Here is a 175161-nt window from a genome sequence, read left to right as displayed (position 1 = left end):
CTCGCGATACTGGGCCAGCTCCAGCTTGATCGAGCCGGCAACCTGCTTCATCGCCTTGATCTGCGCGGCGGAACCGACGCGCGACACCGACAGACCGACGTTCACCGCCGGACGGACGCCCTTATATAACAGCTCGGTCTCGAGGAAGATCTGCCCGTCAGTGATCGAGATCACGTTGGTCGGAATGTAGGCCGACACGTCGCCCGCCTGCGTCTCGATGATCGGCAGCGCGGTCAGCGAACCGCCGCCATTGGCGTCCGACATCTTGGCGGCGCGCTCCAGCAGGCGGCTGTGCAGGTAGAAGACGTCGCCCGGATAGGCTTCGCGGCCCGGCGGACGGCGCAGCAGCAGCGACATCTGGCGATAGGCGACCGCCTGCTTCGACAGATCGTCGAACACGATCAGCGCATGCATGCCGTTGTCGCGGAAATATTCGCCCATCGCGGTGCCGGTATAGGGCGCGAGGAACTGCAGCGGTGCCGGCTCCGACGCGGTCGCGGCGACGACGATGGAATAGTCCATCGCGCCATTCTCTTCGAGCGTCTTGACGAGCTGCGCGACGGTCGAACGCTTCTGGCCGACCGCGACATAGACGCAGTACAGCTTCTTGGATTCGTCCGAACCCTGGTTGACCGTCTTCTGGTTGATGAAGGTGTCGATCGCGACCGCCGACTTGCCGGTCTGGCGATCGCCGATGATGAGCTCGCGCTGGCCACGACCGACCGGCACCAGCGCGTCGATCGCCTTCAGGCCCGACTGCATCGGCTCGCTGACCGACTGGCGCGGGATGATGCCCGGTGCCTTGACCTCGACGCGGCTGCGCTTTTCGGCGACGATCGGGCCCTTGCCGTCGATCGGATTGCCGAGGCCATCGACCACGCGGCCGAGCAGGCCCTTGCCGACGGGGACGTCGACGATCGTGCCGGTGCGCTTGACGATGTCGCCTTCGCGGATCTGCGCGTCCGACCCGAAGATCACGACGCCGACGTTGTCGGCCTCGAGGTTGAGCGCCATGCCCTGCACGCCGTTGGCGAATTCGACCATTTCGCCCGCCTGGACGTTGTCGAGGCCGTAGATGCGCGCGATGCCGTCGCCGACGCTGAGCACCTGGCCGGTCTCGGTGACCTGGGCCTCGGTGCCAAAGTTGCTGATCTGGTCCTTGATGACCTTCGAGATTTCTGCGGCGCGGATATCCATCGTGAGTTAGCCCTTCATCGCGTGCGCGAGAGTATTGAGACGGGTGCGGATCGACGAATCGATCATCTGTGAACCGATGCGGACGACGAGGCCGCCGAGCAGCTCCGGATCGACCGACAGGTCGACGGACACCTCGCGGCCCATGCGGGTCCGCAGCTGCTGCTTCAGGTCGCCGAGCTGTTCGTCGGTCAGCGGGTGTGCGCTGGTCACCTCGGCGGCCGCCTCGCCGCGATGGCGGGCGGCGAGCTGGCGGAAGGCGCGCATGATCGCGGGCAGCTGGCCGAGGCGGCGGTTCTCGGCGAGGACGCCGAGGAAATTCCGGGTGGTCGCATCGATGCCGAGGCTGTCGGCGACGCCGAGCACCGCCTTCACCGCGGCGCCGCGGGCGACCAGCGGGCTGGCGGTCAGCGCGCGCAGATCGTCGCTCTGTGCCAGCGCGTCGCGGATGCCCGCCAGGCTCGATTCGACGGTGTCGATGGTCTTCGCATCGCGCGCGAGCTCGAACAGCGCGATCGCATAGCGTCCGCCTAAGCTTGCCTGAATACCGCCGGATGTCTCCACGGAGTCGAAGTCCTCGTACCGAATGTTGGCCCATGGGGAAGAGGGCGCGCGAAAGCGCACCTTTATGGGTGGCGGGCGGCTAGCATGGGGTCGGCGGAAGCGCAAGTATGGCCGATGTCGCACGATGACGGAACCGTCATGTTGCCGCCGTTCAGGATCGCCGGCGTAACGACCGGCGGGCAGGAGGACGGACACGATGCGCGGGCTGGCGGCGATGGTGATCGGCATGGTGTTGGCATCGTCGGCGGCGGCCGAGACGCTGCGGGTCGAGGGCATATTTCCGGCACAGGCGCGCGAGGCGAGCTTCCTGCCGACGATCGCGGTCGGCGCGTTCGCCGGGCCGGACGGCGAGGAGCTCGCCGATGCGATCGAACGGCGGCTGGCGAAGCTTGGCGCCGACGGGCTGCCGCATGTGCGGCTGATCCCGCCGAGCCTGCGGCCGGACGGCATGCTGACCGGGCGCACCGACGTGTCGGTCGCGGACAGCGACTATAGCGAAACGCGCGAACGCTGTGCCGAGAAGAAGGACGGCAAATGCGTCCGCAAGGAAAAGTATCGCGTCGACTGCGTGCGGCGGACGATCGATTTCCGCGCCGACCTGCGGCTGATGCGGCGCAGCGGCGGCGGCCTGCCCTATGCGGTCAGCAAGACGCGCGACGACCGCCACGACTGGTGCGAGGACAGCGGCGTCGCCAGCGACGTCGGCAGCGTCGTCCACGGCTTCGTCGAATCGGTCGCCGCGGAGGTGCGGCTCGACCTCGCACCGCATGCCGAAAACTATACGATCCGCGTGCAGGAGCGGCGCGACGGCCTGCCGCCCGCAGCCGCCGCCCGGTTCAAGGAGGCGGTGCGGCTGACCAAGCGCGACCCGGCCGCCGCCTGTGCCGCCTTCGCCGAAGTGGACCGGATGGCGCCGGATCACGGGTCGACCGTCTTCAACCTCGCGCTCTGCGCCGAGGCGGCGGGCCGCTATGCCGAGGCGGGCGACCGTTACACGCGGGCGCGGCTGTTCGCGCCGAAGGCGGCGGGCGAGGTCAGCAAGGGGCTCGGCCGGGTCGGCGCGCTCGCGGCCGGCGCGCAGGACGTCGCCGCGATGCGCGCACGGCCGCCGGTGATGGGTACGGGACTTTGATCGCAACCGCCGGGATGAGGCGGCACCCGGGATCGCCTATATCCATGGCATGACCATGATCGATCAGGACGCGGCCTGGGCCGCCTTCGCCGCGCGCGACCGGACGCAGGACGGCAGTTTCGTCGCGGCGGTGCGGACCACCGGCATCTATTGCAAGCCGAGCTGCCCCGCCCGCCATCCGCATCGCGCCAACGTCACCTTCCTGCCCGACGGCGCCGCGGCGCGGGCGGCGGGCTATCGCGCCTGCCTGCGCTGCAAGCCCGACGAGGTCGCGCGCGACAGCCGGGCGATCGCCGAGGCGGTGGCGCTGATCGCGGCGGCGAAGGAGGGCATCGGGCTGGCGGCACTGGCGGCGCAGGTCGGCTATGCGCCGCATCATTTCCTGCGCCTATTCCGGCGCGCGACCGGGGTCACGCCCGCCGCCTATGCCCGCGGCCTGCGCGCCGGCCGCGTGGCGGAAGCGCTGCAACGCGACGGCAGCGTCACCGGGGCGATTTACGAGGCCGGCTATGGCGCCGCCAGCCGCTTCTACGCCGACGGCGCACGGCGACTGGGGATGAGCCCCGGTGCCTGGGCGCGCGGCGGTGCGGGGACGACGATCCGCTGGACGGTGGTGGCGACCAGCCTCGGCCCGCTGCTCGTCGCGGCCACCGACCGGGGGCTGTGCCGCGTCGCCTTCGACGAGGATGCCGCGACGCTCGCCCGCCGCTTTCCGCAGGCGACGATCGAGCCGGGCGATGCGGCGCTGGCGACGCTGGCCGCCGACGTGGTCGCGCTGGTCGAGACGCCTGGGCGCGACGCGGCGTTGCCGCTCGACGTGCGCGGCACCGCATTTCAGGAGGCGGTGTGGCAGGCGCTCAAGACGATTCCCCCGGGCGAGACGCGCAGCTATGCCGAACTCGCCGCCGCCGCCGGCCGGCCGGGCGCGGTGCGGGCGGCGGGGACGGCATGCGGCAGCAACCCGCTGGCGGTCGTCGTCCCCTGCCACCGCATCACCCGCAGCGACGGCGGACTCGGCGGCTATGCCTATGGTGTCGCGCGCAAACGCGCGTTGCTGGACCGGGAGCGGCGTTAGGGGCCGGCGAACCGCCGCAACTGTGCCGGCTATAGATGCGGTCCGACGTCGTGCCGGCGCATGACGACGTCATGATGGACACCGGCGATCGCGGCAGCCTGCCGTACGTGCGGCATGTCCTGCCCGTGGCACGGCGAAGCAACCGTTTCGGGTAAAGACAGTATTGTCGTCAAACCCGGTGACGGCAGTTTTTACCGTCACCTGTCACGATTTTGCGGCGCGAAACCTCTCCGCCAGGGGCATAATGTTGTTTTTGCCGTGTCGATCCGTAATTTTGCTGGGTCGACGGGTTGACGCGCAATTTGGTCGGCGTACGGCTGTCGTTGGTCAAAGGAGCAAACTATGACTGATGACACGTCCGAACTGAACGCCGTCGAACTTGCAACCGAATTGACGATTGCTTGGCTCGGCAACCCCAACACCCGCACGTCCGCCGATGAGGTTCCCGCCTTTCTCGGCAAGATGCACGATACCGTATCGGCGCTGCTTGGCGCGACCGGTCCCGCCGCAGAGGTACAGCCCGCCGCCGAATATACGCCGGCGGTTTCGGCGCGAAAGTCTCTCGCGTCGAAGGATCACATCATCTCGATGATCGACGGCAAGCCCTACAAGACCTTGCGCCGTCATCTCGCGACGCACGGCATGACGCCGGCGGAATATCGCGAACGCTATGGCCTGAAGCCCGACTATCCGATGGTCGCCGAGAATTATTCGGAAAGCCGCCGCGCGATGGCCAAGAAGATCGGCCTGGGTCGCAAGCCCGGCGCCCGCAAGGGCGACGATGCCGCCGCCGCCGCGCGCCGTGGCCGCAAGCCGGCGACGGAAACGTCCGAGGCCTGAACCGAACCGGTGTCTGAAATCCCGGCCTGCCTCCCCCAGGGCAGGCCGTCCGGCGCATGACGAAACGCCCGGTGGAGACCAGCTCCGCCGGGCGTTCGCATGTCCGCGCCGTTCGTCGCGTCAGCTGCCGAACACGCCGGTGCGGTACAGCAGGGTGATCGCGACGCGGCGGTTGCGGGGATCGCCCGGATCGTCGGTGATGATCGGCTCGCGGTCCGCGACGCCCTCGATCCGCTCGAACCGCGCTTCCGGAATGCCGCCCAGCGCCAGCCGGCGGCGCGTCGCCTCGGCCCGGCCGGAGGACAGCATCCAGTTGTTCATCGCGCGCGGATCGCCATAAGGCACGCTGTCGGTATGGCCGCGGATCATGATCGTGTTGGGCGTGCCCGCGATCGTGCCGGCGATCATCCCGATCAGTTCCGATGCGCGACTGTCCAGCGCGGTCGTGCCGAGCCCGAACATCGAATAATCGGCATCGTCGACCAGATCGATGCGCAGTCCGTCCTGCGTCGGTACGAAGCGGACGTGGCTGGACAGCTTCGCCAGGCGCGCCGAGCCCTTGATCTGCTTTTCGAGCTGATCCTTGATCGCCTGGAACGCCTGCCGGTCGAGCTGCATCGACGCCGGATTGCGCAGCGAACCCTTGTCGCCGGTGCCGCTCCGCTGCCCGCCCGCCTCGCGCATCGGGATGCCGATCGACGCGATCGGCGCCGCCGCCGCCTTGGGGCCGAGCTTGTTGTTGCTGAGGATCGATTCGCCGCCCAGCACGCCGCTGCCGCCGAGGCCGAGCACCTTCTTGTCGATCAGGGTCGGCGCGAAATAGTCGGCGATGCCCTTGCGCTGCTTTTCGGTGGTCGCCCCGAGCAGCCACAGCAGCAGGAAGAACGCCATCATCGCGGTGACGAAATCGGCATAGGCGACCTTCCACGCGCCGCCGTGATGGCCGCCGTGGCCGCCGTCGATGATCTTCTTGACGATGACGATCTTGGGCGGCTGGTTGGTGCCGTGCGGCGCGGCGCGGGCCATGGTCTATCTGCCCCCTGTCTTACTTGCCGCGCAGGCCATCGAACACCTCGGCGAAGCCGGGCTGGTTCTTGTGCGCGATGCCGGAACGGGCCGCCTCGATCACCAGCGGCTGCGGATGGCCGTGGAGCGAGGCGATGATGATCTGCTTCACCACGTCGTAGATCGCGGCATCGGCGTCGATCACCTGCTTCAGCCGCCCGGCCAGCGGCGACACGATGCCATAGGCGAGCAGCACGCCCATGAACGTGCCGACCAGCGCCGAGCCGATCATCCCGCCGAGCACCGACGGCGGCTTGTCGATCGATCCCATCGTCTTCACGATGCCGAGCACCGCGGCGACGATGCCGAGCGCGGGCAGCGAATCGGCGAGGCTGGACAGCGTCGTGTGCGGCCCCTCGACCTCGTGGTGATGCGTCTTGATCGAATGGTCCATCACCTCCTCGACCGCATGCACGTCGAGCGTGCCCGACGACACCACGACGAGGCGCAGCGTGTCGGCGATCAGGTTGATGAGCGTGTGGTCGGCGAGCAGGCGGGGATATTCGCTGAACACCGCGGACGACTTGGGGTCCTCGACATGCGGTTCGAGCGCGATCGGCCCGTCCATCCGCAGCATCTTCATCAGCTTGCTGACGAGGAAGATGACGTCGAGATAATCCTGCTTCTTGTACTTGGGGCCCTTGAACACCTTGGCGAGGCCACCGCCCATCGCCTTCAGCTCGGTGCCCGAATTGCCGATGATGAGCGCACCGGCGGCCGCGCCGCCGATGATGAGCATCTCGTGCGGGATCGCCTCCATGACGGGGCCGAGGGCACCACCGGTGATGGCGAAGCCGCCGAACACCATGCCGAGAAGGACGACGAGACCGATGGCAGGAAACACTGTGGGATACCCCGTTTGCGCCGGCATGCCGGCAACCCGATGACACCGGGTTAACCGCATTTCCTAGACAAGTGGTTACCAGACCCGAAGGTTTTCGCCGGCGCCTCCCGCCGGCGCACGCCAGGCGCCGCCGGCCCGCCCGGTGCGGGCGGCCCGTCATCCCCGTACCGGTGCGATGCGTTACTTGAGGTAGTCGAACAGCGACAGGCTGGAGAGCTTGCTGAAGCTCGCCTGCGACGCGGACAGTGCGGTCATCAGCTGCTGCAGCTGCACGACCGCCTCGGTGACGTCCACCTGTTCCAGCTGGCCGCGCAGTTCGGACCGGTCGGTGTTGGCGGTGGTCAGCAATTGCTGCTGCAGATCGACCCGCGCGGCGCGCGCGCCCACCGACGACTGGACGTCGGCGATCTGGTCGGTCGAGGCACTCAGCGCGTCGAGCGATTCGGACGTGGCGTCCGACACGTCGCCGCCGGCCTGCAGCGCGGTCGCGAGCCGCGACAGCATCGCCAGCGCATTGTCCGTATCGCCGATCTTGAAGATGCGCTCGGCGCTCTCGGTGGCCTGCACGCTCTGCCCGTCGGCGATCGGCACTTCGGATACCGCGGGTTCGGCGGCGGCGAAGGTGAAGGTGCCGTCGCCATTGTCGGTGACCGCCTTGCCGCCCGCCGCATTGCCGAACAGCGGCTGGCCGCGGACGTTCTTCGCATTCGCAAGCGCCACCATCGATTCGACGATCGATTTCAGTTCGGTGCCGATGATCTTGCGCGTCGCGTCGGTCTGCGTGCCGGTCGCCGCCTGCGTCGCCAGTTCGGTCGCGCGGGTCAATTGCGTGCCGATCTGTCCCAGCACGCTGTCCGCCTGCTGGAGCAGCGACCCGGCCAGCGTCATGTTCGTGCCATAGACGACCGCGTCGGCGTCCTTGCGGTCGAGCTCGGCGATCTGCTGCGACGCGGCGGGGTCGTCGGACGGCTTGATCGTCTTCTTGCCGGTCGAGATCTGCGTCATCAGTTCCGATGCGCGGGCGTTCATCTTGGCCATGCGATTCGACGCATTGCCGTAGAACATGCTGGTGGAGATCTGCATCGCGCGCCCTACCGTATGTCGAGGATGGTCTGCATCGTCTCGCGCGCGATCTGGATCACGCGGCCGGACGCTGCATAGGCCTGTTGGAAGCGGATCAGATCGACCGCCTCGGAATCGAGGTTGACGCCGGTCGCGGTCGACTGCGCGGTCGCGGCGCCGTCGCGGATCGCCGCCTGCGCCTCGGCGATCGTGTTCTTCTGCTTGTAGGCGGTGGCGTTGCCGGTAATCAGCGTGGTCAGCGACGCCTCGAACCCCTTGGTGACGCGCGTCGATTCGAGCGCCGCCAGATTGGACGAATCGCGCACGCCGCCCGCCGGCTTGGTCGGCGTCGCGGCGGAGGCGGCGGCGATCAGCTTGCCGTCGTCGAAATCCTTGTCGATCTGGATATTGGTCGCGGCCCCGGTGACCGAGAACATCGGTTTCCCGGCCAGGCCCGCGCGATCGACGCCGGCGGCCTGGTTGTCGTTCACCGATTTCACGAAATCCTCGGCAACCGCATTCAGCGACTGGCGGATCGCGGCGACGCGCTGCGCGCCGTCGGTGATCCCGGCCAGCGTGCCGCCGCTGGCCGCGATGTCCTTCACCTCGCCGCGGATCGTGACGGAAAAGGCGGCGGTGCCGTCCTGGTTGCGCGAATAGCTGACCGTGCCCGTCGTCGCGCCCTGCACGAACGCCGCCCCCTCGGGGCCGCCGAGCTTGACCGTGGCGCGGCCGATCGTGTCCATCCGCACGTCGATATCGACCATCTCGCTCATCTGCGACAGGATCGTATCGCGCTGGTCCATCAGCTGCGCCGCGGCGGTGCTGCCCGGTTGCGAGCGGCTGATCCCCTCGTTGATCCTGGTCAGCGAATTGCCGAGCGAGGTCAGCGTCTGCGCCGCCTGCGTGCCGGCGGTCTGCAGATCGGCATCGACCTGGTCGAACGCCTTGCCGGTCGCGGTGAACGCCAGCGCGGTCGAGGATGCGGCGCTGAGCATGCCGGTGCGCAGCGCGGTCGAATCGGGTTCCGCGGCCAGCGCCTGCGCCGACCCGAAGAAGGAGGTGACGCGCGCGGTCAGCTGGTTGCCGGTCAGCGCGTTCTGGATACGGTCGAGCCATTCCGCACCCTTGGTGGTGCGCGTGAGGTCGCTGGTCGTGGCGCGCAGCGCGGCGGCGGAATAGATGTCGCTCGAACGGTCGACGCCGAGCAGGTAGACGCCGTTGCCGGCACCATAGCCGTTGGTCGATCCGCTGCCGCCGGCGACCTCCGCCAGCATCACCGCGCGGCGCGCATAGCCGACCGTCCCGACGTTGGCGATGTTCTCGCCGACGGTGGCTAGCGCGGTCTGGTACGCGCGGACGCCTGACGCGCCGATCGACAGCATGTCGCTCATTGCGGCGGATCTGCCTTGGACTCGTTAAGATCGCCTTGAGATTTGCTGAGAAAGTCGGTCATCGCCTTGCCGATGCCGAGCGGGGTCGATTCCGACATGCTCTGCGCGACGCGGGCGTCCTGCATCTCGGTGAAGGTATCGAGCGCCTTCGAATCGAACAGCGGGTCGGCCAGTTTCGCCTGGCGCATGCTCTTCAGCATCATGCCGGTGAACACCGCCTCGAACTGCTGGCCGGCCTTCTTGAGGTTGTCGGCGCTCTTCAGCCGCGACGTGTCGGTGGAGATGCCGCCGACGCCGGAGATCGGGAGCCCGCTCACAGGACGATCAATTCCGCCTTGAGGCTGCCGGCTTCCTTGAGCGCCTCGAGGATCGCGACCAGATCGGCAGGCGACGCGCCGATCGCGTTCACGGCCTTGACCACGTCGGCCAGCTTGGGACCGGGGTTGAGCAGGAACATCGGTTTCTTCTCCTCCTCGACCGACACGCTGGATTTCTGCTCCAGCGCGGTCTGGCCCTGGCTGAACGGTGCCGGCTGGCTGATCCGCTGGTTCTCGTCGATGCGCACGGTCAGCTTGCCGTGCGTCACCGCGGCAGGACCCACCCTGACCGCAGAATTGATAACGACCGTTCCGGTGCGAGCATTTACAATTACTTTCGCGGACGGCTCGGCCGAAGTGACGTCGAGGTTCTCGATCATCGACATCAGCGTCGCACGCGTGTCCGCCCCCGGGGGTGCGCGCACCGCGACCGACACGCCGTCGATCGCCTGCGCGGTGCCGAAGCCAAGCTTCGCGTTGATCGCCTGCGCGACGTTCTGCGCGGTGGTGAAGTCCGAGCGGGCGAGGTTGAAGGTCAGCATCGGCGCCGAATCGAACCCGGTGGCGACCGCGCGTTCGACGGTGGCGCCTTCGGGGATGCGGCCGGTCGAGGGCACGTTGACGACGATCTTCGATCCGTCGGCGCCTTCGGCACCCAGCCCGCCGACGGCGAGATTGCCCTGCGCCATCGCATAGATCTGGTTGTCCGCGCCGAGCAGCGGCGTCAGCACCAGACTGCCGCCGCGCAGCGACTTGGCCTTGCCCATCGACGCGACGGTGATGTCGAGCCGCTGCCCCGGCTTGGCGAAGGGCGGCAGTTCGGCGGTGATGAGCACGACGGCGGCGTTCTTCATCCCCGGATTGGCACCGGGCGGCAGCTGCAGGCCGAAGCGCGAGGCGACCGCCTTGAGCGACTGCACGGTATATTCGAGATTGTCGTCGCCGGTGCCGGGCAGGCCGACGACGACGCCGTAACCGGTCAGCTGGTTGGAACGGATGCCCTGGAACCCGCCGAGGTCCTTGATCCGGTCCGCCGACGCGGGCGCGGCGAGCGCGAGGATGGCGACGAGCGCGGCGATGAAGAGGCGGAACATGGTCGCGATACCTGCACCAGAGATGGTTAGCGGGATGTTAAGGCCGCCCTCACCCTTCGCCGCCTTCGGCGTCTCGTCCCTCTCCCGACGGGAGAGGGAAGGAGCGGCGCAGCCGCGGAAGGGTGAGGGTGACGACAGCATCAGAACGGCGAGACGACGGAGAAGAAGCGGCTGAGCCAGCCCTGTCGCCCGGCGCGGGCGACGTCGCCCTTGCCGGTATAGGCGATCTGCGCGTCCGCCACCCGGGTCGACAGCACGCGATTGTCCGCGCCGACGTCGGCGGTGCGGACGATGCCCTTGATCCGGACGAATTCGTCGCCGCGGTTGAGCGTCACCCGCTTCTGGCCCTGCACCAGCATCGTGCCGTTGGGATAGACTTCGGCGACGGTGACGGAGACTTCGCCCGACAGCGAATTGGCCTGGTCGGCCTGCCCCTGCCCGTTAAAGCCGCGGCCGCCGCTCAGCGTCGCATCGGTGGTGTTGAACAGGTTGAGCGCGCCGGTGGTCGGCAGCGTGATGCTGCCCTGCCCCTTCGAATCGAGCTTCGAACTCGACGATTTCGACGCGGCGGTGCGCTCGACCAGCACGATCGTCAGCGGGTCGCCGACGCGACGGGCGCGCCAGCCCTCGTACAGCGCGGCATAGCCGTCGCTCGCCTGAAAGATCGACCCGTTGGCGGGCGCGGGCGCGGGTGCGACGGGCGCTCGGACGACGGTGAAGTCCTCCGGCGGCTTCTTCTTGCCGAAGACGCTGGCATCGGCCTGACCGGGCGCGAGCGCGGCGAGGACCAGCAGGCCGGACGCCGCGGCGAGCGCGATCTCGGCCCAATGTCCGACCAGAAAGGCGCCGGGGCGGAAGGGGTTGGGAGCGGATGCCATGTTACAGGTTCTGGTTCACGTATTTGAGCATTTCGTCGGAGGACGAGATCATCTTCGAATTGACCTCATAGGCGCGCTGCGTCTCGATCATGTCGACCAGTTCCTCGACGACGTTGACGTTGGACGCCTCGAGATTGCCCTGCCGCACCCGGCCGCGGCCATCCTCGCCGGCGATGCCGAGATTGGCGGCACCCGAGGAGGCGGTTTCCTTCAGATAATTGTCGCCGGTCGACTGCAGCCCGGTGGGATTGGCGAAGCTCGCGACCTGGATCTGGCCGATGTTGGTGCCTTCGGTCTGGCCCGGCACCTGTGCGGTGACGGTGCCGTCGGTGCCGATCGTCACCTGCGTCGCGTTGGTCGGCACGGTGATGCCGGGCATCACCTGATAGCCTTCCGACGTCACGAGCAGCCCTTCGGGGCTGCGGTTGAAATTACCGGCGCGGGTATAACCGAGATCGCCGCCGGGCAGCTGCACCTGGAAATAGCCGTCGCCGTCGAGCGCGAGATCGAAGCTGTTGCCGGTCTGCGTCAGCGACCCCTGCGTGTCGATGCGGGCGGTGCCCTGCACCTTCACGCCGGTGCCGAGGTTGAGGCCGGTCGCGTACTTCGTCTCGGCCGTCGACTGCGCGCCCGGCGCGGTGATGGTCTGGTAGGCGAGCGTTTCGAACGCGGCGCGGTCGCGCTTGAACCCCGTCGTGTTGACGTTGGCGAGGTTGTTCGAGATGACCCGCATGCGCGTATCCTGGGCGTCGAGCCCGGTGCGCGCGATGTGCATGGCGGAGGAGGACATCGTGTCTGTTCCTTAGCTCGGGAGGCGCATCACGGATGTGCTGCTCTCGTCCATATCCTTGGCCGATTTCATGAGGTTGGCCTGAACCTCGTAACTGCGCTGGTTCTCGATCATGTCGACCAGCGCCTGCGTCATGTTGACATTGGAGCCTTCCAGCGCACCGCCCTGGACCTTGGCGTCCAGATTGGCGGGCAAGGTGCCGCCGCCCTTGACGCGGAGCAGATTGTCCATGCCCTTCAGCGTCACCGAACCCTTGGTATCGACCAGCTTGAGCCGGTCGAGCACCTGCGCGTTCCGGGGGTCGCCGCCCTGCGGCACGATGCTGATCGTGCCGTCGGCGGAGATCGTCAGGCTGTCGTGCGGCGGCACCGTGATCGGCCCCGCCTGCCCCTGGACGATGAAGCCGTCGCCGGTCTGGAGCACGCCCGATGCGGCGACGTCGAGGTCGCCGCGGCGGGTATAGGCCTCGCTGCCGTCGCCGGCCTGCACCGCCAGCCAGTCATTGGCGCCGCTGATCGCGACGTCGAGCGCGCGGCCGGTCGACTGGATCGACCCGGGCGCGCGATCGGCATCGGTCACTTCTTCGCTGGTCGGCATGCGCGCCTCCAGCTGCGCGCCGCCGCCCTTCAGCTCGATCCGGTCGAAGACGACGCGGTCGGCGCGAAAGCCCGTGGTGGACGCGTTCGCCATGTTGTTGGCGATCGCCGCCTGCGCCTGCATATGCGCACGCAGGCCGGTCGCCGCCGTATAGACCAGCTTGTCCATTCAGGCCTCCGCTCCGCCGCCGTCGCTTAGTTGCGGATCTGGATGATGGTCTGCGAGACCTGGTTCGCGGTATCGAGCGCCTTCGAGTTCGCCTGGAAGTTGCGCTGTGCCGCGATCAGGTTGACCAGTTCCTCGGTGATGTCGACGTTCGACCCTTCGATCTGGCCCGACATCAGCGAGCCGAAGCCGTCCGCACTTGCCGAACCCAGCGTCGCCGTGCCGGACAGGCCGGTCGCCGACCAATAGCTGTTGCCGATCTGGCGCAGGCCGGTCGGCGTCGAGAATTTGGCCAGCGCGACCTTGCCGAGCGGGACGATGTCGCCGTTCGAGAAGCTCGCCTGGATCAGGCCTTCGGAATTGACCGTCACGCCCGACAGCTGGCCGACGGCGACGCCGTCCTGGCTCTTGCTGTTGACCGCGAAGGCGGAGGCGAGCTGCGTCGAATTGGCGAGGTTGAGCGAAACCGTCTGCACCGCGGCACCCGACAGCGGGATGAAGTCGTCATATTTGATCGGCGTGGTCGGCGTCGCGATCGCACCCGTCGTGTTGAAGGTGATCTCCTGCGGCGCCTTGCTGCCGCCCACTTCCAGCTGCTTGTCGCCGATATAGGTATAGACCTGCCACGTGCTCGCGGTGTTGGTCGTCGCATCCGGCACCTTCGAACGGACGTAATAGCTCGTCATCGTCATCGGGTTGCCGTTGGCGTCGTAGATGCGCGTCGCGACCGAGTTGTTGTAGGTCGTCGTGTCGGTACGATCGAACACCTTCTTGTTGACGGTCGAGGTGCCCGACAGGTTGATCGCGGTCGACACGTCCTTCGTCGCGACCGGCGTGCCGCTCGACTGCTGCAACTGCAGGTTGGTGAGGCCGTCCTCGCCCGTCGCGGTGACGTTGCCGTCGCCGTCGACCGGATAGACCATCAGGAAGCTGCCCTGCGCGTCGACGACGTTGCGGCTCGAATCGACCGAGAAGGCGCCGTTGCGGGTATAGGCGATCGTGTCGCTGGCGCCGGTGGTCTTCACCGTGAAGAAGCCTTCGCCCATCACCGCGAGGTCGAGCGCGTTGGTCGTCCCCTGCAGGTTGCCTTCCTTGAACTGCTGCGTCGTCGCCTTCACGACCACGCCCGAACCGACCATCTTGCGCGGATCGGTCGACACGCTCGAGGCGATGACGTCGGAGAATTCGACGCGGCTCTTCTTGAACCCGGTGGTCGAGACGTTCGCGAGATTGTGCGAGATCGTGTTCATGTCGGTCTGCGAAGCCTGGAGACCGGAGAGCGAGGTGTAGAAGGACATCGGGTTACTCCTTGGAAGCTGTAATCGGTTGGTGCGGGATCAACGGGGCTGGATCAGGTGGCGGAGCGGACGTCGGACGGATCGACGTCGCCGACCCCGACGACCTTGAGCTTGGGCGCGCCGCTGGAGGGCAGCGACACCGATTCGACCGGCGCCCAGACGAGCGTGCGGCTGGTGACCGTCTTGTCGCCGCTGGTGGCGAAGGCGGTGATGGTGAAGGGACCGGCGCCGACGTCGTTGCCCGAACCGTCCTTGCCGTCCCACTCGAACGCCGTGGTGCCCTTCTTCTGCGCGCCGAGCTGCAGCGAGCGAAGCGTGCCGCCCTGCGCATCGGCGATCGAGACGGTGACCGCGGTCGCCGCATCGTCCAGCTCGACCGCGCCGTCGAGGCCGCCGGCCGCGCGCGGATAGGCGGTCGATCCCTCGGTCAGCACGGTCTTGCCGACATAGGCCATCGCATCGCTGGCGGTGGTCGAGCCGAGCTTGGTCGCGACGCCGGACAGCGTCTTGTTCATCTCGCTGATGCCGGCGACGGACGAGAATTGCGCCATCTGCGCGACCATCTGGGTGTTGTCCATCGGCGCGAACGGGTCCTGGTTCTTGAGCTGCGTGGTCAGCAGCGTCAGGAAGTCGGACTGGTCGAGCGTCGTCTTGGTCGCCCCCGTGGCGGTCGAGGCGCCGCTTGCGGTGGTGGTGTTGGCGGTCGACTTGGCGCGCGTGATCCCGAGGGTCTGCAGCGTCGAGTCGAAGGCGGTCGATGTCGTTGCCATGATCTTAGCGGCCCAGCTTGAGGGTATCGATGGTGAGCTGCTTGGCAGTGTTCATCACCTCGACGTTGTTCTGGTAGGAACGGGCCGTCTCCATCATGTCGACGAGCTCGCGGCTTTCGTCGACGGCGGCCTGGTAGATATTGCCATCCTTGTCGGCGAGCGGGTTGTTCGGGTCGTAGACCTTGGTCGGCGCCTCGCCCGCGGTGACGATCTTCTCGACATCGACGGTGGCAAGGCCCGATGCCGCATCGAAGCTGGTGCGGAACACCGGCTTCATCGTCTTGTACGCGGTCTCGGCGGAGCCGGTCGTCCCGCCGGCATTGGCGAGGTTCGACGCGGTGGTGTTCATGCGGACGAGCTGCGCGCTCATCGCGCGGCCCGCCACCTGAAAGACGCTCATCGGATCGGCCATCGGCTTATTCCCCCTTCAGCGCGCGGGTGATCTGGCCGATCCGCCCGTTCAGGAACGACAGCGTCGTCTGATACTGGACGGCGTTTTCGGCGAAGGCGGTCTGTTCCTGGTTGAGCTCGACGGTGTTGCCGTCCATCGAGGTCTGCAACGGCACGCGATAGCCGGTCGCGGCGGTGATCCCGTCCTGACCCGCATCCCGCTCCATCGAGGCGAGCGCCGACTTGAAGTCGATGTCGCGCGCCTTGAAACCGGGCGTGGAGGAGTTGGCGATGTTCGACGCGAGCACGCCCATGCGCTGCGAGCGCACTTCGAGCGCGGCTCCGTGAACTCCGAACAGACTGTCTGCGGCCATCGGCCCAAATCTCCGGCGCACCATTGCGCTGCCGGGGAATAAGCAACCGCCGTGCCAGTTTTCGAATTCCGGGGCCGGAGACGCGAATTTTCCCGCTTTGCCGGGGGATGGCCGGGCGGCGGCAAGGCGGGCGGCAACCGGTTGCCGGTGTTTGCCGCCGTTTGCCGGAGAGCGGCAACGCGCCGCGGACCCTCCCCTAGGGTGGATCGACATTCAGATGATGACGTGCCGAAAACGGTGGTTTTGCGTGACCCGGAGCGCAGCGTACTTTCGGTACGTGAGCACCGGAAGCGCGCGAAACCGCCGTTTGCAGGCGTCAGGGCTGAATGTCGATCGGCCCTAGATCGCCGGAACCCGTCCAGGGCGCCCGGGCATCCCGGCGAAACTGGCCCGCAGCTTGCAAGACACTCGCGCATGTTGATCGCCCAGCTCTTCGATCCCGTCGCGCTTGCCATCGTCGGTGGCGGCACGCTGCTTGCCACATTGCTCCGCTCGCCCCTGCGCGACGTGGCACGGTCGCTGTCGGCGTTGCGCGTCCTGACGCGCCGGCCGTTCCGCGCCGACGCGCTGCTCGAACAGATTGCGGCGCAGGCGCGGATCGCCAGGCGCCACGGCATCGTCGCGCTCGACAAATCGGTGATCGCCGATCCCGACGTCGCCGCCGCGATCGCCGCGATCGTCGACGGCGCGATCCCGCGCGAGGTCGAGGCGGTGCTGCGCTATCGCCGGCAGGCGCGCGTCGAGCGCCATGTCGCCGCCGCCGACGTCTGGTCCGCCGCTGCGGAGGCCGCCCCGGCGATGGGCATGGTCGGCACGCTGATCGGCCTCGCCGGCATGTTCGCCAACATGACCGATCCCAAGGCGATCGGCGGCGCGATGGCGATCGCGCTGCTCGCGACGCTGTACGGCGCGCTGCTCGCCAACCTGCTGCTGATGCCGATCTGCCATCGCCTGCGCGCCGCCGGCCGCATCGAGGCGTTCGAGCGCGTCCGGATCGAGGCGCCGCTCGTCGCACTCGCGCTGCGCGAGACGCCGCGCCACCAGTTGCAAAGCGTCGCATGACCGACGTCGCGCTCTATCCCGATCCGGCGCCCGCCAAACCGCTCTGGCTGGTGACGCTGGCCGATCTCGCCTTGCTGCTGGTCGGCTTCTTCGTCTTGCTTCAGGCGAGCGAAAAACCGCGCGCGGTCACCGATGCGCTGCGCGTCAGCTTCGGCGGCAATCCCGCGCCCGCGCCTGCCCCGCTGCCGGTCATGGCAGCGGGCATGGTCGACTTTGCGCCCGGGTCTGCCGGCCTGCCGGAAGACCCGGCGGCGGTCGTCGCCTGGGCACGCGAGGCGGCGCGCGATCCGCGCGTCGCGCTCACCGTCACCGGATCGACTGACGGCAGCACCGCCGACGTCGACCCCGGCACCGGCAGCGCCGCGATCCTCGCCGCCGACCGCGCCCGCGCCCTTGCCGCGACGCTGACGGGGGTCAGCCGCCGGATCACCGTCACCACCGCCCATCGCCCCGGCCGCCGCGCCGCGATCGTCACGCTCGCCTTTGTCGGCGAACAGCCTTCGGACCATCAGCCATGATCCTGTTTCCGCTCCTCCTCGCCCCCCTGCTCGCCGGCGGTGCTATCGCCTTTCAGGACACCGCCGGCCTCGACCGCGCGGTCGCCGCCTTCACCAGCCGGCCGGTCGGGGCGGAGGGCGGCGCGCGGACGCCGATCGATCCGCGGCTGCGGCTGGCGCAATGCTCCACCGTCGCGCTCGCGTGGCGGACCGAGGCGCATGATGCGGTGGTCGTGTCCTGCTCGGGGCCGGACTGGCGCATCTTCGTGCCGGTGATCCGCCCCGCATCGGCGGCACCGCCGACCGCGACCGCCCGCCCCGCGATGGTCATCGCGGCGAAGGCCGAACCGGTGATCCGGCGCGGCGACCCGGTGGTGATCGAGGCGGGATCGAACGGCTTTTCGATCAGCCGCGAAGGCGTTGCGATGGGCGATGCGCCTCCCGGCGGCCGCTTCCTGGTGAAGGTCGAGGACGCCAAGGGACCCGTCCAGGCGATCGCGATCGAACCGGGCCATGCGACCCTGCCCGGCTGGGGCCAGTGACGCACTCCGGACCCCGGAAATTTTTTTGCTAAACCTGCATCGCAACCGGCCGTTTATCCCTGTGTCAGGCAACACAGATAGGTGCGGACATGGTGGACTCGATCGGCTCAACGCCGCTGAACGGAAGTGGGAGCGTCTCGCGCGTCGCCGCACCCGCGGCTGCGCCGACGGTGCAGCCCGCACTGAAAAAGGCCGCAGAACAGGCGCCTGCGACGGATACGCAACTCGGCGCGCTGGCGCGGTCGCTTGCGGCATCGCCGCCGGTCGACGGCGATCGTGTCGAGCTCATCAAGGCGGCGATCCAGAACGGCTCCTTCCCCATCCTGCCGGCGACGATCGCCGACCGGCTCCTCGCACTCCGGCTGAACTGGGACGGTCATGACGCGGCGTGATGCCCTGATCCGCGTCATCGACGCGCTCCATGCGGAGATCGCCGCGCTGAAGGCGAACGACGTCACCGCGCTGGAACGTGCGACGCAGGACAAGCTTGCCGGCATCGAACAGGTCGCCTCGCTCGGTACCGGCCCCGCTGGCGACGAGATCCGCGAGCTGGCCGACGAAGCCAACCGGCTGAACGAAACCTGCCGCATCTACGTCAACCTGATGGCGGCAAATGTCCGCCGCCGCCTGCAAATCCTGACCGGCGATGCCGGCCACGGCTTCCGCCCGACGCTGGTCTCGGCCTACGCCTGACGCGATCGGGGGTTTTGCCGTTGTCTCACGGCTCCTGTCATCCGCCCCTTCTTCCGTCATCCCGGCGCATGCCGGGATCCATGGACCCACCGCAGCGGCTGACGGGGCTCCAACGCTGACGTCGGCGTAACCACGGGTTCCGGCGTCTGCCGGGGCGACGAACTGGCACGGTCCTTGCTCAACACCCATCGACAACAGGGGTGTGTTCTTTCCGCAATGACCGTCAATCCGATTTCTGCCGGACGCGTCCAATCCGCGATCGCGCTTGCGAGCAGCAAGACGGGCGTCGATTTCGACTATCTGCTGGGCCAGGCCAAGATCGAGAGCGGCCTGAACGCCAGCGCGCGCGCCGGCACCTCCTCGGCATCCGGCCTGTACCAGTTCGTCGAACAGAGCTGGCTTGCGGTCGTCAAGAAACATGGCGCGGAACACGGGCTCGGCTGGGCCGCCAACAGCATCGGCCAGACCGCCGGCGGGCGCTATACCGTCGGTGACAGCGCGACCCGCTCCGCCATCCTGAATCTGCGCAACGACCCCACCGCCGCATCGCTGATGGCGGCCGAACATGCCTCCGACAACAAGGACGTGCTCGAGGGCGCGCTGGGCCGTTCGGCCAACGGCACCGACCTCTACATGGCGCATTTCCTCGGCATCGGCGGCGCCAAGAAATTCCTGTCGGCGATGCAGACCAACCCCGGCGCGACCGCGGCGTCGCTGTTCCCGCAGGCGGCCGGCGCCAACCGCTCGATCTTCTACGCCGCCAACGGCCAACCACGCACGCTGTCGGCGATCTACCAGCGCTTCGCCGACAAGCTCGGCGCAGCGGGCGACAGCGTCACCGAGACGCGCAACGCCAACCTCGCCTTCGCCGCGCAGGCGCTCGCGATGGGGGATTCGACCGTCGTCACCGGCGGCAACGAAAGCGCCGAGGATGCGCTCGCCTGGGCCACGCAGGCCCTGAACGGCATGGGCGGGCGCCTCAACACGAGCGCGACGGCGGCAAACAGCCTGCTGCGCCCGTCCCCGAACAACGCGCGGCTCGCCTATATGATGCTCGCCGGCATGGGGGGCCGCTGACGTGAACAAGCTGCTCGCCACCGGCCGCGGCGCCGCGCTGCCGCTCGCCATCCTGCTGCTCGTCGTCGTCATGGTCGTGCCGATCCCGGCGTTCCTGCTCGACATCTTCTTCGTCGCCAACATCGCGATCAGCCTCGCGGTGCTGATGGTGTCGCTCAACGCGCAGAAGCCCTTGGACTTCTCGTCCTTCCCGACCGTGCTGCTGTTCGCCACGCTGTTCCGCCTCGGCCTCAACGTCGCCTCGACCCGCATCGTGCTGGTCCACGGTCACGAGGGCGAGAGCGCCGCGGGCCATGTCATCGAGGCGTTCGGCACCTTCCTGATCGGCGGCGACTACGTCGTCGGCATCTTCGTCTTCGCGATCCTGATGATTATCAACCTGATCGTCGTGACCAAGGGCGCCGGCCGCGTGTCCGAAGTGTCCGCGCGCTTCACGCTCGACGCCCTGCCCGGCAAGCAGATGGCGATCGACGCCGATCTCAACGCCGGTCTCATCACCCCGGAAGACGCCAAGAAGCGCCGCGTCGAGGTATCGACCGAAGCCGATTTCTACGGCTCGATGGACGGTTCGTCCAAGTTCGTGAAGGGCGACGCGGTCGCCGCGCTGCTGATCCTCGCCGCCAACATCATCGGCGGCCTGATCCTGGGGCCGGTCAGCCACGGCATGACGATCGCCGCCGCCGCCAAGAGCTATATCCTGCTCGCGATCGGCGACGCGCTGGTCGCGCAGCTGCCCAGCCTGATGCTGTCGATCGCCGCCGCCGCGATCGTCACCCGCGTGTCGTCGGACAAGGATCTCGCCGGCCAGATCGGCGGCCAGTTCGGTAGCCCGCGCACCTGGACGCCAGTCGCGATCATCCTCGGCCTGCTCGGCCTGCTGCCCGGCATGCCGCACCTCGTCATCCTCGCCACCGCAGGGCTCGCCGGCTTCGCCGCGTGGAAGCTGCGCCAGATCGAGAAGCGCCCGGTCGCCGCCGCGCTGCCCGTCGCCGCCGAGGACCCCGTCGACCCCTCGACGATCGGCTGGGACGAGGTCACCGACGGAATGCAGGTCAATTTCGACATCGGCTACGGCCTCGTCCCGCTGGTCGACCCGCGGCGCGGCGCGCCGTTGATGGGGCGGATCACCGGCGTGCGCCGCCAGCTGTCGCGCGACCTCGGCTTCGTCGTGCCGCAATGCCGCGTGCGCGACGACATCAACCTCGCGCCCTACACCTATCGCATCCTCGTCAACGGCGTCGTGCTGGGCGAGGATCAGGTGTCCCCCGACGAGATGCTCGCGCTCGATACCGGTCAGGCCTATGGCGACCTCAGCGGCAAGAAGGCGAAGGACCCGACCTTCGGCCTCGACGCGACCTGGATTCCCGCCGGCGACGCCGATGCGGCGACCGGCGCGGGCTTCCTCGTCGTCGACGCCGGCACGGTCATGGCGACGCACCTCAACCACGTGCTCGGCGCCAACGCCACCGACCTGCTCGGCCCGGACGAGGTCCAGTCGCTGCTCGACGGGCTGAAGGAGCGCGCCGCGCAGCTGGTCGCGACGCTGACCCCCAACCCGCTGCCGCTCACCACCCTCACCCAGGTCCTCAAGGGCCTGCTCGCGGAGAACATCCCCTTGAAGGAGTTCCGTCGTATCGCGCAGGCGATCTCGGTCGCCGCCACCCGCAGCGCCGATGCCGAGGAGATCATCGAACTGATCCGCCCCGAGCTCGGCCCGCTCATCATCCAGAAGCTGTGCGGCGTGCGCGAGCCGCTGCGCGTGATGACGCTGGAGGGGCAGCTGGAAGGGCTGCTCGGCCAGGCCGCCCGCGCCGACCAGTCGCGCCGCCACGTCATCGAACCCGACCTCGGCCGCCGCATCGTCGATGCGCTGCAACAGGCGGCGCAGCCGCTGATCGCCGAGGCCAAGCCGTTCGCGCTCGTCGTCCAGCCGGCGATCCGCATCGCGATCCGCAAGCTGGTCAAGACCGTGCTGCCCGACACGCCGGTCCTCTCCTTCTTCGAGGTGCCGGAAGAAAAGGCGGTCGAGGTCGTCGCGGTGATCGGCGGATCGCAGCAGCATCAGGCGCTGGCGGCATGAGCGCCGAGCCGATGAAACTGGCGTTCGGCGACGCCCAGCCGGCGCCAGCCGGGATGGTCCCCATGCCGGCGCCGGCCGCCATGATCCCGGTCCAGCCGCTGACCTATTCGCGCGCGACGCGGCCGGGCGGCGATCAGGAAACGATGATCCGGCAGTATCTGCCGCTCGTCCGCCGCATCGCTTGGCACGTCCATGGATCGATGAGCACGATCGTCGACGTCGAGGACCTCGTCCAGATCGGCCTCGTCGCGCTGGTCGAGGCGGTCGGGCAGGCGCAGGAGCAGGGCGCGCAGTTCCGCGCCTATCTCCAGACCCGGCTGCGCGGCGCGATGATCGACGAACTGCGCCGGCAGGCGACCGCGACGCGCGGCGCGATGCGGCGCCGGCGGCAATATCAGGCCGCCATCGCCGCGGTGACGGCAAGAACCGGCCGCCCCCCCGATGAGGCGGCGCTGGCGACGGAACTGGGCGTATCGGTGGAGAAACTGCGTGCGGACTACGAAACGGCGGACGGCGTGAGGTTCGAATCGATCGATGAGGTCTATGCCGACGACCTGCCCTGGTTCGCCGACGACACGCCCGACGCGTTCGAACAGCTCGCCGAAAGCGACCTGCGCGACACGCTGATCGCCGCGATCGGCGCGCTGCCGGAACGCGAGGCGCAGGTCATCCAGCTCTATTACGTCGAGGAGCTGAACCTCGAGGAGATCGGCCAGGTGCTCGGCGTGGGATCGGCGCGCATCTGCCAGATCAAGGCCGCCGCCCATGCAAGACTGAAGAAGGCGCTGACCCGCAAGGTTTAGAGCGGGATGACATCAAACTGATCCGTCATTGCGAGCGCAGCGAAGCAATCCAGGGCGTCCTGGTACGGCTCTGGATTGCTTCGCTACGCTCGCAATGACCGGGGTGACGGAGGGCTTGGGGCGCCGGTTCGCCATCCGACGAAAGGCGCCCTCCCCATGACCGTGCAGCCCGAAATCAGGCCGTCACCGCCTTCGACCGTGCGGCGAAGCTCTTGCGCAGCTTCTGCAGCTTGGGCGGGATCACCGCCATGCAATAGGGGTTGGAACGCCCCGACGTTTCCCAATAATCCTGATGGTAATCCTCCGCCGGATACCATTGCGCCATCGGTTCGACCGTCGTCACGATCGGCTTCGCCGCATCCGCCTGCGCCCGCTCGATCGCGGCGCGCATCTCCGCCTCCTGCCGTTCGTCGGCCGGGAACACCGCCGAGCGATATTGCGTGCCGACGTCATTGCCCTGCCGGTTGAGCTGCGTCGGGTCGTGCGTCGCGAAGAAGATGTCGAGCAGGTCGCCCAGCTGCAACTGCTCGGGATCGAAGCCGATGCGGATCGCCTCGGCATGGCCGGTGTCGCCGCCGCACACCTGCTTGTAGGTCGGGTTGGGCACCGATCCGCCGATATAGCCGCTTTCGACGCTCTCCACACCGATCACGTCCTTGAACACCGCTTCGGTGCACCAGAAGCAGCCGCCGGCCAATGTTGCGTATTCCGTCATCACGATCTCCTTTGCCCCAATGTAGGAACAGGTTAGAGTGCGCAAAAGGCGGGAGCAGATCGGTGACTTCAAATAGCACGTTAAACGGCAAGGTAATGGTGACCGGCGGGGCCGGCTATATCGGCAGTCATGCGGTGCTCGCGCTGCTCGACGCCGGTTATGAGGTCGTCGTGATCGACAATCTCGTCACGGGTTTCGACTGGGCGGTCGATCCGCGCGCGACGCTGGTGCAGGCGAATATCGAGGACGATGCGGCGGTCCGCGCCACGATCCGCGACCACAAGGTCGCCGCGATCATGCATTTCGCCGGATCGGTGGTGGTGCCCGAATCGGTCAGCGACCCGCTCAAATATTACCGCAACAACACCGCCGCGACGCGCGCGCTGATCGAGAGCGCAGTCGGCGAGGGCGTGCCGCATTTCATCTTCTCGTCCACCGCCGCGACCTATGGCACGCCGGTGAAGGTGCCGGTGCAGGAAAACGATCCGCAGGTGCCGATCAATCCCTATGGCATGTCGAAGCTGATGACCGAGGCGATGCTGCGCGACGTCGCCGCGGCGCATCCGATCAACTATTGCGCGCTCCGCTATTTCAACGTTGCCGGCGCGGACCCGGAGGGCCGCTCGGGCCAGTCGACGGTCGGCGCCACCCACCTCATCAAGATCGCGGTCGAGGCGGCGACCGGCAAGCGTGACGCCGTCTCCGTGTTCGGCACCGATTTCGACACGCCCGATGGCACCGGCGTGCGCGACTATATCCACGTCAGCGACCTTGCCGCCGCGCATGTCGCCGCGCTCGAACTGCTCGTCGCCGAACCGGCGCAAAGCCACATCCTCAACGCGGGCTACAACCGTGGTTTCTCGGTCAACGAGGTGCTCGATGCGGTCGATCGCGTCACCAACCTGACGATCCAGCGCCGCTACGAGGGCCGCCGCGCCGGCGACCCCGCCGCGCTGGTCGCCGACAACAGCGCGATCCTCGCCACCCTGCCGTGGCGCCCGCAGCGCGACGACCTCGACACGATCGTCAAGGACGCGCTCGCCTGGGAACGCAAGCTCGCCGAGCGGGCGTAACCGCCGAAGCGCCGCCTCCCCCGTTCGCGCCGGACCCGAACGGGAGGATGGCGCGGGGGGCTAGCGCTCGCCGCCGATCGCCATTCGCGCCTGTGCGGTGGCGGTCCACCAGCCGAGCGCCCACAGCGTGCCGAAGCTCCACCCGGCGAGCACGTCGCTCGGCCAGTGGACGCCGAGGTAGACGCGGCTGCACCCGATCGCCCCGACCAGCAGGACCGCCGCGACCAGCAGATAGCGGCGCGCGGTCCGCTCGGGCGTCACCTGCCCGGCCAGCGCGGCGAGCGTCAGATAGACGATCGCGCTCGACGTCGCATGGCCGCTCGGAAAGCTGTAGCCGCTGACGTCGACCAGATGCGGGACCAGATCGGGGCGCGCGCGCAGCACCTGCCCCTTGATGAGGTCGACCGCCCAGCCGCCGGTCAGGCTGGCGAATGCGATGGCCAGCGCGGTCAGCCACAGCCGCTGCGCCAGTAGGAAGCCGACGACGAGCAGCACCACCAGCGTCAGCACGACGCCGCCGCCGAGCGCGGTGATATCGGCGGCGACCTTGGGCAGCCAGACCGGCCCGTGCCATTGCCGCAGGCCGAGGATGATGCTGCGATCGAAGGCGAAGGGATAGCGGCTGGTCGCGAACGCGCCGGCCAGCAGCACCGCCAGCCCCGCCGCGATGATCGCGAACCCGGCAAGCAGCGGCGGAAGGCGCCGCGCGCCGCGATGGGAGGGCAGGGCTGGCTGGGTCATGGGTCCGGGGTCCACGTGCGAACGCCCCGACGGTGCCGGACGCGACCGACGAAGTCGAGTCTGCGTGGGGCGAGCCGGATCGGCACGACCCTTTCGCGATCGCGGCCGGCCCGACACGCTCGCCCCGTCACCCCGGACTCGGTCCGGGGTCCGCCGTGCTGCTCGCCCCCCGCCGTCGACTGCGCGACACGGTGGACGCCGGCACCCGTCCGGACCGGCGAGGTGCCGGATCGTCGGCCGTTACCCCTTCCCCACCTCGCGCCGGCGCCTAACCTACCAGTCCATCGCCACATTTCCTCCGCAAGATAATGATAACGACTTGCAATAGCCGGCTTACGCGCTATGCGCTCGGGCAGTTCACGGAGTAAGACGACATGACCGCCCTGATCGCCCTGCTGGCCGCTACCGCCGCAGTCTCGCCGACGGCGTCCGCCCCGGCCGCCGATTCGGCGAGGGATTCGACCACCGGCGCGGAGGACCCGCAGCGCACCGACGACATCATCGTCACCGGCCAGCGCAGCGAGGGCAGCGACGATTACGGCGTCAAGAACCAGCGGACGGCGACGCGCCTGCCGCTCAGCCAGCGCGAGACGCCGCAGTCGATCAGCGTCGTCACCCGCGCGCAGATCACCGATTTCCAGCTCAACGACGTCAACGCGCTGCTGACCACGGTGCCGGGCATCAGCGTCTTCGCCGGCGAGACCGATCGCGTCTATTATTCGGCGCGCGGCTTCGACATCCAGACTTTCCAGATCGACGGCATCGGCCTGCCCTTTTCGTTCGGCATCCAGACCGGGTCGCTCGACACCGCGATCTACGACCGGATCGAGGTGGTGCGCGGCGCACCGGGCCTGCTCTCGCCGACCGGCAATCCCTCCGCGGTCATCAACTTCGTCCGCAAGCGCCCCTATCGCGAGCTCAAGGCGACGGCGAGCGCGCAATATGGCTCGTTCGACGCGCTGCGGCTGGACGGCGACGTCAGCGTGCCGCTGACCGCCGACGGCAGCGTCCGCGCGCGGGCGGTCGGCGCCTATGCGAACAGCGACAGCTATATCGACCGCTACAGGCTGAAGCGCTGGACCGGCTATGGCATCGTCGAGGCGGACCTCGGCCCCAATACCGTCATCAGCGCCGGCTATGGCCATCAGGACCACACCAGCCGCGGCGCGATGTGGGGCGCGCTGCCGCTCTATTACACCGACGGCAGCCGCATCGACTACAAGCGGTCCGCCAATTACGCGCCCGACTGGTCGAGCTGGAACGTCGTTGACCGCCAGATCTTCGGCGACCTCACCCATGACATGGGCAACGGCTGGACCGCCAAGCTCTCGGTGCTGCGCAAGGCGACCGACGAGGACAACACCCTGTTCTACGTCTACGGCAATCCCGATCGCGCCACCGGCCTCGGCATCGCCAGCTATCCGGGCGCATTCCTGGGCGACACGCGCAACCTGACGATCGACGCCTATGCCGGCGGGCCGGTCGACATCGCGGGCCGCCGCCACGACGTGATGTTCGGCGTGATGCGCGGCGCGGAGCGCTACCGGCAATATTCCAGCTACGACAATGCCACGATCGGCGTGTCGCTGCCGCTCGACACCTTCCTGAACGGCACCTTCGCCCGGCCGAACTTCCCGACGCCCTATACGCTCAGCCTCGACACCAATACCCGGCGCGAAACGGTCTACGGCCTCGTCCGCCTCAACCTTGCCGATCCGTTCAAGGTGATGGTCGGCGGCAATTACACGCACGCGCGCAGCGAGGGCGCCTCCTATGGCGCGCCGACCGCCTATGACCACAAGCGCTTCCTGCCCTTCGTCGGCGCCACCTTCGACCTGACCGGGGCGGTCAGCGCCTATGCCAGCTATGCAACCATCTTCAATCCCCAGACCGAATTCGACACCAACAACCGCCTGCTCGATCCGATCAAGGGCGACAATATCGAGGCGGGGCTGAAGGGCGCGTGGTTCGGCGGGCGCTTCAACGCCAGCGCGGCGGTGTTCCAGGCGCGCCAGCGCAACACCGCCGAGGCGGCCGGCTTCGACACGGTGCTCGGCCGCACCATCTATCGCGGGGTCGACGCCACCTCGCAGGGGATCGAGCTGGAGGTCGGCGGCAATCCCGTGCAGGGGCTGCAGGTCACCGGTGGCTTCACGACGATGCGCGTCCGCGGCGACGACGACCAGGCGGTGCGCACCTTCGTGCCGCGCAACACCGCACGCCTCAACCTGACCTATACGCCGGCGCCGCTGCCGGCGCTGAAGCTCGGCGCGTCGATGCAATATCAGAGCCGCTTCTATTTCGAGCCCGGCACCAATTCGGTCACCACCGGCCAGCCGATCCGGCTGACGCAGGGCAATTACGCGCTGCTCGACCTGCTCGCCCGCTACGACCTCACGCCGCGCATCGCCGTGAGCGCCAATGTGCGCAACGTCACCAACGCCAAATATCTGACCGCGCTGACCTTCGACCAGAGCCGCTATGGCGCGCCGCGGACGGTGCTCGGCACGATCAGCCTGCGCTATTGATCGGCGACCGGTCGTGATTGCCGCCGCGCTGCTCCTCATCCTCGTTGCGGTCGCGCTGGTCCGGCTCGGCTGGGGCGGACGACGCGGCGTCGCCGGCGCCGGCTGGGCGCTCGGCATCGCCGCGCTGCTCATGCTGGCGGCGCGCGATGGCGCCTGGGGACTGGCGATCGGCACCGTCACCGGCATCGCCGCCGCGCTCGCTTTCGTCCTCCATGCCGGCTGGACCTCGCCCGCGAAGACGCGCCGCGCGCCGCGCGAGGCGCCGGCGATCCTGCTGCCGCGGCGTTGGCACGATCTCGGCCGGCGCGTGCTGGTGTTCGTGCTCGTCGTGCCGATCGCCTTCTGCGCGGCGCAATGGCTCGCCTTCGCCGTGCAGGCGGTGGCGCGGCGGGCCGGTGCCGGGGATGCCGACACGATGGTGATGACGCTGTTGCTGCAACCGATCCTGTGGGCGGTGCTGATGGCCTGGCAGATGACCCGCGCCGGCCCGGCCCGCATGGTAGCCCCACCCGCCGCCGCCGCGCTGCTCGGCACCGCTTTGTGGTGCGCGGCATGACCGGCACCCGCGTCCAGCGCGCGCTCGGCGGCCACGCCGCGATCGGCTTGCTCGTCAGCGCGCTGCTCTACCTGATCGCGCTGTCGGGCACGCTGATCGTCGTCCACGACCGCTGGCAGCGCTGGGAACAGCCAGACATCGTCGAGACTGCGACGCTGTCGCCGGCGGCGGTGCAGGCAGCGATGCAGGCGGCGCTGGTCCGCGACCGCGGCAAGCCGCCGACCACGCACCTCTACATCCGGCTGCCGAACGAGGATCTGCCGCGCGGCGTGGTGACCACCGATCACGGCGCCTCCTATGTCGACGGCTCCGGTCAGATCGTCGGCCGCGAGGCGCACAGCTGGACCGAATTCCTGATCGGCCTGCACGAATATCTGCACCTGCCCGCGACCTGGGGGGTGATCCTGGTCGGCGCGCTCGGCGTCGCGCTGGCGGCGCTGGTCGTCACCGGCGTGCTGGCGCACCCGCGCATCCTGCGCGACGCCTTCCGCCTGCGCATGCGCCAGGACCCGCAGATCGCACGCGCCGACTGGCACAACCGCATCGGCGTCTGGACGCTGCCCTTCGTCCTCGCGGTCGCGCTGACCGGCGCGTTCATCGGTCTCGGCAGCGTCGGCACGACGATGCTCGCGCGCGCCTATGCCGGCGGCAAGCTCGAGGCGATCTATGCGCCCGTCTTCGGCCACGAACCCGCGCCGAACCCGGCGAAGGCCGCCTTGCCCGACATCGCCACCGCCCTCGCCGCGGTCCGGACGCGGGTGCCCGAGGCGGTGCCGACCTATGTCATCGTCCACGAACCCGGCACGATGGGCCAGCACGTGCAGGTGATCGCGGAGCATCCGCGGCGGCTGATCTATGGCGAAACCTATGCCTTCGACGCGCGCGGCGGCTGGCGCGGCCCGGTCGGGCTCGCCGACGGGGCGATCGGCCAGCAGGTCGCGGCCTCCGCCTATAATCTCCATTTCGGCAATTACGCCGGCCTGCCGGTCGAGATCGCCTATATCCTGTTCGGTCTGGGGCTGTGCGTGGTGACGGCGACGGGCACGTCGCTGTGGCTGCGCAAACGCCAGCGGCGCGGGCTCGGCGGCACGCGGCTGACCGCCTGCTGGAGCGTCGTGATCTGGGGAACGCCGCTGTTGATCGTCGCGCTGGCATGGCTGCGCGCGCTCGCCGGCCCCGACGTGCCGCTCGCCACCGTCTTCTGGAGCGCCCTCGCCGCCGCCATCGCCGCCGCGGCGGCGCGGCCGAGTTGGTTTCCGGACGTCGCGCTACGGACGATCCTCGCAGCGGCGCTGATCGCGACCGCGCTCGTCCACCTGCTGCTGTTCCGCACCGCGCCGGGGAGCGTGCTCGCGATCGACGTCATCGTGCTGGCGCTGGCGATCGCCGCCCTCACGCTGAGCCGCCGCCGGTCGGCCTGACGCCGCGCTGCGGCAGATTGGGGAAAACGATGGTGGGTCCGCCGGGGCTCGAACCCGGGACCTCTCGATTAAAAGTCGCTTGCTCTACCGACTGAGCTACGGACCCCCGCCATCGCGTCCGCGCACCTAGGGGCGGGGGCGCGGTCGGTCAACACTATGAGCCAATTGTCGTATCGTTCTTCGGCTCGCCGGATCGCGCCAGCCGGGCGCGATCGCGACCAGCGGGCGCAGGACGAAGGCACGCTGCGCCAGCGCGACATGCGGCACCGTCAGGCGCGAATCGCGCCAGACGCCGCCCGACCAAAGCAGGATGTCGAGGTCGATCACCCGCGCGCCCCAGCGCCGCCCGCGCCGCCGCCCGAACCCCGCCTCGATCCGCTTCAGCCGCGCAAGCAGCATCGGCGGCGATTCGTCGCTGGCGATCAGCACCGCGGTGTTGGCGAAGCGGCGGATCGACGGACCGAGCGGCGCCGAATCCATGATTCGCGCACAGGCGACGACGCCACCGAGCGCCGCGATCGCCGCGCGCACCTCGCTCCGCGGGCCGCCGTGTCGCCCCCGCCGATTCGATCCGATCCCAATCGCATAGATTGCCGTCGCCATCCGCCCGCTTTAGGCGAGGCCGATGACCTTAGCACCCAGTTCGCTCGTCCCCGGCCCGATCGCGCCGGTCGAACCGACGCACGATTGCCCGCGCTGCCCCCGCCTCGTCGCCGCGCGCGACGCGCTGCGGCTGGACAATCCGACCTGGTGGAACGCGCCAGTCCCCGCGTTCGGCGATCCGCAGGCGTGGCTGGCGATCGTCGGCCTCGCGCCGGGGCTACATGGCGCCAACCGGACGGGGCGGCCGTTCACCGGCGACCATTCGGGCGCATTGCTGTTCGCCACGCTCGGCCGCTTCGGCCTTTGCACGGGCACCTACGCCAATCGCGCCAACGACGACGTCGTGCTGACCGGGGCGATGATCCTCAACGCGGTCAAATGCCTGCCGCCCGCCAACAAGCCGACGCCGGAGGAAATCCGCACCTGCCGCCCGTTCCTCGATGGCGAGGTCGCGGCCCTGCCCAACGTCCGCGTCGTCGTCGCGCTCGGCCAGATCGCGCATCAGTCGGCGGTGAAGGTGATGGGCGGCCGGCTGCCCAAGGCGACCTTCGCCCATCTCGCCGAACATCGCATGCCCGACGGGCGGATCCTGATCGATAGCTACCACCCGTCGCGCTACAACCAGAACACCGGCCGCCTGACCGAAGCGATGTTCGACGCGGTGTTCGCGCGCGCGGTGGCGCTCGATCAGATGTCCTGAACCAGCCGGCCGTACAGCTCCGGCCGGCGATCGCGGAAGAAGCCGAAGGCGGCGCGGTGCCGCCGGATCCGCTGCAGGTCGAGCGTCGCGACGATCACGCCCTCCTCCTCCCGGCCGAGCTCGGCGAGGATGTCGCCGCGTTCGTCGGTGATGAAGCTGGTGCCGTAGAAGGTCTGGCCGTGTTCGACGCCGATGCGGTTGGCGGCGATCACCGGCACGACGTTCGACACCGCATGGCCGACCATCGCGCGCCGCCACAGCCGGGCGGTGTCGAGGCTGGTGTCATGCGGCTCGCTGCCGATCGCGGTGGGGTAGAACAGCAGTTCCGCGCCCATCAGCATCATCGCGCGCGCGGTTTCCGGATACCATTGGTCCCAGCACACGCCGACGCCGAGCGTCCAGCCGGGCGCGGTCGGCGGCGCCGGCCAGACCTTGAACCCGGTGTTGCCGGGGCGGAAGTAGAATTTCTCCTCATAGCCGGGGCCGTCGGGGATGTGGCTCTTGCGATAGACGCCCTGCACCTCGCCATCGGGACCGATCATCGCGAGGCTGTTATAGTGATGCGGACCGTCCGCCTCGAAGAAGCTGGTCGGGATGGTGACCTTGAGCGCCTCGGCCAGCGCCTGCATCGCCAGCACCGCCTTGTGCTCGCCGACCGGCGCGGCGTTGGCGAACAGCCCCTCGTCCTCGACGCGGCAGAAATATTCGCCCTCGAACAGTTCGGGCGGCAGGATCACCTGCGCGCCCTGCCCCGCCGCCTCGCGGACCAGCCGCGAGACGTTGGCGATATTGGCATCGATGTCGTTCGAGAAACCGAGTTGCAGCGCGGCGACGGTGATCTGGGTCATGCGCGCCACATAAGGCCGCAGACCCGGCGCGTCACCCCTGCGCCGGGATCTGCTGGCTGATGCAGTGGAAGCTGCCGCCGCCGGTGAGGATATGGTCGGCGCGCAGGCCCACCGCCTCGCGGTCGGGGAACAGCGCCTGGATCGCGGCCACCGCGGCAGCGTCGTTCTCGCTGCCGTAGAGCGGCACCACCACCGCGGCGTTGCCGATATAGAAGTTCATGTAGCTCGCCGGCACGACCTCCTCGTCGCGGAGCACGCGGCCCGGCGACGGGATCGTCACCACCTCCAGCCCCGCCGCATGGGCGTCGCGCGCGGCATGTTGATAGACCTGCCAGTTGGGGTCGTTCTCCGCCGCCTCCGGCAGCGCGAGCCGCCCCGGCGCGACGAAGCGCGCGAGGTTGTCGACATGGCCATCGGTATGGTCGTTGAGCAGCCCGTCGCCGAGCCACACGACCCGCGTCAGGCCGAGGTCGTCGCGCAGGCGCGCCTCGATCTGCACCTTGTCCAGCGTGGGGTTGCGATTGGGGTTGAGAAGGCATTGTTCGGTCGTGACGACGACGCCGGTGCCGTCGCCGTCGATCGCGCCGCCTTCGAGCACCCAGTTGCAATAGCCGACCGGCTTGCCGCGCTGCTTCGCCAGCCGCAGCCCGATCGTGTCGTCGCCGGGCAGGTCGTACTTGCCGCCCCAGCCGTTGAAACCGAAATCGCGCGCCTCGCCGGTGCCGAGCACGATCGGACCGGTGTCGCGCAGCCAGATGTCGCCGAACGGTTCGACCACTACCTCGGAGAACGGCGCCATCGCGCTCGCCGCGGCGCCCGCCTCGGCATCGGCGGCGACGAGGATCACGGTTTCGCCGCGCCCCTCCGCATGCACGGCACGGGCGAAGGCGACCACCTCCGCCCGCGCGGGATCGAGGTCGTCCTCCCACAATTCGGGATGGCTCGGGAAACCGATCCATACCGCCTTGTGCGGCGCCCATTCGGCGGGCGGAGCGATCGTCGACTTCACTTGGCGGCTCCCGTCACGGTGGCGCGACTGCGGTCGCGGATGGCGCGGAATTCGTCGCCCGGCATCCAGTTCGGCCAGGCGCGACTCTCCGCCAGATCGCGGCTCAGCATATAATAGAGCGCGACGTCCTGCTGCACCCCGCTCCAGTCCCAGTTGGGATCATATTCGTCGGAGGGCGCGTGATAGCGATTCTCCTCGTAATCCTTCGCCGCCGCCCGACCCGCGGCGAGGCCGCCGTTGACGAGATTCTGGCCGGTTTCGAAATAGACCATCGGCACGCCGTGCTTCGCCAGGCTGAAATGGTCGGAGCGATAGTAGAAGCCCTTTTCCGGGGTCGGCTCCGGCGTCGCGGTGCGGCCCTGCCGCTTGAGCGCGGCGGTCAGATAATCGTCGAGCTGCGATTTGCCGGGGCCGATGACGATCACGTCCTTCGACGGGCCGTACATCGCGAGCGCGTCCATGTTGGCGCCACCGACGGTCTTCGCCAGCGGATAGACCGGATTCTCGCCGTAATAGGCCGAGCCGAGCAGCCCCGATTCCTCCGCGGTCAGCGCGACGAACACCATCGATCGGCGCGCGGGGCCGGCCTTGGCATTCGCCTCCGCCAGCGCGACCAGCGCCGCGGTGCCGTCGGCATTGTCGACCGCACCGTTGCAGATGTCGTCGCCATTGACCGGCGTGCAGCGGCCGAGGTGATCCCAGTGCGCCGACAGCAGGACATATTCGTCGGGCGCCACGCGGCCGGGCAGGATGCCGACGACATTGTGCGAGATCTGCTTCCTGATCTGGTTGTCGAAGCTGACCGACGCCTTCACCCCGAGCGACACGGGTTTGAAGCCCTTGACCTTCGCCGCCGCGGCGAGCGCGTCGAAGTCCTTGCCGGCGCTGGCGAACAAAGCGCGGGCCTTGTCGAGCTGGATCCAGCCGTGCGCGGCGGTATCGTCCATATGGCCGTTGGCGGCATCGGCGACATGCGCCGCGCCGGTGTTGCTCGACTGGACGACGTTCCAGCCATAGGCGGCGGGTTCGGTCTGGTGGACGATCAGCACCGCCGCCGCGCCCTGCCGCGCCGCTTCCTCATATTTGTAGGTCCAGCGCCCGTAATAGGTCATCGCCCGGCCGTTGAACGGCCCGCTCAGGCCCTGCGTCTGCCAGTCGGGATCGTTGATGAGGACGACGACGGTCTTCCCTTTCACGTCGAGGCCGGCATAATCGTTCCAGCCCTTTTCGGGCGCGACGATGCCATAGCCGGCGAAGACGACGTCGCTGTCCTTCACGTCGATATGCGAGGTGACGCGATAGGTGCCGACGACCATGTCGGGGCCGTAGGCGAGGCTGAGCGGAGTCTTGCCGCCGGTGATCGTCAGCGGCGTGACGGCCTGCGCGGTGATCTCGACCAGCGGCACGTCCTGCAGCCACCGCCCCTTGTTGCCGGGCTTCAGCCCCGCCTTCTCGAACTGCTGCTGGAGATAGGCGAGCGTCTTTTCCTCGCCGGCGCTGCCGGGCGCGCGGCCCTCGAAGGCGTCGGAGGACAGCGTCTTCGTCACCGCCTTCAGCGTGTCGACGGAAATCTGGGGGGCGGTCTGGGCGGCTGCCATTGCCGGCGTGGCGAGCAGGGCGGCGATAAGGAGGCGACGCATTGGGTACTCCGCGTGGGATGGACAGCGTTGCGCGCCTTTTGCCGCCGGGTCGCCGGCTTGTCCACGGTTGTGGGAGACGGGGTTTTGCGCGCGGAGGCGCGGAGGACTCGGAGAGTAACGCGCGCCGCGCCGGAGGCGCTTCACGCAACATCGGGAGCCGCCCGGATCGTCCGTACGGGCCACCCTCCGCGTCCTCCGCGCCTCACATGGGATCACACGCAGCACCGGCACGCGAATCAAAAAGGGCGGCCCCGCAGGACCGCCCTTTCCAAATCCGAAACCGGAAGGACCCGGATCAGCGCGAGTAGAACTCGACGACCAGATTCGGTTCCATCTTCACCGGGTAAGGCACCTCGTCGAGCGTCGGCACGCGGACGAAGGTGATCTTGGCGTTGCCGTCCGGCGCGACGTAATCAGGAATCTCGCGCTCTGCGAGGTTCTGCGCCTCGAGCACCAGCGCCATTTCCTTGGCCTTGTTGCCCAGTGTGATCTCGTCGCCGACGAAGCAGCGGCGCGATGCGATGTTGCACTTCACGCCGTTGACGCGGATGTGGCCGTGGCTGACGATCTGGCGCGCGGCGAAGATCGTCGGCGCGAACTTGGCGCGATAGACGATCATGTCGAGGCGCTGTTCGAGCAGGCCGATCAGGTTCTGGCTGGTATCACCCTTCATGCGGGCGGCCTCGTGATAGCAGGCGCGGAACTGCTTCTCGGTGACGTCGCCGTAATAGCCCTTGAGCTTCTGCTTGGCGCGCAGCTGGATGCCGAAGTCCGACACCTTGCCCTTGCGGCGCTGGCCGTGCTGGCCCGGGCCGTATTCGCGCTTGTTGACCGGCGACTTCGGCCGGCCCCAGATGTTCTCGCCGAGACGACGGTCGAGCTTGTGCTTGGCGCTATGGCGCTTCGACATAATAATTCCTTGGCAACTGTAACGACGTGGTCCCACCCCATGGCAAGCCATGCGGCGGGGCTGATCCCGGTATCGCTCTGCTGATCCCGAAGGAGGCAGGCCATCCGCTTCACCGGGGTGCGGGGGCTGTTGCGAAGGCGGGCGCCTAGCTGGGACGGCTGGTCAAGTCAAGCTGGACAGCGACGCGGCGGATCGCCACACGGCGGACCATGACGACCGTTTCCCCCGGCACCCTTCCCGGCCCCGACTGTACCAATATGACCGAGGTCCGCGCCGGCGTCGATGCGCTCGATCGCGAGCTGGTCGCGCTGCTCGCGCGGCGCTTCGCCTATATGGATGCCGCGGCCCGGATCAAACCCGAGCGCGGCCATGTCCGCGACGAACCCCGGAAAGCCGCGGTGATCGCCAATGCGCGTGCGGAGGCGGAGCGGCTGGGACTGCCGGGCGATATCGTCGCGGACTTGTGGGAACGGCTGGTCGAGGCGTCGATCGCCTACGAACTGGCGGCGTTCGACGCGCGCTGAGTGTCCCGATGCGTCGCTCCCGCTCGCCGTGACGGTCGGCCTTAAGGCTGCTGCGCCTCGACCCGCCGCGCCTTCGCGCCATCGAGCGCGGACAGCACGCCGCGCATCGTCCGCACCTCCTGCGACGACCAGCCCGGCTTGGTGAGCAACGTGCGCAGCGTCCGGCGCGTGGTGACGACGCGTTCGGGGGGGAAGAAGAAATTGGCGCGCTCCAGCATCGCGTCGAGCTGGCGAATCATCCCCTCCAGTTCCTCGTGCGGCGCGGCCGGCTCGATCGGGTTGATCGAGGGTTGTGCGAGCCCCTGCCCCTTCGACCATTCGTAAGCGACCAGGATCACCGCCTGCGCGAGGTTGAGGCTGCCGAACTCCGGATTGATCGGCACGGTGATGATCGTGCGTGCCAGCGCGACGTCGTCGGTTTCCAGCCCCGAACGCTCCGGCCCGAACAGGATCGCCGAACGCTCCGGCGCGCCATGCACATCGCGCGCGGCGACCTCCGGCGTCACCACCGGCTTGGTGACGCCGCGCTTCCGCACCGTGGTGGCGTAGACATGGGCGCAGTCGGCGACCGCGTCGGCGACGCTGTCGAAGACCTGCGCACGTTCCAGCACGACGTCGGCGCCGCTGGCGGCGGGGCCGGCCATCGGGTTGGGCCAGCCGTCGCGCGGGCTGACCAGCCGCATGTCGGTGAGGCCGAAATTGAGCATGGCGCGCGCGGCCTTGCCGATATTCTCGCCGAGCTGCGGGCGGACCAGGACGATGACGGGATTCATTCGATGCGCCCTGCCTGTTCGACGGTGCCGGCGAATTCCTCGAAATCGCGCGCCTCGCTGAAATCGCGATAGACGCTGGCGAAGCGGATATAGGCGACCGAATCGAGGCCCTTGAGCCCGTCCATCACCATTTCGCCGATTCGCTTCGACGACACTTCGCTCTCGCCCTGCGTCTCGAGCTGGCGCTGGATGCCGCTGACCAGCTTCTCGATCCGGACCGGTTCGATCGGACGCTTGCGCGTCGCGATCGATACCGAGCGCAGCAGCTTCTCGCGATCGAACGCCTCGCGCCGGATGCCGCCCGCGGCGTTGCTCTTGAGCACCCACAGGTCGCGCAGCTGGATGCGTTCGAACGTGGTGAAGCGCGCCGCGCAGCCCTCGCACTGGCGCCGTCGCCGGATCGCCGCCCCATCTTCCGTGGGGCGGCTGTCCTTCACCTGGCTGTCTTCATGGCCGCAGAACGGGCAACGCATTCAGGCGATCAATCCTTGCGCTTGGCGTAGGCGACGCCCGCGCCGACCAGCGCACCCAGCACCGGACCGACGAAGGGGATCGGAATCGCCACGACCGCGCCGATCGCGCCATACTTGGCCATCTTCTTGCCGAGCCCCGGGGTGTTCTTGACGGTGGCCTGAACCTCTTCGATCTTCGACATGGCTTATCCTTGGTAGATGGGGAAGCGCGCGCACAGGGCACGCACGCGGGTCCGAACGTTCGCCTCGACCTCCGGGTCCCCGTGTTCGCCCTTCTTCGCCAGACCGTCGAGCACGTCGGCGACCATATGGCCGATCTCGCGGAACTCGGCGGGGCCGAACCCGCGCGTCGTGCCGGCGGGCGAGCCGACGCGAATGCCGCTGGTCTTGACCGGCGGCAGCGGGTCGTTGGGGATGCCGTTCTTGTTGCAGGTGATACCGGCCCGCTCCAGCGCCTCGTCGGCGTCGCGGCCGGTGATGCCCAGCGGCGTGAGGTCGATCAGCGCCAGATGCGTGTCGGTGCCGCCCGACACGACGTCGGAGCCGCGCTCCTTGAGCGTCGCGGCGAGCACCTTGGCATTCTCCACCACCGCGGCGATGTAGCTCTTGTAGCCGGGCTGCAACGCCTCGCCGAACGCGACCGCCTTGGCGGCGATGACGTGCATCAGCGGACCGCCCTGCAGGCCGGGGAAGACCGCCGAGTTGAACTTCTTGGCCAGCGCCTCGTCATTGGTCAGGATCATGCCGCCGCGCGGGCCGCGCAGCGTCTTGTGCGTCGTGGTGGTGACGACATGCGCATGGCCGAACGGCGTCGGGTGCAGGCCGGCGGCGACGATGCCGGCGAAATGCGCCATGTCGACCATGAAATAGGCACCGACCTTGTCGGCGATGGCGCGGAAGCGGGCGAAGTCGATGACGCGCGGATAGGCGCTGCCGCCGGCGATGATGAGCTTCGGATTATGCTCGACCGCGAGCCGCTCGACCTCGTCATAGTCGATCAGGTGGGTGGTCGCATCGACGCCATATTGGATCGCGTTGAACCACTTGCCCGACATCGCCGCGCGCGCGCCATGGGTCAGGTGACCGCCGGCATCGAGGCTCATGCCGAGGATCGTCTCGCCCGGCTTGACCAGCGCCAGCATCACCGCGCCGTTCGCCTGCGCGCCCGAATGCGGCTGGACGTTGACGAAGCCGCAGCCGAAGATCTGCTTGGCGCGCTCGATCGCCAGCGTCTCGACCTCGTCGGACGGCGCGCAGCCCTGGTAATAGCGCTTTCCCGGATAGCCTTCGGCATATTTGTTGGTGAAGACCGACCCCTGCGCCTCCAGCACCGCCTTGGACACGATATTCTCGGACGCGATCAGTTCGATCTGCGTCTGTTCGCGCTCCAGTTCGTGGGCGATCCCGGCGAAGATCGCGGGATCGGCGTCGGCAAGGGCCTGGCTGAAGAAGCCGTCGGGGCGGATATCGCTGAAATCGTTGGGCTGGGTGCTCATGGGATCAGTCCTTTCGCGACAGTTTGTCGACGCGGTTCTGGTGACGGCCACCCTCGAACGGGGCGGCGAGGAAGGCTTCGAGACAGGCCTTGGCGAGATCGGGGCCGATCACGCGCGCGCCCATCGCGACGACATTGGCGTCGTTGTGGTTGCGCGCCAGCGCGGCGGACAGGGGCTCGGACACGAGCGCGCAGCGGCATGCGGGTTGGCGGTTGACCGCGATCGAGATGCCGATGCCGGAGCCGCAGAGCGCGACGCCAGCGTCGGCCGCGCCCGCCGCGATCGCATCGGCGAGCCTGTAGCCGAAATCGGGATAATCGACGCGCGCGTCCGTTTCCGGCCCCAGATCGATCGTCTCGTGCCCCAGACCGGCGGCATGGTCGACCAGCAGCGCCTTGAGCGCGACGGCGGCGTGATCGGAGGCAAAGGCGATGCGCAAGCGGGCGTCCCTACGGGCAGGAGGAGGGGATGCAGCGCGCCTTAGCGATCCGCGGCCGCAATTGCCACACTTTCGGGCGGAACGCTCCGGGGCGCTCGCGCGCTTGGACCGGCACGCGAGTAAACCTAGGATAAGCCGATGCCGCCCCCTTCCCCGCACCGATGCGGCCCGCGTCCATGACCGATCCCGCGCTGCGCAAGGTGGCCGGCAGCGTCGGCGAATCGCCCCTGATCCTCGGTTATGCCGGGCTGCTGCCGCAGATCGCGGCAGTCGCCACCTGCTTCTTCGGCGGCCCCAGCGATGTCGGCCCGTTCTTCGCCTTCGGCTATGCGACGCTGATCCTCAGCTTCCTCGGCGGTATCTGGTGGGGGTTCGCGATGCGGACGACCGAGCATGCCGCCTGGGGCCAGGGCCATATCGCCAGCTGGGCGGTGGTGCCGTCGCTGTTCGGTGCCGGCCTGATCCTGCTGTCGATCGGCCATATCGTCGCGATGCACTGGGCGCTGGTGCTGCTGGGATCGGCGGTCATCATGACGCTGCTGATCGATCGCCGCCTGACCGATGGCGGGATCGCGCCGGACGGCTGGATGGCGCTGCGCATCCCGCTGTCGATCGGCCTCGGCGGCCTGACGATCCTGTCGGGCATCCTCTGCGGACTATCCGCCGTCGCCTGATCCGGTCAGGCGGCCTTGCGCAGTTCCAGCCGGCTCCAGATCTCGACCAGCGCATCGGTCAGCTCGCGCATCATCGCTGGCGTATGGCTCGGCCCCGGCGTGAAGCGCAGTCGCTCGGTGCCGCGCGGCACCGTGGGATAATTGATCGGCTGGACGTAGACGCCGTATTCGGCGAGCAGGATGTCGCTAATCCGCTTCGCCTTTACCGGGTCGCCGACCAGGATCGGGACGATATGCGTCTCGCCCAGCATCACCGGCAGGCCGGCCTCGTCCAGCATCGTCTTGAGCAACGTCGCCGACGCCTGCTGCCCCTCGCGCTCGACGCTCGACGCCTTCAGGTGGCGGACGCTCGCCAGCACGCCGGCGACCAGCACCGGCGACAGCGAGGTCGTGAAGATGAAGCCCGGCGCGTAGCTGCGGATGACGTCGACGATCGTCTGGTCGGCAGCGATATAACCGCCCATCACGCCGAACGCCTTGCCCAGCGTCCCCTCGATGATCGTCAGCCGGTGCGCGACGCCTTCCTGTTCGGAAATGCCGCCGCCCCGCGCGCCGTACATGCCGACCGCATGGACTTCGTCGAGATAGGTCAGCGCATTGTATTTGTCGGCGAGGTCGCAGATCGCGACGATCGGCGCGACGTCGGCCTCCATCGAATAGACGCTCTCGAACGCGATCAGCTTCGGCACCGACGGGTCCTCGTCGGCGAGCAGTTCCTCGAGGTGCGCAAGGTCGTTGTGGCGGAAGATGCGCTTCTCGCAGCCCGCGTTGCGGATCCCCGCGATCATCGAGGCATGGTTGAGTTCGTCGGAGAAGATCACGCAGCCGGGCAGGATCTTGGCGAGCGTCGACAGCGTCGCCTCGTTCGAGACGTAGCCGCTGGTAAACAGCAACGCCGATTCCTTGCCGTGCAGGTCGGCGAGCTCGTGCTCCAGATCGATATGGTAATGCGTGTTGCCGCCGATGTTGCGGGTGCCGCCGGAGCCGGCGCCGACGTCGTGCAGCGCCTTTTCCATCGCCTCGATCACCTTGGGATGCTGGCCCATCGCGAGATAATCGTTGGAACACCAGACGGTGATCGGCTTGGGCCCGTTATGCCCGGCGAAGCAGCGCGCGTTGGGAAACATCCCCTTGTTGCGGAGGATGTCGATGAAGACCCGGTACCGGCCTTCGGCATGGAGGCGATCGATCGCCTGGGTGAAGACACGCGTATAATCCACGCGCACGTCCGTGCCGTCGCTGCTCATGGAAACGCCATGTAACTGCGCGGGCGACCGCTTGCCAGTGGATAAAAGTCCTCAGGGTGATCGATCGGCTTGGGCATTTTGTCCCACCCCGCCCGCATTGCCCGCAGGCCAAACGCTTACAGCGCCTCCAGCGTATCGATTCCGTAGCGGGCCAGCGCCGGGACGAGCGCGCGCTCCGCATCCCCCAGCCGGGTGAACACCGCGCGATGGCGCGGCGCGCCGGCCGGCCAGTCCTGCCCTTGCGTCAGGAAGGCGATTCGGCGCGAGATCCCCGGGCCGCCATCGACGAAGCGCATGCCGGGCGGCGCGGCGGCGGCGAGTTCCGCCTCGACCAGCGGGAAATGGGTGCAGGCGTTGACGATCACGTCGATCCGGTCGCCGCCCGGCTGGTCGAACAGCCCCGCCAGTACCGCACGGTAGCGGGCGGGATCAGCAGGGCGCCCGGCGAGCGTCGCCTCGGCCAGCTGCACCAGTTCGGCCGAACCGTGGCGCAGCACGGTGCAATCCCCCGCGAAGCGCTGCGCCAGATCGTCGACATAGGATTGGCGCACCGTCGCCTCCGTCCCCAGCACGCCGATCACGCGGCTGCGGCTGGCCTGCGCGGCGGGCTTGATCGCCGGCACCGTGCCGACCACCGGCACGTCGAGCGCGGCGCGCACCGCCGGCAGCGCGATGGTGGAGGCGGTATTGCACGCGATCACCACGAGCCGCGGGGCGAAACGCTCGACCAGCCGGCCGAGCAGCGCCGGCACCCGCGCGGCGATCTCCGCCTCGCTTCTGGTCCCGTAGGGGAAGCCGGCGGAATCGGCGACGTAGACGATCAGCGCGGCGGGCATCAGCGCCTGCGTCGGCGCGACGACCGACAGGCCGCCGACGCCCGAATCGAAGAACAGGATCGGGCTTGCTTCCATCGTGTCGGCTCTAGTCCGCGCATGTGTGTTGTCCACCGTCGATGATGCGGCGATCTTGACCGAAGTTGCTGCACGGGCATTGGCGCAGCCGTATCGAACCCGCTATGGTGTGCTGCGGAAGGGGCTGGCTTGCAGACCGAGATTCTCTGGATCGCACCGACGTGTGCGCTGCTGCTCGGCTATCTGCTGGGCTCGATCCCGTTCGGGGTGATCCTGACGCGCGTCGCCGGCGCGGGCGACCTGCGCAGCATCGGGTCGGGCAATATCGGCGCGACCAACGTGCTGCGGACCGGACGCAAGGGGCTGGCGGCGGCGACGCTGCTGCTCGACCTGCTGAAAGGGGCCGCGGCGGTGTGGCTGGCCGAGTGGCTGTTCCCCGGCGACGGCATGATCGCGGCGGCGGCGGCGTTCGTCGGCCATTGCTATCCGGTCTGGCTGCGCTTCCGGGGCGGCAAGGGCGTCGCGACGATGATGGGGATCGTCCTCGCGCTGCACTGGCCGATGGGCCTCGTCTATGCGCTGGTCTGGATCGGCCTGCTCGCCGGCGTGCGCATCTCCTCGGTCGCGGGCATGGCGGCGGCGGTCAGCGCCCCGGTCAGCGGCGCGCTGTTCGGGCGGTTCGACCTCGTCATGCTGGTGCTCGCGCTGGCGGCGATCGTGCTGTGGAAGCATCGCGACAATATCGAGCGGCTGGCGAACGGCACCGAACCGCGCATCGGCGGCGCGAAGGACAGCGGGGATTCCGCCGACGCGGACGCCCTGCCGGATGGCTGACCGCGACGCGACGCGCCTGCGCCTGATCCGCACCGGCGGGATCGGCCCCGTCACCTATCGCCAGCTGGTCGCCCGTTTCGGCAGCGCGGAGGCGGCGCTCGAGATGCTGCCGACGCTGGCCCGGCGCGGCGGCGGCGCGCCACCGCGGCTGGCGGAGGCGGGCGCGGTGGCGCGCGAGATGGCGGCGACGCAGCGGCTCGGCGCGCGCTACCTGTTCCTCGACGATCCCGATTACCCGCCGCTGCTCGCCGAACTCGACACCGCGCCGCCCGCCCTGATCGTGCGCGGCGACCTGTCGCTCACCCGGGCGATGACCGTCGCCATCGTCGGCGCGCGCAATGCGTCGGCCGCGGCCTGCCGCTTCGCGCGGACGCTGGGTCACGATCTGGCGGCGGAGGGAGTGACGATCGTCTCCGGCCTTGCCCGCGGCATCGACACCGCGGCGCATGTCGGCGCCCTGCCGCGGACGATCGGCGTCATCGCCAGCGGCGTCGACGTCGTCTTCCCGCCCGAAAACGCCGCGCTGCAGGAACAGGTCGCCGCCGACGGACTACTGATCGCCGAACAGCCGCCCGGCACGCAGCCGCTCGCCCGGCATTTCCCCTCGCGCAACCGGATCATCGCCGGGCTGGCGCTGGGCACTGTGGTGGTCGAGGCGGCGCCGCGATCGGGTTCGCTCATCACCGCGCGGCTGGCGACCGAGGCGGGGCGCGAGGTGATGGCGGTGCCGGGCAGTCCGCTTGATCCGCGTGCGCAAGGGTGCAACCTGCTGATCCGCGAGGGCGCGACCTTGATCCAGACCGCCGCCGACGTGCTCGAACAGCTCCGCCCGATCGACCCGCGCAGCGTCCTTACGCCCGCGCCGGCCTATGGCAATCCGCCGCCCGCCGCCGATGCGAGCGATGCCGACCGGACGCGGATCACCGGGCTGCTGGGGCCGGTGCCGGTCGGCGTCGACGAACTGATCCGCCAGAGCCACGCCGCCCCGGCGATCCTCCAGACCGTGCTGCTGGAACTGGAGCTGGCCGGCCGGCTGGAACGCCACGCCGGCGGCCGGGTCAGCCTGACGTTCTAGGCCGTCCTATGCGGTCGCATCTTGGCGTGCAGCACGGCGTCCGACCAGCGTCGCGATGATCGGGCTGCCGATCGTCAGCACGACCAGCGCCGCGACCCATGTCACCATGCCGGCCGCGAACGCGCAGACCCCGATCGCGATCGAGATCCAGCTGCGCCGCAGGATCGGCCGCATGTCCTTGACGCTCACCCCGTCGTCGAGCAACTCGGGCGATGCGACGATGCTATGGATCAGCTGCCGGTTGACGAGGCCCAGCACGATCAGCCAGCCGGTGTAGAAGCCGATGCCGACGCGCAGCTGGACATATTCGCTGATGACCGCGGTCGGAAACGGCATGAAGGCGACGGCGAGCAACAGGAGCAGGTTGACCGTCGTCAGCCGCCGGTTGGCGGCGCGCAGCAGGCCCATCACCTCATGATGCACCAGCCAGAACCGGCCGAGCACCAGAAAGCTGACCAGAAACCCGATATAGTTCGGCAGCAGGCTCCACAGCGCCTGCCCCAGTTCGGGGCCGGTGGCGTGATGCAGGTGCGGCAGCTTCACCTCGACGACCAGCAACGTCATCGCGATCGCAAAGACCGCGTCGGAAAAGAACGTCAGCCGTTCCAGCTGTTGCCGGTCGCGCCCGGTATCGTGCGATCCGGCGATCATCGCACCCCCATCCGGCACGCCTTGCGTACCCGGCTCGTCGCACCCCACATCATTGGCCAACCCCCGTTGCCATCATTGTTGACAGCCGCCCGTCGGGCTTTCCACCCTCGCGCGTACACGTAAGGACCCTAACCGCCGCCATGCAGCTCGTCATCGTCGAATCGCCCGCCAAGGCGAAAACCATCGAAAAGTACCTCGGCCCGGACTTCCGCGTCCTCGCCTCCTACGGTCACGTCCGCGACCTGCCGGCGCGGGACGGGTCGGTGAATCCCGACGAGGGCTTCGCGATGGAGTGGGAGAATTACGCGGACAAGTCCAAGCAGCTGAAGGCGATCGCCGACCTGTCGAAGACCGCCGACCGCCTGATCCTGGCGACCGATCCGGATCGCGAGGGCGAGGCGATCAGCTGGCACGTGCAGGAGGTGCTGCGCAATCGCAAGGCGTTGCCGAAGGACGTGCAGCGGGTGACCTTCAACGCGATCACCAAGGCGGCGGTGACGACGGCGATGCAGCACCCGCGCGAGCTGGATACCGACCTGATCGACGCCTATCGCGCGCGGCGGGCGCTGGATTATCTGGTCGGCTTCACGCTGTCGCCGGTGCTGTGGCGCAAGCTGCCCGGCGCCAAGTCGGCCGGCCGCGTCCAGTCGGTGGCGCTGCGCCTGATCGTCCAGCGCGAACGCGAGATCGACGTCTTCCGCCCGCAGGAATATTGGTCGGTCACCGCCGCGATGGAGCAGGACGGCACGCCCTTCGTCGCGCGGCTGGTGCAATGGGACGGCAAGAAGCTCGACCGGCTGTCGATCGGCAATGAGGGCGACGCGCTGAAGGCGAAGACCGCGGTCGAGGACGGCCGCTTCTCGGTCCAGACGGTCGAGACCAAGCCGGCGACGCGCAACCCACCGCCGCCCTTCACCACCTCGACGCTGCAGCAGGAGGCGGCGCGCAAGCTCGGCTTCTCCGCGGATCACACGATGCGGATCGCGCAGGGTCTCTACGAAGATGGCGCGATCACCTATATGCGGACCGACGGCGTGCAGATGGACGGCAGCGCCATCTCGGCCGCCCGGCTGGCGGTCGCCAATCGCTACGATGCGAGCTACGTCCCCGATTCGCCGCGCCAGTATCAGACCAAGGCGAAGAATGCGCAGGAAGCGCACGAGGCGATCCGTCCCACCGATTTCTCCAGGGATCGCGCCGGGTCGGGCGACCACGGCCGATTGTACGAGCTGATCTGGAAGCGCGCGCTCGCCAGCCAGATGGCCTCCGCCCGGATGGAGCGGACGACGATCGAGATGGCGGACGGCACCGGGCGCAACGTGCTGCGCGCGACCGGGCAGGTCGTGCTCTTCCCCGGTTTCCTCGCCTTGTACGAGGAAGGGTCGGACGATTCGCAGGACGAGGAGGCGCGCCGCCTGCCCCGCCTGCGCGAGGGCGATGCGCCGGCCAAGAAGAGCGTCGACGCCGAACAGCATTTCACCCAGCCGCCGCCGCGCTTCTCCGAAGCGTCGCTGGTCAAGCGGATGGAAGAGCTCGGCATCGGCCGCCCGTCGACCTATGCCTCGATCATCAAGACGCTGAAGGACCGCAATTACGTCCGCGTCGAAAAGAACCGCTTCTTCGCCGAGGAAAGCGGCCGGCTGGTCACCGCCTTCCTCGAACGCTTCTTCGAGAAGTATGTCGGGTTCGACTATACCGCCGAGCTGGAGGAGGAGCTGGACGACGTCTCCGGTGGCCGCGCGCAATGGCAGGCGGTGCTCGAGGCGTTCTGGCGCGACTTCAAGCCGCGCACGTCCGAGGTGATGGAACAACAGCCCTCCGCGATCACCGCGGAATTGGACCAGTTCCTCGCGCCCTATCTGTTTCCCGACAAGGGCGACGGCACCGACCCGCGGCTGTGCCCGAAGTGCGAGGCGGGCAAGCTCGCGCTGCGCGGCGGCAAGTTCGGCGCGTTCATCGCCTGCTCCAATTACCCCGAATGCAAATACACCCGCCGCTTCGCGCAGCCGGGTGGCGAAGAGGGGGAGGACAGCGGCCCCGAAGGACTCGGCAAGGACCCGGCGACCGGCCTCGAGGTCGAGCGCAAGTCGGGGCGGTTCGGCCCGTACATCCAGCTCGGCGAGGGCAAGGAGGCGAAGCGTGCGTCGATCCCCAAGGACTTGCCGGGCGACCTCGACCTTGCATGGGCGCTCAAGCTGCTCAGCCTGCCGCGGACGATCGGGACGCATCCGGAAACGGGCGAGCCGATCACCGCGTCGATCGGGCGCTACGGGCCGTATCTGGCGCATGCGGGCAAATATGCCCGGCTGCAATCGACCGCCGACGTGTTCGAGACGGGGATGAACGCCGCCGTCGTCAAGCTCGCCGAAGCCGCCGCGGGCGGCGGGCGCCCGGCGCGCGGCGCGGCACGGGCGCCGCTGAAGGAGCTCGGCAAGCACCCGCGCACCGAACTCGAGATCAGGCTGATGGAGGGGCGCTACGGCCCGTACGTCACCGACGGCGAAACCAATGCGACCCTGCCGAAATCGATCACGCCCGACGCGCTCACGCTGGAAGAGGCGGCGCAGCTGATCGACGATCGCGCGGCGGCGGCACCGGCGAAGGGAAAGAAGAAGGCACCGGCCAAAAAGGCCGCGGCGAAGAAGCCGGCGGCAAAGGCGACGGCCGTGAAGAAACCCGCGGCGAAGAAGGCGCCGGCGAAGACGAAGGCGGCGGAGTAGCGGCCACCTTCCCCCTGATCGTCCTCCCCGCGGAGGCGGGGATCCAGACGCGCAGCGGTCGCGATGGAGCCGGAACGTCAGCGCGTCCGGGCTCCCGCCTCCGCAGGGATGACGGACTTGCTCAGCCGCTGGCGCGCTTCACGGGAAAGCGGTTACGCCGCGCGGCGTTGCGTCATGCCGAGCCAGGCGCGCGCGGCGCGCTGCGCTTCGGCGATCTCGCGGGCGGTCATGTCCTCGGCGACCTCGGCCCGCGCATCGGCGGCTTCGGACAGTCCGGCGACGGCGGCGAGGTTGAACCATTTGTGCGCTTCGATCAGATCGATCCCCGCCCCCGCGGTCCCGGTCTGATAGCAGACGCCCAGATCGAACAGCGCTTCGGGTCGGCCCCGCATCGCGTCCGCGATCCGGCTGTCTAGGAGAAACTGCGCACTCTTGAAGCTGTTTGCCATCGTCTGCCCCCAATATTCATGGGGCCACAGTGGGCCGATTCGCCTACAGAATGGTTAACGCCGCCAAAGCCTCGTTAATCAATGGTTTGGCTCGATCGCGATATTGTCGATCAGCCGCGTCGATCCCATCCGTGCCGCCGCGAGCAGCCGGCGCGGGCGGTCCGGCGCGGGATGCTCCGCCAGCGTCTCCGCATCGGCGAGCGCAACGTAATCGACGTCGAATCCCGCTGCATGCAGCGTCGCGCGCGCCTCCGCCAGCGCCGCATCGGGATCGTCGCCACGCCCGATCGCCCGCGCCGCGACGCCCAGCGCGCGCGGCAGGGCCACCGCCTTCGCCCGCTCGTCCGCGTCGAGGTAGATGTTGCGCGACGACAGCGCGAGGCCGTCGTCGTCGCGCTGCGTCGGCACGCCGACGATCTCGATATCGAGGTCGAGGTCGGCAACGAAGCGGCGGATGACGGCGAGCTGCTGGAAATCCTTCTCGCCGAAATAGGCGATGTGTGCGTTGGTCTGGCCGAACAACTTTGTCACGACGGTTGCGACGCCGTCGAAATGCCCCGGGCGGGCGGCGCCGTCGAAGCCGTCGCTGACGCCGGAGACGCTGATATTGGTCGCGAAACCGTCGGGATACATGACCTCGACCGGCGGCAGCCACAGCAGGTCGCAGCCATGTTCGGCGAGCAATCGCGCGTCCGCCGCCTCGCGCCGCGGATAGCGGCCGAGATCCTCGTCGGGGCCGAATTGCTTCGGGTTGACGAAGATCGAGGCGATCACCTTCGTCCCCGGCCGGCGCGCCGCCTCGACCAGCGCCATATGGCCGGCGTGCAGCGCGCCCATCGTCGGGACGAGCGCGATCGCCGCGCCCTCCGCCCGGAACGCGGCCACGGCGTCGCGCAAGCCCTGCAAGTCCCGAACCGTCTGCACGTTTAACCCCTCGAACATTGAGCGCGCGGCTTCTATGGAGAGGGACGAGAGCGGGCAAGCCGCAACCCATCGATAAGGAACGAACCGTGCCCGAAGGGCCACATGTCCTCCGGCCCGCTGGGCCACACGTTATCGTCTTCGCCAATGAAAAGGGCGGCACCGGCAAGTCGACGACCGCGGTGCACGTCGCGATCGCGCTCGCCGCCAAGGGGGCGAAGGTCGCCTGTTTCGACCTCGACCACCGCCAGCGCACCGTCGGCCGCTATCTCGACAACCGCGCCGCGACGATCCTGCGCACCGGCAGCGTGCTGCCGATGCCGGTCCACGAGACCCACGACGGCGTCAGCGAAGAGGTGTTCGAGGAAAAATGGGCGCGGCTGAGCGAGGGCGCCGATTTCCTGATCGTCGACACCCCCGGCCGCGACGACCATTTCGCCCGCACCGCGGCGGCGCTGTCGAACACGCTGGTCACGCCGATGAACGACAGCTTCGTCGATTTCGACCTGATCGGACAGGTCGATCCGGAGACGTTCAACGTCACCCGCCCCAGTTTCTATTCGGAGCTGATCTGGGACGCGCGCAAGCAGCGCGCCCGCGCCGACGGGACGCAGATCGACTGGGTCGTGCTGCGCAACCGGTTGCAGCATATCGAGGCGCGCAACATGCGCCGCGTGTCGGATGCGCTGGGCCAGCTCGCCAAGCGGGTCGGCTTCCGCATCATTCCGGGCCTCGGCGAGCGCGTGATCTATCGCGAGCTGTTCCCCGCCGGGCTGACGATGATCGATTCGAAGGAATTCGGCGCGATGGGCCTCGGCCATGTCGCCTCGCGCCAGGAATTGCGCGAGATGATGAGCGCGCTGCAACTGCCCGAAGCCCCCGCCCCGCAAGTCGCCGCATGAAGTGGATCATCGCCATCGGGCTGATCTGGCTCGCGTGGCGTTACCTGAAGCCCGCCCCCAAACGGCTGAAGCCGGATGCGGCGCAGCGCGCGCGGCAGGTGCTGGGCGTCGGCGCGACGGCGGACGAGAGCGAGATCCGCAGCGCGCACCGCCGCCTGCTCGCCGACGTCCATCCCGACCGCGGCGGATCGGCGGAACGCAGCACAGAGATCAACGCGGCGCGCGACCTGCTGCTCGGGACGTTGCGGCGGGGCTGATGGCGCACGCCCTGTCGCCCGCGATCCTGCGGGAATATGACATCCGCGGCACGACCGGCCGCAATCTGGGTGCCGCCGACGCGGTCGCGATCGGGCGCAGCTTCGCCACCCGCGTGCGGCAGGCGGGTGGCACCCGCATCGCAGTGGGTCGCGACGGACGGCTGTCCTCGCCCGAACTGGAGGCGGCGCTGGTCGCGGGGCTGGCGGCCGGCGGCGTCGACGTGGTGCGGATCGGCATCGGCCCCACCCCGATGCTCTATTATGCCGAGGCGACGCTGGAGGTGGACGCGGGCGTGCATGTCACCGGCAGCCACAATCCGCGCGACGACAACGGCTTCAAGATGGTGCTCGGCCACCGCTCCTTCTACGGCGCCGACATCGTCGATCTCGCCCGGATCGCCGCCGCGGGCGACTGGAGCGACGGCGCCGGCACGGTGACCGACGTCGCGATATGCGAAGCCTATGTCGGGCGGCTGCTGGCGGGCTATGCCGGCGGCACGTTCCGGATCGGCTGGGACTGCGGCAACGGCGCCGCCGGCCCTGCGGTCGAACGGCTGGTCGCGCAGCTGCCGGGCGAGCACCACCTGCTCTACGCGGACGTCGACGGCCGCTTCCCCAACCATCACCCCGATCCCACCGAGGAGGCGAACCTCGCCGATCTCAAGGCGCTGGTGCGCGACAGGGGCCTCGATTTCGGCATCGCCTTCGATGGCGACGGCGACCGGATCGGCGCGGTCGACGGCGAAGGGCGCGTGCTGTGGGGCGACCAGCTGCTCAGCCTGCTGATCGTGCCGGTGCTGGCCGAGTTGCGTGGCGCAACCGTCGTCGCCGACGTGAAGACCTCGCAATTCGTCTTCGACCGCATCGCCGAACTGGGCGGCACGCCGGTGATGGGCGCGACCGGCCACAGCCTGATGAAGGAGGCGATGCTGGCGCACGACGCGCCGATCGCGGGCGAGCTGAGCGGCCACATCTTCTTCGGCGCGGGCGCGAACGGCGGCTGGTACGGGTTCGACGATGCGCTCTACGCGGCGGTGCAGCTGATCCGCGCGGTGCATCTGTCGGGCCGGTCGCTGACGCAGCTGCGATCGGCGATGCCGCCGCTGGTCAACACGCCGGACCTGCGCTTTCCGGTCGATCCGGCGCGCAAGTTCGCGGTGATCGACGAGGTGCGCGCGCGGCTGGAGGCACGCGGCGTCGCGGTGGTGGCAATCGACGGCGTGCGGGTGACGACGCCGGCGGGCTGGTGGCTGCTGCGCGCGTCGAACACGCAGGACGTGCTGACCGCGCGCGCCGAGGCGGGCGACCAGGCGGCGCTCGACGCCCTGCTCGCGGCGATCGACGCGGAGCTCGCCGCATCGGGTGTTGCACGTGATTGACACGCTCCGCCGGCCGGATAGGGTCGGTGTCATGGTGGGCAGCTACACTACGGAACGGCCGGTCGACAGCTTCCGGTCCAGCACCAATCGCTGGCTGCTCGGCAGCTTCCTCGGGTGGATGACGATCCTGTCCTGCGTCATCGGCGTCGGGCTGGTCATCATCGCGATCCGCTGGCTGCAGAACATGAGCGCCGCCTATGAGATCACCGACCAGCGGCTGATCGTACGCCGCGGCTTGGTGATGAAGTCGATCGACGAGATCGAGCTGTACCGGATCAAGGACGTGCGCGTCGATTTCTCGCTGCTCAACCAGATGGCGGACATCGGCACGATCACGATCACCTCGTCCGATCGCACCACCGGCAACGCCAGCTTCGTGCTGCGCGACGTGCCGGCTGCGCGCGAACGGCGCGAGGGCATCCGCAAGCTGGTCGATCGCGCCCGCCAGCGCCGCGGCGTGCGCGAGCTGGACGTCGACGCGGAGGACGACTTCCGCTGATCCGCACCGCCCGACTCTGTGCTGGCGTAATCGCCCGCCAGCCCCCATTTATCCGACAATGCGTCCCCTCCCCCAGATCATCCGCGTCATCGACCTCGAAACCACCGGCAGCGCGCCGCCCGCGCACGGGGTGTGCGAGATCGGCTGGCAGGACGTCGCGCTGAAGGGCGACCGCTGGGAACTGGAGGGCGAGGGCGGATCGATCCTGGTCAACCCCGGCCGCGCGATCCCGCCGATCACCCAGGCGATCCACCATATCCTCGACGAGGACGTCGCCGATGCGCCATGGTGGCACGACGTCGCGCGCCGCGTGCTGGATCCATATCCGCGCCGGGTCGCGCTCGCCGCGCACCGGGCGGATTTCGAACAGCAATTCTGCACCGCCAACCTGACCCATGGCGCCGACTGGATCTGCACGTGGAAATGCGCGCTGCGGCTGTGGCCGGACAGCCCGAGCTTTTCCAACCAGGTGCTGCGCTACTGGCGCAAGCCCGAGGGGCTGGAGCAGAGCCGCGGCCTGCCCGTCCATCGCGCCTTTCCCGACGCCTATGTCACCGCGCACCACCTGCGCGACCAGCTGAACGAGGCGGGCGTCGCGCAATTGCTCGAATGGTCGCGCGATCCCGGGCTGATCCCGCGCGTGCGCTACGGCCCGCATCGCGGCAAGGCGTGGAGCGAACTCGACCACGAAAGCCTGATGGCGTTCCTGACCGATCGCGATCCCGACATCCGCTTCACCGCCAATGCCGAGATGGACCGGCGCAGCGGCGGCGGTGCGGTCGGGCGGAGCAACCCGCAGGAATTGCTGCTGTAGGATCGGCCCTTGCGCCGCCGTGCGGCATCGCTGGCATAACGCCACGCCCTGCCGTAAGGCCACGCCGTGCTCACCACCGTCACCAATCCGCTGGTCGTATCGGAAGGCCGCTTCGGCCGCGTGCTGGTGGCGTTCATGGCGCTGGGCTTCCTCGCGCTGGTCGCGACCGGCATCGCCGCGGGCTGGGCGACGGGGCGCAACGCGGACCACACCCGCTGGGTCAACCACACCTACGAGGTGGAGCTGTCGGTCAGCAACGCGCGCCGGCTGATCGAACAGGGCGAGGCGTCCCGGCGCGGCTATCTGCTGACCGGCAATACCGAATATCGCGACGCCTATCGCCGCTGGGCGGCGGCGCTGCCGGGCGCGCTGGAGCGGTTGCAGCGGCTGACGCGCGACAATCCGCAGCAGGTCGCGACGCTGCGCATCCTGCGCGGCGAGATCGCCGCGCTGCTGGTCCAGCGCGCGCGCACGATCGCGCTGATCGACGCCGGGCGGATCGACGCCGCGACGACATTGTTCCGGACCGAGGCGAGCGTGCGCCGGCTGATGACGATCCGCGACGCGTTCGAGCGGATGGCGACCGAGGAGCGCCGGCTGCTCGCCGAGCGCGATGCGGCGCAGCAGGCGAGCGTGCGCGTCTTCTACGTCATCCTGGCGGTCGCCGCGGTGCTGCTGGTGCTGGTCGCGCTCGCCTCGCTGCTGACCGTCATGCGCTACACCCGCGACCTTGCCGGATCGCGCGATTCGCTGCGCGACTTCAACGAGCGGCTGGAGGAGACGGTGCACGAGCGGACTGCCGACCTCAGCCGCGCCAACGAGGAAATCCAGCGCTTCGCCTATATCGTCAGCCACGACCTGCGCTCGCCGCTGGTCAACGTGATGGGCTTCACCGCCGAACTCGCCGCCGCTACCGCGCCGCTCGGCGAGCTGCTCGACCGGGCGGAGGCGGAATGCCCGCATATCGTCGGCGAGGATGCGCGCCTCGCGGTGCGCGAGGACCTGCCCGAGGCGGTCCGCTTCATCCGCACCTCGACGCAGAAGATGGACCGGCTCATCAACGCCATCCTCAAGCTGTCGCGCGAGGGCCGACGCATCATCACGCCCGAGCCGATCGATCCGGCCGCCGTCGCGGACACGATCGCGGGGTCGATCCGGCACCTGCTCGACGATCGCGGCGTGACGCTGACCATCGGCCGGCCGATCCCGGGCGTGGTCACCGACCGGGTGGCGCTGGAACAGATCCTGTCGAACCTGATCGAGAATGCGACCAAATATCTGCAACCCGGCCGCCCCGGCACGATCCACGTATCGGGCGAGGAACGGCGCGGCCGCGTGATCCTGTCGGTCGCCGACAACGGCCGCGGCATCGATCCGCGCGATCACCAGCGCATCTTCGACCTGTTCCGCCGCTCGGGCCAGCAGGACCAGCCGGGCGAGGGCATCGGGCTGGCGCACGTCCGGGCGCTCGCCTATCGTCTCGGCGGCACGATCGACGTCGACAGCGAACCGGGGCGCGGATCGACCTTCCGCCTCAACCTACCCAAGACCTACGAGCATCAGGACAGCAACGCATGAACGCCCATCAATCCGTCGGCATCGTCATGATCGAGGACGACGAGGGCCATGCGCGGCTGATCGAGAAGAACATCCGCCGTGCCGGCATCCTCAACGACATCCGGCATTTCACCGACGGCACGCAGGCGCTGCACCATCTGTTCGAGGCGTCGGACGGCCCGGCCAAGAACGGCCCGGCGCTGGTGCTGCTCGACCTCAACCTGCCCGACATGAGCGGCACCGACATCCTCGCGCAGATCAAGGCGGAGGGCAGCCCGCTCAAGCGCACGCCGGTCGTCGTGCTGACCACCACCGACGACAAGATCGAGATCCAGCGCTGCTACGATCTCGGCTGCAACGTCTACATCACCAAGCCGGTGAACTACGAAAGCTTCGCGCAGGCGATCCGCCAGCTCGGCCTGTTCCTGTCGGTGATCCAGGTGCCGGAAGTCGAGGAACACTGATCCTGACCGATCTTCCCAGCGTACTCTACATCGACGACGACGACGGTATCCGCCGGCTGGCGGCGCGCGCGCTCGCCCGGCGCGGCTATCGCGTGACCACCGCGGAGGGCGGCGGCGAGGGCGTATTGCTCGCCGCGTCGCAGCCGTTCGACCTCGTCGCGGTCGACCATTACATGCCGGGGATGGACGGGCTGGAGACGCTCGAACGGCTCGGCGCCCTGCCCGCGCCGCCGCCCGTCGTCTACGTCACCGGGTCGGACGAGGGCCGGATCGCGGTCGCCGCGCTGAAGGCGGGCGCGGCGGATTACGTCGTGAAGACGGTCGGCGAGGATTTCTTCGACCTGCTGACCGCGAGCTTCGAACAGGTGCTCGACCGCAGCCGGCTGGCGCGCGAGAAGGCGCGGGCGGAGGAGGATTTGCGCGCCAGCAACGCCCGGCTCGAGGCGCTGCTGGGCGAGGTCAACCATCGCGTCGCCAATTCGCTGCAGCTGGTGTCGGCGATGGTGCGGTTGCAGGCGGGGGCGCTCGCCGACCCGACCGCGCGCGCCGCGCTCGACGACACGCAGCGGCGGATCGGCGCGATCGCGCAGGTGCATCGCCGGCTCTATTCGGCGAACGACGTCGAGAGCGTCGACATGCGCGACTATCTCGGCTCACTGATCGAGGAACTGACCGAGACGCTGTCGTGCGATTCCGCGCCGCACAGCCTGCATCTCGCCGCCGAGCCGATCCGGTTGCCGACCGACAAGGCGGTGTCGCTCGGCGTGATCGTCACCGAACTCGTCACCAACGCCTGCAAATACGCCTACCCCACCGGCGCGGGCGGCGAGATCCGGGTGATGCTGGCGCTGGAGGGCGCGGACGTGTTCCTGCTCGCGGTCGAGGATGACGGCTGCGGCATGGCGGCCGAGGCGGCGCCGAAGGGAACCGGCCTCGGCACCAAGCTGATCCGGGCGATGGCGCAGAGCCTGCAATCGATGATCGAATACGAACCGCGCGAGCGCGGTGTGCGGGCAACGCTGCGCGCGTCGCTGACCTGAGCGCTCAGTCCAGCGCGGCCTCGATCCCGCGTCGCGTCCCCTCCAGCGCCAGTCCGAACACCGCGTGGCTCGCCAGCCCATAGGCGTGGGTCGCCGGCGGCGTGTCGGTCGGCGCCGGTCCCCAGCCGAACGCCGGCACCGCCGCATCGTCGAGCAGGGTCGCGATCGCCACGCCATAGGCGAGGCCGAACCCCGCGGTGGTCTGCGGCCAGCGCCGCGCCGCCAGCGCATAGCCGGCCCCCAAGGCCGCGCCGGTCGCGTAATGGACGAGGCTGCCCGCGGTTTCGCGATGCTTCTGGGTGACCGCCTCGCCGGTGACGCGCCGCGTGACGCTATCCGCCGCCTTCACCGTGGCGGGATCGTCGTTGCTGCCCCCCTGCCCGAACGCCGGCGCCGCAACCCGCTGGAACAGGTTCATGGCGAGGCTGGCGACGAGGCCGCCGGTGACACCGGCGGCAAGCGTTCTGGTCAATGACGGCACTGGCATATCTCCCGATCGAAACCGGGTAACGCATTGCACGGGCGAGAGGTTCGCCGCTCTTACGGCTTGCGGAATTTCAGGACGAACTGGTCGGTCCTGCCGCGGATGGCGGGATCGAACACCGCCTTGCTATGGTCGTCCGCAGGATTGGCGAGCACCGCGCTCGCGCCGACGAAGCGGAAGCCCGCCGCCTCGACCTGACGGCGGACCGCGGAGGGATCGATGCGATGCGTGGTGTCCGTGCCGGACAGGCCGGAGCCGGCCCTGTCGGCATGGTCGATCACCACATAGGTGCCGCCCCTCTTCAACAGTTTGAACACCGCCACGTCGAACGCCCGCAACGCCGGCTCGCCCGCGCCCTTGTTGGGGATATTGCGCGGGCGAGAGGTTCGCCGCTCTTACGGCTTGCGGAATTTCAGGACGAACTGGTCGGTCCTGCCGCGGATGGCGGGGTCGAACACCGCCTTGCTGTGGTCGTCGGCGGGATTGGCGAGCACCGTGCTCGCGCCGACGAAGCGGAAGCCGGCCGCCTCGACCTGACGGCGGACCGCGGCGGGATCGATGCGGTGCGTGGTGTCGGTGCCCGACAGGCCGGAGCCGGCCCTGTCGGCATGGTCGATCACCACATAGGTGCCGCCCCTCTTCAACAGTTTGAACACCGCCGCGTCGAACGCCCGCAACGCTGGCTCGCCCGCGCCCTTGTTGGGGATGTCGTGATAATTCTGCACGGTCCAGAACAGGTCGGCCGGCTGCGGCGTGGTCGGCAGGTCGGTCGCCTGCACCTCCGCCGTCACATTGGCGAGGCCGCGGGCCTTCAGCGCCGGCAGGCTCTTTTCGGCATATTTCGCGCCCGCCGCCGGCCAGAGCGCATAGACCCGCCCCTTCGGCCCGACGATGCCGGTGAAGATGCGCGTCCAATAGCCGCTGCCCGGCAGGTAATCGACGACGGTGTCGCCGGGTCGCACGCCGGCGAAGGCGAGCACCGCCGCCGCCTGCCGACGGGCATCGTCGCCGGCCTGATCCGCGCGGGCGGGATCGGCGAGCGCGCGGGTGATCGCGGGACCGGCCAGCGCCGCTTTGTCCTGCGCCAGCACGCCGGTGGTCATCACGGCCGCCGCGACCATCGATACAAGCAGGCGCATCCTTCGTCTCCGGTACTGGTTTCGCCGTGAGGCTATAAGAGATCGGCAGCATGGGCGACATTCGCGATACGATCCAGGGACAAGTGCATCGGCTGGTCGGCTTCGGCGACGGCGCCGTCGATCTGCGGCGACCACCGGGCGACGACGGCCTGTTCGGGCCGGGATCGGCGGCATGGGTCGTCCACGGCGACTTCACCGCGATGATGGCGGGCGGCGTCGCCGCGCTGCTGCTCCAGATGCTGCACCCGGGTGCGCTGGCGGGAGTGTGGGACCACAGCAATTTCCGCCGCGACATGCTGGGGCGGCTGCGAAGGACCGCGCAGTTCATCTCCGGCACCACCTATGGCGCGACCGCGACCGCCGAGACGCTGATCGCCAAGGTCCGCGGCATCCACGACCGCGTCGCCGGCACCCTGCCCGACGGCACGCCGTACAGCGCTAACGATCCCGACCTGCTGACCTGGGTCCATGTCGCCGAGGTGGCGAGCTTCCTCGCCGCGCACCGCCGCTATCGCGACCCGGCCTATCCCGCGGCGGAGCAGGACCGCTATCTGGCCGAATATGCCGTCGTCGCGGAGAAACTGGGCGCGACCGGCGTGCCCGGGACGCGCGCCGCGGTCGACGCCTATTTCGCCGCGGTCCGGCCGCAGCTGCGCGCCGACCACCGCACGCGCGAGGTCGCCCGCGCGCTGCTGCACCAGCAGCCCGCCAGCCGCGCGATGGCGGCCGCGCAGACATTGCTGATGGAGGGCGGCATCGACCTGCTGCCGGACTGGGCGGCGCGCATGCACGGACTGGAACGCCCCGCGGTCGGCCGGCCGGCGGTGCGCGCGGGCATGGCCGGGATCGGATCGGTCTTGCGCTGGGCGCTGCGCGACGGATCGGCGAAGCGCGCGACGACGCCGGACTGACGCCACGCGGCTCGCAGGCCGCGGCCTGCACGGGATCTGCACCGAAGATTGCCGGAGCGGACACCGACCCCGCGCTTCTCCCCGCACCGGGGGCGTGCATCCATCGTCCCCGGACACCGGAGGATGGATGCGATGACGACGACGAACGGACCACGCCCGGCCATGCCGATGGCCGCCAAGCTGGCGGCGGCGATCGCGGTGGCGATGGTGGCGGAGGGGATCTTTTCGACCGGCAGCGAGATCGGCGGCACGATCGGCGTGCTGGCGCTGATCTGGGTGGCGGCGCTCGCGCTCACGCGGCCGATCGTGCGGCGGACGCCGGCGGCGCGGAACGCGCTGGTCGCGGCGGCGGGGTTCGCGCTGGTGCTGGTCGACGATCCCAATCCGCTCGCGCTGCTGCTCGGCTGGATCGCGATCTCGCTCGCCGCGCTGCTGCCCGGGCGGCGGTTCGACGATGCGCTGCGGTGGGGACAGCGGCTCGGCTGGCATGCTCTGGTCGGGCTGGGGCTGCCGTGGCGCGATCTGGCCTGGAGCGCGGCGGCGCGGCGGCGGGCGCGGCGCGGCGGCGTGCGCGCGGGCGTGGCGATGCTGGTCGTGCCGGTGGTCGGCGGCGCAGTGTTTCTGACGCTGTTCGCCAATGCCAATCCGCTGATCGGCGACGCCTTCGGCCGCATCGCGCTGCCCGACCTCACCGACGTGATCTGGCGGACCATATTGGCGGCGGTGATGCTGACCGCGGTCTGGGCGACGCTGCGGCCGCGGCTGTCGCCCCGGATCGGCGAACGGTTCGCGACGCCGGGGGCCATCGCACGCTTCGACCTGGGCGTCGCGACGCTGGTGCTGTCGCTGGCGACCTTCAATGCGATCTTCGCCGTGCAGAACCTGCTCGACATCCTGTTCCTGTGGAGCGGCGCGCCGCTGCCCGCCGGCGTCACCATGGCCGATTATGCGCATCGCGGCGCCTATGCGCTGATCGTCACCGCCCTGCTGGCGGCGCTGTTCGTGCTGGTGACCCTGCGCCCCGGCGGCAGCGGCGCGGCGAGCCCGGCGGTACGGCGGCTGGTGACCTTGTGGATCGCGCAGAACCTCCTGCTCGTCGCCTCCAGCGCGTTGCGGCTGGTCGATTATATCGCGGCCTATGCGATGACCGGGCTGCGGCTGGCGGCGCTGGCGTGGATGGCGCTGGTCGCGACCGGGCTGGCACTGATCCTGTGGCGACTGCTGCGCGGCCGGTCGGCGGCATGGCTGGTCAACGCTAACGCGCTCGCCGCGGCGCTGGTGCTCAGCGCGGCGAGCGCCGTCGATCTCGGCGCGACGGCGGCAGCGTGGAATGCGGACGTCGCGATCGACAAGGGCCGCGCCGGGCCACCGCTCGACCTGTGCTATCTGGCGCGGCTCGGCCCGTCGGGACTGGTCGCGCTCGCCCGGCTGGAACGCCATGCGAAGGATGCGGGACTGCGCGACCGGCTGACCTATCTGCGCTGGCAGGCGCAGCTGCGGACGACGGAATTGCAGGACGACTGGCGCAGCTGGTCGGGCCGCAACGCGCGCCGGCTCGCGGCGGTCGAGGGCAGGACGGGACGCCGCCCGCCGCAGGTGCGCCGCGCCGACAACGGGCGGGGATGCGACGGCAGCATCGTGCCGCCGCCGGCATGGCCATTGACTAAGGCGGCGCAACGATGATCCTGTGCCCGATGCCGCGCACCGTCCTCGTCGTCGACGACGATCCCCATATCCGCCAGCTGCTGGTGTTCGCGCTCGGCAAGGCGGGGCTCGACACGCTCGAGGCGGAAGATGGCGAGGCGGGACTGGCGCTCGCCGAACGGCACGGCCCCAATCTCGTCATCCTCGACATCAACATGCCGCGGATGGACGGGCTGGAGGTCTGCCGCCGGCTCCGCGCGGTGAGGGGCGCAGAGGGCGACGTGCCGATCCTGTTCCTGTCGAGCCGCGACGACGAGATCGACCGGGTGCTCGGCATCGAGCTGGGCGCGGACGATTATGTGGTGAAGCCCTTTTCGCCGCGCGAGGTGGTGGCGCGGGTGATGGCGATCCTGCGCCGCACCGCCGCGCGGCCGCCGGTGGTCGAGGACGGGCGCGGGCTGGAGCATGGCCGGCTGCGGCTCGACCTCGATGGCTGGCGCGCGCTGTGGGAGGGCCGGGAGGTGACGCTGACCGTCACCGAATTCTCGATCCTGCGCCTGCTCGCGTCGATGCCGGCGAAGGTGTTCAGCCGCGATGCGATCATCGACCGGCTGCACGGGCCGGGCTTCGCGATCACCGACCGGACGATCGACAGCCATATCCGCAACCTGCGTCACAAGTTCGCGACCGCCGGTGCCGCCGACCTGATCGAGACGCGGCCGGGGATCGGCTACCGGCTGGGGGCATGTACGGGCGCGTGAAGGCCTGGGCGAAGCGCCACTGGCCGCGGCTGCGGCTGCGCACGATCCTGTTCGCGACGCTGTTCCTCGTCGCGGCGCTGCCGGGGTTCGGCGCGGTGTTCCTGCGCGTCTACGAGAACACGCTGGTGCGCCAGACCGAGGCGGAGCTGGTCGCGCAGGGCGCGGCGCTGGCAGCGGCCGCCGCGGCGGACTGGCCGGGGGCGACCGGGGGCGCGCTCTATCCGCAGCGGATCGTGCCGCCCGGCGACGGCGTCGACCTGAGCCTGACGCCGATCCTGCCGGAACGCCCCGCCCCGGCCCCCGCCGCGCCGGTCGCCGCCGATGCCGCAGCGGCGGCGCCGCGGCTGGCGCCGGTGCTGCGCGCGACGCAGATGACGACGCTCGCCAGCATCCTGCTGCTCGACCGGCAGAGCCGGATCGTCGCGGGCAACGGCCGGCGCGGCGGCTATGCGACGCTGCCCGAGGTCGCGGCGGCGCTGCGCGGGACGCCCACCACGGTGCTGCGCCGCAACCGCGCCTATCGCGCGGTCTACAGCTTCGAATGGCTGTCGCGCGCGGCGGCGATCCGCGTCCATCATGCGCGGCCGATCGTCGTCGACGGGCGCGTCGTCGGCGTGCTGCTGCTGTCGCGATCGGCGCGGGCGCTGTTCCGCGGGCTATACGCCGACCGTGGCAAGATCGCGATCGGCATCGCCGCGATCTTCGCGCTGCTGGTGCTGCTGAGCGGCGTGATCTCGCGCGGGATCACCCGGCCGATCGAGCGGTTGGGGCAGGCGACGCGCGCGGTGGCGAGCGGGCGCGGCAGCGTGCCGGAGGTGCCGGCCACCGCGGCGATCGAGATCCAGGGCCTCTATGCCGATTTCGCGGTGATGACCGCGGCGATCGAGCGGCGGTCGCGCTACCTGCGCGATTTCGCCTATGCGGTCAGCCACGAATTCAAGACGCCGCTCGCCGGCATCCGCGGCGCGATCGAGTTGTTGCAGGACCATCCCGACATGGCGGCGGGCGACCGCCACCGCTTCCTCGCCAACGCCGATGCGGATGCGGACCGGCTGGCGCTGCTGGTCACGCGGCTGCTCGAACTGGCGCGCGCCGACATGGCGGCGCCGGCGGACGATGCGGTCGACCCGGTGCCGGTGGTGGCGCGGATCGCGGATGCCTGTCGCGGGGATGCGTTCGCGATCGACGTGCGATGGGACACGCCGCCGCCGCGCGTGGCGCTGCCCGCCGCGACGATCGAGAATGCGCTGGCGACGCTGTTCGACAATGCGCGGCAGGCCGGCGCGCGGAGCGTATGCGTCGCGGGTTCGGTGGGCGAGCGGGTCGCGCTGCACGTCACCGACGACGGACCGGGGATCGCCGCGGGCGACCGGCTGCGCCTGTTCGAACCGTTCTTCACGACGCGACGCACGACCGGCGGCACCGGGCTGGGACTGGCGATCGCGCGGTCGCTGCTGGAGGCGGGCGGCGGCACGATCGATCTGGTCGAGGGGGACCGGACAAGGTTCGTGGTGACGCTGCCCGTCGCGCCATGACGGGTCAGCGCGCCTGCGGCTGCTCCACCGGCACCACCGGCAACAGCACCGCGCTGGGGGTCGCACCGCCGCGCTTCAGCGTCACCGTCGCCTTCCGGTAATCCCCCGGCTTGGCGAAGAAGATGTTGGGCACATAGGTCTGCGGATTGCGGTCGTAGAGCGGGAACAGGCTCGACTGGACCTGCACCATCACGCGGTGGCCGGGCTGGAAGACGTGGTTCACCGTCGGCAGGCGGAATTTGTAATGCTGGACCTTGTTCGCCGGGATCGCGCTCGGTTGCGCAAAGCTGTCGCGGTAGCGACCGCGGAAGATGTCGAGGCTGATCGGCAGCTGGTAGCCGCCCATCTTGGGATCGCTCGCATTCTCGGTCGGATAGACGTCGATCACCTTGACGACGAAATCGCCGTCGGTGCCGGTCGTCGCCGCATAGAGATCGGCGATCGGCGCGCCGGAGACGCGCATCGCCTGCGTCAGCACCGGCGTGGTGTAGGTCATCACGTCGGGGCGGCCGTCGGCGTGGCGCTGGTCGCTGACCAGCCAGTCGCCCCAGCGGCCGTCGCCGAAGTTCACCGGGCGCGGCAGGTGCGGCACCGGCTTGGCGGGATCGGCGACGTAGCTGTCGCCGCCCGCCCCGCCCTTGGCGAAGCCGAGGCCACCGTCGGCCTGCAGGTAGATCGGCTTCAGCGGCGCGGCGCAGCCGCTCTCGCAGGCGAGCGGCCAGTTCGCCAGCCGGTCCCAGTGATTCTCGCCGGTGTTGTAGATCGCCGCCTGCGGCAGGTTCGCGGCCGGGCCGTCCTTGAGATACTGGTCGAACAGCGGCAGCACCATCTGTTCGCGGAACTGCGCGGCGGTGTCGCCGTCCCACTGGAACGGGCCGAGGCTGCGGCCCTCGCGGTTGATCTGGCTGTGCCGCCACGGCCCCATGACGAGGAAGTTGTTGCCGGTCTTGCCCTTGGCCTTCAGCGCCTCCCATGCGGTGATCGCGCCGTACATGTCCTCCTGATCCCACAATCCCTGTTCCCAGATCGTGGGGACGTTGGAGGGATTGGCGGCGAGCAGCTTGTCGAGCGCCTGCCCCGACCAGAAGCCGTCATAGGCGGGATGCTGCGACATGCGCGTCCAATAGGGCAACTGGTCGTAGCCCGACTTCTTCGCCCAGTCGCCGGCCGAGCCCACCTCGCGGAAATTGTCGTAATCGTCCCAGCCGCCGGTCGGCGGCACGGTGCCGCCGCCCTTGTAGCCGGTCTGCCCGCCGAGCCAGGCGATGTTGGCGAGGCGGAAGGCGCCGTAATGGAACCAGTCGTCGCCCATCCAGCCGTCGATCATCGGCGATTCGGGCGCGGCGACCTTGAGCGCGGGATGCGGGTTCAGCAGCGCCATGACGACGGTGAAGCCTTCGTAGCTCGACCCGATCATGCCGACGCGGCCGTTCGACTGCGGCAGGTTCGCCTTGTTCACCAGCCAGTCGATCGTGTCATAGGCGTCGGTGACGTGATCGACCTTGGTCGGGTTGAGCGGTCCGATCACCGGGCGGGTGACGACATAGTCCCCTTCCGACCCGTATTTGCCGCGGACGTCCTGATAGACGCGGATATAGCCGCCCTTGACGAACGCCTCGTCGGCAAGCGGCAGCGTCGCGAGCATCGACGCGCTGGTGCTGCGGCTGGCGCGGCCCTTGGCGTTGTAGGGCGTGCGGGTCAGCACGATCGGCGCGTTGGTCGCGGCCTTGGGGATGACGATGACGGTGTAGAGTTTGGTCCCGTCGCGCATCGGGATCATGACTTCGCGCTTGATGTAATCGTTGGCGGTGTCGACCAGCGTGAACTTCGCCGGGATGTCGCCGCCGGCGGGCGCGGTCTGCTGCTGCGCATGGACCCCGACCGAAAGCAGGGCGAGCAGGGGCAACAGCATCAAGGAACGGCGCATGACGATCTCCGGCAGAGAGGATGACCGATGCTAGGCCCGAGTGCGAGCGCACTCAATGCCCACACGGCGTGCGGGCGCACTCAATCCTTAGCCGGCGTGCGGACGCACGCAATGCCCACGTGGCGTGCGGGCGCTCGCGAGTTTCAGCTCGCCCAGGCGGCGACGTCGTCCTGCGTGCCGATCAGCGCGAGGCCGTGCGCGATCGAGGTCAGCTCGCCGCCGGTCGCGATCCGCTCCGCGCCGAAGCGGTCGTCGAACAGGCGGCGGATGCGCGGCGTGAGCGAGGTGCCGCCGGTCAGGAAGACGCGATCGATCCCCGCCGCCGCGACGCCCGCCGCCGCCAGCGCCTGATCGACCGCAGCCTCGATCCGGATGATATCGGGGGCGATCCAGGCCTCGAACTCCGCGCGCTTCACCTCCGCCGCGATTCTCAGGCCGGCACCGTCGAAGCGGAATTGGGCGACCTCCGCCTGCGACAGCGCGCGCTTCAGCCGGCCGACCGCGTCGTACAGGCTGTACCCCGCCTCCTGTTCGATCACCGCGATCATCCGCCCGATCGCCTCGGGATCGAGCGCGGCCCTGCGCAACTTGTCCAGCTCGGCCAGCGTCCTGCGGTTGCGCATCAGCGCGAGGCGCGACCAGTCGGCGAAATCGGCGAAATAGCCGCCGGGGATCTCCAGCACCTTGTCGAACGAGCGGTACGATCCGCCCTTGCCGAGCAGCGGCATGACCAGCCGGTCGACGATGCGCTGGTCGAACCGGTCGCCGGCGATACCGACGCCGGCATGCCCCAGCGGCGTGCAGCGCTGGCCTGCGCCCGGCACGTCGACGCGCACCACGGAAAAATCGCTGGTGCCGCCGCCGAAATCGGCGACGAGGATCGTCGCGGCATGGGTCAGCCGCGCGGCATAGCTGAACGCGGCGCCGACGGGTTCGTAGACGTAATGCACCTCCGCCCCCAGCGCGCCGAACACCGCGTCGTAGCGGGTGCGGGCGAGCGCCTCGTCCGGGCGGGCGCCGGCATAGGCGACCGGGCGGCCGACGATCACCCGGCGGGCGCGGCCGTCGAGCGCGCCGCCGGCGCGGGCGGCCATCTTCGCGACGAACAGCCGCCCGATATCCTCGAACCGCATCCGCCGGTCGAACACGGTGGCATGTTCGAAGCTGGCGCTGGCGGCGACCGACTTGAACGACTGGATGAAGCGGCTGCCCTCCGGAAAGTCGAGATATTCGCGGATCGCCCAGGGGCCGCCCTCGGATTGCAGCCCGGCATCGTCCCAGAAGCAGAGCGCGGAGCGGAACACCGGGTCCGGCCCGTCGGGGGCGTCGAGCATCACCAGATCGGCGCCGTCGCCGCGGGCGAGCGCGGCGACGGAATTGGTGGTGCCGAAATCGAGGCCGAGGGCGAGAGGTGTGTCGGTCATGCGGCGGCTGTCCTCACACGCCAAGGCGGGGTCGGGTCAAGGGGCCGGTGTACGCGATACCGGCACGGTGCGGCTATCGCCGCGGCGGCAAACCGGATAACGCGGTACGGCCGAACGGAAAATCCCTCCGGTCGGCAGGCCCCCGAAGCAGGATAGCGGCGCGTGCAGCAAGGATCGAAGATCGCTTCCACCGGGATCGCCGGGCTCGACGACATCCTCAACGGCGGGCTGACGCCCGAACGCCTGTATCTGGTCGAGGGCACGCCGGGAACGGGCAAGACCACGCTGGGGCTGGGCTTCCTGCTCGCCGGCGCGGCCGCCGGGCAGAGCGGACTGTACATCACGCTGGCGGAGACCGAGGTCGAATTGCGCGCGGTGGCGGCGACTCACGGCTGGACGCTCGATCCGATCACCATCTTCGAAATGGTGCCGGCGGACGGCCTGGGCGACGACCAGGAACAGACGCTGCTCCACCCGAGCGAGGTCGAGTTGGGCGAGACGGTGCGCGCGATCATGGCCAAGGTCGACGAACTGCGGCCGGCGCGGGTCATCATCGACAGCCTGTCCGAGCTGCGGCTGCTGGCGCAGAGCCCGGTGCGCTATCGCCGCCAGATCCTGGCGCTGAAGCATTTCTTCTCGACCCGCCAGTGCACCGTGCTGGTGCTCGACGACAAAAGCGCGAGCGGCAGCGACCTGCAATTGCACAGCATCGCGCATGGCGTGCTGTCGCTCGAACAATTGCTGTCCGGCTTCGGTGCGCAGCGACGGCGGCTGCACGTCGTCAAGATGCGCGGCCTGCGCTATCGCGGCGGCTATCACGATTTCGAGATCGAACGCGGCGGCCTCGCCGTCTATCCGCGGCTGGTCGCGTCCGAACACGGCGTCCGCCACGACATGGGGTTCGTGTCGACCGGCTCGCAGGAATTCGATGCCCTGCTCGGCGGCGGGCTGGTCGTCGGCACCGCGACGCTGCTGACCGGGCCGGCGGGCGTCGGCAAGACCACGACGATCGTGCAATGCGTCTATGCGGCGCTGGAACGTGGCGAGAAGGCGGCCTATTTCCTGTTCGACGAACGGGCACCGACGCTGATGGCGCGATCGGCGGCGCTGGGCATGGACCTGCAGCCGTTCATCGATGCCGGGCGGCTGGCGCTGCGCGCGATCGATCCGGCCGAGCTGTCGCCCGGCGAATTCGCCGCGGCGGTCCGCAGCGCGGTCGAGGAGGACGACGCGCAGGTGATCGTCGTCGACAGCCTCAACGCCTATCTGCAATCCATGCCGAGCGAGAAGTTCCTCATTCTCCAGATGCACGAGCTGCTGACCTATCTGGGCCAGCGCGGCGTGGTGACGTTGCTGATCCTCGGCATGCACGGGGTGATGGGCGACGTGCGCGCCGACGTCGATCTCAGCTATCTGGCCGATACCGCGGTGCAATTGCGCTATTTCGAGGCGTTCGGCGCGGTGCGCCAGGCGATCTCGGTCATCAAGACCCGCACCGCCAGGCATGAGCGGACGATCCGCGAATTCCGGATCGATACGCAGGGGCTGCAATTCGGCGAGCCGCTAACCCATTTCCAGGGCGTGCTGACCGGCGTGCCGACCTTCTCGGGCGAGGGCAAGTCGCTGCTCGCCAGCCGCGCCGATCCCGCCGCGGGGCGCGGAGGGTCGGCCGGCTAGGATGGACGGCGCCGTCCTCATCCTCGCGCCGCGCGGGCGGGACGCCACCGTCGCCGCCGACCTGTTGCGTCGCGGCGGCATCGATGCGCAGGTGGTGCCGACGCTGGCGGCGCTGGTCGCCGGCCTGTCCGGCGCGGTCGCGGCGGTGCTGATTACCGAGGAGGCGCTGGCGGCGGCGGACCGGTCGGCGCTGTCCGCCTGGGTCGCCGCGCAGCCGACCTGGTCCGACCTGCCCTTCGTCATGCTCGCCAACGGCGGCCGCGCGCCGCGATCGGCACAGGCGACGGCGCGCGTCGGCGACCTCGGCAACGTCGTGCTGCTCGAACGGCCGCTGCATGCCGAGGCGATGCTGGGCGCGGTGCGATCGGCGATCAAGGCGCGGGCGCGGCAATATGAGGTGCGCGCCGCTGCGGCGACGCTGGAGGATGCGGTGGCGCAGCGCACCGCGGAGCTGGAATCGGCGCGGAGCAGCCTCGAATTCGCGCTCGAGGCGGCGGGCATGGGCAGCTGGGAGCTCGACCTCGCCACCGGCGCGATCGGGCGCAGCCTGCGCCACGACGAGATCTTCGGCTATGCCGAGCCGCAGGCGCACTGGTCGGTCGAGCGGATGCTCGCGCATGTCGACCCGGCGCAGCGCGACGCGGTCGCCGCCGCCTTCCGCGCCGCGCCGCAGACCGGCAGCGTTGACATCGAATGCGCGATCGAGGGGGCGGACGGCAGCCGGCGCTGGATCACCAAGAAGGGGCGGCTGCGCTACGACGCCGACGGCGCCCCCGAACGGCTGGTCGGCGTGGTCACCGACGTCACCGTGCGCAAGGAAGCGGACGCGCAACTGGCGCAGGCGCAGAAGATGGAGGCGGTCGGCCAGCTGACCGGCGGCGTCGCGCACGACTTCAACAACCTCCTCACCCCCATCGTCGGCAGCCTCGACATGGTCCGGCGGCGCCACAAGGACGACGAGCGGACGCAGCGGATGGTCGGCGGCGCGCTGCAGGCGGCGGAGCGCGCAGCGACGCTGACGCAGCGGCTGCTTGCCTTCGCGCGGCGGCAGGCGTTGCAGCCGGTCGCGGTGGATATCGGCGCGCTGATCGACGGGATGGCTGATCTGATCCGCCGCTCGCTCGGCCCGACGGTCCGGGTGGTGCTGGAGGTGCCGGGCGACCTGCCGCCGGCGCGGGTCGATCCCAACCAGCTGGAGCTGGCGCTGCTCAACCTCGCGATCAACGCGCGCGACGCGATGCCGGGTGGCGGGCAGCTGACGATCACCGTCGCCGCCGCCGAGGTCGACGCGCGCAATGCGGTGACGCTCGCCGCCGGGCGCTACGTGCGGATCATGGCGAGCGACACCGGCATCGGCATGGACAAGGCGACGCTGGCGCGGGCGACCGAGCCGTTCTTCTCGACCAAGGGCGTTGGCAAGGGGACCGGGCTGGGCCTGTCGATGATCCATGGCCTCGCCGCACAATCAGGCGGCACGCTGACGCTGGCGAGTGAGGCGGGACGCGGTACGCGCGTCGAACTGTGGCTACCGGTGACACTGGACCAGCCGAGCGCCGCGGCCGATCGGCGCAGCGATCCGGTCCCCGCGCGCCGCGCCGCCAAGGTGCTGCTGGTCGACGACGAGGAGATCGTCCGCACCGCCACCGCCGACATGCTGCGCGACATCGGCTATCAGGTGATCGAGGCGGCGTCGGGCAGCCAGGCGCTGGCGGCGATCCGCGGCGGCGTCGACGTCGAGCTGCTGGTCACCGATTATCTGATGCCGGGCATGACCGGCGCGGCGCTGATCGCCGAGCTGCGCGATACCGGCCATGGCCTGCCGACGCTGCTCATCACCGGCTATGCCGCGACTGGCGCCGACGTGCCTGCCGACGTGCCGCGGCTGGCCAAGCCGTTCCGCCAGATCGACCTGGCGGCGCGGGTGGACGAACTGCTTCACCTGCCCCGCGGCCATGGCGGCGGCCTGCGCGTGGTGCGCTAGGGCCAATCGACATTCAGCCCTGACGGCCTGCAAACGGCGGTTTCGCATGCTTCCGGTGCTCACGTACCGTTAGTATGCTGCGCTCCGGGTCATGCAAAACCACCGTTTTCGGCACGTCATCATCTGAATGTCGATCGGCCCTAGGCCCGACCCTGACGCGGCAGCGCGAGCCAGCTGCCGCAGGGCGGCACGGCATCGATCGTCCGCTCCAGCGGCTGGCCGGCGCGCAGCGTGCGTATGGCGGCGATCGGCCCGCCATGGCTGACGACCAGAGTATCGGCGTCGGTGGGCAGCGCATCCCATGCGGCGCGGGCGCGGGTGGCGAGGTCCTGCCCGCTCTCGCCGCCGCCGGGGTAGAAACCGGCGGGATCGGTCATCATCCGGTCCATCAGGTCGCCGGTCTCGCGCCAGATCGCGTGCCAGCGCCGCCCCTCCCACGTGCCGAAGTCGCGCTCCAGCCAGCGGGGATCGGCAAGCAGCGGCCGGCCGGTGAGGCGGGCGATCCGCCCGGCGAGCAGGCGGGTGCGGATCGCGCCGGAATGGACGATGGTCGCGAAGGACTGCGCGGCGAGGTCCGCCGCCAGCGCCCGCATCGCCACGGCGCCGGCGCGGCTCAGCCCCATGTCGGACCGGCCGTAGCAGCGCCCCGACCACGCTTTGGCGACCGCCGTGTGCCGGACGAGGAGGACGCGCGCGGTCACGCCGCCGCGGCGAGCAGCACGAGGAGTTGCGCCATATAGGCGGCAAAGCCGAGGCAGTCGCCGGTGCTGCCGCCGATCCGCGCGCGCAGGAAGCGGGCGAGCCATGCGAGCAGGACCGCGATGGCGACCAGCGCAGCCAGCAGGGCGGTCGGGCGCAAGATCGCCAGCGGCACCAGCCCTGGCGCGGCGAGCAACAGCGCGAGCGCGACGCGGCGGGGCGGCATACCGCTGCCCATCCGCGCGGCGGCGCCATCCGCCTGCGCCGGCGGGAGGATCGCGGCGAGCAATATGGCGCACAGCCGGGCGAGCGTCGCCGCCGCGACGATAGCCGCGACCGCGAGTGCGGACGGCAGCGCGACGATCGCGGCGACGCGCATGGCGACCGCGAGGCCGAGCCCCAGCGCGCCGTAGCTGCCGATGCGGCTGTCGCGCATGATCCGCAGCGCCGCCTCGCCGCGCGCGGTGCCGCCGAAGGCGTCGCAGAAATCGGCGACGGCATCCTCGTGGAACGCGCCGGTCAGCAACGCCTCGAGCGCCAGCGCGAGCAAGGCGGCGAGCAGCGGCGGCCACCATTGACCCGCGACGACAAACGCGGCCGCGGTCGCCGATCCGATCAATGTCCCGACCGGCGGCAGCCACGCCATCGCACGCGCCAGCCCGTCCGCCGCCTGTTCGGGCGTCAGGCGCGCGAGGACCGGCACCGGCAACCGGGTGAGGAACTGCACCGCCAGCAGCGGCGGCGCCCAGGCCGGTGCGCGGACCATGTCAGTCGGCCCGCTCGGCGCCAATCGCGTCGAGCCGCACGACGTCGTTCAACACCGCCGCGGCGGCATCGAGCAGCGGCAGCGCGACGAGGGCGCCGCTGCCCTCGCCCAGCCGCATGCCCCAGTCGAGCAGCGGATCGAGCCCGAGATGCGCGAGCGCAGCGGCATGGCCGGGCTCGGCGGAGCGATGCCCGGCGATCATCGCCGCCGCGGTGCCGGGCGCGAGCCGCTCGGCGACCAGCGCCGCGGCGGTGGCGACATAGCCGTCGAGCAGGAGCGTCGCACCGCGCGCCGCGCCGCGGGCGTAGAAACCGGCCATCGCCGTGATCTCATAGCCGCCGACCGCGGCGATCGCCGGCACCGGATCGTCGGCGGCGAGCAACGGTGCCGCGCGGGCGACGGCATCGGCGACGATACGCGTCTTCGTCATGAGGATCGCATCGTCGGCACCCGCGCCGCGGCCGACCGCATCGACGGCGGACGTGCCGGTCAACAGCGCCGTCAGCGCGGCAGCGGGGGTGGTGTTGCCGATGCCCATCTCGCCCGCGATCAGCACCGCCGCGCCGTCGTCCGCCGCGCGATCGGCCTCCTCCACGCCGACCTGCCATGCCGCCTCGAACTGTCCCACGTTCATCGCCGCGCCATGCGCGAGGCTGGCGGTGCCTTCGGCGATACGGGCGTCGCGGAAGAAGGGCGGCGGCGCGCCGACGCGCGGGCCGGCGACGCCGACATCGACCAGCCGCAACGGGCAATCGTGCGCGCGGGCGAGCGCGTTGCTGGTCGCCTGCCCCGCCAGGATCGTCGCGACCATCATGCCCGTCACCGCCGACGGCCACGCCGACACGCCATCGGCGACGCAGCCGTGATCGCCCGCGAACAGCACGATCCGCCGCGGGTGGCTGCGCGCGTCGATCCGCCGCTGGGTCATTGCCAGCCGCACCGCGAGCCTCTCCAGCCGGCCGAGGCTGCCGCGCGGCTTGGCGAGCGCGTCGAGATGCGCCCGTACGTCGGCTTCGGTCATGCGGCGGTCCTTGCAAGGGCGATGAGCGCGTCGATGTCGAGCGCGTCTTCCAGCGTGGCGGCGATCCCGTCGAGCGCGGCGTCGATCACCTCGCGCCGGTCGAACCCGTCCGAGCCGAGGCCGAGCGGTGCGATCAGGTGTGCGCGTGCGGCGGCGCGGTCGAACAGGCCGTGGACGTAGCAGCCGGCGATCCGGCCATCGCGCGCGACCGCGCCGTCGACGGTGCCGTCGTCGAATCGGAGCAGTGGCGGCGTACCGGGATCGACGCGAGTTACGCCGGCATGGATCTCGTAGCCCCCGAAGCCTGCCGCTGATCCGGCAAAGGTGCCGCTCACCGCGCGCGTCCGCTTGTCGGCGGCGATCACGGTATCGATCGGCAGCAGGTCGAGTCCGGCGACCGTCCCGGCCTCGCCCTCGATCCCCTCCGGGTCGGCGACGGTGCGGCCGAGCATCTGATAGCCGCCGCAGATGCCAAGCACCCGGCCGCCGCGGCGGACGTGCGCGGCGATGTCGACGTCCCAGCCCTGCGCGCGGAGGAAGCCGAGGTCGGCGATCGTCGCCTTGGTGCCGGGCAGCACCACCCAGGCGGCATCGCCGGGGATCGGTTCGCCCGGCGGGATCATCGCCAGCCGGATGCCGGGTTCGTGCGCCAGCGCGTCCATGTCGTCGAAATTGGCGATCCGCGACAGCATCGGCACCGCGACCAGCGCGCCCTCGCCCGCCGCCGTATCGCGCCCCAGCGCGACCGCATCCTCCGCGGGCAGGCGCGCGGCATCGGCGAGCCACGGCACGACGCCGATGCTGCGCCAACCGGTGCGGGTGCCGATTTCGGTCAGGCCATCGTCGAACAGCGACAGGTCGCCGCGGAACTTGTTGACGATGAAGCCGTGGATCATCGCCGCATCGGCGGGGTCGATGACCGCGCGGGTGCCGACCAGCGACGCGATGACGCCGCCGCGGTCGATATCGCCGACCAGCACCACCGGCACGCCCGCGGCACGCGCGAAGCCCATGTTGGCGATGTCACCGGCGCGCAGGTTGATCTCCGCCGGCGACCCTGCGCCCTCGACCACGACGATATCCGCCTGCGCCGACAGGCGGCGGTAGGCGGCCATGACCTCGGCGAGCAGATCGGGCTTGCGGCGGCGGTAATCGCCCGGTCCCATCGTTCCGCGTACCCGGCCGCCGACGACGAGCTGCGCGGTGCGGTCGCTCTGCGGCTTGAGCAGCACCGGGTTCATGTCGGTGGTCGCCGCGACGCGCGCGGCGATCGCCTGCAACGCCTGCGCGCGGCCGATCTCGCCGCCATCGGCGGTGACCGCGGCGTTGTTCGACATATTCTGCGGCTTGAACGGGCGGACGGCGAGGCCGCGGTTGGCGAACACGCGGCACAGGCCCGCGACCAGCACCGACTTGCCGACGTCGGAACCGGTTCCCTGCAGCATCACAGCGCCCATGCGACGGCTCCCGTTGCGATCCACAGGCCGATGCAGGCACGCCGGTAGACGCGCAAGGCCCGGCGGAGGTCGGCAACCGACGGTGTGGGCCCGTCGCCGAGGATCGCGCGCCGCGCCGGCTCGCCATCGTAGCTCACCGCGCCGCCGAGCCGCCGGCCGAGCGCCCCCGCCATCGCCGCCTCGGGCCAGCCGCCGTTCGGCGAGGCGTGGCGGCCGGCGTCGCGGACCATCGTCCGCCAGCCGCCACGCCCGGCGACGCAGATCAGCGCGCCCGACAGCCGCGCGGGTAGCCAGTTGACGACATCGTCGGCGCGGGCACAGGCCCAGCCGAACCGGACCAGCCGCGGCGTGCGATGGCCGACCATCGAATCGGCGGTGTTGATCGCCTTGGCGACGAACAGCCCCGGCAGGCCGGCGATCAGCAACCAGAAAGCGGGCGAGACGACGCCGTCGCAGAAGCTTTCCGCGAGGCTCTCGATCGCGGCGGTGGCGATACCCGCCTCGTCCAGCGCGGCGGTGTCGCGACCGACGATCATCGCCACCGCCCGGCGCGCGGCGGGCAGGTCGCCCGTGGCCAGCGGCGCGAGCACCGCGGCGACGTGATCGTGCAGGCTACGTTGCGCGAGACCGGTGGTGGCGACCAGTACAACCGCGACCAGGCCCCAGCCCTCGCCCGCGACATGCTGGACGGCCCAGCCGAGCGCGGCGGCGAGCGTGACGAGAGCCAGCAGCAGCGCCACCCCCGCCAGCCGCTGCCGCGTCGGCCCGCCGCGGTTCCAGCGCCGCTCGCATCCCGCGATCAGCGCGCCCGCCGCCTGCACCGGATGCGGCCAGCGGCGCGGATAGCCCAGCGCCGCCTCCGCGATCAGCGCCGCGAGCAGGAGCGCAGCCGCGTTCACCGCGCGATCGGCAGGATGAAGCGCTGGCCGCCGGGCGTGACGCCGATCTCGACGTCGACGCCATAGGCCTCGGCGATCAGCGGTGCGGTCAGCACGGCGTCGGCGGGTCCGGCGGCGACGATGCGGCCGCCGCGCATCAGCACCGCATCGTCGGCAATCCGCGCGGCGAGGTGCAGGTCGTGCAACACCAGCACGACGCCGCTGCCCGCATCGGCGACGGCGCGCAGCCGCGCGAGCACGTCGAGCTGGTGCGCGGGGTCGAGGCTGGCGAGCGGTTCGTCGGCGAGCAGCCAGTCGGGTTCGCCGGCCAGCACGCGGGCGAGCAGCGCGCGGCCGCGCTCGCCGCCGGACAGCCGCTCGACCCCGCGGGTGCGCAGCGCGGTCATGTCGGTCGCCGCGAGCGCGCGCTCGACCGCGGCGCGATCGGCGGCACCGGCGCCCCAGCGGCCGTGGTGCGGCAGGCGGCCGAGGCCGACCAGCGTGGCGACGTCGACGTCCCAATGCACGTCTGCGGCCTGCGGCAGAAACCCGATCCGCCGCGCGCGCTCGCGCCGGTCGAGGCCGGCGACGTCGGAACCATCGAGGCGGGCCGCGCCGCTGTCGGGCGTGCGCAATGCGGCGAGGCAGGACAATAGGCTGCTCTTGCCAGCACCGTTCGGGCCGAGCAGGGCGGTGACGCGGCCGCGACGGAACGCGACACTGACGCCATCGAGGACGCGATTGCCACCGAGCGACAGGCCGATGGCGTCGGCGGTCAGCGCGGTCATGCGAGCCTCCGACGCATCGCGATCAGCAGATACAGGAAGAACGGCCCGCCGAGCATCGACATGGCGATGCCGAGCCGCAATTCGCTGACCGTCGGCAGCAGCCGGACGAGGCAATCCGCGAGCGTCAGCAGCAAGGCGCCACCCAGAGCGGAGGGCAGCAGGATCGCCGAGGGCCGATTGCCCGCGAGCGGGCGGACGAGATGCGGGACCATCAGGCCGACGAAGCCGATTACCCCGGCGGACGCCACCGCCGCGCCGACGGTCAGCGCGACGCCGGCGATCACCAATGCCTGCAACCGTCCCGGATCGACGCCGATCGAACGCGCCGCCTGCTCACCAAGCGTCAGCGCATCAAGCGACCGAGCGGTGGTCGCCAGCAGCATCGCACCCAGCGCGACCAGGGGCAGCGCGATCGTCACATCGTCCCAGCTGCGATCGGTCAGCGCGCCCATTAACCAGGTGACGATCTGCGACGATACGAACGGCGTCGGCGCGAGGCTGATCGCGAGCGCGGTCATCGATCCGGCGATGCTGGTCAGGATCATCCCCGCCAGCGTGAACAGGATCAGGCTGCCCGACCGTCCCGCGATCAGGGCGAGCAACGCCATCGTCGCCCCCGCTCCCGCCAGCGCGAAACCGGGCAGCAGCCACGCCTGCGCGGCATAGCCGAAATAGAGCGACAGCACCGCGCCGAGCGCCGCGCCCGACGACACGCCGAACAGGCCGGGATCGGCGAGCGGGTTGCGCAGATAGCCCTGCATCACCGCGCCCGACAGCCCTAGCGCCGCGCCGACCAGCAGCGCCAGAACGGTGCGCGGCAGGCGCAGCTCGACGATGATGATCGATCGCGGATCGGCCGCGGTCCAAGCATCCCACGGCACCCAGACCTTGCCCGCCGCCACCGACAGCGCCGCCGCGAACAGCAGGCCGACGCCCAAGAGCAAATTGAGCCGCGTCATGCGCCGATCCCCCGTCGTATCTGTCGCAACCGCGCCATCGCGGCGACGATCGTCGATCCGCCGCAATTCATCAGCCGCGTCGGATAGGGCGCGACCGCGATCCGCGCCGCGAGCCGCCGCACCGCCGGATGCGAAGTCAGCCGGTCCTCGCCGACCTCCGCCGCGCCGACCGATAGCAGCACGCGCGGCGGCTGCGCGATCAGATATTCGAGCGGGAGGACGTCCCATTTCTTGAGGCCATAGACCGCGCTCATGTTGCGGAAGCCGGCACGGGCGAGCAGTTCGTCGGGCAGCGTCCCCGCCCCCGGCACCAGCCCGCCCGATTGCCAGATCAAAGCCGGCACCGGCCGTCCCGCAACCGGTCGCGCCGCCGCGGCGATCCGCATGGCCAGCGCCGCGCCGCGGTCCGCATGGCCGGCGATGCGGGCGATGTCGCGCACCTGCTCCTCGCTCTCGTCGACCGAATCGGGCACCGGATATTGCACGAGCCTGATCCGCATCCGCTTGAGCGCGGCGATCGTCGCGGGCGCGACGTGCGGCCCGCTCATCACCACGTCGGGGGCGAGCGCGACGACCTCCTCCGCGGTGCCGGAGGTGGCCTTGAAACCCGCCGCCTGCGCGAGCGGAATCGAGGTCGCGCGCGGGTCCTGCGAATAATGGCTGATGCCGGCGATCTGGCCGGGATCGGCGACGTGCATCAGCACCGCATCGATACACGGGTTGATCGAGACGATGCGCGGGCTGCGCACCGGCGCCGCCGACGCCAGCAGCGGCAGCGCCGCGAGGGCGAGCAGCCGCCGCATCAATATTCGACCCCGCGCTGCGCCTTGAAGCCCGCCTTGTACGGATGGCGGACCTCGGTGAAGTCGGTGATGAGGTCGGCAATCTCCAGCAGCTCCGGCTTGGCGTTGCGGCCGGTGATGCAGATATGCTTGGTGAGCGGGCGCTCCTGCAGGAAGGCGACGATCTCGGCGATGGGCAGCGTATCGTCGCGCAGCACGATGTTGAGTTCGTCGAGGATGACGAAGTCGATCGCGGGATCGAGGATCATCGCCTTCGACCGTTCCCATGCCGCGCGGGCGGCGGCGATGTCGAGCGCGCGGTCCTGCGTGTCCCAGGTGAAGCCCTCGCCCATCACCTCGAAGGTCGCGAGGTCGGGATGCGCCTCGAAGAAATTGCGCTCGCCCGTCTCCCACTTGCCCTTGACGTATTGCAGGATCGCGACCTTCAACCCCCAGCCGATGCTGCGGATCGCCATGCCAAAGGCGGAGGAGGACTTGCCCTTGCCATTGCCGGTGTGGACGATCAGCAGGCCGCGTTCGAGCGTGCGGCGCGCCTGCATCTTTTCGCGCGCGGCGGCGACGCGGGCCATGCGGGCATTGTGGCGGGCATAATCGGGCGCATCGTCGGAAGGGGTCATCAGCGATATCCATCGAGAGCGGTGGCGAGGCGGGTGAGCGCGGCGGCGCCGCGCGGCAGGCCGATGCGCAGCCGGTCGGACCGGTCGGCGAACGGGCGGGTCAGGATCGCGTGGCGTGCCAGCGTCGCGAACAGGTCGTCGCGGCAGGCCACCAGCCGGAACAGCGGCGCGCCGCCGACGACGGAGAGGCCGGCACCGGCGAGCAGGTCGTCGAGCAGCACGCCCGCCTCCGCGATCCGCGCCTGCTGCGCACGACGCCAGCCGGCATCGGCATAGGCCGCCGCGCCGATCGCCACCGCAGGGCCGGATACCGGCCAGTCGCCGATCATTGCGCGAACCTGCGCCGCCACTCGCGGGCCGGTGACGACGAAGCCGATGCGGAGGCCGGGGAGGCCATAGAATTTGCCGAAGGAACGGAGCACGATCAGGCGGTCCGAGGCGTGCGGACAGAGGCCGGGGGCAGGATCGGCATAGGCTTCGTCGACGACGACGGTGCGGCGGTCGGCGAGGGCGCGCAGCGTGGCGGGATCGGTGACCCGGCCGTCGGGGTTGGCGGGGCTGGCGAGCACGAACAGGTCGTGATCGATCGCGGGCAGGTCGGCGACCGGATCGGCCTCGGGCCATGCGGCGCGATGGCCGGCATAGCCCGGGTGCAGCACCGCCGCGCGGGTGGCCGGCAGCAGGCCGGCGAGCAGGCGCAGGGCGAGGTCGGTCCCCGGCACTGCGACGACGCCGGCGGGATCGGCGACGCCGAACGCCTGCGCCGCGGCGGCTTCCAGCGCGGCGATCGCCGCCGGTTCGGGCAGATGATCGAGGCCGGGCGGCACGCCCGCGACCGGCCACGCCCAGGGCGCGATACCGGTCGACAGGTCGATCCAGTCCTCACCCCCGAACGCCGCACGCGCCGCCGCCACCCGCCCGCCATGGGCGCAGAAGGTGGCGAGGACGCGAGGGTCGGTCACCGTCAATAGGTCAGGCGGATGCCGCCGAACGCGCCGCGACCCGGCTGTCCATATTGGTAGATCGTCTGGTAGCGCGCATCGAAGACGTTCTCGATGCGGCCGTATACCTCGACATGTGCGCCGACCGGGAAGGACGCCCGCACGTCGGTGACGACGTAACCGTCGAGCCGGCGGGCGTTGGAGGCATTGTCGAAGCTGTCGCCAATCGCGGTGATCGTCGCCCCGGTGGCAAGCCCGAACGGGAAGCGATAATCGGCGTTGACCGTGACGCTGTTGTCCGGCCGGCGGGCAAGATCGCGACCGAAATTGGCAGTGCCGGTCGAACGGTTCGTCGCGTCCAGATAGGTATAGGCCGCGCTGAACGTCAATGCCTCCACCGGGCGCAGCAGCAGCGACAGCTCGACACCCTGTGCGCGGGCGCGGGCGATATTGTCATAGGTGCCGTTGGGTTTGCCGGTGCAGATGCCGGTCAGCGGGCGGGCGCAGGAGACGAAGGTGATGAGGTCGGACGAGCTGCGCCGGAAATAGGTCGCGCTTGCCTCGACCGCACCGCCCAGCGCCTTTTGCGTCACGCCGGCGTCCCAGCCGTGCGAACGTTCGGGATCGAGCGCGGTGTTCCCGTATTCGCTCTGCAGCTGGTACAGCGTCGGCGCCTTGAACCCTTCCGAATAGCTGGCGCGGAACGCGGTCGCGCCGCCGTTGGGCGAATAGACGCCGCTGCCCGAGAAGGTCGTCGCGCCGCCGAAGATGTTGTGATCGTCGTGGCGGACGCCCGCGGTGCCGGTCAGCCCGGCGATCGGGGTGACGGCGACCTGGCCGTAGACGCTGAAGATGCGCGCGCGGCCACGCGTCACCGGACCGCCGTAGCTCGACGTCGAGAAGCGCGACACCTCACGCTCCGCGCCGAAGGTCGCGAACACCGCGGAGGTGACGTCGGCCGTCCCCTGATATTCGAGCCGGTCGTTACGGCCGATGCCGCGGAACGTCTCGGTCGGGGTGCCGTCGGGGTCGGTGTTGCGGCGGTCGCTGTCGGTATGGGCATAGCCGAAGCGATTGCGGAAACGGCCGTCGAACAGCGCGGCGTTGAGGCCGGCGTAGCCGATCCACTGTTCGCTCGTCCCGTATTCGCGGGTGTCGCCGAACACGAAGCGCGGCGCGGGGAAACCGTCGATATCGGTGCGGCCGTTGGCATAGAATCCGCGCAGGTCGACCGACACATTCTGCGCGAGCGCGATGCCGACGCTGCCGTTGGCGCTGTAGTTGCGGAAGCCGTCGCGTTCCGGGCCGGGCGCATAGGTCGAGATGCCGTCGGTGGTATAATAGCCGCCGCCGACGCTCGCCGACACCGGGCCGCTCTTGCCCGAAACGTTGGCGAACGCCTGCCCCGTCTCGTGCCAGCCGCCCTCGGCGCGGGCGTTGATGCTCAGCTGCTCGGTCGGCTGGCGGGTGATGAGGTTGACGACGCCGCCGATCGCCTGGCTGCCCCACAGCACCGACTGCGCGCCGCGCAGCACCTCGATACGGGCGATGTTGCCGATCAGCAGGCTGCCGAAGTTGAAGCCGCCGCCGGGCGACGACGGATCGTTGAGCTTGATGCCGTCGATCAGCGCGACGGTCTGGTCGCTTTCCGCGCCGCGGATGTTGACCGAGGTGGTGGTGCCGACGCCGCCGTTGCGCACCACGGTGACGCCGGGCGTCTGGCGCAGCAGGTCGGAAACGGTGACCGCCTGGCGCTGCGTGATCGTCGCGGTGTCGAGCACGGTCACCGCCTGGCCGACGGTGGACGCGGGCCGCGCCTCGCGGTTGGCGGTGACGAGGATGTCGGTGCCGGCGTCGGCGGCCTGTTCGAGGCCGGTGGTCGACTGCGCGCTCTGCGCGACGGCGGGCGTCGCCGCCGCGATGCACGGCAGCAGGATCAGATAGGCGTAATTCTTCATGATAGTCCCCCTCGTAGCATGGACGGGGGCACGCATGACGGTTCGCCGGACCGACGGTCCGTCGCGCACGACCCCAACGACGTCGTCACGCGAGGAAACCCTCGATCGCGCGGGAACACCCCGTCCGCACGAAGGACAACCGCGACGGGCAGGTCTCCTGGCTTCCGGGTCGTCGCCTTGCCCGGCCTTCCCGGATCGTGAATGATCCAGTGGCACACGAGGGGAGCAAGGCTCACCGGTCACAGTTGCGGGGGCAGCCCCGGATGGCGAACGACCAAAGCGCTCGCTTCCGGGTTCCCTTTTCATCCCATCTCTGGGAACCTGTCGCAAACGCGCCCCTAGGGCCGGAACGGGGCGAAAGCAAGATGAAGACGATGTTCCTCGGCGGGGCCCGTTCGGGCAAGAGCCGGATCGCGCAGGCCGCGGCGGAGGCGCATGACGGCGCGCTGCATTATCTCGCGACCGCGGAAGCGCATGACGACGAAATGACCGACCGGATCGCACGCCACCGCCATGATCGCGGCGCGCGATGGCGGACGGTGGAATGCCCCGTGCTGCTGCCCGAGGCGATTCGTGCCTGTACGGCGGGTGCGGTACTGGTCGACTGCCTGACGCTGTGGCTGAGCAACCTGATGCTCGGCGAACACGACCTTGCCGAGCGGTCCGACGCGCTGCTGGCAGCGTGCGCGGCCTGCCCGCTGCCGCTGTACGTCGTGACCAACGAGGTCGGGCTGGGCATCGTCCCCGCCCACCCGCTCGGCCGTGCGTTCCGCGACGCGGCGGGGCGGCTCAACCAGCAGGTCGCGGCGGCGATGGACGCGACCTATTTCGTCGCGGCGGGCATGGTGCTGCCGTTGCAGCACTTTCCTCCGGACCCGTCATTGACAGCGTAGCGAAGCCATCCGGCGTTCCCCGCGCCGCCCTGGATTGCTTCGCTACGCTCGCAATGACGATCCCTACGGCTTTACCTTGCCCGCCAGGTCCGGATACCGCTCCAGAATCGCGCTGGTGACGCCGTTGGTCCAGCCGAAGCCGTCCTGTACCGGATACTCGCCGCCGCCGCCCGGGGTGCGCTCCTCGATATTGTACTTTTCCAGCATCTTGCCGGTGTCGGCATAGGCCGCCTGTACCGTGCCGAGCCAGCGTGCCGCGACCTGTTTCGCCAGCGCCGGCTCGCCGTTGGCGGCGAGCCCGGCGATCGCCACCCACTGCAGCGGCGCCCAGCCATTGGGCTCGTCCCATTGCAGCCCGGTGCGCAGCGTCGTCGTGCGCAGCCCCCCTTCGGCGAGCAGCGCCGTGCGCGTCGTCGCGGCGACCGCCTTCGCCTGCGCCGGCGAGGCGATACCGACGAACAGCGGATAGAGGATCGCGGCGTTGACGCTCGCGGTGGGCTTGCCGCTCGACAGGTCCCAGTCGGCGTAGCGCGCCGGTTTCGCCTGCCACAGGTAACGGTCGATCGCCGCCTTGCGCCGCGTCGCCAGCCCCGCATAGCGGGTCGCGCAGACGGTGTCGGCCGCGGCGGCGCAGCGATCGGCGATGCGGCGTTCCATGGCGTACATCAGGCTGTTGAGGTCGATCGGGACGATGTCGGTGGTGTGGATCGTCGCGAGCGCCTTCGGATCGCGCAGCCAGCGCGAGCTGAAGTCCCAGCCGCTTTCCGCACCGGCGCGCAGGTCGCGCTGCGTGGCGGGGGCGGCGCGCGGTGCGGCCTGCGCGGCGGTCGCGACGTCCTCGGCATAGGATTCGTCGCGCGGCGTGTCGCGATCGTCGTAATAGCGGTTGAGCAGGCTGCCGTCGGGCATGCGGACGACGCGCAGGCAGGCGGCGGTGGCGGTGACGCAGGTCGCGCCCTTCATCCAGAAGGCATGTTCCGCCTGCAACGCCTTCAGCCGCCGCGCCGCCACCGCCGGGTCCCTGTTCTCCGACAGGTCGAGCATCAGCGCGAAATAGGGCGGCTGCGAGCGCGAGAGATAATAGGTGCGCGTGCCGTTGGGGATATGGCCGTAGCGTTCGATCAGGCTGGAAAAATCGTCGAGCATCGATTCGACGAGCGGCTGCTGGCCGTCGACCTTCAGCCCCAGCATGGTGAAATAGCTGTCCCAGTAATAGATTTCGCGGAAGCGGCCGCCGGGAACCACATAGGGCGCGGGCAGTGGCAGCGCCGAGCTGCCCGCGACCGGCACGACCGGCTGGCGGACGAGCTGCGGCCACAACGTGCGGACATGGGTGCGCAGGTCCGTGGTGCCGCGGTCATTCTCTCCGGGCACGATGAAATTGGCGAGCACGAACGCCTTGAGCGCCGGCCCCTGCGGGCGGGTGCGCGCATAATCGGCGAGGATCGCGGCGGGATCGCGCTTCGGCACCGCATCGACGAAGGTCTTGCCGTCCGCGAACACGCGCTGCTGCTGCACCGCGCCGAACAGCGGGCCGTAGATGTCGGCGGGCGATTGCATGCGCGCACCGGCTCCGGGCGTCTGCTGCGCCGCGGCCATGCCGGGAAGCGCCAGCGATGCCAGCAGGGCGAAACGGCAGAGGCTTTTCATCACGGCGGATCATCCAGCAAAAGGGGCGGATCGCCTTTTGCCGGGCGCAGCGATGCAAGGGAAGCCTTGCCGGCGGCCTTTCCCGATTGCTCCCGGCGGCGATTGGCGGCACACGACGCTTGCCTTCACTCAGGATCATCGCGGTGCCGCCTGCTTCCCGTCCCCGCTTCCCGTCGCTCGACAGCCGTGCGGCGGTCGCGCTCATCCTGCTCGCGGTCGCGCTGGTCGCGCGCGCGCAGACGTTCGGCAATCCGGTGATCGGTTTCGACGAGCAATTCTACCTGCTGGTCGGCGACCGGCTGTGGCACGGCGCGATCCCCTATGTCGACATCTTCGATCGCAAGCCGGTAGGCCTGTTCCTGATCTTCGCCGCCGCGCGGGCGCTGGGGGGCGACGGCTTCGTGCAATACAAGCTCGTCGCGCTCGCCAGCGTGGTGGCGACCGCGCTGCTGATCCACGGGATCGCGCGGGGTTACGCCGGCCGCGTCGCCGCGCTGCTCGCCGCGGCGCTCTATATCCTGTGGCTGAACTTCATGGAGGGCGAAGGCGGCCAGTCGCCGGTCTTCTACAACCTGCCGATGGTCGCCGCCGCGGCGCTGATCCTGACGGTGCGGCGCAGCGACGATCCGCTGCGCGCCGGGGCGGGAGCGATGCTGCTCGTCGGGGTGGCGTTGCAGATCAAGTACAGCGTGGTCGTGGAGGGCGTCTTCTTCGGCTGCTGGCTGATCGCGCTCGGCTGGCAGGCCGGGCAGCGCGGTGCGCGGCTGGCGCGATCGATCGCACTCTGGATCGCGCTCGCGCTGCTGCCGACGCTCGCCGCCTTCGCCACCTATGCCGCGATCGGGCAGGCGCGGGCGTTCGTCTTCGCCAACTTTCTGTCGGTGCTGGCGCAGGGGCGCGGCGGCCTCGCGACGCAACTGGAGGGACTGGCGGCGATCCTCGGCATCCTCGCCCTGCCGCTGCTGCTCGCGGCGACCGGCTGGCGGAATCGGGGCGGGACGGCGCGCGATCGCTTCCTGCTCGGCTGGCTCGCCGCCTCGGCCGCCGGCGTGCTGCTCTACTGGCGGTTCGCCAGCCCGCATTATGCCATGCCGCTGCTGCCGCCACTGATGTGCCTGCTCGCGCGCAGCATCGATTCCGGCCGCCGCCGCCGCATCGCCGGGTTGGCGCTCGCCGGTGTCGGCCTGATCGGCGGACAGGCGGTGCTGGCGGTCAGCGCGCGGCACAAGGGCGGCGCGGATGCGGCGGCGGCGGTCGCGCGCGCCGCGCGGGTCGATGGGACGGGCTGTATCTACGTCTATGACGGCTATCCCGCGCTCTACATGCTGACCGGGTCGTGCCTGCCGACGCGCTGGCCCTTCCCCGGCCATCTCGCCACGCAGGAGGAATCGCGCGCCGCGGCGCTGGGGGTCGATCCGGCGCGCGAGGTCCGCCGCATCCTCGCGACGCGGCCGGTCGCGATCGTCGACGACTGGCCGCATTTCGCGGGCAGCAACCCGGTGACGCGCCGCATCCTCGACGCCGCGCTGGCGACGGATTACGCCCTTGCCGCGCGCATCTGCACCGGCCCTACGCGGATGCGGCTGGTCTATCGCCGGCGGACGGAGACGCGTCCCGCCCTGCCGCCGTCGGCCATCGGGACGCATGCATGCGCATCCTGACCTTCCTCCACAGTTTCGAACCCGGCGGGGTCGAGCGGGTCGCACTGCGGCTGGTCGCACGCTGGCGGGCGATGGGGGTCGATGCGCCGCTGTTCATGGGGCGGAGCGACGGCGCCTTGCGCGACGAGCTGGCCGCCGCCCTCGCCTATCGCGTCCCCCCGCAGCCGCGGTTCGGCAGCGCCTGGTGGGAGACATTGTGGATGATCGCGCGGCTGCCCGCCGAGATCCGCCGCACCGCGCCGGACGCGCTGTTCTGCGCGGGCAACACCTATACGATCGTCGCGGGCGCGATGAAGCTGCGCTTCGGACGGCGCTGCCCGCCGGTGATCGTCAAGATCAGCAACGATCTGGCACGGGCCGACATGCCGGCGATGGCGCGGCCGTTCTGGCGGTTATGGCTGCGGGTGCAGGCGCGTTTCGTCGATCGCTGGATCGTCATGGACGCCGCGATCCTGCCCGACGTCGACCGCTATCTGGGACCGGTGCCGCGCACGGTGATCCCCGATCCCGCGATCGATGCGCTGCCGGCACCGGTCGATCGCACCGCGCGGGCCGACGGCACGCGCTATGTCGCGGTCGGGCGGCTGGTCGCGCAGAAGGACCCGGCGACGCTGATCGCCGGCTTCGCGCAGGGGGCGCGACCCGGCGACCGGCTGACGATCGTCGGCGACGGCCCGTTGCGGGCGCGGCTGGAGCAGCAGGCGACGCGCCTCGGCATCGCGACGCAGGTCGCCTTCCTCGGCCACGTACCCAACGCCGCTGCGGTGATGCGCGAGCAGGACGTCCTGCTGCTGTCGTCACGATACGAGGGCGTGCCGGCAGTGCTGATCGAGGCGCTTGCCGCCGGCCTCGGCATCGTCGCGACCGATTGCGGGTCCGGCGTGCGGTCGGTGCTCGACGACGGGCGGCTCGGGCTGATCGTCGCGCAGGGGGATGTCGGCGCCTTCGCCGCGGGCATCGCCGCGGCGCGAACGATGGCGGTCGACGTGGCGGCCGGGCGCACACAGGCGCAGGCGTTCACCATCGACACTGCCGCGCACGCCTATATCGCGGCAATCCGGCGGACGGCGTATCACTGATCGAAGTCGTTCGCCTTCGGATCGCTGCCATGGAGTTGCGACCACAGGGTCTGCGTCCCCGCCTCCTGCGCGCGGTTGACGAATTGCGACGCGACCAGCCAGCCCTTCAACGGCCGTAGCGGCAGCAGCGTGCCGAGCGCCATGAACGGGACCGAGGTGACGAGGTGGACCCACCAGGGCGGGTCGAACGCGACCTGCAGCCACACGACGAAGAAGATCAGCGGCAGCGCGATGATGCAGAGCGAGAAGAACGCCGGGCCGTCGTCGGGCGCGGCGAAGCGATAGTCGAGGCCGCAACTATCGCAGCGATCGACGATCCTGAGCCAGGATCGGAACATCCGTCCCTTGCCGCAACGCGGACAGAGCCCCTTCCACCCGCAACGCAGGATCCAGCGAAACGCATCGCGCGGGGGTTCGGTGGGTTCGGTGGGCGGCTGTTCCATCGACCGGGCCTGCGCCGACCGGGGGGCATTGTCGATGAGACGGATTGTCCCAGCCCCGCCCCCGCCCCGCCCCGCCCGATCCGCCCGGGCATGACGATCGGGCTCGCACGAACCGGCCGCCGGCATTAGCGTGGCGTCCAACCCCTTACGGAAGAACCCGATATGCCCCGTTTCGCCGCCCTGTTCGCCGCTGTCCCCCTGCTGGCGGCGATGCCCGCGTTCGCGCAGATCCCGGCGGATCGCCTGTCGGCGGACGTGAAGACGCTCGCTTCCGACGCCTTCGGTGGCCGCGCGCCCGGCACGCCCGGCGAGGCGAAGACGATCGACTGGCTGGTCGCGCAGTTCAAGGCGGCGGGGCTGGAGCCCGGCGGCCCCGGCGGCAGCTGGACGCAGCCGGTGCCGCTGATCCGCACGATGCTCGGCGCCGGTGCGGTCACCGCCAACGGTACGCCCCTGATCGCGCGGCGCGACGTCTATCTGTCCACCGTCCGGCCGGACGCGCGCGCCATCGTCACGGACGCGCCGCTGGTCTTCGTCGGCTATGGCGTGTCCGCGCCCGAGCGGCAGTGGGACGATTTCAAGGGCGTCGACCTGAAGGGCAAGGTCGCCGTCTTTCTGGTCAACGATCCCGATTTCGAGGCGGGCCCGGGCGACGATGCCGCGGGCCGGTTCGGCGACCGGCGCATGACCTATTACGGTCGCTGGACCTACAAGTTCGAGGAGGCGGCACGACGTGGTGCGGTGGCGGCGCTGATCGTCCACGACACCGCGGGCGCGGGCTATGGCTGGGCGACGGTCACCGCGCCCGGCGGCGAGAATTACGACGTCGCCGCCCCCGCCGCGCCACGCGTCGCCCTGCAGGGCTGGATCGAGGGCGCGGCGGCGACGCGGCTGTTCGCCGATGCCGGGCTCGACCTTGCGCAATTGCGCAAGGCGGCGCGGCGGTCCGATTTCCGTCCCGTCGCGCTTCGCGGCAAGGGCCTGTCCGCCGACCTGCCCGTCGCCGTCACCCGCGCCGAGAGCCGCAACGTCATCGCCAGGCTGACCGGTCGCAGCCGCCCCGACGAAACGGTGATATATGGCGCGCACTGGGACGCCTATGGCGAGGGCACGCCCGATGCCGCGGGCCGGCGCATCCGCCCCGGCGCTAACGACGACGCGCTCGGTACCGCGGGCGTGCTGGCGATCGCCCGCGCCGCCGCCAGGGCGCCGCGCCCGCCGCGGACGCAAGTCTTCGCGCTGTGGACCGGCGAGGAACGCGGCCTGCTGGGATCGGAAACCTATGCCGCCGCGCCGCTCTATCCGGCCGCGAAGACGGTCGCCAACCTGACGCTCGACATCCTCCAGACCGCGGGCCCCGCGCGCGACGTGCTGCTGGTCGGGGCCGGGCAGAACGATCTGGAGGAGCGGCTGGCCGCCGCCGCGAAGGCGCAGGGGCGGACGGTGACGCCCGAGGCGCTGCCCGAGCGCGGCCTGTTCTATCGCGCCGACCATTTCTCGCTGGCGCGGCGCGGCGTGCCGACGCTGCTGCTGATGGCGATCAGCGGCGCGCCCGATCTGGTCGACGGCGGGCGGGCGGCGGGGCAGCGCTGGCTCGACGGCTACATGCGCTGCTACCACCAGACCTGCGACGCCTGGTCGGCGGACTGGAACCTCGCGGGCGCTGCCGCCGACGTCGACCTGCTGCGCCGGATCGGCTTCGACCTCGCCGACGGCACGGCATGGCCGCAGTGGAATGCAGCGTCGGAATTCAAGGCGATCCGCGCCGCCACCGCCGCGCAGCGCGAGGGCAACTGAGCCCGGCGCGGCGCCGCCGGTGCGTCACCAGCTCCACAAGGTCCCGTCCTCCAGCCGGTTCACTGGCAGATAGGCGCGCTTGTAGTCGTAGCCGGCGGCCAGGGCCTCGTCGATGTCGACGCCGAGCCCGGGCGCGTCGCCGGGATGCATCATGCCGTCCGTGAAGCTGTAGGCGTGGGGGAAGACCGCGTCGGTTTCCGCGGTGTGCGGCATGTGCTCCTGAATGCCGAAATTGGGGACCGACAGGCCGAAGTGCAGCGCCGCGGCCATGGCGACCGGCGACAGGTCGGTCGCGCCGTGGCAGCCGGTGCGGACCTGATACAGATCGGCCAGCGCGGCGATCCGGCGCAGGTGGGTGAGGCCGCCGGCATGGACGACGGTGGCGCGGATGTAATCGATCAGCTGCGCCTCGATCAGCGTCTTGCAGTCCCAGATCGAGTTGAACACCTCGCCCACCGCCAGCGGCGCGGTGGTGTGCTGGCGGATCAGGCGGAACGCGTCCTGATTTTCGGCCGGCGTCGCATCCTCCAGCCAGAACGGGCGATAGGGCTCCAGATCGCGGCCGAGCCGCCCCGCCTCGATCGGGGTCAGCCGGTGGTGGATGTCGTGGAGCAGGTGCACGTCCCAGCCCAATTCCTCGCGCGCGGCGGCGAACAGCTCGGGGACGATGCGCAGATATTTGCTGGTCGACCAGACGCTCTCGCTCGGCAGGTCGCCGTCCGCCGGTTCGTACCGCTGGCCCGGCTTGGCGACGCCATAGGTGCTGGCGAGCCCGGGGACGCCGCATTGCAGACGGACGGCCTTATAGCCCTTGGCGACTTCCGCCTTCGCCACCGCGATCGTGTCCGCGACGGTGGTGCCGTTGGCGTGCGAATAGACCATGCAGCCCTCGCGGCTCGCCCCGCCGAGCAGCTGATACACCGGCAGCCCGGCGATCTTTCCCTTGATGTCCCACAGCGCCATGTCGACCGCGGCGATCGCGGTCATCGTCACCGGCCCGCGCCGCCAATAGGCGCCCTTGTAGAGATACTGCCAGATATCCTCGATCCGGTGCGCGTCGCGCCCGATCAGGCACGGCACGACATGATCGGCCAGATAGCTGGCGACCGCCATCTCGCGCCCGTTCAGCGTCGCGTCGCCGACGCCGGTGGTGCCGTCGTCGCATTCGATCTTGAGCGTGACGAAATTGCGCCCCGGGCTGGTGACGATGACGCGGGCGGAGACGATAGTCGGCATGGCATCCTCTCAATCGCCGGCATTGACCGACCGGCTTGTATACTAGAAGACTTGTTGGTACGCATTGCCGGCGCAGAGGTCAACGCCACCGGCCGGCCCAGCAGCGACGAACGGAGAGGTTCATGAAGGCATACCGTTGGCAGGTCGTCGTTCTGCTGTTTCTGGCGAGCGTCATCAACTATCTCGACCGGTCGGCGCTGTCGGTCGCGGCACCGATGATCGCCAAGGACCTCGGCCTGGGCCCCGAACAGCTCGGCTTCATCTTCTCCGCCTTCTTCGTCGGCTATGTGCTGTTCAATATCGCGGGCGGCCTGCTGGTCGACCGGGTCGGGGCGTGGAAGATGCTCGGCATCTCGATGGCCTTGTGGTCGCTGTTGTGCGCGTCGACCGCGCTGGCGACCGGATTCTGGTCGCTGCTGCTGCTGCGCGTCGTGTTCGGCATGGCGGAGGGGCCGCTGGCGACGTCGGCGAACAAGATGGTCAGCAACTGGTTTCCCAAGCGGCAGGCCGCGACCGCGATCGGCACCGCTTTGTCGGGATCGCCGCTGGGCAGCGCGATCGCGGGGCCGTTCATCGGCCTGCTCGCGGTCAATTTCGGCTGGCGCCTCTCGTTCGTCATCGCGGGCGTCATCGGCCTCGTGTGGATGGCCTTCTGGTTCGCCCGGCTGAGCGAGCGCCCGCGCGGCCACTCGCGCGTGTCGGCGGAGGAGGTCGCGGAGATCGAGGCGGACCAGCCGCCCGTCACGCGCGTCACCGGCCCCGCCCCCAGCCTGCTGTCGCAGCTCGCGCAGCCGGTGGTCGCCGCGACGACGGTCGCCTTCTTCGGCTATAACTACATCCTCTATTTCTTCCTGACCTGGTTCCCGGTCTATCTGACCAACGCCCGCAACCTGTCGGTCCACGACATGAGCATCATGAACGTCCTGCCCTGGGCGCTCGGGTTCGTCGGGCTGGCGACGGGCGGACGCGTGGTCGACTGGGTGCGCGGACGCACGGGCAAGCCGATGCTGGCGGCCAAGCTGGTGCTGGCGATCGGCCTCGGCGTCGCGGCGATCGCGGCGGCGCTGGCGGGACAGGTGACGACGGCGTTCAGCGCAGTGGCGCTGGTCAGCGTCGCGACCTTCTTCCTCTACCTCACCGGCAGCACCTTCTGGGTCATCCTGCAGAACCGGATCAGCGCGGCGCAGCTGGGCGGGGTCGGCGGCATCATGCATGGTGTCGCCAATTGTTCGGGCATCATCGGCCCGGCGCTGACCGGGCTGATCGTGGCGCGGACCAGCTTCGGCTATGCGGGCGCCTTCGCGCTGGCGGGAGCGCTGGGGCTGATCGCGGCGCTGGTGGTGGCAGTGGTGGTGCGCGACACGCGCGCCGATCTGGCGGGAGCGGCGGCATGACGCGGCTGTCGCGCGCGACGCTGGCCAACCTGCCCGCATCGATTGAGCGACCCGCCTACGACCCCGCGGCGCTGGGCATCGGGATCGTCCATCTCGGCCTCGGCGCGTTCCAGCGCGCGCATATGGCGGCGTATCTCCAGCCGTTGCTCGCCGGCGATCCCCGCTGGGGCGTCGCCGGGGCGAGCCTCCGGTCCGACGACACGCGCGACGCGCTCACGCCGCAGGACGGCCTGTACGCGCTGTGCGAGGCGAGCGGGGACGGCGATCGCATCACGGTGATGGGCGGCCTGCGTGCGATCCACGGCCCTGCCGATGGCGACGCGCTGATGCGGCGGATGGTCGCGCCCGACACGCGCATCGTCAGCCTGACCGTGACCGAAAAGGGCTATCTGCGCGGCAGCGACGGCGGGCTGGATCTGGCCGATCCCGGCGTGCGCGCCGATCTGTCGGGGACGGCCGCGCCCCGCACCGTGCCGGGGCTGCTCGTCGCCGCATTGCGCCAGCGCCGCGAGGCGGGGCTGGCGCCCTTCACGGTGCTGTCGTGCGACAACCTGCCCGGCAACGGCCATGTCGTCGCGCGCATCCTGTCCGATTATGCCCGCGCCGACGGATCGGGGCTGGCGGACTGGATCGCGGACACCGTCGCCTGCCCCAATACGATGGTCGACCGCATCGTCCCCGCGACGACCGACGCCGATCGCCGCCGCATCGCCGCCGCGCTCGGACTGGAGGATGCGTGGCCGGTGATGGCCGAACCGTTCAGCCAGTGGGTGATCGAGGATCGCTTCCCCGCCGGCCGCCCGGCGTGGGAGGATAGCGGCGCGACGATGGTCGCCGATGCGCGCCCGTGGGAGGAGATGAAGCTGCGGCTGCTTAACGGATCGCATTCGACGATCGCCTATCTTGGGCTGCTTGCCGGCTGGGAGACGGTCGCGGATGCGATGCGGGTGCCGGCCCTCGCCGATCACGTCGCCGCGCTAATGGACGAGAGTGCCGCGACGCTGCGGATGGCGCCCGGCACCGACCTTGGCGGTTATCGCGACCAGCTGTTGCAGCGGTTCCGCAACACCGCATTGAAGCACCGCACCCGCCAGATCGCGTCGGACGGATCGCAGAAGATCCCGCAACGCCTGCTCGCGCCCGGTGCGGTGCTGGCGGCGGAGGGGCGTGGCATGGATCGCATCGCACTGGGCATCGCGGCTTGGCTGCGCGTCGCGGGCGGCCACGCCGACGACGGCAAGCCCCTGCCGCTCGACGATCCGCAGGCGGGGACGCTGCGCGCGCTCGCCGCGCCGGGACGGTCGCCGGACGCGGTGGTCGCCGCGCTGTTCGACGAATCCGGGCTGGTGCCGGAACGCGACCGGCACCCGGCGCTGCGCGACGCGATCACGCGGATGCTGACCGCGCTCGCCACTTATGGCGCGGCGGGAACGCTCGACCGCCTACGCGCGGGGAGCCCGCTGTGAGGCAGGTGTTCGCGAGCATCGGCGAGGCGATGGTCGAATTCGCGCCCGAGGCGGACGGCCGCTTCCGGCGCGGCTTCGCGGGCGACACGCTCAACACCGCCTGGGCGGTACGCGCCCTGACCGATCCCGATACGGTGTCGGTCCGCTACGTCAGCGCGTGCGGCAGCGATCCGCTGTCGGGCCAGCTGGTCGCCTTTCTCGACGATGCCGGCATCGATACCGCGCATGTCCGCCGTATCGACGCGCGGCGGATCGGCCTGTATCTCATCAGCCTCGACGGACATGAACGCAGCTTCCATTACTGGCGCGAGACGTCCGCGGCGCGGCTGCTCGCCGCCGATCCGGACTGGCTGACGGCGACGCTGCGCGATGTCGACATGGCCTATCTGTCGGGCATTACGCTCGCCATCCTGTCGCCCGAGCATCGCGACACGCTGTTCGACGTGCTGGCCGGATTTCGGGCGCGCGGCGGTACGCTGGCTTTCGACGGCAACGTCCGGCTGGCGCTGTGGCGGGACCGGGCCGAGGCCGCCGCGGCTCTGGAGCGCGCCTGTCGCCTTGCGCATATCGCGCTGCCGACGGCGGACGACGAACTGCTGCTGTTCGACGACGGCGATGCCGTCGGTACCGCGCGGCGCCTCGCCGGCTGGGGCGTTCGGGAGGTGGTGGTGAAGCGCGGTCCCGATCCGTGCCTGCTGATGACCGCGCAGGGGGTCGAGGCGATCCCTGCCCTGCCCGTCGCCGATGCGATCGACACGTCGGGTGCGGGCGACGGCTTCAATGGCGCCTATCTCGCCGCCCGCCTCGCCGGCCATGCGCCGGCCGGCGCCGTCCGCCGCGCCCATGCCGTCGCCGCCCGAGTCATCCGCACGCGCGGCGCGATCCTGCCGATGGACCTGTTGCGCGCCGCCGTCGCCTGACCACGCTCGCAGGGAAAAAAGGCGACCGGTCCGCTGGAACCGGTCGCCGGAGGGGAGCGGGGTGGCGGGGAAGAGACGCCACCCCGCCCTGTCAGAATTTGAACGCCACTTCCGCGCCGTACACCCGCCCCTTGTTGAGCGACGAGAAGGTCGATCCCGGGAAGAAGGTCAGCGGCACATTGGCCCCCAACGTCACCTTGTCGAGCAGGTTGGTGCCGTACAGCGACAGGCTGTAACGGCCGCGACGCAGCGTCAGGTTCGCATCGACCATCGTCGCGCCCGGCAGCAGTCCGGTGTTGGCGTCGTTGTAGAAATCCGCGTCGCGATGGTTCGCGGCGACACGTGCGTCCACTCCGATGGCGTCGAAGTCGTGCGTCCAGTTGACCGACCCGCCATAGGTCCAGGGCGACAGGCGCGGCAGTTTCAGCGCGAGGTCGCGGTCGTTGATCGCGCGGTCGTTGTTGAGGTCGAAGAAGACGTCGGTGTACCGGCCGTCGAGATAGCCGAACTGGCCCGCGAGCGTGAAGCCGTGGCCGGGCTTGAACGTCACCTCGCCCTCGACGCCGCGGACGCGGGCGTTGGCGGAATTGAGGATGCGCTGCGCCGTGCCGACGCCCGGCACCGCGGTCTGGATCTCGCGCTGCAGGTTGCCGATGTCGTTCCAGAAGCCGGCGACGTTGAAGCGCAGTGCGTTGCCGATGTCCTGCTTCAGCCCGATCTCGTAGGAGTTCAGTTCCTCGTCGTCGAACGGCCCCGGCGCGATCTGGGTGAAGACGTTGCGGAAATTATAGCCGCCGCTGCGGAATCCCCGGGCCCAGAAGCCATAGACTTGCGTGTCGTCCGACGGCTTCCATTGCAGGCCGAGGCGCGGCGCGACATTCGTCCAGGTGTTGCGGTCGCGGAAGGAGTAATTGCACGTCTCGGCCGCGAGATTGCAGCCGCCGGGAACGAGATTGGCGACCGCGACCTGCTTCGTCTCCGACGAATAGCGCGCGCCGGCGTTGATCGTCAGCGTGTCGGCGATATGCCAGTCGACCGAGGCGAAGATGCCATAGGTTTCCTGCTGCTGCGAACCACCACCGGTGATGTGCGTCGCGCCGCGGTTGAGGTAGCGATCCTCGATATAGCGGATGTTCTGCGTGAAGAAGTACAGTCCGGTCGTCACGTCGAACCGGCCGAAGGTGCCGGCGTAGCGCAGCTCCTCGCTCATCTGGCGCTGCCGCGTGTAGTAATTGACGTTGTAATCGTAGCGCGGCGAGGCATCGATGTCCGCGCTCGAACGCGAGGTGACGGCGCGATAGGCCATCAGGTTGGTGATCTTGCCGTTGCCGAACGGGGTGTCGATGTTGGTTTCGGCCGATGCCGAATTCCAGCGGTTGTGCGCATAGCCTTCATTGTCGATGTTCACGCGGAAGCTGTCGGCCGGATACAGGCCGCGGTTGGTCGCGACCGCGCCGTCGCCGTTGAAACGCCCGTTCTCATAGCGCAGGATCATTTCCACCGTGTCGGTCGGCGCGATGCGGACCGCGGGCCGGATGATGAGCGTCCGGCTGCGGCCGACGTCGCTCTTTCCGTTGAAGTCGTTGGTGAAATAGCCGTAGTCCTTGTCGTACAGGACCGCGAGCTTGGCCTGGATCCGGTCCTTGACGATCGGCCCGGTCACCATGACGCTGCCGCGCGTCTGCGGCCCCGACGACACCGATGCGCGAACGTCCGCATGCAGGACGTTGCTCGGCACCGTGCTGCGGATGACGACCGCGCCGCCGGTGACGTTGCGCCCGAACAGCAGGCCCTGCGGCCCGCGCAGCACCTCGATCCCCTCGATGTCGAAATTGTTGAGCACGACGCCCGTGTTGACGCCCATGTAGACGCCGTCGATGAACGTGCCGACGGTGGGATCGATCGACGGGATCGAGCTGCTGATGCCGAAACCGCGGATCGAGAAGGTGGCATAGCCCGGCTGCGTGCCGACCGCGGTCAGCTGGACGTTGGGCATCGAATAGCTGAGGCTTTGCAGGTTCTGGAAATGCTGTTCCTCGAGCTGCAGCGCGCCGAAGGCGGTGACGGCGATCGGCACGTTCTGGACGTTCTGCGCCGAACCGCGCTTGGTCGCGGTGACGACGATGTCGGCGAGGCCGTCGTCCTTCGCCGCCGGCGTCTCCTGCGTCTCTGGCGTCTCCTGCGCCGCCGCGTCGGCCGGCTTGCCGGGTTCGACCTGCGCCAGCGCCGGCGCGGCGACGCACAGGGCAAGACCCGCCGCCCCCGTCATCAAGCCGATCTTCAGGTGACGCGCATATCCAGTCATGTCGATCATGGTCAAATCCCCTCCTGTTGTGCGTCCCGCCCGTTGGTGTTCTGGGCGGCGGGACGTGAATTACGTGTCGGTCAGAACGTCAGCTGGACCTTCACCGTCCGATCGGGATGATCCTCGATCAGACGAAAGGCCTCCACGGCATCCTCCGCCGCGAAACATTGCGTCACCATCGCCCCGGGGCTGAGCCTGCCCTCCTCCAGCCAGGCGACGACCTGCGGCAACCGCCCGCGGTTCAGCCGCGAACCGACGATCAGCAATTCCTTGCTGACCACCTGCTGTTGACTGAGCGGCGACGGCGTCGCGGCGAAGCCGAGCAGGCCGATCCGCCCCGCCGGGCTGGCGACGCGGCAGGCGAGGTCCAGCAGCGCAGGCACGCCGGTGCCGTCGATGACGAGGGTCGGCCCGAGCCCGTCGGTTTCGCCGGCGACGGCCGCCGCGATATCGTCCCGCCCCGACAGCAGCACCCGGTCCGCACCGAAGGCGACCGCCCGCTCCAGCCGCGCCTCGTCGAGGTCGCAGACGATGCAGCGCGCGCCGTGCAGCCTGGCGACCTGCAGCACCGTCAGCCCGACTGTGCCCGCGCCGAGGATCAGCACCGTGTCGTCGACATGGATGCCGGTCCGCTCCAGCACGTTGGCGGCGATCGACAGCGGTTCGGCGAGGCACGCGACTGCATCCTCGATCCCGGCGGAAATGCGGATCGCATTGGCGGCCGGCACCGCGATCCGCTCGCGGAAGCCGCCGTCGCGATGGACGCCGATCACCTGCAGATGCGCACAGACGTTGGGGCGGTCGTGGCGGCAGGGATAGCAGCGGCCGCAGGCGACCACCGGATCGATCACCACCCGGTCGCCGACCGCATGGCTGTCGACGCCGTCGCCGATCGCATCGATCGTGCCGACCACCTCATGGCCGATGATCCGCGGATATCTGGCGAAGGGATTGCTGCCGTGGAGGATGTGGATGTCGGAGCCGCAGATGCCCGCCCGGGCGACGCGGATCGCGACCTCGCCCGCGGCGGGCGTCACGACCGGTGCTTCCGACAGGCGCAGTTCATGCGGCTTTGCCACCGATATCGCGACCACAATCATCCTCGCCTACTTGTATACTAGTCGCCATATCTAGATGAGGCGGATTATCCGGTCAAGCCGAATTGGATGTGATGGAGTGGCGGATCATTTTGCGGTACGGCCCGGGACTTAGCGGACAGCGGGAGCGCACATTGGCAACGAACGTGGCGGAAGACCGGAGCCTGCAGGACCTGGTGCTCGATCCGACCGCGAACGTCGCGTTCCAGGTCCGCGAGTATCTGCAGCAGCAAATCGTGACCAACGTCTTCACGCCGGGCATGCGGCTGAGCGAGAACGAACTGTCCGGTTCGCTCGGGATCAGCCGACAGCCGGTGCGCGAGGCGCTGATCCGGCTATCCGAACATCATCTGGTCCGCGCGCTGCCGCAGCGCGGCACGGAGGTGACGCGGATCAGCCTGTCGTTCGCGATCAGCGGCCGCTTCATCCGCGAGGCGGTGGAATCGGCGATCGTCGAACGCGTCGCGAGCCGTGCCGCGGATCTCGATTTCGCGCTGCTGCAGGACCTGCTGGCAGCGCAGCGCCGGGCGGCGGGCGCGGACGACCATCGCCGCTTCCTGATGCTCGACGACCAGTTCCACCGCGAACTGGCGCGGCTCGCGGGGCAGGAGATGGCGTGGCGGACGCTGGGCTCGATCAAACTGCACATGGACCGCGTCCGTCACCTCAGCCTCGAGGATGCGACGTCGATCCTGCGGCTGGTCGAACAGCATGAGGCGGTGTTCGAGGCGATGCGCAAGGGCGACACGGCGAATGCGGTGGCGGCGATGAAGGCGCATCTGGGCGCGATGCTGGTCTACCTGCCCACGCTGGCGGACCGCCTGCCGCATTTCTTCGCGGACTGAAGCGTGACCGCCCCACGGATCGCGCGGGTGGCGGCGGTTACCGGAACACGCCGAGCGCGCGCAGCCAATGCTCCATGAGGTCGGGCCAGCGCGCCAGCGCGGGGTCGGACCCGCCCAGCCCGGTGCCGTGCTCGCCGACCGCGAAGACGTGCAATTCGGTGTTGACGCCCTTCGCCTGCAACGCGGTGTAGAAACGCAGGACGCCGTCCGCCCTGACCACCGGATCGCTGCTGGTATGGTAGAGGAACGTCGGCGGCATCGCCGCGGTCACGGCGCGGACCGGCAGATAGGGTTCGTACCGCTTCGGATCGCAGCCCTTGCCGGCGAAGGTGCAATAGGGCGATCGGCCCTGCGCGTCGATCACCGTCGCCTCCACCCAGGGATAACCGAGCACGAGGAAATCGGGGCGGCTGCTCTGGCGCTCGACCGGATCGGTCGCATCCGCCTGCCCGCGATCGGCGGTCGCGGCTGTCATCGCGCTCAGATGCCCGCCGGCGGAAAAGCCGATCATGCCGATCCGCGCCGGGTCGAGGCCATAGCGGGCGGCATCGGCGCGGACCGAGCGGACCGCCCGCGCGCCGTCGCGCAGCGGCAGCGGCAGCCGCGCGGTCGGGCCGTAGCGATAGCGCAGGACAAAGGCGGTGACGCCGCGCGAGGCGAACCAGTCGGCGACCTGCCGCCCCTCGATATTGCCGGCCAGCTCGACATAGCCGCCGCCGGGCGCGACGATCACCGCCGCGCCGTTCGCCCGCCCCTTTTGCGGGCGGAAGATCGTCATCGTCGGAATCTGGTCCGGCGTGTCCGCGGTCGCGCCGGGCGCGCGTCCCGGCCACAGCCGCACGACCTCGGTCTCGATGAAGGCGGCATCGCGCGCCGCATCCTGTGCCGGCGCCGCCGTCACCGGGGCGGCGATCGCCAGCACGGCGCCCATCATCCACCGCATCATGCCGCAACGCTCCGCTTCGCCGGGTTGCCGACCCGCAAGGTCGCCACCGCGCCGATCACCATCAACACGCCCGCGACATAGAGCATGCCGCGCGCATCGCCGCCGAGCAGCGGACGGTAGAAGAGCGGGACGGTCAGGCTTTCGATCATCATCGGGATGACGATGAACATGTTGAAGATGCCCATGTAGATGCCGAACCGCGCCGGCGGCACGGTGTCGGTGAGCATCACGTACGGATTGCCCATCATGCTCGCCCAGCCGAGGCCGATGCCTATCATCGGCAGGTAGAGCCATTGCTCGCTGGCAACGCCGGGGATCGTCAGCATCGCCGCACCCGATATGGCGAGACACGCCGCATGGACGATGCGCGCGCCATGGCGGCGGGTCACCGGCACCATTGCCAGCGCCGCGACGAAGGCGACCGCATTATAGAAGGCGCCGATCTGCCCCACTGTCAGCGCGGCGTCGCGGAAGCCCTGGCTGCCGGCATCGCTGGTGCCGTGCAGCGACCGGGCGAGCGCGAAGGCGATGAACTGCCAATAGGCGAACATCGCATACCATTGGCACAGCATCGCGACCCCGAGCCGGCGCATCGCCGGCGGCATGTCGCGGATCGCGGCGACGACGTCGCGCACCGCGCCGCCCAGCGTCACCCGGTCGGCCTGCATCGCCGCGCGCTCCTCCGGCGTCAGCGGCAGTTCGGGGACGCGCAGCACCGACCACAGGATCGTCGACAGCGACAGGATCGCGCCGACGATGAAGGCGATGCGCGTGATGTCGGGGATGCCGTTGGCGTCCACCGCATCCTTGTCGAGGCCCCACCACACCAGCAGCGACGGCGCGAGATAGGATAAGGTCTGCGCGAGGCCGGTGAAGGCGGATTGCGTCAGGAAGCCGGTCGGCCGCTGGTCCTCGGACAGGCGATCGCCGACATAGGCGCGATAGGGCTCCATCGTCACGTTGTTGGCGGCGTCGAGGATCCACAACAGGCTGGCGGCGACCCACAGCACAGGGCTGTACGGCATCGCGAACAGGCAGAGGCTGCACAGGATCGCGCCGACGAGGAAATAGGGGGTGCGGCGCCCGAGCCGGCTGGTGGTGCGATCCGACAGCGCGCCGATCAGCGGCTGGACGAGCAGCCCGGTCATCGGCCCGGCGAGCCACAGCAGCGGCAGCGACGCCTCGTCCGCGCCGAGATAGGCGTAGATCGGCGCCATGTTCGCCTGTTGCAGCCCGAACGAGAATTGCAGGCCGAAGAAGCCGAGGTTCATCTCGACGATGCGGGCGAGCGACAGACGCGGCTTCATGCACGAACTCCTGCGATCCAGGCCACCTGCCAGCCGTCGAGCATCCCGGCCACGGGCGCGCCGGTCAAGCGATCCTCGCCCGCGTGCGGCAGAGGCACGGGCGCGTCCGAGAAATTGAGGCATACCGCATCGGTGCCGCAGCCGATCGCGAGCAGCGCCGGATCGTCGGTGGCGATCGGCACGGGCGCGCCGGCGCCGCCGCTCGCGATCCGCGCCTGCCGCAGCCGGGCGAGGTCGCCGCCGATCCGTGCCGCCGCCGCGCCATCGAGCGCGGTCCAGTCTATCACCGGGCGATGCAGCCAGCGGCCTTCGTGGCGCCGCGCCGGGTCGTCGCGATAACCATGATCGTTGGTCATGCCGAGCTCGTCGCCCATATAGGTGGTCGCGACGCCGCCACCGGCGATGGCGAGCGCGTTCAGCAGGGCGATCCGCCGGAACGCCGCCTCGCGCGCATCATCGTCCGCCGCCGCTTCCAGCCCGGCGAGCGAGGCAAGCATGCCGTTGGTGCCGTGCAGCGTCGATCCGTCCGACTGGAACGGTTCGCCGCGTGCCCAGCTGTCCCCGGCGCCCTCCAGATAGCGCGCCGCCGCGGCCAGCCGCGCTTCGGGCGCGGCATCGATCCCGCGCAGGTCGGCGAGCACCGCGCCCCAGCCGATATCGTCGTGGCAGCGCGCATAGGTCAGCCAGTTGGCGCCGCGCGGCAGCCCGCCGCTCACCGCGACGATCGCCGCCGGCAACGCCGCCGACCGCTCGGCCAGCGCGACCCAGCCCGCGACCATCAGCGAATTGTTGTAGACGAGGTGGCATTCGGGTTCGAACCCCTGCCCTTCGTCGGCGCCGAAATAGGGCGGCACGAACGCGGTCGGGACGATCGCCTCCGCCTTCAGGAGCGTCGCCGGCGCGGCGATGTCGAGCGCGGCGCGCAGTGCGCGGACGATGAAATGCGCTTCCGGCCGATTGCGACAGTCGGTCCCCGCCTGTTTCCACAGGAAAGCGGTCGAATCGAGCCGGAACGCCTCGAACCCGTGATTGGCGAGGCGCAGCATCGTCTCGATCATCGCCAGCATGACCTCGGGGTTCGCCCAGTTGAGGTCCCATTGGAACGGGTAGAAGGTCGTCCACACCTGCCCACCCATCGCCGGCACGTGGGTGAAATTGCCCGGCGCGGTGGTCGGGAAGACCTGCGGCAGCATCGCCTCGCGCGCCGCCGCTTCGTCCGCGTCGAGCGTGATGTAGAAATGGCGGTAGAAGGGATCGCCGGCCTTCGCCGCCAGCGCCCAGGCGTGATCGTCGGCGGTGTGGTTCAGCGCGAGGTCGACGCAAAGGCTGATCCGGCCGGCGCGCAGCCGTGCGGCGAGCGCCTCGACGTCCGCCATCGTACCGAGCGCGGGTTCGACGGAGAGGTAATCCGCCACCGCGAAGCCGCCGTCGCTGTCGCCGGCGCGCGCCTTGAGCAGGGCGAGGACGTGCAGATAGCGGACGCCCAGCGATTCGAGATGATTGACCCGCGCGGTCATGCCCGCGACGGTGCCGGCATAGCGATCGACATAGGTCGAATAGCCGATCATGTCGGGCGCGACGAACCAGTCGGGATCGGCGACGCGCGCTAGGTCGAGCGCCTGCAGCGCCGCCGGTCGCGCCGCCGCGCCGGCCCGCATCGCCGCCTCGATACGGGTCCATAGCAGTGCCACGTCGTGGCTCGCGCCGTACAGCCGCTCCAGCTGGCGGCGCAGCGTGGCGCCGTGGCGGGCGAACCGGTCTTCCATCTGCGTCATCGCGGTCAGGACGCGCGCAGCAGTACGGCGCCGTGACGCGGCACCTGCACGGTGTAATCGGCCGCAGCCGGCACGTCGGCATCGTGCCACAGGTCACGCACGCGCTTGGGCACCGGCAGGCCGAGGGAACGCCAGTCGACGGTCATCGCCGCCGGTGCCGCGCCACGGTTGAACAGCGCGACCGCGGTCGACCCGTCCGCCAGCCGCTTCGACCAGATTTCGGTGGCGCCCGCCTGCGCGACGCGTCGGCCCTGGACGCCCGCCCGGTCCTGCCCGACCGCGATCACGCCCGGGTTGGCGACGATCGCCTTCACCGCCGGCGTCATGACGCGCAGGTCGTTGCCGAGGATGATCGGCGAGGCGGCCATCGTCCACAGCGTGTAATGCGTGCGATATTCCTCCGGGGTCAGCCCGTCGATGCCGACCAGCATCATGTCTGCGTCGTTCCACGCACTCGGTCCGGCATCGCGGGCATCGCCATTATGGTCGAAGCGGTAATCGACCGCGTGCCACAGATCGCCCTCGATACTGTCGCCGCCGGTGCGCCACATATGGCCGCCGACGGCGTTGCCCCAGCTGCCGACGTCGTAGAGGCCGTACTGGCACAGGCTGTAGACGATATCGCGCCCGGTCGCCTGCAACGCCGCGCCCATGATCTGGTATCGCGCCTGCATCTCGACCCTGGTGTCGTAGATGTTGCCGGCGCTGCACCAGTCGTATTTGAGCAGGTCGAAGCCCCATGCGGCGAAGGTCTTCGCATCCTGCGCCTCATGGCCGTGGCTGCCGACATAGCCGGTGCAAGTGACCGGGCCGGGCGAGCTGTAGATGCCGACCTTCAGCCCGCGCGCATGGATATAGTCGACCAGCCCCTTCATGTCGGGGAATTTGGCGTTGGGATGGAGCACGCCCGCGGCGTCGCGCTGGCCCTGCCAGCCGTCGTCGATCGTGACGTAGCGATAGCCGGCATCGCGCAGACCGCTGCGGACCAGCACGTCCGCCATCGCGCGGACCGACCGGTCGTCGACCGCCTCGCGGAACACGTTCCAGCTGTTCCACCCCATCGGCGGCACCGGCGCGAGGTTGCGCACGCCGAGGTCGCGCGGCGCCGGCAAGGGCAGTTTCGTCATATTGTCGGGGCGCGGCGCGCTCCGCTCGATCGCGGCGAGTTCGGTCGCGGTCACCCGGCGCGCGAGGAAGGGGGCAACGCCGACCACCTCGTCGCCGATCCATATGTCCATGAACCGGCCGTCGGCGGTGGCGCGCGCGCGCATCTTCACGAAGGGCGGCTTGCCGGTCAGGTCGAAGGCATGGCCATCGGGCCGCGCGACCCAGTTGGCGATCGGGTAATCCCAGCCGTTGAAGCGGAACAGGCCCTTGACCGTGCCGCCCTCGACGGTGAGCCGGAACGAGCGCGGGATGCCGCCGATCGCGATCGAATCGGGCGTGCGGCGCGGCACGACCAGCCAGTCGCCCGCCACGCCGGCCAGCGCGGCCGGCGTCGCCGGTGCGGTCTGCGCCGCCGCGGCGGCCGGCATCAGGCCGGCGCCGGCGAGAGCGAGCGTCGCGATCCCGATCGCGCCGAAGACGTTGCGCAGAGCCATGTTCTTCCCTTCCATTGACCGATGCCGGCGGCGCGTCCGTGCCTAGAGCGGGATGACATCAAACTGATCCGTCATTGCGAGCGTAGCGAAGCAATCCAGGGCGTCTTGGTCCGGCTCTGGAATGCTTCGCTGCGCTCGCAATGACGAACATGCGGATCAATCTGATGTCATCCGATTCTAGAACTTCAGGCCGATCGTCGCGCTGACGTTGCGGCCGGGGAAGGCGCGCGCGGTGTTGATGCCGTTGGCGGGCAGCGTGTCCGTCGCCAGCCCCAGTTCGGTGATCGCCAGCACGTTGAACAGGTTCTGCGCGTTGACCGACAGGCGCAGCGCGGGGGTGACCGAGAAGGAGGCGAATGCCCCCGTCATCACATAACCCGGGATCTTCAGCCCGTTATTGTCCGACGCATAGGACGAGGTCGTACCGATGAAGTTCGCGCCGAGGGAGAAGCGGTCGAGCACGATCGACGGCGTCGCCTGGAAGATCAGGTCGGCCTGACGATAGGGCGTATTGCCTTCGAGCGCGGGCTGCACCTCGCTCTCGGTGATCCGCGCATGCGTGTAGGTCGCGCCGCCGGTCAGGTGGAAGATGTCGTAATCGACGCCGGCTTCCAGCTCGAGGCCGTAGGAGCGATACTTGTTGTTGATGAGCCGCTGCTGCGGGATGATGATCTCGTTCGCTTCCGCGGTCGTCGCACGGAAGGCGGTGAGGTTGGCGAAAACGGGGCCCGAGCGAAATTTGACGCCGGCTTCCTGCTGGTTGACGAAATTGACCGCGATCTCGTCGGCGATGCTGCCATTGTCGCGGACGCCGCCGCCGAACAGGACGCGATCGGCGTTGAAGCGGGCGCCGCGGCTGACGCGGGCGAACAGCGCGAGATCGTTCTGGATCTCGAAGTTCGCACCGATCGACCAGGTGAAGTAATTCTTGCGATAGTCGACGGGCTTGGCGTTCGCCAGACGGGCGACCGGAACGGTGCGCTCGGGCACCTGGATCACGCCGTCGCCGTTGACGTCGAGCACGGTCAGCCCGTTGTTGGTGGCGTACCGGCCATCCGCCTTCGAGCTGTTCCAGCGCACGCTGCCGTCGACGTTGAGGCGGCCGGTCTTCCACGTCACCGCGAGATAGGGCGCGTCGATCTTGTAGTTCACGTCGTAATAGCGCTGGCAGCAATTGCCGAACACCGGTTCGCCATAGGCGATCAGGCCGTTCTGCGTCTGCGCCTGCCCGGCGGCGTTATAGACGTCGAGCAGCGCGGGCCGGTTGCCCGACACTTCCTGCAGATAGCTGTTCCAGTGCCAGTCCATCTCGATCGACTGGAACGACTTGAAATAGCCGAGCGTGACCGTACCCGACCCCGCGCTGCCGCCGTCGAAGTCGCGGGCCAGCGTCAGGATGTTGGTGACGTTGGTGAAGTCGTTCAGCGTCACGTTGAACAGCAGAGCATTGGTTGCGAGGCCATTGCCGTTGAGGGCGCCGGGATTGGCGATCGTCTGGCCGGCATTGGGACCGTTGGCGTAGCGCAACGTCGCGCCGGCGCCACCGATCGAGGTGGCGAAGGACGCGGCGGTCGCGACATTGGCGGCATAGGGCGTGGTGAAGCCGCCCGAATTCTTGGCATAGTTGAACTTGTCGTCGAAGTTCCAGCCGCCGCCGAGGTCGAACGACGCCTCGCCGCCGATGCCGCGCACCTTGGTGCGATAGCCGTCGGCGACATCGGTACGGATGCGCTTGCCATCGAGACCGACCGCGAGGTCGGAACGGAAATAGGGCGATTGCAGCGGATCGTTCTTCGGATCGAAACCGGGCAGCGCGCTGAACTTGGGATCGCTGTTGGTGCCGCTGACGCGGATCGGCACCGGGATATAGGCGGGCGCGCGATCGTCGAGGAACTTGCCGTTCAGCCGGACGAAGCCGTTGGCGAAATTGCGGGTGATGTTCGCCTTGATCTGGCCGCCCTTCTCGGCGTTGTAGCCGATCTTCTTCACGCCATCGCCGATCCGGTAGAAGCCGCCGACGTGGAACGACCAGTCCTCGCCGATCGGCGCGCCGTAATCGGCGTCGATGCGGGTGCGGTCGAAATCGAGGCCGCGGGTCACCGCGACGTTGCCGCCGGCGGTCTTGCCGGTCTTGCTGATGAAGTTGATGATCGCGCCCGGCGCGTTGCTGGTGAAGGTCGAGGCGGAGCCGCCGCGGACGACCTCGACGCGCTGGACGTTGTTGTCGGGGCGGACGAAGGCGTCGGCGGTGGCGAAGGCGATGTCGCCGAAGTCGAGGACGGGCAGGCCGTCCTCCTGGAACTGGACGAACTTGGCGCCGCCGCTGGCGACCGGCAGGCCGCGCACGGCAATGTTGGCGTTGCCCTCGCCGCCCGAGGCTTCCGAACGCAGGCCCGGGACGTTGCGGACGAGATCGGCGCTGCCGAGCGGCGCGGCCTGCGCGATCTGCGTCGCGTCGAGCGCGCTGACCGAGATGCTGGTGGTGAGGCGGCGTTCGGGACGCGCGGTGCCGGTGACGATGATGTCCGCGGCCTGATCGTCGGCAGCGGCGGCATCACCGGCCTGGGCGGCAGCGGCCGGCGGCGAGGCAACCTGCGCCTCGGCGACCAGCGGCATGAACGATGCCAAGGCGACGCTGGCGAACAAATATGATGCGTTCCGCATGAAACCCTCTCCTGCACGACCTGCCGTTGGCGGCGGTCTCGTTGAGGGCAGCCTATAGCCGAGCTGCAAAGGATTGCAACAATCGTTTGCAAAGAGCGCACGGCGATGGACTGGGCGATTGCGCGCCGTCGCCGGCGTCAGGCGGAATCGCGCGCGATCAGCACCGGGGGCATGACCACCGAGGGGGCTTCGCGGCCGTCCATGCGGTCGAACAGCGCGCGGATCATCGCCGAGGCGCCATAAGCGACGTCCTGCCGGATCGTCGTCAGCCGGGGCACGATATGATTGGCGAGCGGCAGGTCGTCGAAGCCGATCACCGGCATCCCGTCCGGCACGGCGATGCCGCGATCCGCCAGCACGCGGACGATGCGCATCGCGATGACGTCCGATGCGGCGGCGATGCCGTCGATGCCGTCGCCGAGGCGATCGAGATGCGCCGTGATCTCTGCGGTCATCACGTCCGATGCGAGATGCGTCGCGCAGGCGAGCGGCGGAGCGATTCCCGCCTCCCCGCAGGCATCCTGCAACCCCTGGTAGCGATGGACCAGCTCCAGCGTCCGCGTCTCGCCGAAGAAGGCGATGCGGCAGCACCCGCGCGCGATCAGCCGCCGGCCGGCGAGCAGGCCGCCGAGCCGGTTGTCGACGCCGACCGCGCAATGCCGCTGCCCCTCGACCATGCTGCCCCACACCACCAGCTGCCGGTAGCGCGCGGCGACGCGCTCGATCGCGGCGAACTGGTCGGACTGGCCGATCAGCAGCACCCCGTCGAGCATGCCCGAATCGACGATCCGCTCCAGCCAGTCGTCCGCGTCGGGGATGACGCGCGAGAGCATGATGTCATAGCCGCCCTCGGTCAGCTGATCGGCGAGATGGCCCATGATCGTCATGAAGAACGGGTCGGACAGATGCTGGCGCTTCTCGTGCCCCAGCGGGACGACGACGCCGACGACGTTCGTCTTCTGCGTCCGCAGGCGGCTGGCCATCTGGTTCGGGCGAAAGCCGTGTTCGGCCGCCAGCGCCTGGATCCGCGCGCGCGTTTCGGCATTGACCAACGGATTGTTGGCGAGCGCGCGCGACACGGTGCCGGAGTGCACGCCGGCAAGTCGCGCGATATCCTGCAGCGTGCGCGCCCGAGGGGACGTGGGATCGGTGGTCATGACGGTCCGTCGAATGCGTGGGTGGTCAGGTAGGGCCTAAACCACGCCACGGGCAATGCGTAACGATCCCACGCCGGCGGGACGCCGCGTCCTATTTGGCCGCCGTCGCCTCGATCTCGACGAGGAAGGCCGGACCGGCGAGCGCCGCCACCTGCACGGTCGAGCGGGCAACGGTGCCGGGATTGTCGGCGGTGCCGAAGAATTGCTTGAAGCCGTCGTTCATGCCGGCAAAATCCATCTTGCCGCCCAGCTTCGGATCGCCGGCGACGAAGACCGTGAGCTTGATGACGTCGCTCATCGCATAGCCATGCTCCTTCAGGATCGCCTTGATCTTGTTCAGCACGCTGATCGTCTGCGTCTTCGTGTCGCCGAAATCGGCGATCGTCAGCTGCGCCGGCGGCACCTTTTTGGCGGGATCGAGCGGCGCGGCGAGCTGTCCGCTGAGGTACAAAGTCGTCGCGCCGGGCTTTACCGTCACCGATTGCAGGATGAGGCCGGCGGGCGTGTTGGCATGCTTTTCGACGGTCTGTGCGGTGGCGGGCGCGGCCAGCAGGGCGGCGGCGAGCAGCGCGGCGCGGTAACGACGATTCATGGTATTCATTCTCCCGTTGAAAGTCGGGCCGCGGCCGGCGGATGCCCGCCGCGGCGGCAGTTCAGAACGATACGTTGAGGCGCGCGTAATAATAGCCGCCGTTGATGCCATAGGGGCTGAAGGTCAGCGGCGCGTCGAGCACGTTGCCGCCGTTCACCAGCGTCAGATTGGTCGTCCCCGGTACCAGCGGCACCGTTGGCGGCCGTTTGTTGAAGACGTTGTTCGCGCCGAACGCGAGAACGAGGTCGGGCGTGATGTCGTAGTTCAGCTCGATATCCCCGATGAAGGCGGTGCCGATCGTCTGCTTGTAATAGGTGCCGCCGTTGGGCGTCAGCTGCGCCGACGACTTGCCGTACACCGTGCCACGCACCGTCGCGGAGAAATCACCGATCGCATAGAGCACCGACGAGATGACCTTCACCCGCGGCGACGCGGTTTCGATATTCGCCTGCGCACCGCGATCGAACAGCGGGATGACCTGCCCGGTCGCGGGGTTGGTCAGCGTCGCGGGTGCCGGGATCAGCTTCGCGAGCCTAGTCCGGTTGTAATTGCCCGAGATCGTCCAGTTCGCCTTGCCGTATTCGCCGAAGTCGCTGGCATAGCTGACGACCAGATCGACGCCGCGGGTGCGCGTGTCGGCGCCGTTGGTGAAGATGTTGATGCCAGTCTGGCTGACGGTGGGATCGAGCACGTTGCCGTTGGCGACGATCGCACGCGTGACGATCGGAAAATTGACCGCGCCGCCGCTGCCGAAGATCGATCCCGTGCCGAGGATGCGATCGCGGATCTTCACCTGATAGGCGTCGAGCGTGATCGTCAGCCGGTCGATCGGGCGGATGACGGTGCCGAACGAATAGTTGGTCGATTTTTCCGGCTTGAGATTCTGGAAGCCGATCAGCTTCGCGGCGGCGGAATTGGCCGGCAGCTGGACGAATGCCGCAGTCGGCGAGACGTTGGTCGCCGAATAATAGCTTTCCGCCAGCGTCGGCGCGCGGAAGCCGGTGGACATGGTGCCACGCAGGGCGAAGGCGTCGGAGAAGTCGTAGCGCCCCGTGCCCTTGTAGATGAACCTGCTGCCGAAATCGGAATAATGTTCGTAGCGGCCGGCGACGTCGACCTTCAGCCCCTCGATCGGGTTGGCGGCAACGTCGATATAGGCCGCCTGTGCGTTGCGGCCGTTGGTGCCGGCATCGGAGGGACGGAAGCCGGGATAGGATTGCCCGCCCTCCTTGTAGATCGACCCCGGATCGCCCGAGCCGATCTGATAGACGTTCTTGCGATATTCGCCGCCAAAGGCGAGATTGACCGGGCTGGCCAGCCCCGCCGCGATCTCATGCGTGAAATCGGCGTTGACGGTGAATTCGGTCGATTTGAAGAAGCCGTCGTAGAAGGTGGTGGGGGTGAAACCGGTGTCCGCATAGAGCGAGGCGTTGGCGGTGTTGACCGTGTATATCTCGTTCTTGTCCTGCCCGAAGGTCGTGGACAGGTCGTAGTGGAGGTCGCCCGCCACGCCGCGGACGCCGCCGGTGAAGGCCATGTCGTCCTCGCGAATCTTTTCGCGCGGGATGAAGCCGTTGACCGGGCTGTCGCCCTCGGGATCGAAATAGGTGGTGACGCCGGCGACGGTGCGCGAGACGCGGGTCGGCACGCGGACATTCTCGTTCGCGCTGGCGATCCGCTTCGAATAGGTGCCGAAGCTGTAGATCTCGCCGCTGCCGAAATCGTAGGCGGAATTATATTGCAGGTTGGTCAGCCGCGATTGCGCATCGCCGCTGATCGGGTTGACGAAGGGGAAGCCCGCCATCCCCGGATAGAGCTGGCGCTGGAGTGCGCTGATCCCATAGGTCGTCGGGGTGGCGAGCGGCAGCAGCACGCCATTGGCGTCGGTGACGCGCCGGTCGAGCCCGCCGGTGCGGGTGAAGTCGTGATAGCGGTGGAAGGCGGTGACGTTGAAATAGCCGCTGTCGCCGACGTTCGTCGCAAGGTGCAGCGTGCCGGCATAGGTTTCACCGCCGACGTCGTAATTCTTGCCGGCGGTGACATAGCCGTCGCCGCCCTCCTTGTCGTCCTTGAGGATGACGTTGATGACGCCGGCGATCGCGTCGGAGCCATATTGCGCGGCGGCGCCGTCCTCCAACACCTCGATCCGCTTGATCGACGAGGGGCTGATAAGGTCGAGATCGGCGGTCGCCGCCCCCTGATACGGGCCGCCGAGCACGGCGAGATTGGCGGTGCCGTGGCGGCGCTTGCCATTGACCAGTACCAGCGTGTGATTGGGGCTGAGCCCGCGCAGCCGTGCCGAGAGCGTCAGGTTCGCCGTGTCGCCGCCGAACGCCTGCGCGGTGAAGGACGGCACGAGCTGGGTCAGCACCTGGTTGAGATTGGGTTGGCCGACGTGGCTGAGCGTCTCGGCGTCGAGCACCTTGATCGGCGCGGCGCTTTCGGCGGCGGTGATGCCGGTGGCGCGGGTGCCGGTGACGATGATGTCGTCGCCGCCCTGCTGGCCCGCGTCCGACACCAGCGTCTGCTGCGCATCGGCGACCGGATCGACGACGCTGGTCGCCGCCACCGGCGTCAACACCGGTGGCGGCATCCGGTCCTGCGCCTGGGCGGCGGAAGCCTGTGCGACGAAGAGCATGGCCGCAATCGCGGCGCGCGACGTTCCCGTTTCGAAGTTCATGGATTGCCCCCCAATGATATCAGGTAAGCCTCGCCATCCCCGCCCCGATGTGTTTTATGATGAACGCACACCTTCTCTCATCGAATGACAGTATTCGATGCCCCATACCCTTTTACACTGAACGTTTTCATGATCGGTGATGTCGTAAGCATTGCAATGTGATTCGGTCTTTACTGCACATTTCCGAATCTTTTTTCAGATATGTTACATTTACGCAACAATCGCCTTACTCATCGTGACGAAGGGTACGGCGACGCCACCGCAATTCTGCAGCAGCGTCGCCTCGGCCCGATAGCCGTGGGTGGCGTAGAAGGGCTCGCCGGGCAGCGTCGCCATCAGCGTCGTCCGGCGGAACCCCGCCTGCCGCGCCGCCGCCTCGCACGCCACCAGCAAGGCCCGGCCGACGCCACGTCGCGCCTGCTCCTCGCCGACGAAGAACGCCCGGATCCGCGCCGCATCGACCGCGGGATCGAGCGGCACGCCATCCTGCCGCTCCGCGAAACGATCGCCGCCGAACAGAGTCGCGAACCGGCTCCAGCCGCCGCATCCGGCGAGCGCCCCGTTCCATTCCGCGACCAGATAGGTGCCGTCCGCGACGAGCAGGCTGTCGACGCCGAAGACATGCGCGATCGCCGCCTCGATCTGCGCCCCGGTATAATAGCCCCGGCTGAGCGCGCGCGCCGATCGCTCGATCAGCCGCTCCAGCGCCGGCACGTCGGCCGGCGTGGCGATGCGGATCGCAAGCGCCGGCCCGGCCGCGGTCATGCGGCGCGGGTGGCCGGGGTCGGGGTGACCAGCGCCTGTGCGGTGACGCGACGGGCGAGCGCGAGCACCTGCGCACGGGCGGACTGGATGCCGCCCTCCTGCCAACCGGGCGTCTGGCTGAGCGCGGCGCTGGCGAAATAGACGCGGCCCTCGGGTGCCTGCAGGAAGCGGAACGCGGCGGTGTCGATATGCCCTTCCTGCCGGCCGTTGGCGCTGCCGGCGTTCCAGTCGGGCCAGGGGCCGAGGCTGTAGGGGATCTTGTGCCAGTTCACCGCGAGGCCGCCCACCAGATCGGCGCCGTGGCCGGGGTGCAACCGGTCGATCACGCCGCGGCTGAACGCGATCTGCTCGGCGATCGGCCGCTTCTCGAACTCGGCGGCGGCGGGGCCGGAGGAATAGCAGCCGAGCAGCATGCCGCGCTCGCTGTGCAGCCCCGCCGACGGATACCAGACCAGCGTCGTCGGGCCGCCGACGAACGAGATGCCGCCGTAGATCTGCTCCTTTTCCCAGAAGCGCGGGCTCTCGAACGCGACCTTGTTCGAATGATCGTAGACGACGCCGGCGATCGCCGTCTTCAGCCGGGGCGAGAAATTGGTGTCGATCCCCGCCAGCACCGGAAAGGGGATCGTGCAGATCAGATAATCGGCGACCAGTGTCTCGGTCGCGCCGCTCGCCTTGTCGCGATAGACCACCTCGACGTCGCCGGAGCGCTGGCGGATGCGCGTCACCTCGGCGCCGCGCAGCGCGGGGCGGCGCAGGGCGTTGTCCATCGCGGCATGGATACGGTCCATGCCGCCGACGGGTTCGAACATCGTGGCCTGCATATAGAGGTTGTCTTCGAACAGCGTCATCGGCAGCCGCTGGTTGGCGAGCAGCTGGTCGAGCGGCATCGCGGTCGACGGCGAGGCGAAGGTGACCCCCGCCCCCGGCGCGGTGCCGAAGCCCGAACGCTCCGTGCCGGTGAACCGGCCGTCGGTACCGAGGTCGCCATAGGCCTTGAGGAACGGCATCAGCCGCTCGCGGTCCGCGGCGGTCAGCTCGCTGTCGAGCGAGCCCTTGCCGATCGCCTTCGCCAGCAGTTCGGCGATGCGACCGCGCATGTCGTTGATCGCGGTGCGCATCCGGATCTTCGACCCGTCGTCGGCCATCACATAGGCGGAACGGCTGGAATTGACCTCCACCTCGAGCGGCACGCCGAACTTCTTCGCATAGCCGAGCAGGCCCTGATGGAAGCTCGGGATGCGGGCCGGGCCGGCGTTGAAATAGACGCCGTCGGAAAAGCGGGCGGTCTGCGTCTCCTCGCCGTTCATCTCGATCCGGTCGCCATCGCGCACCGTCCAGGCGCGCCCGCCGACGCGGGTGCGCGCCTCGAGCAGCGTCACGAGGAAGCCGGCCTGTTCCAGCTCCCAGGCGGAGGTAAGCCCGGCGATGCCGGCACCCAGCACGACGACATGCTTGCCGCGGCCGATCCCGGGCGTCAGCCCGCTCATGTCCTGCGCCTGTGCGGTGCCGACCAGACCCAGCGTCTGCATCGCGCCCAGCGTCGCGCCCAGTCCGCCGGCCAGACCGAGCCGCCCCAGAACCGTCCTGCGTGTTACCATGCCGTAATCCCCCAATGCGAATGTGATCGTGGACAGCCGCGGCGCACGCTCGCGCCGCGGCGAGAGCGTCAGATGTCGACGGACAGCGTCAGCTGGACCGTGCGCGGGCTGAGCGGACGGAACAGGCCATCCCCGGTCAGGGCCGACGAAATGTACGAGAGCACGTCCTTGTCGAACAGATTGTCGACGTTGACGCGGATGCGCGCGTTACGCACCGGGCCGATCGAGAAGCCGTCGCCGATGTCGGCATAGGCCGAGAAGACGGTGAAGCCCGGCAGCGACGATCCCGGCGTGTTCTCGAACGTCGATTGCCGGCGGCTGGTGTATTTGCCGGTGATGTTGGCGACGAACCACGGCGCCGGTTCGACCGTGACGCCACCTGACACGACCCATTTCGCGCTGTCGGGCAGATATTTGTCGGCGATCAGATAGGTGCGCGCCGCCGCGACGATATCGTCCTGGAACTGCGCGTGATTGTAGGTGACGTTGCCGTTGAAATAGGCCGCGCCGTGCAGAAACGCCGGCTTGTAATTGGCGAGCAGTTCCGCGCCATAGGCCTTCACACCGCCGACATTCTGGTAGAAGGTTTCGGTGACGTTGGTCGTCCCCGGCAGGATCGATGCGATCGCCTGGATGCGATTGTCGAACTTCGTGTAGTAACCGGTCAGCGAGGCGAAGAATTCGGGTCGCGTCGTGCGCAGGCCGAGCTCGACGTTCTTCGACCGTTCCGGCGCGGGCGCGCCGACGACCGCGGGCGAATTGGTGTAGGCGACCGAGAAGATGTCATCCATCCCCTTGGGCAGCGCCATATTCTCCGCATAGGAGGCGAACAGCTGCGTGCGGCTGTCGCTGAAGCGATAGAGGAGGCCCGCGGTGGGGAGGAAGTAATCGGTGTAGCGGGCCCGGTTGTACTTTGGTCCCCAGCCGGCGACGTTCACGCCGTTCACCGTGCGCGCGTAATCGGCGAAATCGCGGTAGCCGCGCTGCTGGTAATCGAGGTTGAGCGCCTTGATGCCGAGGTCGACGCTGAACGCGGGCGTCAGATCGATGCGGTCGCGCACGAACATCTGCACCGTCGCGCGCTTCGACCGGTAATCGCGGCGGCCATAGACCAGTTCGCCGTAATTGGGCGTGCTGGCGGGCGAGCCGTCGATCGTGTTCTGGCGACGCTGGTAGCGGCGATAGCGGTCGTCCTCCGCCCAGATGCCGACGTCGATCGCCTGGATGCCGAGCTGCGCGTGCAGGCTCTGGAGGATGCCCTGGCGATAGCCGCCGAGGCTCGACACGCCGAACTGCGTGCCGCGCGGCGCGGTCAGCGCCAGCCCCGACACCAGCCGCTGGCGGTTGTAGAAGGTCAGCGTGTTGGCATAGCTGTCCGGCGAGCTGCCCCAGCCGTCCTTGTCCTCGTAATAGATGGTGGTTTCGGCATGGACGCCGTCGGCGATGCCGGCATGGAAGGTGCCGGCGTACAGCTTGTCCTTGCGGACGTTGATCGCCTGTCCGTAATAATAGGTGTAATTGGCGTTGGAGAAGGGCACGCCCGCCGCCACCGGCGCATAGGCGGGCAGCGGATCGCCGTAATAGCCGCGGTAGCGGCCGACATGGCCGGCGAGGTCAGGCGTCCTGCTGTTGTATTCGGCGCGCGACAGCGTCGGGGAATCATAGTCGAAGAAGTCGTTCGAAACGAACTTGAACCGCGCCCAGCTGGTGTCGGTCACGTCGACCTGCGCCATCGCCTCCCAATGTTCGCGATCGACCGAGCCGGTGCCGCGCCACAGGTCGGTGTCGAGCTTGGTGCGGCTGACGAACGCCTTGAGCGGGCCGATCTTGCCGGTGCTGACCCGGACGAAGGTGCGCTTCATGTCGAAATCGCCGAAGCTCTGCGAGATGAAGGTGCCGAGTTCGTCCTGCGGCACGATCGAGCGATAGGAGACGACCGGCCCGAGCGACGAATAGGTCGGCATCGTCACCCCGCCCGCGCCCGGCGACGCCTCGACCACGCCCAGATTTTCGTTGTCGACGTAGCGGAACACCGGGCTGCCGCCGAAGGCGTCGCTGCGCCCCATCGGCACGCCGTCGACGACGAAGCCGATCTGGTCGAGGTTGAAGGCGCGCGCCTGCACGCTGTTGCCGAATTCGTAGAGGCCGAGCGCACCGTCGGTCTGCACGTTGAAGCCGGGCAGCGATTCGAGCATCTTGAGGCCGGAAATGCCCGATGGCGCGGAGAGCAATGCCTCGCGCGTCACCGCGACGGTGCTGGTGATACGATCCTCGCCCACCGCCTCGCTCGCCTGGCTGATGCGGCGGCCGCTGATGACGATATCCTGCCCCTCGCCCGCCGGCGCCTCGGTTGCCTGCGCCTCGGTCGCCTGCGTGCCGGTGTCGGCATTCTCGGCGGACGTCGCCTGCGCGGCGGCAGCCCCGGTGGTCAGCATGAGCGCGGCGGTGGCGAAGACGAGGCCCAGCGCCGTAGCGGCGGGGGTCGAGACACGAAGACGAGTCACGCGCAATCTCCTGATCTGGTCGGCGCACCGACGGGACATTGCTATCCAGATCATCCCCCCCGGGACTTCCGCTGCGGCCGGTTGTGGCGGTCCGCATCCATTCGCACGCGCCTGCTCAGTGCAGGGCCGGACCAGCCTCCCCGTCGTGCCGGATCGCCGACGCGATCACGAGGTGACCGGGATGGCCGGGCGCGCGGCCGGGTCGGCGGCGGCCTGTGCCGCGTCGAGCACGCGCAGCGCATTGCCGCCCCACACCTTGGCGACGTCCGCCGCGCCGAACCCGCGCGCGAGCAGCGCCGCGGTGATCTTCGGGAAGGCGGTGATGTCGTCGAACCCCTCGACCCCGCCGCCACCGTCGAAATCGCCGCTGATACCGACGTGATCGATCCCCGCCACGTCGATGGCATGGAGCAGATGCTTCATCACATTGTCGAAGGTCGCGCGCGGCACCGGCCAGCGCGCGTCGATCGCCTTGCGCTCGGCGAGGAAGGCCTTGCGATCCGCCTCGGTCATCGTCGCGCGCGGCGGCAGCTTCGCCATCAGCGCCGCCATCGCCGCCTCGCGTGCCGGAACCTTGGGCTGGGCGATCATATAGCCGTCGAAGGCGTTGATCTGGACGACGCCGCCCTTCGCCGCCAGCGCGCGCAGGTCGGCATCGGTGACGTTGCGCGGATGGTCGAAGATCGCGCGCACCCCCGAATGCGACAGGATCACCGGCGCCTTCGACAGCGCGATCGTCTGGCGCAGCACGTCGTCGGAGGCGTGGCTCAGGTCGATCAGGATGCCGAGCCGGTTCGCCTCCGCCACGAACGCCTTGCCTTTGGGGCTGAGGCCGTTCCATTCGGGCGTGTCGGTGGCGCTGTCGGCAAGGTCGTCGTTCTTGAAGTGGACGGGGCTCATCATCGTGACGCCGAGCCGCTGGAAGCTGCGCATCAGCGACAGGTCCGCCTCGAACGGATAGCCATTCTCCATGCTCATGAACACGAACCGCCGCTTCGCCGCGACCGCAGCCCGCGCCTCTGCGGCGGTGGTGACCAGCCGGAAGGCGTCGGGGTGGCGCGCCACCATCTCGCGAATCTGCACCGCGCGGACGAGCGCGGCGTCGCGCGCCTCGCGATCCCCCTCCGGCGTGCGCGGCCCCTGCGCGGTGAAGATCGCGAAGAAGCCGCCGTCGATCCCGCCTTCGACCATGCGCGGGTAATCGACCTGATCGCCGCTGTCGGCGCGGCTGTGGCGGTCCATGATGCTCCAGCCGGGGCGGCCGAGATTGGCGGGCGTGTCGAAATGCGTGTCGAGGACGATCGCCGCGTCATGGACCTGCCGTGCGTCCTGCGTGCGCGCGGGTTGCTTCGGGGCGCCCTGGGCGGACACCGGGGTCGGCAGCATGGCGAGCGCGAACGCGGCCAGCGGGACAAGCAAGGTCGTGCGCATCAGAAACGGGTCCTGTCTTCGACGTGACGCTCCACTTCGGTTCGCTCTATCCACAGCGTACGGAAAGTCTTCGAGGTTAGGAAGCGCAATTGATCGCTGTTGTGCGGCGATCCCGGCTGGCTGGAATTGCCATAGCTCATCATGCCCAACGCCTTCATCGGCTTGGAGAATTCTATCATCGACACCCAGGTTTCGCCATGGACGGGGGTGCGTTCGCCGTTCTTCATCGGCCCCCAGGTGATCGTGCGGAACACGCCGGTGTTGCCGAATCCGCCGTTGCCGGGAAGGCTGACGTCGCCGAGGTGGAACCGCGACGACTCGCCGAACGGACGGTCGAGCGCGCCGTACAGCTGGCGCGTCTTCGCGACCGCCGCCTTGAGCATCGCGACCGCGGCGGCGGGGTCCTTCAGCCCGCGTGGCGTGGCGAGCGGATCGTCGAGCGTCCACTTCACCGCATAATTGCTCTGGTCGACAAAATTACGCGGCGCGAACAGGGCGGCCCAGGTTTCGAACAGCAGCGCGCCGCGCGCGTCGGCGTCGAATTTATGGTTCCAGCCCGCCAGCAGGGCGGCAGCGGCGGCGATGTCCGGATCGGCATTGCCCTTTGCCGCGGCGAGCAGGTCCGGCAGCAGCCGGTCCGCCATCAGCGAGCCGGTCTCCAGCTTGCGCGCGACGAAATCGTCGAAGGACAGTTTAGGCGTCGCGGTCATCAGCATCACCGAATGCTGCGCGCGCTGGCTGACCGGGCCGACCGGCGCGACATAGCCGGGGAACGCCTTGGGATCGAGCTGGCGCGGCCAGGTCGCGAGCCAGGGCGGATCGTTGGCGTTCTGGACGAAGCCGCTGGCGGGATCGACCACCTTGGGCAAATCGTCATAGCCGTGGACGTCGCGCCACAGCGTCGCCGAGGTGTCGCCCGCCACCGGCCTGGACCAGGTGGCGACGTCGCCGTCGGCGTGTCGCGGCAGGATGCCGTTGTCGATATACATGATGTGGCCGGCGCGATCGGCATAGACGATGTTAAACATCGGCACCTGCATCCGCCGCAGCGCACGCTGGAAGGCGGCGAAGTCGTGCGCCTTGCCCATGTCGAGATACTGCTGGAGCACGCCGGGGCGGTCGAGGCCGGCGACCTTCAGCGCGATCGTGCCGCCGTTTCTGGGCAGGTCGAACACCGGCCCCTGCGTCGCATAGCGCTGCGTGAAGGCGACCGTCTTCAGCGTGCCGTCGGGCTGGCGCACGCGGTAGCTCTTCTGCGCGGTGGTGAACGGCAGCACCTTGCCGTCGTAGCGATAGCCGCCGTCGGCCAGCGTGAGTTTATAGCTCGCATAGCCCAGCATCGTGTTGACGGTGTTGGTGAAGCCGAGGTCGTCGTTGAACGCGAAGCGTAGCACCGGCAGGCCGACCTGCGTCGCGCCATAGACGCTGTAGCCGGGCGCGTTCAGATGCGCCTCGTAATAGGTCAGCATGCTCGGCGCCCAGGGCAGATGCGGGTTGGCGAGCAGCATCACCTTGCCGCTGGCCGAGCGCGACGGCGCCACCGCCCAGGCGTTCGACCCGCCCGCCTCGTTGGTCGTCGGATCGGCGAGCACCTTGCGGTCCGAGGCGATGTAGACATAGTTCATCAGCCGGTGTGCATGCGCCATCACGTCGGTGCCGCTGACCGGCAGCACGCGGCGCATCGCCGGATCGAGCGCATCGGGATGCGCAGCGGCATAGGCGTTGATGCCAGCGGCGAAGGCGTCGAGGTCGGCGCGCATCTGCGGCGTCTGCTGGCGGAACCACGTCGCCGCGCGGGTCGGCACGTCGTTGGCGACGAGCCAGCGGTCCTGCGTCTCATTGTCCGCGCCGCCCCAATATTCGGCGGCGCGCCCGCGCGCCTCGCCGAACAGCCGGAGCAGCAGGTTGCCGTGGCTCTGCGCCTGCGCATAGCCGAAGCCCCAGAAGGCGCCGGCCTCCGTCTTCGCATAGACATGGGGGACGCCGAACGTGTCCCACAGGATCTCGCCGCCGCCGGCATGGGTGGCCGGCGTCGCCGCCGGTGCCGCCGCCGCCAGGCCAAGGGCCGCGGCCCGGATGATCGTCGCGCGCATCGCCCCGTTCCTTCTCAAAAGCTGACCGCGACGCGGCCGTAATAATAGCCGCCGGTGAAGCCGTAGGCGCCGCTGGTCGCGTAGAAGCCGGCGCCGGTGTTGACGTTGGTTTGCGTGTCGTTGCGGTCGGGGTAGACGTTGAACAGGTTGTTCGCGCCGACCGCCACCGTCAGGCTGTCGGTCGTCTTCCACGACAGTTCCAGATCGGTGATCCACTTGGCGCCGAAGGTGCGGTCGTTGACGACGGCGTTGCCGTAGGATTTGAAGCTGCCGTAGCGGACGACGCGGGTCGACAAGGTGAAGGCGTCGATCGTCGCGACATTGCCGACGAACAGTTTGGTGCGCGGCAGGTTGACCGTCAGGTTGCTGCGCGACAGCCGGTCGAACAGGACGTAATCGGCGCCCAGCGCGGCGAGCTGCGGCGGGTTCGCCTTCACCCCGGTGATGATCGTCTTGTTGTAATTGTAGCCGAGGTTCCACGCGAGGTTCGCGACCGTGCCGAGCGGGTGGCGGTAGGTCGCGACGACGTCGACGCCGCGGGTGCGGGTGTCGATCGCGTTGGTGTAATATTGCGCGCTGATGTCGGGCGACTGGCCGTTGGCGATCAGGATCGCCGACACCGCATTGCCGGTCAGCGTCGAGGTGATCGCGATCCGGTCGTCGACCCTGATCTGATAGCCGTCGATCGTGACGCTGAGCCGCGCGAGCGGGGTCAACACCAGCCCGGCGCTGAGGTTGGTCGATTTCTCCGGGGTCAGCGGCTGCGCGCCGAGCGCCAGTGCGGCGGGCGAGCCGACCGGCAGCGTCTTGATCTGCAACAGGTTGAGCACCGGCGGCGTGCCAAGGTTGCGGAACTGGCCGGTGGTGGAGGCATAGATCTGCTGCGCCAGCGCCGGGGCGCGGAAGCCGGTGCTCGCCGCACCGCGCAGTGCGATCCAGGGCGTCACGGCGTAGCGCGCATTGACCTTGCCGATCAGCGTGTCGCCGCTGTCGTCGTCATAATGTTCGTAGCGGAGCGCGCCGCCGATCGTGACGTCGCGCGACGGATCCCAGGCGAGGTCGGCATAAGCGGCGAGGTTGTTGCGCTTGACGAAGCCGGCGTCGGACGGCTGGAAGCCCGCCGCGCCCGAGGCACCCGGCGTCGGCCGGCCGAGGCTGGAGGTATAGGTGCCGGCGGCATAGCTGGCGGGTTCGCCCTGCGCGACCTGATAGCTTTCGATGCGGTGCTGCAACCCGCCCGACACCTGCAGCCGGCCCGCGCCGAGCGGATAGGAGCGGGTGAGGTCGAGCGAGTTGACCGCCTCCTTCGAGATCAGCGAACCGACGTAGAATTCGGTGGGGCTGGTCGGGCCGAGCGAGGCGTTGATCGTGCGATCGGCGCGTTGCCGCGACCGGTTGCGCCCCAGCGTCGAGCTGAAGTCCCATTTCCAGCCCGCAATCACGCCGCGCGCGCCGACCGCGACCTCGTAATCCTCCTCGTTGATGACGACGCGCGGGTAGAAGCCGTTGGGATAGACCTGCGGCAGCGCATTGGCGTTGGTCGCCGGACGATAGGTGTAGTTGAGATCGGACTTGCGCTGGCTGTAGGTGCCGAACGCGTAGAGTTCGACGGTGCCGAGGTCGTAGCCGGCGTTGAACGCGGTGTTCAGGCTCTCCTGCGGCATCGCACCGTAATTGGAAGTGACCAGCCGGTCGATCGTCGCCTCGCGCGGGTCGAGCGCGCCGGCGACCAGCGGATAGAGGCGGATGGTGGAGGCGATCGGCTCGGCGCGGTTCGACGCCTGCTGCTTCTTGGCGCCGGCGGACAGGTTGAGGAAGCCGTTCTCGCCGAGGTGGAGGCCGAGGTTGAGATCGGCCTGGAACAGCTCGCCGTCGCTGCGGTCCATGTTCTGGCCCGCGGTGACGGCGCCGAAGCCGCCCGCCGCGTCATGTTTGAGGATGACGTTGATGACGCCGGCGATCGCGTCCGAGCCATATTGCGCGGCGGCACCGTCGCGCAGCACCTCGATATGGTCGACCGCGGCGGTCGGGATCATGTCGAGATCGGCGGGGACCGAGCCGTTGTAGTAATTGGACACGGCGTTGATGAGCGACGTCTTGTGGCGGCGCTTGCCGTTGACGAGGATCAGCGTCTGGTCGGGATTGAGGCCGCGCAGGCCGCCGGTGGCGATCACGGTCGAGGTGCCGCCGCCGGCGCGGGTCGGCAGGTTGAACGAGGGCACCAACGTGTTGAGCGCGGCGAACACGCCCGATTTGCCGGTGCGCTGCAGCTCGGCACCGCTGATGACGTCGATCGGGGTCGGGCTGTCGACGACGGTGCGCGGCTGGCCGCGGCTGCCGGTGACGACGATGTCCGCGGCGGGCTCGTCAACCTGTTGCGCGGTCGGGGCGGTCGGGTCCTGCGCGTCGCTGGCCTGCGCCTGCGCTTGCTGGAACGCGGGGGCGAGCGCCGCCGGGCGGAAAGCGGCGGTGCGCACCGGCTGCGGCAGCGCGGTGGCGGACGGCGGCAGCGACAGCGCGATGACGCCGCCGCCGCTGCGGTTGACGCGCAGGCCGGTGCCCGAGAGCAGCCGGCCGAGCGCCGCCTCCGCCGACATCCGCCCCTTCACCCCGGCGGTGCGCAGGCCGGCGACGCGGTCGTAGGGATAGAGGATCTGCACCCCCGATTGTTCGGCGAAGCGGGCGAGCGCGCCCTGCACCGACTGCGCCTCGATCGCGAAGGCGATCGTCGCCGGCCGGGCGGCCGCGGCGGGTGCCGCAAACGTCATGGCGGCGCCGGTCAGCAACGTCGCCATCATCATGGGTGTCGTCATCGTCAGCCCCCCGGCCATGGTGTTCACTGATGGGGAAGACGGTCGTGACGACACAATCTGCTAACCATCGTGTCATTTTTATTTCATGATGGCTGGACACCGGTGTCCAATGCTGGTCGTATCGCCTCAACAGCACGTCCGCGGGAGAGGATCGCCTTCGCCACGATCGGGGGGTTCCGTTGGATTCAGTCAGAGCCAGGCTCGAATGGTACAAGCAGGCCATCCTGCCGCACGAAGGCGCGCTGCGGGCGCGGCTGCGGCGGGTGCTGCCCGACGGCGCCGATGTCGACGACGTCGTGGCGGAGGCGATGACGCGGGCCTATGCGACCGGCGACACCGACCGCGTGCAGTCGGGCCGCGCCTATCTGTACCAGATCGCGCGCAACCTCGTCATCGATGCGGCGCGGCGCAGCAAGATCGTGTCGTTCGAGGTAATCGCCGACCTCGACCTGATCGGCGTCGACGACAGCGCGCAGGCGCGGCTGGAGGCGCGCGACGAATTGCGCCATCTGCAGGCGATCCTCGACACCCTGCCGCCGCAATGCAGGCGCGCATTCGTGCTGCGGCGTGTTTACGATTGGCCGACGGGTGCGATAGCAGAGGAGATGGGCTTGTCCGTTTCCACGGTAGACAAGCATTTGGCACGCGCCGCGCTGAAGATCATGCAGGCGATCGGCGAGTACGAGGGTTCGGGTTTTGGATGGTCCCTGCACAGGCGCAACGGAACGAACGGCGATCGAGGCGGAAGCGACGCGTCTGTTCCTGAAGGCCCGCGCCAGCGAGGCTGAGGCCGACTGGGACGCCGCCTATCGCTGGATCGAGCAGGACCCGGCGCACGGCTATGCCTTCGCCAAGGTCGAGGCGGGCTGGGACCTCGCCGCGCGGCTGCGCGACATCGCGCCCGAGCGGCTGGACGGCGGCGCGGTGCGCGGCGAAGCCATGCCGGTCTCGATCGCCGCCGCCCGCCGCGCACCGGCGCCGCCGGTGACGCGGCGGCTCGCGATGGGCGGGATCGCCGCCGGCCTGGTCGCGGCGGTCGGTGCGGCGGCGTGGCGGTTCGGCGCGACGGGCGACCATTATGCGACCGGCGTCGGCGAACGCCGCGTGGTGACGCTGGCCGACGGCAGCCTGATGCGGCTCAACACCGACACCGCGGTCACCGTCGACCTCGCGCCCCGACGTCGCTCGATCCGGCTGCTGCGCGGCGAGGCGAGCTTCGACGTGGCGCACGATACGCGCCGCCCGTTCGTGGTCGCGGCGGACGAGGCGCGGGTGCGCGCGGTCGGCACCGCCTTCACCGTGCGGCTGCGCAGCGACCTGACCGAGGTGACGGTAAGCGAGGGGATCGTCGGCGTGCGCGACGGCGGCAAGGCGGAACGGCATGTGCCCGCGGGCAATGCCGCGGCGGTGCGGCGCGGCACGATCGCCGTCACCGCGCTGGCGCCGACCGATATCCAGCGCCGGCTGGCATGGCAGGACGGGCGGCTGAGCTTCGACGGCGATACGCTGGAACAGGCGGTCGACGAGTTCAACCGCTACCGCATCAGGCCGATCGTGATCGGCGATCCGGCGCTGGCCGGCGTGCGGATCGGCGGCACGTTCCGCTCCGATCGCTCCGGCGATTTCGCCCGCGCGCTCGAACAGAGCTTCGGCATCCGCGCGATCGAGGGCGGCGACGGATCGCTGCTGCTCGTCCCGGCCGGCGACGGATAGCAGAAACGCGCCGCCCGTCCGTTTGGGAGGGGGAGAGGCGGGCGTCGCAACGTCCCGGCGCGGGCCAGCGGCCCGATCAACCCGCCCCGTCCGTTCAAAGGGGAAGCCCCATGTACCGTCGTTCGTCCGTGTCCCGCCGCCCGCTCGCCGCGCTGCTGCCCCTCTGCCTGCTGCTCGCCGCCGCGCCGCAGGCGGACGAGCCGGGCCATGGCGTGCCGCTGCCCGCCGCCGGCACGACCGCGCCCGCCTTTCAGCCGGTCCAGGCCGAGCTGTTCGGGGTGGTCGGGTCGCTGTCCAACGCCTGGGGCGACATGGACAATGACGGCGACCTCGATTTCGCCGTGTCGCTGAAGAGCGGCGAGGTGCGCCTCTATCGCAACGACGGCGGCACCTTCGTCAGCGTCGGCGCGGCGATGGGCCTGCCCACCGCGGCACACGAGCTGCGCGGCCTGAGCTGGGGCGATTACGACGGCGACGGCTGGCTCGACCTGCTCGGCGGCGCGACCGATCCCAAGCAGCCGACGCTCGTCTTCCACAACCGCAAGGGCAAGGGATTCGAGGAGGTCGGCGCCGCGATCGGGCTTGGCTTCGCCGGCCGCTCGGCACGGCAGACGAGCTGGGTCGATTACGACAATGACGGCGACGTCGACCTCTATGCCGCCGACCGGATCGGGCCCAACCGGCTGATGCGCAACGACGGCGGCCGCTTCACGCAGGTGTTCGCCGGCACCGGCGTGTCCGATCCGCGCCCCACCGTCGGCGCCTGCTGGTTCGATTACGACGCGGACGGCGACCTCGACCTGTTCCTAGCCAACCAGTCGGGCGCGAAGGACGCCTTGTGGCGCAACGACGGCGGCAGTTTCGTCGACGTTGCCGAACAGGCGGGCGTCGCGGGGCCGGCGCGCACGAAGGAAGAGGGCGGCGTCGGCTGCGCGATCGGCGATTACGACAATGACGGGCGGCTCGACCTGTTCGTCCCCAATTACGGGCCGAACGCGCTCTATCGCAACCGCGGCGACGGCACGTTCGAGAACGTCTCGGTCGCGACCGGCGTCGGCTTCGCCAATCACGGCGTCGGCGCGGCCTGGGGCGATTACGACAATGACGGCTGGCTCGACCTGTCGATCATGGCCTACGAAGGCCCGGTCGGGAAACAGGAGCCGACCAACGCGCTGCTCCACAACGAATCCGACGGCAAGGGCGGGCGCCGCTTCGTCAACGTGCTGCCGCGCACCAGTGCGATGAACGCCGGCGACCATGGCGTGCAATGGGTCGATTACGATCGCGACGGTGCGCTCGACCTGTCGATCACCGATGGCTACGGCCCGGTCGGCGGCCATTTCCTGTTCCGCAACCTGTTGCCCGCCGCCGCCGCGGCGCGCAGCCTGTCGGTGCTGCTGCTCGACGCGCGCGGGCATTTCACCCGGCCCGGCGCCGAGGTGCGGCTGCGCGATGCGCGCGGGCGCATCCTCGCGACGCGGCAGGTCGGCACCGGCGACGGCTATAACACGCAAAGCGCGCAGCCGGTCCATTTTGGGCTGGCGACGACCGCCCCGGTTACCGTCGAGGTGACCTGGCTGCGCGGCGGCAAGCGGGTCGTGCAGCGCCGGTCCGGCATCACCGCCGCCGCCTATCGCGGCCGGTCGCTCGTCATCCGCGAGACGCCGTCGCGCAGCTGAGGCGGCGGTTCGGCGGCATCCGTCTCGCGCATCAGCGTCGCGACCAGCCGGGCCGCCGGCATCGCCCGGGCGAGCGGCGCCCCCTGCCCGGCCCAATGCGCGCCGAAGCCGGATTCGCCCCGCGCCGTCGCCGCCGCATGCAGCGCCTTGCCGGCGTCATAGGCGATCGGATAATCGGGTGGCACCAGCCCGGCGAGATCGCCGGCGAGGGCGGTGAACCGGTTGGCGAGCGCGCGCGCCGGGCGGCCGGAGATCAGCGACGTCATCGTGGTGTGATACGCCCTCGGCCCCGCCAGCGCGGCGCGATAGCCCGCATCGGCGGCGGATTCGGGGCAGGCGACGAACGCGGTGCCGAGCTGCGCGGCGACCGCGCCGAGCCGTAGCGCGGCGGCGATGCCCGCGCCGTCCATGATCCCGCCCGCCGCGACGACCGGCACGCGGACCTCGCGGACGAGCAGCCGGACCAGCGCCATCGTGCCGAGCGCATCGTCGGGTGCGGCGGGATCGAAGACGCCGCGATGGCCGCCCGCCTCGATCCCCTGCGCGACGATCGCGTCGATGCCGGCGGCCTCCACCATGCGCGCCTCCGCGGGGCTGGTCGCGGTCGCGAGGAGGAAGACGCCGCACGCGCGCAGCATCGCGATCGCCGCGGCGGACGGCAGCCCGAAATGGAAACTGACGACGGGCGGCGCGACCTCGGCGAGCATCGCCAGCATCGCGGGATCGTCGGCGAAACTCGTGTAGATCGTCCGCAGCGCGGCGGGCGGCGCGGCACCGAAGGCGGCGAAGCGCGGCGCGAGCGCGTCGAGCCAGCGGCGTTCCCGGTCGCGATCGGCGATGGCACGCGGATGGACGAACAGATTGACGTTGAAGGCGGCATCGCGATCGAGCCGCGCGCGCAGCGCCGCGATCATGCCGCGCGCACCGTCGGCATCGGTCGCGCCGACCGCGATTCCGCCGAGCCCGCCGGCGTTCGACACCGCCGCGGCCAGCGCCGGCGTCGACACCCCCGCCATCGGGGCCTGGACGATCGGCAGGGTCATGCGCAGCGCGTCGAGCATCGCGTCCGTCTCCTCCTTCGCCGATCGCGGTGCAAGGGGCGATCCGCCGTGCCGCGGGAGTGGCGCGACGGCCGCGGCCTGCCTATAGCGCCGCCGATGACCGTCTCTTCCCGTCCGCTGCGCCATGGCGTCTATGCCGCCGTCCTGATCTCGCTCGCCGCGCCCGGCGGCACGGCCGTCCGCAAGGCGAAGCCGCGGGTGACGGCACCGGCCCCGGTCAAAGCGGACGGGACGATCATCCCGCTGCCGCTCAACCCGATCGTCCCGGCGGCGCAGCGTGCGTGCACCAGCCGCACGCCGAACGGCCTCGGCTATACGATGCTGCGCGCCGCGCCGGGCGCGATGCCGGCCGCCAGCGACGTCGTGCTGGTCAATTACATCGGCTATCTGGCGGCGACGGGCGCGGTTTTCGATCAGGGGATGCGATCGCCCTTCCCGGTCAGCGGCGTCATCCCGGGCTTTTCGCAAGGGCTGCAGATGATGGGGAAGAGCGGGATCGCGCGGTTCTGCATCCCCGCGGCGATGGGCTATGGCCCGCAGGGATCGGGACCGATCCCGGCGAACGCCGACCTCGTGTTCCAGGTCGAGCTGATCGACTACAAGACGACGGCGGAGATCGAGAGCATGAAGGCCGCCGCCGAGACGCCCGAGCCGAAGGCGAACCCGCAGCCGTAAGGCCCATGCCGGCGAGCAGGCCGCGCGTCACGGATCGTGCGACGGCTCCGCCTCTGCGGCACCGCGATCCGCCTCCCGCTTGTCCGCCTTGGCCTGCGCCTTCTTCGCGGATTCGGCGGCCTTGGCCCGTTCGCGCTCGCGGCGCTCGAAATCGTAGTTCGGTTTGCGTGGTATGTCGGTCGCTCCACGGGGGCGTCGGGTCGCGCGGGGCGCGCGACCTCTGGAACCCTCGCCCACCGGCTACACCGATCCGCGCTGCGCGACCAGTATCGGAGCGCCCGGTGCGCGGTGCTGCCGCGACCCTAACCGGATGCGACGCCGCTAAGCATGTCGGCGCCTGCCGAGGGGGTGCATGCACCCGGCACAAGAGATGGCGCGCGCGATCACGGTGTTGGCGCGCGAACTACAACCATAATGATTTATTAGGTATTTTTTAGCCCGCCTCGCCGAAATTTCCATGCGAGGGAGGAGCTTTATGGTTCCGAAGGACGGAACGCCAACTCTGTGCGCATACTTGGCAGCGCTCTGCGATACTGCCATCTGTCGCCCGACGCGCAGGATACGGGCGGATCGGGCCGGCGCGGTATTGATCGAGTTCGCGATCCTGATCCCGATCCTGATGCTCTTCAGCTTCGGCATCATCTCCTATTCCTGGTGGTATCTTCTCGCCAACGGGGTGCAGCATGCCGCCAGCGACGGCGCGCGCGCGTCGATCGCGGGGCTGGACGCCGCCGAGCGGCAGACGATGGCGGTCAACAAGGCCACCGACAATCTGCGGGCGATCGGTCGCTACGACATGCGCCAGGCGCAGGTCAGCGTCGTCGAACAGGCGAACCGGCTGACCGTCACCGTGACCTATGACGCGGGCGGCGACGCGAACCTGAAGCTGCCGTTCGTGCCCGCGCCGCCGTCGCGGATCGTCCAGCGCGCCAGCATCCTGCTGGGCGGATTGTGATGCGTCGCGCCGCGCGCGGGCTGCTGGCGTCGCGAAAGGGCAGCGTTTCGGTTCTATCGGTGTTCCTCATCCTGATCTTCATGGGCGGTGCCGCCACCGCGGTCGATTACGGGTCGCTGGTGATGCGCAAGCAGCAGTTGCAGGGCCTCGCGGATCGCGCCGCGATGGTCAGCGTCGGCACCGCCAATGCGGCGACCACCGCCAACCAGCTGATCGCGGTGGAGGGGGCGTCGGGCGTGACGCTCGTCACCGCGCAGCCCGGCAGCTATTCCGCGGATCGCAGCCTCGCCCCGGCGGCCCGGTTCCGCGCGAGCGCCGACGAACGCACCGCGGTGCGGGTCGTGCTCGGGCGACGCGTGCCGCTGTTCTTCGCCGGCGTGCTGACCGGCCGGCGCTTTCAGGACCTGCAGGCGACGGCGACCGCGGCCCGCACCGGCGAGGCGGCGATCAGCATCGGATCGCGGCTCGCCAGCGTGCAGGGCGGCGTGCCGGGCGCGTTGCTGTCGTCGCTCGCCGGAGTCGATCTCAACCTGTCGGTCGCCGACTATAGCGCGCTGGTCGACGCCAATGTCGATATCCTCGCACTGTCGCGCCTGTTGCAGACGCGCGCCAGCGTCGGCCTGGGATCGCAGGGCGGCACCGCCGCGGCAAACGTCGAGCTGCCGACATTGGTGACCGCAATGGCGGATGCGGCGACCTCCCCCGCCGCCGCGGTGCTGCGACGGGTCGCACTGAAGGTGCCGGCGACGCGGGTCGACGTCCGCCGGCTGATCGACCTCGGCACCAGCGTGGCGCCGCCGGCGGTCAAGGTCGCCGCCGATGCGCTGCTGCGCGAGGCGCTGATCGGCACCGGCGGCGACCGGCAGGTGACGCTCAACCTCGGCGCGCAGGTGCCGGGGCTGACCTCGACCGGCGTCCGGATGGCGATCGGCAGCCGGTCGGCGACCTCGCCGTGGATCAAGGTCGGCCGCGATGCGACGGTGACGGTGAGCACCGCGCAGATGCGGATCGGCGTGACCGCGCGGATCGACGTGCTCGGCATCGGTCTCGCCGCCGCCGAACTGCCCATCGTCATCGAAGGAGCGAGCGCAGAGGCGCGGCTGGCCGCGGTCACCTGCGCCAGTGACGGCGCCAGCGTCGCCGTCGATGCACGCGCCTCGCCCGGGCGGGCGATGATCGCCTCGGTCGCCGATCCGGCCTTCTACGCCATGGAAACGCCGCTGCCGTCGCAATATGCCACGCTGCTGAGCCTGCCGCTGACCAGCGTGAAGGGGCTGGCGGACATCCAGCTGGCGGGATCGACGTGGCAGCGGCTGCAATTCTCCGCCGCCGACATCGCCGCCAATACGGTGCGCACGGTCAATGCCTCGTCGCTGAGCGGCGGGCTGGTGGCCTCGCTGTTGCAGCGGCTGGACCTGCGGATCACCGCGCTGGGCATTCCGGTCAGCACCTCGCCGCTCACCACGCCGCTGTTTACCGCATTGTTCGGCGCCACCCCGGCGCTCGACCTGCTGCTCGACCAGGTGCAGCAGGTGGCGGGCATCCGCGTCGGACAGGCCGACGTGCGGGTGCCGGGCGCGCGCTGCGGCGTCGCCGCGCTGGTCGGCTGAACCGCGCCGAACAACCGGACCGCCGCACTTTCGCGGGCCGACGCCCCGACGGGCTGGACAGCGCGCCGTGGCCACCCTATTCAATGATACAACATATCATTGGAGACTGCCATGCGGGACGACGCACGCCTGCCGGTAACGGTGCTGTCGGGCTTTCTGGGGGCCGGAAAGACGACGTTGCTCAACCATATCCTCGCCAACCGCGGCGGACGGCGCGTGGCGGTGATCGTCAACGACATGAGCGAGGTGAACATCGACGCCGATCTCGTCCGCGGCGGCGAGGCGGCCTTGTCGCGAAGCGAGGAGGCGCTGGTCGAGATGACCAACGGCTGCATCTGCTGCACGCTGCGCGACGATTTGCTGGCCGAGGTGCGGCAGCTCGCCGAGGCCGGCCGCTTCGACAGCCTCGTGATCGAAAGCACCGGCATTTCCGAGCCCCTGCCGGTCGCCACCACCTTCTCGTTCCGCGACGAGGCGGGCGCCTGCCTAGGCGATGTCGCGCGGCTCGACACGATGGTGACGGTGGTCGACGCGCTCAACCTGCTGTCCGACTATTCGAGCCGGGATTTCCTCGCCGATCGGGGCGAGAGCCTGGGCGAGGACGATACCCGCAGCCTCGTCGGCCTGCTCGCCGAACAGATCGAATTCGCCGACGTGATCGTCGTCAACAAGGCCTCGTCGGTGTCCGCCGAACAGCTCGCGACGGTGAAGAAGCTGGTCGCCAGCCTCAATGCCGATGCGCGGATCGTCGCCTGCGACCAGGCGCAGGTGCCGCTCGACGCGATCCTCGACACCCGGCTGTTCGACGAGGAGCAGGCGAGCCGCCACCCGCTCTGGGCCAAGGAGCTGTACGGCTATGCCAGCCATCAGCCGGAAACCGAGGAATATGGCATCGAGAGCTTCGTCTATCGCGCCCGCCGTCCGTTCGACCCCGCCCGGTTCCATGGCTTCCTGACCGACGGCGGGCTCGATCACGTCGTGCGCGCGAAGGGGCATTTCTGGCTGGCGACGCGGCCCGACTGGGTCGGCGAGCTGGCGGTCGCGGGCAGCGAGACGATGACCTCGCGCCTCGGCCGCTGGTGGGCGTCGATCCCGAAGCACCAATGGCCCGACGACGACGAGCGGTTCGAACGCTTCGTCGCGGGGCATTGGGATGCGATCTGGGGCGACCGGCGGCAGGAGCTGGTGTTCATCGGCATCGGCATGGACGAAGCGCGCATCCGCCGCCGGCTCGACGCCTGCCTCGTCGGCGCGGCGGCCTTCACCCCGCAGCTGTGGACGGCGATGCGCGATCCGTTCCCGGCATGGGGCGAACGCGTGGCGGAGCCCGCGTGATGGCGACGAGGCTCGCCGATCCGGTCGCGCGCAGCGATACCGCGGACGTCCTGCACGCCATCCTCGATCCGGGTTGCGCGCTGGCGATCTGGGAGCGCGCCCTCCCCGCCGCGCTCGTCGCCGACCTCACGGCGCTGGCCCCGGACAGCGTCGACGACATCGATGCGGTCGTCCGGACCGACAGCGCGCCGATCGCGGTCGCGGTGCTGCTCGGCGGGGCGGGCTACGACCCGGCGACCGCGCTGATGCTGGCGACCGAGATCGGCACGTCGGCGGAGCGCCTCGCCCGCCTCGCGCCGGTCGAGCGGCTGCGGGTCCGGCTCGAGATCGTGACGACGGATGCCTGCCGCCGCTTCCACGCCGACCGGGTGACGCTGCGGCTGCTGGTCACACTCCACGGCCCGGGCACGCAATGGATCAGGGCCGCCGATCCGGACGCGGTCGCGCAGGTGCCGACCGGCGCCGTCGCGCTGTTCAAGGGGCGGCTGCTGGTCGAGGAACCGCCGATCCTCCATCGTTCGCCCCCGATCACGGGGACGGGGCGGCACCGGCTGATGCTCGCGATCGACCCCGTCTGACGCCGCCGTCGGCTCATACCGCCGCGGCATCGGCGGCGAGCGCGCGCCGCAGCGCCGCCACCTCGCGGTTGAGCGCAGCGAGCCGCTCGGGCGCCATGCCGGTCCGCTCGACGATCATCGGCGCGAGGCATCCCGTTTCCGCCCAGCGCACCTTTCCCGCCTCGGTCAGGCGGACGCGCACCTGCCGCTCGTCGGCGGGATTGCGCAGCCGCGTGACCAGCCCCGCCGCCTCCAGCCGTTTGGCGAGCGGAGTGATCGTGCTCGGCTCCAGCGCCAGCCGCTCCCCGATCTCACCGATCGAGCGTCCCTCCTCGGCCCCGTTCAGCACCTGCAAGACGAGGAATTGCGGATAGGTGATGCCGAGCCGGTCGAGCACCGGCTTGTAGGCGCGATTGATCGCGATGGTCGCGGCGTAGAGCGAGAAGCAGAGCTGTTCGTCGAGCGGCAGGGGTTCGGGCATCGGGGCTCTCCTCGACGCACCCATAGCACGCCAAAGATTATCGCGGCAAACAGCTCTGGACAGGCGGGCTCGACAGACCTAGATGATTATCGCGATAAACGATTTGGAGACACCGCATGTCGATCGACGTCAAATACAGCACGACGGCCACCGCGACCGGCGGCCGCGACGGCCATGCCCGGTCCGAGGACGGCCGTTTCGAGGTGCAGCTCTCGACCCCCAAAGAGCTCGGTGGCGCCGGCGGCGACGGCAGCAACCCCGAGCAATTGTTCGCGGCGGGCTATTCCGCCTGCTTCATCGGCGCGCTGAAGGTCGCGGGACAGCAATTGAAGGTGAAGCTGCCCGATGACGTCGCGGTCACCGCCACGGTCGGAATCGGTCCGCGCGCGGCGGGCGGGTTCGGCATCACCGCCGACCTGACCGTGTCGCTGCCCGGCATCGAGCGCGAGGCGGCACAGCGGCTGGTCGATACCGCGCACCAAATCTGCCCCTATTCGAACGCGACGCGCGGCAATGTCGACGTGGGCCTGACGCTCGCCTGACGTCCCGGCATTCTCTTCGACCCGGCGCGCGCCGTCACGCGCGCGCCGCGGCTCTCGCGCCCGCCGCGGTGGCGAGACCGAAGACGAGGTGATTGGCGGTGTGCATGCCGATCGTCGTCGCATCCGATTCCCATTCGGGCCGCTTCAGCCCGAGCAAAGGACCGGCGACCCAGTGCGCCACCGCGTAGAACGCCAGTCCGAACGCGATGCCGCCGGGCAGGACGCCCGCATCCTCATCGACCGTCGCGGCATAGACCGCACCGGCGGCCGCCGACAGCAGCAAATGCCCGCCCTGGATTACCGCCTGCTCGCCGGACGACGCCAGCGCATCGTCGGGCGGCACCGTCACCCCGAGGCCGCGCGCACCGGCCCGTTCCAGCATCGCGAGTTCCGACGGTGTCCCGCTCTTCCGTTCGCCTGCGATCAGCATCGCGGTGATGCCGAGCCCCGCGACCAGCCCGCCGGCGATCGCACCGGCCATGCGTCTGCCGTTCATATCCTGCCTCTCCCGGAATCGTCAGCTGAGCGGCGGCTGACCGTTCGACGCACTCAGGCCGCCATCGACGGGAAGATTGACCCCCGTCACGAACCGCGCATCCTCGCTGGCGAGGAAGGCGATGACGCCGGCGATATCGTCGGGCTCGGCGCCGCGCCCCATCGGAATACGCTCCTCGAACTTGGCGATCAGCTCGGGCTGTTCCTTCATCCCCGCGGTCAGCGCGGTATAGGTCAGCGACGGGTTGACCGCATTGACGCGGACGCCGTGCGCGGCCTCGTCCATGGCAAGCGCGCGGGTGAAATTGGTCACCGCACCCTTGGCCGCGCAATAGAAGCTGTGGTTCCAGTCGCCGCCGAGCCCCGACACCGACGAGACGTTGACGATACAGCCCTTCGCGGCACGCAGGGCGGCGATCGCGGCGCGGCTCATGTGGACGACGCCGTACAGGTCGGTTTCGATGACTTTGGTGAAGGCCGACAGATCGCCCTCGTCCAGCTGGCCGAGATGATCGACGCCCGCATCGTTGACCAGCACGTCAACGCGGCCGAACCGCGCGATCGCCTGCGCGACGAGCGCGTCGCAGGCCGCGGGATCCCGCACGTCGGTGACGAGGGTTTCGACATCGCCCTCGAGGCCGGCGGCGACGTTGGCCAGCGCGTCGCCGTCGACATCGCTGAGGACCAGCGTCGCGCCCTCGGCCGCGAAGCGTCGGGCGGCGCGCTCGCCGATCCCCGACGCCGCGCCGGTGATGAGGACGACCTTGCCCTGAAAGCGCCGGGGGGTGGCTGGATGGGTCATGCGTATTTCTCGTCTGTCGGGGTCGGGATCATGATCGATGCGATGGCGCGGCGGCGGTGGCCGCGATCAGGCGGCCGGTTCGTGATACGGGCAGGCGTTGACCCGCGCGCGGAAGTCCGCCGAATGGCGATAGGGTTCGTTGCGGGCGCGGTTGATGTTGCCGAGCGGCTGATGCGCCGCGATCCCCGTCCAGATCGCGAACCGCGTCTCCTCGTTGATCCGCTGTACCTGCGCGGGATCCCAGCTGTCCTGCGCCGCAACGCGGACGGTGCCGACCTTGCGGAACGGCGCCTCCGCCTCGTCCCATTCGACCGTCGGGTCCTCGATCGGCTGGCGTTCGAGGTCGCGGCACAACTGGACGCGGAACTCCCATTCCGCATCGATCCCGGCCATCTCGGACCGGACGTCCTCGCGGATCGCATCCTCACGGCCGTCGACATGGATCGTCCCGCCGGTCAGCGCGGTCATCGCCGGCGCGACCGGCTTCAGGCTGAACTTGGCGATATAGTCGCCGTAGCGGAACGGCGTGACGCTGTAATAGGTCTCGCCGAGCGGCTCGACATTGGGCGCGCCGCCGAGCGAATTGATCGCCGCGCTCTCGATCCCGACCGCCTCCAGCGCCCCGCGTACGCCGCGCAAAACCGACGACATCACCGTCTTCGTACCCTCCATCCGGTCGGTGGTCCTGGCCAGCAGCTTGAGGTTGCCGAGGAACTTGTCTGCGGTCTTCGCCTGGAAGACGGTGCCGTTGACCATGACGAAGTCCTGCGCGTTGCCCTCGGAGCCCGGCAGGCGCGCGCCGTCGACGTCGAACACCTTCATCGCGAGGCCGCGCGGCAGGCTGATCGCGTCGGGCAATATGTCGCCGGCGTTGGTCGACAGGCGCAGCAGCACCTGGTGCGTGCCCGGGGTGGCGAACAGGCCCTGCGCCAGCTCCGGCGGCAGGTCGGCGTCGACCGTCAGTTCGCCGGACAGCACGCCATGCGCCTTGGCATGGACCGAGCGGACGGCATGACCGTAATCCTCCGCCGTCCGTTCGAGGATCACGTCGAACGCAGCGCAAAGCTGTTGCACCGTTTCGCGCTCGTCGGGCTGGATCGTCTCGACATCGGGGTGGTAGCGGACGGGGGCATCGGTCATCGGAGCTATCCTTCAGGGGCGGGAGCGGGGTTCAGCGGCGCGCGCGGATGGCGCGCAGACGCCCGCCGGGGCGGCGGGCAGCGCGGCGACGGCCGGACGGAATGGGCATGGGCGCTCCTGCTGTGTCGAACGGTGAACAGACGGCCGCCCGCAACGTTTCCGTACGATACCGGGCAGAGCGCGCCCGGCGACAGCGAGCGAGCGGAACGAACGTCATGTCCAACGTCACCCCGATCACCGGCCATGCCGGTCCCGACCCGGCGAACCCGACGGCGGACCGGACGGGCAACAGGCTGCTTGCCAGCCTGTCGGCGGCGGATCGCGCGCTGCTGGCGCCGCATCTGGAGCCGGTGTTCTTCGCGGTCGGCGACGTCATCACGCATGCGGGCGATCCGATCGAGAGCCTGTGCTTCCCCGAACAGGGGATCGCGGGCGTGCTCGATTCGCTGGAGGACGACCGGCGCTATGCGATCGGACTGGTCGGTGCGGAGGGGTTTCTCGGCTGGCCGCTGCTGCTCGGCGACGACCGCTCGCCCTATGACGTGACGATGCGCGCCGAACGCGGCCAGGCGCTGCGCATCGCCGCCCCCGCCCTGCTCGACGCGGTCGAGGCGAGCGCGACGCTGCGGTGCGCGCTGCTCCGCTTCGTCCACGTCTTCATGCTGCAGATGGGGCGGACGATCGTGTCGTCGCTGGCGCATCCGATCGAGCGGCGCATGGCGCGCTGGATCCTGCTGTATCACGACCGCGTCCAGGCGGACGAGATCAACATGACGCACGAGGAATTCCGCCTGATGCTCGGCGTCCGCCGCAGCAGCGTCACCGATGCGATGCACCGCCTCGAGGAAGAGCGCGCCATCCGGGCGCTGCGCGCGAAGATCGTCGTCCATGATCGCGCCAAGCTGATGCAGCTGGCCAGCGACACCTACGGCCGTCCGGAACAGGAATATCGCCGGCTGATGCATGCGCCGGCGAGGGTGTGACGCTCCGGGGCGCGCCCGGACCTATCCGTAGACGCTGGCCGTCGCCGCCCGGTCGTGATTCGCGATGACGCGGCGTAGCGCCTGGCGGAATCGCGCCGCCTCTCGGGTCAGCGCCGCCTTGTCGAAACAGGCGGCCGCGCCGCGCCTGATCGATTCCCGGGCGATATCCGATCCCTTTGTGGTCGACGACGACAGCACGACGATGGGCGCATGGCGCGGCCCGCCGAAATCGTCGAGGAACGCCAGCCCGCCCATGCCCGGCATATGGAGGTCGAGGGTGATGACGTTGGGCTTGAGGGTGCGCAGCAGCACCTTCGCCTGCTCCGACGAGGCGGCGACGCCGACGATCTCGGCGCCCGGGTCCTGGATCACGATCTGTTCGATGATCGCCCGCGCGGTGGCGGAATCCTCGATAATCAGCAGCCGGATGCAACCCACCTCAACAATCCCAAGCTGTCGGCCCGCCATCGCGGCGGGCTGCCTGCCCCTGCTATCGGGGGACAGCTAAGCATATGTAAAGTCATAACTTACGATCTGGTTCGCGTGCCGACGCTTGCCGATCGGATCGCAATCCCCACATCTGGTGGATGAGCCCCGACGACCGCGACGACCCGGACGACATCGCCTATCTGCGCCGGCGGGCGGCCGAAGAGCGGTCCGCGGCCGACGACGCGGCCTGTATGGCGCGCACCGCGCATGCGGATATGGCGGACGATTATGCCGATCGGGCGGACACGCTGGCGGAAGCCGCCGCCGCAGGGCAGGCGGAGCTCGAGGCGCTGCTCGGCCGGATCGACTGACGGCGCGCCGGCGGGGGCCAAGACAGCCCCGATCGCCGGATACGCGCGCGGTCGGGGCTGTCCTGCTGTCCGTGTGGCCTGATGGCTCACCCGTCCTCCATAGGCCCGATCTGGTTAACGCCCGGTAACCACGCACGCGTCCTATCGTCGCCGCAGCGGCCATTTGCACATGTCGCGCGTTGGATAAGCCATGGATATAGCGGCAGATAACCCCGGCCTCCCGGAACGCCTCGCGGCGGCCGAAGCGGCGCTCCAGCACAGCGAGGCGCGGCTTGCGGCCTTGCTCGCCACCGTCCCCGTCGGGGTGGCGATGATCGACGCGGACGGCAGGATCGTCGATGCCAATGCCGAATATCTGCGCTTCTGCCCGACCGGAATGATGCCGTCGCGGGACGAAACGCGCGTCGCGCGCTGGCGCGGCTGGGACGAGGCTGGCCGCGCACTGTCGCCGACCGACTTCCCCGGCGCGCGGGCGCAACGGGGGGAGAGCGTCGTGCCGGGGCAGGAGATGCTCTACACCGACGACGATGGCGACGAGCGGTGGGTGCGCGTCGCGACCGTGCCGATCCGCGATGCCGCCGGCACCGTCACCGGACAGGCCAGCGTCGTCAGCGATATCGATGCGCTCAAGCGCCTGTCGGAAGCGCGCCGCGAGGGCGAGCGGAGCCAGGCGCTGCTGTTGCAGTTGAGCGACGCGATCCGGCCGCTGGACGATCCCGCGGCGATCGCGGACTGCGCGGTCGACCTGCTCGGCGCCCATCTGGCGATCGATCGCTGCACCTATGTCGAATTCATCGAGGATGACGACCGGCACCATATCGTCGTCGCAGCGGAATATCGCACCGCCGATGCGGCCAGCTTCGTCGGGCTGCACGATGCCGCCGGGTTCGGCGACGACCTGATCCCCCTGCAGGCCGGGCAGGTCGTCGCGGTCGCCGACGTCGAGCAAGAGGCCGGCGCGGACGTCCTGCTGGCGAAATGGCGAGATCTGAACGTTCGCAGCCGCCTGGGCGTGCCGGTGATGCGGAACGGCCGGCTCGTCACCGCGCTGACGATCCAGCACCGCGCACCGCGTCCCTGGAGCCCGGGCGACGTCCGCCTCGTCCGCGAGGCCGCGGAGCGGACATGGGTCGCGGTCGAACATGCCCGCGCCAGAGCGCGGCTGCGCCGCAAGGATGCCGCGTTGCGCGAGGCGCAGGCGCGCGCGCAACTGCTCGTCGAGGGGATCGCGGTCGCAACCTGGGAAGCGCCGCGGGACGGCAGGGTGACGGTCGACAGCCCGAGCTGGCGCCGCCTGACCGGACAGAGCTACGAGGCGTTTCGCGGCTTCGGCTGGATGCAGGCGATCCATCCCGACGATCGCACGCCGGTGATGGCGCAATGGCAGGACGCGCGCGACCACGGTCGCGGCACCAACCTCGAATATCGGCTGCGGCTGCGGGACGGCACATATCGCTGGGTCAATGCGCGCGCGATCCCGCTGTTCGACGCGGCCGGCCATGTCGAGAAATGGGTCGGCATGAACATCGACATCGACGCCCGCAAACGGCTCGAACGCGCCGTGACCGACAACGAACGCCGGATGCGTGCGCTGGTCGAAGGGGGCCCGCAGCTGCTCTGGCGCGCGTCACCGGGCGGCATGTGGAACTGGGCGAGCCCGCAATGGGCGGCCTTCACCGGCCAACCGGAACGGGCCAGCCATGGCGCGGCGTGGCTGGCGATGCTCCACCCCGACGATCGCGCCGCCGCGGAGCGGGCGTGGGCGCAGGCGGAGGCGCGCGGCGGCTTCGACATCGAACACCGGCTGCGGCGCGCGGACGGCGTCTACCGCTGGTTCAGCACGCGCGCCGTGCCGGTGTGCGACGACCATGGCGCCATCGTCGAATGGCTCGGCACCTCGAACGACATCCACGCGCTGCGCGAGGCGCAGGACCGCCAGGACGTCATGGTGGTCGAGCTGCAGCACCGGACCCGCAACCTGATCGCCGTCATCCGGTCGATCGCGGACCGGATGATCGACGGCGCGCCCTCGCTCGCGGCGTTCGAGGCCGGGTTCGGCGAGCGGCTGTCGGCACTGTCCCGGGTACAGGCGCTGCTGTCCTGCACCGCGACCGGCCGCCGCGTGACGTTCGGGGAGCTGCTCGACGCCGAGCTGCTCGCGCACGGCGCCATCGGCCGGCGCGGCGGCGACGCGCATCTGATGCTTGACGGTCCGGCGGACGTGCCGCTCCGCTCCGGTGCGGTGCAGAGCCTCGCGCTGGCGATCCACGAGCTGGCGACGAATGCGGTCAAATATGGCGCGCTGCGCGACGGACGGGGGCGGCTGGCGATCGCATGGCATGTCGAGCAAGAGGCCGACGGCGTGCCGTGGCTGCACGTCGACTGGCGGGAAAGCGACGTCGACCTGCCCGCCCCGACCGGCACGCCGCCGTCGGGGGGGTACGGGCGCCAGCTGATCGAACGGGCGCTGCCGTACCAATTGGGCGCGCGCACCGAATATGCGTTCACCCGCGATGGCGTGCATTGTAGGATCGCCGTGCCGGTCGTCTCGACACGCACAGACAAGGACAATGAGGATGGCTGAAGCGCTGTTGCAGGATCGCCGCCTTCTGGTGGTGGAGGACGAATATACCGTCGCCGAGGCGATGGAACGGAGCCTGCGGCGCGCCGGCGCGATCGTCATCGGCCCGGTCCCGTCCGTCGCGCAGGCGCTGGCGCTGCTCGACCGCGAGAGTGCGATCGACGGCGCGCTGCTCGACATCAATCTCGGGCGGCACAAGGTCTATCCCGTCGTCGACCGGCTGCTCGCCAGGGGCACGCGATGCATCTTCACCACCGGCAACGATCCCGCGGACGTGCCGGCAGCCTATGCGCATGTCGCCCGCTGCGAAAAGCCGGTCGGCCTGTCCTGCGTCGTCGAGGCGCTGCGGGCGGACGACGACGGCCGTGACGCGACGGCGACGCAGCACTTCCTCGTACTGCAGCACATGCGCGACCAGCTGCTGGCGCAGATCCGGCTGGCGGAAGAGCACGACCAGACCTTGCTGGCCGCCAAATTGTGCGAGGCCGTCGACGTCGTCGAAGCGTCGTTGCAGAACTGATCGGAGCGGCGGCATGCAGGATGCGTTCAAAGATCAGCGCCCCGTCGACGGCGACGAGGATGCCCTCGCCCGGGCCGCGCGCGCGATCCTGTGCAACCGCCGGTTGCGCCGCGCGCATTTGCCCGACGATCTGTTCGGTGAATGGGCGTGGGATGCGCTGCTGACGCTGTTCGTCGGCGACGCGGCGGGGCGGCGGCTCACCGGCGACCTGCTCGCCCGGGAGCTGGCCTGCCCTGCCCCGACCATGATGCGCTGGATCCAGCATCTACTGACCGCGGGACTGGTGACGTGCGACGGCCGGCGCGACCTGACGTCGCCGCTGACGCTCTCCGCACAGGCGATCACCGCGCTCGAAGGCTATCTGACGGCGACGCTCAGGGCCGCCGCCCGCCCGGTGTGACGGGGCGCGCCCCTTACGTCACGCGTTCCGCATCGCGGATCAGGCCGCCGAGATACTCCTCCATCGGGCCGACCGCATCGTCGTGCAGCACGATATGCGGCCCCGCGTGCACGATCTGGTTCTTTTCGGCGAGATAGGCGAGCCAGCGCTGGCCGACCGCCGGCCTGCATCCCACCGTATCGAACACCGTCGCGGCATCCACGTCGCTGCCGGACCCGCGGCTGATGTACAGCGCGAGCAGGATCTCCCACGCAAACTCGTCGAACAGCGCGGGCGGGAACAGGGCTTCGCGACGATGACGCGCTTGCAGGATATCGGACGCATATCGCGCATAATCGGTCATATTGATCGCATCCCCTTGATAACCCAGCATCCTCTTTTTCGCGATGAGCACAAGGGAATCCTGTGGCGGACGTCGCCGCTTATTCAGAACAATCCGTCGTCGTCGTCATCGTCGACCACCGGCGCACCGACGCCGTCCATGCCGGGCAGCAGGAACGCCGCGTGGATCGTGCGTTCCTGCGCCATCGTGTACATTGCGCCGATCCGGGGCAGCAGCTCGCGCAGCGTCGCCTCGGCACCGGGGGTCATCGGCGCGGGCGGCGTGCGCCCGGCCAGCGTCCCGGCGGCCCGACCCAGCGCGGCGGTGACGGCATCTTCCCTCTCCAGTTCCTGCATCGTCGCCATCAGCAACGCCCCCAGATGTCGCGCGTCGTCGCTGCCCTCCATCGACACCAGACCGGTGCGCTGGCAGGCGTCGCGGACGACCGCGAGCGCAGCGGCGAGCGTGTCGCCCATGTCGCGCCCGTCCGACGCCTGCGCGTCCGCCGCGTCGAGCAGCGCCGCCTCGACCGCCTTGAGGTCCGCGATCACCCGCGCCACGCATTCGGTGGTGCCGGCCAGCCGACAGGCATAGACGTCCACCTCGACCGCGATCACCGCCACCGCCTTGCCGATCGTGCCGTGCCGGCGGCACAGCAGCCGGGTGTTCGTGGCGATGTCCTGCACCTGCAACCGGATGCGCTGGACCTTCGCCAGCCGCCGGGTCAGCCCGGCGACGGTGTCGGTGATGATCCCGACCATCGCGGTCGACTGCCGCTCGGCATCGCGCAGCCGCCCGGTGACGCGTTCGACATCGGCGATGCCGCGTTCCAGCCGGTCGAGGAAATCGCGGCCGCCGCCGTCGCCCTGTTCTACGATCAGCGCGAGCAGCTGGTCCGTTTCGGGCACCAGATCGGCGAGCGAGGCCAGCATCGCCGCGGTGTCGCGCGCGAAATCGTCGCGGGCGCCCTCGATCTGCGCCGCCAGCAGCCGGTCGATATGGCCGGCCACCGCCGGATCGGGCGGCGCGTCGCCGCCGCACGCCTCGAGCAGTTGCAGCGCGGCGACGACATGCTCCAGCCGCTGCCGCGTGCTGTCGCCGACCTGCATCGCGCCGAGCACCACCGCGACCTTGCCCTGCACGCGGCGCGCGATGTCGGCGACGGTGCGCGCGACGACGGCGACTCCCGCGAGATGCGCGGCGAGCGCGGCGGCATCGCCGGCGAGGCGCGCCGGGATCTCCGGCACCACCGTCGCGCTCTCCGCGGCGAGCAGACGGTCGGCCTGCTGCACGTCCGCGACCGAGCGCATCAGGTCCTTGAGCTGGGCGATGAAGCCGGCCAGTTCGCCTTCGCCGACCGACAATTTGGTCGCCATCCCCTCGACGAAATCGACGAACTGGTCGGCGCCGGATGCGGCGATCTTGATGTTGACGCCATAGATGTTCAGCACGCGCAGCGTCTGGTGCATGTCGAGGACATGGTCGCTGAGCGCGCGCGAGATCCGGCCGACCGCGGCCATGCGCCCGGCGCGCCCGGCCTGCCGCGCGGGCAGCGCGGTGAGGGCGTCGGCGACGCGGCGCAGGTCGGTCACCGCCACCCCCGCGGTGCGTTCGTCGAGCGCGGCGACGACGCCGTCGAGCCCGCCGATGACGCGATCGATCATCCCGACCGCATGGGCCAGCGCGGTGCCGGCGCGCAGAAAGCGCGTGTCGAGCCCGGCGGCGAGCAGCGCCAGTTCGGTGCGGATCGGGCAATCGCCCGGCGCCGGCGCGGGATCGTCGCCGACCGGCACGGCGGAATCGATGGTGATGGTCTGGTGTAGCATGACGCCCCCTTCGTTCTGGCGCTATCGCGCCGCGGCGAGCAGCAGCTCGTGCGCGATCCCGCCGAGCGGCGCGATCCGGTCGGCCGCGCCGCGTGCGATCGCTTCCCTGGGCATGCCGAACACGACCGAGGTCGCCTCGTCCTGCGCGATCGTGCGCGCCCCCGCCTGTTTCATCTCGAGCAGCCCGCGCGCGCCGTCGTCGCCCATGCCGGTCATGATGACGCCCACCGCATTGGCGCCGGCATTGCGCGCCGCCGACCGGAACAGCACGTCCACCGACGGCCGGTGCCGCGACACCAGCGGTCCTTCCTTGACCGCGACGACATAACGTGCGCCCTGCCGCTCCAGCATGGTGTGGCGCAACCCGCCGGGCGCGATCAGCACATGGCCGCGCATCACCGTGTCGCCATGCTCGGCCTCTTTCACATCGACCTCGCACAGGCTGTTGAGCCGCCGCGCGAACGCCTTGGTGAAGCTTTCGGGCATGTGCTGGACGACGACGATCCCCGGCGCGTTGGCGGGCAGCGCCTCCAGCACCGCGCGCAGCGCCTCCGTCCCCCCGGTCGAGGCGCCGATGCACACCACCATCTCGGTCGTGCGGCTCATCGCGCGGCCGGTGGGCGGCGGCAGCACGGCGTCGGCGGTCAGCTTCGCCGCGGGCGCCGCGATGCCGCGCCCCGCCTGCCGCGCGCCCAGCCGCGCCGCCGCGGCGCCCTTCACCGTCTCGCAGATCTGCGCATGCGCCTCGGCGATATGGTCGGCGACGCCCATCCGGGGTTTCAGGATGATGTCGACCGCACCCGCCTCCAGCGCCTGGAGCAGCGTTTCCGACCCCTCCTCGACCAGCGACGAGCACATCACGACGGGAACCGGATGCTGGCTCATCAGCCGGCGCAGAAAGGTGATGCCGTCCATCCGTGGCATCTCGACGTCCAGCGTGATGACGTCGGGCACCTCGGCCTGGATGTAGCGCGCCGCGGCGAAGGGATCGGCGGCGGCGGCGATCACCTCGATCCCCGGATCGGCGGACAGGATTGCGGTCATCGCCTGGCGCACGCTGGCGCTGTCGTCGATGACGAGGACGCGGACTGGCTTCATGGATGGGCGGTCCGTTGGAAGACGGTGTTGGCCACCGTCGTCAGGGGCAGGTCGAAACCCGCGATCGATTCGGAATGGCCGAGGAACAGGTAGCCGCCGGGGCGAAGGCACTCCGCCAGCCGCCGCACGACCTGTTCCTGCGTCGGCTTGTCGAAGTAGATGAGGACGTTGCGGCAGAAGATCAGGTCCATCGCCGCGCCGACGTCGTAGCGCGTGTCCATCAGGTTGTGCCGCGCGAAGCCGATCCGCGCGCGCAGCGCCGGCGCCATCCGCACGTCGTCGCGCTTCGCCGCCTTCGCCGTCATGACGTAGCGCTGGCGCAGCACCGGCGGCACCGGGTCGACCGATGCCGCCGGGAAGATGCCGCGCTGCGCCACCGCCAGCACCTCGGTATCGAGGTCGGTGGCGAGGATCTCATACTCCGGCCCGCCCGACTGCGCGGCAAAGGCGTCCATCACCATCGCCATCGTATAGGGTTCCGCGCCGGTCGAGCAGGCCGCGCTCCATGCCCGCACCGGGCGCCGGCCCGCATCGCGCAGCGCCGGCAGCGCGGTGTCGCGCAGATAGTCGAAATGGCGCGGTTCGCGGAAGAAGTCGGTCTTGTTGGTCGTCACCGCATTGATGAGGTGGACCGCCTCCTCGTCGTTGCGACCGCCGTCGAAGAACCAGGCGCAATAGCCGCCGATCGTCCCGGTGCCGGTCGCCCGGACCCGGCGGCGCAGGCGCCCCTCCAGCATGATGGTCTTGCTGCCGGGCATCTTGATCCCCGCCTCGTCGCGGATGAAATCCGCCAGCCGCTGGAAATCGCGCGGCGCGAGCCGGTCGAGCGGTTCGGTGGCGGCGGCCGGCACGGCAGCCGCCCCGCCCGGTCGGACTGCGGTCATGATGGTCATCGGAAAACGTCTTTCGGTTGCGCGGGTCAGGCGGCGCGATCGAGCGCGACGAAGGCGTCGTCGTCGCCCGAGAAGATCGGCCCCGCCGCCAGCAGCACGACGAAGCCGTCGGGCCGTCGCACGACGCCGTCGATATAGTCGGAGCGCCAGCGCACCCCGATATCGGGCGTCGTCTCGATCGCCCCGGCCGGAAAGCTCGCGACGTCGAGCACGCGGTCGACGATCAGGCCCAGCGTCAGCTGACGCGCCCCGTCGTCCGCCCCGTCGGCCGCCGTCCCGGCACCGACCGGCACGTCGACGACCAGCACGCGGGTGGTGACGCCGATCGCGGCAGCGGCCATGCCGAGCCGGATGCGCAGGTCCACCATCGGGATCGCCTCGCCGCGCACCTCGATCAGCCCGGCGAGCCACGCCGGCCCCTGCGGCATGCGAAAGGCGTCGCGATGGTCGAGGATCTCGCGCACCGTGCCCACCGGGAGGGCGAAGGTTTCGCCCCCCAGGTTGAACACGACGGCCTGCACGTCCCCGCGGGCGGACATCAGACCGGCGGCGGTCACGCCGCGCGGCCGAATTCGGCGTCTTCGCCGTCCGCCCCGCCCTGCGTCAGGTCGAGCGAGAAGCCACGGACGCGAGCCTGCTGGTCGGCGACCGAGCCGGGCTTGGCCTTGGCGCGGGCGGGTGCGCGCACGGCGGCCTTTTTCGCGGCGGCCGGCTTGCGGGCCGCCGGCGCGGTGGCGCGCGCGGCGGGACGGGCGCTGGCCGAGGTCGCCTCGATCTGGAAGAAGGAGATGCCTTCCTGCAGCTCCTCCGCCTGGCCCGCCAGTTCCTCGGACGTCGACGAGATCTGCTCGGAGGCCGAGGCATTCTCCTGCGTCACCTTGTCGAGCTGCTGGATCGCCTCGTTGATCTGGCTGGAGCCGATATCCTGCTCGCGGCAGGCGGCGCTGATCTCGGACACCAGTTCCGCGGTGCGGCGGATGTCGGGGACCAGCTTGGCGAGCATCTCGCCGGCCTGTGCCGCCGCGGCGACGGTGTCGGACGAAACCGCGCTGATCTCGGCCGCCGCGGTCTGGCTGCGCTCGGCGAGCTTGCGCACCTCGGAGGCGACCACCGCGAAGCCCTTGCCATGTTCGCCGGCACGCGCCGCCTCGACCGCCGCATTCAGCGCGAGCAGGTCGGTCTGACGCGCGATTTCCTGCACGATGCCGATCTTCTCGGCGATGGTGCGCATCGCGCCGACCGCCTTGTCCACCGCCACGCCGCTGGCCTCGGCATCCTTCGACGACTGGCGCGCGATCTTCTCGGTCTGCGCCGCATTGTCGGCATTCTGTTTGATGTTGGCGGTCATCTGCTCCATCGACGCCGAGGCTTCCTCAGCCGCTGCGGCCTGTTCGGTCGCACCCTGCGACACCTGGTCCGCGGTCGAGGACAGCTGCTGCGTGCCGGCGGCGACATTCTGTGCCGCCAGCGTGGCGTTACCGAGGACGCCGCGTAGGCGCTCCACCATCGACACCAGCGAATGGCCCAGCTTGTCCTTGTCCGACAGCGGCTGATAGTCGACCGTCAGGTCGCCGCGCGCGATCATGTCGGCCAGCGCGGCCGATTTGCGCAGGTTGGCGGTCATGTTGCCGACCGTGTCGATCAGGTCCTTGATCTCGTCGTTCGACGTCACCGTCACCTCGCTGTCGAGATCGCCGATCGCCACCGCATCGAGCGCGGTCCGGGCTCGGTTCAGGCCGACCGAGACGACGCGCGAGATCCAGATCGCACCGCCGATGGCGACCAGCAGCGCGAGGATCGCGGTGGCGAACAGCACGGTCCGTGCATTGTCGTACAAGGCGGTGGTGCTGGCGTCCGCCTCCTTCATGCGCTTGCGCTGCAGGTCGGTCAGCTTGGCGATGGTCGCGCTCACCTGCACCATCGCGTCGCGGCCCTCGCCCACCGACAGCGCGGCGGAGGCCTCGTTCTGGTTCGCGAGGCCCAGCTCGGCGATGCGGCTGTTGAGCAGCTTGTACGCATTCCACTGCGGTGCGAGCTCCGCCCACAGCGGCTTGCCCTGCTCGGTCGCCGCCGCGCTGCCCTGATCGATCAGGCGATCGATCGTATTGCGCTCCTGCAGCATCGTCTCGTGATACTGCTTCATCCGGACCGGATCGTTTATCATCGCGAGGTTCTTCTCGTTCCGCACGACGCGACCGGCGGCGGCGTCGATCGTCAACACGGTGTCGAGCTGCGCGGCCGGGCCGGCGATGACCTCGGTGATGGCGTTGTTGAGTTCGTTCATCCGGCTGATGCCGACGCCGACGATGCCCAGCATCATCGAAACGAGGATGGCGAACGTCGCCCCCAGCTTCATTTTGATCGTAGCACGCATTGGTAAAGCCTCCCGGGCTCGTTGAAATCAGTGAAGAATGGTGACGGCGGCGCGGTCGGCCAGCGTCTGGAACACGGTCTGCAGGTCGGGCATCACGACGACGTCGTGCGCGCGCCGGACGAGGCAGCGGACATGGTCGCGCGGCCAGCGCATGCCGATCGCGGGCGGCTGCTCGCAGGCATCGGCCCTCAGCGTCGTCACCGCATCGACGCGGTCGGTGGTCAGCCCGATCAGCAGCGCCTCGCCGTCGATCGTCAGTTCGATGACGACGATGCGGCTGAGCGCGGTCGCCGCCGCCTGCTCCATCCCGAAGGCCGGACGCAGGTCGGCGAGCGGGATGACGCGGCCGCGGAAGTTGATGACGTGGCCGACCAGCGGATCGGCGCCCGGCACCGCGGTGCGCGGCATGACGTCGAGGATCTCGCGGACCAGCACCGCGTCGAGCGCGAACACTTCGCCGCCCATGCCGAAGGTCAGCACCTCGAAATGGGTGCCGGGCGGCGGCAGGTCGCCGGACGATGGTGATGAGGGATGGGTCATGTCAGCTCGCGGCGCGCAGCCGCTCCTCCCTGGGCTGGGCCGCCGCGACGAGCTGGCCGATGTCGAGGATCAGGGCGACGTTGCCGTCGCCGAGGATGGTCGCGCCCGCGAAGGCGGCGACGCCACGGTGCAGAGCGGTCATCGACTTGATGACCGTCTGGTGGTTGCCAATGATCTGGTCAACCACCAGCCCGACGCGCTCGTTGCCGACCGCGACGACGACGATCTTCTGATAGGGATCGGGTGGCGTGCCGGTGGCGAACAGTTCGCGCAGGCGGACGAACGGCACCAGCCGCTCGCGCAGCGTGATGAGGTTCTGCCCGCGGGCGCGCCGATCCTCCTCCGGCGACAGTTCGAGGCATTCCTCCACCGCCGACAGCGGCATCACGTAGCGGCTGTCGCCGACGCGGACGAGCAGCCCCTCGATGATCGCCAGAGTCAGCGGGATGCGCAGCGTGATCGTCGACCCCTCGCCGTCGGTCGAGGCGATGTCGATCGTGCCGCGCAGGCTCTCGATCGTGCGCTTGACCACGTCCATGCCGACACCGCGCCCCGACAGATTGGTCACCGTCGCCGCGGTCGAGAAGCCGGGATGGAAGATCAGGTGGAGCAGTTCGCCGTCGGTCAGCGGCTGGCCGGGCGCGATCAACTCGTTCGCCTCCGCCTTGGCGCGAACGCGCGCACGGTCGATGCCGCGGCCATCGTCGCGGATGGTGATGATGACCTCGCCGCCCACCTGATGCGCCGACAGGCGGACGGTGCCGCCCTCGGCCTTGCCCGCGGCGCGGCGCTGCTCCGGCGTTTCCAGCCCGTGGTCGCAGCTGTTGCGGATCAGGTGGACGAGCGGATCGAACAGCCGTTCGATGACGGTCTTGTCGATCTCGGTCGCCTCGCCCTCGGTGACGAGCGCGATCGACTTGCCGGTTTCGCGCGCCAGATCGTGGATCAGGCGGCGGAAGCGGCCGAACAGATGCCCGACCGGGACCATGCGCAGCACCATCATCGTGTCGCGCAATTCGCCGGCGAGCCGTTCGATCTCCTCGGAGATGGAGCGCATCGCGACGCCGCCGTCCTGATGCGCGAGCTGCGACAGGCGGCTCTGCGCGATGACGAGCTCGCCGACCCGGTCCATCAGCGCATCCAGCCGCTCGGCGGGGATGCGGACGCTCTCGCCGGCGGGGCGGCCCGCCTCGATCGCCACCGACGTCGCGTCGATCTCCGGCAGGTCGACGGCGACCGGCCCCAGGTCGGGCACCGGCATCGCTGCGGCCGCGTCGAGCGGCTCGATCGACAGGGTCATATCGTCGATGACGAAGAGGAAGACGTCCTCGATATCCTCGCGCGACACGTCGCCGGTCAGCGTCACGTCCCAGCTGACATGGATCTCGGCGACGGTCAGGTCGACGAGCGCCGGCACCGTGTCGGTGCGGGCGACCACCGTACAGTCCCCCAGCCCCCGCAGTTCGTCGAGCAAGGCCAGCGGATTGGTGCCGTTGACGACCGCGTCGGCCGGCAGCCGGAACGACAGGCGCCAGCCTGCCGCCGGCGCGTCGGTCGAGGCAGTGGCGGCCGGCGCCGTTCCCCCGCGCGCCGCCTCCAGCGCGATCGCCAGCCGCGCGAGGATTGCATCGCCCGCGGCCCTGGGCGCATCGCCGTCGACCAGCGCCCGCATGTGGTCGCCCGCCGACAGGATGACCGCGACCATCTCCCCGGTCGCCGGGACGATGCCCTTGCGGACCTGGTCGAACACGCTCTCGCAATGGTGGGTGAAGCCGGCCAGCGCGTCGAAGCCGAACATCGCGCCCGAACCCTTCAGCGTGTGCAGCCCGCGGAACACCGCGTTGACGAGGTTCATGTCGTCCAGCCGGTGGGTCAGGTCGAGCAGCCCCTGTTCGACTTGGTCGAGCAGCTCGCCCGCCTCGACCCGGAACGCGGCGATCGGATCGTCGACGCTCATCGGCCGAGTACCTTGCGGGCGACCTTGACCAGCTGCTCGGGCACGAACGGCTTGACCAGCCAGCCGGTCGCGCCGGCCGCCTTCGCCTGCGCCTTCATCTCGGCGTCCGATTCCGTGGTCAGGAAGATGATCGGGATACCGGCCTGCGCGGGCTGGCTGCGCAGTTCGCGGATCATCGTCAGCCCGTCCATGTTGGGCATGTTGAGGTCGGTGACGATCATGTCGAACCGGGCCTCGGCCGCCCGGGCCAGACCTTCGACGCCGTCGCCGGCCTCGGTGACGGTATAGCCCGCGCCGGTCAGCGCGATGCGGATCGCCATGCGCAGGCTCGCGCTGTCGTCGACCGTGAGGATCGAGGCGCTCATGACTGGATATCTCCTTGCCAGAATGCGATGTCGTCGGGGGTCCCCGTCATGAAGCCGCTGCGTTCGAGCACGGAGGCGAGCGGCGGTGGCAGGGGGCCGACGAGCGAAAAATCGATGCCGATGGCCAGGGCATGGCGTCGGGATGCGGCCATCAGCTGGATGACCAGCTGGGTTATCGACACGTCGAATGTCGGTACGGACGACAGATCTACGCGAAGAGCTTGCCGTGATGTAAAAGCCTCGATCAATTTGTCTGCAAATTCACCGAGCGAGTCGATCTTCAGATTGTGCGGCATCGCCATCGTCAATGACTTCATCTTTTCACCCGTGATAATATTTCACACGATCAGCCGCAGACGCTGGACGCGTCCAGTGGCGCCTCCACGCACCCAGCTCCCGATTTATGTGTTATATTTCAATCGACAAACTTGCCGCGGGCTGTCATCAAAACAGCGAATGCTTGGACTGCCCTGTCGTCGTTATGCCCGGGCTAGAATGTAAGAATGAAAGTTACATTAATTAGGGGGAGATAAAACTTGCCGACGAGCACGCGTTTTGCCGTATCCGTTCATGTGCTGGTGCTGCTCGCGTGCCACGGCGGCCGGCCGGTACGGTCGGAGACGATCGCGGCCGATGTCGGCACGAACCCCGCGGTCATCCGCGCGCTGTTCTCCCGCCTGTCGGCGGCCGGGCTGACCGCGTCGCATCGCGGCAACGGCGGCGGCGCGGTGCTGGCGAAGGCGCCCTCGGACATCCGCCTGCTCGACGCCTATCTGGCGGTCGAGGACCATGAGATCTTCAGCGTCCACCGCGCGATCTCGCAGGACACCGCCGCGATCGGCCGGTTCGTCGTGGCCAGCCTCAGCGCACCGCTGCGACAGGCGCGCCAGGCGCTGGAGGACGAACTGGCCGCAGTGTCGATCGAGGACATCGCCGCCAGCATGACCCGGCTGCAGGCGAACGACGCCGGATAAGTCCGCCACCGAATGGCGGCGGGACGGGTCCCGCTTGCCTAGCCTGCGATACCCCCCGCCGGCGCGACGATCGCCTCGGCCACCTCGACCACGGAATCGGGCGGGACGTCGCGGCGCAGCCAGACGTTGCCGCCGATCCGGGTGCGCGCGCCGATCGTGATCGGACCGAGCAGGACCGCACCGGCGAAGATGACGACATTGTCGCCGATCGCGGGGTGGCGGCGTACGAACGCCTCGCCCGCATCGCGGGCCGCCCCCGTCACCGACGGCTCGCCGCCCAGCGTCACCCCCTGGTAGAGCCGCACGCGATCGCCGATCGTCGCGGTCGCGCCGATGACGATGCCGGTGCCGTGGTCGACGAAGAAGCTGCGTCCGATCCGCGCGGCAGGATGGATGTCGATCCCCGTCTCGGCATGCGCGACCTCGGCGATCACCCGCGCGACCAGTTCCGCGCCGAGCCGGTGCAGGCGATGCGCGAGCCGGTGATGGATGATCGCCGCGACCGACGGATAGGACAGCAGCACCTCGTCGACGCTGCGCGCGGCGGGATCGTTGGCGTAGCCCGCCTGGATATCCTCGTCGAGCAATCGCCGGATCGCGGGCAGGCTCGCCGCGAAATCGCCGACGATCCGTTCGGCCCGCACACCTTCCTCGACGCTGTCGATCGCCGGCGAGACGATCCGCAGCTCCAGCGCGATCTGCGCCGCGAGCTGCGACAGCGTCGATTCGAGCGTCGCCTCGACCCAGCGGTTCTCGTTCTCCGCGGTCAGTTCGGGCGGCCCCAGCCGCAGCGGGAACAGGGCCGCGCCCAGTTCGCGCAGGATGCGCGCCAGCGCCTGGCGCGACGGGAAGCGGATACCGCGCTCGGCATGCCGGGCATGCCCCGTCCGCCAGTCGCGGCGCGCCAGCCGGAGCCCGTCGACGACGCGGCCGAGCTCGCCCGGAAACGCGATCGTGAGCTCGTTCTGGAGGTGGTCGGTCATAAGGGAAATCCTGTCCGTTCGCGCCTCTGGCCGGTCCGGCACGCCGGTTTGCGCCGCCCCGGCTGATCGGCGCCATCATCCACCAGCGCGCTCGGAATTCCCGCGAAGAAAAGATAACCCGCGGGAAAAGGCGGCTTGCGCGCAGCTGCTGCCCGCCCCTCGGCCACAGCGCACGCTCGATTACACCGGTCCGTTGCAGCGGCGGAACGAACCCATCCGGCTGCGGTTCTCAAGGAAAGGGGATATTGCATGAACGCCAATGCGCGCCTGACGACCTTGACGCGGATCGGCTTTGCGACGCGCGGCCTGTTGTACATCGTCATCGCCATCCTGATCCTGCACACCGGCCGGGCCGAGGATTCGGCCGGGGCGCTCGAATATCTCGGCCGAGGCGGCGGGCGGATATTGCTCGGCGTCATGGCGGCCGGCTTGCTGGCCTACGGCATCTGGCGGGTCGCCGACGCCACGTTCGATATCGAACGCCATGGCAACGATCGCGGCGCTGTCATGGAACGGCTGGGCGCGGGCGCCAGCGGCATCGTCCATTTCGTGCTGGCGTGGCAGGCCGTCCGGTTGATGCGCGGGGCCGCATTGTCCGGCGACAGCACGCACGAGGGAACGGAGGCGGCGCTGCAACTGCCCGGCGGCTGGGCGCTGGTCCTGCTCGGGGCCGGGCTGTTGTTCGTCCTCGGCGCAGTGCAACTCGTCAAATCGGTGAAGGCGTCGTTCCTTCGCTATCTCGACCCCGCGATCGCGCAGCGCCGATGGGTGCAATGGAGCGGCCGCGCCGGCTATGCCGCCCGCGGACTGGTGTTCCTCATCAGCGGCTATCTGCTCCTGCAGGCCGGGATGGACGAGGAGGCGCGCGAGGCTGGCGGGATGGCGCATGTCCTGTCGTGGCTGACCGAACCTTTCGACCTTATCGTCGGCGCCGGACTGCTCGCCTTCGGCCTGTTCAGCCTCGTCGAGGCCCGTTATCGCCAGTTGCACGACGTGCCGGTCGACGAGGCGGTCCGCCGCGCGACGAGCGGGCACCAGTGATCGCGCCCGTAAGCGGCGGGACGCCGATCCACTCCCCTCGTCCGCTCCGGCCCGCAACCGCGATGACGCCCTTTTTTACGATCGTCGCGCCCGCAACCGGCGCCGGCGCGTTGTCATGGCTCCTTATCGAACGGGATCCGACCTGACATGACGCATGAAAAGCTCGACCCCGACTTCGCCGATCTGCCTCCGGTCGAGCGCGCAGAGATCGAGGGCCTGTCCGGAATCGGCCTGCATCATGCGCCTCCGGTCGGGGAGCGATCGGGGGACGCGTCGTTCCGGCATCCCGAAGAGGACGTGGCGGGTACGGTGTGGGAACCCGACTGGGAGCCGATCGAAACCTGTCCGGACGACACCGTCGTCATGCTCGACGACGGCGACCGCCAGATGCTCGGCCGGCGCGAGATGGGCCTGTGGATGGAGCTGACGAACGGCGAGGAGGTCGCGCGACCCGACTTTCTGCCGATGCTCTGGTCCTTTGCGCCCGAACAGGTTAAGTACGACCTGATGTGACGGGCAGGCCCGCGTACGATCGTCGTCAGGATGTCGTGCGGGGTCGCCCTTCAGCCTTTTCTTGGCAACCGAGCCGTCTGGCGGTAGGTGCCGCAGCCACCGATAGTCCGAGGCCGATTTCCATGTTGATTACCGTACGCGACAACAACGTCGATCAGGCGTTGCGCGCCCTGAAGAAGAAGCTGCAGCGCGAAGGCGTCTATCGTGAGATGAAGCTGCGCCGCCACTACGAAAAGCCGTCGGAAAAGCGTGCGCGCGAGCATGCCGCCGCGGTCAGCCGCGCCCGCAAGGCCGATCGCAAGCGCCTCGAGCGCGACCGCTGATCGCCTCCGCACGCTAGCGGCAGGATCGGGCGGCGCATGGCGGCCATCGGGACCCGGATCGACGAGACCGGCACCCTGATTCGCGATGGCGGCGCCTTCTACCTGCGCCGTGACGCGGGCGGTCGTTACCAGCTCGAGCTGCAGCGGACGCCGGTCGACCTCGTCGAAAAGCGGGTGAGGCTGGTCGGCACGTTGATCGATGCGGCGCGCGTCGACGCCGACGGAGTCGCGCCGGCATAACGCAGGCGGCGCGCGTACCGTGCTGCGCTCATCCGGCCGGCAGCGCGTCGAGGGTCGCCATGACGCGCGTGCGCAACGCCGGCTCGCGCGTGATCTCCAGCATCGCGCCGAGGCTTGCGCGCGCCGCGGCGACGTCATGGTCGACCAGTTCGAGCCGGGCGCGCTCCCACCACGCATGCGGATGGAAGGGCGCCATCGCCGTCATGCGAACGTAAAGCGCGAGCGCGCGGCGCCCCTGCCCCGCCTGCTCGGCGCGCGACGCCTGGTTCTGGAGCAGGCGGACCAGCACCGCCCGGTTCGGCATTGCCGCGACATGCGTCGCCGCCCGTCCCGCTCCGGCATAGGCGTCCAGCAGTGCCGCGAGCCGATCGGCACCGACGCGGACGCCGCCGGCGAACGGGTCGACGATCACCGGCGTCGCCTCCGCGCCGACGACGACCAGCACATGCCCCGGCACGTCGAGGACATCGGCACTCCAGCCGAGCCGCCGCGCCATCGCGACCCAGAGTATCGACAGGCTCACCGGCAGTCCGCGGCGGCGCTCCAGGACGCGGATGAGGTCGGCATTGGCAGGGTCGTCATAGGTCTCGGCATCGCCGGCGAACCCGAACATGCCGCCCAGCACCGCGGCGAGCGCATCGGCCCGCGCCGCCGCCGTTTCCGCATCGCCGCCGACCGCCTCGAGCCGCGTCGCCATCGCGTCCAGCAGGTCGCGGCAGGACGCCAGATCGGTGCCGGGGTGATCGAGCAGCGCCAGCGTCAGGGCGGCCTCGTCGAGGGCGATCTCCTCCTCGTCGATCAGGCCGAGGCGATTGAGGTCTTCATCCATGCCGCCTAGATGGGAAGCGTCGGCGCGTATGGAAAGCGCAGCCGCCGGTGCCCGGCGGGCACTCCCGATTCGAAGGTGGAAAGCATCATGAGCGGTTCGGCAGACGCATGGGACGGCGAGCGCGTCCGTACCTGGCTGGACAGCCGGTTGCAGGCGGCGCGGCTCGATCAGGCGGCCGCCGACCGGCGCGGCTATGCGGCAGCGGACGATTACGACAAGGCCGCCGCCGAGGAATGGGCCTGCCGCGCGCTCAGAACCGCCGACAGCGCCGACGATCGCGCGGCGTTCGCGGCACGGATCAAGGACCTGCTCGCCCGGGACGAATATCCGGCCACCGGCATCCACGACGACCGCCGCTTCGACCGCCACGTCCGCGCCCAACTCCGGAAGGTCGGCAAGATGACCAAGGCGAACGAAGGCTTCGCGAACAGGCTGCGATACCAGGACTGACGCCCGGCCGGTCGGACGCGGCACCGCGCGCACCCGACCGTTACCGCGACCGGGCCGCTTGGACAGCGCGCCGGCGGGGCTGTATGCGCCGGCGCATGGTCCCTCCCGCCCCCGTCCCGTCATGACCGCCACGCAGATCGCGGACGCGCCCGACTTCGTCGTCATCGACGTCGAAACCGCCTGTTCCCGGGTCAGCAGCATCTGCCAGATCGGAATCGTCGGGTTTCGCGATGGCCGTATCCAGTTCGAATATGAGACGCTGGTCGATCCGCGCGACCGGTTCAGCAGCTTCAACACCCGTATCCACGGCATCGCCGCGGCGCATGTCGTCGGGCGACCGTGCTTCGCCGAGGTGCATGAGGCGGTCTGCGGCCACCTGGCCGGCCGCATCACCGTCGCGCATTCCCATTTCGACAAGGGCGCCGTCGCCGCGGCCTGTCGCGTCCACGACCGGGCGATGGTCGACACGGTCTGGCTCGACAGCGTTCGGGTCGCGCGGCGCGCCTGGCCCGAACTGCCGAACCACAAGCTCAACGTCGTGTCCCGCCATCTCGGCATTCCGTTACAGCATCACGACGCCCTCAGCGATGCACGCGCCGCGGGGATGATCGTGGTCAAGGCAATCGACCATACCGGTCTGTCGCTGGCGGAATGGCTGACGCCCGTCACGCGCCGGCGACGCGCCCCGCCCCCGCCCCCGCCACCGGTGGCCAGCGACCCGGTCGCCGCGCTACCCGGGTCCGCCTGACGGCGGCGCGTCGGGCGACCAGGGAATCGCCCGCTGCATGATCCCGGCGAAGAGGTCCGAGGCGAGGTGGTGCGCGAGCCACGCCTGCAACCGCGCCAGCGACTGCGCGGCGAACCACGGCCGGTCGACCGCGGCGAACTGGCGGACGAACGGCAGGATCGCGGCATCCGTCAGCCCGCGCGAGGCGCCGCCCAACTGATCGGCCCCCGTCAGCCGCGCCTCGAGATCGCGCAGGAAACGGAGGCCCTCGGCGCGGTGCGCGCCGGGGTCCGAACCATGGCGATCGGGATATTTGTACCGGTCGAGATGATGCTTGAACATGCCGTCGTTGGCGGCGATCAGCGCCGCGTCGTCGCGTGCCAGCCAGCCTTCGGGGTCGCACGCGGCCAGCGCCCAGCGCATGATCGCCAGACTTTCGTCGATAACCGTTCCCGCGGCCGTCTGCAGCACGGGCACGGTGCCCTTGGGCGATGCCGCCAGCAATGCGGCCGGCTTGTTGGCGAGCCGCACCTCGCGGAGCGCGTAGCGGGTACGGCTCGCCGCCAGCGCCAGTCGTGCCCGCATCGCATAGGGGCAGCGGCGGAAACTGTAGAGGATGGGATCGGCCATCACGGCGCTATGCGCCGCCGCCCGCCCGCGCGATAGGCCGCGCATCGACGGGACTGCGCCCGCGAGCGCGCGGCCATACCCCACGCGCCGACCCCGGACTGCAACACTGCGCGCCTAAGGGCGGCTGCGATGACGCACCCCGCGCCCGCCTCGACGCCCAATTCGACGCCCAGTTCGACGCTTCGCCGACTCGCGCTGACCGAGGCGTGGGAGCGCTTCTCGCTCCATGGCGTGAAGGCGCTGCTGACGCTGTACCTGCTCACCGTGGTGCTGCCCGGCGGCGTCGAACGGGTCGTCGGGCTCGCGACGCTGCGCCGCGCGATCGAGGGCACGACCGGGACGGGCGGCGACCTCGCCTTCGCCTCGCAGGTGTACGGCCTGTACGGCGCGCTGACCTATCTCGCTTTACCCTTCGGCGGGATGCTCGCGGATCGGCTGCGCTCGCGCCGGGCGATCATCGTCGCCGGCGGCGTGCTGATGACCGCGGGGCATCTCTGCCTGATCTACCCTGCCGCGCTGCTCGCCGGGCTGGCGCTGCTGATCGTCGGCACCGGGTGCCTCAAGGGCAATCTGGCCGCCGCGGTCGGTGCGGCGCATCCGCCGGGCGATTCGCGCCGCGACCGCGCCTTCCTCGTCTATCTCGGCTTCCTCAACGTCGGCGCGATGCTCGGCCCGCTCGTCTGCGGGCTGATCGCCGCGCGGCTCGGCTTTTCCTATGCCTTCGGCGCCGTGGCGGCGGGGATGATCGTCGCGCTGGCCATCTTCCGCACCGTCCCGGCGACGCCCGCCGGCATGGCCGATCCCGCACCCGCCGGCGGCCGACCGGGCCTCGCGCGCGCCTGGCTGGCGGTGGTGTCGGTGACGCTGTGCTTCAGCGCCTACGAACAGCTCACCAACATCTTCCTCGTCTGGGCGGACGCGCATGTCGACCTCCATGTCGGCGGCTTCGCGGTGCCGCCGGCGTGGTTCGCCGCGGCGGACGGGCTGTTCACGATCCTGCTGGTCGTCGCCGGCGCCCTTGGCTGGCCGCGGCTGGCGCACCGGGGGTGGGAGCCGCCCGCCACCGCGAAGCTCGCGCTCGGCTGCGTCGCGGTCGCGACCGGCTATGCGCTCACCGCGCTGCTCGCGCTGTCGGATGCGCGGCTCGGGCTGGCGGGGCCGGTCGTCGTCGTGCTGCTGCTCGACATCGGCATCGTCCTCGCCTGGCCCGCCGCGCTCGCGCTCATCACCGCCGCCGCCCCGCGCGGCCGCGGCGGGATGATGGTCGGCATCTTCTATCTCCACGGCTTCGTCGCGCATCTGGTCGTCGGTCGCCTCGGCGCCGCTTATGCGACGATGCCTGCGTCGCGCTTCTGGCTGATCCATGTCGGCATCGCGACGGCGGGTGCGCTGGTCGCACTGCCGCTGCTGCGCCGTCAGGCGACGACCAGTTCGATCCCCGCCAGCGCCTTGCGATAATCCTCCGACGGGGCGGCATCGGTCACCAGCACGTCGACCGCGTCGAACCCGGCGACCCGGATCGTGCCATAGCGTCCGAACTTGGTCGCATCCGCCGCGACCAGCACCCGCGCCGATTGCGCGATCATCCGCCGGCACGTCGCCGCCTCGCCGACGTGATAGTCGGTGAAGCCGTGGTCCGGATGGATCGATTCGACCGACAGGATCGCGAGCGACGGCGTGAACAGCGCCAGATAGTCGAGCGCGGTCGGATCGAAGCAGGCGCGATAGTCGTAATCCAGCTCGCCGCCCGCCAGCAGCACGCGATTGCCCGCCCGCCCGCCCAGCTCGGCGGCGACCCCGATCGCGTTGGTGACGACGGTCAGCTCGCGATGGTCGCGCAGCGCGCGCGCGACATAATGGCCGGTCGTGCTGGCATCGAGGAACAGCGTCTGCCCGTCCGCCACGTAGCGCGCCGCGGCGGCGGCGATCCGCTGCTTCGCCACCGCATTGCGTTGCAGCCGCGTCGCGAACGACCCCTCCACCTCGACCCGGGCGAGGCGCACCGCGCCATGGCTGCGCACCACCGTCCCGTCCGCCTCGAGCACGCGCAACTCGCGCCGCACCGTCTCGTCGGACACGCCCAGCGCCAGCGCCAGTTCGGTGATGCCGTGCGCATCGCCCGCGCCCAGCCGTTCGACGATCGCATCCTGCCGGCGTTGGCGCTTCATCACGTGACCCGTCTCCCTCGCGCCGCGTGGTAGCAGCCCACGCCATCCGGTCAACAATCCCGCACTTTACACGCGAATGTCATCAATCTGCCGCAAGCAGACCGGATGCGAAGCCCCATCGTCCACCGCCGCGCTTTCGTCGCCGGCACCGCCCTGTCCACCGCCCTGTCCGCTGCCGCGCAGGCCACCGGCCGCGCCCCCCGCACACCGGCCGGCTCGCTCGCCGATGTCGAGCATGTCGTCATCCTGATGCAGGAGAACCGCTCCTTCGATCATTATTTCGGCTCGTTGCGCGGCGTCCGCGGGTTCGGCGATCCACGCCCCGCCACATCGCCCGCCGGCGCGAGCGTGTGGGAGCAGGCGCAGGACGCAAGCGAGGGCGGTGCGATCGTCCGCCCGTTCCGGCTCGACACGCGCGCAACCGGCGCGGGCTGCATGCAGGGCCTCGACCACAGCTGGAAGGGCAGCCACGCGCGCTGGCGCAACTGGGACGTGTGGGTGCCCGAAAAAGGCCCGTTCGCGATGGGCTACATGACCCGCGACGATCTGGCCTATTATTACGCGCTGGCCGACCAGTTCACGATCGGAGACGCCTATCACGCCTCCGTCCATGGCCCGACCGGGCCGAACCGCCTCTATCACTGGACCGGCACCAGCGGACTGACCGTGGGGCGCGAGGGCGCGTTCAACGTCACCAACGACGGCGTCGATCCCAATCCCGGTGCCGACATGGCAAAGGACGACGGCAGCGCCGGGCTCGGCTGGACGCCCTATGCCGCGCGGCTCGACGCCGCCGGGGTGACGTGGCGCGTCTATCAGGAATATGACAATTATTCGGACAACCCGCTGGGCTATTTCGCCGAATATCGCGGGCTCGACCCCGCCTCGCCCGCGTATGCCCGCGCCCGCGCCTGGGTACCGGGATCGACCGCGGCGAATGCCGACACGTCGCGCGGCGAGCACCTCGTCCGCGCCTTCGCCGCCGACGTCGCGGCGGACCGCCTGCCGCAGGTGTCGTGGATCGTCGCGCCGTTCCACATGTCCGAACATCCCGACGCGCCGCCCGCCTATGGCCAGGCGCTGACCGCCGCGCTGGTCGCCGCGCTCGGATCCAACCCGACGGTCTGGGCGAAGACCGCGTTCATCCTCAACTATGACGAGAATGACGGTTTCTTCGATCACATGACGCCGCCGCTGCCCGCGACGCTGCCCGGCATGGGCGCGAGCACCGTCGCGCTGCGCGGCGAGGTCCATGCGGGAGAGCCGGTCGGCCTCGGCGTGCGCGTGCCGCTGATCGTCGTGTCGCCGTGGACGCGCGGCGGCTGGGTGAATTCGCAGCTGTTCGACCACACCTCGGTGCTGCGCTTCCTCGAACGGCGCTTCGGCGTGATGGAGCCCAATATCAGCCCGTGGCGGCGCACAATCTGCGGCGACCTGACCTCGCTGTTCGACTTCGACGTCCCGCCCGACACGCGCCGCGACACCAGCTGGCTCGCCGCACTGCCCGCCGCGACCGGCTATGTCGCCGCCAGCGACGCCGCCTGCCGGCAGGCAAAGCCCAGGGTCGCGACCGCACCGCCGCCCGCGCGGCAGGAGCCCGGCACCCGCCCCGCCCGCGCATTGCCCTACGACCTCGACGTCGTGCCGGCGTGGGCGGGCGATACGCTGTCGCTCGCCTTCCACAATCGCGGCCCGCAGGGCGCGGTGTTCGTCGTCGCGGGCGCCGCCGACGACGGCAGCCCGCGCCATTACACGGTCGGCGCCGCGCGCAGCCTGACCGATCGCTGGCCCGCCCCGCGCCCACTCGCCGTCAGCGGCCCCAACGGCTTCCACCGCAGCATCGCCGGGGCAGCGCGGATCGAGAGCCGCATCGCCTTCGAGAGCGGGCGCACGGTCCTGCGCCTGCGCAATCGCGGCACCGCCGCCGCGGCGATCGCGATCCGTTCCGCCTATGCCGCGCCGGACGTCGATCGCATCACGCTTGCCGCAAACGCCCGCGCGACCATCACCCTCGCACGCCAGCCGGCGCACCGCTGGTACGACGTCACCGTCACCACCGGCGATTCGACGCACCGTCTCGCCGGCCATTGGGAAACCGGCGCGCCCGGCATCAGCGAACCCGCCCTGGGCGGTGCGGCATGACGCGCGCGCTCGCGCTCCTCGCGTTGCTCGCCACCTCGGCGACACCCGCGCCCACCTCGCGCCTCGATCAGGTGCAGCTGCTCGGCTCGCACAACAGCTATCGCCCCTATCCCTCACCCGCCGCCCGCGCGCGGATCGCCGCCGCGCTGCCCGCCGAATGGCCCGCGCTCGCTTATGGCCATCCCCCGCTCGAGGCGCAGCTCGCGCTCGGCCTGCGCCAGATCGAGCTCGACGTCGCGCCCGATCCCCGCGGCGGCGCCTATGCCGACGCCGATCGCGACACCCGCGCCGCGATGGCCGCGCCGGGCGCGAAGGTCCTCCACATCGCCGGCATCGATACCGAAACCCACTGCCCGACGTTCCGCGCCTGCCTGTCGGTGTTGCGCCGCTGGTCGGACGCGCATGCCGGCCACATGCCGCTGGTCGTGCTGGTCAACACCGGCGATGCGGGCGGCGCGCGGTTCGACGCCGCCGCGCTCGATGCGCTCGACGCCGACATCCACGCGACGATCGGCAGCGCGCGGCTGATCGCCCCCGATACCGTCCGCGGCACCGCCCCGACGCTGCGCGCCGCCGTCCGCGCGCATCGCTGGCCGACGCTGGCGCAGGCGGCGGGCCGCTTCCTGTTCGTGCTCGACGGCTCTTCGGCGCATGAGGACGCCTATCGCGCCGGCCATCCCGCACTCGCCGGCCGCGCGATGTTCGGCTTCTACGACGAAACCGCGCCGGAGGCCGCAATCTTCAACATCCAGGACCCGATTGTCGAGGGCGCCCGCATCCGCCGCCTCGTCCGCGCCGGTTTCCTCGTCCGCACCCGCGCCGATGCCGGGATGGCGGAGGTGCGCACCGGCGACCGGCGCCGGCTCGACGCCGCGGTCGCATCGGGCGCGCAATGGATCAGCACCGATGCCTATGACGGCATTCCCGATCCGGTCGGCTATGCCTATCGCGCCGCATTGCCCGGCGGCGCCGTCGCCCGCTGCGATCCGGCGACCGCGCGCTGCCGATGAAGAAAAGGGGGGCGCTTCCCGACCGGAAAGCGCCCCCGGGTCGCCGGTCAGAACCGGTAGGCGAGGTTCATCATGTAGACGCGGCCGGTCTCGACATAGCCGCCCTTGCGATCGTTCGACAGATAGGCCTGCCGCGCGCTCGTCGTCGCCCAGTAATTGTGCGCATCGAGCACGTTCTCGACCGAGACGCCCGCGGTCAGCCCGTCGCTGAAGACATAGGAGAGGACCGCATTCATCTTGGCCACCGGCTGGACATAGGTGTCCGGCCGGCTCGACCGCAGGTCGTACAGGCGGTTGCCGGTGTAATTGTAGTTCACCGCCGCCTGGATCGGGCCGCGCGCATAGAACAGTTCGGCATTGTACATCAGCCGCGGCGCCTGCGTCAGCCGCTGGTCGCGCATCTGGCCGTTGACCAGCACCCGCGCGCTCGCCCGCTGGACGGTGACGTTGCCGCTCAGCCCCAGCCCGTCGAACACGCCCGGCAGCCCCTTGAAGCTGTACCGTGCGGAGCCCTCGATGCCATAAACCTTGCCCTTGGCGCTGGTGTCGAGCGTCGAGACCTCGACCCCGTCGATCGACGTCGGCGTCGTCGGCGCCCAGACGTTGAGGTCGCCGCCGGCGTTGGTCGTGCCCGTCGCGAACAGCACGTGGTTCAGCCGCTTGTAGTAGAGGCCGAGCGAGAAGAAGTCGGTGCCGTCGCCCTTATATTCCGCCGATGCGTCGAAATTCCACGATTCCACCGCGTCGAGATTGGGGTTCGGAATGAACACTGAATCGATCTGGCCCGAATCGTTGCGCCCGATCTCCGTCGGCCCGAGCAGCAGGTCGAACGCGGGGCGCGAATAGCTCTTGCGAACCGAGGCGCGATACACCGTCCGGTCGTTCGGGCGCAGCGACGCGATCACGCTCGGCAGCCACTGGCTGTAGTTCCGGGCGCTGGTCACGAACGCGCGGCCCGTCCCCTGATCCTGCGAATAGGTCCCCTCGAACCGGTTGTATTCGTAGCGGACGCCCGGGATCACCGACAGGTCGCCAAAGGCGAGGTTGGCGAGCACATAGGTGCCGATCCGCTGTTCGCTGCCGTCCAGGCGGTTCTCGTCGAACAGCACCGGGTTCACACCCGGCAGCTTCGACAGCGACAGCCGGCGCACCTGCTCCTCGATATAGGCGGTGTCGAGCAACTTGATCGGCACCTGCGCGCCATGGTGCATAAAGCCGTTCAGCACCGTGCCCGGCGTGTCGGCGACGCTGGGGCCGGTCGCGGCATAGCGCGGCGAATTGGCGCCGTTCGCCAGCGGAAACGTATATTGCAGCGCGCCGTCGTCGCCCAAGCTGTTCGAATAGCGCTTCGATCCTTCCACCTTCGCGCCCGCCGACAGCGACACCAGCCCCTCGTCGGCCAGCTTCCAGTTGCCGTCGAACTGCCCTTCGAGACGGCGCTCCCACGCATTCTCGAACTGCGCGGTGACATACCATTGCTTGATCTTGGCAAGGTCGATCAGCGCCGCCTTGGCCCCGCTCGACAGCACCACCTGCGGCGTGGTGCGGTTGCCGATGCTGGTCACCAGCCGTTCGGTCGCGACGCCGGTGCCGGCCGCATTGACGTAAGGCGGCGTCGCAAAGCCCGACTGGATGCGCAGCGGATAATCCTGTTCGCCACGCGAATAGGCGACATGATAGTCGAAGGTCAGCGCGCCGGCGCGCGACTGCCCGCCGAGCTTGGTCGAGAACAACTGCTGGTTCGAATGTTCGGTGCGGTGATAGGCGGTCGCGGTCACGCCGTAATCGGCGCGGAAGCCTGCCGCGTCATAGCTGCCGCGCCCGCCCGGATTGGGGTTGACCTGCCCCGGCGCCAGATCGGTCTGGCGCAGCGCGGTCTGGTCCATGTAGCTCTTCAGCTTGTAGCGACCATAGGTCGTGCGCGAATACAGATCGAGATCCTCGCCCTTCCAGTCGAGGTTCAGCGTACCGCCGACGCGCTCGATCCGGTTGCGGAACACGTTCCACTGCACGCCGCGCGGCGCGATATTGTCCAGATTGTCGCGGATCATGCCGGGGATGGCGTTGTTATACTTTTCCCAGTCGTGCTGCATCGCGGTCGATTCGCCGAGGATGCTCTTCCGGCCGTAATAGGCCGAGGCATAGACGCCGATGTCGCCGAGGCGCTGCGCGGTCTCGACCTGCACGGTCCCGCCCCACGGATCCTGGTCGCGCGCCGCGGCGCGGCCCGCCACCTGACCCTGCGCACGGATCTGGACGTGATGTTCGGGCAGCGCGAAGGCCGATGCGGTGCGCAGGTCGATCACGCCCGCGATCGCATCGCCGTCGAGTGCCGCGGTCGGCGCCTTGTCGACGCGCACCTCGGCGAGCGCGAAGGGCGACAGCAGGTTCATCGAGATCGCGCGCGTCCGCGCATCGGTCTGCGCCAGCCGGACGCCGTCGAACATATAGGCGTTATAGGCATTGTCGAGGCCGCGGATCGACAGATACTGCGCCTCGCCCGTCCCGGCCGCGTTGCGCGACTGGTCGACCGCCGACGACAGGCCGGGCAGCCGGGTCAGCAGGTCGGCAAGGTTCTGCTGCGGCTGGGCGCGCAGTTCCTCGCCCGACACGATCGTCGCGAACGACTGGCTCTTCAGCTGGTCGTCCTGCGCGGTGGCGATCGCCCGGCGGCGACCGCTGACGACGATGTCGCCCTGCTCCGGGTCCTCGTCGGCGGTGACGGGACCGGCGGATGGCAGCACGGCGGCCACGACCGGATTGGCCACGGGATCGGTGACCGGATCGGCGGGCGCCGCCCATGCCGGGGCGCAGGCGAGCAGGCCGATCGCCGATGTGCACAGAAGATGGAGTGCGCGGACGCGCACGGTCGAAACGGTCATGAAGTCCCCCTGGATGCGGAAATGCGAGCCTTGCCGGCTCCGCTGCGACGGGCCGCTAGAGACGCCGCATGACAGGGTGATGACTATTTGAGTGTATTCTGATGATATCCGGGATCGACCGATGATTCTGGCGGTTTGGGATATATTTGTGTGCAAGTGTCATCAAAGCGTCGAATCGATGCGCCATCGCGCGACGATGACCCATCATCCGATCCTCCTGCGCGTCGCCGCGATCCTCGCGGCCGCCCTCTCGCCGGCCCCGTCCGCAGCCGCATCCGCGTCCACGCAGGCCGGGTCGGCGCTGGTGCTCGACAAGGCGGTCGTGCTGATGCGCCACGGGATACGCGCACCGCTCGACGGCGAGGTCCCCGCGGCGACGCGCACCGCGCAACCGTGGCCGCGCTGGCCGGTCGCCGAAAGCCGGCTGACCGATCGCGGCGCGCAGGCGATGGCGTTGCTCGGCACGTTCGACCGCCACCGCTGGTCGCGGCTGGGGCTGGTGCCGCGCACCGGTTGCCCGGCGGTGCGGATCCACGCCAACACCGCGGTCCGCACGATCGACAGCGGCGCCGCCTTCGCCCGCGGCTTCGCGCCGGGATGCGCGATCGCCGTTTCGCATCGCAACGCGCCCGATATCGATCCCCTCTTCGAACCGCTCCGCGCCGGCGCGACCGACTTCGACGCCGCGACGGCGGTCGCCGCGATCGAGCGCCATACGGACGGCGTCGACACGCTGGCCCGCCGCCATGCCGGCGCGATCCGCCTGCTCGACCGCGTCATGGGCTGCGGCGCGGCGGTTGCCTGCACCGACTGGGGGCCTTCCCGCGTGACGCCGTCGCGCGACGGCCGCGGCATCGATCTCGCCGGCCCGATCCGCGCGACCTCGGGCATCGCGCAGGTGCTGCTGCTGCAACAGGCCGAGGGCTTCCCGCGAGCGCAGGTCGGCTGGGGTCGCGCCGATCCCGCGACGGTGCGCCATCTCGGTGCGCTCCACGCCGCGCTGTTCGACGTCTTCACCCGTTCGCCCTACATGGCCGCGCACCAGTCCGCCGTCCTCGCACGCCACATGCTCGCCGCCCTCGCCGACCGCGACGGCCCCGCCCTCGACCTGCTCGTCGGCCACGACACCAACGTCACCGCGCTCGCCGCGACGCTGGGTGTCGATCTCGTCGCGCCCGGCTATGCCGCCAACGACGTCGCCCCCGGCGGCGCGATCGTCATCGAGCGGCTGCGCGACCGCCTATCGGGCGTCCGCTACGTCCGCCTCTTCTATCAGGCGCAGCCGCTCGCGGCGTTGCGCAGGCTCTCGCCGCAGGTCACGCTCGCCCCGCTCACGATGCGCGGATGCCCCCGCCTGTGCCCGCTATCGCGGTTCGATCGCCTCCTCCGCGCGCGCCTGGCGGTACCGCACGATCGCTAAGCCCCGCGCATGGCACGCCGGCGATCAGCTGTCTTTCATTGCCCTTGATTACCGGTCGTCGGCGTCGGAACGACGTCCGCGACCCGATACCGGCTTGCGGCCTGCGACGTGGAGACGCGGCCGGAGAGATTGCGGCGCATCGCGTCATAGGCGTCCCAGTCGCCGCCTTCCTCCAGCGCCGGGATGGTGACCACCTCGCCCGCGTCGAACCCCGCAAGGGCGGCATCGACCATCTCCTGCGCATCCATCACCATCCCGGCGGGCAGGTTGCTGTGCGGCAGGCCAGCGACGGTCCAGAAGTCGGTGGCGGTCGCGCCGGGCAGCACCGCCTGCACCCGCACGCCCTTGTCGGCCAGTTCGTGCTGCAGCGACTGCGTCAGCGCCAGCACATAGGCCTTCGACGCGCCGTAGACCCCGTTCAGCACCTCGATGGAGATCGCGACGGCGGATGCGATGTTGATGATCGCGCCCCGCCCCCTGGCGACGAAGCCGGGTGCCGCAGCATAGGTCAGCCGGGTCAGCGCCTTGACGTTCAGGTCGAGCATCGCGTCCATCGCGTCGACATCCGATTGCAGCAGCGGCGCGACCGCGCCCACGCCGGCGTTGTTGACCAGCAGGGTGATATCCTGCCGATCGCGCAGCATCGCTTCCACCGTGGCGAGCGCGGCGGGATCGTTAAGGTCCGCGACCAGCGTGTCGACCCGGCGTCCGGTCGCCGCCGCGAGCGTGCGCGCCATGCCGTCAAGACGCTCGAACGTCCGCGCGACGAGGATCAGGTCGTAGCCGCGCGCGGCGAGCCGATCGGCATAGATGGCGCCGATCCCGGAGGAAGCGCCCGTCACCATCGCGGTACCGGGATGCGTGTCGTGGGTCATGAATGTCTCCGGATGTGAGCGGTCAAAGGGTGGCGAGAAAGTCGAGCAGCGCGGCAGTGACCGGCGCGGGCTGCTCCTGCTGGATCCAGTGGCCGCACTGCGGGACGACGATCCGGCCGCGCAGGTCTGCGACCCGCTCCGGCGCGCGGCGGATCGCCTCCTGTGCCCAGATCGTCACGATATCGCGATCGCCGCCGATGTAGAGCGCCGGCACGGTGACCGGCCGATCCTGGAACGCGCCGAGTGTCTCCCAGTCGATCTCGCCATTGTGGTAATGGTTGAGCGGCCCCGCCAGCCCGCCATATTCGAGTTCGGCGACCGCATGGTCGAGCACCGCGGCGGTCAGCCACGCGGGCAGCGTCTCGGGCAGGTCGATGATCGCATCGATCGTGCCGGGACGCGGTATGCTCATCGCGGCACGGACGAAGTCGAGCAGAAACGGCGCCGGCAGGGCGGTGAGGTCGACCCCCGCGAGTTCGGGCGGCAACGGCCGGTCCGCCGACATCGAATAGAGCGCCGCGGTCAGCCAGCGGCGGATGTCCCGCTCCGCCTCGTGCGCGGCGACGCCGCCCGGCTGCGCGAAATATTCGTGGTAGAACATGCGGTCGGGCCCGGCGATGTCCGCCTGCACCGCATGCGGCCGCCGCTCGCCGAAGGGAGAGCCCGGCAATGCGGCGAGGCCGCGTCCGCCGAACGGCACGCTCATGCCCGCCACCGCGCGGAACACGTCGGGCCGGGTCCAGGCGGCGCTCCACGCGACGGTCGACCCCAGATCGTGGCCGACGATCACCGCCTGCGCCTCGCCCAGCGCCTGCACCACCGCGACGCAATCGGCGACCTGTTCGGTCATGCGATAGGCGGTCGGATCGGCCGGTTTCACCGAGCGGCCGTAGCCGCGCATGTCCATCGCCACCGCGCGATAGCCCGCCGCCGCCAGCGCCACCATCTGGTGGCGCCAGCTGTACCAGTTTTCGGGAAAGCCGTGGCACAGCAGGACCAGCGGCCCGGTGTCGCCGGCGCCGTGCACATGGATGCGGCGGCCGTCCGCGTAGAGCGTGCGGGACGCGAAATCGCCCGGTGCCGGCATGGCCTTATGCCGCCTCCGCGGTGCGGCGCGCGGTGCCGCCGGTGATATAGTCGACCGGGGCGCCGCCATTGGCCTGCGACCATTGTGCGGTCAGCGCCTGCACGGTGACCGCATCCAGCACCGAATGGAACTGCCCCTCGTCGGTGAAGCCGACATTGGCGCCGGTGACGATGAAGAGGACGTGCGTGTCCTCGGTATTCGTCTCCGGCACGGCGAAGGTGTGGATCGAGGAGGCCGGTTCGTAGAGATAGGAGCCCGGCACCTGCACCTGGTCGGGATATTCGGTGTAGAGCCAGCTGCCCTTGATCGTATAGCCGTGGACGCTGCCGGTATGCAGATGCGTCGGCAGCTTCGCGCCCGGCGCGAACACCCCGATCACGGTCCATATCCCCGCCTCGGGATCGACGTACAGCGGCTGGAAGCTGACGCCCGGTCCCGCCGCATCGCGCAGGATCGGAATGTCGTTGATGTTCAGGGTGAGCAGCCGGTCCTGCGGCAACGAAAAGACGGGTGCCCTGGCGGCAGCGGTCGTGACGGTCATGATGTCTCTCCGATCGAATGGGGTCTTGGGGATGCGGGTCACACGGTGATGACGACCTTGACGTCCTGTTCGGGATCGCGGAGCCGGTCGAACGCGTCCGGCACGCCGTCCAGCCCGACGTGGCCGGTGATGAGCGCCCCGACGTCCAGCTTGCCCGACACGATACCGGCAAGGGATTCCGCGAATTCCTGCGGCGAATAGGCGATGCAGAAGGCGAGATCGATTTCCTTCAGGATGCCGTAGGTCGGGTAGAAATGGTCCTGTTCCATGCACAGCCCGGCGACGACGACCTTCGAACAGGGCGGCGCGCCGGCGAGCACCTGCTGGATGACGCCGGGGACGCCGACGCATTCGAAGATCACCGCCTGACGGAAGGCATGGCCGGGAAACATCGGGGTCTGCCGGCCGACGCGGGACGGATCGGCGGCCGCCGCCACGGCGCGCCAGCTGTCGTAGGGCGACGTCTCGCGCGGATCGACGACGACGTCGGCGCCGAGCCGCTCCGCCATCCGGCGGCGGGTGGGCGAGAAGTCCGCCGCGACGATCGGGCCGATCCCGCGCATCTTCAGCACCGCGATCACCGCCAGTCCGATCGGTCCGCAACCGATCACGATCGGCACGTCGTCCCGGTCCAGCCGGCCGCGGTTGACGGCGTGCAGCGCCACCGACAGCGGCTCGGCGAGCGTCGCCATGTCGCTCGGCACGTCGTCCGGCACCGGGATCACCAGATCCTCGGTCAGCAGCATATATTCGGCGAAGCCGCCGGGCGTCTCGAACCCGCCGAAGCCCAGCGTGATCGGATAGTCGCGCAGCAGGAACGGCGCGGAGACGACGCGGGTGCCGACCGCCTGCGCCTTGCGCGTGCCGACGCCGTGATCGACGATCTCCGCGCAGAATTCGTGCCCCAGCACCACCGGCCGGGTGGGATCGTACAACTCGATCCCCGCCACCGCGCGGGCGCTTTCGATCAGCTTCGGGCCATGCGCGACGCAGTGGATATCGCTGCCGCAGATGCCGCAGGCCAGTGTCTTCACCAGCACCTCGCCGCGTCCCGGCGTCGGGATCGGCCCGCGCGACAGCGCGAGCGCGCCGTCCTGCATCACCACTGCCTGCATCGTCATGGTAACATCCTCTCCGGCGGGCATTTTCCCGCTTCCTGATGATGGGAAGGTGACAGATCGCTCGGCAGAAAACTTGCCTTGATGCGACCTTGATTTGTCTTTTGGCGACTTTTCCATCTAGAATTTGAAGCCGGCCGCGATCCCGTACTGGTGGGGTTCCAGCGTAAAGACGTTGGTAAACAGGCCGAGCGACTGGTCGCCCAGATACTGGCCGGTGATCGCATTGTTGTTGGTGAGGTTGCGGACGAAGCCGCGCAGGTAATAGCGTTCGTCCGCGAGGTTGAGCTGCACCTGCGCGTTGACGATCGCATAGCCGCTGACCCGGTCGGCGCGGTCGTTGAAGACCGAGGTGTACAGCTCGCTGGTATAGGCCAGATCGGCGCGCGGGACGATCTCGGCACCGCCCGATCCGACCGGAATGCGATATTGCGCGCCGACCGACACCTTGTAGCGCGGCGCCTGCGGCAGGCTGCGCCCGCGGATGTTGACCGGCACGCCCGCGCCCAGCACCTCGACCTGCCCGGCGGTGGCCGCCGATTGCGTGGCGAGGACCGAACAGACGCCATAGGCGCCCGTCGCGGTCAGGCCCGGGATGGCGACCGGGGCGGCCAGGCCGAGCGCGCCGTTGACCGCGCCGACGAAGCCGTTGACCGTTGCGGGCGTCCCGCCGTTGCGGGCCGCGACCGCGCAATTGGAGGCGTTGCTGAGGTCCTTGATGATGACGACGTCGCTGCGCCCGCCCGAGGGATCGCGGGCATCGGGAAAGAAGGTGTCGCCCTGCACCTTGCTGCGCAGGTAGCTGGCGTTGATGTTGACGACGAACCGCGGAACCGGCGTGACGATCGCCTCCAGCTCCGCGCCATAGATGGCGGCGTTGAGATTGTCGTTGATCGCGGTCTGCGCGACCGTGCGGCCGAGCTGGAGGTTGCGGTAGCGATAATAGAAGCCGGTCAGGTTGAGCCGCAGCTGGCCGCCGAGCACGCTGTTCTTCGACCCGATCTCGAACGCGTCGACGCTCTCGGGGGCGAAGGTCGCGCCGACGTTCACCTCGGGCGGCGCCGGCGGGTTGATCCCCCCGGATTTGTAGCCGCGCGCGTAGGAGGCGTAGAGCATGTTGCGGGACGTGAGCTGATATTCCAGCACCGCCCGGCCGGTGACCCGTCCGAACCGCGCGCGGTTGATCGCGAGCGGCTGGATTCCCGCCAGCGACGGATCGAAATCGACCGAGGTGAAATTATAGCCGTCCTGGATACGCTGCGCGCCGATCGGGGCGACGACGCTCAGGATCGTGGTGCGGGCGCCGAGATACTTTTCGTCGTGATTGTAGCGGGCGCCGACCGTCAGCTTGAACCCGTCGCCGAACGACCAATAGGTCTCGCCGAAGACGCCGTAGGATTTCAGCGTGAACAGTTCGCCGAGGTTGTTGAAGAAGGGCGAGATCAGATAGCTGTTGCCCGCGACGCCCGGCGTGGTCGCCGTCGCCGCCGATCCGAGCAGGCCCGATGCATAGTCGAGGCCGAAGGAACCGAAACTGTAGAAGCTGTTTTTGGTATTTGAATCGAAATAGATCGCGCCGGCGAGGAAGTTGAAGGGGCCGTCGAACGCACTGTCGACATGCACCTCCGCCGAATAGGTGCGCGAGTTGCGGCTGACGCGCTCATAGTCGAGGCTTTGCGGCGTGCAGCCGATACTCCTGCCACCGAACAGTCCGACGCCGCTGGGGTCGAGCGCGGACTGGCAGACGTTGCCGCCGGCGCCGTTGGGGATCAGCCGCGATCGCACCGCCCCGAGAAAGGCATAGGGCGAGCCCGGCCGCGCCAGCGTATCGAGCGCGACCAGCCCGGCGTTGCCGGCGAGCGGCCGTTGCGTGGAAAGGTACAGATCCGCCGTGGAGGCGAGCGTGTCGGAACTGTAGCCGCCGGTGACGGTCAGCGCGATCCTGCCGAGGTCCTGGCGCAGCTTCATCATATATTGCTGCTCGGTCGCGCGATAGGTCGGCGGGACGTCGGCATCGACCGTCCGCGGGTCGGCCGGATTCGACAGGCCGAGGTTGGGATCGCCGCCGTAGACGCTGCCCAGCGCGAAGGGGACGAGCGGCGGCGCCGCCAGCGTCAGGAATTCGCGGCTGGTCGCGATCGTGTTGATGAGCGCGTTGCCGTTGGGCACGTCGTTGCCCAGCCGGTCGGGCAGGCAGCCGAGGATTCCGGTCGGATCGCGATGGCACAATTGCTTCTGGACGCGCGCGCGGTCGTCCTTCTCGTGCGAATAATAGGCCATGACGTCGATCCGCGTGTTCGCGCCCGGCTGCCACGACACGGTGCCGCGCACGCCGTAGAGGTCGCGGCCATCGATATCGCGGCCGTCGAACAGATTGCGCGTGAAGCCGTCGCGTTTCAGATACGTGCCCGCGACGCGGACCGCGATCGTGTCCGACAGCGGCAGGTTGACCATGCCGCGCACGCGCTTCGAATCGAAATTGCCATATTCGACCTCGCCGGCCGCTCCGACCGCGGTAAAGTTCGGCCGTGCGGTGATGAAATTGACCACCCCCGATGTCGCGTTGCGTCCGAACAGCGTCCCCTGCGGGCCGCGCAGCACCTCGATCCGCTCCAGATCGAAGAATTCGGCGTCGAACATGCGCGTGTCCTGCAACGGCATGTCGTTGACATGGGCGGCGGTCGCCTGGTCGCAGGTGACGCCGACGCACAGGTCACCGATGCCGCGGATCGTAAAGCTGCCGCCGCTGAAATTGGTCTTGGTGAACGTCACCGACGGCAGCGTCTGCTGCAACGCCAGCGGATTGACGATCTGTTGCTGGGTCAGGGCTTCGGCGGTGAAGGCGGACACCGCGATCGGCACCTTCTGCAGGCCCTGCGACTGGCGCTGGGCGGTGACGATGATGTCGCCTTCGGTGATGCCCGTCGTCGCATCCGGCGTCGGGGGTGCGTCCTGCGCGCCGGCGGAAGCGGGCGCGGGCACGGGCGCCGTCTGCGCCTGCACCGCGGCCGGCAGCAGGATCAGCGCGGCCAGCACGCCATATGAGCAATTATGCCGATTGAGCATGTCGTCTCCCCCTTGTCGTTGTGCGAGTGTCGGTATCGATCTGCGGCCGGACGCGTACCGGGCGCGGCGCGCGTGCGCCTGCACCGCGGGCGGGCGACAGGGTTCGACGGGGGGCGACATCGTCCGACGCGACGGGACATGCGCGGATCGGCGGCGATCCTGCGGCTCCCCCCGCAGTGGCGCGCCGATGGACATCCGCGCGCGTGGCACGGGTCATCGATTGCATCTCTACACCCTCTCCGCCGGTTGTCGTCACCGGTCCGGTCCGATGATGACGCAACGCTGCCCGGGTGACTTGTCATAAGGCGATTATTGTTTATCTTTTCGCGACTATGGCCGACCTGATCGCCGGAACCGCGCTGCTGCACTTCGCCCCGCTCGTCAGGAGCCTCGGTGGCGATCCCGACCGGCTGATGCAGGCGCATGGCATCGATCCGGCGGCCGCCGGCGACGGCCGTCGCCTGATCTCCTACCGCGGGGTCGCCGCGGTGATCGGCGCGGCGACGACGGAGCTGCACCGGCAGGACTTCGGGCTGCTGCTCGCGGTGAAGCAGGGGATCGACATCCTCGGCCCGGTCGCCGTCCTGATCCGCAATGCGGAGACGGTATCGGGTGCGATCGACGGCGTGTGCCGCTATCTCCACCATTGCGCACCGCCCGATGTCGCGACGCTCAAGCGGGGCACGCACAGCGCCGTCTTCACCTATGACATCGCGCTGCGCCAGGTCGCGCACCGCGCGCAGATCATCGAGAAAAGCCTGGCGGTGACGTTGGGCGCGTTCCGGCTGATGATCGGCGACGACTTCCTGCCGCTGCGCATCACCATGCAGCACCAGCGCCTGTCCTCCCCCGAACGCTATCGCGCGTTCTTCGGCTGTCCGGTCGAATTCGGTGCGCCGGAAAACGCCTTTCACTTCGCCACGCACCTGCTCGAACAGCCGATCCGTGGCCGCGATGCCGCGGCGCTGGAACTGGCGGAAAACTATCTGGCGCAGAGCGGCCACGACCTCCCGCTGGTCGATTACGTGCGCGAGACGATCCATCGCCTGATGCGGCTGGGGCATGCGGCGCTGATCCCGACCGCCGATGCGATCGGGCTGCACCCGCGCGTACTGCAACGCCGGCTGGCGGAGGCGGGCATGCCGTTCGAGGCGATCCTCGACGATGTCCGCCGCGAACTGGCGTGGGAATTGTCCGCGACCGCGTTGCAGGTGTCGCAGATCTCGACGATGCTCGGCTATGCCGAACAGAGCAGCTATGCCCGCGCCTGCCGCCGCTGGCACGCCCTGTCGCCGCGACAGCTGATCCGCAACAGGCACGCCATGCCCGACGAGCGCGGCGCCGGTTCCGACGCAGCAGCGGTTACCGGACCGGCGGTGCCCGTCGCGGCGCCCCGGCCGTAGCCGCCGCAACGGCTGGCGAATCTAGTCGAACGGCCGGTCGATCGCGGGCTGCGGCGGGGTGAACCACGCCGCGCCGGTCGCGGTGACGTGGAAATGATCTTCCAGCCGCACGCCGAACCGGTCGGGCACGACGATCATCGGCTCGTTGGAAAAGCACATGCCCGGGGCCAGCAATGTCCGGTCGCCGCGCACGAGATAGGCGGGTTCGTGGATCGCCAGCCCGATGCCGTGGCCGGTCCGGTGCGGCAGCCCGGGCAGCCGATACTCCGGCCCCAGTCCATGCCGCTCCAGCACCACCCGCGCCGCGGCGTCGACCGCCTCGCACGGCACGCCCGGCGCCACCGCGGCAAAGGCGGCGGCCTGCGCCTCATGTTCGATACCCCAGATGTCGCGCACCTCCTGCGTCACCGTGCCGAAGGCATAGGTGCGCGTGATATCCGAATGATAGCCGTGCACGCGGCACCCGGTATCGATCAGCACCAGCTGGTTCTCCTCCAACAGCTGGTCGCCCGGCAGGCCATGGGGAAAGGCGGTTGCGCGCCCGAACTGGACCGCGCAGAAATAGGAGCCGCCGCCTCCGATCGCATGATGCGCCGCATCGATGAAGCGCACCACCTCGCTCGCGGCGATGCCCGGCCGCAGGATCGCCGCGGCGCGACGCTGTACGTCCAACGTCATTGCCTTCGCCGCGCCAAGGCAAGCCAGCTCGGCTGGCGACTTGACCATCCGGCAGCCGTCGATCGCCGCCGCCCCGTCGACCGGCGACACGCCCGCTCGGCGCAGCGCCTCGCCCCATCCGAACGGCAGCAGCGGATCGACCGCGACCGTCCCCATCCCGCGCGCCGCATCGGCGACCAGCGCGACCGGGCTGTCGTCCTCCTCCCAGAAGCGCAGATCCGCGGCAATGGTCAGGTCCGCCGCCAGCGTGCCGGCCTCGAACCGCGGGCATACGATGATCGGTTCGCCCGATACCGGCAGCAGCAGCGCGACCAGGCGTTCCGTCGCGCCCCATGGCACGCCGGTGAAATAGCGCAGGCTGGGGCCGGCCGGCACGAGCAGCGCATCCGCCCCCAGCGCGGCGGTCAGGCCGCGCGCCCTGTCCAGCCGGGCGCGATACTCCGGCATGCCGATCGCGGGCACGCCCGTCGCGGGCGGGCGGATGGCGGCGAGCTGCGCGGCGGCGTCCGAGGTACCAATGGTCATGAAAGCTCCTGTAAGCGCCGCCCGATACTAAACCGAAGCCAAGCTATCGGCTGCCTGGAAAACGGGAAGCGTGACCTGCTCCCCATTTTCAGGCTGTTGATAAGTTAGCTTCGGTGTCCTCATGCCCGTGGCTGGGGCGGTTCGTGAACTCGGCGGGTGCCATGCCACCGAGGCTGCTGTGCGGACGCACGGTGTTGTAGTCGGTCCGCCATGCCTCGATGATCCGTCTTGCTGCAGCCAGCGAGGGGAACAGGTGCTCGTTCAGGCACTCATCGCGCAAGCGACCATTGAACAATTCCACAAAGCCGTTCTGCTGCGGCTTGCCCGGAGCGATGTAATGCCACTCGACGCCGGTGTCCTGGCACCAAGTCAGAACGGCATGACTGGTCAGTTCGGTTGCGTTGTCGCTGACCACCATGCACGGCAGCCCGCGACGGTCGGCGATGGCGGCGAGTTCGCGGACGACACGCCGGCCTGACAGCGAGGTGTCGACGATGCATGCCAGGCATTCCCGGCTGTAATTGTCGATGACGTTGAGTACGCGGAACCGCCGGCCGCAGGCCAATGCATCCGACACGAAGTCGAGGCTCCAACGCTGGTTGCGTTCCTGCGGGATCGCTATCGGCGCCCGCGTGCCCAGCGCCCGTTTCCGGCCGCCGCGCCTGCGCACCGTCAGCCGCTCTTCGCGATACAGCCGGTACACCTTCTTCAGGTTCATGCCCCTCGCCTTCACGCCTGAGCAGGATTGCCAACCGGCGAGAGCCGAACCGGCGACGCTCGTTGGCGATCTCGCGCATCCGCTCGCGGACAGCATCGTGCTTCCCGCGAAGCGGCTCGTATTGCCATGCCGACCGATTGACCCCGATCAGCCTGCAGGCACGACGCTCGGAGAAACCGTGGTCGGCCATCAGCTTCTCCACCGCAGCGTAGCGATCCACAGCCCGGGTCAGTTTTTTCCCAGCAGATCCTTCAGCGCCGACACGTCCAGCATCGACTCCGCCAGGAGCTTCTTCAGCCGTCGGTTCTCGTCCTCCAGCGTCCGCAACCGCGCCGCCTCCGACGCGGTCATCCCGCCGTACTTCGACTTCCAGTTGTAAAACGTCTCGTCGCTGATGCCGTGCTTCCGGCACAGCTCGGCGGTCTTCACGCCAGCCTCGTGCTCACGCAGCACGCCTATGATCTGATCCTCGGTAAAACGGCCTCGCCGTATCGCTCGTCTCCATCTGACGAGCTAACTTACCAATCGCATGATTTTCGGGGAGCAGGTCAGTGTTCGCGGAGGAAGCATGTGCGCCAAACGCACAAAAGCCCCGGTCCGGTGGGACAGGGGCTTTTGTGATACCGTTGGTTGCGGGGACAGGATTTGA

At 69.5% G+C, this 175161-nt stretch carries 163 protein-coding genes, 1 tRNA gene, 1 pseudogene and 1 riboswitch; of the genes and pseudogenes, 69 read left to right on the top strand and 96 right to left on the bottom strand.

Annotation, left to right across the window (positions count from 1 at the left end):
* Together atpA and B2515_RS05615 are read right to left on the bottom strand one after the other, a co-directional pair.
* Positions 1–1197, bottom strand: a 1197-nt coding sequence (gene atpA / locus B2515_RS05620) for a F0F1 ATP synthase subunit alpha (protein ID WP_293874637.1), incomplete at its 3' end; no start/stop codon positions are given.
* A 6-nt stretch (positions 1198–1203) separates the two neighbouring features.
* On the bottom strand, positions 1204–1758 hold the full coding sequence (locus B2515_RS05615; RefSeq protein WP_293874647.1) for a F0F1 ATP synthase subunit delta: 555 nt from the start codon (positions 1756–1758) through the stop codon (positions 1204–1206).
* A gap of 196 nt (positions 1759–1954) precedes the next feature.
* Here B2515_RS05615 and B2515_RS05610 point away from each other — a divergent pair, with 196 nt between their 5' ends.
* From B2515_RS05610 to B2515_RS05600, 3 genes are all read left to right on the top strand, one after another.
* On the top strand, positions 1955–2890 hold the full coding sequence (locus B2515_RS05610; RefSeq protein ID WP_293874635.1) for a hypothetical protein: 936 nt from the start codon (positions 1955–1957) through the stop codon (positions 2888–2890).
* A gap of 49 nt (positions 2891–2939) precedes the next feature.
* Positions 2940–3965 carry a bifunctional DNA-binding transcriptional regulator/O6-methylguanine-DNA methyltransferase Ada gene (ada, locus tag B2515_RS05605; protein WP_293874633.1) on the top strand — a complete coding sequence of 342 codons (1026 nt, stop codon included), beginning with the start codon at positions 2940–2942 and terminating at the stop codon, positions 3963–3965.
* A gap of 342 nt (positions 3966–4307) precedes the next feature.
* The gene (locus B2515_RS05600) at positions 4308–4805 is read left to right on the top strand and encodes a MucR family transcriptional regulator (RefSeq protein ID WP_293874631.1); all 498 of its coding nucleotides are present in this window, start codon (positions 4308–4310) and stop codon (positions 4803–4805) included.
* A gap of 120 nt (positions 4806–4925) precedes the next feature.
* On the opposite strand, the gene B2515_RS05595 is transcribed toward B2515_RS05600, so the two are convergent.
* The 13 genes from B2515_RS05595 to B2515_RS05535 all read right to left on the bottom strand — a co-directional run bounded on the left by B2515_RS05595 (position 4926) and on the right by B2515_RS05535 (position 15843).
* Positions 4926–5831: a flagellar motor protein MotB gene (locus B2515_RS05595; RefSeq protein ID WP_293874630.1), complete on the bottom strand. Its 906-nt coding sequence runs from the start codon at positions 5829–5831 to the stop codon at positions 4926–4928.
* Between the two features lie 19 nt (positions 5832–5850).
* Positions 5851–6714, bottom strand: coding sequence for a flagellar motor stator protein MotA (gene motA / locus B2515_RS05590; RefSeq protein WP_293874629.1), 864 nt, complete (start codon positions 6712–6714; stop codon positions 5851–5853).
* 180 nt (positions 6715–6894) lie between these two features.
* Positions 6895–7797, bottom strand: coding sequence for a flagellar hook-associated protein FlgL (flgL, locus tag B2515_RS05585; protein WP_293874627.1), 903 nt, complete (start codon positions 7795–7797; stop codon positions 6895–6897).
* A gap of 8 nt (positions 7798–7805) precedes the next feature.
* Entirely contained in the window at positions 7806–9170 is a 1365-nt protein-coding gene (gene flgK / locus B2515_RS05580) for a flagellar hook-associated protein FlgK (RefSeq protein WP_293874625.1), read from the bottom strand.
* On the bottom strand, positions 9167–9487 hold the full coding sequence (locus B2515_RS05575) for a rod-binding protein (RefSeq protein ID WP_293874624.1): 321 nt from the start codon (positions 9485–9487) through the stop codon (positions 9167–9169). The genes flgK and B2515_RS05575 overlap by 4 nt, the downstream gene beginning before the upstream one ends.
* Entirely contained in the window at positions 9484–10581 is a 1098-nt protein-coding gene (locus B2515_RS05570; protein ID WP_293874623.1) for a flagellar basal body P-ring protein FlgI, read from the bottom strand. Before B2515_RS05570 ends, B2515_RS05575 begins: the two co-directional genes overlap by 4 nt.
* Positions 10582–10721: 140 nt before the next feature.
* Positions 10722–11459 (bottom strand): flagellar basal body L-ring protein FlgH, encoded by a 738-nt coding sequence (locus tag B2515_RS05565; RefSeq protein WP_293874622.1) that lies wholly within the window; start codon positions 11457–11459, stop codon positions 10722–10724.
* Between the two features lies 1 nt (position 11460).
* Positions 11461–12249 carry a flagellar basal-body rod protein FlgG gene (flgG, locus tag B2515_RS05560; RefSeq protein WP_293874620.1) on the bottom strand — a complete coding sequence of 263 codons (789 nt, stop codon included), beginning with the start codon at positions 12247–12249 and terminating at the stop codon, positions 11461–11463.
* Between the two features lie 12 nt (positions 12250–12261).
* The gene (locus B2515_RS05555) at positions 12262–13014 is read right to left on the bottom strand and encodes a flagellar basal body rod protein FlgF (protein WP_293874619.1); all 753 of its coding nucleotides are present in this window, start codon (positions 13012–13014) and stop codon (positions 12262–12264) included.
* A 26-nt stretch (positions 13015–13040) separates the two neighbouring features.
* Positions 13041–14309: a flagellar hook protein FlgE gene (locus tag B2515_RS05550; protein ID WP_293874617.1), complete on the bottom strand. Its 1269-nt coding sequence runs from the start codon at positions 14307–14309 to the stop codon at positions 13041–13043.
* Positions 14310–14362: 53 nt separating this feature from the next.
* Entirely contained in the window at positions 14363–15079 is a 717-nt protein-coding gene (locus tag B2515_RS05545) for a flagellar hook assembly protein FlgD (RefSeq protein ID WP_293874615.1), read from the bottom strand.
* Between the two features lie 4 nt (positions 15080–15083).
* Positions 15084–15491, bottom strand: coding sequence for a flagellar basal body rod protein FlgC (gene flgC, locus B2515_RS05540; protein ID WP_293874614.1), 408 nt, complete (start codon positions 15489–15491; stop codon positions 15084–15086).
* Between the two features lie 4 nt (positions 15492–15495).
* Positions 15496–15843: a flagellar basal body rod protein FlgB gene (locus tag B2515_RS05535; RefSeq protein WP_293874613.1), complete on the bottom strand. Its 348-nt coding sequence runs from the start codon at positions 15841–15843 to the stop codon at positions 15496–15498.
* Positions 15844–16257: 414 nt separating this feature from the next.
* Here B2515_RS05535 and B2515_RS05530 point away from each other — a divergent pair, with 414 nt between their 5' ends.
* The 8 genes from B2515_RS05530 (at position 16258) to B2515_RS05495 (ending at position 22597) form a co-directional block, all read left to right on the top strand.
* Positions 16258–16905: a motility protein A gene (locus tag B2515_RS05530; protein WP_293874612.1), complete on the top strand. Its 648-nt coding sequence runs from the start codon at positions 16258–16260 to the stop codon at positions 16903–16905.
* Positions 16902–17423 carry a hypothetical protein gene (locus B2515_RS05525; protein ID WP_293874611.1) on the top strand — a complete coding sequence of 174 codons (522 nt, stop codon included), beginning with the start codon at positions 16902–16904 and terminating at the stop codon, positions 17421–17423. Before B2515_RS05530 ends, B2515_RS05525 begins: the two co-directional genes overlap by 4 nt.
* Positions 17420–17944 (top strand): flagella basal body P-ring formation protein FlgA, encoded by a 525-nt coding sequence (locus tag B2515_RS05520; protein WP_293874610.1) that lies wholly within the window; start codon positions 17420–17422, stop codon positions 17942–17944. Before B2515_RS05525 ends, B2515_RS05520 begins: the two co-directional genes overlap by 4 nt.
* Positions 17945–18033: 89 nt before the next feature.
* Positions 18034–18336 (top strand): flagellar biosynthesis anti-sigma factor FlgM, encoded by a 303-nt coding sequence (flgM, locus tag B2515_RS05515; RefSeq protein ID WP_293874609.1) that lies wholly within the window; start codon positions 18034–18036, stop codon positions 18334–18336.
* Positions 18323–18637, top strand: a complete 315-nt coding sequence (locus B2515_RS05510) for a flagellar protein FlgN (RefSeq protein ID WP_293874608.1) — start codon at positions 18323–18325, stop codon at positions 18635–18637. The genes flgM and B2515_RS05510 overlap by 14 nt, the downstream gene beginning before the upstream one ends.
* 216 nt (positions 18638–18853) lie before the next feature.
* Positions 18854–19714, top strand: coding sequence for a lytic transglycosylase domain-containing protein (locus tag B2515_RS05505; protein ID WP_293874607.1), 861 nt, complete (start codon positions 18854–18856; stop codon positions 19712–19714).
* A gap of 1 nt (position 19715) precedes the next feature.
* Positions 19716–21794: a flagellar biosynthesis protein FlhA gene (gene flhA, locus B2515_RS05500; RefSeq protein ID WP_293874606.1), complete on the top strand. Its 2079-nt coding sequence runs from the start codon at positions 19716–19718 to the stop codon at positions 21792–21794.
* Positions 21791–22597, top strand: coding sequence for a sigma-70 family RNA polymerase sigma factor (locus B2515_RS05495; protein WP_293874605.1), 807 nt, complete (start codon positions 21791–21793; stop codon positions 22595–22597). The genes flhA and B2515_RS05495 overlap by 4 nt, the downstream gene beginning before the upstream one ends.
* Positions 22598–22772: 175 nt before the next feature.
* On the opposite strand, the gene msrA is transcribed toward B2515_RS05495, so the two are convergent.
* The gene (msrA, locus tag B2515_RS05490) at positions 22773–23312 is read right to left on the bottom strand and encodes a peptide-methionine (S)-S-oxide reductase MsrA (protein WP_293874604.1); all 540 of its coding nucleotides are present in this window, start codon (positions 23310–23312) and stop codon (positions 22773–22775) included.
* Positions 23313–23407: 95 nt separating this feature from the next.
* Here msrA and galE point away from each other — a divergent pair, with 95 nt between their 5' ends.
* Positions 23408–24385, top strand: coding sequence for a UDP-glucose 4-epimerase GalE (gene galE / locus B2515_RS05485; protein ID WP_293874603.1), 978 nt, complete (start codon positions 23408–23410; stop codon positions 24383–24385).
* 60 nt (positions 24386–24445) lie between these two features.
* Here galE and B2515_RS05480 read toward each other — a convergent pair whose 3' ends face one another.
* Positions 24446–25126: a phosphatase PAP2 family protein gene (locus tag B2515_RS05480; protein WP_293874602.1), complete on the bottom strand. Its 681-nt coding sequence runs from the start codon at positions 25124–25126 to the stop codon at positions 24446–24448.
* Between the two features lie 374 nt (positions 25127–25500).
* Here B2515_RS05480 and B2515_RS05475 point away from each other — a divergent pair, with 374 nt between their 5' ends.
* From B2515_RS05475 to B2515_RS05465, 3 genes are read left to right on the top strand one after another with little or no spacing between them, the layout of a single operon-like run.
* Positions 25501–27654 carry a TonB-dependent siderophore receptor gene (locus B2515_RS05475; RefSeq protein ID WP_293874601.1) on the top strand — a complete coding sequence of 718 codons (2154 nt, stop codon included), beginning with the start codon at positions 25501–25503 and terminating at the stop codon, positions 27652–27654.
* A 13-nt stretch (positions 27655–27667) separates the two neighbouring features.
* Complete coding sequence (locus tag B2515_RS05470) at positions 27668–28210, top strand: hypothetical protein (RefSeq protein WP_293874600.1); 543 nt, start codon at positions 27668–27670, stop codon at positions 28208–28210.
* Positions 28207–29631 (top strand): PepSY-associated TM helix domain-containing protein, encoded by a 1425-nt coding sequence (locus B2515_RS05465; RefSeq protein WP_293874599.1) that lies wholly within the window; start codon positions 28207–28209, stop codon positions 29629–29631. Before B2515_RS05470 ends, B2515_RS05465 begins: the two co-directional genes overlap by 4 nt.
* Before the next feature lie 30 nt (positions 29632–29661).
* On the opposite strand, the gene B2515_RS05460 is transcribed toward B2515_RS05465, so the two are convergent.
* Together B2515_RS05460 and folK are read right to left on the bottom strand one after the other, a co-directional pair.
* Positions 29662–29737, bottom strand: a tRNA-Lys gene (locus B2515_RS05460).
* 20 nt (positions 29738–29757) lie between these two features.
* Complete coding sequence (gene folK, locus B2515_RS05455; protein WP_293874598.1) at positions 29758–30234, bottom strand: 2-amino-4-hydroxy-6-hydroxymethyldihydropteridine diphosphokinase; 477 nt, start codon at positions 30232–30234, stop codon at positions 29758–29760.
* A gap of 22 nt (positions 30235–30256) precedes the next feature.
* On the opposite strand from folK, the gene B2515_RS05450 reads away from it, so the two are divergent.
* A complete protein-coding gene (locus B2515_RS05450) occupies positions 30257–30934 on the top strand; it encodes a uracil-DNA glycosylase (RefSeq protein ID WP_293874597.1) in 678 nt (225 codons plus the stop codon).
* On the opposite strand, the gene aguB is transcribed toward B2515_RS05450, so the two are convergent.
* The 4 genes from aguB to rpsD form a co-directional block, all read right to left on the bottom strand.
* Positions 30922–31782: an N-carbamoylputrescine amidase gene (gene aguB, locus B2515_RS05445; RefSeq protein WP_293874596.1), complete on the bottom strand. Its 861-nt coding sequence runs from the start codon at positions 31780–31782 to the stop codon at positions 30922–30924. The two genes, B2515_RS05450 and aguB, sit on opposite strands and share 13 nt — an antisense overlap.
* Before the next feature lie 31 nt (positions 31783–31813).
* Positions 31814–32791 carry an agmatine deiminase family protein gene (locus tag B2515_RS05440; RefSeq protein ID WP_293874595.1) on the bottom strand — a complete coding sequence of 326 codons (978 nt, stop codon included), beginning with the start codon at positions 32789–32791 and terminating at the stop codon, positions 31814–31816.
* Positions 32788–34431, bottom strand: a complete 1644-nt coding sequence (locus B2515_RS05435; protein WP_293874594.1) for a M28 family metallopeptidase — start codon at positions 34429–34431, stop codon at positions 32788–32790. Before B2515_RS05435 ends, B2515_RS05440 begins: the two co-directional genes overlap by 4 nt.
* 295 nt (positions 34432–34726) lie before the next feature.
* The gene (gene rpsD / locus B2515_RS05430) at positions 34727–35341 is read right to left on the bottom strand and encodes a 30S ribosomal protein S4 (protein WP_293874593.1); all 615 of its coding nucleotides are present in this window, start codon (positions 35339–35341) and stop codon (positions 34727–34729) included.
* A 209-nt stretch (positions 35342–35550) separates the two neighbouring features.
* Between rpsD and B2515_RS05425 the strand changes: the two genes are divergently transcribed.
* Positions 35551–35865, top strand: a complete 315-nt coding sequence (locus B2515_RS05425) for a chorismate mutase (protein WP_293874592.1) — start codon at positions 35551–35553, stop codon at positions 35863–35865.
* A gap of 41 nt (positions 35866–35906) precedes the next feature.
* On the opposite strand, the gene B2515_RS05420 is transcribed toward B2515_RS05425, so the two are convergent.
* Genes B2515_RS05420 through rpiB form a run of 5 tightly spaced genes read right to left on the bottom strand, consistent with a single transcriptional unit; the run spans position 35907 to position 39046 of the window.
* Positions 35907–36638 (bottom strand): RNA methyltransferase, encoded by a 732-nt coding sequence (locus tag B2515_RS05420; protein WP_293874591.1) that lies wholly within the window; start codon positions 36636–36638, stop codon positions 35907–35909.
* Entirely contained in the window at positions 36635–37111 is a 477-nt protein-coding gene (gene nrdR, locus B2515_RS05415; RefSeq protein WP_293874590.1) for a transcriptional regulator NrdR, read from the bottom strand. The genes B2515_RS05420 and nrdR overlap by 4 nt, the downstream gene beginning before the upstream one ends.
* A gap of 8 nt (positions 37112–37119) precedes the next feature.
* Positions 37120–37293 (bottom strand): small multi-drug export protein, encoded by a 174-nt coding sequence (locus tag B2515_RS05410; protein ID WP_166753199.1) that lies wholly within the window; start codon positions 37291–37293, stop codon positions 37120–37122.
* Between the two features lie 3 nt (positions 37294–37296).
* A complete protein-coding gene (gene glyA / locus B2515_RS05405; RefSeq protein ID WP_293874589.1) occupies positions 37297–38607 on the bottom strand; it encodes a serine hydroxymethyltransferase in 1311 nt (436 codons plus the stop codon).
* A gap of 4 nt (positions 38608–38611) precedes the next feature.
* On the bottom strand, positions 38612–39046 hold the full coding sequence (gene rpiB / locus B2515_RS05400) for a ribose 5-phosphate isomerase B (RefSeq protein ID WP_293874588.1): 435 nt from the start codon (positions 39044–39046) through the stop codon (positions 38612–38614).
* A gap of 176 nt (positions 39047–39222) precedes the next feature.
* On the opposite strand from rpiB, the gene B2515_RS05395 reads away from it, so the two are divergent.
* Positions 39223–39720: a DUF3429 domain-containing protein gene (locus B2515_RS05395; RefSeq protein ID WP_293874587.1), complete on the top strand. Its 498-nt coding sequence runs from the start codon at positions 39223–39225 to the stop codon at positions 39718–39720.
* 5 nt (positions 39721–39725) lie between these two features.
* On the opposite strand, the gene hemA is transcribed toward B2515_RS05395, so the two are convergent.
* Together hemA and murI are read right to left on the bottom strand one after the other, a co-directional pair.
* Entirely contained in the window at positions 39726–40967 is a 1242-nt protein-coding gene (hemA, locus tag B2515_RS05390; RefSeq protein ID WP_293874586.1) for a 5-aminolevulinate synthase, read from the bottom strand.
* A gap of 116 nt (positions 40968–41083) precedes the next feature.
* Positions 41084–41878: a glutamate racemase gene (gene murI, locus B2515_RS05385; RefSeq protein WP_293874585.1), complete on the bottom strand. Its 795-nt coding sequence runs from the start codon at positions 41876–41878 to the stop codon at positions 41084–41086.
* A gap of 129 nt (positions 41879–42007) precedes the next feature.
* Here murI and plsY point away from each other — a divergent pair, with 129 nt between their 5' ends.
* Together plsY and dprA are read left to right on the top strand one after the other, a co-directional pair.
* Positions 42008–42652: a glycerol-3-phosphate 1-O-acyltransferase PlsY gene (gene plsY / locus B2515_RS05380; protein ID WP_293874584.1), complete on the top strand. Its 645-nt coding sequence runs from the start codon at positions 42008–42010 to the stop codon at positions 42650–42652.
* Complete coding sequence (dprA, locus tag B2515_RS05375; protein WP_293874583.1) at positions 42645–43727, top strand: DNA-processing protein DprA; 1083 nt, start codon at positions 42645–42647, stop codon at positions 43725–43727. The genes plsY and dprA overlap by 8 nt, the downstream gene beginning before the upstream one ends.
* Positions 43728–43733: 6 nt before the next feature.
* Here dprA and B2515_RS05370 read toward each other — a convergent pair whose 3' ends face one another.
* Positions 43734–44378, bottom strand: coding sequence for a TMEM175 family protein (locus tag B2515_RS05370; RefSeq protein WP_293874582.1), 645 nt, complete (start codon positions 44376–44378; stop codon positions 43734–43736).
* 140 nt (positions 44379–44518) lie between these two features.
* Here B2515_RS05370 and topA point away from each other — a divergent pair, with 140 nt between their 5' ends.
* Entirely contained in the window at positions 44519–47098 is a 2580-nt protein-coding gene (gene topA, locus B2515_RS05365; RefSeq protein WP_293874581.1) for a type I DNA topoisomerase, read from the top strand.
* A 152-nt stretch (positions 47099–47250) separates the two neighbouring features.
* On the opposite strand, the gene B2515_RS05360 is transcribed toward topA, so the two are convergent.
* A complete protein-coding gene (locus B2515_RS05360) occupies positions 47251–47547 on the bottom strand; it encodes a hypothetical protein (RefSeq protein ID WP_293874580.1) in 297 nt (98 codons plus the stop codon).
* A gap of 78 nt (positions 47548–47625) precedes the next feature.
* Positions 47626–48471: a pantoate--beta-alanine ligase gene (gene panC / locus B2515_RS05355; protein WP_293874579.1), complete on the bottom strand. Its 846-nt coding sequence runs from the start codon at positions 48469–48471 to the stop codon at positions 47626–47628.
* A gap of 86 nt (positions 48472–48557) precedes the next feature.
* Between panC and B2515_RS05350 the strand changes: the two genes are divergently transcribed.
* From B2515_RS05350 to B2515_RS05315, 8 genes are all read left to right on the top strand, one after another.
* Entirely contained in the window at positions 48558–49370 is an 813-nt protein-coding gene (locus B2515_RS05350; protein WP_293874577.1) for a division plane positioning ATPase MipZ, read from the top strand.
* Positions 49367–49627: a J domain-containing protein gene (locus tag B2515_RS05345; protein ID WP_293874575.1), complete on the top strand. Its 261-nt coding sequence runs from the start codon at positions 49367–49369 to the stop codon at positions 49625–49627. Before B2515_RS05350 ends, B2515_RS05345 begins: the two co-directional genes overlap by 4 nt.
* A complete protein-coding gene (gene pgmG / locus B2515_RS05340; protein ID WP_293874573.1) occupies positions 49627–51006 on the top strand; it encodes a phosphoglucomutase/phosphomannomutase PgmG in 1380 nt (459 codons plus the stop codon). Before B2515_RS05345 ends, pgmG begins: the two co-directional genes overlap by 1 nt.
* A 31-nt stretch (positions 51007–51037) precedes the next feature.
* The gene (locus B2515_RS05335) at positions 51038–51505 is read left to right on the top strand and encodes a PH domain-containing protein (RefSeq protein WP_293874571.1); all 468 of its coding nucleotides are present in this window, start codon (positions 51038–51040) and stop codon (positions 51503–51505) included.
* A gap of 58 nt (positions 51506–51563) precedes the next feature.
* Positions 51564–52319 carry an exonuclease domain-containing protein gene (locus tag B2515_RS05330; protein WP_293874569.1) on the top strand — a complete coding sequence of 252 codons (756 nt, stop codon included), beginning with the start codon at positions 51564–51566 and terminating at the stop codon, positions 52317–52319.
* Between the two features lie 135 nt (positions 52320–52454).
* Positions 52455–53897, top strand: a complete 1443-nt coding sequence (locus B2515_RS05325; protein ID WP_414711364.1) for a sensor histidine kinase — start codon at positions 52455–52457, stop codon at positions 53895–53897.
* Positions 53894–54340, top strand: coding sequence for a response regulator (locus tag B2515_RS05320; protein WP_293874565.1), 447 nt, complete (start codon positions 53894–53896; stop codon positions 54338–54340). Before B2515_RS05325 ends, B2515_RS05320 begins: the two co-directional genes overlap by 4 nt.
* Entirely contained in the window at positions 54337–55380 is a 1044-nt protein-coding gene (locus B2515_RS05315; RefSeq protein WP_293874645.1) for a histidine kinase dimerization/phosphoacceptor domain -containing protein, read from the top strand. Before B2515_RS05320 ends, B2515_RS05315 begins: the two co-directional genes overlap by 4 nt.
* Positions 55381–55384: 4 nt before the next feature.
* On the opposite strand, the gene B2515_RS05310 is transcribed toward B2515_RS05315, so the two are convergent.
* Genes B2515_RS05310 through B2515_RS05300 form a run of 3 tightly spaced genes read right to left on the bottom strand, consistent with a single transcriptional unit; the run spans position 55385 to position 57003 of the window.
* The gene (locus B2515_RS05310; protein ID WP_414711363.1) at positions 55385–55861 is read right to left on the bottom strand and encodes a DUF1440 domain-containing protein; all 477 of its coding nucleotides are present in this window, start codon (positions 55859–55861) and stop codon (positions 55385–55387) included.
* Positions 55862–55920: 59 nt separating this feature from the next.
* On the bottom strand, positions 55921–56202 hold the full coding sequence (locus tag B2515_RS05305; RefSeq protein WP_414711362.1) for a hypothetical protein: 282 nt from the start codon (positions 56200–56202) through the stop codon (positions 55921–55923).
* 57 nt (positions 56203–56259) lie between these two features.
* Positions 56260–57003, bottom strand: coding sequence for a class I SAM-dependent methyltransferase (locus tag B2515_RS05300; protein WP_293874561.1), 744 nt, complete (start codon positions 57001–57003; stop codon positions 56260–56262).
* A gap of 50 nt (positions 57004–57053) precedes the next feature.
* Here B2515_RS05300 and B2515_RS05295 point away from each other — a divergent pair, with 50 nt between their 5' ends.
* From B2515_RS05295 to B2515_RS05280, 4 genes are all read left to right on the top strand, one after another.
* Positions 57054–57914: an oxygenase MpaB family protein gene (locus tag B2515_RS05295; RefSeq protein WP_293874559.1), complete on the top strand. Its 861-nt coding sequence runs from the start codon at positions 57054–57056 to the stop codon at positions 57912–57914.
* Positions 57915–58046: 132 nt separating this feature from the next.
* Positions 58047–59597, top strand: coding sequence for a DUF4153 domain-containing protein (locus tag B2515_RS05290; protein WP_293874558.1), 1551 nt, complete (start codon positions 58047–58049; stop codon positions 59595–59597).
* Positions 59594–60319, top strand: a complete 726-nt coding sequence (locus tag B2515_RS05285; protein ID WP_293874557.1) for a response regulator transcription factor — start codon at positions 59594–59596, stop codon at positions 60317–60319. The genes B2515_RS05290 and B2515_RS05285 overlap by 4 nt, the downstream gene beginning before the upstream one ends.
* Entirely contained in the window at positions 60304–61854 is a 1551-nt protein-coding gene (locus B2515_RS05280; protein ID WP_293874556.1) for a sensor histidine kinase, read from the top strand. Before B2515_RS05285 ends, B2515_RS05280 begins: the two co-directional genes overlap by 16 nt.
* Positions 61855–61858: 4 nt before the next feature.
* On the opposite strand, the gene B2515_RS05275 is transcribed toward B2515_RS05280, so the two are convergent.
* Positions 61859–63781, bottom strand: a complete 1923-nt coding sequence (locus tag B2515_RS05275) for a CocE/NonD family hydrolase (protein ID WP_293874554.1) — start codon at positions 63779–63781, stop codon at positions 61859–61861.
* 143 nt (positions 63782–63924) lie between these two features.
* Positions 63925–65205: an Hsp70 family protein gene (locus B2515_RS05270; RefSeq protein WP_293874553.1), complete on the bottom strand. Its 1281-nt coding sequence runs from the start codon at positions 65203–65205 to the stop codon at positions 63925–63927.
* 162 nt (positions 65206–65367) lie between these two features.
* Here B2515_RS05270 and B2515_RS05265 point away from each other — a divergent pair, with 162 nt between their 5' ends.
* Positions 65368–66882, top strand: a complete 1515-nt coding sequence (locus B2515_RS05265) for an ATPase domain-containing protein (RefSeq protein ID WP_293874551.1) — start codon at positions 65368–65370, stop codon at positions 66880–66882.
* Between the two features lies 1 nt (position 66883).
* The gene (locus B2515_RS05260) at positions 66884–68863 is read left to right on the top strand and encodes an ATP-binding protein (protein ID WP_293874550.1); all 1980 of its coding nucleotides are present in this window, start codon (positions 66884–66886) and stop codon (positions 68861–68863) included.
* Positions 68864–69003: 140 nt separating this feature from the next.
* Here the strand turns inward: B2515_RS05260 and B2515_RS05255 are convergent, their stop codons facing one another.
* The 11 genes from B2515_RS05255 to B2515_RS05205 are packed head-to-tail and all read right to left on the bottom strand — an operon-like array spanning position 69004 to position 79750.
* Positions 69004–69564 (bottom strand): histidine phosphatase family protein, encoded by a 561-nt coding sequence (locus tag B2515_RS05255; RefSeq protein ID WP_293874549.1) that lies wholly within the window; start codon positions 69562–69564, stop codon positions 69004–69006.
* Complete coding sequence (gene cobS / locus B2515_RS05250; RefSeq protein WP_293874548.1) at positions 69561–70328, bottom strand: adenosylcobinamide-GDP ribazoletransferase; 768 nt, start codon at positions 70326–70328, stop codon at positions 69561–69563. Before cobS ends, B2515_RS05255 begins: the two co-directional genes overlap by 4 nt.
* A 1-nt stretch (position 70329) precedes the next feature.
* Complete coding sequence (cobT, locus tag B2515_RS05245) at positions 70330–71349, bottom strand: nicotinate-nucleotide--dimethylbenzimidazole phosphoribosyltransferase (RefSeq protein ID WP_293874546.1); 1020 nt, start codon at positions 71347–71349, stop codon at positions 70330–70332.
* The gene (locus tag B2515_RS05240; RefSeq protein WP_293874544.1) at positions 71346–72806 is read right to left on the bottom strand and encodes a cobyric acid synthase; all 1461 of its coding nucleotides are present in this window, start codon (positions 72804–72806) and stop codon (positions 71346–71348) included. The genes cobT and B2515_RS05240 overlap by 4 nt, the downstream gene beginning before the upstream one ends.
* Positions 72794–73705, bottom strand: a complete 912-nt coding sequence (gene cbiB, locus B2515_RS05235) for an adenosylcobinamide-phosphate synthase CbiB (RefSeq protein ID WP_293874542.1) — start codon at positions 73703–73705, stop codon at positions 72794–72796. The genes B2515_RS05240 and cbiB overlap by 13 nt, the downstream gene beginning before the upstream one ends.
* Entirely contained in the window at positions 73702–74472 is a 771-nt protein-coding gene (locus B2515_RS05230) for an ABC transporter ATP-binding protein (RefSeq protein ID WP_293874540.1), read from the bottom strand. The genes cbiB and B2515_RS05230 overlap by 4 nt, the downstream gene beginning before the upstream one ends.
* Positions 74469–75431 (bottom strand): FecCD family ABC transporter permease, encoded by a 963-nt coding sequence (locus tag B2515_RS05225; protein ID WP_293874539.1) that lies wholly within the window; start codon positions 75429–75431, stop codon positions 74469–74471. The genes B2515_RS05230 and B2515_RS05225 overlap by 4 nt, the downstream gene beginning before the upstream one ends.
* Complete coding sequence (locus tag B2515_RS05220) at positions 75428–76234, bottom strand: ABC transporter substrate-binding protein (protein ID WP_293874538.1); 807 nt, start codon at positions 76232–76234, stop codon at positions 75428–75430. Before B2515_RS05220 ends, B2515_RS05225 begins: the two co-directional genes overlap by 4 nt.
* On the bottom strand, positions 76234–76851 hold the full coding sequence (gene cobO / locus B2515_RS05215; protein ID WP_293874537.1) for a cob(I)yrinic acid a,c-diamide adenosyltransferase: 618 nt from the start codon (positions 76849–76851) through the stop codon (positions 76234–76236). The genes B2515_RS05220 and cobO overlap by 1 nt, the downstream gene beginning before the upstream one ends.
* Positions 76851–77813 (bottom strand): aminotransferase class I/II-fold pyridoxal phosphate-dependent enzyme, encoded by a 963-nt coding sequence (locus B2515_RS05210; protein ID WP_293874536.1) that lies wholly within the window; start codon positions 77811–77813, stop codon positions 76851–76853. Before B2515_RS05210 ends, cobO begins: the two co-directional genes overlap by 1 nt.
* 2 nt (positions 77814–77815) lie before the next feature.
* A complete protein-coding gene (locus B2515_RS05205; protein WP_293874535.1) occupies positions 77816–79750 on the bottom strand; it encodes a TonB-dependent receptor plug domain-containing protein in 1935 nt (644 codons plus the stop codon).
* A 130-nt stretch (positions 79751–79880) separates the two neighbouring features.
* Positions 79881–80090: riboswitch (cobalamin riboswitch) on the bottom strand.
* A gap of 25 nt (positions 80091–80115) precedes the next feature.
* Here B2515_RS05205 and cobU point away from each other — a divergent pair.
* Positions 80116–80643, top strand: a complete 528-nt coding sequence (gene cobU, locus B2515_RS05200; RefSeq protein ID WP_293874534.1) for a bifunctional adenosylcobinamide kinase/adenosylcobinamide-phosphate guanylyltransferase — start codon at positions 80116–80118, stop codon at positions 80641–80643.
* Between the two features lie 63 nt (positions 80644–80706).
* Here the strand turns inward: cobU and treF are convergent, their stop codons facing one another.
* Entirely contained in the window at positions 80707–82293 is a 1587-nt protein-coding gene (gene treF / locus B2515_RS05195; protein WP_293874643.1) for an alpha,alpha-trehalase TreF, read from the bottom strand.
* 143 nt (positions 82294–82436) lie between these two features.
* Here treF and B2515_RS05190 point away from each other — a divergent pair, with 143 nt between their 5' ends.
* Entirely contained in the window at positions 82437–83954 is a 1518-nt protein-coding gene (locus B2515_RS05190) for a glycosyltransferase family 39 protein (RefSeq protein WP_293874532.1), read from the top strand.
* On the top strand, positions 83942–85033 hold the full coding sequence (locus B2515_RS05185) for a glycosyltransferase (protein ID WP_293874530.1): 1092 nt from the start codon (positions 83942–83944) through the stop codon (positions 85031–85033). The genes B2515_RS05190 and B2515_RS05185 overlap by 13 nt, the downstream gene beginning before the upstream one ends.
* Here the strand turns inward: B2515_RS05185 and B2515_RS05180 are convergent.
* Entirely contained in the window at positions 85027–85476 is a 450-nt protein-coding gene (locus tag B2515_RS05180; protein WP_293874527.1) for a DUF983 domain-containing protein, read from the bottom strand. The two genes, B2515_RS05185 and B2515_RS05180, sit on opposite strands and share 7 nt — an antisense overlap.
* 162 nt (positions 85477–85638) lie before the next feature.
* On the opposite strand from B2515_RS05180, the gene B2515_RS05175 reads away from it, so the two are divergent.
* Positions 85639–87273, top strand: coding sequence for a M28 family peptidase (locus B2515_RS05175; RefSeq protein WP_293874524.1), 1635 nt, complete (start codon positions 85639–85641; stop codon positions 87271–87273).
* A 24-nt stretch (positions 87274–87297) separates the two neighbouring features.
* On the opposite strand, the gene manD is transcribed toward B2515_RS05175, so the two are convergent.
* The gene (manD, locus tag B2515_RS05170) at positions 87298–88509 is read right to left on the bottom strand and encodes a D-mannonate dehydratase ManD (protein ID WP_293874521.1); all 1212 of its coding nucleotides are present in this window, start codon (positions 88507–88509) and stop codon (positions 87298–87300) included.
* Between the two features lie 122 nt (positions 88510–88631).
* On the opposite strand from manD, the gene B2515_RS05165 reads away from it, so the two are divergent.
* From B2515_RS05165 to B2515_RS05155, 3 genes are read left to right on the top strand one after another with little or no spacing between them, the layout of a single operon-like run.
* Positions 88632–89903, top strand: coding sequence for an MFS transporter (locus B2515_RS05165; protein ID WP_293874519.1), 1272 nt, complete (start codon positions 88632–88634; stop codon positions 89901–89903).
* Positions 89900–91369: a mannitol dehydrogenase family protein gene (locus B2515_RS05160; protein ID WP_293874517.1), complete on the top strand. Its 1470-nt coding sequence runs from the start codon at positions 89900–89902 to the stop codon at positions 91367–91369. Before B2515_RS05165 ends, B2515_RS05160 begins: the two co-directional genes overlap by 4 nt.
* Complete coding sequence (locus B2515_RS05155) at positions 91366–92289, top strand: sugar kinase (RefSeq protein ID WP_293874515.1); 924 nt, start codon at positions 91366–91368, stop codon at positions 92287–92289. The genes B2515_RS05160 and B2515_RS05155 overlap by 4 nt, the downstream gene beginning before the upstream one ends.
* A 91-nt stretch (positions 92290–92380) precedes the next feature.
* Here B2515_RS05155 and B2515_RS05150 read toward each other — a convergent pair whose 3' ends face one another.
* A complete protein-coding gene (locus tag B2515_RS05150; RefSeq protein ID WP_293874513.1) occupies positions 92381–94603 on the bottom strand; it encodes a TonB-dependent receptor in 2223 nt (740 codons plus the stop codon).
* A 71-nt stretch (positions 94604–94674) separates the two neighbouring features.
* Positions 94675–95673: a Zn-dependent oxidoreductase gene (locus B2515_RS05145; protein WP_293874512.1), complete on the bottom strand. Its 999-nt coding sequence runs from the start codon at positions 95671–95673 to the stop codon at positions 94675–94677.
* 152 nt (positions 95674–95825) lie between these two features.
* Here B2515_RS05145 and B2515_RS05140 point away from each other — a divergent pair, with 152 nt between their 5' ends.
* Positions 95826–96536, top strand: a complete 711-nt coding sequence (locus B2515_RS05140) for a GntR family transcriptional regulator (protein WP_293874510.1) — start codon at positions 95826–95828, stop codon at positions 96534–96536.
* A 37-nt stretch (positions 96537–96573) separates the two neighbouring features.
* Here B2515_RS05140 and B2515_RS05135 read toward each other — a convergent pair whose 3' ends face one another.
* From B2515_RS05135 to B2515_RS05070, 14 genes are all read right to left on the bottom strand, one after another.
* Positions 96574–97482: an alpha/beta hydrolase gene (locus B2515_RS05135; protein WP_293874508.1), complete on the bottom strand. Its 909-nt coding sequence runs from the start codon at positions 97480–97482 to the stop codon at positions 96574–96576.
* Positions 97479–98789: an MFS transporter gene (locus B2515_RS05130; protein WP_293874505.1), complete on the bottom strand. Its 1311-nt coding sequence runs from the start codon at positions 98787–98789 to the stop codon at positions 97479–97481. The genes B2515_RS05135 and B2515_RS05130 overlap by 4 nt, the downstream gene beginning before the upstream one ends.
* The gene (locus B2515_RS05125; RefSeq protein WP_293874502.1) at positions 98786–100564 is read right to left on the bottom strand and encodes an alpha-amylase family glycosyl hydrolase; all 1779 of its coding nucleotides are present in this window, start codon (positions 100562–100564) and stop codon (positions 98786–98788) included. The genes B2515_RS05130 and B2515_RS05125 overlap by 4 nt, the downstream gene beginning before the upstream one ends.
* 5 nt (positions 100565–100569) lie before the next feature.
* The gene (locus B2515_RS05120) at positions 100570–102165 is read right to left on the bottom strand and encodes a glycoside hydrolase family 27 protein (RefSeq protein WP_293874499.1); all 1596 of its coding nucleotides are present in this window, start codon (positions 102163–102165) and stop codon (positions 100570–100572) included.
* A 177-nt stretch (positions 102166–102342) separates the two neighbouring features.
* Positions 102343–104829, bottom strand: a complete 2487-nt coding sequence (locus tag B2515_RS05115) for a TonB-dependent siderophore receptor (protein ID WP_293874497.1) — start codon at positions 104827–104829, stop codon at positions 102343–102345.
* A gap of 137 nt (positions 104830–104966) precedes the next feature.
* A complete protein-coding gene (locus B2515_RS05110; RefSeq protein ID WP_293874495.1) occupies positions 104967–105986 on the bottom strand; it encodes a LacI family DNA-binding transcriptional regulator in 1020 nt (339 codons plus the stop codon).
* Between the two features lie 91 nt (positions 105987–106077).
* A complete protein-coding gene (locus tag B2515_RS05105; RefSeq protein WP_293874493.1) occupies positions 106078–106578 on the bottom strand; it encodes a RidA family protein in 501 nt (166 codons plus the stop codon).
* 61 nt (positions 106579–106639) lie between these two features.
* The gene (locus B2515_RS05100) at positions 106640–109258 is read right to left on the bottom strand and encodes a TonB-dependent receptor plug domain-containing protein (RefSeq protein WP_293874491.1); all 2619 of its coding nucleotides are present in this window, start codon (positions 109256–109258) and stop codon (positions 106640–106642) included.
* Positions 109259–109468: 210 nt separating this feature from the next.
* A complete protein-coding gene (locus tag B2515_RS05095) occupies positions 109469–110023 on the bottom strand; it encodes a GNAT family N-acetyltransferase (RefSeq protein WP_293874488.1) in 555 nt (184 codons plus the stop codon).
* Positions 110020–111624: a flavin monoamine oxidase family protein gene (locus B2515_RS05090; protein WP_293874485.1), complete on the bottom strand. Its 1605-nt coding sequence runs from the start codon at positions 111622–111624 to the stop codon at positions 110020–110022. The genes B2515_RS05095 and B2515_RS05090 overlap by 4 nt, the downstream gene beginning before the upstream one ends.
* A gap of 68 nt (positions 111625–111692) precedes the next feature.
* Positions 111693–114059 (bottom strand): TonB-dependent receptor, encoded by a 2367-nt coding sequence (locus tag B2515_RS05085; RefSeq protein WP_293874641.1) that lies wholly within the window; start codon positions 114057–114059, stop codon positions 111693–111695.
* A 234-nt stretch (positions 114060–114293) separates the two neighbouring features.
* Positions 114294–115559 (bottom strand): dipeptidase, encoded by a 1266-nt coding sequence (locus B2515_RS05080; RefSeq protein WP_293874482.1) that lies wholly within the window; start codon positions 115557–115559, stop codon positions 114294–114296.
* Entirely contained in the window at positions 115559–117652 is a 2094-nt protein-coding gene (locus B2515_RS05075; protein ID WP_293874479.1) for a penicillin acylase family protein, read from the bottom strand. Before B2515_RS05075 ends, B2515_RS05080 begins: the two co-directional genes overlap by 1 nt.
* A gap of 14 nt (positions 117653–117666) precedes the next feature.
* A complete protein-coding gene (locus tag B2515_RS05070) occupies positions 117667–120465 on the bottom strand; it encodes a TonB-dependent receptor (RefSeq protein WP_293874476.1) in 2799 nt (932 codons plus the stop codon).
* A 179-nt stretch (positions 120466–120644) separates the two neighbouring features.
* Here B2515_RS05070 and B2515_RS05065 point away from each other — a divergent pair, with 179 nt between their 5' ends.
* From B2515_RS05065 to B2515_RS05055, 3 genes are all read left to right on the top strand, one after another.
* Positions 120645–121253 carry an RNA polymerase sigma factor gene (locus B2515_RS05065; protein WP_293874473.1) on the top strand — a complete coding sequence of 203 codons (609 nt, stop codon included), beginning with the start codon at positions 120645–120647 and terminating at the stop codon, positions 121251–121253.
* The gene (locus B2515_RS05060) at positions 121162–122178 is read left to right on the top strand and encodes a FecR family protein (RefSeq protein ID WP_293874470.1); all 1017 of its coding nucleotides are present in this window, start codon (positions 121162–121164) and stop codon (positions 122176–122178) included. The genes B2515_RS05065 and B2515_RS05060 overlap by 92 nt, the downstream gene beginning before the upstream one ends.
* Positions 122179–122288: 110 nt before the next feature.
* Positions 122289–123857 carry a CRTAC1 family protein gene (locus B2515_RS05055; RefSeq protein WP_293874467.1) on the top strand — a complete coding sequence of 523 codons (1569 nt, stop codon included), beginning with the start codon at positions 122289–122291 and terminating at the stop codon, positions 123855–123857.
* Here the strand turns inward: B2515_RS05055 and B2515_RS05050 are convergent.
* Positions 123809–124918, bottom strand: a complete 1110-nt coding sequence (locus B2515_RS05050; protein ID WP_293874464.1) for an NAD(P)H-dependent flavin oxidoreductase — start codon at positions 124916–124918, stop codon at positions 123809–123811. The two genes, B2515_RS05055 and B2515_RS05050, sit on opposite strands and share 49 nt — an antisense overlap.
* A gap of 96 nt (positions 124919–125014) precedes the next feature.
* On the opposite strand from B2515_RS05050, the gene B2515_RS05045 reads away from it, so the two are divergent.
* The 5 genes from B2515_RS05045 (at position 125015) to B2515_RS05025 (ending at position 130071) form a co-directional block, all read left to right on the top strand.
* The gene (locus B2515_RS05045; protein ID WP_293874461.1) at positions 125015–125593 is read left to right on the top strand and encodes an FKBP-type peptidyl-prolyl cis-trans isomerase; all 579 of its coding nucleotides are present in this window, start codon (positions 125015–125017) and stop codon (positions 125591–125593) included.
* Between the two features lie 586 nt (positions 125594–126179).
* Entirely contained in the window at positions 126180–126548 is a 369-nt protein-coding gene (locus B2515_RS05040) for a TadE/TadG family type IV pilus assembly protein (protein WP_293874458.1), read from the top strand.
* Positions 126548–128158 carry a TadG family pilus assembly protein gene (locus tag B2515_RS05035; RefSeq protein WP_293874455.1) on the top strand — a complete coding sequence of 537 codons (1611 nt, stop codon included), beginning with the start codon at positions 126548–126550 and terminating at the stop codon, positions 128156–128158. Before B2515_RS05040 ends, B2515_RS05035 begins: the two co-directional genes overlap by 1 nt.
* A 111-nt stretch (positions 128159–128269) precedes the next feature.
* Positions 128270–129493, top strand: a complete 1224-nt coding sequence (locus B2515_RS05030; protein WP_293874452.1) for a GTP-binding protein — start codon at positions 128270–128272, stop codon at positions 129491–129493.
* Positions 129493–130071: a DUF1826 domain-containing protein gene (locus B2515_RS05025; RefSeq protein ID WP_293874450.1), complete on the top strand. Its 579-nt coding sequence runs from the start codon at positions 129493–129495 to the stop codon at positions 130069–130071. The genes B2515_RS05030 and B2515_RS05025 overlap by 1 nt, the downstream gene beginning before the upstream one ends.
* 13 nt (positions 130072–130084) lie before the next feature.
* Here the strand turns inward: B2515_RS05025 and B2515_RS05020 are convergent, their stop codons facing one another.
* Positions 130085–130531, bottom strand: coding sequence for a MarR family winged helix-turn-helix transcriptional regulator (locus B2515_RS05020; RefSeq protein ID WP_293874448.1), 447 nt, complete (start codon positions 130529–130531; stop codon positions 130085–130087).
* Between the two features lie 116 nt (positions 130532–130647).
* Here B2515_RS05020 and B2515_RS05015 point away from each other — a divergent pair, with 116 nt between their 5' ends.
* The gene (locus tag B2515_RS05015) at positions 130648–131073 is read left to right on the top strand and encodes an organic hydroperoxide resistance protein (protein WP_293874446.1); all 426 of its coding nucleotides are present in this window, start codon (positions 130648–130650) and stop codon (positions 131071–131073) included.
* A 34-nt stretch (positions 131074–131107) separates the two neighbouring features.
* Here B2515_RS05015 and B2515_RS05010 read toward each other — a convergent pair whose 3' ends face one another.
* From B2515_RS05010 to B2515_RS05000, 3 genes are all read right to left on the bottom strand, one after another.
* Complete coding sequence (locus B2515_RS05010; protein WP_293874444.1) at positions 131108–131569, bottom strand: hypothetical protein; 462 nt, start codon at positions 131567–131569, stop codon at positions 131108–131110.
* A gap of 21 nt (positions 131570–131590) precedes the next feature.
* Positions 131591–132370, bottom strand: a complete 780-nt coding sequence (locus tag B2515_RS05005) for an SDR family NAD(P)-dependent oxidoreductase (protein WP_293874442.1) — start codon at positions 132368–132370, stop codon at positions 131591–131593.
* Between the two features lie 66 nt (positions 132371–132436).
* Positions 132437–133510 carry a catalase family protein gene (locus B2515_RS05000; protein ID WP_293874440.1) on the bottom strand — a complete coding sequence of 358 codons (1074 nt, stop codon included), beginning with the start codon at positions 133508–133510 and terminating at the stop codon, positions 132437–132439.
* A 215-nt stretch (positions 133511–133725) separates the two neighbouring features.
* Between B2515_RS05000 and B2515_RS04995 the strand changes: the two genes are divergently transcribed.
* Positions 133726–134493 carry a Crp/Fnr family transcriptional regulator gene (locus B2515_RS04995; RefSeq protein ID WP_293874438.1) on the top strand — a complete coding sequence of 256 codons (768 nt, stop codon included), beginning with the start codon at positions 133726–133728 and terminating at the stop codon, positions 134491–134493.
* A gap of 21 nt (positions 134494–134514) precedes the next feature.
* Here the strand turns inward: B2515_RS04995 and B2515_RS04990 are convergent, their stop codons facing one another.
* Entirely contained in the window at positions 134515–134931 is a 417-nt protein-coding gene (locus B2515_RS04990; RefSeq protein ID WP_293874435.1) for a response regulator, read from the bottom strand.
* 149 nt (positions 134932–135080) lie between these two features.
* Here B2515_RS04990 and B2515_RS04985 point away from each other — a divergent pair, with 149 nt between their 5' ends.
* The 4 genes from B2515_RS04985 (at position 135081) to B2515_RS04970 (ending at position 138794) form a co-directional block, all read left to right on the top strand.
* Positions 135081–135293 carry a hypothetical protein gene (locus tag B2515_RS04985; protein WP_293874433.1) on the top strand — a complete coding sequence of 71 codons (213 nt, stop codon included), beginning with the start codon at positions 135081–135083 and terminating at the stop codon, positions 135291–135293.
* A 190-nt stretch (positions 135294–135483) separates the two neighbouring features.
* On the top strand, positions 135484–137877 hold the full coding sequence (locus B2515_RS04980; protein WP_293874430.1) for a PAS domain-containing protein: 2394 nt from the start codon (positions 135484–135486) through the stop codon (positions 137875–137877).
* Positions 137870–138394 (top strand): response regulator, encoded by a 525-nt coding sequence (locus tag B2515_RS04975; protein WP_293874428.1) that lies wholly within the window; start codon positions 137870–137872, stop codon positions 138392–138394. The genes B2515_RS04980 and B2515_RS04975 overlap by 8 nt, the downstream gene beginning before the upstream one ends.
* 13 nt (positions 138395–138407) lie before the next feature.
* Entirely contained in the window at positions 138408–138794 is a 387-nt protein-coding gene (locus tag B2515_RS04970; protein WP_293874425.1) for a hypothetical protein, read from the top strand.
* Between the two features lie 13 nt (positions 138795–138807).
* Here the strand turns inward: B2515_RS04970 and B2515_RS04965 are convergent, their stop codons facing one another.
* The 10 genes from B2515_RS04965 to B2515_RS04920 all read right to left on the bottom strand — a co-directional run bounded on the left by B2515_RS04965 (position 138808) and on the right by B2515_RS04920 (position 148486).
* Entirely contained in the window at positions 138808–139137 is a 330-nt protein-coding gene (locus tag B2515_RS04965) for a hypothetical protein (RefSeq protein ID WP_293874423.1), read from the bottom strand.
* A gap of 83 nt (positions 139138–139220) precedes the next feature.
* Positions 139221–140942: a hypothetical protein gene (locus B2515_RS04960; RefSeq protein WP_293874421.1), complete on the bottom strand. Its 1722-nt coding sequence runs from the start codon at positions 140940–140942 to the stop codon at positions 139221–139223.
* Between the two features lie 21 nt (positions 140943–140963).
* Positions 140964–142040: a protein-glutamate methylesterase/protein-glutamine glutaminase gene (locus B2515_RS04955; protein WP_293874419.1), complete on the bottom strand. Its 1077-nt coding sequence runs from the start codon at positions 142038–142040 to the stop codon at positions 140964–140966.
* Positions 142037–142924, bottom strand: coding sequence for a CheR family methyltransferase (locus tag B2515_RS04950; RefSeq protein ID WP_293874639.1), 888 nt, complete (start codon positions 142922–142924; stop codon positions 142037–142039). The genes B2515_RS04955 and B2515_RS04950 overlap by 4 nt, the downstream gene beginning before the upstream one ends.
* A gap of 35 nt (positions 142925–142959) precedes the next feature.
* Entirely contained in the window at positions 142960–143472 is a 513-nt protein-coding gene (locus B2515_RS04945) for a chemotaxis protein CheW (protein ID WP_293874417.1), read from the bottom strand.
* A 14-nt stretch (positions 143473–143486) separates the two neighbouring features.
* Positions 143487–145307: a methyl-accepting chemotaxis protein gene (locus B2515_RS04940; RefSeq protein WP_293874414.1), complete on the bottom strand. Its 1821-nt coding sequence runs from the start codon at positions 145305–145307 to the stop codon at positions 143487–143489.
* Positions 145308–145334: 27 nt separating this feature from the next.
* Positions 145335–145847 (bottom strand): chemotaxis protein CheW, encoded by a 513-nt coding sequence (locus B2515_RS04935; protein WP_293874411.1) that lies wholly within the window; start codon positions 145845–145847, stop codon positions 145335–145337.
* 1 nt (position 145848) lies between these two features.
* A complete protein-coding gene (locus B2515_RS04930) occupies positions 145849–147804 on the bottom strand; it encodes a chemotaxis protein CheA (protein WP_293874408.1) in 1956 nt (651 codons plus the stop codon).
* On the bottom strand, positions 147801–148169 hold the full coding sequence (locus tag B2515_RS04925) for a response regulator (protein ID WP_293874405.1): 369 nt from the start codon (positions 148167–148169) through the stop codon (positions 147801–147803). Before B2515_RS04925 ends, B2515_RS04930 begins: the two co-directional genes overlap by 4 nt.
* Positions 148166–148486, bottom strand: a complete 321-nt coding sequence (locus B2515_RS04920; protein ID WP_293874402.1) for an STAS domain-containing protein — start codon at positions 148484–148486, stop codon at positions 148166–148168. The genes B2515_RS04925 and B2515_RS04920 overlap by 4 nt, the downstream gene beginning before the upstream one ends.
* Positions 148487–148705: 219 nt before the next feature.
* On the opposite strand from B2515_RS04920, the gene B2515_RS04915 reads away from it, so the two are divergent.
* Entirely contained in the window at positions 148706–149143 is a 438-nt protein-coding gene (locus tag B2515_RS04915; protein ID WP_293874400.1) for an Rrf2 family transcriptional regulator, read from the top strand.
* A 38-nt stretch (positions 149144–149181) separates the two neighbouring features.
* Here B2515_RS04915 and epsC read toward each other — a convergent pair whose 3' ends face one another.
* Entirely contained in the window at positions 149182–150126 is a 945-nt protein-coding gene (gene epsC, locus B2515_RS04910; protein WP_293874398.1) for a serine O-acetyltransferase EpsC, read from the bottom strand.
* Positions 150127–150375: 249 nt separating this feature from the next.
* Here epsC and B2515_RS04905 point away from each other — a divergent pair, with 249 nt between their 5' ends.
* The 4 genes from B2515_RS04905 (at position 150376) to B2515_RS04890 (ending at position 152243) form a co-directional block, all read left to right on the top strand.
* Entirely contained in the window at positions 150376–151167 is a 792-nt protein-coding gene (locus tag B2515_RS04905; RefSeq protein WP_293874397.1) for a DUF1206 domain-containing protein, read from the top strand.
* A 147-nt stretch (positions 151168–151314) separates the two neighbouring features.
* Positions 151315–151680: a hypothetical protein gene (locus B2515_RS04900; RefSeq protein ID WP_293874396.1), complete on the top strand. Its 366-nt coding sequence runs from the start codon at positions 151315–151317 to the stop codon at positions 151678–151680.
* A 122-nt stretch (positions 151681–151802) separates the two neighbouring features.
* Complete coding sequence (gene rpsU, locus B2515_RS04895) at positions 151803–152003, top strand: 30S ribosomal protein S21 (protein WP_293874394.1); 201 nt, start codon at positions 151803–151805, stop codon at positions 152001–152003.
* Positions 152004–152039: 36 nt separating this feature from the next.
* Positions 152040–152243 carry a DUF5818 domain-containing protein gene (locus B2515_RS04890; protein WP_293874392.1) on the top strand — a complete coding sequence of 68 codons (204 nt, stop codon included), beginning with the start codon at positions 152040–152042 and terminating at the stop codon, positions 152241–152243.
* Between the two features lie 28 nt (positions 152244–152271).
* Here B2515_RS04890 and B2515_RS04885 read toward each other — a convergent pair whose 3' ends face one another.
* Positions 152272–153072, bottom strand: coding sequence for a SirB1 family protein (locus B2515_RS04885; protein ID WP_293874390.1), 801 nt, complete (start codon positions 153070–153072; stop codon positions 152272–152274).
* A gap of 87 nt (positions 153073–153159) precedes the next feature.
* On the opposite strand from B2515_RS04885, the gene B2515_RS04880 reads away from it, so the two are divergent.
* Entirely contained in the window at positions 153160–153522 is a 363-nt protein-coding gene (locus tag B2515_RS04880; RefSeq protein WP_293874388.1) for a hypothetical protein, read from the top strand.
* A 121-nt stretch (positions 153523–153643) separates the two neighbouring features.
* On the top strand, positions 153644–154270 hold the full coding sequence (locus tag B2515_RS04875) for a 3'-5' exonuclease (protein ID WP_293874386.1): 627 nt from the start codon (positions 153644–153646) through the stop codon (positions 154268–154270).
* Here the strand turns inward: B2515_RS04875 and B2515_RS04870 are convergent.
* On the bottom strand, positions 154253–154879 hold the full coding sequence (locus B2515_RS04870; protein WP_293874383.1) for a glutathione S-transferase: 627 nt from the start codon (positions 154877–154879) through the stop codon (positions 154253–154255). The two genes, B2515_RS04875 and B2515_RS04870, sit on opposite strands and share 18 nt — an antisense overlap.
* A gap of 129 nt (positions 154880–155008) precedes the next feature.
* Between B2515_RS04870 and B2515_RS04865 the strand changes: the two genes are divergently transcribed.
* Positions 155009–156337: an MFS transporter gene (locus B2515_RS04865; protein ID WP_293874380.1), complete on the top strand. Its 1329-nt coding sequence runs from the start codon at positions 155009–155011 to the stop codon at positions 156335–156337.
* Here B2515_RS04865 and B2515_RS04860 read toward each other — a convergent pair.
* Positions 156295–157047, bottom strand: a complete 753-nt coding sequence (locus B2515_RS04860) for a DeoR/GlpR family DNA-binding transcription regulator (RefSeq protein ID WP_293874377.1) — start codon at positions 157045–157047, stop codon at positions 156295–156297. The genes B2515_RS04865 and B2515_RS04860 overlap by 43 nt on opposite strands.
* Before the next feature lie 105 nt (positions 157048–157152).
* Here B2515_RS04860 and B2515_RS04855 point away from each other — a divergent pair, with 105 nt between their 5' ends.
* Together B2515_RS04855 and B2515_RS04850 are read left to right on the top strand one after the other, a co-directional pair.
* The gene (locus B2515_RS04855; protein ID WP_293874374.1) at positions 157153–159189 is read left to right on the top strand and encodes a phosphocholine-specific phospholipase C; all 2037 of its coding nucleotides are present in this window, start codon (positions 157153–157155) and stop codon (positions 159187–159189) included.
* Positions 159186–160199: a Ca2+-dependent phosphoinositide-specific phospholipase C gene (locus B2515_RS04850; protein ID WP_293874371.1), complete on the top strand. Its 1014-nt coding sequence runs from the start codon at positions 159186–159188 to the stop codon at positions 160197–160199. Before B2515_RS04855 ends, B2515_RS04850 begins: the two co-directional genes overlap by 4 nt.
* A 47-nt stretch (positions 160200–160246) precedes the next feature.
* Here the strand turns inward: B2515_RS04850 and B2515_RS04845 are convergent, their stop codons facing one another.
* Positions 160247–163081, bottom strand: a complete 2835-nt coding sequence (locus B2515_RS04845; RefSeq protein WP_293874368.1) for a TonB-dependent receptor — start codon at positions 163079–163081, stop codon at positions 160247–160249.
* Positions 163082–163277: 196 nt separating this feature from the next.
* Between B2515_RS04845 and B2515_RS04840 the strand changes: the two genes are divergently transcribed.
* Complete coding sequence (locus B2515_RS04840) at positions 163278–164501, top strand: histidine-type phosphatase (protein ID WP_293874365.1); 1224 nt, start codon at positions 163278–163280, stop codon at positions 164499–164501.
* Between the two features lie 35 nt (positions 164502–164536).
* On the opposite strand, the gene B2515_RS04835 is transcribed toward B2515_RS04840, so the two are convergent.
* From B2515_RS04835 to B2515_RS04815, 5 genes are all read right to left on the bottom strand, one after another.
* Positions 164537–165376 carry an SDR family NAD(P)-dependent oxidoreductase gene (locus B2515_RS04835; protein ID WP_293874362.1) on the bottom strand — a complete coding sequence of 280 codons (840 nt, stop codon included), beginning with the start codon at positions 165374–165376 and terminating at the stop codon, positions 164537–164539.
* A 22-nt stretch (positions 165377–165398) separates the two neighbouring features.
* Entirely contained in the window at positions 165399–166463 is a 1065-nt protein-coding gene (locus B2515_RS04830; RefSeq protein ID WP_293874360.1) for an alpha/beta fold hydrolase, read from the bottom strand.
* A gap of 4 nt (positions 166464–166467) precedes the next feature.
* Positions 166468–167004, bottom strand: coding sequence for a 2,4'-dihydroxyacetophenone dioxygenase family protein (locus tag B2515_RS04825; RefSeq protein WP_293874358.1), 537 nt, complete (start codon positions 167002–167004; stop codon positions 166468–166470).
* A gap of 38 nt (positions 167005–167042) precedes the next feature.
* Positions 167043–168125 carry a zinc-binding dehydrogenase gene (locus B2515_RS04820; protein WP_293874356.1) on the bottom strand — a complete coding sequence of 361 codons (1083 nt, stop codon included), beginning with the start codon at positions 168123–168125 and terminating at the stop codon, positions 167043–167045.
* A 117-nt stretch (positions 168126–168242) separates the two neighbouring features.
* Positions 168243–171188 carry a TonB-dependent receptor gene (locus tag B2515_RS04815; protein ID WP_293874354.1) on the bottom strand — a complete coding sequence of 982 codons (2946 nt, stop codon included), beginning with the start codon at positions 171186–171188 and terminating at the stop codon, positions 168243–168245.
* Positions 171189–171520: 332 nt separating this feature from the next.
* Between B2515_RS04815 and B2515_RS04810 the strand changes: the two genes are divergently transcribed.
* On the top strand, positions 171521–172591 hold the full coding sequence (locus B2515_RS04810) for an AraC family transcriptional regulator (protein ID WP_293874352.1): 1071 nt from the start codon (positions 171521–171523) through the stop codon (positions 172589–172591).
* 21 nt (positions 172592–172612) lie between these two features.
* On the opposite strand, the gene B2515_RS04805 is transcribed toward B2515_RS04810, so the two are convergent.
* On the bottom strand, positions 172613–173794 hold the full coding sequence (locus tag B2515_RS04805) for a M24 family metallopeptidase (protein ID WP_293874349.1): 1182 nt from the start codon (positions 173792–173794) through the stop codon (positions 172613–172615).
* A gap of 88 nt (positions 173795–173882) precedes the next feature.
* Positions 173883–175004: pseudogene (locus B2515_RS04800) on the bottom strand (IS3 family transposase).
* Between the last annotated feature and the right edge of the window lie 157 nt (positions 175005–175161).

Source organism: Sphingomonas sp. UBA978 (assembly GCF_002292295.1).
GTDB lineage: Bacteria > Pseudomonadota > Alphaproteobacteria > Sphingomonadales > Sphingomonadaceae > Sphingomonas.
This window is presented reverse-complemented; position numbering and strand designations above follow the sequence as displayed.

Coding starts and splice junctions, on each gene's coding strand:
- B2515_RS04935 (WP_293874411.1), bottom strand. CDS start 145,847: ATGACCCATCCCTCATCACCATCGTCCGGCGACCTGCCGCCGCCCGGC.
- hemA (WP_293874586.1), bottom strand. CDS start 40,967: ATGAGCAGCGACGGCACGGACGTGCGCGTGGATTATACGCGTGTCTTC.
- treF (WP_293874643.1), bottom strand. CDS start 82,293: ATGAAAAGCCTCTGCCGTTTCGCCCTGCTGGCATCGCTGGCGCTTCCC.
- B2515_RS05150 (WP_293874513.1), bottom strand. CDS start 94,603: ATGATCGACATGACTGGATATGCGCGTCACCTGAAGATCGGCTTGATG.
- folK (WP_293874598.1), bottom strand. CDS start 30,234: ATGGCGACGGCAATCTATGCGATTGGGATCGGATCGAATCGGCGGGGG.
- B2515_RS05070 (WP_293874476.1), bottom strand. CDS start 120,465: ATGACGACACCCATGATGATGGCGACGTTGCTGACCGGCGCCGCCATG.
- B2515_RS04965 (WP_293874423.1), bottom strand. CDS start 139,137: ATGACCGATTATGCGCGATATGCGTCCGATATCCTGCAAGCGCGTCAT.
- galE (WP_293874603.1), top strand. CDS start 23,408: ATGGTGACCGGCGGGGCCGGCTATATCGGCAGTCATGCGGTGCTCGCG.
- B2515_RS05525 (WP_293874611.1), top strand. CDS start 16,902: ATGACCGACGTCGCGCTCTATCCCGATCCGGCGCCCGCCAAACCGCTC.
- B2515_RS05280 (WP_293874556.1), top strand. CDS start 60,304: ATGTACGGGCGCGTGAAGGCCTGGGCGAAGCGCCACTGGCCGCGGCTG.
- B2515_RS04820 (WP_293874356.1), bottom strand. CDS start 168,125: ATGACGATGCAGGCAGTGGTGATGCAGGACGGCGCGCTCGCGCTGTCG.
- B2515_RS04985 (WP_293874433.1), top strand. CDS start 135,081: ATGAGCCCCGACGACCGCGACGACCCGGACGACATCGCCTATCTGCGC.
- B2515_RS04805 (WP_293874349.1), bottom strand. CDS start 173,794: ATGACCATTGGTACCTCGGACGCCGCCGCGCAGCTCGCCGCCATCCGC.
- B2515_RS04850 (WP_293874371.1), top strand. CDS start 159,186: ATGACGCGCGCGCTCGCGCTCCTCGCGTTGCTCGCCACCTCGGCGACA.
- B2515_RS05495 (WP_293874605.1), top strand. CDS start 21,791: ATGAGCGCCGAGCCGATGAAACTGGCGTTCGGCGACGCCCAGCCGGCG.
- B2515_RS05260 (WP_293874550.1), top strand. CDS start 66,884: ATGGACGGCGCCGTCCTCATCCTCGCGCCGCGCGGGCGGGACGCCACC.
- B2515_RS05220 (WP_293874538.1), bottom strand. CDS start 76,234: ATGCGGCGGCTGCTCGCCCTCGCGGCGCTGCCGCTGCTGGCGTCGGCG.
- B2515_RS05595 (WP_293874630.1), bottom strand. CDS start 5,831: ATGGCCCGCGCCGCGCCGCACGGCACCAACCAGCCGCCCAAGATCGTC.
- B2515_RS05420 (WP_293874591.1), bottom strand. CDS start 36,638: ATGAATCCCGTCATCGTCCTGGTCCGCCCGCAGCTCGGCGAGAATATC.
- B2515_RS05545 (WP_293874615.1), bottom strand. CDS start 15,079: ATGGCAACGACATCGACCGCCTTCGACTCGACGCTGCAGACCCTCGGG.
- msrA (WP_293874604.1), bottom strand. CDS start 23,312: ATGACGGAATACGCAACATTGGCCGGCGGCTGCTTCTGGTGCACCGAA.
- flgG (WP_293874620.1), bottom strand. CDS start 12,249: ATGTCCTCCTCCGCCATGCACATCGCGCGCACCGGGCTCGACGCCCAG.
- B2515_RS04960 (WP_293874421.1), bottom strand. CDS start 140,942: ATGCTACACCAGACCATCACCATCGATTCCGCCGTGCCGGTCGGCGAC.
- B2515_RS05025 (WP_293874450.1), top strand. CDS start 129,493: ATGGCGACGAGGCTCGCCGATCCGGTCGCGCGCAGCGATACCGCGGAC.
- B2515_RS05550 (WP_293874617.1), bottom strand. CDS start 14,309: ATGTCCTTCTACACCTCGCTCTCCGGTCTCCAGGCTTCGCAGACCGAC.
- B2515_RS05175 (WP_293874524.1), top strand. CDS start 85,639: ATGCCCCGTTTCGCCGCCCTGTTCGCCGCTGTCCCCCTGCTGGCGGCG.
- nrdR (WP_293874590.1), bottom strand. CDS start 37,111: ATGCGTTGCCCGTTCTGCGGCCATGAAGACAGCCAGGTGAAGGACAGC.
- B2515_RS05295 (WP_293874559.1), top strand. CDS start 57,054: ATGGGCGACATTCGCGATACGATCCAGGGACAAGTGCATCGGCTGGTC.
- flgM (WP_293874609.1), top strand. CDS start 18,034: ATGGTGGACTCGATCGGCTCAACGCCGCTGAACGGAAGTGGGAGCGTC.
- B2515_RS04970 (WP_293874425.1), top strand. CDS start 138,408: ATGCAGGATGCGTTCAAAGATCAGCGCCCCGTCGACGGCGACGAGGAT.
- B2515_RS05230 (WP_293874540.1), bottom strand. CDS start 74,472: ATGACCGCGCTGACCGCCGACGCCATCGGCCTGTCGCTCGGTGGCAAT.
- flgL (WP_293874627.1), bottom strand. CDS start 7,797: ATGCAGATCTCCACCAGCATGTTCTACGGCAATGCGTCGAATCGCATG.
- B2515_RS04980 (WP_293874430.1), top strand. CDS start 135,484: ATGGATATAGCGGCAGATAACCCCGGCCTCCCGGAACGCCTCGCGGCG.
- B2515_RS05130 (WP_293874505.1), bottom strand. CDS start 98,789: ATGAAGCCGCGTCTGTCGCTCGCCCGCATCGTCGAGATGAACCTCGGC.
- B2515_RS05475 (WP_293874601.1), top strand. CDS start 25,501: ATGACCGCCCTGATCGCCCTGCTGGCCGCTACCGCCGCAGTCTCGCCG.
- B2515_RS05075 (WP_293874479.1), bottom strand. CDS start 117,652: ATGCGCGCGACGATCATCCGGGCCGCGGCCCTTGGCCTGGCGGCGGCG.
- manD (WP_293874521.1), bottom strand. CDS start 88,509: ATGCCGACTATCGTCTCCGCCCGCGTCATCGTCACCAGCCCGGGGCGC.
- B2515_RS05325 (WP_414711364.1), top strand. CDS start 52,455: ATGGCGCTGGGCTTCCTCGCGCTGGTCGCGACCGGCATCGCCGCGGGC.
- B2515_RS05600 (WP_293874631.1), top strand. CDS start 4,308: ATGACTGATGACACGTCCGAACTGAACGCCGTCGAACTTGCAACCGAA.
- B2515_RS05290 (WP_293874558.1), top strand. CDS start 58,047: ATGACGACGACGAACGGACCACGCCCGGCCATGCCGATGGCCGCCAAG.
- B2515_RS04945 (WP_293874417.1), bottom strand. CDS start 143,472: ATGTCCGCCCGCGGGGACGTGCAGGCCGTCGTGTTCAACCTGGGGGGC.
- B2515_RS05505 (WP_293874607.1), top strand. CDS start 18,854: ATGACCGTCAATCCGATTTCTGCCGGACGCGTCCAATCCGCGATCGCG.
- B2515_RS05395 (WP_293874587.1), top strand. CDS start 39,223: ATGACCGATCCCGCGCTGCGCAAGGTGGCCGGCAGCGTCGGCGAATCG.
- B2515_RS04930 (WP_293874408.1), bottom strand. CDS start 147,804: ATGAGCGTCGACGATCCGATCGCCGCGTTCCGGGTCGAGGCGGGCGAG.
- B2515_RS05090 (WP_293874485.1), bottom strand. CDS start 111,624: ATGGTAACACGCAGGACGGTTCTGGGGCGGCTCGGTCTGGCCGGCGGA.
- B2515_RS04955 (WP_293874419.1), bottom strand. CDS start 142,040: ATGAAGCCAGTCCGCGTCCTCGTCATCGACGACAGCGCCAGCGTGCGC.
- B2515_RS04890 (WP_293874392.1), top strand. CDS start 152,040: ATGGCGGCCATCGGGACCCGGATCGACGAGACCGGCACCCTGATTCGC.
- B2515_RS05160 (WP_293874517.1), top strand. CDS start 89,900: ATGACGCGGCTGTCGCGCGCGACGCTGGCCAACCTGCCCGCATCGATT.
- B2515_RS05565 (WP_293874622.1), bottom strand. CDS start 11,459: ATGGCATCCGCTCCCAACCCCTTCCGCCCCGGCGCCTTTCTGGTCGGA.
- B2515_RS04865 (WP_293874380.1), top strand. CDS start 155,009: ATGACGCACCCCGCGCCCGCCTCGACGCCCAATTCGACGCCCAGTTCG.
- B2515_RS04950 (WP_293874639.1), bottom strand. CDS start 142,924: ATGACCGCAGTCCGACCGGGCGGGGCGGCTGCCGTGCCGGCCGCCGCC.
- B2515_RS05095 (WP_293874488.1), bottom strand. CDS start 110,023: ATGACCGCGGCCGGGCCGGCGCTTGCGATCCGCATCGCCACGCCGGCC.
- B2515_RS04900 (WP_293874396.1), top strand. CDS start 151,315: ATGACGCATGAAAAGCTCGACCCCGACTTCGCCGATCTGCCTCCGGTC.
- B2515_RS05010 (WP_293874444.1), bottom strand. CDS start 131,569: ATGAACGGCAGACGCATGGCCGGTGCGATCGCCGGCGGGCTGGTCGCG.
- rpsU (WP_293874394.1), top strand. CDS start 151,803: ATGTTGATTACCGTACGCGACAACAACGTCGATCAGGCGTTGCGCGCC.
- B2515_RS04880 (WP_293874388.1), top strand. CDS start 153,160: ATGAGCGGTTCGGCAGACGCATGGGACGGCGAGCGCGTCCGTACCTGG.
- B2515_RS05240 (WP_293874544.1), bottom strand. CDS start 72,806: ATGGGCGCTGTGATGCTGCAGGGAACCGGTTCCGACGTCGGCAAGTCG.
- epsC (WP_293874398.1), bottom strand. CDS start 150,126: ATGACCGACCACCTCCAGAACGAGCTCACGATCGCGTTTCCGGGCGAG.
- B2515_RS05100 (WP_293874491.1), bottom strand. CDS start 109,258: ATGAACTTCGAAACGGGAACGTCGCGCGCCGCGATTGCGGCCATGCTC.
- B2515_RS05005 (WP_293874442.1), bottom strand. CDS start 132,370: ATGACCCATCCAGCCACCCCCCGGCGCTTTCAGGGCAAGGTCGTCCTC.
- rpsD (WP_293874593.1), bottom strand. CDS start 35,341: ATGTCGAAGCGCCATAGCGCCAAGCACAAGCTCGACCGTCGTCTCGGC.
- B2515_RS04920 (WP_293874402.1), bottom strand. CDS start 148,486: ATGAAGTCATTGACGATGGCGATGCCGCACAATCTGAAGATCGACTCG.
- B2515_RS05510 (WP_293874608.1), top strand. CDS start 18,323: ATGACGCGGCGTGATGCCCTGATCCGCGTCATCGACGCGCTCCATGCG.
- B2515_RS05425 (WP_293874592.1), top strand. CDS start 35,551: ATGACGACCGTTTCCCCCGGCACCCTTCCCGGCCCCGACTGTACCAAT.
- B2515_RS05115 (WP_293874497.1), bottom strand. CDS start 104,829: ATGCGGAACGCATCATATTTGTTCGCCAGCGTCGCCTTGGCATCGTTC.
- B2515_RS05030 (WP_293874452.1), top strand. CDS start 128,270: ATGCGGGACGACGCACGCCTGCCGGTAACGGTGCTGTCGGGCTTTCTG.
- B2515_RS05480 (WP_293874602.1), bottom strand. CDS start 25,126: ATGACCCAGCCAGCCCTGCCCTCCCATCGCGGCGCGCGGCGCCTTCCG.
- B2515_RS04875 (WP_293874386.1), top strand. CDS start 153,644: ATGACCGCCACGCAGATCGCGGACGCGCCCGACTTCGTCGTCATCGAC.
- B2515_RS05360 (WP_293874580.1), bottom strand. CDS start 47,547: ATGGCAAACAGCTTCAAGAGTGCGCAGTTTCTCCTAGACAGCCGGATC.
- B2515_RS05085 (WP_293874641.1), bottom strand. CDS start 114,059: ATGCTGACCACCGGGGCTGCCGCCGCGCAGGCGACGTCCGCCGAGAAT.
- B2515_RS05370 (WP_293874582.1), bottom strand. CDS start 44,378: ATGATCGCCGGATCGCACGATACCGGGCGCGACCGGCAACAGCTGGAA.
- ada (WP_293874633.1), top strand. CDS start 2,940: ATGACCATGATCGATCAGGACGCGGCCTGGGCCGCCTTCGCCGCGCGC.
- B2515_RS04810 (WP_293874352.1), top strand. CDS start 171,521: ATGGCCGACCTGATCGCCGGAACCGCGCTGCTGCACTTCGCCCCGCTC.
- B2515_RS05530 (WP_293874612.1), top strand. CDS start 16,258: ATGTTGATCGCCCAGCTCTTCGATCCCGTCGCGCTTGCCATCGTCGGT.
- B2515_RS04855 (WP_293874374.1), top strand. CDS start 157,153: ATGCGAAGCCCCATCGTCCACCGCCGCGCTTTCGTCGCCGGCACCGCC.
- B2515_RS05300 (WP_293874561.1), bottom strand. CDS start 57,003: ATGCGCCTGCTTGTATCGATGGTCGCGGCGGCCGTGATGACCACCGGC.
- B2515_RS05465 (WP_293874599.1), top strand. CDS start 28,207: ATGACCGGCACCCGCGTCCAGCGCGCGCTCGGCGGCCACGCCGCGATC.
- B2515_RS05120 (WP_293874499.1), bottom strand. CDS start 102,165: ATGGCTCTGCGCAACGTCTTCGGCGCGATCGGGATCGCGACGCTCGCT.
- B2515_RS04830 (WP_293874360.1), bottom strand. CDS start 166,463: ATGCCGGCACCGGGCGATTTCGCGTCCCGCACGCTCTACGCGGACGGC.
- B2515_RS05345 (WP_293874575.1), top strand. CDS start 49,367: ATGAAGTGGATCATCGCCATCGGGCTGATCTGGCTCGCGTGGCGTTAC.
- B2515_RS05450 (WP_293874597.1), top strand. CDS start 30,257: ATGACCTTAGCACCCAGTTCGCTCGTCCCCGGCCCGATCGCGCCGGTC.
- B2515_RS05015 (WP_293874446.1), top strand. CDS start 130,648: ATGTCGATCGACGTCAAATACAGCACGACGGCCACCGCGACCGGCGGC.
- B2515_RS04870 (WP_293874383.1), bottom strand. CDS start 154,879: ATGGCCGATCCCATCCTCTACAGTTTCCGCCGCTGCCCCTATGCGATG.
- B2515_RS05410 (WP_166753199.1), bottom strand. CDS start 37,293: ATGTCGAAGATCGAAGAGGTTCAGGCCACCGTCAAGAACACCCCGGGG.
- B2515_RS05050 (WP_293874464.1), bottom strand. CDS start 124,918: ATGCTCGACGCGCTGCGCATGACCCTGCCGATCGTCCAGGCCCCGATG.
- B2515_RS04860 (WP_293874377.1), bottom strand. CDS start 157,047: ATGAAGCGCCAACGCCGGCAGGATGCGATCGTCGAACGGCTGGGCGCG.
- B2515_RS05205 (WP_293874535.1), bottom strand. CDS start 79,750: ATGAAGAATTACGCCTATCTGATCCTGCTGCCGTGCATCGCGGCGGCG.
- B2515_RS04825 (WP_293874358.1), bottom strand. CDS start 167,004: ATGACCGTCACGACCGCTGCCGCCAGGGCACCCGTCTTTTCGTTGCCG.
- B2515_RS05270 (WP_293874553.1), bottom strand. CDS start 65,205: ATGACCGACACACCTCTCGCCCTCGGCCTCGATTTCGGCACCACCAAT.
- B2515_RS05570 (WP_293874623.1), bottom strand. CDS start 10,581: ATGTTCCGCCTCTTCATCGCCGCGCTCGTCGCCATCCTCGCGCTCGCC.
- B2515_RS04905 (WP_293874397.1), top strand. CDS start 150,376: ATGAACGCCAATGCGCGCCTGACGACCTTGACGCGGATCGGCTTTGCG.
- B2515_RS04840 (WP_293874365.1), top strand. CDS start 163,278: ATGACCCATCATCCGATCCTCCTGCGCGTCGCCGCGATCCTCGCGGCC.
- B2515_RS05180 (WP_293874527.1), bottom strand. CDS start 85,476: ATGGAACAGCCGCCCACCGAACCCACCGAACCCCCGCGCGATGCGTTT.
- B2515_RS05610 (WP_293874635.1), top strand. CDS start 1,955: ATGCGCGGGCTGGCGGCGATGGTGATCGGCATGGTGTTGGCATCGTCG.
- cobT (WP_293874546.1), bottom strand. CDS start 71,349: ATGACCGAAGCCGACGTACGGGCGCATCTCGACGCGCTCGCCAAGCCG.
- dprA (WP_293874583.1), top strand. CDS start 42,645: ATGGCTGACCGCGACGCGACGCGCCTGCGCCTGATCCGCACCGGCGGG.
- B2515_RS05055 (WP_293874467.1), top strand. CDS start 122,289: ATGTACCGTCGTTCGTCCGTGTCCCGCCGCCCGCTCGCCGCGCTGCTG.
- B2515_RS05105 (WP_293874493.1), bottom strand. CDS start 106,578: ATGAATCGTCGTTACCGCGCCGCGCTGCTCGCCGCCGCCCTGCTGGCC.
- B2515_RS05335 (WP_293874571.1), top strand. CDS start 51,038: ATGGTGGGCAGCTACACTACGGAACGGCCGGTCGACAGCTTCCGGTCC.
- B2515_RS04925 (WP_293874405.1), bottom strand. CDS start 148,169: ATGAGCGCCTCGATCCTCACGGTCGACGACAGCGCGAGCCTGCGCATG.
- cobU (WP_293874534.1), top strand. CDS start 80,116: ATGAAGACGATGTTCCTCGGCGGGGCCCGTTCGGGCAAGAGCCGGATC.
- murI (WP_293874585.1), bottom strand. CDS start 41,878: ATGGAAGCAAGCCCGATCCTGTTCTTCGATTCGGGCGTCGGCGGCCTG.
- B2515_RS04845 (WP_293874368.1), bottom strand. CDS start 163,081: ATGACCGTTTCGACCGTGCGCGTCCGCGCACTCCATCTTCTGTGCACA.
- B2515_RS05125 (WP_293874502.1), bottom strand. CDS start 100,564: ATGACGCAGATGGAAGACCGGTTCGCCCGCCACGGCGCCACGCTGCGC.
- B2515_RS05225 (WP_293874539.1), bottom strand. CDS start 75,431: ATGACGCGGCTCAATTTGCTCTTGGGCGTCGGCCTGCTGTTCGCGGCG.
- B2515_RS04940 (WP_293874414.1), bottom strand. CDS start 145,307: ATGCGTGCTACGATCAAAATGAAGCTGGGGGCGACGTTCGCCATCCTC.
- B2515_RS04835 (WP_293874362.1), bottom strand. CDS start 165,376: ATGACCCACGACACGCATCCCGGTACCGCGATGGTGACGGGCGCTTCC.
- B2515_RS05185 (WP_293874530.1), top strand. CDS start 83,942: ATGCGCATCCTGACCTTCCTCCACAGTTTCGAACCCGGCGGGGTCGAG.
- B2515_RS05110 (WP_293874495.1), bottom strand. CDS start 105,986: ATGACCACCGATCCCACGTCCCCTCGGGCGCGCACGCTGCAGGATATC.
- B2515_RS05520 (WP_293874610.1), top strand. CDS start 17,420: ATGATCCTGTTTCCGCTCCTCCTCGCCCCCCTGCTCGCCGGCGGTGCT.
- B2515_RS05435 (WP_293874594.1), bottom strand. CDS start 34,431: ATGCGTCGCCTCCTTATCGCCGCCCTGCTCGCCACGCCGGCAATGGCA.
- B2515_RS05000 (WP_293874440.1), bottom strand. CDS start 133,510: ATGACCGATGCCCCCGTCCGCTACCACCCCGATGTCGAGACGATCCAG.
- B2515_RS05135 (WP_293874508.1), bottom strand. CDS start 97,482: ATGATGCGGTGGATGATGGGCGCCGTGCTGGCGATCGCCGCCCCGGTG.
- B2515_RS05275 (WP_293874554.1), bottom strand. CDS start 63,781: ATGCGCCGTTCCTTGATGCTGTTGCCCCTGCTCGCCCTGCTTTCGGTC.
- flgC (WP_293874614.1), bottom strand. CDS start 15,491: ATGGCCGATCCGATGAGCGTCTTTCAGGTGGCGGGCCGCGCGATGAGC.
- aguB (WP_293874596.1), bottom strand. CDS start 31,782: ATGACCCAGATCACCGTCGCCGCGCTGCAACTCGGTTTCTCGAACGAC.
- B2515_RS04815 (WP_293874354.1), bottom strand. CDS start 171,188: ATGCTCAATCGGCATAATTGCTCATATGGCGTGCTGGCCGCGCTGATC.
- B2515_RS05535 (WP_293874613.1), bottom strand. CDS start 15,843: ATGGCCGCAGACAGTCTGTTCGGAGTTCACGGAGCCGCGCTCGAAGTG.
- B2515_RS05165 (WP_293874519.1), top strand. CDS start 88,632: ATGAAGGCATACCGTTGGCAGGTCGTCGTTCTGCTGTTTCTGGCGAGC.
- B2515_RS04885 (WP_293874390.1), bottom strand. CDS start 153,072: ATGGATGAAGACCTCAATCGCCTCGGCCTGATCGACGAGGAGGAGATC.
- B2515_RS05045 (WP_293874461.1), top strand. CDS start 125,015: ATGACCGTCTCTTCCCGTCCGCTGCGCCATGGCGTCTATGCCGCCGTC.
- topA (WP_293874581.1), top strand. CDS start 44,519: ATGCAGCTCGTCATCGTCGAATCGCCCGCCAAGGCGAAAACCATCGAA.
- B2515_RS05555 (WP_293874619.1), bottom strand. CDS start 13,014: ATGGACAAGCTGGTCTATACGGCGGCGACCGGCCTGCGTGCGCATATG.
- B2515_RS05320 (WP_293874565.1), top strand. CDS start 53,894: ATGAACGCCCATCAATCCGTCGGCATCGTCATGATCGAGGACGACGAG.
- B2515_RS05080 (WP_293874482.1), bottom strand. CDS start 115,559: ATGCGCACGACCTTGCTTGTCCCGCTGGCCGCGTTCGCGCTCGCCATG.
- B2515_RS05285 (WP_293874557.1), top strand. CDS start 59,594: ATGATCCTGTGCCCGATGCCGCGCACCGTCCTCGTCGTCGACGACGAT.
- cobS (WP_293874548.1), bottom strand. CDS start 70,328: ATGGTCCGCGCACCGGCCTGGGCGCCGCCGCTGCTGGCGGTGCAGTTC.
- pgmG (WP_293874573.1), top strand. CDS start 49,627: ATGGCGCACGCCCTGTCGCCCGCGATCCTGCGGGAATATGACATCCGC.
- B2515_RS04995 (WP_293874438.1), top strand. CDS start 133,726: ATGTCCAACGTCACCCCGATCACCGGCCATGCCGGTCCCGACCCGGCG.
- B2515_RS04975 (WP_293874428.1), top strand. CDS start 137,870: ATGGCTGAAGCGCTGTTGCAGGATCGCCGCCTTCTGGTGGTGGAGGAC.
- cobO (WP_293874537.1), bottom strand. CDS start 76,851: ATGACCCCTTCCGACGATGCGCCCGATTATGCCCGCCACAATGCCCGC.
- B2515_RS05020 (WP_293874448.1), bottom strand. CDS start 130,531: ATGCCCGAACCCCTGCCGCTCGACGAACAGCTCTGCTTCTCGCTCTAC.
- B2515_RS05330 (WP_293874569.1), top strand. CDS start 51,564: ATGCGTCCCCTCCCCCAGATCATCCGCGTCATCGACCTCGAAACCACC.
- flgK (WP_293874625.1), bottom strand. CDS start 9,170: ATGAGCGACATGCTGTCGATCGGCGCGTCAGGCGTCCGCGCGTACCAG.
- glyA (WP_293874589.1), bottom strand. CDS start 38,607: ATGAGCACCCAGCCCAACGATTTCAGCGATATCCGCCCCGACGGCTTC.
- B2515_RS05035 (WP_293874455.1), top strand. CDS start 126,548: ATGCGTCGCGCCGCGCGCGGGCTGCTGGCGTCGCGAAAGGGCAGCGTT.